The organism is Collinsella sp. CLA-SR-H006, from assembly GCF_040097075.1.
In the GTDB taxonomy this organism is placed as follows: domain Bacteria; phylum Actinomycetota; class Coriobacteriia; order Coriobacteriales; family Coriobacteriaceae; genus Collinsella.
Genome location: NZ_JBBNPD010000003.1, coordinates 1 through 164,662 on the forward strand (window position 1 = coordinate 1; position 164,662 = coordinate 164,662).

The following is a 164,662-nucleotide window of genomic DNA, read 5'->3' on the forward strand; positions in this document are numbered from 1 at the left end:
GGGTCGGCGGGAGCGCGATTGGCCCCGATAATGGGCCCGGCGCCGGCGGGATGGTCGTTGGGCGGATGGCGGCCCGTGGGGTGGAAGCGAAAACCGGCGAGCGGCGGAACCCGAGATGCCCTGGGGGCGCCGGGGAGGAGGGCGGCGGCAGCGCCGCCGCCTGCGGCGCGCGCCCCGCGGGCCGGATCCGGCATCGCGGGTCCCTTGCCCTCGAGTCCGCGCCGCGCTCTCGTCCCAGCGGCGCCCGCGCCTCCGGAAAGTTTTTCCAAAATTGTCCTTGCATCGGCGGGGGAGTTCCCGTATAGTACTTCTTCGCACGGGGGCGTAGCTCAGCTGGGAGAGCGCTTGACTGGCAGTCAAGAGGTCAGGGGTTCGATCCCCCTCGTCTCCACCCGAGCATTGAATGAGGCTCCAACGCAAGTTGGGGCCTTTTTTCATATAGGAACACAAGGTCAAAGGCGGCACCATGATCCTCCTGGTCGACAAGATCGAAAAAAGCTTCGGCGCGCGCGTCCTCTTTAGCGGCGCGTCCTTCCAGATCAACCCCGGCGAGCGCTTCGCGCTCGTGGGACCCAACGGCGCCGGCAAAACCACCATGCTCAAGATCATCATGGGCATCGACAGCCCCGACGCCGGCCAGGTCCAGTACGCCAAGGACTGCCAGGTGGGCTACCTAGAGCAGGAAACCAACCTGGAGCAAAAGGACACCACCATCCTTGCCGAGGTCATGGCCGCCGCCAAGGAAATCCGCCGTATGGGCGAGCGCGCCAACGAGCTGCAGGCCCAGATCACCGAACTCTCCGAGCAGGGCAAGGACGTCGACGCCCTCCTCAACGAGTACGGCCAGGTCCAGGACCGCTTTGAGCACCTGGGCGGCTACGAGCTCGAGAGCAACGCCCGCAAGATCCTGTCCGGCTTGGGCTTTAAGGTCACCGACTTTGAGCGCCCGTGCTCCGAGTTCTCGGGCGGCTGGCAGATGCGCATCGCGCTGGCCAAGCTCTTCCTGCGCCACCCCGACCTGCTGCTCCTGGACGAGCCCACCAACCACCTGGACCTCGAGAGCGTCCAGTGGCTGCGCGGCTTTATCGCCAACTACGACGGCGCCGTCCTCATCGTCAGCCACGACCGCGCTTTCATGGACGCCTGCGTCGACCACGTCGCTGCTCTCGAAAACCGTCGCGTGACCACCTACACCGGCAACTACAGCAGCTACCTCAAGCAGCGCGAGGACAACCTTGAGCAGATGCGCGCCAAGCGCGCCGCCCAGGAGCGCGACATCGCCCACATGCAGGTCTTCGTCGACAAGTTCCGCTACAAGCCCACCAAGGCAGCGCAGGCTCAGGAGCGCATCCGAAAGATCGAGCAGATCAAAAAGGAGCTCGTCATCCTGCCCGAGGGCCACAAGCACATCGACTTTAAGTTCCCCGATCCGCCGCGCTCCGGCGACATGGTCGTGGGCCTGGAGGGCATCTCCAAGTCCTACGGCAAAAAGCACGTCTACAGCGACATCGACCTCAAACTCTACCGCGGCGAGCACGTGGCGCTCGTCGGACCTAACGGCGCCGGCAAGTCCACCCTCATGAAGATCATCGCCGGCCTGGAGCCGCCCACCACCGGTACCCGCGACCTGGGCACCAACGTGGGCGTGGCCTATTACGCCCAGCACGCGCTCGAGGGCATGACCGAGTCCAACACCGTCCTGCAAGAGATCGACACCGTCACGCCCAAGTGGACCGTGCCGCAGCAGCGCAGCCTGCTGGGCGCCTTCCTGTTTAGCGACAACGATTCCATCGAGAAGCAGGTCCGCGTCCTCTCCGGCGGCGAAAAGGCGCGTCTGGCACTGGCCAAGATGCTTGTGGCCCCCGAGGCGCTCCTGTGCCTGGACGAGCCCACCAACCACCTGGACATCGACTCGGTGGATATGCTCGAGAACGCCCTGCAAAACTTCCCCGGCACCATCGTGCTGATCAGCCACGACGAGCACCTGGTACGCGCCGTGGCCAACCGCATCATCGACATCCGCGACGGTAAGGTCACGGTCTATGACGGCGACTACGACTACTACCTCTACAAGCGCGAGGACCTCGCAGCCCGCGCCGCCGCCGAGGTGGCAGGGGAGAGTGCACCGGCCGCGACCAAGTCCGCTAAGGTCACCGCGGCCCAGCCCGATGCGCCCGCCGCCGCTCCCAAACCGGCCGAAGGCAAAAAGACCAAGGAGCAAAAGCGCGCCGAGGCCCAGGCCCGAGCCGCGCTCAACAAAAAGCTCAAGGGCGTGCGTAACCAGCTCAAGAAGATCGAGACGGAGCTCGACAAAAAGCGCGCCCGCTATGACGAGCTTATGGAATTGATGGCAAGCGAAGAGCTTTATGCCGATCAAGACAAGTTCAACGCCGCGCTGGGGGAATATAACGGCCTTAAGCAAGAGCTGCCCAAGCTCGAGGACGAATGGCTGGAGCTTTCCACCCAGATCGAAGAGGAGACCGCGCGTGAACTCTCGTAAGGCCGCTGCCGTGGCGATGAGCATCATCGCCATCGCCTGTCGCATCTGCGGCATTTTTATGAGCGCGATGACCGTGCTGCTGTGCTTTAGCGGCCTCACCGCCAAGCTGCAGATCGTTGGCTTTGTCGTTGAGCTTTCGCGTGCACTGCCGAGCGCCATCGCCGGCTACGGCGTCATCACGTCGCCTTTTGGCGGTGTGTTCCGCCTGGATTATGCTATCGTCGCTGTGATCCTGTTTGTAATTGACTACCTGCTCACGCGCGCCTCGCGCCGCGTCCGCTAGGGGAGCGTTATGTCCAGCAGCTACATCATGAACCTGCTCGCCAGTGCCGTTGCCGTCATCGTTGGCATCGTGATCCACGAGAGCGCGCACGCCGCCGCAGCCTGGGCGCTCGGCGACAAAACGGCTCGCTCGCGCGGCCGCGTCTCGCTCAACCCGCTCAACCATATCGACCCGTTTGGCACCATCATCCTGCCGCTGCTCATGCTCGCAGCCGGTGGCCCGGTGTTCGCCTTCGCCAAACCCGTACCCGTCTACCTCAACAACCTCAAGCACCCCAAGCGCGACGAGGTCCTGGTGAGCGTAGCCGGCCCCGCATCGAACATCGCACTCGCGTGTCTTGCTGCCGCCCTCATGCGCCTGACCTATGGCAACCTCTACGCCAGCATGTCCTTTGCCGTGGCGTCACAAATCATGAACTTCGGTGCCACGTTTATCGTGGTCAACCTGTCGCTCGCGTTCTTCAACCTCATCCCGATCCCCCCGCTCGACGGCTCGTCGATTATCGTCCCGTTCCTCAAAGGCAAGGCTCTCGCCAACTACTACCGTCTGCAGCAATACGCCATGCCGATCCTTATCATTGTGCTGTACCTGCTGCCCATGTGGACCGGCATCGACGTTATCGGACGGTATTTCGACGTTACCGTGTATCCGCTGGCCGAGTGGCTGCTCAACTTCGCAATCGCCGGCATCTAAGGTAAACTTACAGGTCGACCGTGCAAAATGGTCGCAAACTGCACCCAAACCGCGCCGCGAAGGCGCCGTCAAAGGAGGTCGAAGATGTCGTATCGCGTGTCGACGCAGGTCTACAGCGGACCGTTCGACCTGCTGCTGCAGCTGGTAACCCGCCAAAAAGTTGATATCAGCGCCATCTCGATCAGCGAGGTGGCCGAGCAATACCTTGCCGAGGCCGAGCGCATCGAGGCGATGGACCTGGACGTGGCGAGCGACTTTTTGCTGGTCGCGGCAACCCTTTTGGACATCAAGGCTGCCTCACTGGTACCCCAGGAGGCCCCGCGCAAGGCAGACGACGATGACGAGGACGACGATGACCTCGAGGAGCTCAGCACGCTTGACGGCGACGCGCTGCGTGAGGTCCTGATCCAGCGCCTGATCGCCTACAAGCAGTTTAAAGGCGCGGCTGCGGCCCTCGGTGCCCGCATGCAGGCCGAAAGCCGCATGCACCCGCGTGTGGCCGGCCCCGATCCTGAGTTCCTTGGCCTTATGCCCGACTACCTGGCCGGCATTACTCTGCGCGGCCTCGCCGTCATCTGCGCCGACCTGGATGGCAAGCGACAGACCTTCCTGCTCGAGGCCGAGCACGTGGCGCCGCATCGCGTACCGCTCGACTTGACCGTGGCCTCAGTCGACCGCTTTACCATGACGCACCAAACCTGCACCTTCCGCGAGCTACTGGACGGCGATGCCACCACCGAGCAGCTCGTCGTCACCTTCCTAGCTATGCTTGAGCTCGCCAAGCGCGGCTCGCTCACGCTGAGCCAGGACGAGATCTTTGGAACCATCCGCATCAACCGCGTCGAGGGCGCCGAGGCCTATGTGCCCGGCGAGGGCCCCGAGCTCACCGAATAGGAGCCGCAACCATGTCAACCCTTTCCACGCTGGAGGCAAACAGCCTCAAAGGCGCCCTCGAGGCGCTGCTGCTGGTGTCGAGCGACCCCGTGAGCGCACCCGCGCTGGCAGGTGCGTTGGATATCGCCCCGGGCGAATGCGCGTCGCTGCTCGCCGAGCTCAAGGTTGAGTATGAGGAGGCCAACCGCGGCTTTCAGCTGCGCGAGGTCGCCGGCGGCTGGCGCCTGTTTACTCACCCCGCCTACCACGACGTGGTCGAGGCCTACGTGCTGAGCTGGGACACGCAAAAGCTGTCGCAAGCGGCGCTCGAAACCCTGGCCGTCATCGCATACCACCAGCCTGTGACGCGCGAGGTGGTCAAGGGCATCCGTGGCGTCAATTCCGACGGCGTCATTGCGTCACTCGTCGACAAGGGCCTGGTGCGTGAGCTCGGCCGCGACCCCCAGCGCGGTCAAGCCATCATCTACGGCACGACCAACGCCTTCTTGGAAAAATTCGGCCTGCGCTCCACCCGTGATCTGCCCGATCTGGAGCAGTTTGCCCCCGACGAGCAGTCGCGTCAGTTTATCCGCGAGCGCCTGAGCGGCCGCAGTATTCAGTCCACGCTCGAGGAGCAGGCCGAAGACCTGGACGAAGAGCGCGAACTGCTCGATACCGATGTTGAAGATGTTGAGGCAGTCGAGGACTTGGAGACCCTGGTCGTCGACGACCCCTCGGAGGATTTACATGACGAGGACTAACGAAGCAGGGGAGACGCACACCGTCGGCGCCACGGGCGCCACAACGCCCGCAGGCGACGTCCAGCCCGTCTACCCGCACACCATGCGCCTGCAGCGCTTTTTGGCGCGCGCGGGCGTGGCGAGCCGCCGTGGCTCGGAGGACCTGATGACCGCCGGCCGCGTGACCGTCAACGGCCAGATCGCGACCGAGCTGGGCACCAAAGTCGATGTCGACCGCGACCATATCGAGGTCGACGGCATGCCCGTCAAGCTCAACCAGGGCGCCGTGTACCTGATGCTCTATAAGCCGACCGGCTACCTCACCACCATGAGCGATCCACAGGAGCGCCCTTGCGTGGCCGATCTGGTCCCGCGCGACCGCTTTCCGGGGCTCTTTCCGGTGGGTCGTCTTGACCGCGACACCACGGGCCTTCTGCTCTTTACCACCGACGGAGACCTGTCGCAAGACCTACTGCACCCCAGCAAGCACGTCTACAAGACCTACCAGGCGCTGGTGGACGGCGAACTGTCCGACCACGATCTTGCGCCGCTGCGTCGCGGCATCGAGCTCGACGACGGTCTGTGCCAGCCGGCGATCTGCCGTGTCATCAACGCGCGCGAGGCCGAAGAAGTGGCCCCGCAGGGCATCAAGCCCGGCACCACTGCCGTGGAAGTCATCATCCGCGAGGGCCGCAAGAACCAGGTCAAGCGCATGCTGAGCAAGATTCACCACCCGGTGATCCGTCTGCACCGCTGTAACTTTGCCGGCCTGGAGCTCAAGGACGTGGCCAAGGGGTCGTGGCGCGAACTCACCGACCGCGAGGTGCAGATCCTCAAGGCCGGCGGCATCCCGCCTAAGCAGGCCAGCCCCAAGCGCGGCAGCGGCAAGCCCCAGGACACGCCCGCCAGCCGCACGCGTCACCACGGCAGCCACGGCTCCGCGCCCAAGCGCAACACCTACCGCGAGCGCTACACGAGCTAGTCAACCCGCCAAGCCGCAGCGCCCGCGTCCCATACCAGCACGTCAACCACCGAAAGGAAGCATTGCATGATCGTCGCCATCGACGGCCCCGCCGGATCCGGCAAGTCCACCATCGCCAAGGAGATTGCCCGCCAGCTGGGCTTTAACAAGCTCGACACGGGCGCTATGTACCGCGCCGTCACCTTCGCCGCGCTCGACCGCGGCATCGACCTGGACGACGAGGCGGCCATCGACGCCCTCGCCGAGCAGATCGAGATTCGCTTTACCAACGGCACCGGCGAGGACACGCGCCTGACCATCGACGGCAAGGACGCCTCGGCCGCCATCCGCACCCCGCAGGTCGACGCCAACGTGTCCAAGGTCTCGGCCTACCCGGGCGTGCGCGCGGCCATGCTCATCCACCAGCGCCGCGCCGCCGAGGACCGCGACATTGTCGCCGAAGGTCGCGACATCGGCACCGTCGTGTTCCCCAACGCGCAGGTCAAGGTCTTTCTGACCGCCGACCCGCGCGAGCGCGCCCGTCGCCGCGTGCTGCAGCGCCACCAAAACGACGCCCAGCCGCTCACAACCGAGCAGCTCGAGGCCGAGGTCGACGAGACCCTCCATGCCCTCAAGCAACGCGATAAGCTCGACAGCAGCCGCGAGGTCGCGCCGCTCGTTCCCGCCGAGGACGCGGTACACGTCGACTCCACCGCCCACACCATCGACGAGGTCGTCTCGATCATCGAGGACCTCATCAACCAAAGGAGGTAGCCCATGCGCCTGTTTAAGCAGACGCCCGAGGATTACTACAACGCCCCCTACGCCGAGTTCCCGGCGCTCATCCGCGGCACCGTCGCCGTGGTCATGGGCATCCTGTGGGTCTTCTCCAAGCTCATGTGGCGCTGGAAGGTCGAGGACGCCGACCTGCTATTCGAGCGCCAGGAAGGCCGCGGCAGCGTGGTCATCTGCAACCACACCTCGATGGCCGAGTTGCTGGCCGTGGAGACGGCGTTGTTCTTTGGCGGCCGACGCATTCGCCCCATTTTTAAGTCCGAGTTTGCCAAGAGCAAGATCGTGCGCTGGGCCTTTAGCCGCGTGGGCGGCATTCCCGTCGAGCGCGGCACCGCCGACATGAAGTGCCTGCGCGCCGCCCAGCATGCGCTGCAGCGCGGCGAGGACGTCTTGATCTTCCCCGAGGGCACGCGCATCCGCTCGCGCGAGATCAAGCCCGAGGTCCATGGCGGCTTTGCGCTCATCGCCCAGATGGGTAAGGCGCCCGTCAACCCGCTCGCCATCTGCGGGTGGTCCGATATTACGCCTGCGGGCAAAAAGATCATGCGCCCCAAAAAGTGCTGGATCCGTGCCGGCAAGGCCATCTCGCTATCCGATGCACCGGCCGAGCTCAAGCGCAAGGAGCGCCTGGCTTGGTTTGAGTCCGAGGCCATGAGTCGCGTCTACGCCATGCGCGACGACCTATGCGCCGAGCACCCGGGTAGGCTCTAGCCATGGGCGAGGAAGTCATGAACACCGCCGAGGCCGTGCTCGGCAAGGCAGACGCCCCCACCATCGAAATCGCCGCCCACGCCGGCACCTGCTACGGCGTGCAGCGCGCGCTCGACATGGCGCTGGCCGCCGCGCCGCAGGCAGGGGAGAGCGCTCAGGTCCATACGCTGGGCCCGCTCATCCATAACCCCATCGTGGTACGCGAGCTCGCCGAGGCAGGCGTGGGTCTGGCCGACACCTTAGACGACGCCACGTCGGGCACCGTGATTATCCGCGCCCACGGTGTGGTGCCGCAGGTCATTGACGCCGCTCGCGAGTGCGGCCTCGACGTAGTCGATGCCACCTGCCCCTACGTCAAGAAGGTCCACGTGGCCGCCGAGCGCTTGGTACGCGAGGGCTACCGCGTGATAGTCGTGGGCGAGCCGGGGCACCCCGAGGTTGAGGGCATCCTGGGCCATGCCGGCGATGACGCGCAGGTCGTGAGCTGCGCCGCCGATGCGGACGAGCTGCCGCTCAAGGGCAAGGTAGGCCTGGTTGTGCAGACCACCCAAACCGCGCAGAACCTGGCCGAGGTTGTGGCCTCCATCACCCCGCGCGTGCAGGAACTGCGCGTGATCAACACCATCTGCGCCGCCACGAGTGAGCGTCAACAGGCAGCAGCCGCACTTGCCAACCGCTGCGACTGCATGGTCGTGGTGGGCGGCAAGAACTCGGGCAACACCCGCCGCCTGGCGCAGATTTGCGCCGACGTCTGCGAGCGCACGCATCACATCGAGGAGGCGTCCGAAATCGAGGCCGCATGGTTTACCGACGCTCACCACATTGGCATCACCGCCGGAGCCTCCACCCCGCAAGAACACATCGAGCGCGCCGTCGAGCGCATCAAGGAGCTTTGCCGCTAATCATGGACCAGACCGTACCCGCATACGCCGCCGAGGTGGCCGATTACGGGCGCAGCCGCGACCCCGAGCCGGGTGAGGGCGCGCTCGTTAAAAACGTGCGTCCCGAATCGCCCGCATGGGATGTGGGTATCGAGCCGGGCATGCGCGTGCTTGCGGTCAACGGCGAGCAGCTGACCGATATGATCGTGTGGCTCTGGGAGGCAGACGACGACACCGTCGAGCTGGAGGTATTCGATCCGCGCGACGGTACCGTCACCCCCGTCGAGCTCGATCGCTTTCCCGGCGAGGACTGGGGCCTTGAGTTCGATGGCCCCATCTTCGACGGCATGCGTACCTGCGTAAACGCCTGTGTGTTCTGCTTTATGACGATGCTGCCCAAGGGCGGGCGCTCCACGCTCTACATCCGCGACGACGACTATCGCCTGAGCTTTTTGCAGGGCAACTTCGTCACGCTGACCAACCTCACCGACGAGGACGTGCAAAACGTCATCGACCGTAACATGAGCCCCATGAACGTGTCGGTCCACGCCGTGAGCCCCGATGTCCGCCGCCGGATGATGGGCCGCAACGCCCAGCGCGGCATGGATGTGCTCGAGGCCATCATGGCCGCCGGTATCGAAATCCATGCGCAGATCGTTTTGTGCCCCGGCATGAACGACGGCGAGGAACTGCTGAAGACTCTGCGCTTTTGCGAGGAGCACGAACAGATCACGAGCCTGGGCATTGTGCCACTGGGCTTTACCAAGCATCAGAACCGCTTTACGTGGTCCTACAGCGACAAGCCCGAGCTGGCGCGCGAGACCATCGCCATGATCCGGCCCTTCCAGGACCGTGCCTTCGAGCGATTTGGCCGCCATACCTTCCAGATGAGCGACGAGTTCTATCTGGACGCCGGCATCGAGCCGCCCGAGGCAGACTTTTACGACGGCTACCCGCAGTACTACGACGGCATCGGCATGATCCGCTCCTATCTGGACGAGACCGACGATGTCCTTGCCGCCGACGCCGAGCGTCTGGCACGCGTTCGCAAGGCTATGACCGCCCGCGACCAGCGCCTGGTATGTCTTTCGGGCGTCAGCGCACGCGATACCGTGGCCCGCTTCGTGGAGTCTCCACAGGGCCTTTCCGGCACCGTCACGGCCATCAAAAACCGCTACTTTGGCGGTAACGTGGACGTGACCGGCCTCATCGTCGCCAGCGATATCCTTGAGCAGCTGCCGAAAGACCTGTCGGGGGTTATGCTCTTTGTGCCTAAGCTCATGTTCAACGCTGACGGCATGACGCTTGACGAGTATCATCGTGACGATTTACTCGCAAGCCTTACCAGTCGCGGCGCCGAGGTTCATGTGGTGTCGACCATGCCGCATGAGCTGCTCGATACCCTGGAGCACATCCTTGGCATAACGCCCGCCAATTCAACTATTCCCGCTGACCCTATCCATTAAAGGAGAGCAGATGAAACCTATCGTCGCCGTCGTCGGACGCCCCAACGTGGGCAAGTCCACGCTCGTTAACCGCCTGGCCCAGACCTCGGACGCCATCGTCCACGAGTCTCGCGGCGTCACGCGCGACCGCTCGTATCACACGGCCGATTGGAACGGCCGCGAGTTCACCATCGTCGACACGGGCGGTATTGAGCCGCTTAAGAGCGACGACGTCTTTGCCACGTCCATCCGCGACCAGGCCCTTGCCGCCGCCGAGGAAGCCGCCGTCATCCTGTTTGTGGTCGACGGTCGCACCGGCGTCACCGAGGAGGACGAGTCGGTCGCCCGCATGCTCAAGCGCTGCGACAAGCCGGTCTTTCTGCTGGTGAACAAGCTCGACAACCCCGATCGCGAGAATGACAACATCTGGGAGTTCTATTCGCTCGGCATCGGCGAGCCCACGCCGCTCTCGGCCCTGCACGGCCACGGCACGGGCGACCTGCTCGACGACATCGTGGCCCTGTTGCCCGAGGAGGAGGACGAGGTCGCCGACGAGTTCCCCGATGCGCTGAACGTGGCCATCATCGGCCGCCCCAACGCCGGTAAGTCCTCGCTGTTCAACCGAATCCTGGGCGCCGACCGCTCCATCGTGTCCAACATCGCCGGCACCACGCGCGATGCCATCGACACCGTCGTCGAGCGCGACGGCAAGCACTACCGCATGGTCGACACCGCGGGTATTCGCAAGAAGAGCACCGTGTACGAGAACATCGAGTACTACTCCATGGTCCGCGGCCTGCGCGCCATCGACCGCGCCGACGTGGCGCTGCTCGTCGTCGACGCCTCCGTGGGCGTCACCGAGCAGGATCAGAAGGTCATGGGCTTGGCCATCGAGCGCGGCTGCGCCATCGTGGTGCTGCTCAACAAGTGGGACCTGCTCGACGACGACCGCAAGCGTGAGGCCTGCATGGAGACCGTCGACCGCCGTCTGGGTGTTATGGCTCCCTGGGCTCAGTACCTGCGCATCTCGGCCCTGACCGGTCGCAGCGTCGAGAAGATCTGGGCGATGGTCGACGCAGCCGAGAAGACGCGCTCGCAAAAGATCAGCACCTCGCGCCTCAACACGTTCCTCACCGACCTGCGCGAGTTTGGCCACACCGTGGTGGACGGCAAGCGTCGCCTGCGCATGCACTACGTGACCCAAACGGGCGTCAACCCGCCGACGTTTACGTTCTTCGTCAACCACAGCGACCTGGTCAACGACACCTATCAGCGCTACGTGGAAAACCGTATGCGCTCGACCTTCGATTTTTCCGGCACGCCCATTCGACTCTTCTTTAGGAAGAAGGAGCAAAAGGATGCATAATCCGATTCTGCTGACCGCCATCTGCGCCGTGGTCTCGTTCTTTATCGGAGCGATTCCGTTTGGCTTAATCCTGGGCCGCGTGTTCAACCACACCGATATTCGCAAGGCGGGCTCTGGCAACATCGGCACCACCAACGCCCTGCGCGTGGCTGGCCCCAAGGTGGCCGCACTCACGCTGCTGCTCGACTGTCTTAAGGGCGCTATCTGCGTTCTTATCGCCCGTCCGCTTATCGCGGGCGTGGGCTATGGCTTCCCTGTGAGCATCATGGCGCCTGGAGCCCCCGGCGATTGGATGCTCGGCGTCATTTGCCTGGCAGCCGTGTGGGGCCACATCTTCTCGCCCTACCTCAATTTCCATGGTGGCAAGGGTATCGCCGTGGGCTTGGGCGTCATCCTCGCCTGGTACTGGCCCATTGGGCTTTCGCTGCTGGGCATGTTTATCGTGGCCGTCGCCATCACCAAGTTTGTGTCGGTGGGCTCGCTTGCCGCGGCCATCGGTCTTCCCATCGCCGTCTGCGCGGTCTTTCCGTACGGCAGCCTGGGTCTCAAGTTTTGCATGGCGCTGATCGGCATCAATGTGGTGTGGGCCCATCGCGCGAACATCAAAAAGCTCATGGCCGGTAAGGAGTCCAAGCTCTCGTTTACCAAGCGTGTCACCGAGCCCGACGATAAGTAGGAGAGAGTCATGAATGTTGCGCTGATTGGCTCCGGCTCTTGGGGAACCGCCGTCGCCGGTCTTGCCGCCGCGCGAGCCGAGCGCGTGACCATGTGGGCCCATAGCGAGCAGACGGCCTCCGGCATCAATGGCGAGCACCGTAACCCCCGGTATCTGGTGGGATGTGAGCTGCCCGGCAACGTCGTCGCCACGACGGACCTGGCGCAGGCGCTCAACGGCGCCGACGTCATTATCTTTGCCGTGCCCTCCACGCACCTACGCAGCGTATGCCATCAGGCGGCACCCTGTATCGCCGCCGACACCCCGGTGCTCTGCCTCACCAAGGGTATTGAGCCCGAGTCCGGCCTGCTCATGAGCGAGGTCATTGCCAGCGAGATCGGCAACGATGCGCGCGTGGCGGCACTCTCGGGCCCCAACCATGCCGAGGAGATCTGCCGCGGCGGACTTTCTGCCGCCGTCATCGCCAGCGAAGATGCGCAGGTAGGGGAGACCTTTAAGGAATTACTCCTGTCCACGGCCTTCCGCATCTACCTGTCGCAGGACATGACCGGCGTCGAGGTTTGCGGCGCCATGAAGAATGTCATCGCCATCGTGTGCGGCATTTCCGCCGGCTCCGGCGCGGGTGACAACACGCTCGCCCTTATCATGACGCGCGGCCTGGCCGAGATCAGCCGCCTGGTGCACGCCCGAGGCGGCCAGGCTATGACCTGCATGGGGTTAGCCGGTATGGGTGATCTCATCGCCACCTGCACCTCGGAACATTCGCGCAACCGCACCTTTGGCTACGAGTTTGCCCACGGCGTGTCGCTCGACGAGTACCAGGCCCGCACGCATATGGTGGTCGAGGGCGCCGTCGCGGCCCGCAGCGTCAGCGAGCTCGCCCGTTCACTGGACGTAGACATTCCGCTCACCTTTGCCGTGGAGCAAACGCTCTACAACGGTGTTACTTTGGATAGGGCGCTCGAGATCCTTACCGACCGCGTCCCATCGCAGGAGTTCTACGGACTCACCGACTAGCGCAGAAAGGCTACTACCATGGGTTCCATCAAAATCGCTCCGTCCGTCCTCTCGGCCGATATGGCCAACCTCAAGGGCGAGCTCGACAAGATCGCCGGTGCCGACTTTGTGCACTTCGACGTGATGGACGGTCACTTTACCGGCAACCTCACCTTTGGCGTTGACATCCTCAAGGCCGTCAAGCGCTCCACCGATGTACCGGTCGACGCGCACCTGATGGTGTCGAACCCCGACGAGACCGTCGATTGGTACGCCGACGCCGGTGCCGACATGATCACCGTGCACTACGAGGCTTCCACGCACCTGCACCGCACGCTTACCCATCTGCAGCAGCGCGGCGTCAAGGCCGGCGTGGTGCTCAACCCCGCCACCCCCGTGTGCGTACTCGAGAGCATCATCGACGTCGTCGATATGGTGCTGCTGATGAGCGTGAACCCCGGCTTTGGCGGCCAGAGCTTTATCCCGGGCACCATCGCCAAGCTCCACGAGCTCAAGGCCATGTGCGAGCGCCACGGCGTGTCGCCCATGATCGAGGTCGACGGCGGCATCTCTTCCAAAAACATCGCCGAGGTCGTCAAGGCCGGTGCCAACGTGCTCGTAGCCGGCTCCGCCGTATTTAAGTCAGAAGATCCCGCTGCCGAGGTTGCGCTGCTGCAGAAACTGGGCAACGAGGCCGCACAGGAGGCATAAACCCTTATGACCGCAGGTCAAAACCGCATACCCGTGAATCTTGACTATGCCGCCTCGACGCCCATGCGCGCCGAGGCGCGCCTTGCGCAGCGCGAATACGACGACAGCGAGCTTGCCGGCGTCAACCCCAACTCGCTGCATTCGCTCGGCCGCAAGGCCGCTGCGCGCCTTGAAGTCGCGCGTCGTGAGATTGCCCGCAGCTTTGGCGAGCGCGTCCGTCCGTCCGAGATCATCTTGACCAACGGCGGTACCGAGGCAAACCAGCTGGCGCTCCTCGGACTTGCCGAGGGCGCCCGTCAGCGCGACCGTAAGCGTAACCGCGTAATCGTATCTGCCATCGAGCACGATTCGATTCTGGACAACCTGCCGCTGCTGCGTGCTGCCGGCTTTACCGTCGACCTGGTGCAGCCCTGCCGTGCGGGTTATATTGAGCCTACCGCGCTCATCGAGCTGCTCGGCGACGACGTCGCGCTCGTGAGCATCATGGCCGCCAACAACGAGACAGGCGTGGTGCAGCCCATCCGCGAGCTAGCCACGGCCGCGCATACCGAGGGCGCCCTGTTCCACACCGACGCCATCCAGGGCTATCTGCACATTCCGCTCGATGCCACCGAGTTGGGCGTCGATGCCATGTCCGTTGCCGCACACAAAATTGGCGGTCCTGTGGCATCCGGCGCGCTCTACGTTAAGACCCGCACGCCGCTGCGCCCCCGCATCTTTGGCGGCGGACAGGAAGCCGGACGTCGCGCCGGCACGCAGGACCTGCGCACGCAGCTGGCCTTTGCCGCTGCCGCCCGCACGCTCGCGCCCCATGTGGCCCAGGAGCGCGAGAAGCTGCAAGCCCTTTCCGACAAGCTCTACGCCACGCTTACGGCCCACCCGCGCATTCACGCCACCATGGGCGACTACGCACATGCCGACCGTCTGCCCGGCATGGTATCGATCTATATTGACGGCATGGACTCCGAGGAGCTCATCATCAAGCTCGACGCCGCCGGCTTTGAGGTATCGGCAGGCTCGGCATGCTCGAGCGGCAGCATGGACCCCAGCCACGTTTTGAGCGCGATGGGCATCGGTCGCGAGCAGGCGTTGGGCGCACTGCGCATTTCTTTCGATGACCGCGTGAATCCGACCGATCTGGACGACTTTGCCCAGACGCTACTCTCGATCGTAGGTGCCGCATGATTGTCGCCGAACTCGAGCGCGCCCTACTTGCACGCTATCCCAAGGCGGACGCCGAACCCTGGGACCACGTAGGCTTATCCGTTGGCGACCCCGATGACGAGATCCGCGGCGTTGCCTGCGCGCTTGACGCTACCAGGGACAACGTGCACCGCGCCTTGGCAGCCGGAGCCAACGTGTTGCTCACGCATCATCCCGTCTACATCAAGGCGCCCGAGGCGTTTTGTCCGGCGGATGCGTCGCGTCCCCAGTGCAGCGCTGCACTGTATGAGGCAGCCCGTTGCGGCGTGAGCATCATCTCGCTTCACACCAACCTGGACCGCTCGCACGAGGCACGCGTTCGCCTGAGTGAGTTGCTGGGCGCTGAGCCCATGAGCTCGCTGGAGCATGTGGACGAGCCTGAGCTCACCGGTCTGGGCGCACTCGCGACCCTCCACGACCCCTGCAGCCTGCGCAACCTTGCCGCACGCGCCGCCACGGCCTTCGGAAGTGATCCACGTGTATGGGGTGAAGCCGATCACCTGTGCCGCACCGTTGCCATTTTGGGCGGCTCCTTGGGCGACTTCGGAGAGCTTGCCATCGCCGCCTGTGCGGATGTCATCGTGACGGGCGAGGCGGGCTACCACGTGGCGCAAGACCTTGCCTTGCGCGGGCTGCCAGTGGTTTTGCTCGGCCATGACCGCTCCGAGGAGCCGTTCGTTGATATATTGATGAACTCTGCAGTTGACGCCGGGGTCGACCCCCGTCATGCGATTAAAATACTGAACCCTTGCCAATGGTGGACTGTGACAAAAGGAGAGAACTTATGAGCGCCGGCGCTACGCTACTCAAGCTGCAACAGATCGATTTGGAGCTCGCCCGCAACAAGAGCGAACTTGCCAATATGCCGGAGCTCAAGGAGCTCGCTTCCAAGCGCAAGACCTACGTTAAGCTCAAGGCCGAGATGACCAAGCTCTACGCCCAGCGCAAGGACCTGGATATTGAGCTCGACGATCTCAACACCACCGAGATCCAGACCAATAACGCCATCGAGGCCGCCAAGAAGCGCCACGTTGATGGCTCTGACTACCGCGAGGTTCAGGACCTGGAGAACGAGCTCGCCACCCTGGCCAAGCGTCTGGACAAGATCGAGCATACCCGCAAGGACGTCGTCATCGCCCATAAGGAGGCGCTCGACCGCGAGGCTCGCGCGCAGGCCATCATCGCCAAGTTCGAGGATGGCGTGAAGGCCGACACCAAGGCCGCCCGTGCCAAGGCCGCCGGCCTCCAGGCACAGATTGACGCCGCCACCAAGGAGCGCACTGCGCTGGCTGCCACGCTGCCGACCGACGTGCTCACCGACTACGAGCGCCTGCTCAAGCAGTTCCGCGGCCTGGCCGTCGAGACCATCAAGGGCAACATTCCCACCATCTGCCACACCGCACTGCAGGCATCGTCCATGAGCGACCTCAACCACGACGGTAGCGAGATCGCGCACTGCCCGTATTGCCACCGTCTGCTGGTGCTTCCCAGCAAGGAAGCCTAAATGACGGCGGCATCCAACAATTCAATGCAACTTGAGGGAAAAACGATCCTGCTGGGCATTACCGGCGGGATCGCCGCCTATAAGTCGTGCAATATCGTGCGCCTGCTGCAAAAGCGCGGCGCGCGCGTCAAGGTCGTTATGAGCGAGCATGCCACCGAGTTTGTGGGACCACTTACCTTCCGTGCGCTCACCAACGAACCGGTCGCCGTAGGCCTGTTCGACGACCCCTCCGACCCCATCCACCATATTTCGCTGGCGCAGGAGCCCGATCTGGTGGTCGTGGCGCCCGCGACGGCCAATATCATCGCCAAGATGGCAAACGGTATCGCCGATGACCTCATCTCCACCACGCTGCTTGCCACGCCGCGACCCATCGTGATCGCACCCGCTATGAACAACGGCATGTGGAAGGCGCCGGCGACGCAGGCCAATATGGCCACATTGCGCGACCGTGGCGTCCATGTGGTGGGACCCGGTAACGGCTACCTTGCCTGCGGCGACGTGGACACGGGACGCATGAGCGAGCCCGAGGACATCGTCGAGGCCGTCTGCAAGGTGCTGAACCCCGTGCCCCAGGACCTTGCGGGCAAGCGCATCGTGATTACCGCCGGCCCCACGCACGAACCGATCGACCCTGTGCGCTTCATCGGCAACCGGTCGTCGGGCAAGATGGGCATCGCCCTGGCGGGGGAGGCCGCTCGCCGCGGTGCTGCGGTAACGCTTGTGCTGGGACCGACATCGCTCGATGTTCCCCACGGCGTGGAATGCGTACGCGTGCAAACCGCCGCTGAAATGCTGCAGGTGGCTCTGGGCGCCTTTCAGACGGCCGATGCGGCCATTTGTGCCGCAGCCGTCGCCGACTACACCCCCGCAGCCCCTGCCGACCATAAGCTCAAAAAGGCTAACGAGCGCCTGGATCGCATCGAACTGGTCGAGACGGTCGATATCTTGGCCGAGCTTTCGCGCCAAAAGGGGGAGCGGTGCGTGATCGGCTTTGCGGCCGAGACCGATAACGTCGTGGAGTACGCGCAGCGAAAGCTCGCCCGCAAGGGTTGCGATGCCATTATCGCCAACGATGTCTCGCGCGCCGATTCGGGATTTGGAACCGATACCAACAAGGCCTGGATCGTGAGTACAGCGGGTACGCAAGAACTTCCCGTACTAACAAAGCCCCAGCTCGCAGATACAATTTTGGACTTGCTTCAAAATTTGTAAAAAAGTTCTTGCACAAGGACAAAGTTTCGGGTTAATATACTCCCTGTTGCGAGCGAGAGCAGAGCAACAAACAAAAGCTTCGGGACGTGGCGCAGCTTGGTAGCGCACTTGACTGGGGGTCAAGGGGTCGCTGGTTCGAATCCAGTCGTCCCGACCAGAAGTTTGCAGGTCAGGCACCTAGTGCCTGACCTTTTTTGTTTTAATCACCATGATTATTTTGCTTAAAGCAACAACGTTCCCGCTCGATGTAATCACCGAATCAAAACGTGTACATCAGCCACCAAAATCGACATTTTTCGACATGTTTGGAGGCTGATGTACACGAATGCGAAATCCCCGCCGCCTAAAAGCGCCCTCCACATGTCTGGACTCTCTATGCTTACGCTGGATAGACATCGCCGGAACGGGTATAGTATCGAAAGTTTTGTCGTTAACCAGCGGGGGAGTCCTGTGGGCATCAAAAAGAAGATCAAAAAGGAGCTTATCGGCACTTCCGATTACCCGTCGAATAAGATCTTTACGATCTCCAATTTCATCACCTTTACGCGCCTGATCCTCACCCTGGTATTTCTGTACCTGTTTGTGACGGACAACAACCGCGTCATCGCCATTGTTATCTACGCCGTTGCCGCCTCCACCGACTGGATGGACGGCCAGATCGCCCGCATGACTAAGACGGTCTCATGGCTCGGCAAGGTCATGGATCCCATCTGCGACCGTGCGCTGCTGTTCACCGGCGTCTTGGGACTGGTGGTCCGCGGAGAGCTACCCATCTGGGTCTGCGTGCTCATTATTGGCCGCGACATCTATCTGGGCATCGGCACGCTTATCGTGCGTCATTATCACCGTCGCCCCATCGATGTCGTCTTCCCCGGAAAGATTGCCACAGCGCTGCTCATGACTGGTTTCTCGCTCATGCTGCTCGGTTTCCCCGTTATTGACGGCCTGCATCTTTTACCTTCATCCCTTACGGCCTTCCCGGGCCTCAACGGAAGCTCGGTGCCCCTCGGCATCTTCTTTGTGTACGGCGGCGTGATCTTCTCCATGCTCACGGCTGTCATCTACTCCATTAAGGGCGGAGCGGCCATTAAACAGGCTCTCGCGCATCCCGAGGACGAGGACATCGACTTTCTGAACCCTGAAATCGAAGACTGATTCGTTGGGGTATGATTACGTACGGTTCATTATTTGCGGCAGGTCCGCGATAAGTTAGGGGTTGTCATGGACAACATGGTTAACAATATGCCTCAGAATGATAAGACCGCGGACGCTACCTGCGTATTCCGCGTTCCTTCAAGCGACGTCACCGTTCCCGACCTCATGGCCAACGTGCGCATCACCGCCCCCGTTCTGTCCATCGTCAAGGGTCCGCAGACTGGTGCCGCTTTTGAACTCGAGGACGACGTGACCACCATCGGCCGCGATCCTGCGAACGGCATCTTCCTCAATGACATGACCGTTTCGCGCAGCCACGCGCGCATTATTCGCGAGGGCCTCGGCGCTCGCATCGAGGACTTGGGCTCGCTCAATGGCACCTGGGTCGACGGTGCCATCGTCAATGCAGCCCCGCTGCACGACGGTTCTTCCGTCCAGATTGGTACGTTTACGCTCATCTACCACGAGAGCACGCCGGAGCGCATCGAAACCGGTGAGTAGGGCATGGCCGAACGCAACTATCTGAGTATCGGCCAAGTCGTCAACCTACTTCGAGGCGCATACCCCGATCTTTCGAACTCAAAAATTAGATTTCTAGAGGATGAGGGGCTCATTACCCCTCATCGTACGCCAAAGGGATACCGTCAGTACTCCAAGGAGGACGTTGATCGCCTGGAGGTCATTCTGCACCTGCAGAAGACCCGCTATATGCCACTCAACGTGATTAAGCAGCGCTTGGAAAACGCCACGGACCTGTCAACGCTCGCCTACGAGGTGGGCTTGCTGTCCGATGTTCCGCTCAAGACGGAGCCCAAGGAGACTAAGCAAAAGCTGCATCCCATCGAGACCATTCCCGATATGCTGGGCGTCGAGATTTCGTTTATCCGCTCGCTCGCTGAGAACGACCTCATTCGCATCATCAAGAGTCCGCAGAATCGTGAGCTCGTCGATGGCCGAGATTTCCCGATCATCCGTTACTGCTCCGAGCTGTCGCGCTTCCATATCGAGCCACGCAACCTGCGTCAGTACGTGTCTTCCGCCAACCGCGAGTCCTCGATGTTTGAGCAGGTGCTCGTGAGCATGCTCGGAATGGATACCTCCGATGACGAGCGCGACGCCAAGCTCGAGCGTGCGTTTAAGAAGCTTCACGACCTGACGGAGGGCGTGCACACCGCGCTGCTCAAGAACCGCGTTTTTGAGTCGCTCAACGCCGTGGTCGAGGACGCCGACATCGATGCACTCGATGAGGAAATCACGCGTTCCGAGTCCACCAAGGCCAAAAACGAAGAGCCAGCCGCGCCGGTTTCGCACGAGGATTCTCTCGTAAAGCCGCTCAAAGTCGTCGCCCCGTCGCAATCCGGCGCCGCCACCGCGGGCAAATAACCGCTGCTGAAATTTCGGCAATCCATGAAAGGTCACGCCATGTATGACTTCGAATCTCATATCGTCGATATTCCCGACTATCCCGAACCCGGAGTCGTATTTAAGGACATCACGCCGCTCTTTGGCAATCCCGAGGCTCTCAAAGCCATGACCGATGCCCTCGCCGAGCACTTTGCCGGCATGGGAATCACCAAGGTCGTGGGTCCCGAGGCTCGCGGCTTTATGGTTGGCGTACCGGTGGCTGTAGCCCTTGGCGCCGGCTTTGTTCCCGCACGTAAACCGGGAAAGCTGCCGCGCGAGACCGTGAGCCAGAGCTACGAGCTCGAGTACGGCACCGATTCAATTGAGATCCATGCCGACGCTATCAGCTCTAAAGATACCGTGTTGATTCTGGACGACTTGGTCGCGACGGGCGGAACCGTCGAGGCAACAGGTAAACTGGTGCGAGATATGGGCGCAAAGCTTGTCGGTTATGGTTGTATCCTTGAGCTTGCGTTTCTCAACCCGCGCGAGAAGCTCACGCCGTCTGATGACGATGTGGAGCTCTTTAGCCTGGTGACGGTGGACTAGCCGTTACCCTTAGTTACTGGAAAGGAAGCTACATGCGCACAGCAAACACGCACAAAAACATGGCACGCTGCGCTGCTACGGCAACCCTCGCTTGTGTTTTGGGCTTGGGCCTCGCGGCTCCTGCCTACGCCGATACCGCATCCGACCTTGCCGCTGCTCGTACGAAGCTCGAGCAGATCGGTACCCAAACCCAGCAGATTTACGATGAACTCGCCACGCAGACGCAGGCGCTCGATCAGACTGCTGGCGAGATCACGCAAAAGCAGCAGGAGATCGCCGATGGTCAGGCCAAGCTCTCGACCTATGTCGCCGGCGAGTACAAAACCGGCGGTCTGAGCCTGCTTCAGGTTCTGACGGGCGTCGATGACCTGAGCGATATGCTCAACCGTCTGTTCTACTACGGCAAAGTTTCCGATAAGCAGGCTCAGACCATTCAAGAGGTCAAGGAGCTCAAACAGCAGCTCACCGATAAGCAGGCCGAGCAGGAAAAGAACGTCGCCACCACGCAAAAGAAGGTCGACGAGCTTAACGCCCAGCAGGCTGAAGCACAGAACGTCGTAAACTCTCTGGATTCACAGCTGCAGGCTGAGCTTGCCGCTGAGGCCGAGGCCAACGCCGCGCTGCAGGCCGGCATCAACGCCAGTACCGCCGAAAAGGCCACGGTGAGCAACGAGACTGCCGGTGCGACCGAGAACACCAACAACGGTGGCCAGACCAGCAATAACAACAACCAGGGCGGCAACACTCCGGCTCCTACGCCGGCACCTGCTCCGACACCGCAGCCCTCCACGCCTGCCCCGGCTCCGACGCCTTCTGCTCCGAGCCAGTCCGTCGATGGCGGTTCTGTTGTCTCGCGTGCATACAGCAAGCTTGGTTGCGCCTATTCCTGGGGCGGAATTGGCCCGAACAGTTTCGACTGCTCTGGTTTTGTTAGCTATTGCCTCACTGGTCGCTATTGCCGCCTGGGCACCACGGGCACCTTTATGGGCTGGACGCGTGTGTCTGATCCGCAGCCCGGTGACGTTGTGGTCAACTCGTACCACACCGGCATTTACATCGGTGGTGGTCAGATGATTCATGCTTCCGACTACAACACGGGTGTTATCATCAGCTCCGTTGCCGCCGGCATGAACAACAACTACATTTTCGTGCGCTACTAAGTATTCAGATAAAGCAAACGGATATGGACCTCGTGGCTTTGAGTCATGGGGTCCATTCTTTTGCCTTTAGTGCAGTCCGCTATCTAGTTTTGAATACTAGATAGCGGCCCAATCGGTCTGCAAGATGGCTATAATTGAATGGGAACGATTAGAAAGGACCCTCTATGAGCTGGGCACTTATCTCCGATTCAAGCTGCAACCTCCGCGATTGGCAACCGATCGCACCCCATACCACCTTTGCATTTGCGCCCCTCAAAATTCGAGTGGGGGAGCGTGAATTCGTCGATGACCTTTCGCTCGATGTTCATGAGCTCAACTGCGCTGTTCAGGCGGAGACGAATGCCTCTTCGAGCGCTTGTCCCAGCGTGGGGGAGTGGGCCGAGCTCTTCAAATTGGCAGACAAGACCATCTGCATGCCGATCTCTGAGGGCGTGTCGGGCAGCTACAACGCGGCAGCCACGGCTCGCGATATGGTTCTTGCCGAGGAGCCCGACCGACAGATTCATCTAGTCAATTCACGCGCAGCTGGCGGCAAAATGGACCTCATTTTCTTGCTGTTCGACCGCTATCTTGCAAGCAATCCGAATGTCTCATTCGAGGATGCTTGCGCATACTTCGATAGCCTTGAACAGAACAGCAAAATCCTCTTCAGTTTGTGCAATTACGAAAACCTCGCCAAAGCCGGACGTATCCCTAAGGCAGCCGGCGTCATTGCCAACAAGCTCAATATCCGCATTTTGGGCACGGCGAGTGAGGCCGGTAAAATCGAACTCGTCGGGCACACGCGTGGCGAAAAGAAGATGCTCAACAAGATCATCGACACTATGGAAGCCGAGGGCTTTACGGGCGGTGAGGTCATCATCGATCACGTTGAGAACGAAGCTGGAGCCCAGGCGCTTACTGATCGCATAGTCGAACATTGGCCCGGCTCCAAGACCATCATCATGCCCTGCAACGGCCTGGATTCCTATTACGCCGAGATGCACGGCCTGATCATCGGCTACGGCATGGGCGTAGCTTCGGGCAAATAAAGTCCAACCAAGCAAAAAAACGGGCGGGACAAAGCGACAGATGGCTCTTTGTCCCGCCCGTTTTATACGTCGGCTAGCTATTAAACCCGTTGAACTTGAGATAGCTCATCAAGTAAGCCTTCAAAACAAAGGATGAAACCGCGCTGCGCACAAGCAGCGACTCACGCGTTACCTGATGCGCCGTATCGGGAACCGGCGTCTGCTCGACGGAAAACGCCGCACGAATCGATGCCTCGAGCTGATCGACCACATAATCAAAGGCCGTCGGGGCATCGTAGCTCAATCGCTGAATGTTAAAGAGTGCCTGCACCGCAGCAATAGGTAGCACCTGCTTAAAGATGCAGATAGCGATCAGGCGGGCAATCTGCTCGCGGCCATATTGCTTTTTGACCGGAGCAGGCACCAGGCCAACCTTTACGTAGTTATTGATCATCGATGGCGTAATGACAGGCTGCTCAACGCAAATGGACAGCGGCTCCATCCACAGCGCAACATACTCAATAACCTGGTCGCGGTAGAGCGTCACATTGGGCAACTGGTTATAGCGCGGCAGACTCAACGTATTAAGTTTGCGCACGATATCGGACTGAATAAATGCATCGGGCAGCACAGTGGGCTGAATATCCTCAGGCTTAATGCTGACCGATGTATCGGACATCGGGATAACGCGTTTGGCGTGGTTCATAAGAATCCTCCGTTCATTAGCTATATTGTATTCTAGGTTATCTAGTTTTGCATACCATATAGCCGGCAAGTAAAAGTGGTTGGACAGCACATTGATGCACCGTCCAACCACTTTGTTTTAAAGATAGCAACCTTACATAAGATATATTATCGTACTTATCCGCGTAGAAACGCGTATGCGCTCGTTGCTGCTATGGCTCCGTCAGAAACGGCGGTCACAACCTGACGTAAGCGCTTGGAACGGATATCGCCAGCAGCAAATAGACCTGGCGTGCGGGTCGCCATGGATTCATCAGTCAAAATGCCGCCATCAGGCGCCAGATCGACAAGATGCTCAACAAGCTCGGTATGGGGTTGCGTCCCGGTAAAGACAAAGATGCCAAACGAGCCAGGCTCAAATGACTTGGTATGAATTTCCCCGGATGAATTGTCCTTAAAGGCGATCGTCGTTGGCATGGCTTCGCCCGAGAGCTCCACAATACTAGTTTGGTACCTAACTGTAATATTGTCCTTTTCGAGTACTTTCTGAACAACACCATCAGGCGCACGGAACTGGTCGCGGCGCAGCACGATGGTCACACTGCTGGCAATGTCTGACAGGAACAGTGCCTCTTCGCATGCCGAATTGCCACCACCGATTACAAAGACCTGTTTGCCGCGGAAGAACATGCCGTCACATGTTGCGCAATATGAAACGCCACGACCGCGATAGGTATCCTCGCCAGCGAAACCTGCCGGACGCGGCGTGGCACCCATGCAAGCGATAACGCTCGAGGCAAGCGTATCGCCCATATCGTGATGCACCGTAAACAGCGCTGCATCGGCATCGTAATCGATACCCGTAACCATGCTCCATGCGACCTGCGCTCCCAGGCCCTCTGCATGCTGCTGAAAACGCTCGCCGAGTTCGGCGCCACTCAAGAGCGGAATGCCCGGATAGTTCTCGACTTCATTGGTCGTGGCGATCTGTCCGCCCGACATGCCCTGTTCAATCACGGTCGTCGTTAGGTTGGAGCGCGCCGCATAAATGGCCGCAGCATAGCCCGCAGGGCCGCCACCGATAATCGCAACATCAATCGGCTGATCGGTAGTCATGGAATATCCTCTCGTCGATACATTGACGTTCTTTGCGCTCATACCCAAATTTACGTGAACATGACACTCATGCACTACAATGTTAAATCGCGTAACAAAGCTGAAGGGGAGTTATCGATGGATCAAACGCAGACGGGCAATAGCGCTCCCCTGCCCATGCAAGCTACTCCCCAACCGGAGCAAATGACCGTTTCACCTGCACAAAAACCCCTAGTAACCATCGTGCACGCATCGGTTGGATCGGGCCACAAAGCCGCCGCCAACGCGATTGCACAAGCATTTGACCTTATCAGCGGCACCAAGGGAATCCCTGAGGATGTTGAGATCGAAGTCCTGGATATCCTCGATTTTGGACGTATTAGGTTCGATGGTAATAAAACAGCAGCTTCGTTTACCGGCGCCACGCGTCCCATATATGACCTAACCTGGCGATACACGTTTACGGGACATCTGCTCTGGGGCGGAGGCACGGCATGGTCACGTATTATGTTCCCTGCCTTCAACGAATATGTCCGCACCCGCAGGCCCATAGCCGTGGTCGCAACACACATCACGGCGGCCAACGTCGCTGTGGGTGCCCGCGTCATCACGGGTATCGATTATCCCGTCATCTGCGTACCAACAGACTATGAAGTCGAAGGCTTTTGGCCCCACAAGGACACCGATCTGTTCTGCGTAGCCAACGAATTTATGGCCGAGACACTTCGCCCCCGTAAAGTTCCCGAGACCAAAATCCGCATTACAGGCATCCCCATTCGCGCCGGGTTTGATACGGACTACAATCGCGAGGAAGAACTCGAGAAGTTCAATCTCCCCGCTGACAAGACCGTTGTGTTGGTGATGGCCGGTGCCAGTTTGCCTCAACCGTACGTTCGCTTTCGCGCGGAGATGGACCGCACACTCCCCTTCCTGCGCAGCTTCGAGGACATGCACTTTGTCTTTTTGCCGGGCAAGGATGAGGAATACGCCACCCGCCTCAAGACGCTCTTCGACGCCATGAAGCTCGAAAACGTCACGGTTCTGGACTACGTGGACGATATGGCAGCCCTCATGCACGGCTGCGACCTGGCAATCCTCAAATCGGGCGGGCTCACCGTCACCGAGTGCCTGTGCGCTCATCTGCCGATGATCCTGCTGGGCAAATCATACGGCCAGGAAAAGGCCAACACCACGATGCTCACCGGCATGGGCGCCAGCATGCATGTCACCACCGCACGAGAACTCATCGTGACGCTTCGTCACCTGCACGACCACCCTGAGTCGCTCAAAGCGCTACTCATCAACGGCGAAGTACTACGCCGCCCCCACGCAGCCGAAGACATCGCCATCGCAACCATGGAGCTAGTAGGCAAGCCCCAAAAGCGCAAACGAGCCTTCTGCCGCTTCTATTGGGGCGGAAAACCCGCGCATATCCGCTAGTCGAATGTCCGCCGCTCTGTCGGAGCCGCCCTTATATCATTCCATGCTCAAACATTCTCGCTTCGCTGCGAAACTGCGCGTGGAACGATATAAGGGCGGCTCCGACAGAGCGGCTGCGTTTACTTACTAGCAGCTACTTCGGTATCCCCTCCATTAGAACCTGCAAAGGTAAAACAGGAAAATATAAATACAGTAAGCCGATGCGACAAAAGGGGGTATCCCTTTATCGCATCGGCTTACTAGAAAAGTAAATATTGTTTCAAGCGAGTAGCCGCCCGCCCGGGGCTTACCTATATCGTTCCACGCGCAGTTTCGCAGCGAGCGAAGCGACGCGAGAATGTTTGAGCATGGAATGATATAGGTAAGCCCCGGGCGGGAGGGATACGAGCGCCCCTAGGCGACGCCGCTGGAGCCGAAGCCTCCTTTGCCTCGGTCGGTTTCGTCTAGTTCTTCTACTTCTACGAGGTTGACCGTGGGGACTTCTTGGATGACGAGTTGGGCCATGCGGTCGCCTTTGTTGATTTGGATATTGTTGGAGGGATCCAGGTTGATGAGGATAACCTTGAGTTCTCCTCGGTAGTGGGCGTCGATGAGGCCCGGCGTATTGACTATAGACAGGCCCTGCTTGATGGCCAAGCCGCTGCGGGGCTGGACGAAGCCGGCGTAGCCATCGGGTAGGGCGATAGCCAGCCCAGTAGAGACCAGACGACGTTCGAAGGGCTTCAGGACGCAATCCTCGTTGGAGCGCAGATCCAAGCCGGCATCGGTGGGATGGGCGTATTTAGGAAGCTCGACGGTGGGGTCGAGACGCTTTATGTTGACGGTAATGTTGGACATGGAATCACCTTAGCTTGTCGAGCTCTTGCAGAAACTCATCGACGTCTTTGAAATCGCGGTAGACCGAGGCAAAGCGGATGTACGCCACCTTGTCGATCTTGGCCAAGCGCTTGAGCACCATGTCACCCAACTCATGCGACGTGACGGCCGTCAGCGTGCGAGAGCGCAGCTCGACCTCAATGTCGTCGATAATCTCATTGAGCTTCTTAGTGTCGATATCGCGCTTGATGGTGGCGCGCATCAAGCCGACGAGCAGCTTATTGCGATCGAACCGCTGCTTGGTTCCGTCTGACTTAATGACCTCGATTGGGTCTTCACATCGCTCGAACGTTGTAAAGCGGTAGTTACACGAGCAACATTCGCGACGACGCTTAATGGTGTTATTTGACTCCTGCATACGGGAATCAACGACGCGGGTATGTGCCTTGCCGCATTTGGGACAGCGCATGGTACCTCCTCTTAAACGATAACAAGGGTACCATGCGCAGCGCGATAATGATTACGAACGAGCAGGAACCTTAAGATGCGCACCGGCGGCGAGCGAACCATGCTCCAGATGATTGACGTTACGGATCATGTCGGAAGTCTCTTGCGTGGAAAGGCCTTCGATTGGATATTCCTCGGCAAGCGACCAAAGAGAGTCGCCAGGCTGAACGCGAATGGTCTCATAGGTAACGTTGGAAACGGACTCGGCATACGCGGCGTGACGAGCGCTAAAGACCGACGTAGCGAGGACAAAGAAGAGCGTAAGCGCAACGGCAACGGCGACAATCGTCGGAACCTTCAGGGCAACGCGGGCCGGCGCGACTACAGTCTGCTGATTGCGAGCAGGCTTTACGGTCAAAGGCTGAAAGCCGGAGCGGCCACCCTGAACAACCGTAAAAGTGGGTTCTGCAGGCATCTCGAGCTTAAGGGCGAGGTTTCCCTGGACCATATTCGTTGCGTTCATCATGTTCTCCTCTCGCGTGTTTTGCTGAGAACAGTTTTATCAAGCCGCGCGGACAAAAATGTCTAGCGCGAGAACGAATGTTCGGTTATTATTATCTTCGAACAGTTGTTCCTGTCAAGCAAAATTCGAACATTTGTTTGACATGGGTAGAGAGGATGCCCTGATGGCTCGCAAAATTACCAAGCGTCAGCAGCAAATTTACGACTTCATCAAGGAATATCAGCAGGAGAAGGGTTATCCGCCCAGCGTGCGCGAGATGGCTTCTGCCGTGGGCCTTTCCTCCCCCAGCACCGTGCACGCCCATCTATCTGCCCTGGAGGCGCGCGGGCTACTCAAGCGCGATGCCACCAAACCGCGCGCCCTGGAACTCTTTAACGAGGACGGTTCCTCGGTCTCAATTTCTAAATCTGACGAGCCCACCGCACCTCGCGGAACGGTCTCGCTACCGCTCGTTGGTCGCGTCGCGGCTGGGATTCCCATTCTGGCCGAGCAGAATATCGAAGACACTTTTACTATCCCGACCGAAATCGCCACCGATCAGGGTTCCTTTATCCTTGAGGTGCATGGGAGCTCAATGATCAATGTCGGCATCTTCAATGGCGATTACATCATCGTCCGTGAACAAAAGAGTGCCATGAACGGCGAAATTGTCGTGGCCATGATTGATGGTTCAGCGACCGTCAAGACGTTCTACAAGGAGCAGGGACGCGTACGCCTGCAGCCCGAGAATGACACCATGGAGCCTATCTATGCAACGAATCCCGTTATCTTGGGCAAAGTCGTCGGCTTGATGCGCCGGTTCTCGTAATGCAAAAACGCATCACCATCTTTGACACCGTCCGCGGGTTTACGATGATTTCAATGGCAGGTTTTCACGCTTGCTACGATCTCGCCTACCTGTACGGTTGGGATATGCCCTGGTTTACACAGACCGTCTTTCAAGACATCTGGCGTGCCAGCATCAGCTGGGTATACTTGTTTATCGCGGGTTGGATGTGCACGCTCTCACGCAACAATATCAAACGTGCCGCCAAATACGCCTTAGCAGCACTCGTCGTCTGGTTGGCAACAACACTTGTCTCAGTAGACGATTCGGTTAATTTTGGCATCATCTACTGCATGGCCGCATGTACCGGCATCGTGGCGTTGACCGATCCCGTCCTTAAGAAGATATCGGCGAGATGGGGCATGTCCCTATGCCTTGTGTTGTTCGCCCTCACCTGGAGTATCCCCAAAACGATCTATCCTGTCCCCTACCTGGCGTGGCTGGGATTTCCGAGCCCTGGGTTTGTTTCAGGTGATTACTACCCCATCATCCCGTTTTTCTTTATGTATCTTGCAGGATACTTCGCCGCACACATAGCGCAGGGAATCGATAAGACCGTCCCAAGCTGGGCCTACGCCAATCCCATCCCGGCGCTCGCCAGCCTTGGACGTCATGCACTCCCCTTTTATCTGCTGCATCAGCCCATCATTCTGGGCATTTTGGAGCTCGCCTACTCGGTGCGGTAACGCTCTAGACGCGGCGCGATTCGGGCCGGCAACTTCGCCACAATGCGAACTCCGTCCTCTAGATATTCCTCATGCAGAAGGGTTCCCTGCTCATGCACCAGCGTGATGAGGGCGCCCTCACGATACGGGATATCAGCGGAGAGCAACACATCGGTGGCAGCCGCCTCACGAGCAATACGGTCGACGAGATCGTCGAGTCCCTCGCCCGTCTGGGCCGAGAACAGAACAGCTTCCGGATAACGACGACGGAAACTCAATCGATCGACGCTATCGAGAAGATCGATTTTATTGAACACCGTAAGCGTTAAACGCTCTCCGGCACCGATCTCATCAAGCACGCGGTCGACAGCCTCAAGCTGTCGCTCATAGTCCTCATCAGACGCATCCACGACTTTGAGAATTAAATCGGCACCCAACACCTCAGACAACGTCGATTTAAAGGCATCGACCAGACCATGCGGCAGCTTTTGAATAAAGCCGACGGTATCAGTAATCGTCATGCCGCGACCGCCGGGCAGGCGATACGAACGCGTCGTCGGATCGAGCGTAGCAAACAGCTTGTCCTGAGAAAGTACCGTAGAGCCGGTCAGACGATTGAGCAACGTCGATTTACCGGCATTGGTATAACCGGCTAACGCGACGCGAAACGCCGGTGACTCAATGCGGCTCTTGGATTGAACATCGCGACGCTGTTCAACCTGCTTGAGCTCACGACGAAGCGCAGCGATCTTATTACGAATGAGGCGACGGTCGACCTCGAGCTGACTTTCGCCCTGACCAAAACGTGAGCCGATGCCGCCGCGCGTCTGCTCCTTGGCGAGATGGCTCCACATGCCACGCAGACGAGGCAACAGATATTGAAGCTGTGCCAGCTGTACCTGTAAGCGTCCCTCACGCGTCTGAGCATGAAGGCCAAAGATATCCAAGATCAGTGCCGTACGATCGATAATCTTTACCGGCTCGCCCACGGCTTTCTCCAAATAGGATTGCTGCGAGGGCGTCAGGTCGTCGTCAAAGATAACAACATCGGCATCCATGCGATGAACCAGGCCGCAAAGCTCCTCTACCTTACCGGAGCCGATAAACGATTTAGGATAGGGTTTGACCAGACGCTGTGACAAACGCGCCACGCACTGGGCGCCAGCCGTATGGGCCAGGCGCTCGAGCTCGTCAAGCGAACGATCGAGCGGCCACGCATTGTCGCGCCACTCAACACCAACTAATATGGCACGCTCGGGCTCGGGTGCCGTGGGAACAAGGGGAAAACGGGCCATTAGGCAGCCTCAATACGATGCAGGATATCCTCAACGACCTCATCGATCGTAAATTCATCCATATCAAACCACACGATACGGTCATCGCGCTTAAACCACGAAAGCTGACGTTTGGCATAGCGACGCGAACGCATCTTAATGAGTTCGCGAGCCTCATCCATGCTCGTCACGCCATTGAAAGCATCGATGATCTCTTTATAGCCAATTGCCTGCATCGAAGTCAGGGCATCTCCCAGACCCTGGTCCATAAGACCGCGAACCTCATCAACAAGACCCTGTTCAAACATCAGATCGACACGCAGGTTAATGCGCTCGTAGAGCACCTCGCGATTACGCGTCAGACCAAACCATAGGGCATGATAATGCTCGCGCGGAACACTAAACTGCGACTTTTGCTGCGCGTAGGACACTCCATCATCGTGCATTTCGAGCGCGCGAATCACGCGACGAACATTATGGGGGTGGATGACCGCAGCGGACTCGGGGTCACGCTCGGCAAGCAGCGCGTGCAGCGCTTCCTCGCCTATGCGCTCGGCAAGTTCCTGATACCCCGCGCGACGATCGTCCTCAAGCTCGCCCGAGGGAAAATCCATCTCATCCAGGGCGGCCTTGAGATACAAGCCTGTGCCCCCGCAAAACACCGGTAGGCGGCCCTCGCCAAGCAAACGCTCAACATGCACACGAGCGTCAGCCTGATAAAGCGCAGCAGAATATGCCACACCCGGCTCTACAATGTCGACGAGACGCAGCGGCGCCGTACACTCATCGGGCGCCATCTTTGCAGTACCGATGTCCATGCCGCGATAGATTTGCATCGCATCGCACGACAGCACTTCGGACGAAAGACGAGCTGCCAAACGGTCGGCAACATCGCTCTTACCAACCGCCGTCGGACCGACGATCGCAACGGCGGAAAGACCTGCCCCGGGAGAAACCATTAGCGCGGCTCGCCCACAACGGAGCCGGACAAATACCAGGTCTTGGCAACGTCGACGTCAACATCAACGATCTTGCCAACGAGCTGATCGATGCTGTAACCCTCGGGGATAGGCGCATGCACGGTCTGATTCTTGGGACTCTTGCCCAGCAGGACCGCGTCGTTCTTTTTACTCGTTCCCTCAATGAGCGCCGGCACCACAGTATGAAGCTCACCCTGGTTATACTCGTGTGCCGTAGTCTCGATAACCTTAACCAGGCGGTTGAAACGCTCGAGAATAACCTCATGCGGCGTAGGATCGTCAATCTCTGCGGCCGGGGTACCGGCGCGCTTGGAATAGATGAAGGTATAGGCCTGAGCATAGCGGACCGTCTCGGCAAGTGAGAGCGTCTGCTCAAAGTCCTCTTCAGTCTCGCCCGGGAAGCCAACGATAATATCGGTCGAGAGCGCGATATCGGGCATGCGGTTGCGAATGCGATCGACCAGGCCCAGATAGTCCTCGCGTGTATAACGGCGATTCATCTCTTTGAGGATACGCGTGGAGCCCGACTGAACGGCCAAGTGAAGCTGCGGCATGACGGCGGGCGTCTCGGCCATGGCGTCGATGGTCTCGGGCAGCAGATCCTTAGGATGAGAAGAGGTAAAGAAGATGCGCTCGACGCCCGTATCGCCCACCGCGCGCAGCAAATCGGCAAAACGTGGCTTGCCAAACAGATCGCGACCATATGAGTTAACGTTTTGGCCCAGCAGCGTAATCTCACGCACGCCCTGGCGCACCAAACCGGTCACCTCGTCGACAATCTCCTCGAAGGGGCGGCTCTTTTCGCGACCGCGCACGTACGGCACGATGCAATAGGTGCAGAAATTATTGCAGCCCGTCATGATGGGCACCCAGGCGTGATACTGGGTCTCGCGATGCCACGGCATGCTCATGGCATCCGTATCCTCATGCTCATTGGTGCGGATATGACGCTTGCCGTCAAGGAACGCCTCGGCAATGAGCTCGGCCACATGTGCGATAGAATGCGTGCCAAAGATGACATTGACGTTATCGACGTTGATGAGCAGGCCCTCGCCATCACGCTGCGCAATGCAGCCGCCCACGGCAACCACACGCTTGCCCGAAGGCGAAGGCGGCAGGCTTTTGCAGGAATTGCACTGACCGTACAGGCGAGTATCGGCGGCCTCACGCACACAGCATGTCATGAAGACAACGATATCGGCATGCGCGGGATCGAGCGCCATGAGACAGCCATACGAATCAAGCAGACCGCTCACGCGCTCGGAATCGTGCTGATTCATCTGGCAGCCAAAGGTGCGGATAAAGTAGGTTTTACCGGCAAGAATATCGCGTACGGAACGCTGGTCCATGTGCATAAGTCCTAACGATGGAAGGGAGGCGAATCGAGGCAAGCAGAAGCTATGCCACAGGCTTAACATCATCCATGACGACGTTATCCATAGCGGCTCGATTGATCTGGTGAACGTAGATAGAAAGGCGGATAGCCGTGCGCGACTCCCCGTTAATGAGGATGTCGGAGAACACGGGCGCACAGGAAATATCAAAACCGGTTGGAATCAAAAAACCGCGCGCGATAGCAACGGCCTTAATGGCCTGGTTGACAGCACCGGCACCGACACACTGGATGTTGACGGGTACACCATCCTTGACCATGCCGGCGATGGCGCCGGCAACGGACGCGGGCGATGATTTGCTTGATACCTTCAGGCAATCCATGAAGAAACTCCTGCGTTTAAAAGTACGTTTTAACTGCAATAACTGTATCGTACCGAGTGGACTCGGTAAAGGCACTATTCCTCTTTGGCAAGATCGAAGGTCACAGTGATTCGATCACGCGAAACGCGAATCTTTGGGTCGCCGCAAAGGTTGAGATAGTACCGAGCGGCAAGGTCATTAAAGTCGCGCTCCACAGCACGCGAAAACTGTGCCATGTCATCCTTGGCAATACGAAGCCCGCGACGATCCTTCGCGAGATCGACAGGAGCCGGCGCATGCGAGGACGAATCACGCTCGCGCAGCAGACGCGCGGTCACACCGCGAACGGGCTTAATCTGCCCTGCCAAAATGCGATGTGCCGTGCGCTCGGACATCTCAAGACCCAAACCCGAGCAGATACGAATAAAGTCCTCGGCATCAGAGGCAAGGCCTAAACGATCGACAACCGGAAGCTCGCTCTCGTCATCAATAAACAGGAGACGAGACGTATCGAGCCGACTTGACGCCTGAGCATAAAGGGTCGCGGCAATCTCAGACGGAGAACCAAGATAGACATCGCAACCACGCAGCTCCTCGAGCGCAAACTCACAGGCAGCGCGAATAATATTATGCGGGCCGCGAGCACAGACATAACGTCCGTCCTCATCCTTGACGGCCTGGGGCCAGCTGGACTGATCGGCACGCTCACTGAGGCGGTCGGCTGCAACGCTCACCTTAAAGGCTGAACCAAGATCGACGCCGGACGTGACCACACGGGCCTCGTCGGTGTTCTGCTTGATCGAAAACAATGCCATGCCACGACCGTGAACGCCCCAACGGTCCATCTTCATGCTCTCGAGCTTGGAGGTAACGCGGGCATCGAAGATTCGCTCTTGCATATCCTGCGGAACGCCCGAACCGTTATCCAGAAAGACAAGCGTGCGGACGCCATCTTCCTTGGTCGTGGCGAGATAGACCTTGTCGGCGCCGGCATCGCGAGCATTACGGAGCATTTCGATGACGATATCCTCGACATGCTGAATGTCGTGTTTTGCCTGGCGCCGCTCGGCCTCCGAAACGCGGAGGCGGACATACCCCTCGCCAAGGTTCTCCTCGACGCGAAGGTTGCCCTCCCCCGACATCGACGCGATAAATGAGATGAGCTCGTTCGCGTCGCTCATGTTATTTAGCGATATCGACAGCGCGGCTCTCGCGAATCACGACGACGCGCACCTGACCGGGATACTCCATCTCTTCCTCGATCTGATGGGCGATATCGTGAGCCAGGACCGTGGACTGGGCATCGGAGATCTTGTCCGGCTGAACCATGACATGGACCTCGCGACCAGCCTGCATGGCATAGGTACGCTCGACGCCGTCATGGGAGTTGGCAATCTCCTCGAGCTTCTCAAGACGCTTGATGTAGTTCTCGGCAGACTCGCGACGGGCACCGGGGCGAGAGGCAGAGACAGCATCGGCGGCCTGTACCAGGACATCGAGCACCGTGTTGGGGTCGACGTCGGCATGGTGAGCCTCGATAGCATGGACGATAACGGGCTTCTCGCCATAACGGCGGGCAAGCTCGGCGCCGATGACGGCATGCGGGCCCTCGACGTCATGGTCGATTGCCTTGCCCAGGTCGTGCAGCAGGCCGGCGCGCTTGGCGGTCACAACGTCCAGGCCAAGCTCGGAAGCCATCACGCCGCACAGGTCAGAGACCTCGAGGGAGTGCTGAAGCACGTTCTGACCAAACGAAGTACGGTAGCGCAGGGCACCAAGGGTCTTGACGATCTCGGGGTGCAGGTCGTGAATGCCGGTATCGAAGGCAGCCTGCTCGCCAGCCTCGCGCACGCGTTGCTGAACCAGGTCGGCAGCCTTGTGATACATCTCCTCGATGCGGGCGGGGTGAATACGGCCGTCGGCGATGAGGTTCTCGAGGGCAACACGGGCGGTCTCACGACGGACCGGGTCGAAGCTCGAAAGAACGACGGTCTCGGGCGTGTCGTCGATCACGAGGTTGACGCCGGAAACCTGCTCGAAGGTCCGGATGTTGCGACCCTCGCGACCGATGATACGGCCCTTGAGGTCATCAGAGGGAATGTGCACGGAGGTAACGGTGACCTCGGCAGTGTGGTCGGCGGCACAGCGCTGAATCGCCAAGGACAGAATCTCCTGGGCGGTCTTGTGGCACTCGGCGCGAACCTGCTGCTCGGACTCGCGAATGATCGTGGCGGCCTCGTGGGTGACCTCGCCGCGAACCTTATCGAGAAGCTCCTTGTGGGCGTCCTCGCGGGTCAGGTCGGCGATGCGCTCGAGCTCGGAGGTCTGCTTCGCGCAAAGCTCCTCGAGCTCGCGGGAGCGCTTCTCGACCTGACCGGCCTGGCTGGACAGCTGATGCTCGCGCTTGTCGAGAGCATCATTGCGGCGATCGAGGGATTCCTCGCGCTGCATCACGCGGTTCTCGAGCGTACGAATCTCGCTCTTACGCTGCTTGTCCTCGGCCTCGGCGGCCTGCTTGTTCTTGATGATCTCCTCTTTAGCCTCGAGCAGAGCCTCTTTTTTGAGGGTCTCAGCCTGACGCTTAGCATCACCGATCAGGGACTCAGCCTGTGCGTGTGCCGACTGAATCTTTTCGTCGGCCTCGTGAAGACTACCCTGCTTGGCGGTGCGCATGTAGGCAATGGCGGCGACGGCACCCAAAACGATGCCAACGAGCGCTGCAATGATAGGCATGCTCACTCCTTTTTATGGATTCGTTACACAACAAAGCGAACCGTCCTTACGAACGGCTCGCGACATTTGAGTAATATGGGCGCAGCTTATGCGGGTCGGATACAGATAAACATATAAACAAACTCATCACAGATGAGCACATATCACAAAGCAAATGACAGTGTTTATCGTACGTTGAACCACAACAACTGTCAAATAAATGGCCCCAGTACGGCGGCTAAAACGCGGTGAACGGCAGGACCACAAAACGCATACGCCTAAAGCGCACATTCCTCGCATTCGGCATCGAGACGTGCCTTAACGGCATCGGCGGCGATGTGATACGAGAAGCCCTTACCCATCAAAAACCGAACCAGTTTTTCGAATCCGCGCGTCTCTGGAACACGCCGCTTGGCGAGCAGGGCTGACGCACGCGCCAAATCGTCTTCGACGGCAAAATAATCCTCGGGATAACCGGGAATGTCATCGAGCACGACATGACGGCGCTTGAGCTCGGTCTCGATTTTGCGCTGTCCCCAACCGCGCCGCTTGCGCTCCTCGATAAAGTACGAGCAAAAGCGGTTCTCGTCTAAAAAGTGATACTCGGTGGCGCGCTCGACGGCGAAATCGATCGCGGGCTGGTGAAAGCCGTAGCGAGCCAGCTTGTCACGGACCTCACCCGTCGCATGGTCGCGGCGCGATAACATCTCGGTCACCATGGTAAGCGCACATTTACGCTCGATGAGCTGTACCGCCTCACGAAAGTTATCCCAATCGCAGGGCAGGTCGGGGCGATTTTTGACATACAGGCGCGCGACCCGCACGGGAATCCAAATGGACCGCTCAAAACCGCCCTCAAGCTCACAATCGATATGTGCGCAAGGCTTTTTGGACGCATACCCGCTCGAGAACGAGGAGGCCGCCTTCTTATCGGGAAAGACGACCGTGGCCTCGGTCACCGTATACGACATGAGCGTAACCGCTACTCGTCGTCATCATCGAGCATGGCGGAACCATCGATGGCGTAAAGCTCGTCAAACTCCTCAGGCGCAGGCTGATCGGTCAGCTCGACCTCGGACGGAGCATCGTCATCAAACTCAAGTCCGCAGGCAAGGCGGACCTTATGCTCAATCTCGTCAGCGCAATCGGGGTGTTCGCGCAGGAACGCCTTGGCGGCCTCGCGACCGTTGCCGAGCTTGTCCTCGCCATAGGCAAACCAGGAGCCCATCTTCTTGCAGATGCCGCACTCGACAGCCATGTCCAGAATCGAGCCCTCCTTAGAGATGCCCGTACCGTACATGATGTCGAACTCAGCAGAACGGAACGGAGCTGCCACCTTGTTCTTAACGACCTTGGCGCGCACGCGGTTACCGATAACCTCGTCCTTAAGCTTTATGCTGTCGATACGGCGAATGTCGATACGCACCGAAGAAAAGAACTTAAGGGCGCGGCCGCCCGTCGTAGTCTCGGGGTTGCCGAACATGACGCCGATCTTCTCACGCAGCTGGTTAATGAAGATGCACGTCGTGTTGGACTTGGACAGCGAGCCGGCGAGCTTGCGGAGCGCCTGGCTCATCAGGCGAGCCTGAAGACCGACCGTAGTATCGCCGATTTCTCCCTCGATCTCGGCACGCGGGGTCAACGCGGCGACGGAGTCGACGACGATGGCATCGATGGCGCCGGAACGCACGAGCATGTCAACAATCTCGAGCGCCTGCTCGCCCGTATCGGGCTGGGAAATGAGCACCTCGTCGATATCCACGCCGATGCGCGCGGCATACGTGGGATCAAGCGCGTGCTCGGCATCGATAAATGCCACAACGCCACCCATTGCCTGGGCCTCGGCCAGGATCTCGAGCGAAAGCGTCGTCTTACCGGAGGACTCAGGACCGTAAATCTCGACGATACGGCCGCGCGGCACGCCGCCGATACCCAGCGCGGCATCGAGGGCCAGGGCGCCCGTGGGAATGGCCTCGACCTCGAGCTCGGGACCACCGTCGCCGTACCTCATGATGGAACCCTGGCCGAATTTCTTCTCGATCTCGGCCTTGGTGGTGGCGATCATCTCATCGCGCTCTTTACCCGTCGTGCGAGCATGAACGGTACGTACGGGACCTGAATTCTTGGCCATGAATAGCCCTCCTCTTAACAACCTGCATCGATAATAAACGAACGGCTGTTCGTGGTCAACCGTTCAGGCCAATCATATGCAGGCGGTCTTTCCAAAACCCAACCAAACGCCGACCAAACACTGACCAAATGCTTGACCGCAGGCGAACCAAGAAAATCATGGCGAGGAAAAATACGACAACTACCTGCACAAAGATAAAATTCGCCGGAGGTCCCTATCTCCACAATTAAGGGGCCCGGAGGCCCCTTAAAACACGTCTATTCCATAGAGTTGAGCACAAGGGCAATGCGACCCAATGCCTCCGTGACCGCATGGGCACGAACACACGAACGGTCGCCCTCATAGTGGCAGCGCACAGAGTCCACGACCGGCACTCCCCCATCGGCGGAACGATGTGCCCAGCCAATATAGAAAGTGCCAGCAGGATCGTCCTCAGTACCACCGCCGGGGCCGGCATAACCCGTTGCGCTCACTGCAATAACGCTCTGGTACAGCTCCAGCGAACCCGACGCCATCTCGCGCGCGGTCTGATGCGACACCGCGGTGTAGCGGTCGAGCGTCTCCTGCTCAACACCCAGCACGCGATGCTTAATCTCATCGCAGTAGGTCACCGCACCGCCACGCAGCACCGCCGAGGCGCCCGGGATATCGGCAATCGTCGAGGCGATCATACCCGCCGTCAGCGACTCAGCCGTCGAAACCGTCACACCCCGAGCGCTCGCGCGCTCGACGATATCGCGCGCCAGCTCCTCGTTATGTGCGGAAATCTGCTCAAAAGAGTCCGTCATACCCACCAGGACCTAGACCGAAAAGACGATCTTGCGGCAGTTCCAGAAGTACTGGGCGCCCGAGATAACGGTCAGGACAACGGCAACGGCGTACAGGAAGCGCGACACCGAGTAGATGCCGAGCGTTAGCGCCACCGGGCCAAGGTGCAAGCCGGCCATAGCAAAAACGCACAGGTAACCGCAAATGGAGACCATCGTGGTTGCCGTCTTGTACTTGCCGAGCTTATCGGCCGCAACGACCACACCGGCCGCACTCGCGACCATGCGAAGGGCGCTCACCAGAAGCTCACGGAACAGGATAATGAACACGGACCACACGGTCACTGCGCCAAAATCCAAGAACAGCAGCAGGGCCGAGAACACGAGCAGCTTATCGGCGATGGGGTCCAAGAATTTACCGAAGTCGGTGATCTCGTTGCGCGAACGCGCCAGATAACCGTCGACCTTATCGGTGCACGACAGGATCACATACAGAATGAAGGCAGCGGCGGCGAGCGGGCCGTCGAAGGTGCTCCAATCCGTACCGGCAACACTCGTGTGAGAAAGCGCCGACACGATCATGAACACCGGGATAAAGACGATGCGAACGCACGTCACGATGTTGGCGGGCGTCCAGACACTCGTCAGTTCCTTATTACTCTCGTTAGCCACGACGCTCTCCTACTCCACAACATGACCGATAAGCTCGTAGCAGAAGCTATCGGTAAACTCGACGGTCAGAATATCGCCCACGGACGCCTCGCTGGCGTCCAGATGCACCGCGCCATCGGAATCGGGCGCCTGGAACCAGGCATGGCCGATCAGCTCGGCGCCATCCTCGGTCTCTTCGATACCGTCGACGATTACCTGGGCTCGCTCGCCCACATGGGCGGCGGTGGCGGCAAAACCGAGCGACTCGGCCAGGTCCATGGCCTCCTGGGCGCGCTCGAGCTTAACCTCCTCATCGACCTGGCCCTCCATCTTGGCGGCCAGGCTACCTTCCTCACGCGAGTAGGCAAAGACACTCGTGTAGTCAAAGCCGACGGTGTCCATAAAGTCGATAAGGTCGCGGAACTCGTCGTCGGTCTCGGTCGGGAAGCCGACCATGGCCGTGGAACGAATCACGATGCCGGGGATGCGCTCGCGAAGGTCGCGGAACAGATCCTCGAGCTCCTGGCGCGAACCGGAGCGACGCATGGCCTTAAGAATGCGCGCGTCGCAGTGCTGCACGGGGATATCGATATAGGGCAGCACCTCGGGCGTATCGCGTATCGTCTCGATGAGTTCGTCAGTCATGCCCTCGGGCTGCAGGTAGAGCACGCGGACCCAGACGTTGTGCGGACGCACGGCCTCAGCGACGGCACGCAGCAGCTGTGCCAGATTGCGCGGCGAGCCCTCGGCGACGTCCTCGTCGGCAAAGTCGGTGCCCCAAATACCCGTGTCCTGGCCGATCAGCACGATCTCGCGCACACCGCCGGCAACCAGGTCGCGCACCTCGGAGATAATGCTCTCGGCATTGCGCGAATGATAGCGACCGCGAATGTAGGGGATCATGCAGAAGCTGCAAAAACGATTGCAGCCATCGGAGATCTTGACGTAGGCGACAGCGCCCTCGACAGTGCGCTTGACCTGCGGAATATAGGCTGCGATCTCACGCTCGACACCCAGTACGCCATCGATGACCGCCACGATGCCGTCCTCCTCGTCGGCCTTCACAAAGGCAGCGACCTCGGGCAGCTCGTCAGGCAGGTCGTCGCCATAGCGCGACGGCACACAGCCGCACATGACGATGGGGCAAGAACGAACGCCGTCCTGAACCTCGTTGGCGAGCTCGAGCGTGGTCTCGATGCTCTCGGACGTTGCGGAGGCAAGAAACGAGCACGTATTGACGATAGCGATATCGGCATCCTGCGGGTCGAATGCCTCCTCGTAGCCTGCGGCGGTCAAAAGAGAACGCATGCGGTCGGTGTCAACCTCGTTCTTAGCGCACCCGAGGGTGATGTAGAGCACGGAGCCCAACGGTGTATCCATGTTGGAGAGCGGTCCTTTCGAATGATATTAGCGGTAGTTGGTGAACTGTAGCGGCTGGCCGTAGTCCTGGTCGCGCAGGAACTGGATCACGGTCTGCAACGCATCCTTCGAAGCAGAGGAAACACGCAGCTTGTCGGCCTCGATGGTCACCTTGACCTTGAGTTTTTGGTCCTTGATGTCCTTGTTGATCTTCTTGGCGGTCGCCTGGTCGATACCCTCGACGATATGGCCGAACACGCGCACGGTGCCGCCCGATGCCGCCTGAGGAGCATCCCACGAGACAGCCTTGAGGTCGATGCCGCGCTTGATGAGCTTGGAGCTCAGCACGTCAATAATCTGCTTGGAGACAAAGTCGGCCGGGGCGTTAATCGTAAAGAGCTTGTCGCCCTTCGAAAGCTCGATCGTAGCGCCGGAATCCTTAAGGTCATAGCGCTGGGAAATCTCGCGCGTGGTCTGCTGAAAGGCGTTGTCGACCTCTTGCATGTTGACCTCGGACACGACGTCGAAGCTGGAATCTTTAGCCATGATGTTTCCTTTCGCGTACGAGCGGCTTAGTAGCTATCGTACGAATAGTCGGTAGAATCGGTGGGCGTCTGACCGTCAGTTGCGGTATCGGCGCCATCCGCGGACTGGGCATCGGTAACGTCGGTGGTATCGGCACCATCGGTGGTGTCGGTACCATCAGAACTTTCACCATTCTCGGAATCAGTCGTCTCCTTCTTGGGAACGGTGATCGTCACACGCGCCACGCCCGAGGTCTTGGTGTCGTAACGGACCTTTTCACCGTTCTTGGTAACGGTGACATCGGAAGGCTTGGACGTGGTGATCTCGATCGAGGACTCGGGCGTGTACTCCTGCTCAAAGGGGCCAGTCGCTTGGGCGCCATAGACCGACTTGCCGTCGACCTTGACCTCAATCCACGCGGTCTTTCCCTTGGCAACGGAGACTTTGACCTTCGTGACCTCGTTCTCTTCCTTCTTGGCCGTCGTCTTGGTAGCGTCCGAGTCAGTCGACTCATCCGTCGCCTCATCGGTGTCTTCGTCCTCGTCGACCGTTTCGGTCTTCTTAGAAGACTTCTTGGTCGTCGTCTTGGTAGCAGTGGGCGTCTCGGGCGTGGTCTCGGGCGCCGAAGATGCGCAGCCGCGCAGAAGCACCATGATGAGCACAATCAACAGCAGCGCAACGGCACCGATGCCGGCGTAGACGATACGCGGATCGAGCCCGTTGTTTTGAGGAGTACGTGATCCGCCGCGTCCACGACTGGAACTGCTGCGGCCGCCTCCCTGAGGCATACGACCACGATTGCTATCGGAACGGCCACGATAGCCACCCTGGCCCTGAAGGCTGCGCTGACCCGAGCGGGGCGCAAGTTCACCGCGGCCTTGATAGCCACGCTGTCCCGCACGCGGAGCCGAAGAGCGCTGGCCATACGGCTGCGATTGAGAGCGAAGACGCGGCGTCACCTGTGTGGTATCGGCATCCGCATAGCCACCGCGAGAGCGTCCGGTGGAGACACCACGGTAACCGCGATCGGAATAGCCGCCGTCGCCGTAGCCGGCACGAGGGTCACGCGCCACGCCGCGGGCAGCGGGGAGTGCGCGGTCCTCGGGCATCGGCGTACTGCGGAACCGGTCACGCTGCGAGCGAATCTCCTCGCCCGAACCCGTCTCGGTAATATAACCGGCCTGCTGAGGACGCTGTCCATAGCGGGTCGAACGACCGCCCTGAACCATCAGGAAGCGCCCGTTATCGACCGAGGAACGCGAATTAACGTAGCCGGCGGCGTCCTGAAAACGACCGCCCTGCTGCGACGTCTCGCGTTCGTATGCCATCAGATCGTCAAAGTAGGCATTGACGACCTCGCGCGGATTGAGGCCCAAAAAGCGAGCATAACTCGAAATCATGCCCTGCGCATAGCCGCGCGGCGGCATCGAAGCAAAGTTACCGGTCTCGAAAAACTCGATGATCTGCGGCCTGATTTTGATGGTGTTGGCGACTTGCTGAATGGAAAGGCCCATTCGGCGACGCTGCTCAAGCAGCATGTCACCAAAGCGTGCAGCCATCAGAATCCTCCAAACTCACGATCTTCACGTGCCATCTCGGCATCGACAGACTCCAGCGCGGCAAGCCCCTCCTCGTCCAACAGGACCTCGCGCGGCTTAGAACCGTCGGGCGGGCCGACGACACCCTTTTCTTCCAGCATATCCATAATACGCCCGGCACGCGCATAGCCAACCTTCAGACGACGCTGCAGGCCAGATGTGGAGCCAAGCTGCGATTCCACCACAATATGGGCGGCTTCCCAAATGAGCGGATCATCGTCTTGCGGCTCGGCGACTCCGGTACGGACAATGCCGCCGCCACCCGCCATGGACATGGAAGCGGGCGCCACGGCAGACAGGATCTCCTCGTGGTAGTCGGGCTCGCTCTGCGACTTGACGAACTCGACGATCTCGTTGATTTCATCATCCGAGACAAAGCAGCCCTGGATACGGCGGGGCTTGCCCCAGTCGACCTTAGAGAACAGCATGTCGCCCAAACCGGTGAGCTTTTCGGCACCCATCTGGTCGATGATGACGCGCGAGTCGATGCCCGTGGCGACGTTAAAGGCGATGCGGTTGGTGATGTTGGCCTTGATGAGGCCCGTCACCACGTTGGAGCTCGGACGCTGCGTAGCCACGATGAGGTGAATACCGGCGGCACGGCCCAGCTGAGCAATACGCACGATCGAGGCCTCGACATCCTTACCGGCGACCATCATCAGGTCCGAGAGCTCGTCGATGATGATGACCAGGTAGGGCATCTTTTGCGGCGGGTTATCGTAATGCTCAAACTCGCCGGCGGCCTGCTTTTCGTTGTAGGTCGAGATCTTACGCACGTTGAGACGCTCGAAGACCTTCAGGCGACGCTCCATCTCGGACACGGCCCATTGCAGAGCGCTCGCGGCCTGCTTGGGCTCGGTCACTACAGGCACGTAAAGATGCGGCAGACCGTTATAGCCCGCAAGCTCGACGCGCTTGGGGTCGACCATGATCAGGCGAACGTCCTCGGGAAGGGCGCGCATGAGCAAGGTCGTGATGATGGAGTTGATCATGACCGACTTACCGGAACCCGTGGTACCGGCGATCAGCAGGTGGGGCATCTTGGCAAGGTCGGCGACGACCGGCGTACCCTCGGCATCTCGACCGATGGCGAGCTCGAGCGGACCGCCCTTCACATAGGGAAGCACGTCGCCCAGGTTGACGTTCTGGCGCTTGCGATTGGGGATCTCGATACCCACAAGCGAGGTGCCGGGGATCGGGGCAAAGATACGCACGGACTGGGCAGCAAGCGATAGCGCGATATCGTCCTCGAGGCTCGAAATCTTGCTCACGCGCTCGCCCTCGCCAGGTTGCAGCTTAAAGGTCGTCACCGTGGGGCCGGCGATCCAGCCGACCACGCGGGCACTACGACCAAACTCCAGCAAGGTGGACTGAAGCGACTCGGCAGTCTGTTCCAGCTCCTTGTCAGAAGACGCAGAGGAAGCCGACTGCGGGTTGGCATGCAGAATCTCAAGTGGCGGAAGTTTGAGGCCGTCCTCTTCTTCGCCCTCGTTATCTGCGGCGCCGCCGTCCGCTCCCCCATCGCTAGCCGCAGCCGATTCGACAGCACTCAAGGCAGGCGCATCGGCAACCTTGGGATGCTTCAAGAAGTCGGGGATCTGAGGTGCTGCCGAGACAGGATTCACGGCAAACGGCGGCTCGGACTCGTCGATCTTATCGGGGTCGTCTTCCATCGAAAGCTGACCGGTTACCTGGTCGCGCTTTGCATGGCGACGCGGCAGCAAAGTTGTCTTTGCGGTCTCAATCAGACCCTCGTCGTCCTCGTCATCGCCCTCGGTGAGCTCAATCTCGCTCTCGGACCAAGACGGATCGGGCTCACTTGTATTCAACTTGGGTGTGGCCTTGCTCTTCTTGGCATGACGGCGCGGCAGCAGCGTCGTCTTAGCGCGCTCAGCCTCCACGGCATCGGACACGTCGACAAACGGATCCTCGTCGTCATCGTCCAAAACCGGGTCCACATCATTGCCCATGACCGTGGTCACGGCCGCATCGGAGCCCTTTTGACGAAAAATGCTCAGGTGCGGACGGGCGATACCAGGCACCGACAGGGCCTCATCGTCACCCCACGGACTCGCGTTGACGTCGGCACGACGGCGCTCGGCAAAATCTGCCGCACGGTCGCGGGCAGAGCGCAAAACGCCGCCCACCGAAAAGCCAATGATGACCAAGCCCACGACGACAAGGCCCAGCAGGACTACCATCGCGATAGGCTTACCCAGGGCATTTTGCAGCGCACTCGCAATAAACGCACCGATGTAGCCACCCGAGGCGGACAGATTTTGCGGCGTGAACATAAGGTCGCACGAGTCGCTCGTACCCGGCACCATCAACGAAAGAATGGAGACGACGGCAATAAAGACCACGGCGCCGCCCGCAACAGAGCGCGCGTTGAGCGGCGAGTCCTCGCCTAAAAAGAGCGTGGCGGCAAACAGCAAAATGACGATCGGCAGCACGTAGGCGCCCAGACCAAAGCCCAAGTGGTAGAAACCGGCAACCGCAGCCGTAACGGGCGCAGTCGCCGGCGAAATCACGGCAATAAAGGACGCAATCGCCAAAACGGCAATGACCACGCCGGCGATATCGCGGTTGGCCGAGGGCTCGACCAAGGGCTCGAAATCATCGAACTCGGACTCGTGGCCCTTATTGGCACGCAGATGGGAACCGGCACCCTTAGTAGATGCCGGTTGGTTGTTGGCCTTATTGCCTTTGGCGTTTTGTGCAGATCCGCGCGCCAAACTAAACCTCCATGACGACCGGGATGATCATCGGACGAGTGCGCGTACGGCTCCAGATAAAGTTGGAGAGCGAGTCGCGCACGGCCTTGCGAATGGCATCGGAACCGCTGCTCGTAAAGCTGAACTTGCCCTTCTCGATCGTCTTCATAATGGACGCGGAGGCATCCTCGGAGAACTGGTCGTCGATGGCAAACGAGACGCCGCGGCCCGAGAACTCGATGGCCTCGATCTTCTTGTGCTTGAGCGAGACGATGGCAACAGCGGTAACCATACCGTCGTTGGCGAGCTTCTGGCGATCGCGCAAGACGATGGGGTCGGTATCGCCGATACGCAGGCCGTCGACGTAGACGACGCCGGACTCGACGGGCGTACCGCGCTTGACGATACCGCCGCGCATCTCGAGCGTGTCGCCGTTATCGAGGATAAAGATATGATCGTCCTTGAGACCCATCTTGCGGGCCAGCTGGGCATGGGCGCGCAGGTGCACGGCCTCGCCGTGAACCGGCATAAAGTACGTGGGCTTGGCCATGGCCATCAGGAGCTTGAGCTCCTCCTGGCTGCCGTGACCGGAGACGTGAACGAGAGCGCGGTTCTTATCCCACACGTCGCAGCCGAGCTTGGCCAGGCTGTTGACGACCTGCTGGACGGCCTTCTCGTTGCCGGGAACAGGAGTTGCCGAGAGGATAACGGTATCGCCCTCGTGGATGGAGAGCGTCTTGTGCTCGCCATTGGCCATGCGGGACAGGGCCGACAGCGGCTCGCCCTGCGAACCGGTGCACATGACGACAATCTTGTCGTCGGGCAGGTTATCAATGTCAAAGGCATCGATGATATCGGCATCATCGATGTTGAGATAACCGAGCTCGCGCGCCACGCGGGTGTTCGTGAGCATGGAACGACCGGTCACAACGACCTTACGGCCGCACTTGCGGGCGGCATCGCAGATCTGCTGCAAACGATGGATGTGGCTCGAGAACGATGCGACGAACACGCGACCCGGGGCGTTCTTGATGGCGTGCAGCAGGTTGGGACCAACCTCGGCCTCAGACTTGGTAAAGCCGGGAACCGTGGCGTTGGTGGAGTCAGAAAGCAGCAGGTCGATGCCCTGCTTGGCAAAGCGGCTGATAGCGGCATAGTCGGGCGTGACGCCGTCGATGGGCGTCTGGTCGAGCTTAAAGTCGCCGGTGTGCATAACGGTGCCCTGATTGGTGCGGATGAACACGCCCAGAGCGCCGGGGATGGAGTGCGTCATCGAGAAGAAGTCGAGCGAGATGCCGCCGAGGTTGACATGGCTGCCACCCTTGACCTCGCGGAACTTGGGCGCGCGGATGCGGAACTCAGAAAGCTTGCCCTCGATAAAGCCAAGCGTCAGCTTGCTCGAGAAGATGGGCACCTTATTGTTGAGGTCCTGCAGCAGATACGGAAGCGAACCGGTGTGGTCCTCGTGGCCGTGGGTGACGACGATACCGCGGAGCTTCTCCTCGTTCTCCAGAACATAGGTGTAGTCGGGAAGCACCAGGTCGATACCAGGCTGGGAGTCATCCGGGAACATGAGGCCGGCGTCGACGAGCACCATGTCGTCGCCGCACTCGAAGACCGTCATGTTCTTGCCGATGCCGTCAAGGCCGCCGAGCGGGATGATCTTCAAGGGAGATGATTTTTTAGCTGCCATAGGTGAGTGTTGTTTCCTTTCTTCGAAACGGGTCTGGAACAACCGACGGGGCGCTTCTGGCAAACCGACCGCCGGGCACATACAACAATGCATCGTAGAGTCGATGCAATAACCACAGTATGATACCCATTTGCACAACAACAGACCACCCATGCATCAAAGCCCCATCTGAACTGGTCTATCCCGACGGTTTCCCGTGGGGCGGGCACTGATGAAGTTTCCTGCTCTACAGTCCTGCTCACGACGGAGGCCACATTAAGTGGCCTCCTGTTCGTGCGGAACTCGCGATAAGCTTCATCAGTGCCCGCCCCACGGAAAACCTGCCAATAAGGGATAGGTTTGTTTTAGTAGGTTTTATCTGCGGGAATGCCGAGGCTATGATCCAATTGCCTCGTTGTAGGCATTCAGCTGGCCTTGCCAGAGCTTGCGATCGTTGTCGGTAATCTCTCGAATGATATGAGCTGGATTGCCGCCGATGATGACGTGGCTTGGAACGTCTTTAACAACAACTGAACCTGAGGCTATGACCACATCGTCTCCGATTGATACGCCCGGATTGATAATCACCCCGCCGCCCATCCAGACGTTGTTGCCGATTACGACAGGCTTAGCATACTCGAGGTCTAGATTGCGCACATCGGCGTCAATTGGATGCCCAGCAGTAAATATACTCACATGGGGTCCTAGAAAGACGTTGTCGCCAAAGGTCACGTAATTTTCGTCCAGAATCGTCAAACCGGTATTCGCATAGAAATGGTTACCAAACGAAACCCTGTCGCCGTGATCAAAATAAACGGGAGCCGTTAAGACCATATCGTCCGGAGCAACGCGAAAACACTTCTTTAGTTCCTCAAAGGCGCTCGAATCAGCCCAATACTCCGACTCATTAAACAACTTCTGAGCCGCATGCACCCTACTAAACGAATGGTCGTTAACCCGATAGGGGCTATAGAGCTCCCCGGCAATCATGCGGTCCCATTCAACCTTATTTGTCATGCCAACCCCCTAGGCTAAGCGTTAGATGCGAAAAAGTATATCAACTAAGAACAGAAGACCAGCAAGCTACCAACATCGTTAACCAGCCCTTTTGCTCGCGCCCGGGAGGGACGCATATGAAGTTTATCGCGAGTTCCGCACGCAAAGGAAAGCACTTAATGTGCTTTCCGTCTTACGCAGGACTGTAGAGCAGGAAACTTCATATGCGGCCCTCCCGGGCGCGAGCAAAAGGGCGACCCCTGTCCGGAGTCGCCCTTGTTGAGCTGCTTATGTTTAGCTGTTACTCGGCGTCGTGGTGACGGCGGGGCTTTCGGCCTCCGTTGTCGCCGGGACGGCGCGGACGGTCGCTGCGCTCAGAGCGCTCGCGACGCGGACGCTCACGGCGCTGGAAGTGCTCGCCGTCGCCCTCGGAGGCACCCTCGGCACGAGCCGGGGCCTCGGGCTTATCAAGACGATCGAGCGAGATCTTGCCGCGATCGTCGACCTCGATGACGACGACCTTGACCTCGTCGCCCACGTTGAGGACGTCCTCGACCTTCTCCACGCGGCCCTTGGCGACGCGGGAGATGTGCAGCAGGCCGTCCTTACCGGGCAGCAGGTTGACGAAGGCGCCGAAGGGCTGGATGGAGACCACACGACCGGTGTACTCCTCGCCCGGCTCGGGAACCTTGATGATGAGCTTGATACGCTCGACGGCCTGGTCGACGGACTCGCCGGTGCCGCCAACAAAGACGGTGCCGTCCTCCTGGATGTCGACCGAGGCGCCGGTCTCGTCCTGGATACCGCGGATGACCTTACCGCCGGAACCGATGACGTCGCGGATTTTGTCGGTCGGAACCTGGATGGAAACGATGCGCGGAGCGGTGCTGCGCGTGGTGTGGCGCGGCTCGGGGATCACATCGAGCATCTTCTGCAGGATGAAGGCGCGACCCTCCTTGGCCTGCTGCAGAGCGCGGGCCAGGATGTCAAAGGTGAGGCCGGTGGCCTTGTTGTCCATCTGCAGAGCGGTGATGCCCTCGGTGGTGCCGGTGACCTTAAAGTCCATGTCGCCCAGGAAGTCCTCGAGACCCTGGATGTCGGACAGGACCACGGTCTTGCCCTCCTCCTGGATCAGGCCCATGGCGATACCGGAGACCGGGCGCTTAATGGGCACGCCGCCGTCCATAAGGGCGAGCGTAGAACCGCAGGTCGAAGCCATCGAAGAGGAGCCGTTGGACTCCATGACCTCGGAGACGACGCGGATGGCGTAGGGGAACTCGTTCTCGTCGGGGAGCACCGGAAGCAGAGCGCGCTCAGCAAGGTTGCCGTGGCCGATCTCGCGGCGCTTGGGGCTGCCCATGCGGCCAGTCTCGCCGGTGCAGAACGGCGGGAAGTTATAGTGGTGCATGTAGCGCTTGCCCTCGGTGGGCTCGATGGTATCCAGACGCTGACCCTCGTTGAGCATGCCGAGCGAAAGAACCGAGAGCACCTGGGTCTGGCCACGCTGGAACAAACCGGAGCCGTGAACGAGCGGCAGGTAGTTGTCCTTCACCATGATGGGACGGATCTCGTCGGCGGCACGGCCGTCGACGCGCTCGCCGGTCTCAACGACCATGGTGCGCATGGCCTTCTTCTCGAGCTTCTTGAGCGCCACGGGGATCTCGCGCTCCCAAGCGGCCTGCTCCTCCTCGGTGAACTCGGCGCGGATGGACTCCTTCAGAGCCTCGACCTTACCGATACGGGAGAGCTTGTCGGCGTCGCGAAGGGCGGCTGCCATCTCGTCGTAGTGGGCGAAGATGCGCTCCTGGACCTCCTCGACGGGCTGGTCGAGCGGGTACTCCTTCTTGACGATGGGGCCGTTAACCTGCTCCCACTCGGCGACGAACTCGTCCTGAGCCTGGCAGAAAGCGGCAAGGGCCTCCTGGCCAAACTTCATGGCGGCGAGCATGTCGTCCTCGGAGATCTCCTCGGCGCCGGCCTCGACCATCGAGATGAAGTCAGCGGATCCGCCCAGCTCCAGGTCCAGATCCGAGTTCTCGCGCTCCTCGTAGGTGGGGTTGACGATAAACTCGCCTGTCTCCACGTTACGGCCGATGCGCACGCAGGCAAGCGGGCCCTCGAAGGGCACGCCGCCAAGCGTCATGGCCAGGGATGCACCCATGACGTTGATGACATCGAAGGGGTTGACCTGGTCGGCGACGAGCGAGGTGGCGACGATGTGCACCTCGTTGCGGAAGCCATCCGGGAAGCTCGGGCGAATCGGGCGATCGATCATGCGGGCCGTGAGCGTGGCCTTCTCGCTGGGACGGCCCTCACGCTTGAGGTAGCCACCCGGGATGCGGCCGGCTGCGTACATCTTCTCGTTGAAGTCGACGGTCAGCGGGAAGAAGTCGTAGTTCTTGCGCTCCTTGGAGACGACCACGGTGTCGAGCATCGTAGTGTCGCCCTGCTTGACCAAGCAGGCGCCGGTGGCCTGCTTGGCAAGCTCGCCCGACTCAAAGGTGTAGGTCTTGCCGTACAGCTCAAAGGTCTTGGATACGAGTGTCATTGTTCTCCTTAACCCCGCAGACCCCTTGTCTGCGGGCTTCTCATGTGACGCGGGCCCCCTGCCCCCGCCACGCTTCAGAGCGTGATTGTTCGCGCCCTTACACAAAAAGAGCGCCCCGCTGCGCAGGACGCTCTTAGCATGTACAAATCCTACTGGATGTTGTCGCGGATGCCCAGAGCCTTGATGAGCTCACGGTACTCGACGATGTCGTTCTTCTTGATGTAGGAGAGAAGACGACGACGACGGCCGACGAGCATGAGCAGGCCACGACGGGTGTGGAAGTCCTTCTGGTGGGACTTCATGTGCTCGGTCAGCTCCTTGATGCGCTCGGACAGGATGGCGACCTGAACCTTGGGGTTGCCGGTGTCGACCGGGGTGTTACCGAACTGGGCAGTCAGCTCCGCCTTGCGCTCTTTGGAAACAGTCATTGTTTCACCTTTCGTTTTGCGTCGCCCACGGGCGACTCGATTCGCCTCGGACTGGGAAGCCGCCGGTGGAGCGAACAACCAAGGTCGAGGTACCAACAGGTCGGTATGTTACCACAAGCAGCCCGCGCCTGCGCATCATCACCGACCCAACATGAATTCCATCGCGCGGAGGCGCTGATCGGTGTGCGTCGCAGCCCAAACATGCGAAAGCCCGAGCAGGAATGCCGCCGTATGCGGGTCGATTCGCTCGGCCATGAGCGCATCGAAGGTCATGGACATGAGGGCGCGCAGCCATGCGGTCTCACCGGTCGACACCAGTTCGGCACCTGGAACGCTCGACGCGCACGACCCGCACATGAGACCGCCCGCCTGGGCTGAAAAATACGACAGCATGGGGTCTCCGCACAGCACACAGGTCGAAAAATCGGGACGATAGCCAACGTGCGATAGCAGCTTAAAGACATATGCCGCCACAAGTAGGTCCATATGTGCCGTGTCAAGCCCGCTGCCCACCAGGGCAAGCGCTCGCTGCGTTATGGCAAAGGTAAACGGGTCCTCGGCGTCCTCGAACGAGCACACGCGCGCGACCTCGGCGATCGCGCTTGCGGCGCAGGTCGTCTCGTAATCGGGCGCAGCGCCGAGCGGCGCCTCCATAAGCTCGGCCTGAGAAACCACGTCGAGTGACCGTCCATGTGCGAGCAGCATATCGACCGTACAGAACAGCTCGCAGCGCGCAGCCAGGCGTCCGCCGGGTTTGCGGGCGCCCTTTGCCACTGCACGAACCTGCCGTCCCCGCTCGTCAAGCATCGTCAAGATCAGGTCGGTCTCTTTGAGCTTCGTCTTGTCGAGGACGAGCACCTTGGTGCGATATGTCCGGGAGCCTACCATGCGTGCCGCGCGTCCTTAGTCCTCGGCGTTGTAGCCAAAGCGGCGAATCTGGGCCTCGTCGTCACGCCAGCCGGCCTTGACCTTCACGTCCAGCTCCAAAAAGACCTGCGTGCCAAAGATGCGCTCAAGATCGCGACGGGCGTCGATACCGATATGCTTGATCATCTCGCCGCCCTTACCGATGATGATGCCCTTTTGGCCCTCGCGCTCGACGTAAATGGTGGCGTGCACGCGCAGCACCTTCTTGGTCTGCTCGAGCGCATCGCAGATCACGCCAACGGAGTGCGGAATCTCATCACGGGTGCGGCGCAAGACCTTCTCGCGCACAAACTCGGCAACGAGCGTCTCATCGGAAGCGTCGGTACCCATGTCCTCGGGGAACCAACGCGGACCCTCAGGCAAAAAGTGCGCAACGGTCTCGATAAATGCATCGACGTTGAAGTTCTTGACCGACGACGTCACGATCTCGTCGTCATATTCCATGAGTTCGTGGGCGGCCTGAAGCTGCTCCATGACCTGTGCGGGGTCGGCCTCATCGGCCTTGGTGAGCACCAGGACCTTCTTGGAACGAGCGTTCTTGACGCGCTCGGCAACCCAGGCGTCTCCCCTGCCGATCGGTTTGGTGGCATCAATCAAAAACGCGACAACATCAACATCGTTCAGCTCGAACAACGCGCTCTTGTTGAGCTCGGATCCCAAGCCGTCCTTGGGCTTATGAATACCGGGGGTATCGACAAAGACCAGCTGGTAGCCGGGGCGGTTGACGACGGCGCGCATGCGGCGGCGGGTCGTCTGGGCCACCGGCGAGGTGATGGCGACCTTTTTGCCATAGCAGGCATTAAGCAGCGTAGACTTGCCAGCGTTGGGACGACCGACCAGGGCCACAAAGCCGCTGCGGAAACCGGGCTCAACGTCACCAAAGCCCGCGAGGTTGTCGTCCTCGTCGCACAGGGCGTCAAGTTCCTCGTCGCTCATACCCTCAAACGGGTCGAACTCCTCGACATCCTCGAGCTCCTCGGTATCCACCGCGTCCAGGGACTCGTCGTCCAAAATCTCATCGGCAGGCTGCATATTGTCGGACATGGGAATCCCTTTCTAAATAAAGCCGAGCGCGTGGGCAAATACCAGCAAGCCCACAATCGCGGCGGTGATGGAAAGAACGTATACGGAGGCGGCGGCGATGTCCTTCGCACGCTTGGCCAGCGGATGGAGCTCCTGGGTCGCCAGGTCGACGATGGCCTCCATGGCGGTATTGCAAAGCTCGCCGTGGATCACCAGGCCGCAACAGATGATAATCGTGGCCCACTCGGCAATGTCGAGCCCCACGATGCAGCCTGCAATGACGGTGCACACGCCCGCCACGAGCATGACCTTAATGTTGCGCTCGGTCTTGACGGCGGTGACGAAGCCCTCCATAGCGTAAGAAAACGACTTTAAGAAGGACGGATGGTCCTTGTTCGATCCGGGAATCATAGACGGCTCCTAGTCGTGGGCGTGGTTGGTGATGGGGCCGACGTGGACTAGCTTGGGGTCCTCGCCGCGCTCGAGCGCCAAATCGCGCAGGATGGCGTCCTCGCGGGCCTCCATGACCTCGGCCTCGTCGTCCTCGATGTGGTCATAGCCCAGCAGGTGCAGCATGCCGTGTACGAGCATCAGACGGCACTCGTCAGCAGGGCTATTGCCAAAACCAGGGGCCTGACGGGAAATAACCTGCGGGGCCAAGATGATATCGCCGAGCTCGAGCGTCTCATCGGCGGGAATATCCTCGTCAAAGGCCGAATCGCACTCAAACGAGAGCACATCGGTGGTGCGGTCGATACCGCGCCACTCGTGGTTGAGCTCGTGCATCTCGTCCTCGTCGACATACGAAAGGGAAATCTCGACTTCACGTTCAACGCCCTCGGCAGCAAGCACAACCTCGCAGATGTGCTCCACCTCCTGCGCGTCAAGCAGCGTATCGAGCTCGGCATCGTTGCTGATCAATACACTCAACGGGACTCCTTTCGGTCACGTACGCGTTTCTCGCGCACATCATCATAAGTATCGTACGCCTCGACGATACGTCCCACCAAGGCATGGCGCACCACGTCGGCGCGCTCGAGGTGCGAAAATGCGACATCGTCGACACGGCCCAAAATCTGCTCAACGTCGGCAAGACCGCCACGACGACCCACCAGGTCGCGCTGGCTCAGGTCGCCGGTGATCACGAACTTGGAGTTGAAGCCCAGGCGTGTCAGGAACATCTTCATCTGCTCGGGCGTGGTATTTTGCGCCTCGTCGAGCACCACGAAAGCATCGCTCAGCGTGCGGCCGCGCATGTAGGCAAGCGGGGCGATCTCGATAACGCCGCGCTCCATAAGCTCATCGGTGCGCTCGCGATCCATCATGTCAAAAAGGGCGTCGTAGAGCGGACGCATGTAGGGATCGATCTTTTCCTCAAGGGTACCGGGCAAAAAGCCCAGATTCTCCCCCGCCTCGACAACCGGACGCGTCAAGATCAGACGGCCCACCTCGTGACGCTTGAGCGCGGCAACGGCGAGCGCCATGGCCAGATAGGTCTTACCGGTACCGGCAGGACCCAAGCCAAAGGTGATGGTATGCGAGCGAATGGCATCCACATAGCGCTTTTGCCCGAGCGTTTTGGGGCGAATGGCACGACCGCGATACGAAAGCAGCACGTCATCGCGAAGCGACGTAGCCTCGTGCTCACCGTCGCGCAGAACGGCCAGACAGCGCGAGACATCGTCGGCAGAAAGCGTGCGCCCGGCAGCAGCCTCACGAAAGGCATGTTCGAAAAAACGCGCCACGAGTTCGACCTGATCCGGGTCACCGCTCACGGCGATGCTATCGCCACGGGCGACCACATGGGCGCGAACCAAGTTCTCGAGTGCACGAAGGACGCCGTCGCCGGCGCCCAAAACGCGCGAGGGGTCGATACCCTCGGGAACGGTAAGTCTAATCTTAGAGGCTTCCATGAACCTCCCTGCGCGCATGGACCAAGCCGGAATCATCGACTCCGATGATAGCAACATCGAGCAGGCACGGGGCTGTGAGTCCACAGGTATCGTCAAGACGGGCATGATGGAACGAGCCGAGCGTCAGGTTGTCACCATACTCGAGCACGGCACGCTCGACCGTGCCCACGCGACGACGAGCGTCGGCAATAGCGAGCTCCTGTGCCGCGGCCCGCATACGGCGGCTACGCTCGGCCATAACCTCGGGCGGCACTTGGTCGGGCATGTCGGCAGCAAGGGTACCGGGACGCTTGCTATAGCGGAATACGTGCATACGCGAGAAACCCACACGGCGGCACAGCGCCAGCGACTCCTCGAATTCCTCGTCCGTCTCGCCGGGGAAGCCGACGATGACATCGCACGAAAGAGACACCTGGGGCAAGTTGGCGCGAATCATGCGCACCGTGTCCTCAAAGGCCTCGGCGCTATAGGGACGGCCCATGCGATGCAGGGTCGCCGTGCAGCCGGACTGCACGGGCAGGTGCAAAAATGGGGCGATACGCTGCGGATAGCGCGCCATAACCTTAAGCAGGCGCTCAGAGATATCCATGGGCTCGACCGAGGAAATGCGCACATGCGGAATAGACGTGCGCTCCATGATGGCCTCGAGCAACTCATCGATTTCGACATGCTCGTCGGTCGCGCTCTTGCCATCGTAGGCACCCAAGTTCACACCGGTCAGCACCACCTCGGGCACGCCGGCCTCCTGGGCCTCGCAAACTTGCTCGAGCACGGACTCGACGGGCACGGAGCGCTCGGGGCCGCGCGCCTTCCACACAATGCAATAGGTGCAGCGGTGGTTGCAGCCGTCCTGAATCTTCACGCCCAGGCGAGAGCGACCGAGCGCATCGACCACCTCGCCATCGCTGCAGGCGGGAACGCTATCGGACTCAACGCCCAACACCTCGCAGACACGTTCGGCGACATCGATCTTGGACGGCTCGGCGATCACGCGATCCGAAAGCTCCAGCAGCTCCTCGGGATGCAAATTAACCACGCATCCGGTCACGACCACATAGGGCTCGTTTTGATGGGCCAGCGCATGACGAACGGCCTTACGGGTCTTGGCCTCAGCCTCGCCCGTAACGGCACAGGTGTTAATAACGATCAGATCGGCATCCTGGGGCTCCACAATAGCAAAGCCCAGGCGCATAAGATCGGCAGTGATACGGTCAGACTCAACCCGGTTGACACGGCAGCCGAGGTTGACGACGGAAATATGGGGTGCGAGCACGCGGGCTCCTTAATCGAGGATATCGTCGAGGGCACTCTTGATACGGTCGGTCACCGACTTCTTACCGGAAGCGACGTCATCGCCCATCTCATCGGCAAAAGCACGGAGCAGCTCGCGCTGCTTATTGGAAAGATTGGTGGGAACGACCACGCGCAGTTGCACGATCAGGCGGCCACGCGAACCGCCACCGCCAATGCGCGGCATGCCGTAATTATTGACGCTCACGGTATCACCGTACTGGGCGCCGGCGGGAACCGTCACCTTAACGACCTCGTCGGGCATAATGCCCTCGACCTCGATCTCGCAGCCGAGCGCAGCCTGCGCAATCGAGATATCGCTCACCAGGTACAGGTCGTCACCGTTGCGCTTAAAGCGCTCATGGTCGGCAACGCGCACGTTGACAATCAGGTCGCCCGAAGGCTCGCCGCGAAGGCCGGCCTCGCCAAAGCCGCTCACACGCAGCTGGCGACCGGTCGAAACGCCGGCGGGAATATCGATGTCGATCTTTTCATGCGAAGGCGTGCGGCCCTGACCGTCGCAGGTCTCGCAGGGATGGTCGATGACCGTGCCCTCGCCATGGCAGTCGGGGCAAGGCGAGGAAGACTGAACCTGGCCCAGGAACGAACGCTGAACCGTCGTGACGTAGCCCGTACCGTGGCAGCGGCCGCACTGCTTTTCCTGTGCGCCCTCTGCCCTACCGGTGCCGTTGCAGTCCTCGCAAGGAGCAAGGCGGTCATAGCTGATCGTCTTTTTGCAGCCGAGCGCCGCCTCCTCGAGCGTCACCGAAAGCGAGATGGCCATGTCACGTCCGCGACGACGCTCACGACGGCTGCGGGCGCCACCGCCGGCACCGCCGCCAAAGAACGACGAGAACAAGTCGTCCATGCCCATGCCACCAAAGATATCGTTGATATCGACGTAGCCCGAACCACCAGGGCCGTCGGCAGTGCCGTAACGGTCGTAGTTAGCACGCTTCTGCTCATCGGAAAGAACGGAATAGGCCTCGTTGAGCTCCTTAAACTTGGCCTCGGCCTCGGGGTCGTCCGAAACATCCGGATGTACGGTACGGGCCTTCTTTAGAAACGCACGCTTGATCGTCCGCGCGTCGGCATCCCTGTCGACGCCAAGCACCTCGTAGTAATCCCTATTTTCCGACACGACCGAATCCTTCCGACTTTCATTATTGTCACAGTGCGTCCTATACCCAAGCTGGGCCGACCGCAAACAGAGGGTTTGATGTTATTGCATTTGGTACGGCGAAAGCATGGCCCGTTGCGAGCAGCTCGCGAACCAAACCGACACGAGCGCGAACATAAAGCCGTTGGCAAAACCGTTGGCAAACTGCATCGCACCGCGCTTCCACCACAGCAGACTGCGATGAAGCACACCGTCCGAAAGCACCATGAACAGGCCCATGGTAAACGGAATAAAGCACATCACGGCAAAGGCAGAGAACACGCCCGAGATGGCCGAGAGTACCAAAAACGGCGCCACGATGCCCATCAGGTAAAAACCGGTACGAGCTTTGCCTTCCAAGCGCTCGGCTTCAACATGGGCGCGGCCGACCAAGTCGCCGCCCGCGGCACCGTTGGTGCCAGCATGTCCCATGCCGCTAATGCGGACCTCGTCGCCATCGTGCGTGCCGGCAGGAAACTCAATCGTCTGCTCGGAGGTTGCGCGAGTACGACCGCTGCCACCACAATCGGGGCAGGGGTCGGCCACGACCTTACCGGAACCGCCGCACTCGGGGCAGACCGACTGGAACGTACCCGCACCAAACAGGAAGGACAGGTCGACGTCGATGTGGCCGCGGCCGCCACAGCTTGGGCAGGTATGGGCATGCTCGGAGGAGACAGAACCCGAGCCGCCGCAATGTCCGCACGTATCGAAGCGCGTGTAGCGGACGGTCTTGCGGGCACCGCCCTTGGCCTCCTTGGCGTCAAGTTTGATATCGACGACCACGTTGGCGCCGTTCTCGGGATTGTAGGCAGCCTGTCCACGACGCTGCTGGCCCCAGGCGCCACCAAAGGGAAAGCCGCCCTCAAAAGGATTGCCATAACCCGTGCTGCCGGCGTAGCTGCCACCATAGGGCGAAGCCGTAGGAGCACCGGCAAAGGGATTGCCAGAACGCATGGCGTCGTAGCGCGCACGTTTTTGCTCATCCGAAAGCACGGCGTAGGCCTCGGAAACCTCTTTAAACTTTTCCTCGGCATCCGGCTCTTTGTTGACGTCCGGATGGAGCTTGCGGGCCTTTTGCTGGAAGGCCTTTTGAATATCACGCGAGGTGGCGTCCTTGGAGACACCCAAAATCTCGTAGTAATCTTTTTCGTTCATCGTCGCCATGCGCGGCAACCTCCTGCTCACAGCAGCGTATATATTCCGGTAATTCTACCCGAGCGGCCTAAGCTAGATCCCAAAACAGCTCGAACAGAACATTTCCATCGAGCCAGCCCAGGTGTGTCGGCGCCAGACGAGCTCGAACATGGCCCGCGACGACATCTGCCGAAGTGAAGGGTCCCTCATGGACCCCGAGCGTCTCGGGCACCCAAGTGGCAAGACCCAATTCGAGCGCGCGATCGCAGGCAACTGCCAGCTCGCCCGTTGGGATGACACGAACCGCGCGAACCAACAGGTCGGACGCGACACCGCGCGTCATGCGGCAAGCAAGCATCAGGTCTTCGGCCGCGGCCTCGCGCTGCGAGAGATATTCGGCCTCGAACGCCGTCGCGTCATCGTCACGTTGCACCAGACGCACGCGGTACGCATCGCCTCGAGAAGACACGCCGGGGAACAAACCCGCAAGACGGTCGAAATCCTCGGCGTCGAGCATGCCCGCGGCAGAACGACCCAGGCCCAGGTAGCCCCGTCCGGTCCAGTAGGCAATGTTATGGGCGCACTCATGGCCGTCGAGCGCGTAACTCGCCACCTCATACGGGTGATAGCCGGCGGCACCCAGGAGCTCGCGTGCCACGTCCATGCATGCGGCCTGAAAATCCTCATCAGGCTCGAGCGACTCGTCACGGCACGCCATGCGATAAAGGGGCGTCCCCTCCTCGAGCGTGAGCGGGTAGACCGACACATGATGCGGAGCCGCCGCCAGCACGCCATCGAGCGTGCACTGCCAGCTTACGGCGGTCTGCCCGGGAAGACCACACATCAGGTCACACGACACATCGAGCCCAGCGTCCTTAACCGTCGTGATGGCAGCGAGCGCCCGATCGGCATCGTGAATGCGGCCGATGGCGGTAAGTTCGGCGTTATCGAGCGTTTGCACGCCCAGAGAGATGCGTGTGACACCAACCTTGGCAAGCGCAGCGGCAAGCTCGGCGGTCAGCGATTCGGGATTGGCCTCACAGGTAAACTCAACAGGGGCGCACCACGCACGAATACGCCGCGCCAACTCCACAAGGCGCTCCCCCGCCAGCGACGGCGTACCGCCGCCAACATAGACGGTGCGGATTTGGCCAAGGGCCCCAGCCTTGCCAAAAGCATCGAGGCGCGCGAACAACTGCTCAAAATAGGCATCGAGCGCAGCGCTCGGGTCGCATGGAGCAAAACTGCGCGAATCAAAGTCGCAGTACCGGCACTTTTGGGCGCAAAACGGAACGTGCACGTACAGCGCGGTAACGGCCACCCTTAAGCCTCCAGCGGATGAGGGGGCACCGATTCGCCGGCGGCAAGGGCAGTCTCGCAGGCCACCACATCGCGCTCGATCTCATCAACCAGCGCCATAAATTCCTCGTAAGTGGAACAGCGCACCACATGGGCACGCCAAGCGGCGGCATGGGGCATGCCTTTTAAGTACCAGCTTGCGTACGTACGGGCACGCGCCATGAGCGGCAGGAGCTCATGTGTCAGCGTTAGGTGCTCACGCAGGGCGTCCAGGCGCTCGACGGAGCTGCGAACCGGCACCGGTATGCCATCGAGCGCAAGGGCGCGAGCATCGCCAAACACCCACGGGTTCCCGTAGATACCGCGCGCGATAAACACCGCGCTGGCGCCCGAGTTGCGCAGATGCTCCGCGGCATCCTCGGCGCAGAACACATCGCCCGAACCGATCACGGGAATCTCGACGGCATCTGCGACCTCATCGACGACCGACCAATCCGCCTGGCCCGTGTAGAGCTGCGTAGCGCAACGACCATGCACGGCGACTGCTGCAGCCCCTGCGCCCTCAAGCATCTGGGCAAACGTCGCGGCATTACGGTCCTCGGCGTAAAAGCCCTTGCGGATCTTTACGGTCACGGGCACGTGCGCCGCACCCACCGTGGCCTCGACGATCTTCTCGGCCAAATCGGGCGTGCGCATGAGCGCCGAGCCCTCGCCCTTGGTAACGACCTTGCGGGCGGGGCATGCCATATTGATATCGATGAGCGACAGGCGATCGCCAACGCGCTCCTCGACGGCGGCGACGGCACTCGCAAACTGATCGGGCTTGGAGCCAAAGAGCTGCACACAAATCTGCTGCTCCTCGTCGGCCGGCAGCACCAGGCGCCACGTTTTGTTGCTGGCATAGGCAAGGCCTGCCACGCTCACCATCTCGCTGTAGGCAAGGTTGGCACCGCGGCGGCGGCACATGATGCGGTAGGCAGGGTCGGTCACGCCCGCCATGGGAGCCATAAGGAACGGTTGCTCGGCATAGGCGCCCAGCAATCGCTCGCTGTATTCGGAAAGCGCCATAGGCCTACTCGTCCACCTTGAGAATCGCCATAAAGGCCTCCTGCGGGACCTCGACCGAGCCGATGGCTTTCATGCGCTTCTTGCCCTCTTTCTGCTTCTCGAGCAGTTTGCGCTTACGCGAAATATCGCCGCCGTAGCACTTGGCAAGCACGTCCTTGCGACGCGCCTTGACGGTGGAGCGGGCAATGATCTTGTTGCCGATAGCACCCTGGATGGGCACCTCAAACAGCTGACGCGGGATGATCTCCTTGAGCTTGTCGCACAGACCGCGGGCCAGGCCATAGGCCTTGTCCTTGTGCACGATAAACGACAGCGCGTCCACCTCATCGCCCGAAAGCAAGATATCGAGCTTCACAAGCTCGGAAGGACGATACTCGTTGAACTCGTAGTCGAGCGAGGCATAGCCCTTAGTGCGGCTCTTGAGCTGGTCAAAGAAGTCCAAGATGAGCTCGGCAAGCGGCATATCGAAGCGCATCTCGACCGATTTGCTCGTCAGGTGGATCATGTCGGTCGTAACGCCGCGGTGCTCGATGGCGAGCTGCATGACGGCGCCCGTGTACTCAGGCGGGCAGATGATCTTTGCCTTGAGGTAGGGTTCCTCGATACGCTCGATGCGCGTGGCCTCGGGAAGGTCCTGCGGGCTGCGGACATCGATCATCTCGCCGTCGGTCTTGTAGACGTGATAGTCGACCGAGGGACTCGTGGCAATGAGGTCCAAGTTGAACTCGCGCTCCAGGCGTTCCTTAACGACTTCCATGTGCAGCAGGCCCAGGAAGCCCACGCGGAAGCCAAAGCCGAGCGCCACCGAGGTCTCGGGCTCCCACACCAACGACGGGTCGTTGACGTGCAGCTTATCGAGTGCGTCACGCAGGTTCTCGTAGTCCTTGTTATCGATCGGGAACAGGCCCGTATAGACCATGGGCTTGGCCTCGCGGTAACCAGGAAGCGGCTCGGGGCAGGGGTTCGACGCCCAGGTAAGGGTGTCGCCCACGCGAACGGCCTCGGGGTCCTTCAGGCCCGTGACCACGTAGCCGACCTCGCCAACCGTCAGCGCGTCAACCGGGGTCTCGGCAGGACGCTTGACACCCACGCCGTCGACCAAAAAGTCGCCCTCTGCCTGCATCATGCGCAGGGTATCGCCCTTTTTGATGGAGCCGTCAAAGACGCGCACCGTGGCCACCACGCCGCGATACTCGTCAAAGTACGAATCCAGAATGAGCGCTTTGAGCGGAGCATTTGCATCGCCCTTAGGCGGAGAGATCAAAAAGACGATGGACTCTAGCAGATCGTGAATACCCTCGCCGGTCTTGCCCGACACGCACACGGCATCATCGGCGGGAATCGCCAGGTCATCCTCGATCTCGGTCTTGACCTCGTCGGGATGGGCCGAGGGCAGGTCAATCTTGTTGATGGCAGGAACAATATCCAGATTGGCGTTCATAGCGAGCGTCGCGTTGGAGACGGTCTGCGCCTCGACGCCCTGCGTGGCGTCGACAACGAGCACCGCGCCCTCACAGGCTGCCAGCGAGCGCGAGACCTCGTAGGTAAAGTCAACGTGGCCCGGCGTATCGATCAGGTTGAACTGATACGTCTCGCCATCGTCGGCGTCATAGGAAACGCGGACGGCATTGGACTTGATCGTAATGCCGCGCTCGCGCTCGATATCCATGGTGTCGAGCAGCTGCGACTCCATGTCGCGCTCGTCGACGGTATGGGTGAGCTCGAGAATGCGGTCACTGATCGTGGACTTGCCATGGTCGATGTGCGCAACAATTGAGAAGTTGCGGATGTGGGAAATGTCAATTGAAGTATTCATGCGGACTATCTTACCCGAGCGGTACAAAAAATGGAGCCTGTTCCATAAAACAGGCTCCATTTATGCGCGTAATCTGTGTGGTGTGAAATTTACAACTTAGGCGTTGATGCTGTTCACGAGCTTGGCAAGACCGGACTTGCGGTTGGAAGCCTGGTTCTTGTGGATAACATGCTTGGCGGCAGCCATGTCGAGACGCTTGGTGACGGTCTTGAGGGCAGCCTGGGCCTTCTCGGCGTCGCCCTCGGCGACGGCGGACTGGACGTGCTTGGTCAGCGTCTTGAGCTCGGACTTGACAGCCTTGTTACGCATGCGAGCTGCCTCATTGGTGCGGATACGCTTCTTCTGAGACTTGATGTTTGCCACTTCTGGAGTTCCTTTCGAGTTCCTTGCAAAAAATGTATGACACCTCTGAGACACGGTGAGGTCATGCAAGCGCCTACTATAGCACGCTCCCCCTCAAAGGGATAGAACGAATTTGTCAAATAGGCAGGTATCATCACGATTTTCTCAAGATGTTCGTAATCCAGAGCAAAAGCGCGGTCTGAGAATCGGCCGAACCCTTCAGTGCGAGCTCCACATCGACCGCGCCCTCGAGCGCGGCAACGAGCTCTGCCATCGAAAAGCGACGTGCCCAGGTCAGGTGATTCTTGACCTGCCAGGACTGGAGCTTAAGTGTTGCGGCCAGCTCACGACCCTGACCGCGCGCATCGAGCGCCTTGGCGACGATCAGCTCGCGGATGCGGCCGCACAGCAATGTATAAGTCCACACGTAGCTCTTAGCGGGCAATAGATTGAAAAGCTCGAGCGAGCGTCGCATGTCACGGGCCGAGACCGCATTGAGAAAGTCCCAGGGTTGAACCTCGGCAGTGCGCACAATCCAGCGCTCCACATCGGCAAGCTCAATCTGGGGCGCCTCGACCATCTGAGCAAGCTTAGCCAAGTCGTTATCGAGCATGCGAGTGTTTTCACCCGAACGCGAGACGAGCTCCTCGGCGGCCGCCGTCGAGATCGACTTGCCGTGCTGCGTCGCCATCTGCTGCACGCGGCGCGGTAGCTCCCAGCGCTTGGTGCCGGAGCAATCGATCACAGCCTTCTTGTCGATCTTGGCGATCGCCTTATACAGGCGCGTGTTCTTGGCAAGCGAGTCGGCGATGATGAGGCAGACCGTTGTGGGGCTGGGACTCGCCAGATACTCGACGAGCGGCTCCGAGACCGCCTTGGCGAGCTTTGAGCAGCCGTCAAGGATTACCAGGCGAAACTCGCTGCCCATCGGAAAGGTGTTAAGCGATCCGATAATGGACTCGATATCGGGGTCCTTGGTCATGTCGCGCTCGTCGAGGTTGAACTCAACCATACCCGACTTTTCCAGACGCGCTTTCATACGCGAGACGGCGTGACCGCGCTTGACTCCGTCGGTACCGACAATCAGATATGCCGGCAGCAGACCGGTTTCGGACATTGCGCTCCCCTCCCGCAGGCCTTCGTATTCGTTCCGTGCCATTCTAGCCCAGGGGCCCACCACACGCCAACGACGTCGTCACGGTCGCTGGCATCGCATCGCAAAGCCATTCGCAGTCGGCGTGACGGTAATGTCTCCGTGTTCGATGGTGCACGCGAACACGCCGCCCGCTTCCTTAACGGCATCGATGCAGGCATCGGACGGATGGCCGTATCGATTCCCCTCGCCCGCGCTCGCGAGGGAAAGCTCGGGCTTCAGGACGTCCAGCAACTCACCATCAACTGAAACCTTAGAGCCGTGATGCCCAAGTTTAAGGACATCGATATCCCCCACTTCCTGCACGAATTCCCGTTCTTGGTCAAGCTCGGCATCACCGGTGAGGAGTATGCGCAGGCCCTTGCCTTCCTGAACATAAGAGAGCAACAGGACAAGTGAGTCCTCATTTCCCTCGCCATCCACGGACTCGAATGGCCACACCACGCGGGCGCAAAAAGAGCCGATGTCGACCGTATCCCCACGGCACACCTGCCGATACTCCACGCCAGGTCGGTTCAATACCTCGGCAGGAGCATCATCCAGCGCATCCGCCGCCACGGCAATCGTTCCGACCGAAAACTGTTCGAGCACGGCAGGCAGACCACCCCAGTGGTCCTCATCCCAATGCGTCACAAAGACGGCATCGATATGGTGCACGTTATTGCGAACCAACGCCGCCACCACGCGCTCGTCGAGCCCGCAGTCGACGAGCGCCACTGCGCCGCCCTGGCGAATAAGAATCGCATCGGCCTGGCCCACATCGAGCACCGTCACCGAAGGCGGAGCGAATCGATCCCAGTAGGCGTACGGAATCGCAGCCAAGAGCACCAGGCATGCAAGCCCCACCGCCATAGGACGTGCACGGGGACGCGGCCACCAGACCAGCAGAACCGCCAGCAAACACGGCACTAGGTAAATCCACATGCTATCGGGCGGCACGCTCACGGATGCACCCGGCACGGCGGCAAACAGCTGCTCAAAGAACAGCGCGCAACGGGCGGCAATCATGGGCACAACGAGCGCCCAAGTCCGCAACGGCGCCACGAGCGAAAAGGGAACCAGCACGATCGACACGACGAGCAGTACGCTCACCACCGGACCGAGGACCGCATTTGCCAGCGGAGCAATGAGCGAGAACGTACCGAAGGCAGGAATGGTAATGGGAAGTGTCGCCAGTTGCGAGCACAGCGTGACGGAAAGCATGCCGGCAACGCCCGACGGAACACTAAGCTCACCCAAAGCGTAGGTCGCATAGGGGCAAAAGCACAGAATGGCTAAGACGCTGGCACATGAAAGCTGAAAGCCCATCTCGAACAGAACCGTCGGCCGCAGCAGCACAAAGATGGACATGGTTACGAAGAGTGCCGAAAGTCCGTGCCGGCGACGCCCCGCGCCGTTTACGACAAGCGTCGCGAACACCATGCAGCACGCGCGCACGGCCGAGGGAGACGCGCCCGTAAAGGCAACGTAGCCCACAAGCGTTATCGCCAATATCGCCCGCTGAAGACCACGTGAGCACCGAGTCTTTTGCAATACACCCTCGATTACAAACCCCACGATAGCCAAATGGCTGCCCGAGACGGCGATAAGATGCGCCGTTCCCGTCACCGAAAACCAGTCGCCCGCCGGCTGGGCGCGCAGCTCGGCCGAACGACCGCAGGCGACACCGGCTATGAGTGCACGCGCCGGGTCGGTCGCAGGCGCGATGGACGCAAGCAGCCCATTTCGCATCCGAAGAAGCGGCCCCGGAGAGTCCTCATCGACCGACAAAATCCGAACGACTTTAACCTTACGTACCTCGCCTCGGAGCACGCGCGATCGTCCATACGCATCGTTCTCAAAACGTGAAACGCGACCGATAACACGCGCGTGCGCCCCGACCTTGAGCTCGCGGTCACACGATAGGCGAACCGTTGCCAAGTTCTTACCGTCCGCGCGTGCCTCGCAGGTATAGGAATACACGTCGTCGTTTATGGATGGATCACCCTGCACGACAAACTCAAGGCTGCTTGCCGCTCGACCGTCGAGCGCCTTCGAGGCGCTGAGCGCGCCCACAGCCCACCAGGCCGAGACGACCGCTCCCGCCACAAGACCGACGGACGCGGCATACAGCCACCGCTTCCAAGGGACAAGCCACGCACAAGATTGAGCCAGCACAACGAATACCGCCGCCGCAACGGGGATGGCCCAAAGCGGCCCGACCGCCGAAGCCCGCTCCCACAGCAGCGCATCGGCGGCCACGTTGAGCACCAAGGCGCAGCTCATGCACATGCCGGCACACAGGGCCATCGTCCACGGCATCAGAGGCCGCGGAGGCATCACATGCTCGCGCTCGGTCGCACTCATACGCAGATGGAATCTTTGATTTTGGCAAGCTTCTTCTCGCCGATTCCCGACACACGCATCAGATCGTCAACCGAGGCAAAAGCACCGTTCTTTGTCCGCTCATCGATAATCGACTGGGCCATGGAGGGACCGATGCCAGAGAGCGTCTGCAGTTCTGCCGCGCTTGCCGTATTGATATTTACTAGGCCTGTTGCGCCACTCACGCCCGATGATGCGGAAGCCCCACCATCAACACCAGCTTCCGCAATGGACGCCTGCTGCTCCCCTACCGTTGGAACGTGAATCTTCTGTCCATCGACGATCTTAGATGCCCGATTGAGCCCCGTAACGTCTGCCTCGGGCGCCAGCCCGCCGGCGGCATCAATCGCCTGAGCCACCCGAGCGCCGTCCTTGAGGCGGTATACACCGGGCGACACAACGGCGCCATCAACATCGACATAAACCTCTGCCGCGGCAGACGCCTTAGGCGAAGAGCCTTCGGATGTCTTTCCGCTCGAGGCATCGCCGGATCCCGGCTCCACTAACGAACCCGAACCATCAGTGCGCTCAAACGACACACTGCCGGCACCGCCGCCAAGGTTCGCCATCGCCAGTCCACTCGCCATCGCAATGACGACCAGTATCGCCATCACCACTGCCTTATGACCGAGCAGCTTGTCCGCCAAGCGGTCCATCCGTTTGACCCGTTCGTGTTGTTCGCGCTGCGCCATAGCAAAACCTCCCAACAACATCGTGTCAGGAAAAGAGCCCTGCAACAGCCACGCTCCAAAACCGGTTTTAGCGGTCAAACCAAAAACCGACCAAAACCTTGCACAAATCTGTCCAATTATTCAGGCACACGTCAGCAAATGAACACTTAGCCGCAAAATGCCCAGATAGCAAAAGACCGACGATGCAGGCGCATCGTCGATCTATGCACAAAATTACTCGTGATCTTGGTAAATCTCACGCGGAGCAAGCTCCGAATGTTTGCGTTTTAAGGTCTTAGGGGCCTTATACGTGTTGCTCTCGAAGTCGATGTACTCGGTCTGCTTGAGCAGGCGCTCGATCATCTCCTCGTGATCGAACAACTCCCAGGCCTCATGCACGGCATCGAGTTTAGCGTGCGTCTCGGGACGACGCGGCATAAACAGCGTGCAGCAGTCGGGCGCAGCCTCAGTCGAGATATCGAACGTACCGATCTCCTCGGCGCGCGCGATGATCTCCTGCTTGTCCGAACCGATGAGAGGACGGAACACGGGGATCTTCACGGCCTCGTTGACGGCCATGATGTTCTCAAGCGTCTGGGAGGCAACCTGACCGAGCGATTCGCCGGTCACGATAGCCTTGGCGCCCTCGATGTGCGCAATGCGCTCGGCAACCGAATACATGATGCGACGGTACATAATCACGCGCAGATTGCTGGGGCAGGTGGCCGAAATCTCGCGCTGGCAGTCGCCAAACGGGACTACGTACAGGCGACCGATCTGGACACCCGGCTCAAGCGCACGGATGATGTCCTGCACCAAATACTCGCTCGTATCGGGCGTCTGCGGACGGCCGGAGAAATGTACCGGCACGCACACCGCGCCGCGACGCGCGAGCATCCAGGTCGCCACCGGAGAATCGATACCCGACGACAACAGCGTCACGACCTTGCCGGCAGAACCCACCGGCAGACCGCCAACGCCACGCTCGGAGCGCGCGTACACATAAACGCTACCCTGGACCACCAGTACGTGCACCATAGCGTCGGAATCGTGCATCTGAACCTTTTTATCGGGGAAGGCCTCACACAACACCTCGCCCACCTGACGATTGATGTCAATCGAAGTGAGCTCATAGTCGGTATTGGAGCGCTTGGCGTGCACCTTAAACGACTCGAAGGTACCGAACTCGCGCAGCGCCTTCACGGCGGCGGCGCAGTACTCCTGCGGGTCGCGGTTCGTGTGATATGCCAGGGACACGCGGGCAACGCCGGGAACGGTGCGAATGACACGCGCCGCCTCGTCGGCCTGATGCTCGTTAAAGGTCACGAGGATATAACCGGAAATTCGAGACACGGCATTCACGGAAAAGGCGGCCAAGGCCGCCTTGATGTTATCCATGAGGATATGCTCAAAATGTGCGCGGTTCTTACCCTTCAGTCCAACCTCGTGATAGTGGACCAGGCAGACGCGAGCCGCCATTTAGGCTTCAGCAACCTTGTGGCCGAGCGCCTTCTCGTAACGGGCCTCGTCGTAAGAGATGTCGCCATCGACAATCTCGTCCATTGCCATCGAGATGGTATCGGCACCGGAAAGCCCGATGGTGATGTCATCGACATCCTGGACGGCAAGCACGCGGTTGTGCTGGCCACGCAGCATGCTGTTGATGTCGCAGGCGCGCTTGGAGGCAAGCGAAGCGAGCAGGAAGCGGTTGTGATCGGTCTTCTCCAGAAGATCGTCAATGCAAGGCTTTACAACGGACACGGACCTCAGATCCTTTCATGCATATCGAGAACGCGAACGAGCTCATCGGTCGCGCGGTCGAGATCGTCATTTACCACGACGTCGTCGTAGCGGTCGGCAAGGGCAAGCTCATGGGCGGCGTTTGCCATACGCAGCTCAATCGTCTCGGGCGTCTCGGTACCGCGACCGACCAGACGCTCGCGGAGCACCTCAAGCGAAGGCGGCTTGATAAAGATCAGCACGGCCTCGGGGAAACGCTCCTTAACCTGCAGGGCACCCTGGACATCGATCTCCAAAATCAGAGAGGCGCCCGAGGCGAGCTTGGATGTGACCTCGCTCACCAACGTGCCGTAGCAGTTACCGTGGACCTCGGCCCACTCAACAAACTCACCGTTTGCCACGCGGCGGTCGAACTCCTCGCGCGTCAGAAAAAAGTAGTTGACGCCGTCGACCTCACCTTTACGTGGTGCTCGCGTGGTAGCCGAAACCGTCAGGCCCAGATTCGAGCGGCGCTCGCGCACACGAGTGACGAGCGTACCCTTGCCTGCGCCTGACGGTCCAGAAATCACAAAGAGCTTGGAATCCTGAGCGCTCACTTATTTGGTCAGCTGCTCGAGGAGCTGCTCGCGCTGACGGACGCCGAGGCCCTGGACGCGACGGGTAGCGGAGATACCGAGCTCCTCCATGATCTTGGCGGCCTTGGCCTTGCCATAACCAGGGAGAGACTCGATGAGGGTGGAAACCTTCATGCGGGAAGCGATGGGGTCATCGGAGTTGAGCACGGACTCGAGGGACTTCTCGCCCTTCTTGATCTGCTCGCGAAGCTCAGCGCGGGCGTGACGTGCGGCAGCAGCCTTCTCAAGAGCCTGCTTGCGCTGCTCATCGGTAAGCTGAGGGAGTGCCATTCGTACCTCCAAAAAGTTGGGTTATATCTGATTCAATAATTGGCATTTTAGCACGTAGAACGTACAAAATGCCCAATCGCGGCTCCATAGGTTAGACGATACCCGCAAAAAGTGCAATATACTGCGCCCAAAGTTAAGCCCCTGACCTGCGATTCCACACAAAGGATGGGAAAGTTTACGCAGGCACAGGGGCTATTTTGTGCTAATGAGACCCAAAAGTGGTGACTTAGGGGAATCTTTTAGGCGACGTTTTCGACCAGCTCAGCGACAATAGCGTCAAAGGCGGCAACCGGATCGTCGGCGCCAGTGATGGGACGGCCCACCACAATGTGGCTTGCGCCACGCTCGATAGCCTGGGAAGGCGTCGCCACGCGGGACTGGTCGCCTAAGGCGGCACCCACCGGACGCACACCCGGAGTCACGATCAGAGCATCGGGACCCAGCAGCTCACGCATGTCGTGAGCCTCCATCGGCGAGCACACGATGCCATCGATGCCGTTGGCCTGAGCGAGCTTTGCCAGGCGGGCGGCCTCCTCGGCCACGGGCGACTCGACGCCGATCTCGCTCAAGGCATCCTGATTCATACTCGTGAGCACGGTGATGGCGACGAGCCTGGCGCGGTCCTCGCGCGCCTCCTCGGCACCCTCGCGGCAGGCAGCGAGCATGGCACCCGAACCCAAGCCGTGGACCGAAAGCAGGTCGGCACCGGCAAGCGAGGCCGAACAGGCGGCACCGCGAACCTGATGCGGAATATCATGGAACTTAAGGTCAAGGAAGACCTTAAAGCCCAGGTCCTTAAAGGTCTTGACGATCTCGGGGCCCTCAGCGTAATAGAGCGTCATGCCAACTTTGAGCCAAGCGGCATGGCCCGAAAGCTCGTGGGCAAGCTCGAGCGCACGCTCACGGTCGCAGTCGAGAGCGACGATTACGCGGTCGCGGGCATCGGTCTCTAGCATTCGAACGCACCTACCAGTTCGTTGATGTCCTTCACGCCCTGGGACTCGGCCCAGGCCTCGAGCTCATGCGCAATCTTGAGCGAAGCGCACGGATCGACGAAGTTGGCCATGCCGACCGACACGCAGGTGGCGCCAGCCAGGATAAACTCAGCCGCATCCTCGCCGGTCATGACACCGCCGACGCCGTTGATGGGGATATCGACGGCCTGGGCGACCTCCCAGACCATGCGAACGGCGATGTGGTGGCACAGCGGGCCCGAAAGGCCGCCCTTGGGCTTGGCCACGCGGGACTTGCGGGTATGGACGTCGATGGCCATGCCCTGGATGGAGTTGATGACCGAAAGGCCGTCGGCGCCGGCAGCCTCGAGGGCCTTGGCGATCTCGGCGACGTTGACCGGCGCCATCTTCACGAAAAGCGGCTTATCGGTCACCTTGCGGCAGGCAGCCATAACGGAAGAGGCGCCCTCGGGCGTGGAGCCCATGGCGGCACCGCCGGCGGCGATATTAGGGCAGCTCACGTTGATCTCGTAGCCGGCAGCCCAAGGGCACAGCTCGACATACATCTCGAGTGCGCGGACAAACTCGTCAACGGAGTGGCCGGCAACCTGACAGATGACCTGGCAGCCGTCCTTGGACAGCTGTTCGAGCCACGGACCGGACTCGCGGGCAAAGGCGGCCACGCCGGGGTTCTGAAGGCCCACGGAGTTGATCATACCGCCGGGGATCTCGGCCATGCGGGGCGCGGGGTTGCCGGGCCAGGGCTCGGCAGCGCAACCCTTGGTGGTGATGGCACCCAGCTGGGAAACATCAAAGAAGTTCTGGAACTGCCAACCGTAGCCAAAGGTACCGGCTGCGGTGTTGATGGGGTTCTGCATCTTGACGCCGCCGAAATCGACGGCCATGTTCACGGTACCCACTAGAAGACCACCACCTTGGAAGCATCGAACACGGGGCCGCACATGCAGGCGCCCTTCATACCGTCGACCGTCTCGACATTGCAGGTGTTGCAGGCGCCAAAGCCACAGCTCATCATGCGCTCGAGCGACACCTCGCAGTACGCACCGGCCTCGGCGGCAGCGGCGGCGACCTTCTTCATCATGACGGCGGGGCCGCAGCTGGCGACGTAGTCGTAGCCACCCTTGCCAAGCAGCTCGGCTGCCGGGTCGGTGCAAAAACCGTGCATGCCAAGCGAGCCGTCGTCGGTGCACACGTTAACCATGGCGCCCAGCGCGCGGAACTCATCGACACCCACGGCCTTGGAAGCGGTGCCAAAGCCCAGGCACACGTCGACATCCACGCCCTGCTCGGCAAGCTTGCCGGCAAGGCACAGCACGGGCGGAACGCCGATGCCGCCCGCCACGAGCAGCGCCTTCCTGGTGCCCTCGGGAACAAACCAGCCGCGGCCGCCAGGGCCCAGCAGATTAGAGGTGGAACCGGGAGCCATCTGCGACAGACGACGGGTGTCGTCGCCCACGACGGCGTACCACAGCTCGACGGTGCCGGCCTGGGCGTCGGCGCGATAGAAGCTCAGGGGCACGCGAAGCAGCGAGGACGCATCGCCGGGTACGGCAATGTTCACAAACTGACCGGGCTTGAGCGCACTTGCAAGCTTGGGGGCCGAAATGACGAGCGAGAAGATGCCGTCGGCGATCTCCTGGTTCGAGACGACCTCGAAGTCGTGCATGCGTGCAGTGGAAGGTGTGGGCATAGACGCTCCAATCCCCCATGCGGTTGCATGGTCCAAACGAACAGAAAGCGCGGCACCGCAAGGGCACCGCGCACAAAAGCGATAAGGCTATGCTAGCAGATGCAGCCGTCGGCGAGCGTCTGCTTACCGCCGACAAACACATCGGTGGCACGACCGGTAAGCGTGCGGCCGGCGAAACCGGAGTTCTCGGCGCGCGACTCGTAGCCGTCCTCGCCGACCGTCCAGGTGGCGGACGCGTCGAACACGGTCAGGTCGGCAACGGAGCCCGCCTTAACCTGAACCTGGTCGAGGCCCAGGATCTCACGCGGCTTGATGGCCATGAGCTCGACCATACGGCCCATGCTCATCTTGCCCGTGTTGACCAGCTCGGTGAGCACGAGCGACAGCGAGGTCTCGAGGCCGATCATGCCAAAGGGTGCGAGCTCGAACTCGCGGGCCTTCTCCCACGGGGTGTGCGGAGCGTGATCGGTAACGATCACGTCGACGGTACCATCGATGACGCCCTGACGAATGGCCTCGGCGTCCTCGTCGGTGCGCAGCGGCGGATTGACCTTGAGCGAGGTGTTGTAGGTCTCGTCCAAGTCGTTCTCGGTCAGGAACATGTGGTGCGGGGTGGCCTCGCAGGTCACCTGGACACCGGCGGCCTTACCGGCACGCACGATCTCCAGGCCATGGGCGGTGGAGATGTGCTGGATGTGCAGCTTGGCACCGGTCAGCTTGGCGATCTCGATGTCGCGAGCGATCTGGAGCTCCTCGCCGGCAGCCGGCCAGCCCTCGAGAGCCAGACGGGTCGAGACCTTGCCCTCGTTGATCTGGCCGTGGCCGACCAGGTCCTCGTCCTGGCAGTGGCTCATAAAAACCTTGCCGAACATCTTGCCGTAGTCCATGCAACGACGGAGCATGCCCGCGCCCTGCACGCCGCGACCGTCGTCGGTAAAGGCGACAACACCGTGGGCGACCATATCGCCCATCTCGGACATGGCCTCGCCCTTAAGACCGCGGGTCATGGCGCCCGACGGATAGACGCGGCAGTGACCGACCTCGGCAGCGCGGGACTTGACGAACTCCACGACGGTGCCGTTATCGGTGACGGGATCGGTATTGGGCATGGCGCACACGCCGGTAAAGCCGCCCTTGGCAGCTGCGCGGGTGCCGCTCTCGATGTCCTCTTTGACCTCATAGCCGGGCTCGCGAAGGTGAACGTGCATATCCACCAGGCCGGGGACGAGGTACTTGCCGGAAAGGTCGCGGACCTCGGCTCCCTCGACGGCGAGATTCTCGCCGACCTCGGCGATCTTGTCGCCGTCAATCAGGACGTCAACGACACCGTCAAGATCGACGGACGGGTCGACGACGTGGGCATTCTTAAGAAGCAAGGCCATTATCGGCACCTCCAAGCAGCAGATACAGGATAGCCATACGCACGCAGATACCGGCGTAGACCTGCTCCAGGATGACGGAGCGTTGCGGGTGGTCGGCCATATAGGAGTCGAACTCGACGCCGCGGTTGATGGGGCCCGGGTGGCAGATGATCGCATCGGGCTTCATGAGCTTCTCGCGGTCCTTGGTCAGACCGAAGAGCTTGTGGTACTCACGAATGGTCGGGAACGGGGCGCCCTCGAGGCGCTCCTGCTGCACGCGCAGCATGTAGACGACGTCCAGCTCGGGCAGGACGGAATCGAGGTCGCTCGTCACGTGGTCGCAGCCCAGGACCTCGGGCGCCGGCGGCAGCAGCGTGCCGGGGGCGACGGCGTAGGTCTCGCAGCCCATGATCTTAAGGGCGGGGATCAGCGAGCCGCAGACACGGGAGTGCGCGATATCGCCGACGACGGCAACCTTCAGACCGTGGAAGTCGCCCTTGTGCTCCCAGATGGTGTACAGGTCGAGCAGGGCCTGCGTGGGATGGTTGTGCTTGCCGTCGCCGGCGCAGATGACGCTCGCGGGCGAGTTCTGCGTGACGATGTAGGGAGCACCGGCATGCTTATCTCGCACGACGATGCAGTCGATCTTATAGGCGTTGAGGGTCTCGACGGTGTCGACGAGGCTCTCGCCCTTGACCGTGGAGGTCGAGGAGCCGCCAAAGTTGAGGCTGTCGGCCGAAAGACGCTTCTCGGCGAGCTCGAAGGAGCTGCGGGTGCGCGTCGAGGGCTCGTTGAACATGTTGACGATGGTCTTGCCCTTGAGCGTGGGGACCTTCTTGATCGCACGCTCGTTGACCTCGGAGAACGCCTTGGCGGTCTCGAGGATGAGCTTGATGTCCTCTTCGGAGTACTCGGTAATGTCGATCAGGTGCTTATGGTTGAACGCCACGGTACTACTCACCTCCCAGCGGCGCGGAGCCCACGTGGGAACCCGGCGCGACGTCGTTAATCTCGACAGCGGTGTGGCCGTCGACTTCCTTCATATATAGGTGCACGTTCTCCTCATGCGACGAGGGAACGTTCTTGCCGACAAAGTCCGGCGAGATGGGGAGCTCGCGGTGACCGCGGTCAACGAGGACTGCCAGCTCAATGCGGCTCGGACGGCCCAGGTCCATGACGGCGTCGAGAGCGGCGCGAATGGTACGGCCCGTATACAGGATGTCGTCCACCAGCACGACGCGCTTGTCGTCGACGCTAAAGGGAATGTTGGTGGCGTGGATCGCGGGAGCGAAATTGGTAGCGTAGTCATCGCGGTAGAAGCTGATGTCGAGGCTGCCGAGCGGAACGTCGACGCCCTCGATCTCCTTGATCTCCTCGGCGAGCTTCTTTGCCAGAAGGTCGCCGCGCGTGACGATGCCGACCAGAGCGAGGTCTTCACAGCCCTCGTTGCGCTCGAGAATCTCGTGCGCGATGCGGGTCATCGCTCGATTGACGGCGGTCTCGTCCATGATGACCGCCTTGGGGGAAGTCGTGCCCATCGATCTCCTTCCTCACATGTCTTGACTGCTGACACAGTCAAAAAAATAGATGCCCGACCGCTCAAAGCGGACCAGACACCCACAGGAAGGGCTGCTCTTTGGCAGCTATGTAATTCCATGTGGGTATCTCGTACCCCTTTAATGGTCAAGGGATAGTGTAGCCAACCTCGAGCTTAATTGCGAGCATAAATACAGGGCAATCCGTAAACGGAGCCCAATGCTCAATAAACCTATATATATTTGTGGGACGAGCTTGAAAACGTACGCACGAGCTGGCATAATCCCCTCTGCTGCACGCAAATCGGATCTACGTCCAGGGCCGTGGCGTGAGCACTATCGCCAAAAGAGAAATATCTCTGTGTAGATTACGCACAGGGAGCTGCTTCTGTGCTATAGTTCAGGCTTGTTTGTTAACGCGACATGTTCGTTTGTCGCCCAAGGAGGGTCAGTTATGTCCAAAGTTTGCGAAGTTTGCGGTAAGCACCCCGTTGCCGGTCGCTCCATCAGCCACTCTCACCGCGTCACCAACCGTAAGTTCCGCCCCAACATCCAGCGCGTCTACGTCGTCGTCGATGGTCACCGTCGCAAGATGAACGTTTGCTCCACCTGCCTCAAGTCCGGCAAGGTTGCGCGCTCCTAAATAAGGTCTTACCAACAAGTACCTCGGACTCTCCGGGTCAAAGACCTCGCGTTCACATAGAACTTACCAAAGGCGTCCTCCCCTACGGAGGGCGCCTTTTTGCACTCATTGGGGACAGACTTACATGAGTGTTTTCACGCATTGGGGACAGACATGGCGCCCGCATGCGGCGTCCCGATCGGCTCCGACCCCTACCTCACGCAGCCTCCTTCCAGCCTGCAGTGGCCTTGGTCACGCTTGTGGCGCCGATACCGGTGATACGGGCAATTTGCTTGACCGTGAGATGTGCCCGCCTGAGCCTCAGCAGGCAGGCATCGCGTTCGGGGCGTGGCAGGGCCTTGAGCAGCACAGGATCTATGCTCAGCAGGACATCGCGCGCAACGGAAAGAGCCTCCTCATCGGGGATCCGCCGGCGTGGAAGAACATCCACTGACCAGATGCGCCCGGCAACTTCCTCGAGATGCTCGCAATAGCAACGGGAGCCTCCGACAATATCGAGCATAGGGGCCGCATCACAGATGTCAAAGGGATCATAGCCAAGCTGATATGCCTTGTAGCTTGACCAGCGGTACGCCTCAAGTGAGTCGAGCGCACCTTTCACGGGATTGAGATGAATATAGTCGAGCAGCTGTACCGCCTGCGTGTCCGACTCAACCGCGACCCGCGAATAGCGATTATCAAACAGATGCCCCGTTCTCCCCGTTTTCCCATTGAAATACTTAGCATATGCCGTCAGCGCGCACTGCATTGCCTTTGAAAGGTTGTCAAATGGGTCATCAACCATCAAATGGAAGTGGTTGTCCATAAGGCACCAAGCCAACACCGCAACTTTATGGCGCGCAAACCTGTCCGAGATATCCGATAAGAAACGATAACGGTCGGAGTCATCTTCAAAAATAATCTGTTTGGAGTTGCCGCGGTCATAGATGTGGTAATAGCCGGTGATCGAAACGGCGCGGGCGCATCGGGGCATAAACTCTCCTTTCAAAGCTGTACAGGCAACACCTAAAAGGAGAGAAGCAACGCGAAATGCTGAGCCTGTAACTTATTTATATCCAATGAGCGGCAATAAGAGGCCCAGAACGGCAAAATGACAAATCGATGTCTGTCCTAAATGAGTGAAAGCACTCATGTAAGTCTGTCCCCAATGAGCGGGGCGATGCACTGGCAGATAGTTTTAGTTAAAACGTTTCATTTAATTGAAGCGTTTTAGTGTGCCTTTTACAGGAATCTGACCGTTCGCCGAATAATTTCTTGCTATCATGCAAGGCGTAGGGTAAATCTCCGATCGCAAGGAGACACAAATGGTGAAAAAGTCACCGGAAAACACTACTCCCGCAATTGTGGACAACGTAGAGGCGCTTGAGGCTAAGCTCGCTCAGATGCGAGAGGCCCAGGCGCTTTTTGCTACGTACACGCAGGAGCAGGTCGACAAGATCTTCTATGAGGCCGCCATGGCCGCCAACAAGGCTCGTATCCCGTTGGCGAAGATGGCCATCGAGGAGACCGGCCGCGGCGTTCTTGAGGACAAGGTCATCAAGAACCACTACGCCGCAGAGTACATCTACAACGCTTACAAGAACACCAAGACCTGTGGTGTCCTGGAGCGCGACGAGGCTTACGGCATCACCAAGATCGCCGAGCCCATCGGCATCGTGGGCGCCGTCATCCCGACGACCAACCCCACCTCCACCGCGATCTTCAAGACGCTGATCAGCCTGAAGACCCGCAACGCCATCATCATCTCCCCGCACCCGGCTGCCGCCAAGTGCACCATCGCCGCCGCCAAGCTCGTGCTTGACGCCGCCGTCAAGGCCGGCGCTCCCGAGGGCATCATCGGCTGGGTCGATGTCCCCTCCATCGAGCTGACCAACATGGTCATGCGCGATGTCGACATCATCCTCGCCACCGGTGGCCCGGGCATGGTCAAGGCCGCCTACTCCTCGGGCAAGCCCGCCCTGGGCGTTGGCGCCGGTAACACCCCGGTCGTCATCGACGACACCGCCGACGTGTTGCTCGCCGTCAACTCCATCATCCACTCCAAGACCTTCGACAACGGCATGATCTGCGCTTCCGAGCAGTCCGTGACCGTCATCGACACCATCTATGACCAGGTCAAGGCCGAGTTCCAGAAGCGCGGCTGCTACTTCGTCAAGCAGGGTGCCGAGATGGAGGCCCTGCGTGCCGCCATGTTCAAGAACGGCGCTCTCGATCACCGCATCCCCGGCATGGCTGCCGCCAAGATCGCCGAGCTCGCCGGCATCGAGGTTCCCGCCAAGACCAAGATCCTGATCGCCGAGGTCACCTCCACTGACCCCGCCAAGGAGGAGTTCTCCCACGAGAAGCTCTCCCCGGTTCTGGCCATGTATCACGCCAAGGACTTCCAGGAGGCCGTCGACAAGGCCGAGCACCTGGTGCTCGCCGGTGGCCCGGGCCACACCGCCTCTCTGTACGTGCACCCCGCCCAGGCCGAGAAGATCAGCTTGTTCGAGCACGTCATGAAGGCCTGCCGCATCGTCATCAACACCCCGTCCTCGCACGGCGGCATCGGTGACCTGTACAACTTTGGCATGAAGCCGTCTCTGACCCTGGGCTGCGGCTCCTGGGGCGGCAACTCCGTCTCCGAGAACGTTGGGGTGAAGCACTTGATCAACGTTAAGACTGTGGCCGAGCGCCGTGAGAACATGCTGTGGTTCCGCGCTCCCGAGAAGGTCTACTTCAAGAAGGGTTCCACGCCCGTCGCCCTCGACGAGCTTGGCAACGTCATGGGCAAGAAGCGCGCCTTCATCGTCACCGACCAGTTCCTCTTCAAGAATGGCAACACCCGCGCCATCGAGGCCAAGCTCGACGAGATGGGCATCGCCCACGACTGCTTCTACGACGTCGAGCCCGATCCGTCGCTGCAGTGCGCACGTCGCGGCGCCAAGCAGATGGCTCTCTTTGAGCCGGACGTCATCATCGCCGTCGGCGGTGGCTCCGCTATGGACGCCGGCAAGATCATGTGGATGATGTACGAGCACCCCGAGTGCAAGTTTGAGGACATGGCCATGGACTTCATGGACATCCGCAAGCGTATCTTCACCTTCCCCGAGATGGGCAAGAAGGCCTACTTCGTCGCCGTCCCGACCTCCTCGGGTACCGGCTCCGAGTGCACGCCGTTCGCCATCATCACCGACAAGGAGACCGGCATCAAGTGGCCGCTCGCCGACTACGCGCTGCTCCCCAACATGGCTATCGTCGACGCCGACAACTGCATGACCGCCCCGCGCGGCCTGACCGCTGCCTCCGGCATCGACGTCATGACCCACGCCATCGAGTCCTACGTCTCCATCATGGCTTCCGACTACACCAAGGGCCTCTCCGAGCGCGCTGCTAAGCTCGTCTTCGAGAACCTGCCCTCCAGCTTCACGAACGGCGCCAAGGACCCGCACGCCCGCGAGGAGATGCACAACGCCTCCTGCATGGCCGGTATGGCCTTCGCCAACGCCTTCCTGGGCCTCAACCACTCCATGGCCCACAAGCTCGGCGCTTTCCATCACCTGCCCCACGGCCTCGCCAACGCCGTCATCCTGACTCGCGTCATGCGCTACAACGCCGCCGAGGCTCCCGTCAAGATGGGTACCTTCTCCCAGTATCCTTACCCCAACGCACTGCACAACTACGCCGAGATGGCCAAGTACTGCGGCATCGAGGGCAAGGACGACAAGGAGGTCTTCGAGAACTTCATCACGAAGCTCGAGGAGCTCAAGGACTTCATCGGCGTCAAGAAGACCATCGCCGACTACGGTGTTGACGAGCAGTACTTCCTCGACACCCTCGACGAGATGACCGAGCAGGCATTCAACGACCAGTGCACCGGCGCTAACCCGCGCTACCCGCTCATGAGCGAGATCAAGGAGCTCTACCTGGACGCCTACTACGGCCGCGAGCCCCAGGACTACGCCGTCTGCTAGTTTTAGCACGGTTATTTGCGGCGGGGGTGCACGGGTGTACGCACGCCCCCGCCGTTGCTTCTATCGCATCGTTGAAAGGATGCAATCATGCTGCTCCCCGATTCCAAGACCGAGCTCGTCCGTCGCGGCAACAAGGTCGTTTACGACCTGGGCGACAAGATCGTCAAGGTCTTTAACGAGACCAAGCCCGTCTCCGACGTGTTCAACGAGGCTTTGAATCTTGCCCGCATCAATGAGTGCGGCATCCGCAGCCCCAAGGCTCTCGAGGTTTCCCAGCTCGAGAACGCCAACGGCTGGGCGCTCGTGACCGAGAAGGTTCCGGGCACCACCCTTGCCGAGAAGATGACTGCCGAGCCCCAGCGCTTTGGTGAGTACCTCGAGATGTTCGTCGATCTCCAGATCGAGATCCACGGCTACACCTCCCCGCTGCTCAACCGTCAGCGCGACAAGTTCGCCCGCATGATCGACAGCCTTGATCAGCTCAATGCCACCACGCGCTACAACCTTCAGGAGCGTCTGGACGGCATGACCAAGGAGTTCAAGGTCTGCCACGGCGACTTCAACCCCTCCAACGTCATCGTCGGCGACGACGGCCAGCTCTATGTGTGCGACTGGGCACACGCCACCCAGGGCTCCCCTGCTGCCGACGTTGCCACCACCTACCTGCTCTTCGCCCTCAACAGCAAGGACCAGGCCGAGGCCTACCTGGACCTCTACTGCGACCGCGCCGACATGCCCATGCAGGTCGTGCGTCAGTGGACGAGCATCGTCGCCGCTTCCGAGCTCGCTCGTAAGCGCAACGTGAACGATGAGTTCCTGAAGAACTGGATCGACGTCGTCGATTATCAGTAATATCTGAGCGATTTATTTCGCATCGGAGGCACTAAGGAAACCCCGCAGCTCGCATGGGCTGCGGGGTTTCCTTTTAACACTTGAGCGTGCCGACAAGATAAAAGGACGGCCCCTGCATCTCCCCGATCTGGAGAAATGCAGGGGCCGTCCCGTATATCGAACTACAAGCGAAATCGCCGATTAACGGCGTGCCGCCTTCACAAGCTCGGCAACCTTGGTGACGACCTCGTCGATCGCCACGTCCTCGCGCTCGCCCGTGGCACGGTCCTTGAGCTCGACGGTGCCGTTCTTAAGGCCACGCTTGCCGAGCACCACCTGATACGGGAAGCCCATAAGGTCGTTGTCGGCAAACTTAAAGCCGGGACGCTCATCGCGATCGTCGACGACGACCTCGATACCCTCGGCGCACAGGCCATCAACGATCTGCTCGCAGACGGAAGCGCACTCCTCCTTCTTGGGGTCGAGCGGAATCACCGCAACCTCGTACGGGGCAACGGAGACCGGCCAGACGATGCCGTGCTCGTCGTTGTGCTGCTCCACGACGGCAGCGAGCGAGCGAGAAACGCCCACGCCGTAGCAACCCATGATAAGCGGCTTCTCCTTGCCGTCCTCATCCATAAAGGTGGCACCCATGGCCTCGGAGTACTTGGTGCCCAGCTGGAAGACCTGGGAAACCTCGATGCCGCGAGCAGCAGAGAGCGGCTTGCCGCAGTGCGGGCAAGGATCGCCGGCAACGACGGTGACCAGGTCGGCCCACTCGTCGACGGTAAAGTCGCGCTCGGGGCAGGCACCGGTAAAGTGATAATCGACCTCGTTGGCACCGCAGGCCCACTGCTTGGACTCGCGCAGGCTCTCGTCGCACACCAGACGGATGCCCTCGGGCAGGTTGACCGGTCCGATAAAGCCCTTGTGCAGGCCGTTCTCCTGAAGCTCCTCATCGGTCATCATGCGATAGCCCTTGCCAAAGACATGCTCGGCCTTGCAGTCGTTGAGTTCATGATCGCCCGGAACGATGGCCACGACAGGCTTGCCCTCAGCGTCGATGAGTGCCAGCGACTTGCGCGTGCCGTTCTCGGGGAAGCCGAAGAACTTAGCAACTGCCTCAATGGTGCCCATGCCCGGAGTCTCAACCTTGGTGAGCGTACCGTCACCAGGACCCTCGGTCACGACGACCTTGGTGCTTGCCGCCTCGTCATCGGCAGCAAAGCCGCAATCGTCGCAGTAGACGAGCGAAGCCTCGCCGGCGTCGGCCAAAGCCATGTACTCGACGGAGGTATCGCCACCGATCTCACCGGAGTCGGCAACAACGGGCAGAGCCTTGATGTAGCAGCGCTCGCAGATGTTAGCGTAGGCCTGCTTCATCTTGTCGTACTCCTCCTGCAGGCTCTCCTGCGTGGCGGAGAAGCTGTAGGCGTCCTTCATGATGAACTCGCGGCCGCGCATCAGGCCAAAGCGGGGACGGAACTCGTCGCGGAACTTGTCCTGAATGTGGTACAGGTTGACGGGCAGCTGCTTATAGGAGCGCAGCTCGTTGCGCACCAGGGCCGTGACGGTCTCCTCGTGCGTGGGGCCCAGGACGAACTCGCGACCGTGACGGTCGTCAAAGCGCACAAGCTCCTTGCCATAGGCGTCGATGCGGCCGGACTCACGCCACAACTCGGCATCGACCATGATAGGCATCATAAGCTCCTGGGCGCCGGCGGCGTCCATCTCGTCGCGCACGATGTTCTCGATCTTGCGAATCGAGCGCCAAGCAAGCGGCAGGTAGGAATACAGACCGGCGGCCTCCTTGCGGATCATGCCGGCACGGAGCAGCAGACGGTGGCTGGCGAGCTCAGCGTCCGCCGGATCCTCTTTAAGCGTCGGCGCATAGAGCTTAGACATATACATTGCTCGGGTCATTTATTTCTCCTCAATAAGCTTGTCGACCTCTGCCATAAGCGCGTCGACAATTTGGTCCTCAGCTACTTTACCAATGATCTGGCCATGCGAAAAGAGCAAGGCCTGACCACGTCCGCAAGCAACGCCCAGGTCGGCATCAGAAGCCTCGCCGGGGCCATTAACGGCACATCCCATGACGGCAATCGAAAGCGGCGCGGTATAGTTCTTAAGCCGCTCGGTTACTTCCTCGGCGATGGGAATCAGGTTAACCTGGCAGCGGGCGCACGTGGGGCACGAGACAATCTCGGGACCACGGCGACGCAGGCCCAGCGACTGCAAAATTCCCCAGGCAACCGGCGGCTCCTCAACCGGATTGGCTGTGAGCGACACACGCATGGTGTCGCCAATGCCTTCGGAAAGCAAGATACCCAAGCCTACAGAGCTCTTGATGGTGCCCTGGAGCTTGGTCCCCGCCTCCGTCACGCCCAGGTGAAGCGGAACGTGGGGAATCTCACGCGACAGGGCTCGATAGGTATCAAGCGTCGTTTGCACGCTATGGGCCTTGGCCGAAAGCACAATGTTCGTAAAGCCGCGGTCCTCAAAGTGCTTGACGAAACGCTCGCTCGACATCACGAGCTTCTCGGGCTGCGTAAGCTCGTCGCGCTCAGCGATATCCTGCTCGAGTGAGCCGGCGTTGACACCGATGCGAATCGCACAGCCCGCAGCGCCGGCGGCGTCGATGACGGCATCGACCTTAGCCCAATCGCCGATATTGCCGGGATTGATGCGAAGCTTGGCGGCACCAGCCTCGACGGCGCCGATGGCGAGCTTATGGTTAAAGTGAATATCGGCAACGATTGGCACCGGAGACTCGGCACAGATGGTGCGGAAACCCTCAAGCGCGGCCTCGGTGGGCACGCTCACACGCACGATATCGCAGCCAGCCTGCGCCAACGCGCACACTTGCGCAAACGTTGCCTGGGCATCAGCGGTATCGGCGCAGGTCATGGACTGGACCACGACCGGCGCGCCGCCGCCGATCTGCACGCCGCCCACATGCACGGGGCGCGTCAGCTCGCGCGGCAAAGAATGGGATAGAGACAATCCAAACACTCCCCTACAGAATAAATCGAAGGATGTCGGAACGAAGCATATAGACAAACAGCAGTGCGAAGAGCGCGATGCCCACATAGCTCACAATCGTCTGGACCTTGAGCGGCAGCTCGCGACCCGCAATCTTTTGAATGATCTCGATGACCAGCTTGCCGCCGTCGAGCGGGGGGATGGGCAGCAAGTTCATAAAACCCAACGAGAACGAAATGAGGGCCGCAAACGAAAGGAACGTGGCAGGGCCGGCAGCAGCAGCCTGTGAGGACATAACACTAATACCCACGATCGAAGAGGACTGATCGAGGATCTCCATCGTATGCTGCGGCTGGAGCAGGCGCATCACGCCCTCCGCCGTCTGCGCAACATACGAGAAGGAGAGGCGCGCCGAGGTGATGGGGTCCAAACGGACCACCTGCGTAGAGGCATACACACCTAGGCGCTCATCCTCTTTAAGCGCAACTGTGGTCGAGCACTGCTTGCCATCGCGCTCATACTCAATAGCAATATCGTCCTTACCGGCGGCCTTGCCGATGGCATCGTAGACATCCATCCAAGTGGAACATGAGACGCCGTCAACCGAAAGGATCGCATCACCGGCCTCGATACCCGCCTTGGCGGCAATAGACCCCTCGTCAACCTGACCGATCACGTTGGTATCCATCGGCACGGTGACACCCGCAATAGAGTAGATGCTCATAAGCAGCAAAAAGCCCGTCAGGATATTGACGAGAATGCCCGCGAGCAGCATAAAGGCGCGCTTGAGAAAGCCCTGGCCAAGATAGGTGTGCGAACGCTCTTGTGCAAGGAACTCGGCCTCGCCGCACGGCAGCTCCCACACATCGCCCTCGGTAGTCGCATGCTCTCGATCGAAACGGCGGCCGTCAAAGGTGGTGTAACCCGCCGCATCTCGTGGCAGCGTCTGATACTTGGTGGGATAGTAGCTCGGCGAGGGCTTCTCCCCTTCCACATACCAAGGCGCGATAGAGCCCCAACCCAAGAGCAAGGCGCATGCCTCGAGCACAACCTCCTCGGATAGCTCGAGCTCGGCGGCAAGGTCGGCCACGGTCACGCGACCATGACGATAGATAGCCGCGAGCACGCGGTCGGCACACGAGACGTCGGTCGGATCCATACCGCAAATGGCAGCGTAGCCACCCAGCAGCAGCGGGGTCACGCCAAACTTGGTTCCAATGCGACGCGACGTGTAATGGATGTCAAAGCGGCACGGCAGGCCCAAAAAGAACTCGGTCACACGGACGCCGCAGGCACGCGCCGCCAAAAAGTGGCCGCCCTCGTGCAAAAACACGAGGACGGAAAGCATCAGCAGGCCCCAAAAGACCGATGAGAGAACGCTCAGAACAGTATCCATAAAACGAAAAAGCAATCCTTATGGGTTAGGAACGGGTTGCGGCGAGCACCTGCGCAGCCTTTTCACGCGCCCACGCATCGATGTCGCGAAGCTGCTCAAACGAATCGACCGCCTGCATATCGTGGGCATCCATGCAGGATTCCACAATGCAATCGATATCGGTAAAGCTGCAGCCATCGTGCAGGAAGGCATCGACGGCGACCTCGTTGGCGGCATTGAGCACGCACGGCATGGTGCCACCCGTCTTGCCGGCACGTTCGGCCAGTGCCAGACAGCGGAAGGTATCCATGTCGGCAGCATCAAACGTGAGCTGCCCCAGCTCGCGGAAATCGATACGAGGCGCCGGGGTATCCCAACGCTCGGGATACGAGAACGCGAACTGGATGGGAATACGCATGTCGGAAGCACCGAGATGCGCCATCACGGAGCCGTCGGCGAACTCGACCATAGAGTGAATCTTGGACTGACGCTGCACGACCACGTTAATGAAATCGAGGTCGCAGTTAAACAGATGCATGGCCTCAATGCGCTCTAGGCCCTTGTTCATGAGGGTGGCGGAGTCGATGGTGATCTTGGCACCCATGGCCCACGTGGGATGTGCGAGGGCATCGGCACGCGTCACGCGATTGAGCTCGTCGCGCGTACGGCCAAAGAACGGACCGCCCGAGCAGGTAAGCCAAATACAATGAGCCTCGCGCGGGTCCTCCCCCAGATAGCACTGGTAGATGGCGGAGTGCTCAGAGTCGACTGGAATAAGCTGGCCCGGTTGTGCCAACGGCATAAGCAAGTCGCCACCGACGACGAGGGACTCCTTGTTGGCAAGGGCAAGGCGCTTATTAGAGGTCAAGGCCGCATGGCTCGCCTCGAGACCGGCGGCGCCCACAATAGCAACGAGCACGCAGTCGACATCGTCGCGACGCGCGAGCTCGCAAACCGCCTGCGCGCCAACGCCGAGCTTCGTTCCCTCGGGCAACTCCTGCAGCACGGCGTCATCGCCGTGAGCGACATCGGCCACGGCAACCGCCGGAACCGAGAACTCGCGGGCAGCGGCAACGAGCTCAGAGGTGCTGGAATTAACGGACAGCGCCGTCACCTGCAGGCGATCAGCATGCTGACGGCACACATCGAGTGCCTGGGTGCCGATAGAGCCCGTACAACCCAGGATGGCAACACGGAGGCGCCCATCGGGGCCATACGTCGTCTGGAATGACATTACAGCACGCCTCCGATCATCAAAAGCAGCTGAGCGGTAATGCAGCCAAAGATAAGCGAGTCGCTACGGTCGAGCATGCCGCCATGGCCCGGGATAAGGTTGCCGGAATCCTTGACGCCCACGCCACGCTTGATGCGCGACTCGATAAGGTCGCCGATAACGCCCAGGACGGACACGACCACGCCGCACAGCAGCGCATAGGGCAGGCTGAGCTTGTAGAAATGCGTCGCCCACAGGATGAGCCAAATCAAAACAGAGCCCAGGATGCCGCCGACAAACCCCTCCCAGCTCTTTTTGGGAGAGATCTTGGGGACCATCTTGTGTTTACCGATACGGCTGCCCACGATGTAGGCAAACGAATCGGAGACCCAAAGGGACGCGCAAACACCCACCGAAAGCAGGGCGCCGGCAAAACCGGGCACAGCATCGCGCAGCAGCACGATAGCCGACAGCATAAAGCCAGTGTAGATGGGACCCATGAGCGTCACGGCCACATCAGAGATGCGGGTACGCGGCGACCAAACATACCAAATGCCCACGGCGAGCATCAGGGCAAAAAGCAGGGCATTCAGCAACATCGAATCGCCCAGCGCCGACAGCGGAAAGAGTACGGCGGCAGCGATACCCATGCGCTCGTTAGCCATCTTGCCATCGAGCCTTGTCATACGGAAAAACTCATAGCAGCACAGACCGCTCATGACGGAAACAAAGATGGCCGTGGGCACGATACCCAAAACCAGACACAGGATAAAGACAACGGCGTAGACGATACCGGCGGCGGCACGGGTAATAAAGCCCGCCAGCCACGAACCGGTGCCGCTCTTCGCTGTAGGCGCTCCCGCAGCGGTAGCTTTGCGCGCAGGCGTCTTGGGAGCAGATGCCTTGGGACGATCGGACACGATTAAGCCTCCTCGGTCTTGCTCAGTCCACCAAACCTACGGTCACGGCCCTGATAGGCCAAAATGGCGTCGACAAGACCCCAACGATCAAAGTCGGGCCAATAGGTATCGGTGACATAGAACTCGGAATAAGCCACCTGCCACAGCAGATAGTTCGAAAGGCGCAGCTCACCAGAGGTGCGAATCACAAGCTCAGGATCGGGAAGGCCGGCGGTATAGAGGTGGGAAGCCACCATGTCGTCATCAATTGCGGCAGGATCAATCTTACCGGCGGCAACGTCGAGCGCGATCTGACGGACAGCGCGGGTAATCTCGGCACGCGCGCCGTAGTTGACGGCAAGCGCCAGTGTCATACCGGTGTGATCGGCGCACTCGGCAAGACCGCGTTCAAAAACGTCGCGGGTCTTCTTGGGCAGCGCGGAAATATCACCCAAAAAGACCACGCGCACGTTTTCGCGCTTCAGAAGCGGCAACTCGTCGATGAACGTCTTGGCAAACAGGTGCATCAAGACGTTGACCTCATGCTGCGGACGGTTCCAGTTTTCGGTAGAAAACGCATAGGCCGAAAGCACGTCGACGCCCAGACGCACGCAGGCGGTAATAATCTCACGAAGGGAGACGATACCCGCCTTGTGGCCCTCGGTGCGTGCAAGACCGCGCGACGTGGCCCAACGACCGTTACCGTCCATGATGCACGAGATATGGTGCGGAATGTTATTGAGGTCAAGGTCGGAAAAACCGACGCCCGCAGGGGCGTCGGCAAAGTACTCGACCAGTTTATGCTCGTCGTATTGCACCTTAGATCTCCATGACCTCGGCTTCTTTTTCCTTCAGAAGCTCCTCGACCTTGGCGACATACTCATCGGTGTGCTTCTGGACCTTGGCCTGCTCGCGACGGACATCGTCCTCGGTGAGCTCCTCATCGCGCTCGAGCTTGTTGTTGAAGTCGCGACGGATGTTACGGATAGACACCTTGGCCTGCTCGGCGTACTCGCGGCACTCCTTGACGAGCTCGCGACGGCGCTCCTCAGTGGGAGCCGGGAACGGAAGACGAACGACGGTGCCATCGGAGTTGGGGGTAATACCCAGATCGGAAGCGCCGATGGCCTTGACGATAGCATTGATGAGTGCCTTGTCCCACGGCTCGATGAGCAGCATGTGGGCCTCGGGGGTCTTGACGGCGGCAACCTGCGTGACCGGCGTGGGAACACCGTAATAATCGACGGTGATGTCGGACAGAATGTTGGCATTGGCGCGGCCGGTACGAACCTTGGAGAAGTTATGCTTGAGGGACTCGAGCGACTTGTCCATATGGGCGGTGATGTTCTCTGCCATGCTTAATCCTCCTGATAGACGAGCGTGCCGACGGGCTCACCCGAAAGCGCGCGCTTGACGGTGTCCTCGCCATCGATGTTGAGGACCAAAATCGGCATACGGTTGTCCTGGCACAGTGCCGTAGCCGTGGAATCCATAACCTGCAGACCGCGGACGAGAACCTCGTGATAGGTAATCTTGTCAAAACGGACGGCATCGGCGCACTTGACGGGATCCTTATCGTAGATGCCGTCAACCTTGGTGGCCTTGATCAGAATCTCGGCGCCGATCTCGCACGCACGAAGAGCCGCGGCGGTGTCGGTCGTAAAGTACGGATTGCCCGAACCGGCGGCAAAAATAACGACGTTGCCCTTGGAAAGGTGGTTGATGGCGCGACGGCGAATATAGGGCTCGCAGATCTCGTTCATCTGGATAGCGCTCATCACGCGGCAGGGAACATCGTTATGCTCGAAGGCATCCTGCAGGGCGAGCGCGTTCATAACGGTTGCCAGCATGCCCATGTAGTCGGCCTGAGCACGCTCCATGCCACCGGCAGCGCCGGCCATGCCGCGGAAAATATTGCCGCCGCCGACAACGACGCCGACCTCATGGCCAACGGCTAGCAGCTCCTTGACCTGCTTGGCAAGATGGTCGGTAACCTTGGGGTCGATGCCATATTGGCCGTCGCCCATCAGTGCTTCGCCGGAAAGCTTAAGAAGCACGCGTTTATATCGGATGTCGGACAAAGCGATCCTCCTTTAATTAGACTCTCAATATGATATCAAAGGCTCTGATAAGAGCCATGAAAAAGCAGGCTGTGAGTAAAACCCACAGCCTGCTCATTACCAGCTACAAGAGCTTATTTACTCGCCACGGACCAGACGGTCAAAGGCAACGACGGTAATGGTGTCGCCGAGCTCCTTGGAGACCTGCTCAGCGTACTTCTTGATGGTGAGGGAGCTGTCCTTGATGAACTCCTGCTCGGTGAGCACGGACTGCTTGTAGAACTTCTCCAGACGGCCGACAGCCATCTTCTCCTGAATGGCCTCGGGCTTGCCGGACTCGGCAGCCTGAGCCATGTAGATCTGCTTCTCGTGCTCGACGGTCTCGGCCGGAACCTGATCGCGGGTAGCGCAGATCGGGGCGACGGCGGCAACCTGAAGGGCAACGTCGTGAGCGAAGGTCTTGAAGGACTCAGCCTGAGCGGTCTCGGCCTTCTCGAAAGCGAACTCGACGAGGACGCCGATCTTACCACCCATGTGGATGTAAGAAGCGAGCGCGCCGTTCTCAGCCTTGCGGGCAGCGAAGCGGGAGATCTTCATGTTCTCGCCCATGATGTGAATCATCTCGGTGAGCTCGGAGGAAACGGTCTCCTCGCCCATCGGCTTCTCGAGCAGAGCGTCGACGTCAGCAGGCTCGGTGGTAGCGACAACCTCAGCGACCTTGGAAGCAAAGCCGGTGAACTTGGCGTTGGAGCCAACGAAGTCGGTCTCGCAGGAGAGCTCGAGCAGAGCGCCGGTCTTGCCATCCTCGGAGACGAACGCGGCGACAGCGCCCTCGTTGGTCTCACGGCCAGCCTTCTTGGCAGCCTTGGCAAGGCCGTTCTTACGCAGAACGTCGACAGCGGCGTCCATGTCGCCGTCAGCCTCGACGAGAGCCTTCTTGCACTCCATCATCGGGGAGTCGGTCATCTCGCGGAGCTGCTTGACCATAGCGGCGGTAATCTGGGCCATTGTGGTTCCTTTCAAAGAGATGAAAAAGAATTAACTAAGACTGATTTACTCGGCCTTGGGCTCAGCGGCCATCTCGGCCTCGGAGACCTGCTCCTTGCCGGAGCCAGCGAGGCAGGCGTCAGCCATGAGCTCGCACATAAGGGTGACAGCGGAGATAGCGTCATCGTTGCAGGGGATGCCGTACTCGACCTCGTCGGGATCGGAGTTGGTGTCGATCAGAGCGACGACGGGGATGTTCAGGCGCTGAGCCTCCTTGATGGCGTTCTCCTCGCGCTTGGTGTCGATGACGAAGAGAGCCTGGGGCAGACCCTTCATGTCGCGGGCGCCACCGAGGTTGGTCTGGAGCTTAGTGAGCTCCTTGCCGAGCACAGCCTGCTCCTTCTTGGGCAGAACAGCCATGCGGCCGTCCTCGACCATGGCCTCGAGCTCCTCCATGCGGTTGATGCGGGAGCGGATGGTGACGAAGTTGGTCAGCATACCACCGAGCCAACGCTGGTTGATGTAAGGCATGTTGGCGCGCTCAGCAGCGTTCTTGACGGCCTCCTGAGCCTGCTTCTTGGTGCCGACGAACAGCACGTTGCCACCCTTGGCGACGTTCTTGACGAAGGTGTAGGCCTGGTCGGCGTCGAGGATGGTCTGCTTGAGGTCAAGGATATAGATGCCGTTGCGCTCACCGAAGATGAACGGCTTCATCTTGGGGTTCCAACGACGGGTCTGGTGACCGAAGTGGCAGCCGGCCTCGAGCAGGGTGCGGATATTAATCTTGGTAGCCATGTTAAACCTCCTGTGGTTTGCCTCCGCGCGGGGTCATCCTCCAAAACCAACCCGGACATGTGCTACCAAAGCCCGGGCACCACGGTATGAAGTAGCCGCGCGTGCGTGATAAAAACATGTTGCCGTGAAGCAACCCGATGAATGATAGCAGGAATGCTTCTTCCTGCCAACCCGCAATCAAAACCACACACCTCGGTGCGGCGCGGGACGTCCCAGCCACTATTCGCCGCGGGGATGGGCTTGAGCCACGGCACGTTTGAGCCGATCGGGTGTGAGATGCGTGTAAATCTGCGTCGTGGACAGGCTCGCATGGCCCAGCAGCTCTTGAACCGAGCGCAGGTCCGCACCGCCCTCGAGCAAGTCGGTCGCAAAGGTATGGCGCATCGCATGCGGGGCGATGTCGGCCGGAATGCCGGCGAGCGTCGCCAGCGTATGGAACCGCCGCCTGAGCATGGCGGCACTCATGCGATTGCCGCGCGCCGATATAAGCAGCGGATGCGGCCCGGTGGCGGGGTCACGGCGCTTTGCCTGAGCGAGCAACGCCGGCCTCCCCTCCTCAATATAGAAACGAGTCACCTCGAGCGCACGACGATACAGGGGGACGATACGTTCTTTGCTCCCCTTGCCCCACAGACGCAGCGTGCGTTCGGACCAAGCGATGGACTCCACATTGAGTGCTGCGAGCTCAGAGATACGGGCGCCAGATGCATAGAGCAACTCGAGCATTGCCGCATCGCGCAGTCCCGCGGGCGTCGAGGTATCAGGCGTCTTGAGCAGTGCCTCGACCTGCTGAGTCGTAAGGACGCCCGGCAGGTCGCGCGGCAGCTTGGGCGATGCGATAGCCGAGACCGCATCACCCTCGACAATCCCCTCGGCAGCCATCCACCGATAGAGCGAGCGAATGGCAGACAGATGCGCCGCAAGCGTTCGGGGAGCCACCTGCTCACGCGAAAGCTCGGCCAAATAGGAGCGAACGGTCCGCACGTCGGCAGCGCGAGCGTCGATATCCTCGCGCTCGCACCAGGCAGCGAAGCGCTCCAGCCTCGAGCCATAGGCAGTCACCGTGTTGGGAGAAAGCCCCTCGACGCGTGCGATATAGGCGATAAACGAGTCGACGGCGTCGTACAGGTCAAAGGCTATGACCGGTCGCCTCCAAACAAGTCGGAACGCGTGGCCAAGTAGGCATCGAGGGCCTCGAGCGCACGGTCCGCATAGGCCTGGTAGCGGTCACGCTTGCTGCGGCGCTTACCATCCTCGAGCGGCGGCACCAGGCCAAAGTTGACATGCATGGGCTGATAGCCCACGGTGGCAGGATCGGTCGCATAGCCCACGAGCGCACCCAGGGCGCCCACGCGGGGCAACTCGACGCCCGCGGCACCGATAGCCTCGGCATAGGTGTTGAGCGCCGCGAGCAGACCGGTCGCCACGGCTTCCATGTACCCCTCGGTGCCGGTGATCTGACCGGCCAGGCGCACGCCGGTACCAGGCACGGCAAAGGTGCCATCGAGCACGTGCGGGGCGTCGACAAAGGTATTACGGTGCATGACACCGTAGCGGAAGAACTCAGCGTTCTCCAGGCCCGGCACCATATGGAAGACGCGCTTCTGCTCGCCAAAGGTCAGGTTGGTCTGGAAGCCCACCAGGTTATAGGCGGTCTTCTCCTTGTTCTCGGCACGCAGCTGAATCGCCGCCCAAGGGCGACGTCCGGTACGCGGGTCGGTGAGGCCGACGGGCTTCATGGCGCCAAAGCGAATGGCGTCCTTGCCGGTGCGCGCAACTTCCTCGGCAGGCTGGCAGGCCTGGAACAGATCGCCACCCTCAAAGTCTTTGAGCACCACTCGGTCGGCCGTGGTAAGCGCCTCGATAAAGGCCTCGTACTCCTCCTTATTGAGCGGAGCGTTGAGATAGTCGCCGCTCCCCTGCTCCTCGTAGCGCGACTGCGAGAACAGCACGTCCATATCGAGCGTGGAGGCATCGACGATCGGCGCCGCGGCATCGAAAAACGCAAGGGCGTCGCCGCCGACGAGCTTCATGACCTCTTCGCTCAGCGCCGGTGAACACAGCGGGCCCGCGGCAATGACCACGTGGCCCTCGGGAATCTGCGTGACCTCGCCGTGCACGACCTCGATATTGGGACGAGCGGCAACCTCGGCCTCGACAAGCTCGGAAAACTTGACGCGGTCGACCGCCAAGGCGCCACCGGCGGGAACAGCCGCGCGATGGGCGCAATCGAGCAGGACTGAACCCATGCGCTCAAGCTCGGCCTTCAGCAAACCAGCCGCGGAATCCGGACGGGTCGACTTAAACGAATTGGAGCAGACGAGCTCTGCCAGGTGATCGGTATGGTGGGCCGGGGAGCTCACCTGGGGGCGCATCTCGCACAGCTTTACGGCAAACCCGCGATCTGCCAGCTGGATCGCGCACTCCGAACCCGCCAGACCGCCACCGATAACTGTCACCTGATCGAACTGCATCTGCAAACACCTTTCTAATTGACACGTTTTCCATTGTGACCGAAGGGTGTCTGGGCGTGAAGGGCAAACTTGGAGGGCGCATACCTTCCATCCATCATGCGCTCGATAAGGCCCTCGAGTTCAAGCGAACCCAAGAGTTTGAGTACGCCGACAGCATCGAGCGAGACGAGCGCCGCGATGTCGTCGACCTTGAGCGGAGAGGCGATGAGCGCATGCATCACGGTCTGCTGCGTTGGATCCAAGTCGGCAATGCCGGGAGCATCGGGGCGCGAGTAGCGCAGGGTTCCGTAGATGCGTGAGATAGCCATCTCGATAGATTCCTCGTCGACGATGCAGCAGGCACCGTTCGCAATGAGGTAATTCGTGCCACGCGACTCGGGCGATAGGATCGACCCCGGCACGGCAAGAAGTTCGCGCCCCAAATCCATAGCAGCCTCGGCTGTAGAAAACGTCCCAGAAGGCATACCCGCCTCGGATACAAAGAGGGCTTGCGACAGGGCCGCGATCACGCGATTGCGGCGCGGAAAAGCAAACTTGCGCGGACCCATGCCCCACGGAGAGATCGACACGACCGCGCCACCCGTATCGAGCGTGCGCGTAATAAGCCCCGCGCTCGAACGCGGATAGACCACGTCGGCGCCCGTCCCCAGCACCACGACGTGTTTGCCGCCGGCGTTGACCGCAGCCCAACCCGAGGCCTGGTCACAACCGACCGCGCCGCCCGAAACAACCGTCACTCCCGCCTCGATCGCCACCTTTGCCGCAAGCTCAGCCACGGCAAGACCATACGGCGAGGCCTTGCGCGCGCCGATGATGGAGAGCGCGGGCGTCGAAAGCACCTCGGGGTTGCCGCGCACATAAAGCGTCTGGGGTATATCAGAAAGCTCCAAAACGGTCTCGGGATACAACGCATCGCCTGGATGCAGCTCAAAGGTCCCCTCGGCCATCATTGGTCCCTCCTTCCCTGGTACATCGCCGCCTCGAGCACGTGGTCCTGCGTCACCTGCTCGCTCTCGGCGACATCTGCGATCGTGCGCGCAATGCGAACAAGGCGCACGATGCCACGCCCTGTGAGATGCGTGCGCTTCGACAGGCCGAGCACACACTTCTCCGCCGCATCATCGAGCTCAAAGGTCGAAACGACGCCGTCAATGGACCGCGTCTCGTCATCCTCGGCCTCGGCATCCGCATCGTCCATACGGGACTCGCGCCAGGCGCGAAAGGCACGACCGCGCACAACGTAGTCACGTAACTCGGCCGACGACATACCCTCCGCACCCTCGATAATCACTTGAGGGTCGGGACGGGTCACATCGATCATCATGTCGATACGGTCGGCCAAGGGACCGCGCAGTTTAGACCGATAGCGCTCGACCATCGCCGCCGAGCAGCGACACGGTACCTCGCGATCGCCCAAAAAGCCGCAGGGGCAGGGATTGCTCGCAGCCAGCAGCTGAAAGCGCGACGGGAAGGTAAAGGCCCCGTCGACGCGTACGATCCTGACGTAGCCTCGTTCGATGGGCTGGCGCAGCGTCTGCAGCACACCCGTGGGAAACTCGGCAAGCTCGTCCAAAAAGAGCACGCCGCCATGAGCCAGGCTGATCTCACCCGGGTGCACCGGGCGCCCGCCGCCGATAAGTCCCGCGGTCGAAATGCTGTGATGCGGGCTGCGGAAGGGGCGATGCCCCGCAAGCAGTCCATCGATGTTCTCGCCCAAGACCGAATGGATGCACAGCGCCTCTTGCTGATCCTCGAGAGAAAGCTCGGGCAAAATGCCCGTCATGCGCCGCGCAAGCATGGTCTTGCCCGAACCAGGCGAGCCGATCATGAGCAGTCCGAGCTCGCCGGCGGCCGCAAGCGCCATGCCGCGTTTGGCGACCTCCTGCCCCAGCACGTCGGCATAGTCGAGCTCTGGCTCAAAGGTCGCCTCGACGCCCTCGGAATCCAAGTAGTGCCGCGCGGCATCGCCCATACCATGAGCAAGCTGAGACAAATGATCGATAAAGCCGCAATCCACGCCCGCGAGTGGCACATGCTGGTCTGACCTGCCGGCGATAAAAGACAGCCCCATGTCGCGAGCCAGCAGCTGAAACGCCACCTCGCCCTTGACGGGCAGCACTGTGCCGTCCAGACCAAGCTCGCCTGCGATAAGGCAGCGATCGAGGTTGTCACGGGGAATCTGTCCATCGGCTGCCAGAACCGCGATGGCGATGGGCAGATCAAAGCCGCTACCGGTCTTGCGAATATCGCCGGGCGCCAGGTTGACCGTAATGCCCGAGCGTGGGATCTCGAACCCGGCGGAGCGCATCGCACAGCGAATACGACCGCGCGACTCCATCACCTCCATACTCGGTATGCCGAGCATCTGAATGCCCGGAACGCCGCCGGCAAGCGAGACCTCGACCGTGACGTGAATCGCCTCGACGCCGCGGATGCAGGCCGCGTGAACGGCAAACGTCTCGAACGCCATCACGACACCTGCCAATCGAACGCGTTGTACTGATGCTCGATCTCGGCGATATGCCCGCCGCGGATGGTGACACCCACGGCATCGAAGCGGATCGCCTTGAGCGGATAATGCTCCATGAGATAGCAACTCGCGATGCGGCGGTAGCGGCGTTGCTTTTGGGCGTCCACGGCCTCCTCGGGAAAGACCCGCGTGTTGCAATCCAGTGCGACGCGTCTAGTCTTGACCTCGGCCATCACCACGACATCGTCGAGCTCATCGAGCAGCACCAGATCGGCCTCGCCCTCGGTGCAACGATAACCCTGCTCCAGCAAGGTGTAGCCGCGCTCGTTAAAGTAGTCGATGGTGATCAGCTCGCCCAGCATGCCCAGCTCGCGGGGACTGAGTCCCTTGATAAACTCGGGCGTCATCGCCCCGCAGTCGAGCTCGCCGTTTTCCCAACGCTCCTTGAGCTGCTGCGTCTTGCTCTTTTTGCTTGCGGCACTCATGGGGTCTCCTTTCCCGCACACTGCATTGCCCCGATGATGAGGGCACCTTTCATGCAGGTAAGTACCGGAAGCAAACCAAAAGCTGACCAAATGCCTTCAAAAAACGGGCCGTACGCAGCAATGGTGTTGCATACGGCCCGCTACCAGCAGGTTTATAAAACCCCAGAGGTCCCTGTCTCCACAATTGGCCTAGAAAAGGCGCTCAGTCTGCAGAAAGTTTCCGCAAAAGCTCACGCGGTGCAGAGGACAAAGTCCATGTTTGCGAATGGCCTCGATATGCTCGGGGCTTGCATAGCCCTTCGACTCGGCCAGATGGTACTCGGGATATTCGGCGTCGTACTCAACCATCATCTCGTCACGCGTGACCTTGGCCATGATGGACGCCGCAGCGATGCAGGCGATCTTGGCATCGCCCTTCACCACATCGCGCTCGTTAGGAACGGCGCCCAAGGGGTTGCCATCCATGAGGACGCAGTCGGGTTCAAGTCCCGTATCGGCCACGGCGCCCGCAACGGCAGCGCGGATGGCACGGGCCATGCCCATCTCATCGATATCCTTAGGCGCGATATGGCAAAAACCGATCGCCGTCGCCACCTCGGCAATCTTCACTGAGAGCAACTCGCGGCGCGCCGGCGTGAGCTTTTTGGAATCGTTGATGCCCCAGACGCGCGGCTCCATAGGAAGGCAGACGGCGCATACCGTCAAAGGACCGGCCACCGATCCGCGACCCACCTCGTCGACACCGACGACCACCCCATCGCCGCCGAGCTCATGCATAAGCTCGTACATGTCATTGACGCGCTCGCGCTCGGCAAGCTCTTTGGCATGGCGCTTGAGGGCGCGCTCGCAAGCCTTGATCACCTGCTGACGCGGGTCCTCGCGATAATGCTCCACGAGGGCGGGAATCTCCTCAAACGTAGCGCTCGCCAGCTCTCCGGCAACCTGCGATGCCGAAACCGAGCTCGTCATGTTGGCCATACCAGGCCCTCCTTGCATGCAAATCAGATAAAAAGAAGGGCCACCCGAAGGTGACCCTTGTGTCCAAACGAGTGGACAGACGCTGCGATCTTCTTAGCGCTTCTCGGGGATACGAGCAGCCTTGCCCACCTTGTCGCGGAGGTAGTACAGCTTGGCGCGACGGACGCGACCATGACGAACGACCTCGAGCTTGGCGATCTTGGGGCTGTGAAGCGGGAAGGTACGCTCAACACCGACACCGAAGGACATCTTGCGGACGGTGAAGGTCTCGCGGGCACCGGCGCCGGCCATGCGGATGACGTCGCCCTGGAAGACCTGGATGCGCTCGCGGTCGCCTTCCTTAATGCGGTAGTGAACCTTGACGTTGTCGGCGACGCGAACCTGAGGAATGTCCTCGCGGATCTGCTGACGCTCGATTGCGCGGATGTAATCCATGTGCAATTCCTTACTCTTCTAGAGGTGCCGTACCACCTTGGCCGGCACGTAGTTGAACAAACGTATTCGAGTATACACGCGCGGGTTTCTGCTGCAAGAACAATTTTTTACGCAGACAAAAAGACAAAACCCGCACATGATAACCGCCCGCCTCACGAATGAGACGGGCGGCATGAAAGGGGCTACGCTAGGCGTCTAAACCCAAAACGTTAGGCGGAACGCTTGGCCTCGAGCTTGGCTTGAGCGGCAGCCAGGCGTGCGAGGGGCACGCGGTAGGGCGAACAAGACACGTAGTCCACGTCGGCCACGTTGAACAGGCCCTTGATGGACTTGGGGTCGCCGCCGTGCTCGCCGCACACGCCAAAGTGCATGTCGGGGCTAGTGGCTCGGCCCTTCTCGACGGCCATGCGCACCAGCTCGAGCACCGCCGTATCGATGGTCTCGAAGGGATTGTCCTTCAAGATCTTCTTATGCATGTACAGCGGGATGAACTTAGCCTCGGCGTCGTCACGCGAGAAACCGAAGGTCGTCTGGGTGAGGTCGTTGGTGCCAAAGCAGAAGAAGTCTGCGTGATGGGCGATATCGTCGGCGACCATGCAGGCGCGCGGCAGCTCGAGCATCGTGCCCACGGGAATATTGAGCTCGACGCCCTCCTCGGCGGAAACCTCAGCGATTACGCGCTCGATAACCTCGCGGGTCTGGACATGCTCGGCCGTGATGGAGACGAGCGGGACCATGATCTCGGGGCGCGGGTCGACGCCTTCCTTGATAAGGCGGGCGGCAGCCGTGGCCACAGCGCGGACCTGCATGAGCGGCAGATCGCTAAAGACGACGGACAGGCGCACACCGCGCAGGCCGAGCATCGGGTTGGACTCGACCATGCCGTCGATGCGACGTAGGCGGGCACGCAAGGCGGCAAGCTCTTCCTCGCTGGCGCCAGCGGCTTCCTTCTTGGTGATGGCGACCTCGAGCTCGCGAGGATTATCCAGGAACTCATGAAGCGGCGGATCGAGCAGGCGGACAACCACGTCGCGACCGGACATAGTCTTGAACATCGCCAGGAAGTCCTCAGTCTGGACCTTGAGCAGGTCGGCCAGGGCCTGCTGCTTCACGGCCTCATCGTCAGACAGGATAAAGCTCTGGATGATGTTCTTGCGGTCGCCCAGGAACATGTGCTCGGTGCGGCACAGGCCAATAGCCTCGGCGCCAAACTCGAGGGCAAGCTCGGCATCCTCGGGATTGTCGGCGTTGACGCGCACATGGTTGGCATAACCACAGGTCTCGTCCAGGCGAATCTCGTCGGCCCAGGACAGGATAGTGCCCAGGTCGCCGGTAAGCTCGGCGGAGACCAGGTCGACGGGACCGTCGACGACGATACCCTGGGTGCCGTCGATGGAGATGACATCGCCCTCATGCAGCACGCGATCGCTGCCCTCGATGCGCACAACCTTCTCGGCGGCGTCGATGTGGAAGCGCTCAACGCCGCAGACGCAGGGCGTACCCATGCCGCGGGCGATAACGGCGGCATGGCTCGTCTTGCCACCGTGGCTGGTCAGGATGCCCTCGGCGGCGACCATGCCCTTCAGGTCGTCGGGGTTGGTCTCCCAACGAACCAGAATGACCTTGTGACCCTCGTTGGCGCGCGCGACGGCGGCGTCGCTCGAAAACACGACCTCGCCCATGGCGGCACCGGGGCTGGCATTAAGACCGCTGGCGAGAGCCTCGTACTTCTTGGAGGCGTCGAACTGCGGGTGCAGGAGCTGGTCGAGCTGCGCGGGATCGATACGGCTCACGGCCTCTTCGCGGGTGATTAGGCCTTCCTCGACCATCTCGATGGCAATGCGCAGGGCGGCGGTGGCGGTACGCTTACCCACACGAGTCTGGAGCATCCAGAGCTTGCCCTGCTCGATGGTGAACTCGATATCGCACATGTCGCGGTAGTGATCCTCGAGCGTCAGGAACACGCGCTCGAGCTCCTCACCTGCGGACTCGAGGCCCGGGGTGGTCTTGAGGTCGGCGATGGGCTCGGTATTGCGGATGCCGGCGACGACATCCTCGCCCTGGGCGTTGACCAGAAAGTCGCCGTAGAACTCCTTAGTGCCGTCGGCCGGGTTGCGCGTAAAGGCGACGCCGGTCGCGGAGGTCTCACCCTTGTTGCCAAAGGCCATAGCCTGGACGTTGACAGCAGTACCGAGCTCGTCGGAGATGCCGTGCTGTTTGCGGTAGATGCAGGCGCGCTCGTTCATCCAGCTGCCAAAGACGGCCTGGATGGCAAGGCGCAACTGGAGCTCCGGATCATGCGGGAAGACGGGCTTGCCGCCGGTGACCTCGAGCTCGGGATACAGGGCGGCCTCGACGTTATCAGAGAAGATGCCCTTGAAGGTCTCGACAAGCTCCTGAAGGTCCTCGGCCGAAAGCTCGGAATCGACGCGAACACCGGCGACCAGGCGGGCCTGGGTCAGGGCGTTCTCGAACAGGTCGGCATCAACACCCATAACGACGTTGGAGAACATCTGGATAAAGCGGCGGTAGCTATCCCAGGCAAAACGCGGATTTTGCGTCTGGGCGATGAGCCCCTGAACGGAGTCGTCGTTGAGGCCCAAGTTGAGGACCGTGTCCATCATACCGGGCATGGAAAATGGAGCGCCCGAGCGAACCGACACGAGCAGCGGATCATTGTCGTCACCGAGCTTCTTGCCACAGCGGGCCTCGAGGTCGGCCTCGGCGGCAACGATCTCATCGAGTGCGCCTTCGGGCCAGACGTTGCCGGCACCGGAGTACTCGACGCAAGTCTGGCAGGTAATGGTAAAGCCACCGGGAACCGGCAGGCCGATGCGGCTCATCTCGGCAAGGTTTGCGCCCTTGCCGCCAAGCACGAAGTTCATGGACTTGTCGCCCTCAGTGACACAGGTGCCCTGGGCGTCGGTTCCAAAACGGTAAACCCTCTTGCAATCGCTCACGATACTTCCCCTTCCATGCGCTTACGCGCACGACCGTGGTAACGAATCGACCCGCCGGATGCGGGCCGTGAGGGAACTATACGGCTGGATTTGAACGGGCTTGAGCAGAGGATACGCGGTTTGGTAAACGTGCTAAATATGGCGGTAAACGGTAGGTAAAGTTGGTTACCTTATGAAGATACCACTGCAAGAAAAATGCAGGTCAAGTGCGATGTTTTTGCTAAATCGCTTTATCAAAATGCTACTACTATTAGGTGCGGCGGGCGGCGCGGCGGGCGCGGGCTTCTTGGATTTCCTCCAAGTGGCTAATGATCTCGGCAGCGCTTTCCTCGATGGCCTTGCCGTCGGTGCGCACCACAAAGCAGCCTAGGCGCTTCATGAGGGCACGAGCTTCCTCGAGCTCGCTACGCACGCTCTCGGGCTCGGCATAGGAGCCGGCAACGGCACGGGCGTAGTCATCGCCCAAGCGGCTATCGCGAATCTCGGAAATAATGTCGACGGTCGAAATCAGGCCAAACAAACGCATCGGGTCGACCTCGTAAATTGACTTGGGTGGCTCCATGCCATGGGCCAACGGAACATTGGCAACCTTGTAACCTTGAAAGGCCAGAAACATCGACAGCGGCGTCTTGGACGTGCGCGATACGCCCAGCAGCACGATATCGGCACCCGACAGATCGTCGCAGCCGCGCCCGTCATCGTGCTCAACAAAATACTCCATGGCCTCGATACGATGGAAATAGCGGTCATCGGTTTTGTGAATCACGCCCGCGACGCCCTTGGGCGGCACGCCAATGAGCGACGACAGCACGGCGAGCGTCGGGCCGATCAGGTCGACCGAGCGGATATGCAGCATACCCAGGTAATCGAGCACGCGGGCGCGAAGCGCCGGATCGACAATGGTATGGAACACGGCAATATCGCGATGGTCTGCATCGACACGCGGGCCCACAAACGATTTAACCTGCTCCACAGAGTTCACCTTGGGCAGGCGCAAGAGATGAAAAGCCCCTTCATCAAATTGCCCGGACGCCGCAAGCACCACCTCACAAGCGGTATCGCCGAGCGAGTCGGAGATAACGATAACGGTGGGACGAGCGGTGACCGGGCAATCCATGCGGGGCTCCTTTTGCGCTTATGCGCAGGCTGGCTTACTTTTTGCGGGCAAGCTCACCGATGTTGGCGATGCCGGAGAAAACGGCCTCGAAGCGGTTGAGCAGCTTAAGGCGATTATCGCGGAGCTGCTCGTCCTTGTCCATGACCATAACCTCGTCGAAGAAACGGTCGATGGGCGCGCGCAGGGCGGCGAGGGCAGCAAATGCGGCCGGGTAATCCTCGGCAGCGAGGGCGGCATCTACAGCGGTCTGAGCAGCCTCGGAGGCATCGGCAAGCGCGAGCTCGACCTCGCCCATCAAGCTGCGGTCGTACTCCACGCCCAGCTCGGGCTTGGAGATATGCGCAGCGCGAGCATAGGCGGTCGCAAGGTTGTCGAACGTCTCGGCGTCGTTCTTGCGGGCCTCGTCGAGGGCGGCGCAGCGGGCGAAGAAGACGGACGGGGCGATGATGTGCACCGCAGAGACGGCGGCAACGGTATCGGCCGGGATCTTTTCGTCGCGGGCCATGCTCACCAGGCGGCCATGGAAGAAGTCACGAACCTGCTGGGCGACCTCGGCGGCGTCGAACTCAATGCCCTGCTCGCTATAGAGCTCGAGGGCGAAGTCGATGAGCGACGTGGGGTCGATCGGCAGGCGGTCGCGCAGGATGTTGATGATGCCGATAGCGGCACGACGCAACGCGTAGGGGTCCGAAGAGCCAGTCGGGGGCTCGCCGATGGCAAAGATACCGGCGATGGTATCGAGCTTGTCGGCGCAGGCCACGATGCAGCCAGCGGTGCCCTCGGGCAGCTCGTCACCGGCAAAGCGGGGACGATAGTGATCGCGAATGGCGTGGGCGACCTCGTCGTTCTCCCCCATCGCAGTCGCGTAATAACCGCCCATCACGCCCTGCTGGCTCGTGAACTCGACGACGGCGTTAGACACCAGGTCGGCCTTGCACAGGTGCGCGGCGCGAGCGGCATCGGCGGCAAGGTGGGCGCCCAGATGAGCCTCGCGGGCGATAGCGAGCGCGAGCTGCTCGATGCGCTCGGACTTGGCGAGCACGCTACCGAGCTTCTCCTGGAAGGCGACCTTGGCCAGACGCTCACGGAACTCGTCGAGGGAAATCTTCAGGTCCTCCTCGTAGAAGAACTTGGCGTCGTCCAGACGGGCGCGCACGACGCGCTCGTTGCCGTCGATCACGCGCTCGGCGTTCTCGGGCTTGCTGTTGGAGACGACCACGAACTCACGCGTGAGCTTGCCCTCGCCGTCATAGATCGGGAAGTAGCGCTGGTTGGTGAGCATGGACTCGCAGATGATCTCGTGCGGGACCTTGAGGAACTCCTCATCGAAGGTACCGACGAGCACCGTCGGCCACTCGCAGAGGTTGATAACCTCCTCGAAGACCTTCTTGGGCGTATCGACATGGCAGCCGGGGCGGGCAGCCTCGACCTCGGCGATACCGGCGAGGATGGCCTCACGACGACGCTCGGCAGAAAGCACGCCGGCGTCCTCGAGCACCTGCTCGTAGACGGCGGGGCTGGCAACCACATGGTCACCAGGGCCAAGTACGCGATGACCACGCGTGGTGTTGCCGCTCGTCACGTCGGCAAACGACACAGGCACAACATCCTCGCCCAAAAGGCAGCAGATCCAACGGACCGGACGAACAAAGGTCGCGTGCTCGTGGCCCCAGCGCTGGCTGCGGTAGTTGGGCCACTGCAGGCCGGCAATAGTCTTCTCGCACAGAGCGGTCAGAATCGGGGTTGCCGGTGCGGAGGGAATATTCTTCTCGGCGAACACATACTCGCGACCGTCAGTGTCCTCGCGACGGACCAGGTCCTCGGCAGCCACACCGCACTTGCGGGCAAAGCCCTGGGCGGCCTTGGTGGCGTTACCGTCAGCGTCGAAGGCAATGTTGGCCGCGGGGCCACGCTTGACCTCGTGAACCTCATCGGTCGCGGTGGCGACGTCGGCCACGAGCGCAGCCAGACGACGTGGGCTCGAGATCACGCGGACCTCGCCGTGGGCCAGACCGGCCTCGTCGAGGCCCTTGGCGATCATGGTGCCAAGCTGCTTGACGGCATTGTTCAGCGGTGCGGAGGGCATTTCCTCCGTACCGATCTCAAACAGGAAATCCTTAGCGTCTGCCATGGCTTACGCCACCTCGCCTTCCTGGTCGGCATTCTCGTTGACTCCGGCGACCTCGGCCATGTAGGCCTCGCAGCACGCCTTGGCGACGGCGCGGACGCGCAGGATGTAGTTGGCACGCTCGACCGCGGACAGGGCGCCGCGGGCATCGAGCAGGTTGAAAGCGTGGCTGCACTTCATGACGCAGTCATATGCCGGCAGCGGCAGCTTGCGCTCCAGGCAGGAATGGCACTCGGCCTCGTAGTCATCAAACTTCTGACGCATCATCTCGACGTTTGCGACCTCAAAGTTATAGGCACTGAACTCGCGCTCGTTCTCGAGGAACACGTCGCCATAGGTCATGGGCGTGCCGTCGGGCAGGTAGCTCCACACCAAGTCGTAGACCGAGTTAACGCCCTGCGCATACATGGCAATGCGCTCTAGGCCATAGGTGATCTCGACGGGTACGGGGTCGACCTCGATGCCGCCTACCTGCTGGAAGTACGTAAACTGCGTGACCTCCATGCCGTTGAGCCAGACCTCCCAGCCAAGGCCCCAGGCGCCGAGCGTCGGGCTCTCCCAGTCATCCTCGACAAAGCGGACGTCATGGTCGTTGGGGTCCAGACCGATAGCGGCAAGAGACCCCAGGTAAAGCTCCTGGGCGTTGACCGGTGAGGGCTTGATGAGCACCTGGAACTGATAGTAGTGCTGCATGCGGTTGGGGTTCTCGCCGTAGCGGCCGTCGGCGGGACGGCGGCAAGGCTGCGCATAGCAGGTGCGCCACTCGGCGGGACCGAGCGAGCGCAGCGTGGTCGCGGTATGGAAGGTACCGGCACCGACCTCGGAGTCATAGGGCTGCATAATGACGCAGCCCTGCTCGCCCCAGTACTGCTGGAGGCGCAGGATGATGTCTTGGAAGGAAAGCGATGAAGCGTTCATGCCTCTAATATCCCCTCGTCGAAACGATTACACGGTTAGGTACTGTACTATAGCGGTTTTTAGTCGATAGCGCCGATGCGGTTGGGCGGCCAGTAGCGAACGAGTGCCACAGCGATCAAATCAGAGCGATCGACGGGACCAAAGTAGCGTGAGTCGGCAGAGTTTTCGCGGTTGTCGCCCATCACCCACACGCACCCGTCGGGAACGGTGTAGGGATAGCTTACCTGAGTGCCGGGTGCTTGGACCGAAAGTGGCCAGCTCATGCCCGTCGTATAGTCCTCGTCGAGCGCTTGGCCGTCAACGACCACCTTGCCATCCTGCAGGTCGACCGTCTGGCCGGCCGTGGCAATAACACGCTTGACAAGAACATCATGCTCGGAGGTGCCATCGGGGTTGTGAAACACCACGATATCGCCCTGCTTGACGGGCTGACCGAGCTCGAGGCTCACCTTTTGTGCCAGGATCTGGTCGCCAATCTCGATCGTGGACTCCATGGAGCCGGTGGGCACCACAAAGGGCTCGACCACAAACGAGCGAATCAAGAAGGTGGCGACCAGTGCGATCGCGATGACCGCGATCCACTCAAAAGCGCCCCTCAACGCGGAATGCTGCGATGGAACCATTCTCACTCCTCGCTCTGCGAATACGAAGCGTCCAAAATCTCCTGCGCGTAAGCGCGCTCCTCGGGCGTGAGCCGCGCCGTCTCGATCAAGTCGGGACGCCAGCGGCAGGTGCGCTCGATGGCGTTCTTGCGACGCCAGACATCGACCTTGGCGTGATCGCCGCTCACGAGCACCGGCGGCACGCCCTCTCCGTTGAACTCGGCGGGACGGGTATACTGCGCGTACTCGAGCAGGCCTCCGTCCTCGGCGGTCGAGAACGACTCGTCGACGTTGCTCATCTCGTCACCAAGGGCGCCGGGAATGAGGCGTACGACGGCATCGGCAACGACCATCGCGGGCAGCTCGCCACCCGTAAGCACATAGTCGCCGATCGACAGACGTTCATCGGCATACGCATACGCGCGCTCGTCGACGCCCTCGTAACGGCTGCACACAAACAGCAGGCGCTCACTTTTGAGCAGGCGCTCGGCCACATGCTGCGTAAAAGGCTCGCCACAGGGGGTAAAGAACACCACCGTCGGCTTAGGACCCTCTGCGCTAATGGCCTCGATGGCCTCTGCGATAGGCTCGACCTTCATGAGCATGCCCTGCCCGCCGCCGTACGGCTCGTCATCGACGGTGCGATGGCGGTCGTGCGTCCAGTCGCGCAGGTTATACGCCTTAAAATCAAAAAGGCCGGCCTTGCGGGCACGGCCCAAGATCGACGTGGACATAACGGGCTCAAACATCTCGGGAAAGACCGAAAGGGTCTCAATTAGCATGTTGACCTCCCTACTTGTCCATATCGATCAAGCCGTCCATAACGTGGACGGAAATTGTTCCTGTGTCGGGAAGATCGAGCACAACCTGCTCGATCACGGGAATCAGCACCTCGCCGTACCGATCGCCCTCGACAACCCAAACATCGTTGGCGGGCGTCGACATGATCTCGACAATCGTGCCGAGCGAACCGAAGCGTTCGTCGACCACCTCGCGACCCATCAGGTCGGTATAGGCGGCGTCGAGCGAATCGAGCTCAAAGTCGTCACGATTTGCCAGCACGTAGCATCCGGTGATGCCCTCGGCGGCCGTCAAGTCGTCAATGCCCTCAAACGAGACCAGATCGCCATCGCCCGTATCGGTGACGGATACGACCGTGCAAAAACGGTCGCGCTTGAGCGCTGGCGGCGTCAGGGCGACGCGCATACCCGGCTCCAATACAGAAGGAAGCCCCCGCAGCGGCTGCGCGAGGACCTCCCCCTTCCTTCCGTGCGGCTTGACCACACGGGCGATGTTTTTGTACTGGGACCTCAAAGTCCTAGCCCAGAACCTCTACCTCGACAGCAGTGTCGAGGCGAGCGGCCAGTGCACGGGCGAGCGTGCGGATGGCCTTGATAGTACGGCCACGACGGCCGATGACCTTAGCGACGTCATCCTCGGCAACCGAAACCTCAATCGTAGAAGCGTCGTCGCCATCGATGACCTCGAGGCTCACGGAATCCGGGTCGTCGACGATCTGAACAACGAGATATTCGACGAGATCGGCGATGCGATCTGAGAGCATTGCCTCACCCTCGAGCTGTGCAGCGTCAACCTCAGGCACGATTTACTCCTCGGCGCCCTCAGCGGCTTCAGCGGCAGCCTTAGCGGCCTCGGCCTCTTTGGCGAGCTGCTTCTTGGACTTCTTGACGACGGTCTCGGTCTTCTCGCCCTCGTTGGCGGCCTTGACCAGAGCGGCGACAGCGTCGGTGAGCTGAGCGCCCTTGGACTGCCAGTCGGCGATCTTCTCGAGGTCGAGGTTGATGGTCTTGGGGGCGGTCATCGGGTTGTAGCGGCCAACCTCCTCGATGATACGACCGTCACGCGGGGCGCGGGAATCGGCGACGACGACACGGTAGTACGGACGCTTCTTAGCGCCGTGACGAGCAAGGCGAATCTTGACTGCCAAAGGAAACTCCTCCAACCAAGCAGCTTTAGGCTGCAACTACAAACAAACAGTTGAACATAATACGCCATCGACGCGGGCAGGTGAAGTCCGTGAGACCAACTTCTTCGGTGTAGTCGAGGGCAAATCCATATCTTAGACAAGAATTCGGGATTTGCAAGCACATACACGCACCCCACATGAGCTGCGCGGTATACTCATGACATGGAAAGACGCGAACATACATACGGTTATGAGGATGCCATGGGCGTCACGCCGCCTCCCTGGACGGGTCCGGCGGTGGGCCTCATGGACCTCGATGCGTTTTTTGCGAGTGTGGAGATGCTCGATCATCCCGAATGGCGCGGAAAGCCGCTCATCGTGGGCGGAGACGCCGATTCACGTGGCGTCGTGTCCACGTGTTCGTATGAGGCGCGTCGCTTTGGCGTGCACTCTGCCATGGCCTCGGCCGAGGCACAGCGGCTGTGCCCGCAAGCCATCTGGACGCACGGGCACTTTGATCGCTACCGCGAGGTGAGCGCACAGGTCATGGCGATTCTCGCCGACGAGACCCCGCGCGTTGAGCGCGTATCCATCGACGAAGCCTTTATCGATATCACGCCGGGTCGATTTGCGCCCGAAGACCCGCTGCTGGTTGCGCGGCGTATAAGCGACCGCGTGGCAGGGCTGGGAGTGACCTGCTCCATTGGCGTGGGATGCAACAAGACGGTCGCAAAGATCGCGAGCGAGCGGGACAAGCCGTTTGGGCTGACCATCGTGCGCCCCGGAACCGAGCAGCGCTTTTTGGCCGCGCTGCCGGTATCTGCCATGAGCGGCATCGGGCGCTCTGCCGAGGAGCGGCTGCGCCGCATGCGCATCTACACGCTCGGCGAGCTGTCACGTGCACCGGAATCCACCTTGGCCTCTATTTTTGGCGTCAACGGCGAGCGCATGCGTCAGCGTGCGCTGGGACTCGAGGCTTCTGAGGTCACGAGCCTGGACGAGGAACGCGAGGTTAAATCGGTAAGCAACGAGCGCACCTTTGCTAAAGATTTGACTGAGCGTGGGGATATTGAGGCGGCGATTGCGCTGTTGGGCGAGTCAGTAGGACGCCGCCTGCGCCGTCAAGGTCTGACGGGTGCCACGGTAACGCTCAAGCTTAAGTATTCGTATGGCAGCGGGCGTACGGCACAGCGCCGGCTGCCTCATCCGACCGACGATGAGAACATCTTCGTGGCGGTTGCACTCGAACTGCTCGACAACATCTGGCAGGAAGGAATGCACGTGCGCTTAGCAGGCATCGGCATGAGCGACTTCGACCATCAGGGCGGCATCCAGACCGACCTGTTCTGCGAAGTCGACGACCGCGGAGCCCAATCGAGCGACCGTCGCGACCTCTCCGTCGCCATCGACGCCGTCCGAGACAAATTCGGCGACACCGCCCTATCCTTCGGCCGCCAATCCCGCTTCAATAACTAGTCTTTTTTGGACGGGGGGGGGTTGCTGCCTTCCGTCCGACACGGCATTGGTAGTCAATTTGGGACGGGGCTATTTTAGCTACCCCTATATATCGGTTGAGATTCATTCGGCCTAATTCATTCACCGTCAGCCAAAGGGTAGCTAAAATAGCCCCGTCCCAAATTGACTACCCCGGATGTCCGGTTTGCCCGCCGCAACAAAACTCTGTCCCAAATAGCTACTGATCGAGCTTGACCTTCTGAATCGTGCAGTGACCGATGCCCGTGAGGCGCACGATCTGCTTTATCGAAAAGCCCTCGTTTTTGAGCGTACGGATGTAGTTGTCGCGCACGGCTTTAGGCAAAGCTTTAAGGTGGTGAGGCTCATACGGTTTAAGGAGAGCCTGTGCAAACTCCAGTGCATCTATGTCGCTCACATGAGCGCCGTCACGGAAGCAATATCGATTCGGTTCTCCCGAGGTACTGAAAGCAAAAAATCTCTGAGAATCTCCGAGCAAACCTAGCACACATTCAGTCATACAAATACCCGGGTATCCCATATATTCGCTAAAACTGCTCCAACGATATAGTGAAGCAGTCCCAATCCTGGCTTTCGCAGGATTATCGTGAATATATCTCACACAGTTGAGCAGCTGATCATCGTTAAGAATCGGCACGCTCTTAAATCGATCCTGAAAAACTGGTCCCTTCCGTCCGGTTTTCGCGTTGAAATACATCGCATATGCAGTCGTAACAGAGTGCATGCAATCGCTCAGGTGAACATGTTCATCATCTAGCAACAAGTGAATATGGTTGTCCATAAGGCACCAAGCAATGATATTGACGTCGTATTTTCGGCATTTCGAGGCAAGCAACCGAATCAAATATATCCGATCATCGGCATCCTCAAATATCAGCTGACCACCACAGCCCTTTTGGACGACATGGTAATAGCCGTAAACAGAGATTTCCCGCGCGGTCCGAGTCATACGCATCTCCTCCTCTACAGATAACAAATACGTTACCCGAGTCGGAAAGCTAAATATCACGCAATGAACCGCAACTCGCTTCTATCGGCGAACGGTAGGTAGTAGCTAAAAAAGCCCCGTCCCAAATTAGCTACTTTGGGCAAAAAGAAAGCCGGGCAGGTGCGGAAAACCGCACCTGCCCGGCGATATGCGTGAGGGTAGCTAAACCCCGTCTCAAATGAGCTACTAGAGGAGGTTGAGGGGGAGCTGGGGAGCGTCTCCCCAGAGTTTCTCGAGGCGGTAGAAGTCGCGGGCTTCGGGAGTGAAGACGTGGACGACAACCGAACCGTAGTCCATGAGCATCCAGGTCTTCTGCTCGCGACCCTCGATGGAGAACGGGTGCTCGCCGCAAGCCTCGGCGACCTTCTCCTCGATCTCGTCGACGATAGAATCGACCTGGCGGTTGTTGGTACCGGTGGCAAGCACAAAGTAGTCGCATACGTCGGAAAGCTCGGTCAGGTCGAGCACCTGAACGTCCTCGCCCTTCTTGTCGTAGGCGGCCTGTGCGGCGGCGCGGGCGACATCCTCGGCGGCGACACCGCTCGCGGACAGCGAGGCGGCAGTGCGGTCGGACGTGGCGGCGAAGCTCTTGTGCTCCACATGTTCAAGAATCTGCTCGTCGGTCATGGTCTCGTCGGCCATGGAATACCTCTTTCTAGACAGCCCGAGCTAGCGCAGCTGGGCGTAATGGTTGTAAATCGAAATAGCCGTGGGATAAAGATAGCGCCCGGACTGGATCACATAGACCAAACCCTGCGCAAAACAGGAGAAGAACAACTCGTCGAGCGACGACTCCCCCACCATCTTGCGCAGCGCATGCGCATAGTCGCCGTGGCGGTTGGGCTCGATGGCATCGGCCACAAAGACCACCATATCGAGCGGCGTCATGTCGCAAGCGCCCACGGTATGACGGTCGACAGCCTGGAAAACGGCCGGCGACAACTCGGGGAAAAGCTGCGGAAGCTCATAGGCGGCAACAGGACCATGCAAAAGCGGCGTCGCGGCGGAAGGAGAGCCGGCAATCTTAATGCCGTAATGCAGAGCGCGCGTAACCAGCTCGTCGTCGGAGAGCACTTTGTCCCAGTCGTGGATCAGACCGGCAGCAGCGGCATCAAAGCGGTCAACGCCGTAGACCTCGGCCAGATGAAGTGCGGTCTCGGCAACACCCAGCGAATGCACATAGCGCTTGCGCTTATCCTTCATGCGAACATCGAGCAGCTCTTGAATGCGCTTGAGCAGTGCGCGCTCATCGCCCTCAAACTGATCCTCTACCGACAACGTAGACCCCCATCACTCAAAATCTTCTTGGCCCAAATCGGCATATAGCCTGCGTTTGCGAATGTAGCCGAGCACGGACTCGCTCGTAAGATAGCGCACGCTCATGCCGCGGGCAACTCGCTTACGAATGTTCGTCGAGCTGATCGCCAGCGCCGGAATCTGAATATAGCGCACGTCGAACGGCAGCCCCGACTCTTTGATTCGGGCACGCGCCGTATCGATATCAAAGCCCGGTCGTGTCGCCGCAATAAAGGTAGCAAGCTCACCGATTCGTTCGGCATCATGCCAGGTCACGATATCGATAATCGCATCGGCGCCCGTAATAAAGTAGAGCTTTACCTGCGGCGGGTAAAAGTCGCGAAGGGCATGAAGCGTATCAGCCGTATAGGTTACGCCCGGGCGGTCGATCTCGAACCGGCTCGCCAAAAAGGCCGGGTTCGCGGCGGTGGCGAGGACCGTCATGGCATAACGGTCCTCGGCAGGCGTCACCGGCTTGTCAAGCTTAAAGGCAGGCGTGCCCGCCGGCATAAAGAGCACGGCATCCAAGTCGAGGGACTCACGCGCCTGCTCAGCGGTCACCAGGTGCCCGTAATGGATGGGATCAAAGGTGCCACCCATAATGCCGAGCCTAAACTCCTGCCCGTCCTCTAGAGGAAGCTCGGGCAGACCGATTCCACCGCGCAGCGACATGGCTTACTCGCCCTCCGAGGTCTCGGCATCGTCCTCGGCATCCGCCGCATCGACAACCTCGACGCCCTCATCCGCAGCATCGGCCACGTCAATGGCCTCGACGGCAACGTCCTCGCCAGCATCCTCGAGCTCTTCGTACTCCGAGAAGTCCTCGGCGCCCTCAAAGTCAAAAGCGCGCTGGCAAATGCGGACCTCGTCGCCCGCACGGCAACCGGCCTTCTCGAGCGCGTCGTCAACACCCATACGCGCAAACTTATGCTGCAGGTAAATGACGGCTTCCTCGTTTTCCCAGTCGGTCTGGATGACCATGCGCTCGATGGCACGACCGACCACGCGGAAGGCACCGGGCTCTTCCTGGACAATGCGGAAACGCTTCTCGCGCTGCAGGCGGCGACGCTCCCACTCCTCGTCGCGCAGATCGACCGGCTCATCAGAGACCGCCAGCTCGGCGCGAAGCTTAGCCACCTGCTCGCCCACGGCAAGCATCAGCGTGTTGAGGCCGGCGCCCGTAACAGCAGACACGGCAAAGAACATATGGCCATCGTCGAGCGCCGCACGCTTAAGGTCGGCAATCTTGTCGGCCGTGCCCGGCGCATCACACTTGTTAGCAACGACGATCTGCGGACGCTCCGAAAGCTCGGCGCCATACTGCTCGAGCTCGCGGTTGATGATGCGATAGTCCTCGACCGGATCGCGATCCTCAAAACCACCCGTCATATCGACGACGTGCATGATGAGTGCCGTACGCTCAATGTGGCGCAGGAACTGGTGACCCAGGCCCTTGCCCTCGCTCGCGCCCTCGATGAGACCGGGGACGTCGGCAACGACGTAAGAATATTCACCGGCACGCACCATGCCGAGGTTCGGCACGAGCGTGGTAAACGGGTAGTCGGCAATCTTGGGACGGGCGGCACTCATGCGCGCGATGAGCGATGACTTACCCACGGAGGGAAAGCCCACGAGCGCGGCATCGGCCATAAGCTTCATCTCGAGCTCGATCCAGTGCTCCTCGGCCGGTTCGCCCAACTGGGCAAAGGCCGGAGCGCGACGCACCGACGTCACAAAGTGCGTGTTGCCCAGACCGCCGGCACCGCCGGGCGCCACGACGACGCGCTCGCCGTCGTGCACCAGGTCGGCAATCTCAAACATCGGGGTCTGCGTCTCGGGATCGAGCTCGCGCACCACGGTACCCATAGGGACCTTGAGAATCAGGTCCTCGCCGCTCTTGCCGTTACGACGGGCACCCTGCCCGTGCGTGCCGCGCTCGGCGCGAAAGTGATGCTTAAAGCGGTAATCGATCAGCGAAGACAGCTGAGCATCGGCCTGGATGACGACATTGCCGCCACGACCGCCGTCGCCGCCATCGGGGCCGCCCTTGGGGACAAATGCCTCGCGCCTAAACGACATGCATCCGGCTCCGCCGTCGCCGCCGCACACGTTAATGCGGCTGATATCGGTGAACTGTGACAACAGAATCGCCTCCTACAAAAAAGAGGGAGACCCTTGAATCCTAAAACTCAAGTGCCTCCCACATATGTGCTCTATGAAGGGTGAATTACGCGTTCGCGAGCGGGCGTACGCTGACCCTGTGCTTGATACCCTTGTGGAACTCAACGGTACCGTCGACCAGCGCGAACAGCGTGTCGTCCTTACCACGGCCAACGTTCTCACCCGGGTGGATGTGCGTGCCGTGCTGACGGACGAGAATCGTGCCCGTGGTTACCGTCTGGCCGGCATAGCGCTTCGTGCCAAGGCGCTGACCGCGGGAGTCACGGCCATTACGGGAGGAACCGAGTCCTTTTTTGTGTGCCATTGTGTATACCTACTCTTTCGTTACGAGTGTAATCTACTCGGCGACGGGAGCCTCGGCAACAGCCTCAGCCTCTGCCTTGACAGCCTTCTTGGCGCGGGAGGTAGCCTGAACCTTCACGATCTTCAGCTTGGTGAGCTGCTGACGGTGACCCTTCAGACGACGATAGCGCTTGCGCTTGTGGAACTTGAAGACCAGCTGCTTCTCGCCCTTGAACTGCTCAACGATCTGAGCGGTAACCTTGGCCTTGGCCAGCTTGTCGGGATCGGTGACGATCTTCTTACCATCGTTGAGGAAGATAACCGGCAGGGTGACCTTGTCGCCCTCATTGCCCTCGATCTTCTCGACGGTGATGACATCGTCGGTGGCGACCTTGTACTGCTTGCCGCCCGTGTTAACGATTGCGTACATGTTTACTTGCCCTTCATGCATCAGTTAGTGCAACAGCCGAATATAGTAGCAGGCGAAAATACCCCCGTCAACGAGTATGTGGAGCAAATCCACAAGTTCGCACAGGTATGGGGCTGACGAGTCGGCCCTCGTCGTCCTCGCATGCTTGATTCTGACGCTCGACATCGTAGGAGCAGATGGTCACGAGGTCTTGCATACCGGTGGAAACAATAGGTGCATCCACGCCCGGGGTCAAGCCCTGCAACAAAACATCAGCAGCAGAAAGCAAAATTTCCGGACGCATGGAGCCCTCGTTGTCGGCATGGGTGTCGAGCATGAGCACCAAATGGTCCGGGCGCTCCCCCGCCGTGAGCTCATAGCCCACGAGCGTGTGATCCAAATCCAAGCGCTTGCTCTTTTTGCCGCGCGCGTAGTCGATGCCGTGGCCCGCGCGCAGCGTGTCGATCGCACGACGCACCTCGTCGGCGCTTACGGGCGCCTCGGGATCCAAGTGCAGGTCGATGCGATACGACAGGCGCGTGAGCTGCGCCGTCAACGCCGGCGTGCGCACGTCGATGTACGCCGCCTCGATGGGCGCCAGATCGGCCGGAGACGCCGCAGCCAGGCGCCCAAACGCCTCGTCGAGCGCCACGAACTCGGTCATAAACAGGTCATACCACTCGCAGGTCGACGACGTACCCACCGGCAGCGCCGAAGAGAAGCCCACGCGCATGTGCGGAGAGAAGCCCTGCGTGACGGCATAGGGAAGTCCCGCACGGCGCACGATGCGCTCAATGGTATGGATTACTTCGAGATGGCCCAGGTACTTAAGGCGATCGCGCTTGCCATAGCGAACACGAAGTCTAAAGAGCGAGGGGTTGTCGGTCAGGCGCTCACTCATGCGCGATCACCCATCAATACATTCTTGGCGTGGAGCGTGGGGCAGATCCCGCAGCCGGTGCACGACGTGCGGGTACAGTCGGGAGTCGTGACGCCCTCGAGCGAGCGACGGTACTCGCGCTCGAGGAAGCCGCGCGTGCAGCCGGGGCTCACGTGCTCCCACGGCAGGCGCCAGTCCAACTCGTAGGGCAGGTGCACGAGCTCATTGAGGTCGATGCCGTTTTTGGCAGCAGCTTCCTTCCAGTTATCGAGCGAGAAATGCTCTACCCAGGCGTCAAAGCGAGAGCCCGAGCGCCAAGCATCGATGATGACGGGCGTCATGTCACGACCGGCGCGGGAAAGCGCGGCCTCGATGAGCGAGGTCTCGGCATCGTGGTAATGCACGCGGACGGCACGGTTGCGAACGCTCGTGATAAGCAGCTTCTGGCGACGCTTGACGTCGTCGTAGTCGAGCTGCGGGCACCACTGGAACGGCGTGGCAGCCTTGGGGATAAAGACCGAAACCGAGATCGACACCGAAATCGAGCCGCGACGAGCCTTGGGCACCACGGAACGACCGAGCTCCAGCACGTGATCGGCCAGATTGGCGATGGCCACGATGTCCTCATCGCGCTCGCCGGGAAGGCCCATCATAAAGTAGAGCTTCATGCGGTTCCAACCGGCCTCGAAGGCCGCCTTGGCCGCACGGTCCAGGTCCTCCTCGGTCACGGTCTTGTTAATGATGTCGCGCATGCGCTGGCTGCCGGCCTCGGGCGCGAACGTCAGGCCGCCCTTCTTTTCGCCGGCGACCGACTCGGCCATATCCACGCCAAACGAATCCAGGCGCTGCGACGGAATAGACACGCGAATACCCGTATCCTCCAGGCGACGGTTGAGCCTGCCGAGCACGTCGCGAATGCAGGAGTGGTCGGTCGTGGAGAGCGAGGTCAGCGACACCTCGTCATAGCCGGTCTTTTCCAGGCCCTGAATCACCGACGAGACGATCTGGTCGGCCGAGCGCTCGCGCACCGGGCGATACGTCATGCCGGCCTGGCAAAAACGACAGCCGCGGGCGCAGCCGCGCAGGATCTCGATAGACAGGCGGTCGTGAACCAGCTGCGCATAGGGCACGCACGACTGCGACAGCGGATTCGTGGCGCCGAAATCCTCGACGACGCGCTTGTAGACCACGGTCGGCGCATCCTTGCCCTCACGCGGCACGGTGTAGCCATGCGGCGAGCAGGGCTCGTCATGACGAACCTCATAGAGTGACGGCACGTAGTTGCCGGCAATGGATGCAAGCTGCTCAACAATCTGCGCGCGCGGGACTCCTTCGTCACGCAGGCGGCGATGCAGCTGGCAGGTCTCGAGCAGCGATTCCTCGCCCTCACCGATGAGGATGGCATCGAAGAAGGCCGCGTACGGCTCGGGGTTGTACACCGAGGGGCCGCCGGCGATGATGATGGGGTCGTCTTCACCTCGGTCGGCCGCTAACAGCGGAATGCCAGCGAGGTCGAGAGCCTCGAGGAAGTTCGTCACCGCCATCTCGTGCGGCACATGCAAACCGACGATATCAAACGAAGCGACCGGCGCTGCACCCTCGAGCGACAGCAGCGGAATGCCCGCCTCGCGCATGGCGTCACCCATATCGGGCCACGGCACATAGCCGCGCTCGCAGGAGATGCCCTCGGCCTGGTTAAGGATGTTGTAGAGGATGGCGATGCCCTGGTTGGGCAGACCAACCTCGTACACATCCGGGTAGATCAGGCAGCAACGGTAGTCGGCATCGGCCTTGGAAAGCGTGCCCCACTCGTGATCGATATAGCGGCTCGGCTTCTCGACCTTGGCGAGCAACGGCTCAATTAAATGAAAACAATCTTGGTACGGAACGCGCAACGGAAAACCCCTAAGCAGCGAGATCTGATGCGTCCTGGTAGGACGCCATAGGACGGGTAGCGCCCGCGACCGTGGTCACAAGATCGCGAACGCGGGAAAACGTGGCAGTGACCACCTCATTGGCACGGCTGTAGTCGACATCGCGCTCGTAGAGCGAAACGAGCGCACGGCCCATGCCATAGGTGCCCGCGGCAGCAGTGAGCGCCTTGACGGCAAACCCAATATGCGGCGTCTGCTTGACGAGCGCGCGGGTGACCGCGCGGATCACAAGACCGCCGGCAAGCACGCCCGCGACCTCGTAGCCACGCTCGGGTTTAATGCCGCGTCCAAAGACGGCAGCGAGCTCAAAGAGCATGCCCACCTGCGCCAGCGCCATAACGGGATAATCGGCGCCCGGCAAAAACACCAGTGCACCGGTCGCCATATTGGTGAGCGCGCACGAGGTGATGATACGGTTGGCCGCCGCGATGCGCATGAAGGCAAAGTTCGCCGCAAAAGCCGTTTCCTTGTCGGTGCGATCGAGAATCCAGCGGGCAAGCGTCTCGAGCAGATACGTCTTATCGATTGCCGCTACCACGCCGAGCATGGGCGTGGACTCCTCGATAAACGGCACCTCCACAGCAGACTCGGCAAGCACGCACACGGGCGCGCCGGCGATCACGAGCTCCTGCACGGCACTCTCCAAGCGGTCGGAACCACACGAGAGCACCAGCACCACATCGGTATCGGTCTTTGGAGCAATTCGCTCCTCCCCCAGACGCTCGACGCGCACAATGCCCGAGGTCGTCTGCGGCACAAAGGCGTCACGCACCGTCTCGGCCAGAAAGCGCGAGGCGGACGAATCCAGATAGACCGAGACGCGCACCGGCGTATCGGAATCCTTCTTAACGGACGCGCCCATCTTAAAAGCGCGGGTCAGCTTATCTACGGGAATTTTCATAGCAAACCCCTCCAGCGGTTACGCGGCGCCCGAACGATGCCGCCATATGGATTGTACGATACCCACCGTCAGCAGCTGAATCATCATCGAAGACGAACCGAAGCTAATAAACGGTAGCGGAATACCGGTAATCGGCATCATGCCGATGCACATGCCGATGTTTTCGAAAGTCTGGAACGCCCACATGCCAACGATGCCCACACACGAAAGACGCAAAAACAGCGACTCGCACTTAAAGGCGACGCGAATCGTCGAAAAGATCAGCAGCACGTAGAGGCACAGGAGCAAAAAGGAACCGCAAAAGCCAAAGGTCTCGGACAGGAAGGCGAAGACGAAGTCGGTGTGGAACTCAGGCAGAAAGCCGCCGGCCGACTGCGTCGCATGCCCCAGGCCCTTACCAAAGAAGCCGCCCGAGCCAACGGCGATAAGCGACTGCTGCAGGTTGTAGGCATCGTCCGAATCGGCATTATCGGGGTCGATAAAGACCGTCAGACGGTTCATCTGATACTGCTTGATGAGCACATCGTGGCCGAGCAACGAATCAAAGACCGAATCAAGCGCCAGGACGAGGGCCACCAGGCCCACGAGCAGGGCCAGGGTCGACAGCACCCATTCGCGGCGTGCACCGCTCATGCAGATGACGATGGCGCCCGAAACCAGCACGACCAGGCCCGAGCCCAGGTCACCCATGGCAACGACGGCCAAAAACGGAATGGTCAGCATGCCGCAGAGCTTGACGTAGTCGCGAACGGTATCGATGCGACCGTTATACTGCGAGCCAAGCGTAGCAATAAAGAAGATGGTGATGAGCTTGGCAAGCTCAACCGGCTGGAACGTCAAGCCGATACCGGGAATCTTGATCCAGCCCGTCATGCCCAGACCGCCCGTATAGGACAGACCCGGAATCTTGGGCGAGAAGATCACGATCAGGTCGATGACGAGCAACGCCGTCGAGAAATTGGAAATACCGCGCAGGTCGGTTCGCCAGACGAGCACCGCCAGCACCGCTCCGATGCCAATTCCCAGCAGATGGCGCGAGAACGAAGCATCGGCCTTAAACTGCGAAGCCGACCAGATAATGATGGCACCGTAGGCGACGAGCGCCACAGTAGCCACGAGCACACCGATATGCACCTTTTGGCGAAACGTGCCACGCGAGGCCGAAAGTTGCTTGTTGACGCGGTCCAGGCTGCTGCGAGAGCCGGTCTTGGTTGAACGGAACAGATCCGCCGGAGAAAAATCCATCGCAACCTCCTATCGAACCGAAGAATCGCCCGAGGCCGAAGAGGTATCGGGCTCGTCATAAATCACGCCGAGCACGTCGCGCACGACATGCATCGCGGTATCTGAGCCACCGCCGCCCTGCTCCAGGACGGTAGCGATGACATACTTGGGATCATCGGCCGGTGCATAGGCGCAGAACCACGCGTATTCGTCCTCGCCACTTTTCTCGCCCGTGCCCGACTTGCCGTATACCTGCGGCGTCAGGGTGCCAAAGTGCGCCGCCAGGGACGTCGATGCCGTGTAAATCACGTCGTGCATGCCGTTGCGAACAAGAGCCAAATCCGAATCGCTGTTGATCTTGGCCTCCAGGCGCTTCTTCTTGCCCTTGCCATTGTACTTATAGGCATCGCCGTCGCCATCGCGCGACACGGCAGACAAAAATACGTGAGGCACGTACTGTTTGCCGCCGTTGGCAAGACCCATATAGGCGCACGCCATCTGCAGGGGCGTCACCAGGATGTCGCCCTGACCGATAGCAATGTTGGTCATATCGCCGGCATTCCACTTGCGGTCCTCGGCAGAGGCGTCGGTGAAGTATGACTCTTTCCACTCGGCATCGGGAATACGACCCGCGCCCTCACTCGGCAGATCGATACCGCAGGTCTTGCCTAGGCCCCAGCGACGAAAGACCTCCTGCAGGCCCTCGGGATGTTGCTCGTCATAAAAGAACGCCTTACCCATGTCGTAGAAGACGGGGTCGCACGAGTTGGCGATACCCGACTGCAGCGTCATGGTGCCGTGGCCAGACGTCAGCCAGCAGCGCTTGCCCCAAGCCTTGCCCAGACCCGTCCAATAACCCGTGCAGTTGGTTGTCTGCGTTGAAGTGTAGGTTCCAAACTCAAGACCGGCCAGTGCCGAGAGCGGCTTGATGGTCGAGGCCGACATGTACTGTCCGCTAATGGCGCGGTTGAGCAGCGGGTGCGAACCCTTGTCATCATTGAGCTCGGTCCACACGTCATTTGAGACGCCGCCGATAAAGACGGACGGATCGAACTTGGGCTGGCTCGCCATGCCCAGGATCTCGCCATTGTTGGGATCGAGACACACCACAGCGCCGTTGCCGGCATTGCTGTAGCCAGTGGTCTTGGCAAGCTCGATAGCGCTCGCCAGCGCCGTCTCACAGGCCTGTTGGATCTTAAGGTCGAGCGTGAGCTTAATGTCGGAGCCGGCCTTCGCGGGCACGGCGCCGGCCTGACCGGTCACATTGCCCGAAGCATCGACCTTGACGGTCTGCTCGCCACGAATACCCTGCAGCAGGTTTTCGTAGTAGCTCTCAACGCCCGCCTGGCCCACGATATCGCCCGACTGGTACGTAATCTTGCCAGCAGAAGCATCATCATCGCCAGAGGTTTTCTTATTCTGGGCCTCGAGCTGCTCGGAGGTAATGGTGCCGGTATAGCCCAAGATATGACATGCCGTCTCGCCATATGGATACTGGCGCTCGGTACGCTCGGCAATCTTGACGCCCGGGAACTCGCCGGCATGCTCCTGAATATAGGCAACCGTGGAGCGACGGACGTCCGTCGCGATGGTATGTAGGCTCTGGGCGCCCTCTGTATTGTCCTGAATATTGCGAAGGACCGCCACGTAAGGCATTCCAAGCACGTTGGCAAGATGGCGAACCAGAACCTCATCCTCGGCAAGGTCGCGGTAGGCCACGACAGCCAGTGAGGGACGGTTCTGGACAAGCGCCACGCCATTGCGGTCGAGGATGCGACCGCGCACAGCGGGTGTTGTAACGGTGCGAGTCTGATTACTATTGGCCTGCTTCTCGTAATAGTCCGACGAGACCATCTGCATGCCCCACAGCTTGACGGCAAGCGCCGCAAACATCGCGCCCACACCCGTGGTGAGGATGGAAAAGCGGCCCTTGAAGGCGGTCGCCGCGGTATTGCCCTCGCCCTCGGTGGCGCGCGGGGCCGTTCCATGCTGCGTATCGTAGGTAAAACGGGAATCGCCGCGACGCATGATGACCAGCGCGACCACGATGGCCACAACCAGCACGATACCGGCGATAATAACCGTCAACTGGGAAGACATCTACGGGCCTCCCCTATTTGAGCTTGCGGGTCTTGGGCTTAAAGCGCATACCCGCCTGGCGTCCGCCACGTGCGGAGAATCCATAGCCGGACTGCGGCACGACGCCGGACATCAAAAACGGAATGGCAACCAGACCCGTCAGGATCGAGGACGGCAGCGCATGGCCGAAGATCGCCACGACAAAGCTCGTCTCCAAACCCATAAACAGCAAGATGATGCTGTAGATCACATTAATGACGAGCGCAAAGGCGCCCACAGTGACGCCGCGCGCACTCGGGGTACCGCCCGTCTGACCGACGGCGCTGTGCACCAGGGCAAAAGAACCCACGGTCAGCAGGAGCGACATAACGCCCACCGGCACGGCAGCGGACAGGTCATAAAACAAGCCGCTGCAAAAACCGCACACGACGGCACGGGTCGGGTCGCCCGAGAACACGCTTAGGCACACCAGGATAATCATGAAGTTGACGCGACCTCCCGCAATGGAGATCTGCGGTGCCAGGCCTGCCTGCAGCAGCACACACACAATGGCGGCGATTACAAACGTGCGGGAGCTCATCCCCTGCTCGTGTAGATCCATGGACATGCCCCCTATTCGCTCGAGCCAGAATCGGTCGTCTCGGACGTGTCGGAACTGTCATCCGAGCTCTCGTCCTTCGTCTTGGTCGCAGCATCGCGCGACGTTCCCTGCGGCGTGCTGTTGGCCGTGCTCACGTCCTCATCCGAGGCCGACTGTTCGTCGGTCAGCGAGGTGATGACCAGCACTTCCTCGTTGTTCTCGGCCGTGGTCTGAGCGCGCACCACAATGGTGTAGTACACGTCGTTTGCGGATTTCTCAACCGACGAGACGGTGCCGAGCGGAAGGCCCTTGGGGAACACGCCACCGATGCCAGAGGTCACGATGATATCGCCAACCTTAACGTCGGAGTCGACGCTCACGTACTCAAGACGCAGCGTGCCGTCAGCCTGACCCTGCAGCATGCCCTGGGCGCGCGTGTCCTGTACCATGGCGGACACACCCGAGTTCTCGTCGCCAATAAGGCGCACGGTAGAGGTCTTGGCCGATACCTCGATAATCTGACCGATAACACCGGCAGAACTCGTCACGGGCATGTTGATGGTAAGGCCGTCGGCAGAGCCCTTGTCGATGGTTACGGTCGAGGTCCAGGCATCGCCCGAGGCACCAACGATACGAGCAGCGGTCGATTTGAGGTTGTAGGTCGACTGCAGGCCGACCAGCCCCTCCAGACGCTCGGCGGTCTTTTGAGCCTCGGAGAGCTCAGCAACCTTAGAGGTCAGCTCCTCGTTTTGCTTCTTAAGCTCGTCAAGCGTGTCCTGCGACGCCGTAAGGTTAGAGAACACGTTGCCGATCGCATTGAAGGGGGCCGCCACAGCCGAGCCCACAAAGCGCACCGGCGAGGTAATCGTCGTCACGCCCGAACGCACGGCATGAATCGGTCCTGCCTCGCCCTCGCGGATGTAAAACGTGAGCAGCAACACCGAAATCAGGCTGAAAACAATCAACGGGCGCATACCCGTTGATTGTCGCTTGGTATTCAGATTTGTGGAGAAACCCGAAGATCGTGCCAAATGGAATCCACCTTTTGGAAATTAAGCATTGGTCTGGACGAAGCCGCCATCAAACGCATTGGCCTCGAGCACGCGGGCACAGCCGTTAACGACGTTATCGAGCGCCGTGGGGCTGACGTTGACCGAAACACCGGTCTCATCGCGCAGGCGCACGTCGAGACCGCGCAGCAGCGCGCCGCCACCAGTCAGCAAAATGCCGTAGTACATAAGGTCCGAGGCAAGATCGGGAGGCGTAGCGTCGAGTGCGTCCTTGACGGCCTTGGCCATCTCGTCGAGCGGCTTGTTGAGCGCGCGACGAATCTCCTCGCTCTCGATGCGCACGGTCTTGGGCAGACCGGTGATCACGTCGCGGCCGTTGACCTCGACGTCGAGCTCGTCCTTGAGCGGCACGGCGGAGCCGACCTTGATCTTGATGTCCTCTGCCGTACGCTCGCCGATGGCCAGGTTGTAGGCATCACGAACGTGCGTGAGGATGGCCTGATCGAACTCGTCGCCGGCAATACGGATGGACTGCGAGACGACGATGCCACCCATAGCGATAACGGCAACCTCGGTGGTACCGCCACCGATGTCGATGACCATGGAGCCGGTGGGTTCCTCGACGGGCAGGTCGGCGCCGATAGCGGCAGCCATGGGCTCCTCGATCAGGTAGGCCTGGCGGGCGCCGGCCTGGATCGTGGCCTCAAAGACGGCACGCTTCTCGACCGACGTGACACCGGAGGGAACGCAGACGACAACGCGCGGACGCGGGGTCCACGGATAGCGCTTCTCAGACGCCTTGTCGATAAAGTAACGGAGCATGGCCTCGGTAACATCGAAGTCGGCGATGACGCCGTCCTTCAGGGGACGAACGGCCACGATGTTGCCGGGCGTACGGCCGAGCATGCGCTTTGCCTCGATACCGACCGCGAGGATGCGCTCGTCGTTCTTGTCGATGGCGACAACAGAGGGCTCGCGAATGACGATGCCCTTGCCACGCACGGAGACAAGCGTATTTGCGGTGCCGAGGTCGATGGCAAGATCGCCCGCATAGCTACCGAAGAACATATCCATCAAAGAAAACAACGCAACTCCTGATGTGTTGGATGATTGCTGGAAAACTACTAGCTCATCATACTAGCGCAAGCCCGGCACCTCACTTGCGGTGAAGCGCCGGGCAAAGCTAAATCCCATAAGGTCACTACTGGTTGTCAGCAGCCGAGAAATCCATATCGAGCGAGGAAACGGCCCAGCCGATATGGTTATCGGAGCGCACGAATTTGACGGTGTACTCCTGCTCGCCGCCCTTGGACAGCGATGCCTTCACCTTGGCGGTCGTCTCGGTCATGGACTGATCCATGCCCTCGACGGACACGGTGGCACCCTGCGGAATCGAGGAGATGATCATCGACTTGGCGTCCTCGGACAGGCTCGAGGCCAGGCAAGACTCGGCCTTTGCGGTGTCACCGTCGCCGGCAGCCTGGAACAGATCGGTGATAACCGACTCCTGCGAGGGGAAGCCAAAGCCGCGCGTGTAGGCAAAGCCCAGACCGCCCGCAGCAATCAAGATGAGCAGAAGCAGCACGATGAAGACTTTGAGACCCGTGTGGCGATGGCGACGACGGACCTTGGCCTGCTTACGATCCTGACGGTCCTGCTGGACCATCTCGGACTCGGACAGCGTAAAGAAGCCGGTGTCCGAGGGATCGGGCATAAACTGACCGGTCGCGCCCGTAGGATCGAGCGGATCGACGGCAGGAGCGTCCATCGCGGGCGCCGGAGCCGTGGCCATAGCCGTCTGGGCAGACAGCGCGGCAAGCGAATCGTGCACGCGGGCAAGCTCATCGGCCTGCTCGGAGGTGAGCTGGTAGATGCCATCGGCAGTAGCGGCGTTAAAGGCGTCGAGTGCGTCGGAGGGGCGGCCGGCGGCAGAAAGTGCCTGACCCATGCCGGCGTTGAGCGCACGCGTGTCGTCGCGGGGGCCGGCAAAGTCGATAGCCGTGCGGTAGGTCTCCACGGCATCCGCCGGACGGCCGAGCTTAATGAAGCAACGACCAAGCTCGCCCAGTGCGGCGGCAGGAGCCGGATTGGCGCCGTCGATGGCAGCCTGACGGAAGGCGGTTCCCGCGTTGGCATAGTCGCCCGACTGGAACAGCGCATTGCCCAGGCCGAGATAGGCCTTGAACGGCGTGGCATAGGAAGCATCCTGCGTAGCGGCAGAGAACGCCTGAGCGGCCGTCGTGTAGTCGCCCACGGCCGCGAGTGCCTTGCCGCGGTTGGTGAGCAGCGCGCCGCGCTTGCCGTAGGTGCCGTCATTGAGAGCAGCGGCGTAGGCCTCGGCGGCCTCGGCATACATGCCCAGGTGCATCAAGGCGTTGCCACGAAGGTGATCGGCCTCGCCCATAATCTCATCGGGAGTTTTTGCCGCCCCAAGCATCTGGGCTGCAGCGGAAAAATCACCCGCGCGGTAAGCGGCGCGGCCCTGTTGGATCAGCTGGCTATTCAAGGAAGTCCCCTTTACTCGTGAACGATCTCGACATGGACGATCTCGTCGCCGGCACGCAGCTGCGAAATCACATCGAGACCCTCGACCGTGGTACCAAAGACGGTGTAACCGGAATCGAGGTTATGCTGGGCGCCCAGGCAGAAGTAAAACTGCGAACCCGCGGAATCGGGGTCCATGGAGCGTGCCATGGCAAGGGCACCATCGACATGGCTGTTGCACGGATTGGTGGCAAACTCGCCCTTGATGCAGTAGCCGGGGCCACCGGTACCGGGCATGCCGTCGGGGCCCTCAAGACCGGCAGCGACGTCGGCGCCGGACATATCGCGGGTATTGGGGTCGCCGCCCTGAATGACAAAGCCGGGCACATAGCGATGGAACTTAAGGCCATCATAGAAACCCATCGTGGAAAGCTCGCAGAAGTTCGCGACATGAATGGGAGCGCCCTCGCCGTCAAACTTGACCTTGATGGTACCCTTCGACGTCTCGATAACGGCGCACTCGTCGCCGGCAAGCTGATACTCGGGCGTGTAGAGCTCTTTCTTAAAACCAAACATGTGGTTCCTTCCTCGTGCGTTTAAAGCATATTTGTACGAATTGTAGCAATAAGCATGCGCTTACATCAATTGCGCACGTAGGTTATGCCGACTATGGAGAACTAATTTTAGGAACGCTGCTGCGGCTTCCAGGAGCCCACGTTGGCGTCGTACTGATTCAGCGCGCTGTTGCCGCCCTGTGCGATGGGCGCCAGGATCTCGCTTTGGTGGGAACTCATCGACTCGCCATCGGGAATGGCCAGCGAGATATCCCAGCTCTGGCAGATCACGTCGACGCGCTCGTACATCCACTCGGCAAGCTGCTTTAAGTGGGCGATGTCATCCGCATAGACCGTATCGTCCTGGTACTTAAGGTTGTTGAGCTCATCTTGCGTCTTTTTAATCTGGTCGCGCAGGGCGTAGGCACTCTGCGACAGCTCCTGACGGGTGGACAGCGGCGTTCGGAGATAACCGTTGTTAAAGGAATCGATGACCTCGCCGATCTGGTCCTCGTCGCCGTAGGACACGATGGTCTGATACAGACCGTCGAGCCTGGTATAGAGCTGATCATCGGTGAGCACGGTTTCTTCCTGGACCACCTCGGCAGAATCGTCCTGCTTGGTATCGTCCTCAGTCGCCTCGCCCTTTTGGCGCGTGGGGAAGGTCGTCTGCGCGGCCTGGCCAAACTGGTCATAGAAGCCAGGCATGACACCCATGGGATCGGCCGTCACGAACCAATACGCACCACCGCACACGACGGCAAGGACCGCGATGACGATGAGCGGCTTGGGGATATGACGCTTGTGCTTGTGATAGGCGTCCTCGTCGGGGTGCACCTTGCGCTTGGTTTTTTGAGCATCGTCATGCAGGGAAACGGGCGTGGGAATATCGACCTTGGGGATACCGAAATCCTTATCGAAAGCAGGCAGCACGCAGGTCTCATTGGGGTCGGCGGCGTCTGAGAGCACCGCAGCGGCAGAGGCTGGCGCATGCGGCACCTCGGTATCGATCTGCTCTTGCGTTAGGCGCGGAAAGCCCGCCGTGCGGCCCGCTGCCAGGTCGGATGCGGCCGCGTCCTCGGAGAGGATACCCGGAGCGGGGCGTCCGCATTTGGGGCACGTGCGATCATGCGGAGAAAGACGGGCACCGCAGCCCTCGCAGAACACGAACTCGGTGTGCTCGGGACCGTCGCCCGGACCCACATAGGCGTTGCAGTAGGGGCAGAACGAGGCGCCGTCCTCGATAGTCTTAAGGCAATGCGGGCAGATCACGGCATCCTCTTTTCGAAGCAATTCAAACAATCGAGGTTAGAGCATAACATCGCCACGGCCCCACAGGAACAAGGCACCAATTCAACATCGCCAGGGCGCGTAGCTACTTCTTCTTTTTGCTTGGCATCGAGACTTTGATGCCTTGGGCGGACTTGGTCACGCGAGAGCGCTTGGCTCCGGCACTCCTCTTTTTCTTGGGCTGGGCCTGGGCCACGCCCTCGAGCGCGCGGGCCTCGGCCTCGCGAACGGTGCGATCTTCGCGGCGCTGCGCCATGTCGGCGGCGACGCGCTTGGCAAAACGCTCGGCCGTCGAACCCGTCGAGCTCACCTTGCCGCCACCGCGACCCAGGCGGACGCGCACACCGCGGCCAAAACCAGTTGCGGCATGACGACGACGCGGCTTGAGCGAATCCATCATCGTGGCGAGCTTAAAGAACACCGAGCAGGTAAAGATCACGATGACAGCCAAGATAACCATCTGGCCCATCGACAGGTTGGCAATAGACAGCAGCTCCGGGAATCCGATAACGCCCACTAGGATGCCGGCGACTACAAACACAAAAAGCACCACACGTAAGGGCGTGAGAGGCTGCGAGATGCGCCAGATCAGGCTGACGCTCGCCGCGCAGGACGTAAGCAGGCACATCGTAGACAGCGTGAGCTGGCTAAAGCCAAACACGCGCGCCACAAAGATATCGAGCGCCGCAGCCAAAATGACCGCAATCGACGCCGGCAGTGCACGCTTGAGCACATTGGTCAAAAATGACCCCTTCACGCGAGCATTGTTGGGCTCCAAACCCAGCACAAAGCCCGGCGCGCCGATGCAGAAGAAGTTGATGAGCGTCATCTGGATGGGCTCGAAGGGGTACGGCGGCAGCGCAATGCACAGCGCCGCCAGGCCCATCGAGAACAGCGTCTTGGTCAGGAACAGCGACGCCGAACGCTGCAGGTTGTTGATGGAGCGACGGCCCTCGGCCACCACGGCGGGCATCGAGGCAAAGTCGTTGTCGACGAGTACGATCTCGGCCACGTTGCGCGCGGCATCGGAGCCGGCCGCCATGGCGACGGAGCAGTCGGCCTCCTTGAGCGCCAGCACGTCGTTGACGCCGTCGCCCGTCATGGCCACGGTGTGCTCGCGGCGCTTGAGCGCCTGCACGAGCTCGCGCTTCTGCTGCGGGGTCACACGACCAAAGACATGGTAGCGGTCCACTGCGGCATCGAGCTTGGCCGGCGTATCGAGCGTCGTGGCGTCCACATAAGCGTCCGCCCCCGGCACGCCCACCACGCGCGCGATCGACGACACCGTACGCGGGTCGTCGCCACTGATCACGTTGAGGGTCACGCCCTGCTCGTTAAAGTAGCCGATGGTCTCGGCCGCCGAGGTACGAATCTCGTCGCGGATGGTCACAAAGCCCACGGGCTCGGCCTCGCCCACCATATCGCCATCGGGCGTAAAGCCGTCAACGCGCGCCACCACGAGCACGCGGCAGGTATCGGCAAGCTCGGCGACACGGTTCTCGACCTGCGAAAACACACGCTCCGAAAGCACAAACTGCGCGGCGCCCATCACATAGGAGCCCTGCGCAAACGACGCGCCGCTCCATTTTTTGGAGGACGAGAACGGAATGACCGACAGCGGCTCAGACACCTTGACCGGGCGATCGGCGTAATAGTTGAGCAGCGCCTGGCAGGTCTCGTTGGCATCGGCCGAAGTCGCACGCGCCACGTTAGCCAGCGCAAAATCGAGCACCGTGGTATCGACGGAGACAGCCGCCTCGTCCGAGCCGGCGCCTAAGCTCACGCCCTCAACCGGCAGCGGATACGTGCCCTCGACCTCCATGCGGCCCGACGTGATGGTGCCCGTCTTGTCCAGGCACAGCACGTCGACGCGAGCAAGCGTATCGATGCAGTAGAGCTGCTGCGCCAGCACCTTGCGGCGGGCCAGGCGCACCGTGGCGATGGCGAGCACCGACGAGGTCAGCAGCACCAGGCCTTGCGGGATCATGCCCAGCAGGGCGCCCACCGTGGACAGCAGCGCCGACGAAGGCACATGGCCAGCCAGCAGCTCGGAGAAGCACCACGAAAGTGCGCTATCGCCCGGGGTTCCCGCGGCATCCCACAGCTCGCTCACACTCGAGGCAAACAACGCCAAACCGAGTGGGATCATGATGATGCTCGCAAAGCGCACGATGGCGTTAAGCTCGTTCATGATCTCGGAATTGACCTTTTTGACGTACTTGGCCTCGTTATTAATTTTGGCCACGTAGTTGTCGGCGCCGACATGGATCACGCGGGCGCGCAGCAGGCCCGAGTCGATAAAGCTGCCGCTCATGAGCTCAGAACCGGGCTGTTTCTTAATAAGGTCGCTCTCGCCCGTCAGCAGGCTCTCGTTCACGAGCGCCTCGCCCGAAACCACCACGGCGTCAGCGGGAATCTGATCGCCGCGCCCCAGGCGGATGATGTCGTCGAGCACGATCTGGTCCAAGTCGAGCTCCACCTCGGCACCGTCGCGCACCGCGATGGCCTTCTTAGAGGTCAGAAGCGTGAGCTTATCGACCATCTTCTTGGAACGCATGGATTGAATGACGCCGATAGCGGTGTTCAAGAACACCACGAACAGGAACGTCAGATTCTTAAACGAACCGGTCAAAATGACCAGGAACGCCAAGATCACGTTGATCAAATTGAACAGCGTGCAGAGGTTCTCGATGATGAGCTCTTTGACCGACTTGGTCTTGAGCTCCATGTTGCGGTTGATCTTACCGGCGGCGATGCGCTCCTCAACCTCGGCGGTCGAGAGTCCGCGCTCGATATCCGTTGTTGCCATACCACGTCCCATCACGTCGCGTCGGTATAAGAAAAACCGCCCGGACCATGCGAGGTTCGGACGGTCTTACGTTCGATGGTGCCCCATGTTGGATTCGAACCAACGGCCTTCTGCTCCGGAGGCAGACGCTCTAATCCCCTGAGCTAATAGGGCGAACGTTTGGCATTATACCCAAGTGCACCACGGGCTATCAAAATAAAAGAAAAAGCTTTGCAATTCCGAGGAAGACGCGGTGCAACGGCCCACTTTAGAAGGCAAAAGCAAGTCAGATAGTATAAACTCTCATGCACCATATATACACGGCTCGCGATGCGGGCCGTTTTTGCAAGGGTTATCCATCGAGGTGAGAGGCACACCATGATTGCAATTTTAAAGCAGAGCGCCAGCGACGAGGCCGTAAGCCATATCGTCAGCTGGATTGAGAAAAAGGGTCTGAAGACCGATGTCTCGCGCGGCGAGAACGAGACGATTATCGGACTGGTGGGCGATACGACCAAGATCGACCCGTTCCTGCTCGAGTCCATGGACGTCGTCGAGCGCGTGCAGCGCGTCTCCGAGCCGTTCAAGCGCGCCAACCGTAAGTTCCACCCCGAGGACTCCGTCATCGACTGCGGACACGGCGTCAAGATCGGCGGCGATCAGTTCCAGGTCATCGCCGGCCCGTGCTCCGTCGAGGGCGAGAACCTCATCCGCATCGCCCGCCGCGTGAAGGCCGCCGGCGCCACGATGCTGCGCGGCGGTGCCTACAAGCCCCGCACCTCCCCCTACGCCTACCAAGGCATGGGCCCCGCCGGCCTCGACCTGCTGTGCGAGGCGTCTGCCGAGCTCGACATGCCGATCGTCACCGAGATCATGGACCCACGCCACGTGCAGGTCTTCTTGGACAAGAAGATTGACGTCATGCAGATCGGCGCCCGCAACGCCCAGAACTTCCCCCTGCTCAAGGAGGTCGGCAAGACCCAGACTCCGATTCTGCTCAAGCGCGGCATGTCCGGCACGATCGATGAGCTGCTTATGGCCGCCGAGTACATCATGAGCGAGGGCAACGACAACGTCATCCTGTGCGAGCGCGGCATCCGCACCTTCGAGACCCGCACCCGTAACACCTTCGACCTCAACGCCGTGCCGGTGCTGCACCACCTGTCGCACCTGCCTGTCGTTGCCGACCCCAGCCACGCCACCGGCTACACCCGCTACGTTGAGCCCATGGCGCTCGCCGCGACCGCCTGCGGTGCCAACGGCCTGGAGATCGAGGTCCACGACGAGCCGAGCCGAGCCTGGTCCGACGGCGCCCAGGCCCTCACCCCCGATCAGTTCGACGACACCATGCGCCGCATCCGAGCCATCCGCGAGGTTGTCTCCCAAGAGACCATGGAGTAGCCCATGGGTACGGTGAGAAACGCGCGCGTTAACCAGGGCGGCCCTAAGTGCGCCGGCATCGTCGGCCTGGGCCTCATCGGCGGCAGTTTTGCCCGCGGCTATGCGCAGGCGGGCGTCCGTGTGCTGGCCTGGGACCCCGATGACGATGTCATGACGGCCGCCAGCATGGGCACTGTCGCCGGAGAGCTCAACGACAAGACACTCGGCGAATGCGACATCATCGTCCTTGCCTGCTATCCCGAGGCATGCATCGAGTGGCTCGAGGCGCATGCCCAGGCACTCGCCGACGCCACCGACACCGAGGCCATCATGGGCCCCGTGGTGATCGACACGGTGGGCGTCAAGGGCATCGTGTGCGAGCGCGCCTTTGAGCTTGCCCGCGAGCACGGCTTTTACTTTGTGGGCGCGCACCCCATGGCGGGCACGCAGTACTCGGGCTATGCGCACTCCCGCGCCGATCTGTTCCAGGGCGCGCCACTCGTGCTCGTACCGCCCGCGGTGGACGATGCCCTTAAGCTGGAGCTTTTGGGCCAGGTGCGCGAGATGGTGCGCCCCTTGGGCTTTGGCAAGTTCAGCGTGACCAGCGCCGCCGAGCACGACCGCGTCATCGCCTTCACGAGCCAGCTTGCGCACGTGGTATCCAACGCCTACGTCAAAAGCCCCACAGCCCAGGTCCACCACGGCTTTTCGGCCGGTAGCTACCGCGACCTCACCCGCGTGGCGCACCTCAACCCGCAAATGTGGTCCGAGCTCATGATCGACGACGCCGACGCGCTCGCCTTCGAGATCGACCATCTGATCGAGTCGCTTGGCGCCTACAGCCGTGCGCTCAAGAACCGCGACCAGCGCCATCTGGAGAATCTCCTTGCCGAGGGCGACCGCATTAAGCGCGCGCTCGACGACGAGGCCTCCCACTAGACCACCTATCACGCCAGGTCGAAAGGACCGAAGCTTATGGCGATTACCATCGATATCGACACCGCACGCCCCTACCAGGTGCATGTTGGCACGTTTTTGCTGGAGCAGTCGGGACCGCTCGTGCGCGCCACTGCCGGCGGCACCAAGGCCGTCATCGTTACGGACACCAACGTGGGCCCGCTCTACCAGATGCCCGTTAAGCAGAGCCTGGAGGCATCGAGCTACGAAGTGAGCATCTGCACCTTCGAGGCCGGCGAGGCCCATAAGCGCGCCGAAACCTATGTTGCCATTTTGGAGTTTGTGGCCGAGCACGAGCTTTCGCGCTCCGACGTGATCGTGGCACTCGGCGGCGGCGTCGTGGGCGACGTGGCGGGCTTTGTGGCCGCCACCTACATGCGCGGCTGCAAGTTTGTGCAGATCCCCACGAGCCTGCTCGCCATGGTGGATTCGTCGGTGGGCGGCAAGACCGCCATCGACCTGGCTGCCGGCAAAAACCTAGCTGGCGCCTTTTGGCAGCCGAGCGTGGTTATCGCAGACGTGGGGTGCCTGGCCACCCTCACGCCCGAGCAGTTCGCCGACGGCTGCGGCGAGGTCGTCAAGCACGCCGTGATCGCCGACCCGGAGCTTTTCGCCGAGCTGGAGAAGACCCCGCTCACGCTGGAGCTGCTCAACCGCGATGTGTCCCGCGTAGCGCTCATCATCGCCCGCAATATCGACATCAAGCGCGCCGTGGTCGTCGCCGACGAGCGCGAAACCAACCAGCGCAAGCTCCTCAACTTTGGACACAGCGCCGGACATGCCGTTGAGGCCTGCGAGCATTTTGAGCTCGGACACGGCAACTGCGTGTCGATCGGCATGGGCATCATCACGCGCGCCGCGGCCCTGCACGGCGTTTGCGATGCTGCACTGCCCGGTCGTATTGAGGAACTCTGCGCCCGCCATGGCCTCATGACCCGCTGCGACCTCGATGTCGATGCCGTCTTTGCCGAGGCGCTCCACGACAAGAAACGCGCGGGCGACACCATCGACCTGGTGATTCCGCACGGCATTGGCCGCTGCAGCATCGACCGCACGCCGCTTTCCACTTTCCACGAACTTATTGCCGAGGGCCTCGGCCAGAAGGGAGACGCATCCGCATGCTAGCCCGCATCACCCCGTCCCCACTTAAGGGCACCGTTCCCGCCATCGCGTCCAAGTCGATGGCGCATCGCCTGATCATCTGCGCCGCGCTTGCCAACGGCGAGACGCACGTTACCTGCAACACTACCTGCGCCGATATCGAGGCCACGGTGCGTTGTCTCACGGCACTCGGCGCCCGCATCGAGACCGTCGAGGACGGCTTTCAGGTCCACCCCACCATGAAGAGTGTTGAGTTTGGCCTGCTCAAGGCCCTTGCCGGCGGCACGCTCGACTGCGGCGAAAGCGGCTCCACGCTCCGCTTTATGTTGCCCGTCGCCTGCGCGCTGGGCGCAGAGGCCACGTTTGTGGGTCAGGGACGCTTGGGCGCCCGTCCGCTGTCCCCGCTCTCGGACGAGATCATCGCCGCCGGCTGCGACCTACAGGGTCTGGGCGGTTTTCCGCTCAAGACGAGCGGACGCATGCGCCCGGGCACCTTTGTGCTGCCGGGCAACGTGAGCTCGCAGTACATCTCGGGCCTGCTGCTGGCAGCCCCGCTGCTGGCCCAGCCCTCCTGCGTGCAGGTGACCGGCCTCATTGAGAGCCGCCCCTACATCAACCTGACGATCCAGGCCATGAAGGCCTTTGGCGTCGAGGTCAACGTCGAGCGTATTCCCGCCCGGGACGGCCAGCCCGAGGTCACGAACTTCCGCGTGAGCAGTGGCTCGTATCGCACGCCCGGCAGCGTGGCCGTCGAGGGTGACTGGTCCAACGCTGCCTTTTGGCTGTGTGCCGGCGCTATCGGCGCCAACCCCATCACCGTGGAGGGTGTGTCCCTGAGCTCCGCACAGGGCGACCGCAACGTGCTTGCCGCGCTTTCGCGCTTTGGCGCCCGCATCGTGCGCTCCACCAACGCCGCCACCGTGCAGTCCGACAAGCTCGCTGGCTTTGAGATGAGTGCCCACGACATTCCAGACCTGGTGCCCGTCATCTCGGCCGTGGCATCGCTGGCGCAAGGCCGCACGTTCATCCGCGATTGTGCCCGCCTGCGCATCAAGGAATCCGACCGCCTGGCCACCACCACCCGTGAGCTCACCGCGCTGGGCGCACAAGTGCGCATTGCCGGTGACGACCTCATCATCAAGGGCGTCGATGCCTTTACCGGCGGTGAAGTCGATTCGCACAACGACCATCGCATCGCCATGATGGCAGCCATCGCCGCAAGTCGCGCCACCGGCGAGGTCGTGATCCACGGCGCCGAGGCCGTCAACAAGTCCTATCCCGATTTCTTCGACCACTACCGCCTGTTGGGCGGCAAGGTCACGCTCGAGGAGGAATAGCATGTCCTCGACCTTTGGCAACGTCTTGCACTTAAGCATCTTCGGCCAGTCGCACTCCCCCGCTATCGGCTGCTCGCTCGATGGCATCCCGGCGGGCATCGCCGTGGACCAGGAGAAGCTGCAGGCCTTCCTCGACCGTCGCGCCCCCGGCCGCGACGAGACCGCAACCAAACGCCGCGAGGCCGACGCCGCGCATATCATCGCCGGTGTGGTCGATGGACATACCACCGGCGCGCCCATCGCCGCGATTATCAAGAACACCAACACGCGCTCCAATGATTACTCCGAGCTGCGCCGCAAGCCCCGTCCCGGACATGCGGACTTCCCTGCGCGCGTGAAGTACCACAACATGCACGACGTCGCTGGAGGCGGGCATTTTTCCGGACGTCTCACGGCTCCCCTATGCATCGCTGGCGGCATTGCGCTGCAGGCACTCGATGCCCGCGGTATTCAGGTCATGGCGCACGTCGCGCAGATCGGCGGTATCTCCGACCTACCCATGGACGATATGGTCTATCGCGAGGCCGACCGCAAGGCGATTCTTACGAACGACCTGCCGTGCATTGATGCCGCCGCAGCCGGCCGCATGCGCGAGGAAATCCTAGCCGCGCGCGACGAGCTTGACAGCATCGGCGGCATCGTGGAGTGCGGCATCTACGGCCTGCCCGCGGGCATCGGCGACCCCATGTTCGACGGCATCGAGAACCGCATCGCGCAAATCGCGTTTGGCATTCCCGCCGTAAAGGGCGTGGAGTTTGGCATGGGCTTTGCCGTGGCCGCCATGCGCGGCAGCGAGAACAACGATCCGTATCGCATCGATGCCGAGACCGGAAAGATCGAGGTCGAATCCAACAACGCCGGCGGCGCCCTGGGCGGTATTTCGACCGGCGCGCCCGTCATGTGGCGTATGGCCGTAAAGCCGACGCCCTCCATTGGCCGCGAGCAGCAGACCGTAGACATGGACGCTATGGAAAATGCCGAGCTCTCGGTCCACGGCCGTCACGATCCTTGCATCGTCCCCCGAGCCGTCCCCGTAGCCGAAGCAGCCGCCGCCCTCGCCATCTGGGACGCCCTCCTCGAGGACACAGGCCAGCGCTAACCCGCACACCCGGTGATTTTTCTGGGACGGGGATTAAAAAATCATTGCGTACCTAATGATTTTTTAATCCCCGTCCCAGAAAAATCACCGCAGCCCCCTACACGTGAAAGGGGTCCCTATGGACCTTGCTGACATCCGCCAGGCCATCGATGGCATCGACACCACGCTCCTCAACAGCTTTGTCGAGCGTATGGACATTGCCACCGAGGTCGCCAAATCAAAGATCGAGATGGGCAAGGCCGTCTTTGACCCCGCCCGCGAGCGCTCAAAACTCAACAACCTCGCCAGCCGCGCGCCCGAGCGCTACGAGGCGCAGACCATCACCCTGTTCCGTCTCCTCATGAGCATGAGCAAGGCCGAGCAGCAGCGCTACATCAACGAACTCAAGGGCATCACTGTCTCGCAAAAGGCCCACGCCACGGCTGCAGCCTCCGACACGCCCTTCCCTCAAACTGCCACCGTCGCTTGCCAGGGCGTTGAGGGCGCTTACAGTCAAATCGCCGCGTGCAAGCTCTTCGACGTGCCCGACATCGCGTTTTTCGAGACCTTCGAAGGCGTTATGCGCGCTGTGCGCGACGGCTTCTGCGAGTTTGGCGTGTTGCCCATCGAAAACTCAACTGCCGGATCGGTCAACGCCGTCTACGACCTGCTCGCCCAGTTCGACTTCCACATCGTGCGCTCGCTTCGCCTCAAGATCGACCACAACTTGCTCGCCAAGCCCGACACCAAACTCGCCGACGTGCGCGAGGTCTACAGCCACGGCCAAGCCATTGCCCAGTGCGCCGGCTTTATCGAGGGCCACGGCCTGCATGCCACCAAATACCCCAACACCGCCATGTCGGCCGAGATGGTCGCCAACTCCGAGCGCACCGACGTCGCCGCTATCGCCTCGCGCAGCTGTGCGGCGCTCTACGGCTTGGAGGTACTGGAGCCTAATATCCAGGACTCGGACAACAACTACACGCGCTTTGTCGTCATCAGCCGCGAGCCGCGCGTCTACCCCGGCGCCAACCGCACCTCGCTCATGATCACCACGGCCAACGAGCCGGGCGCCCTCTACCGCGTGCTCGAGCGCTTCTATGCGCTCAACATCAACCTCATCAAGCTCGAGAGCCGTCCCATCCCCGGGCACGACTTTGAGTTTATGTTCTACTTTGACCTGGACTGCCCCTTTGGCAGCAAGGCCCTCGACGACCTGCTCGATTCCATCGACGACGTGTGCGAGAACTTCACCTACTTTGGCAGCTACACGGAGGTACTCTAGATGATCGATTCCGCTGCAACCCGTCCCTACGGCGTGCTGGGCCGCGTGCTGGGCCACAGCTACACCCCGACCATCTACAAAGAGCTCGCGGGGCTCGAGTACGTGCGCTTTGAGCGCGAGCCCGAGGACCTCCAGGCCTTTATGACCGGCGACGAATGGGAGGGCACCAACGTGACCATCCCCTACAAGCGCGCCGTCATGGAATACCTGGACGAACTGAGTCCGCTGGCCGAGCGCATGGGCAACGTCAACACGATCACGCGTCTGCCCGATGGCCGTCTGCGCGGCGACAACACTGACTACTTTGGCTTCCAATGCCTGGTCGAAGAGCTGGGCGTAAAGGTTGCCGGTAAGAAGGTCCTCGTGCTCGGTGCCACCGGCGGCGCCGGCACCACGGCAAGTATGGTGCTGGGAGACATGGGCGCCATCGTCGTACCCGTGGGTCGCACGAGCGAGGTCAACTACGACAATATCGCGCAGCAGTCCGACGCCTCCCCACTCGTCAACTGCACGCCCGCCGGCATGTTCCCCCATTGCCCCGACGCGCCTTGCACGCTCGAAGGCCTCGATGCGCTCGAGGGCGTCATCGACATTGTCTACAACCCCGCCCGCACGGGCCTGATGCTCGAGGCCGAGCGCCGCGGCATCCCCTGCATCGGCGGCCTGCTTATGCTTGTTGCCCAGGCGGCACAAGCTGTCGAGCGCTATACCGGCAAAGCCACCCCGCGCGAGAGGATCCTGGACGTAACGGAGCGCCTGTCACGCCGCGAACAGAACATCGCGCTGATCGGCATGCCGGGCTCGGGCAAGACCCGCGTGGGCGAGCAGATCGCCCAGCTCACGGGCCGCGAGCACATCGATCTCGATCGCGCCCTCGAGGAGCGCCTGGGCATGCCCTGCGCCGACTTTATCATCAAGTGCGGCGAGGCGGCCTTCCGCGAGCAGGAGACGGCAGCGCTGGCCGACATCTCCAAGCGCAGCGGCTTGGTGCTCTCCACCGGCGGCGGCGTGGTTACGCGCGACGAGAACTACCCTCTGCTGCACCAAAACAGCCAAATCGTGATGCTCAACCGCAAGCTCGACGAGCTCGCCCACAAGGGCCGCCCCATCACCGCGCGCGACGGCATCGACAAGCTGGCCGAGCAGCGTATGCCGCGCTACCGCGCCTGGGCCGACTACATCATCGACTCACGCGACTGCGCCGCCAACACCGCCCATGCCCTCCTCGACACCCTCCCACCCGCTCTCTAACCAAAACCACCACAAAGGGGGCAGGCACCTTTGTGGTGGTTTTTCAACTGCAAAGGAAGCAACCATGAAAGCACTCGTCATTAACGGCCCCAACCTCAACATGCTCGGCATTCGCGAGCCAGGCATCTACGGCAGCGACAACTACGATCGCTTAGTGCAGATCTGCCAGGAAGCGGGTGCCGCACAGGGCTTCGACGAGGTCGAGGTCTTCCAGTCTAACCACGAGGGCAGCATCGTCGACAAGATCCAGGAGGCTTACGGAAAGGTCGACGGCATCGTCATCAACCCGGCCGCCTACACGCACACAAGCGTGGCCATCCTGGACGCGCTCAAAGCCGTCGCCATCCCGGCTGTGGAGGTCCACATTAGCGCAGTCGAGACCCGCGAAGACTTCCGCCAGGTGAGCTACGCCCGTCTGGCCTGCTTCGCCACCATCACCGGAGAGGGCCTGAAGGGCTACGCCCACGCGTTGGAGCTGCTGAAAGAGCATCTCGAAAAGTAAAATGCCAACCCCAACAAACAGCAGCGGCTTGCTCGCGCTCGGCTCCAGCAACACACAAGATGAAAAAAGCCCAGACCACCAAGCGGTCTGGGCTTAATAAACGATGGTGCTCCATGGCGGATTCGAACCGTCGACCTTGGGATTAGAAGTCCCCTGCTCTATCCAACTGAGCTAATGGAGCAAATAACCGCACGCCCAAGCAAGCACAAGCCTGTCAGGCGCAAGTAATTATAACCTAGTTGAACTGCTCGCGGTACGCCTTGCAGACCTCATCGACCGGGCCGTCCATGCGAAGGTCACCCTTCTCAATCCAAACGGCACGCTGGCAGATGCGCTCAACCTGCTCCATAGAGTGCGAAACGAACAGAACCGTCACGTCGCCGCTCTGGATAAAGTGCTGGATGCGGGCCTCACACTTTTGCTGGAAGAACACATCACCGACGGACAGCGTCTCGTCAACGATCAGAATATCGGGCTCGGTAATCGTCGCGATTGCAAAGGCGATACGCGCCACCATGCCCGAAGAGAAGTTCTTAAGCGGCATATCGACAAAGTTCTGCAGCTCAGCGAACTCGATAATGCCGTCAAAGTTGGCGTCGATGAACTCCTTGGTATAGCCGAGCAGGGCGCCGTTCAGATAGATGTTCTCGCGGGCGGTCAGCTCGGGGTCAAAGCCGGCGCCAAGCTCAATCAGCGGCGCGATGTTACCGTGCACCTTAACGCTGCCCTCGCTAGGCTCAAGAACGCCAGCGATAATCTTGAGCATCGTAGACTTGCCGGAGCCATTGGTGCCGACCAGACCCACAACCTCGCCGCGATGAATATCAAACGAGATGTGCTTAAGCGCCCTAAACTCCTCAAAGAACAGCTCGTGCTTGGCAAGCTTAATGAAGTACTCCTTGAGGTTGGTCAGCGACTCGGACGCCATGTTAAAGATCATGGTGACGTCGTCGACCTCGACAGCCAGAGGCTGCTCGCTGTAATCAACAACAGATTCAGTCATCACAGCACTCCTTAGATGTAGAGGATAAATTTGCGCTCGGACTTATGGAACACGGTATAGCCAATAATAAGCGCAAGAACCGCCCAAGCGACGCACATACCAAACGTCATAAGCGAGGGCGTAGTCTGGAACAGGAAGATATCGCGCATAAACTGCAGGTAGTTGAACATGGGGTTCGCATACATCAAGATACGCACGAGATGCGGCATTTGCGCAATATAGTCAGTCGTCCAGAAGATGGGCGTAATGTAAGTCCACGCCGTAATGACGACGCTCCACAGATGCATAACGTCGCGGAAGAAGACCGTAAGGGCAGAGAGCATCATGCCCAGGCCCATGCAGAAGCACATAAGCAGCAGCAGGCAAACCGGCAACAGAATCAGGTGCCAAGAAGGCATAACGCGGAACCACAGCATGACGATGGCGACGGCGACCAGCGAGAAGACAAAGTTGACCAGCGAGAAGAGCACCTTCTGCACCGGGAAAACCCAGCGGTGCACCTTAACCTTCTTGAGCAGAGGGGCAGCGCCCACGATCGACGTCAGGGCCTGGTTAGTAGACTCAGACATGACGGCAAAGGTGATGTTACCCACGATCAAGTACAGCGGGTACATCTCGGGCGTCATTGAGCCATTGCGGCCCTGGCCAAAAATCGTCGAGAACACGATGGCCATGACGATCATCATCAGCAGCGGGTTGAGCACCGACCATGCGACGCCCAGAACGCTACGGCGATACTTGATCTTAAAATCCTTGGTAACCAGCTGACGAAGGATAAACGCGTCCTTCTCAAATTCGTTCTTAGCAAACGTCGCAGGCAGACTGCGAGTTTCTTGTTGCTTTGTCTGATCCGACACGGATGCAACTCCTTTACTCGTAATCGTTGACAAACGAACAGTATAGACCCGACGGCCATGCAAACGATTCGCGCAACAAAACTGGAGAACTAACCCACATCTTAGGATGCCAGGCCCAAACGGCTATACTTTCTAGGATTGAATGTATAAGGAGCATTAAGTGAATTCTGAATCCATCGCCGTCATCATCCCTTGCTACAACGAAGCGCTCACGATCGGCAAAGTCATCGACGACTTTCACCGCGAGCTTCCGCAGGCGACGGTCTATGTCTATGACAACAACTCGTCGGACGATACCTCACGCATTGCCACCGAGCACGGCGCCACAGTCCGCTTTGAGCCCCGTCAGGGAAAGGGCAACGTGTGCCGCCAGATGTTTCGCGATATCGACGCCGATTGCTACCTGATGGTCGACGGAGACGACACCTACCCCGCCGAGGCGGCCAAGGCCCTCTGCGAGCCCATCCTTAACGGCACGGCCGACATGACCGTAGGCGATCGCCTTTCCAACGGCACCTACGCCGAGGAGAACAAGCGTGCCTTCCACGGCTTTGGCAACAATCTGGTCCGTGCCATGATCAAGTGGATCTATGGCTACAGCTTCGATGATGTCATGACCGGCTACCGTGCCATGAGCCGCCCGTTCGTTAAAACCTTCCCTGTGCTTTCCGAGGGCTTCCAGATCGAAACCGAGCTCTCGATCCACGCCGTCGACCACCGCTGGCGCATCAAGGATGTGCCCATCGAGTACCGCGACCGTCCGGAAGGCTCCGAGTCCAAGCTCAATACCGTGAGCGACGGCATTAAAGTCGTTACGATGATCGGCACGCTGTTCAAGGACTACCGCCCGCTGAAGTTCTTCAGTCTGATTGCGCTATTATTCGCGATTATCGGCCTGGCTTTGGGCATTCCTATCTTTGTTGAGTACTTTCAGACCGGTCTGGTCCCGCGCTTCCCCACCGCCATGCTCGCCGCGTCGTTTATGTTCCTGTGCGGTCTGAGCCTTGCGACCGGCTTCATCCTCGATTCCGTGGCAAAGGTCGAAAAAAAGCAGTGGGAGGTCAACGTGTACAGCAAATACGCCTACGATGACCAGCCCGGCAGGTCCGCCACCACGCCAAGCGAGTGAAAGATCTTCCGCAAAATACTATTGGCACCACTGCGCAGATAGCCATCAACAAGAAAAGCCGCCGTTAAAGAACGGCGGCTTTTACTCTCGAAAAGTTGATAGCGGCTAGAGCGTCTTGAGGTACTCCCCAAGCTCTTCCTCCCAGTCGGGCATGTGAAAGCCGGCAGCCTCAAGCCTGGACAGGTCGAGCGCGGAGTGGACCGGGCGCGGGGCTACGGGGCCCGCGGCGCCGGCGTAGTAGTCGGCGGTGCTGACCGGCACGACCCTGTCCCCGTTGCCGTTGGCGGCCTCGAAGACGGCGCGGGCGATGTCCGCCCAGCTCCTCACGGCGCCGGAGCCGGTGCAGTCGTAGGTGCCGTAGGGGGCCTTCACATCAAGCACGTGGAAGATGGCCTCGGCCATGTCGCACGTGAAGGTCAGGCGGCCCAGCTGGTCGTCCACGACGGTGATCTGCGCGAGCCCGTCCTCGGGGTCGGCGACGCGGTCGGACAGCGCCTTCATGGTCTTGACGAAGTTGTGGCCCTCGCCGATAACCCAGGAACTGCGCATGATGTAGTGGCGGGGGCACCCTGCCACGGCGATGTCGCCGGCGGCCTTGGTCTGGCCGTAGACGGACAGCGGGCTGAGGGGCTCGTCCTCGTCATGCACCTCGGCGGTGCCGTCGAAGACGTAGTCGCTGGACACGTGGACCAGGGTGATCCCGTGCTCGGAGCATGTGCGGGCGAGGAGGGCCGGGCCGGTCGCGTTGGCCTTCCAGGCGGTCGCGCGGCCCTCGGGGGTCTCGGCCCTATCCACGGCGGTGTAGGCGCCGCAGTTGATGACGGTGCCGTAGAGCGACCAGTCGTATTTGGAGTATGCCTCCGGGTCGGACATGTCGAAGGTGTCGATGTCGCAGAAGTCGAAGTCCTTGGCGACGCCGCGCTCCTCGGCGAGCGCGCGCACCGCATGGCCCAGCTGGCCGTTGCAGCCGGTGACGAGGGTGCGCTTCGGCGCCATGGGGACGACGTCCCTCAGCATCGGGTGGTTGAGGTCCGCCTCGGAGACGGTGGCCTGGTCGAGCGGAATCGGCCACTCGATGGCGAGCTCGGGGTCGGCGAGGTTCACGAAGGTGTAGGTCCTCTTCAGCTCGAGCGACCAGTGGGCGTCCACCAGGTAGGTGTAGGCGGTGCCGTCCTCCAGGGCCTGGAAGGAGTTGCCCACGCCGCGCGGGACGTAGATGGCCTTGCTGGGATCCAGGACGGTCGTGAACACCTTGCCGAAGGTCTCGCTGCCCTCGCGCAGGTCCACCCAGGCGCCGAAGACGGAACCGCGGGCCACGGAGATGAACTTGTCCCAGGGCTCCGCGTGGATGCCGCGGGTGACGCCGCGGCTGTCGTTGTAGGAGACGTTGTTCTGGACGACCCTGAGGTCCGGGATGCCCAGCGCGGTCATCTTGGCGCGCTGCCAGTTCTCCTTGAACCAGCCGCGCGAGTCGCCGTGGACGGCGAGGTCGACGACCTTGAGGCCCCCGATGCCGGTCTCGGCGACGGAGAGGTCCTTCTCGAATGCGATGTCTGCCATCTGACTCTCCCCTCCTACTGGCCCTGTGCGCGGTAGCGGGCCTCGGTGGCCTCCTTGGCCGGGCGCCACCAGGACTCGTTGGCGACGTACCAGTCGATCGTCTGCTTGAGCCCCCTGGCGAAGTCGGTGTGGGCCGGCCTCCAGCCGAGCTCGCGCTGGAGCTTCGTGCTGTCGATGGCGTAGCGGCGGTCGTGGCCGGGGCGGTCGGCGACCCAGTCGAAGTCCTCGGGGTCGCGTCCCATCGCCTCGAGGATCATGCGCAGGACGGTGATGTTGTTCCTCTCGCCGTCCGCGCCGATGAGGTAGGTCTCCCCCGTGCGGCCCTTGGTGAGGATGTCCCAGACGGCCGAGGAGTGGTCCTCGGTGTGGATCCAGTCGCGGACGTTCTCGCCGCGGCCGTAGAGCTTGGGGCGGACGCCGTCGACGATGTTCGTGATCTGCCTGGGGATGAACTTCTCCACGTGCTGGTAGGGGCCGTAGTTGTTGGAGCAGTTGGAGATCGTGGTGCGCAGGCCGTAGGTGCGGGTCCAGGCGCGCACGAGCATGTCGGAGCTCGCCTTGGTGCTCGAGTACGGGCTGCTCGGGTGGTACGGCGTCTCCTCGGTGAACTTCGCCGGGTCGTCGAGCGCCAGGTCGCCGTAGACCTCGTCGGTGGAGACGTGGTGGTAGCGGACGCCATATTTGCGGACGGCCTCCAGCAGGCGGAAGGTGCCCTCCACGTTGGTGCGCAAGAACGGCTCCGGGTCGGCGATGGAGTTGTCGTTGTGGCTCTCTGCGGCGTAGTGCACGATCGCGTCGTGGCCGGGGACGATCCTATCGAGCAGCTCCGCGTCGCAGATGTCACCGACGACGAGCTCGACCCTGTCCTCGGGCAGCCCCGCGATGTTCTCGGGGTTGCCGGCGTAGGTCAGCTTGTCCAGGACGGTCACGTGGACGCCCGGGTGGTTGTTGACCACGTAGTGCACGAAGTTGCTGCCGATGAAGCCGCAACCGCCCGTGACGATGATGTTCTTAGGTTCAAAAATCTCAGACATGAAAATCCAATCTGAAGCAAGTACAGCTTCTTTAGTATGCCGCAGGAAGTGACGCCGCGACACTATTCAACAAAACTATCGGACATTTCGGCATGCGATAAGAGCCATGACCTTCGCAGAATTACTTCCCCTACAAAACGCCTCCGGAATGCAGTCTTTGTCGTACCGGAAGACCGAATTCCCAGTTTTATCGCGTAAGTACTTATAGAAGAAGTCTTCCCAGCTTTTAAACTTCTCACTGTTTACAAAGGCTTCTGGGGTTTCCAAAACCGCCTTAACATCTAACCCTGAAATTACGCCAGAGCTCAGCAGAAGCCACTCGAATGACTCGGGAAGACAAACCGTAACAGTATCGCGATGAATGTCTTGCAGCTTAAGGACGCGGTCCGCATAGCACCCAAATGCCGCTCCGTCCGCGACAACAAACACGCGATCGTCGAAATGCTGATCCAACCAGCCCAAAATCGCGCTGTTCGTCATGGCCGAAGCACAGGTAAGCTCACTATCAGCGAAATGCCGTTCAAAGAACTGGAAACCAGACTTACTGTCCTCGCATAGAAGGATAGAAAAGTCCTGTTTTGGCACCGATCGGGAAATAGCATAACGATGATTTCCGCGATCTTGATAAACAGGGACGAAAGAATGGTATTTTCCGCTCGTCTTAATCTTGTAAATCTCATCCACGCTATACGGAAGATTAGGGAAATCAGCCCTTGAGATCAGCACGAAATAATTCGAGGAATACAGCACATGATGGGCAAACTCATCAGAATGGATCTCTTTTAAGCCCTCATCGACAAATACAATCGAGTCATGAACGGACGAAAGCTGGTTTCGCCAATCATAATCGGTCAGGGCGACACAGGGACAATCGCATTGCAAGGAAACACCCGACTGCTCGCCCGTTCGCATGTAGTCTGCGACCATGTCAAACAGTGTCGTCTTACCCGTGCCACTATCGCCACGCACAATAGTGATGTTCCGCTTGATGGTAAATGTGTACTTAGTTCCCCTGCGGCGGGAAATCTTAACGAGATGCGAACCGTTCATAAGCAGTACCTACAGATACGGAATCGACTCGTGAATCAATTCGGCCATGTTGTGAACGATTCGGCCGCTATTCACGACTTTAATTTTAAAATCCTCGCGACCAAAGTCCATCACATGATAGAGATTCACAACGAGCTTGCGGTCTTTCGCCATGTCAAGAATCCACTTGGCACAGTTGTCACCACAGGTAGAGGCGTTAAAAATATGCTTACGATCAAATCTCATAAGCAGCAGCGTTTTCACGCCACCAGAAAGCTGGAGTGGGGAGATGGATCCAAGCACGGGGCTTTCGATGACGTTTTCGGAGACAACATCCGATCGATCGACATCTTTAATTATCGAGACTGCATAGGGATCCGTAATCCAAGTAGACCGGTAAGAGTTTTTGAAATATGTCGCTGTGTTGTAAATCGCTTCTGGCATATCGCCAAAGTAGACGCTTAACACATCCACTCCCAATCATATTATCTTTATGGTCAACGTAATCATAACGAAAGGGGCCACCAGATAAACGGTGACCCCTAAAAGAAAACAAGCTGGCGCTAGTACTCGCGCGGGCTGTTGACGATCTCGCCGGCGGCGACCTTCTTCAGGTGCTGCCCGTAGACCGACTTGCCGTAGGCCTTGGCGGCTTCCTCCAGCTCGGCGGTCGTGATCCAGCCGTTCTCCCAGGCGATCTCCTCGGGCACGGACACGGGCAGGTCCTGGGAGTGCTCCACGGCGCGGACGAACTCCGCCGCCTCGTGCAGGCTCTCCATGGTGCCGGTGTCCAGCCACGCGTAGCCGCGGCCGAGGGTGACCACGGACAGCGTCCCCTCCTCCAGGTACATCTGGTTGAGCGTGGTGATCTCGAGCTCGCCGCGGGCCGACGGCTCCACCCTATGCGCCTTGGCGGCCACGTCGCCCGGGTAGAAGTACAGGCCGGTGACGGCGTAGGAGCTCTTGGGCTCGGCGGGCTTCTCCTCGATGGAGACGGCCCTCCCCTCGCGGTCGAACTCCACGACGCCGAAGCGCTCGGGGTCGTCCACGTGGTAGCCGAAGACCGTGGCGCGGCCCGACTCGGCGTTCTGGACGGCGCGCGTCAGGTGGCGGGACAGGCCGTTGCCGTAGAAGATGTTGTCGCCCAGCACCAGGGCGCACGGCTCTCCGCCGATGAAGTCCTCGCCGATGGTGAAGGCCTGCGCCAGGCCGTCCGGCGAGGGCTGCTCCGCGTAGGAGAGGTTCACGCCGTAGCGCGAGCCGTCCCCGAGCAGGCGCTCGAAGTTGGGCAGGTCGGTCGGGGTGGAGATGACCAAGATGTCCCGGATGCCCGCCAGCATGAGGGTGGACAGCGGGTAGTAGATCATGGGCTTGTCGTAGACCGGCAGCAGCTGCTTGGAGGTCACGAGCGTGAGCGGGTACAGGCGCGTGCCGGACCCGCCGGCGAGGATGATGCCTTTCATAACATAACTCCTTAAAAATAAAGCAGCCAGACATTGCATGCTTGCGGCAACGTTAACTTAAAGGTCTACGTTGCCGCAAGTATGCATCCATCACATTAAAACTATAGTATCAGTCATATAGGCGAACGACTCTATCCGTCAGTTTTGACCAGTCCCTCTCCTCCGCAGTCTTCAATCCCCCGTCATACAGCGTCTTACGAAGACCGTGATCATTAACGATGCGATTAATGCAGCTCACCGCAGCATCAATATCTCCCCGGTCATAAAGCAAGCAATTCAATCCGTCGCGAAGGAACTCTGCATTACCTCCATTGGGAACAGCAACAACAAAGCCGCCGGTCGCCATCATCTCCAGCGGGGGATATGAAAAACTTTCGAGAATGCTTGTCTTCAATAAAATATGACACTGGTTATAGATGTCTGATATTTGATCATGCGGTACTCTACCGAGGAAATTATCAATACGGTACCAAGGCTTCTTTTTACCAGTGTAGTTCATGTACCAAATCTCATATCTTTCAGAGTCAAGCCTTTCCACTACCCTGAAAGCTTCATCAACATTTTTATAATCAGAACCGCAATCCCCCTCAATTAGAATCCTAATTTTGGGCAAAGAAAAATCGCGCACAGAATGAGGGAACGCAGCAAGGTCAAGTCCGTTTGGCACAGACTTACAATCCTGACCGAACCTGTCCTGAAGCCATTCCTCACACCAAGGCGAAATTGTCAAATAGTCAATATCATTATTCAAATACGTGGCATTTGCTTGAAGGCGCAGTCTATCTCCTGGAAGATAAAAATCGGTCTCCAGATTCTGGACCAAGTACTTTTTCTTACCAATACGTGGATAGCGCCTAACAAAATCAAGAGTGTCCCAAAGGGTTGCAACTGCGGTATCAATTGCACCCGACAAAGGACATTTATCGAGCTTACCGCTAGGAACGACACGATTAAGAACAGGAATACGATGTCCGAAAACTTCAAGCCACTTTGTTGAATCATCAGTATTAAGCAACAATACATCAACGCCAGCGTCTTGAAGAATGCACAGATGCCTAAGGGCGACTAAGACACCACCGCTAGTATTCACGCTCGGCATGACCATTGCGAGATTGGGAGATTGTTCTTTTACAATAATATCTCGGATTGCTTTAGCAGCCGAAACAGTAGTGCAGTGCTCATGGCAGTATAAATATGCAGATTCGCCGACGCTCTTCCTAAGATCAGAATCTAATATCAGACGATTGAGGGCAGCACACCAGTCCTCAACACAATCGCAGAGAAATCCAGTAACGCCATCCTGAATCATCTTCTTAAAGGCGCCAACATTGCTAGCAACCGTAGGAACCTTAACAAGCGATGATTCAATCCATTTATTCTCGGATTTAGCTCGATTGAATAGAGTATTCTCCAAAGGAGCGATATTGATATCACAGGAAGCTATATAATTTGGAAGCCGACGCCAATCGCAAAATGGGAACGTGACAATACGTTCAGAAAATGGCATCAAGTCATCAGGAACATCGAGTTCCCCGCCCACCATCAGGGTGACGTTGTGATGAGTCTCCATTACCTTAGATAATGCTGGGAGCACTGAATTGAAATCTGCATTATGGGTAATGCTTCCGCTAAAATAGCCGATTCTGATTTCCTGAGTTTTCTGTTTTTCATCCCTTCGCTCAACCGCTCGCTTATAGGGAACCCTATCCTCGGGCAAGACGCTTGAGCTTTGCAAGCTGGGGAGTACATCTCGACGATAGATAGCAATATTCGAATAATCAATCATCGATTCAGATGCTACATTTCTATTTATATAGACCCTGGGAACATATTTTTTTAGTTCTTCCGCCATACCCTCAGTAGTAGTGATAGCGCAATCGCAAAGCTTCAGTGTTTCACCCATTCGCCTGACTCCATCGTCATAGCAAGACTTATCATGAGCAGTCATTGCATTAACGAACGGAATAGAATCGGTATAAGCAGTGTCGATAACCAAATCATCAATGTCATAAATAACACGCTTATTGAGTTTTTTTGCCTGCCTAATTAAAGATTCAACTTCATCACTTAGGGGACAACGGAAAATAATAAAAGTACGCGCATGCCTAAGAATATCCTTTTCCATCTCCCAGGCATTAACCTTTTGGACCGTTAAGCCGGCAGCCTCAAGTTCCTCAATCTGATGATCGACACGGTACCTAATAGGATGCGGAACGGAATAATCACATCCATTAATAAAAATAACATCAAAAAAAGAATTGTCTTGGCGAGAGCCAAAATCAAATCGAGGCCTATGCATTGAGAGTACATGGGAGACCTTCTTGGGGACGTTATAAAAGCCCTCTTCTTTAACGGTGTAACCAATGCCCTCAAGAAGGTTCAACATGAAACACTAACTCCTAAAACGCAGAAAGAATTGAAATAAAGTCAACAAATAGAATAGTACTCATTATCAATGAAGAACCAAGCAAGACATGTCCTTCAGAACTTGATTTTATCGGTCGCAAGATATTCAACAGAACCGGAAGGACCAGTGGGAATAAATATCGTCCTTGGACCCCCATGATAATATCTTCACGCTTATCAACAGTAAGAGTCCAGTTCCTCATCGTCATAACAATCAGGAAGAAATTGACGAATACAACAGCAATCATTACAAAGCGATCCGTACTGCAGAATAATTTTTTATTATTCTCATCGTTATAAAACAGAACAAGGGACTGAAGAATGATGTAAAGCCAAAAACAAAATGGCCAAACATTAATCGAAAGAGCGCCAAGATTGTAACCTGCATAGGATTGAAACCAGAATGGCCCCATCTCCCAAATAGACTTAATAAAGACCTTTGCGCAATGCAGCGGCGCTCGCATCAAATCAAAAGAATCTGGCATGAAACTACCATGATAAAGAGACACGAACGCACAGCTCGCAACAAAAGCTATCGCAAAGAAGGAAAAGATGAACTTTATATAGCTGTCTGTTCCTTTAAGTTTTTTCCAGTGAATAAGATTCAAGAGTACCAACGGGAAAAACATTATCTTTGAAAGAAGCAGTAAAACGGATAGCAGTATTAACGCCAGCAGAGATCGATATGAGTACAACGAGTCCGCATAAATCTTAACAACTACAGCAACGTACAAAATGGCAACAATGTTTGCGACAGAATCAGCCGAAACAGACGCTTCCTGCTGCAATAAAATGGGATTTAGTAAAAAAATCAAAACAGCATTTTTACCAACTGGCATCAGTTTGATTATCCAATAAGCCGCGAAGCAATATATTAATCCAGCGCACACGCGCGAAACTGAAAGGGCCACAAAGGCATTGAAACCCGTTTGCTGCGCAAATCCTAGAATTACTCCCGGAATTAAATAAAGATGAGGGTAATAGCTCCCCAAATACGTATGGCACACAAAGACGCTAGACCAATCGGTAGGCTGAGTCATTGCATTAAAATAATCTGCGTACGATGAAGGAAACTGACCCAATTGGAAGCAAGAGACAACATCAAAGCCATCGCCGTTACGAGACAATAAGGCGGCCGCCTGCCAAATATGAGAAGCCTCGTCTGGAACATTAGCGGGCAGCATGAAAAGGCCAAAAGCAGTTACAGCGGGCACACCAATCACCACAAAGCAAATTGCGGGATTGTGCTGCTCTTTAATTAATAATAGGACACCAACGAACAAGCAGGCGATTAAGGGCAGAGCCGAGAGCCATAGCCCAGGCAATCCGATAGCGCTGGCTTTAAAGGCGCAATAGTAGAAAAATCCCAAGCAAAGAGAGAGTGCAGCTATAAGTGGATAAACGATAAACGTCAGAGCTTTTCGATAACTATCAGATAGTTTCAGATGACCAGTAAAGGTATCTAGATTCATAACTCTACAACTCCGTCTCGATAAATGTTCAACTTACGCCGGCATTGTTGCAGCGTCATAAAGAATTGCTTCTCATGCTAAGCGAATACAGGCTACAGACTATTGGAGCAAACCACTTGGGCCAGAATTTTTGAAGCATAGTTTCATCCTCCGACCTCCTTGTATCATCTTTAATCAACGCCGTGGTCTCAGAGCCTTCATGAATTCGATGAAACATTAAAACCTCGGGAGAATAAACGAAAGATCCGTCGATTTTCGAGAATCTTTCCCATGCCTCCCAGTCCAAGTCACATTTCATGTCTGTCATAAATAACGGTGTCTGTAAGATGCTTAGATTAAATGTCACAGAAGGACAGCAGATGGCGGAACCGAACCTCAGGATATCCCTTTTATCCTTAACCGATGAAAGAGCGCCGTGGCGAGCAAACTTACGAAGTAAAATTCTCTTAATTTTCAGAATAAGGAGGTTTTCTTCATATACGCCATTTCTTATCTCACCATAATTAGAAAAGAAGATTAAAGGTCGATCCGCTTCTTTCATAGCCCGCAGCATAGTTTCCGTATAACTAGAGCTATAGATATCATCCTGATGAGCTATAGTCACAAGCTTTGTATTTGAATTCGCAATAGCACAATTCCAGTCATGAGATATGCTAGGCGACCCCTCGTTAACAATTACCGGAATCGAATAATTAGACGCTATACGATCAATATAGGAATTAGGAGTTGACGTCGATATAAGGATATTACTTCGGGTGCTTTGGTTCACTAAAGAATCTAAACAGTCAGACAAGTACGGAGACTCGCCGTATGCGCACAATACAAATGTATGATCTTTTGCCAAGCACATGGCATTACTCCCTATTTTTTGATTCAAGCTCTTTTTCAAGCAATGCAATTCGTTGAGTTAAGTTAGCAATTGCAGAAGATTGTTTACTTGACAGACATGCCATAGAAAGAACAATGCATATCAAAAATAAAAACCCTAAGACAAAAACAAAATTGGCTGGAGTCTGAAAACCAAATAAACTTGAAATGAAGTAAAGAGGTTGCGGAAAGAGGCCGCATACCAACAAAACCAATGCAAGAACAATCCAAAGAAGTGAATACTTGAGCTGAAGGCTATCCTTTAATACAAGACGCAGCACAAAACAAAGCAAAACTAAACAAGCAGTAATGACACCAAACTGTAAGGAAATATGCATAACAACCCGTCCTAATTCGAGAATGAAGAGATGATAATCGCCAAAGTAACCTTTATCATGTAATAAATGCTACTAAAACCAGAAATTGACGACTTTCCCCCCTGTCGTTCTTTCATTACGACAGGCACTTCTGTAACGCGAAGGCCCTTAACCATAGCCGCAACAGCAGAATCCGGCTCCGGATAGTCTACGGGATATTTTTTACAGAACAGATCTATGGCCTTAGATCCACATGCGCGAAAACCAGAAGTGGGGTCGCTAACACGAACGTGAGTTGTAAGATGAATTACCGCAGAGAGCCATCTAATTCCAAGACGCCTCAAGAAGGTTGACTTGAAGCCTTCAGATTCCTCAAGAAATCGCGATCCGATAACTAAATCAGACCCATTATTTATTTCATCAAGCAAGCGCGATATGTAATGGGCGTCATGCTGCCCATCACCATCAACTTGGATGTCTACATCATAGCCAAAGCGTTTGGCATATTTGTGTCCGGCTTGAACCGCGCCTCCAATGCCAAGATTCTGCGGTAAATCCAGGACATTAACCCCCGCATCGCGACAAACACGCAAAGTGTCATCAGTGGAGCCATCGTTAATAACTACATAATCGTATCCAGCTTCCTCCACAGAAGAAACCGTATCTAAAATGTTCGCCTCTTCATTAAAAGCTGGGATGATAACCAGCGCTCTTAATTCATGCATCATCTGAATCCTCAGTACAGAATATCAATCAAACAGCCCAAGTCGAACTGAAAAACCCTATCGAAACAAGGAGAGCGAATTTACAGTTCGGATGTGACAGATTGCTTCGCCTTCCGATTTAATAGGTTAATTATACAAAGGAAGGAAAATAATAATCCAAAACCGTATGCCACCAAGATAATGATATTGATGACATTTGCATCAGAAGCAAATACCGGATTCACAAAACAATAACGAGAAAGAAACACGGCCAACGCTAACGAAGCGGCACCAGAAATCGTGCCAATAATCGGTTTCCCAAATGCAATAAAGACATCAATAGTGAAAAAGTTCAAACCAGTGAATGCGGTAGCAACGAGTGCCAACGGAAGATAATCTGAGTGAAGGCCAACTTCTTTGCCATAAATAGCAGTAAGCACAGGTTCGCCTATGAAAGCACTAGCCATGGCACACATCGCCGTCAAAACGAATACGGAAACGAGCATCTTAATAAATACTAAGCGTAATCGGTGAGTTTCGTTTTCTCGCCACATTGCCGAAATAGGTCCAAGCAGGGGGGCATATAGATAAGATACGAGAGCCTGAATTACGGCAGTCGGAGTGGCAACGGCGGCATAAAAACCCAACGCCTCATTTCCATAGGAAAGGCCATAGAACTGTCTTGTTACGCTAACAACAGCCGTGCACGCAAGAGATGCAACAAAACCGGGAAAGCAGATACGCGACAATTTGATAAGGGAAGTAAAATCAAAATCAGGTATAACGGCACAAAACCGTTTTGTCATTCTAAAATCATATGTAAGCACAACAGCTATGGTAACAAAAGCCATTGAAGCAACGGCTATTACCAAGTTATCAAATAGCAACAAGCACAACGAAAAGGAGACTAGAACTCCTACGCCACGAACTATTTGAGAGATAGCCGCAATGTCCAATCTGTTGTTTACCTGATCCACACCGTGAAGAACATCGACAAATGAATCACCAGCTTTAAATAGGCAATAAACAGCAACAACTGCCCAATCGTTGAATGCAACAGAGACTAAACAATAGAAGAAGCAAATTACACAGGCAAGTATTGTTGCAACGATTCTATGAGCGATAAAATTCCCAGTCGTAAAATCAGAATAGCTCTCAGAAACCTGAACGGGGCGCGCTCTAAGCAAAACAATGGTCGCAAAAATATTACCAACAGACATAGCCACAGCAAGGCTACCAGACATGCTAATGTCGGAACCAAGTGTCACCACAAGAACAGTAATCAGCCAGTTGCAAATCAAATACGCCATCGAGCCGACGCTGTTCCAAACAAGACTCTGCTCAACAGAGAGTTCTTTCGTTTTTCTATTAGACACAATCACTCCAGCAGTGGATCATCAGGCCTTGTTGAATAAAAACAAAACGCGAAGAAGTAAATCAGAAATCAAAGTAGGTCGCAGACGCTTTGGGAAAAATGCTTTCCTAAGTCTTGAAATAATCCCATCATCATTGGTGAAAATATCAAGCTCATGTTTCTGCTCAAAACTAAGCTCATCATAAAACACCGCAGAAAAATGGCTTAACTTTTTACTCTCATCTTTCGATCTATCACCAAATAGCTCGTCCTTAAAATAGGTCTTTAAAAGATCAAAATAACGATTATCTCCAGACGTGACCGCAGAGGAATGACGAACATGTGAAGCCGTACAGACGGAATCAAACAATACCTTTCCAAATGCCGAAGCACACCGAATCAGCCAGCGATCATGCATTTCATTCCCTGGATCTACCTCAAGAATAAAGGCCCTGCAGGCAAGGCGATTAAATACTATCGTGAAGCCTAGTCCGGGAGTATAAAACAAGGTGTTATGAAAAGAGAGGTACTTGTCCTGCGGAGCCGACTCGCGTATCGTCTCGCCATCTTCGTTTACATATGAAAAGGAAGAAAAGTAGACAGTCGGCACCTTGTCTCCACTATTTTCAATTGCCCTGACTGCCCGTTCAATTTTATCGGTCTTCCAAATATCATCCTGATCGGCAAATGCATAGTAGTCATATTCGGGAACCCGTTTGATAATTTCATAAAAACTATTTGGGCACCCAAGATTACCGATTGAATCTTGAATTAAATGAATGCTGGAGTTTGACCGACAGTACCATTGTGCAATTTCAACAGTTTCATCCGTTGAACCATCATCACGAATATAGACGGAGCAATTAGGCCAAGTTTGCTCCAAGATACTATCAAGCTGTTTGGCCAAATACTTTCCGCCGTTATATGTGGGTAAAACAATGCAAACAGACTTGTCTTTGATTTTATCCATAATCCTATTTATTTCTTTGCGAGGCACGATATTTAAGAAATGCGGGAATCAACCCGCTGATCACTTTATAACGAAGCTGAGGAAAAGGCCTGGTTAGGAAATTAAAAGTCCGCCAAGCAAGAAAATAAGCGCCCCAACCATCTTCATCTTTCGCGTCCTTCCAGAACGTTTCTGATAAATAAAAGTGATACTCATTATTGAAGCGATGAGTATTCCCCCGCCGCCATGGCCTCTCTTCGCCGAGATAATGGACAACGATGGGCTTCGATCTTGCGGTATTAAAACTGTTTTCATCCGAAAAGCCCGGCATTAACGAGTTTAAGAATATAAACGGATAGTAGTCAAAGATATTGGAATAATTGAACGCAGGGGATAAACTGCAAATCTTATCTTTAAGTACTGCATTTAGAGCATCTTGATCATTCGCAAACAAGCGTCCTGAGCGGCGCTCGCAATAATCCAATAATTGATCTTCGCAACAAGTTGATCTCCATTGCTTTAAATCAACGAGCAACACGCCAGCATTGTGGTACAGACAGCCATTTAAGTCTAAATCATTAAGTCGAGATGGGCCGACCGTTGGCTCGGGAACCATTCCAACCACGCAACCCTTAAGATCTTGATTCCAAAGAAGAGCAATATCCCCAAGAACAATCGTATCGCCATCGAGGTAAATAACTCTTTCGATCTCATTAGGTAGAAAATGTGCCATCAAAAGCCTAGCAAGAACTATTTCATTCCATCCCGATGTATCAAAATCAAACCCGAGAGCATCTTTGAAGTTCGAAATATCATAAAATACAAGGTTTTGGTTGTATTCGGTCACCATCTCCTGGAGCAAACGCTGGTTATCCTCTGTAATGCCATTAGAGAAGACATGAAAAGTAATGTCTTGAATACCGGAATGATTTGAAACAACCGAGCAAATATTGGCGGCCAACTGTGGGACAAAATTGTTATCAACCGTATAAAGCAAATTCATGATTACCAAACTTCACCTTAATTCACCCAATAGAAATTAATGATGACGACTTAATGAAAGAGGCCGAAACGAAATCCTTACACAAAGGATAAAGTCTAGCACGGTTTGTCTCTTTCAAATAACTTGCAACTAAGGAGGGTGAATTGAGGGGACTACAACCCCATCAATTCACCCCCACTTCATTAGCGTTGGTATATAGGCAAATTGGATCTATATTTAGCTTTTCTCAACCAGCCTAACCTCAAGCGCTTCTAGATGCAGAGCCTCACCAGTTGTACCGGCACACTCGCCCGATTTAACCCAGTCTAGCCAACCTTTGCTTTGAACGTGCGCCCTATAGACAACGTCATAATGCTTGGCAAGATCTCCCGTCAGTTTTATTTCAACAGCCTCAACAGCAAGAGACTTCCCCGTAGTACCGGCAACCTTTCCATTTTTGACCCACTTTTGCCAGCCGATATTCTGAACGTGAGCTCGATACTCGATGCCGCCAGAATACCCTAGGTCAGGCTTGCTAATAGCCAACGCCTCAATAGCAAGATTTCGACCAGTTGTGCCCGCCGTCATGCCCTCATAAACAGGTTCCTGCCAACCAAGGTTTGAAACATGAGCCTTTATTGAAAAAATTTTCTGAATAGAGGGCTGACTCGTATCCCCTGGTGCAGGCGAACCCTTTTCAACCAAAACGACCTGGTATGCCTCGAGCCTCAAGCCAAACCCAGTCGTTCCGGCAACTTGATCATTGCAGGCCCAGCCAAGCCAGCCCTTGTCCTGAACATGAGCGCGATAGTAAACGTCATAACGATTGGCCATCTCACCAGTAAGTCGAATTTGGATAGCCTGGACAGACTTGCTCTGACCAGTAGTACCGGAGACTTCTCCCTCTTTCACATAGTCTTGCCAACCGTAATCGGAAACATGCGTCCTGTACTCCAAGCTGCCATCGTAGGGAGCATTCTGCAGATTGAGAGTTATAGCCTCGACAGCTTTGGACTGACCAACGGTGCCAGAAACATTTCCGCCCTTGGAAGCCGACTGCCAACCGTCATTCGAAACATGCGAAGTTGCCAAAACATCAAGCGAGCCTCGTGACACCTTGACGACGTCGTAGCCCGACTCGTCCTTCTTGAAATAAGTCAGAGCGCCGCTATTGTGCGAATAAATAGCAAAGTCGTAATTTGCCGAAGCAAGGATGGAATCCGAAAATTCTACGAGATAGCAAGAGTCACCCTGCTTGCAAAGGGATCTGATTGCAGCATCCGTGTCTTCGGTAACCGGAGAAGCAAACCAATCCATAATCGAATAATCGATAACGGCACCCGGCTTCAAGGCCTCGGCCTTCGTTGAATTCCAAAGTCCACCAGCAGCATCGGCGCTGGCCGAGTTATACGTACTAGACCCATATCCAGACAGACCGATCTCCGGATTAAAGAAGAGAATCAGCTCTGCAGCAACGGAAGAATCGACATCGGTAATGCTCAGACGGTCAAGCTGTTCCTGCTTTTGGGGATACATGCCCGTCGGCGTGTTTGGATGCCCCTTGTAATAATACAAATAGTCATCGCCATAGATAACCTCGGTCAAGTTGGCATAGTCGTCAAAATTCTGCTCGTAAGTAACATACGTTCCAAGCAGCATCATTACCTTTTTGCCCTGCTGAGTAGCCGCATCAAAATAACCATCGTTAAAGTTGTACAGAGCCTTAAACGCTTGGACCGTGTACTCTCCCCTATTCTGCAGGCTCGTAAGCATGCTCGAAACGTTCATCTTCTTAACGTTAGGATCGGATGCGATCTTATTCGCAAAGGCATTATCGTCACCGCTCGTAAACAGATTCGTTCGAGTCATCCACCACTGAGTGCCGGGCTCAATACTCAGCACGGCATACATAGAATCCCGGTGATCGTGATAATCGCTATACGACATTGAGACTTCACCGGTTTCGTATTCCTTATTCTTGGCAGCGTTCCATAAAGCAATCAGCTCCGCTTGCTTAGAATCTGGATCCTTAACATCGAAAGCCTCGTTGGTAAAAACATACGTGGCAGATCCATCCGACAACAGCCGAATGGAGTATTGGCCAGTGGGAATCTTATTGGCGTAAATCATCCTATGAATCAACGAACAGGTGATGTCATTGATATACAGATTGAACTTTGCCTTGGGGTTGATTTTATAGAGAGCAGCGACATAATCCGCGAACGCCTGATAGCTCGAACTAGAAGCATTTTCCTCATGAGTCAGATACGGAAGACCATACATCCCGGATGGAAGCGAGTTCCAGTTATAGGCACCTGGACGATCGAGCATTACGATCGACGGAATGGTCGTTCCAGCAGAAGAGGTGCTGATATCCCAGAAAGATAGCGAATAGAGAACAACGGGGAAAGAAGCACTCAAAGGGGCAAGGTTGTACTCGCTCGCAGAAATGCCAATTGACTGATGGTCCTCATGAACGATGTTTCCGTTCTTCAAATACTGCAACGTAACGTCAAACGGACCATAATCGCTAAAGTCAATTTCACTGGAGCTAGAGCCCAGGTCTCCGAATGCAATCGTGCTGGAAACAGATCGGGTAACCTTCCCTCCATACGACATGAAGCCAGACACCTTTACCGAATCGGCAATACCGAGTCGTTTTATATCCTCGACCTGCGGAATATTCAGGGTTACTTTAGTCGTCTCCCCAACCTGAGAAAGAGAGCAATTAAAGACATACGGGACATAGGCTCCAGCAGTATCGCCGGGCGCCGCTTCGCCCTTCTTTACAATGACGATCTGTATTGCTTCAACGGCATAAGACCAACCGGTGGTTCCCGCAGTCGACCCATTTGAGGCCCATCCAAGCCAACCGAAATTAGAAGCATGAACGCGATAATACAGGTCATAAGAAGTTGCTCTTTCACCCGTCAGCTTGAGCTCGACGGCTTCAATCTGAAGGCCCTTTCCCGTTGTGCCGGAGACGGCTCCATTAGAAACCCAATCCTGCCAGCCTTCATTTTGAACATGAGAGCGGTATTCGATACCAAGGTCTTCTGAATTAGGGAGAGTAACCCTGAGCGCCTCAAGCCTACGAGACTGGCCCGTTGTACCAGAGGTCGAACCATTCGATGTAAACGTCGACTCCCAGCCAATGCCTGAAATGTGAGATTTATAGCTGACGTCCGGGGCCGCCTCTTTGGGCTCCACGGCAACATCAATCGAAGGCGCCGTTTCATCGGCTGCAGCAGCAGTTTGATCCGAGGAGTCGGATTGTGTCTCTGGAACGGATTCATATTCGTTGGCACCAATATTTTGATCCGCCCAACAAGCCAAAGGGCTCAAAAGCAGCATCGACATGAAGCAGGAAATCAGAACAACAAATGCTCTAAATTGCCTTTTCAAGAGAATCGCCTCCTAGATAGACAGCCGTCAATAACCATACTATCGGGAGTTAGCTTCATTAAGACCACCAATTAGGTGAACGAAGAAATAGAAGCCCTATCCAAAGGCAAGGGCCCTTTCCGTTGCCAAGTCAACGGCAACAGGAAAGGGCCCCCTAACAAACTCTCGGCGTTTACAGGAATAACTAGTAGATTACCACCTTGGTAGCAAGAGGCACGTTATCCCAAATCCATTTAGCGCGATCGATGGGCAAACGCACGCAGCCTTGTGAAATATGCATTCCCATCCGGCTGTCCATGGGATTAAAAGTTCCCTGGTAATACGGTATTGAATGGAACAGGTAGTCCCCGTAAAACTGCGTATAGTAGTAGCAAGTATACCCATGTCCAAACGAGTAGCCCTTGCCGGTGACGGTATACTCACCCGTAGGCGTTGGAGTACTAGGGGCGCCGGCAGAGCAAGTCCAGTATTGAGCATAACTCCACGACCCGCGCTGTCCACGAAAAACTCCAAGGCGGCATGCTTGCCTGTCAACCATAATGAGCCAGTTTGTATTGCTCGAATATCTATTAGCCCGATTAAGCATGGCCATCATGTCGGCAGGCAGCAAAGGCTGATCGGTATACGGACGCCCAGTTGAACCGGGAGCTCCAGCACCCTTAGGCACAATCGTCACTTGAACCGACTCGATCCTATATCCAATCTTGGATGTGCCCGCAGGTTGCCCATTAGAAGTCCAATCGAGCCATCCAAAGTCTTGGCAATATGCCCGATACCAGACATCAAAGTAGTTCGATAAGCCACCGGTCAGCCTAATCTTAATAGCCTCGATACGCTTTGCGCGGCTTACCGTTCCAGCGATATCCCCGTTGGAAGTCCAGCTTTGCCAACCGACATCCTGCACATGGGCGGAGTACTCTATACCGCCCGATACGCTACTGGAGACATTTGGCTTCAGAGCCTCAATCGCAAGTGCCCTACCGGTCGTGCCCGCAACATCGCCGTTGCCAACCGGATTCATCCAACCAAGCGTGGCGACATGCGCCTGGAGCGTTAGGGCTGGTGCCGTGATAAACGCGGGCGCAGACGACGCGCCTGGATCCCCGCCTTTCGCAACAAGTTCAATTTGGACAGCTTCTATCTGGATATTAAGCCCGGTAGTTCCAGCGGAATCGCCGTTTTTTGCCCAACCCAACCAACCATAGCCCGCCGAATGAACTCGATAGTAAATGTCATACTGATTCGCGAGGGAACCATTTAAGCGCAGCTCAAGAGCCTGAATGGCCAATCCTTGTCCAACGGTCCCAATATAACCGGAAGATCGCCATTCCTGCCAACCAATATTGGCAACATGTGCTCTTGCCTCAATTTGAGAATCGTCATCCACACCGGACAACGACACATTCAAAGCTTGAAGAGAAAGCGATTGTCCCGTTGTGCCGGTTACCTGCCCATCAAATACAGAAGGAGACCACCCACGGTTAGCCGAATGAGCCTGATATACAACGTGAGCGCAATCGGCGGAAGTATCGGAAACAAATGCTCCGTCCGTTATTCCGGGAGCGCCGCCGCCTTTACTGACAATCCTTACTTCGACAGTCTTAAGGAATGAACCCGATATCGTTGCCCCTGCATCCGCGCCATTGCATGCCCAACCAAGCCATCCTTTTTTGGAGTCAAAGCAGCGATACCAAATGTCATAGGCATTAGACAAATCTCCAGTAAGAGCCAATCTCACCGCCTTTAGAACACGCCCATCGTTTTTAGAGTTAAGCGCAGCACCGTCAGAAACAGCACCGCTCCATCCGCCAAATTCAAAAAAGCCGGAATAGTCAATTGAGCCTAAAATCTCTTGATTATCAAACGAAATGGAGAGCGAGGTTAAAGGTTCAGAGCCGTTCTCGGAGCCCAATAGGATTGATTTGCCTTGTACGGAGCCCAGGCTTTTACCGTTAAGACCAAGCGAGCTCCCGCTTAGAACATCCGTAGCTCCAATGAAATGGTTCAACGTATCGCCGGGAGCAGAGCCGCTTTTTTCGACCAATAAAATCTGAACACCCTGAATGGCGGCACCCTTCCCCACCGAGCCCGCAGGAGACCCGTTAGACGTCCAGCCCAGCCATCCGCCCAATTTGGAAGCATACACACGGTACCAAATGCCATAAGTTGCAGATATCTCGCCGTTCAGCTTAAACTGAACGGCCTCAATGGACCGAGACTGCCCGGTCGTGCCAACAGCACCTGAAGACCAGCTTTGCCAACCGACACCAGACACATGTGCGCGAGAGGAAATGGAGCCTCCGCGGCCATACCAATTAACGCTAAGCGACAGCGCCTCAATTGCATTTCTTGAGTCAATAACCCCCGATGTCTTTCCGTCCGCGACAGCGCCCATCCATCCAACATTAGAGACATGAGATCGATAGGAAACGGTAGGCGGTTCCTGAGAATAATCCCTAAAGGCATCGCCTCGCGTTGGCGCATCTTGAGCATTTTTTGGAAGCACCTTAATCTGAATAGCTTCGATCTGACAAGCATAGCCCTGCGTTCCAGCAGGCTCACCATTTGAGGCCCAGCCAAGCAACCAACATTTGCAGAATGAACGCGATACCAAATGTCATACGAATCAGAAAGACCGCCCGACAAAGATAGCTTGATCGCCTCGATGGCTCGCGACTGTCCAACTGTTCCAGATGTCTGCCCGTTACCCACCGGCTGAGACTCCCAGCCGATCCCGGAAATGTGAGATTGGACCGAAATGCTATCATTCCCCAGCGGGGTGCCATCCTGTGAAAGCAAATTAATCTTGAGGGCTTCGACGCGCTTAGCACGGCCTGTAGTGCCCGCCGTCATTCCATTTGAAACGAGAGCTTGCCAGCCAATATCCTGTACATGAGTCTGGTATGAAACAGAGCCAAACACAGTGGATGCATCATTTTCGGGTTTCGCCGAATCAGTTGCATTGGAGGCAGGCTCGCTAGAAACGGATGAGGGAGAATCGTTGTCTGACACAGTCGGCTGCTCGACTTCAACCCCCTGCTGTTCGTCATTTAAGACAAAGCTCTCGTCTTCCAAGCTGCTGGCAGAACTATCGATATAATCAGTGGATTCCGGTTGCACAGGTAAAGAATCAGCCCAGACGGAAAGGGGCGTCAGAAGACACTGAAGGATCAGTAATGGCGTCATTGCCGTTGCTAGCAGTCGTTGCGTCTTTTTCATTCGACTCCCCCATCAATCGACCATCTTTAGCATCATTATTTATCGTTTCGGCAATTGCTTAAATACCGAAAACGCGAATGGCACTCAAATAGAAACGAACGGACCGTTGCAAAACGATCCGTTCGTTTTAATCAGAGTATCTGCCAGAACCTGTGTGAAGACATGACCTTCGATCAACTATGCAAGCGGCACGTTGTCATACCAACCCCATTTTGGCTTATATGAGGTGGAATAATAATTCAACCAGTACGCCATATCGAGCGTCCTGATCCGACCGACATTATCCATAACCTGGTTATTACCGATGTAGAGACAAACGTGACCGTAAATGCTGCCCATGCGTGTATGCGTATGCGAAGGAACGGCAATGACCATTCCGACTTTCAAATGAGAATAATCGGTATATTTACAGTAATCCCAGTAGTAATCGCAGGCATCTGTATGGACATTCCTAAATCCGGCACGCTCATAAATGTCTGCAATCCACTCAGAGCACAAACCAGGGCCAGGAGACGGCACCTGTCGGGCAAGATCTACAATTTTCTTCTGCATGGGATTTGCAAACGCGGTTGGTTCCCCAAGCAAACACGGCGAAACGGTGCTCCCGGGGGCATTGGCGCCCTTCCTCGTAAGTCGAACTTGGATAGCTTGGACATGGGCCCCATAGCCAGTACTACCGGCAACGGAGCCATTTTTAGTCCAACCAAGCCAGCCGACGTTATCGACATGGACCCTGTACCAAACATCAAAATAGGTTGCCAAGTCACCAGAAAGAGAAATTTTAATAGCCTCAACCGAATTGGATTCAGCGGTAGACGAAAGCTGCACTCCGTTTGACTTACCAGACGTCCAGCCCACATTCGAAAGATGCAGTTGATAATTAATCCCGCCGGCAACAGATGAAGTAGTTTTAGCTGAAAACCCGGTGATGGGAATTCCCTGACCGGTTGTACCGGACACCTCTCCAGCGGGGACAGAATTCTGCCAAGCACCTTTCACCTGAGAGGAATACGTCACCGTAGGTAATTCAAGATGGGAATACCCCGATGTATCAGGATGGGAGGCGCCCTTCTTAATGAGCTTAATCTGAATAGCTTCGAGGGAACACGACATACCGGTGGTGCCGGCCTCCTCGCCGTCCTTGGCCCAGGCCATCCAGCCGATGTTGGAGGCGTGCACGCGGTAGTAGACGTCGTAGTCCTTGGCGAGGGAGCCCGTGAGCCTCAGGCGCACGGCCTCGACGGCGCGGCCCTGGCCGGTGGTGCCGCCCTCGGAGGCCGAGGGGGTGTCCCAGCCCTGCCAGCCGACGCCCGAGACGTGGGCGTCGATCTGGACGCACGAGCCGTCTGAGTAGTCGGAACTGTCGAGCGAGAGCTTGAGGTCCTCGAGGGCGAGGCCGCGGCCTGTGGTGCCGGCGGTCGCCCCGTCGGACACGGCGCCCTGCCAGCCAACGTTGGAGACGTGGGCGCGGTAGGTCAGGGACATGGGCTTCTTCTTGAAGGCGTAGTCGACGTTGGCCCCGTCGGACGAGGGGGCGGCGTCGCCCTTCTTGACGAGCCTGATCTGGACGGCCTCGACGCTCCTGCCGAAGCCGGTGGTGCCGGCCTCCTCGCCGTCCTTGGCCCAGGCCATCCAGCCGATGTTGGAGGCGTGCACGCGGTAGTAGAC

Annotated in this window: 152 protein-coding genes, 4 tRNA genes and 1 pseudogene; 42 read left to right on the forward strand and 115 right to left on the reverse strand. The window is 59.1% G+C overall.

Going from position 1 to position 164,662, the window contains the following annotated elements; genetic code table 11:
- The first annotated feature begins 318 nt into the window (after positions 1 to 318).
- From AAA069_RS02685 to AAA069_RS02810, 26 genes are all read left to right on the forward strand, one after another.
- A tRNA-Ala gene (locus tag AAA069_RS02685) sits at positions 319 to 391 on the forward strand.
- Between the two features lie 75 nt (positions 392 to 466).
- Positions 467 to 2,500, forward strand: coding sequence for an ABC-F family ATP-binding cassette domain-containing protein (locus tag AAA069_RS02690; protein ID WP_349127491.1), 2,034 nt, complete (start codon positions 467 to 469; stop codon positions 2,498 to 2,500).
- Entirely contained in the window at positions 2,487 to 2,783 is a 297-nt protein-coding gene (locus tag AAA069_RS02695; RefSeq protein WP_168170409.1) for a hypothetical protein, read from the forward strand. The genes AAA069_RS02690 and AAA069_RS02695 overlap by 14 nt, the downstream gene beginning before the upstream one ends.
- Before the next feature lie 9 nt (positions 2,784 to 2,792).
- Positions 2,793 to 3,476 carry a site-2 protease family protein gene (locus AAA069_RS02700; protein WP_349127492.1) on the forward strand — a complete coding sequence of 228 codons (684 nt, stop codon included), beginning with the start codon at positions 2,793 to 2,795 and terminating at the stop codon, positions 3,474 to 3,476.
- 84 nt (positions 3,477 to 3,560) lie between these two features.
- Complete coding sequence (locus AAA069_RS02705) at positions 3,561 to 4,370, forward strand: segregation/condensation protein A (RefSeq protein ID WP_349127493.1); 810 nt, start codon at positions 3,561 to 3,563, stop codon at positions 4,368 to 4,370.
- Positions 4,371 to 4,381: 11 nt separating this feature from the next.
- Complete coding sequence (gene scpB / locus AAA069_RS02710; RefSeq protein WP_349127494.1) at positions 4,382 to 5,110, forward strand: SMC-Scp complex subunit ScpB; 729 nt, start codon at positions 4,382 to 4,384, stop codon at positions 5,108 to 5,110.
- A complete protein-coding gene (locus AAA069_RS02715) occupies positions 5,097 to 6,071 on the forward strand; it encodes a pseudouridine synthase (protein WP_349127495.1) in 975 nt (324 codons plus the stop codon). The genes scpB and AAA069_RS02715 overlap by 14 nt, the downstream gene beginning before the upstream one ends.
- Positions 6,072 to 6,137: 66 nt before the next feature.
- Positions 6,138 to 6,824, forward strand: coding sequence for a (d)CMP kinase (gene cmk, locus AAA069_RS02720; protein WP_349127496.1), 687 nt, complete (start codon positions 6,138 to 6,140; stop codon positions 6,822 to 6,824).
- Positions 6,825 to 6,827: 3 nt separating this feature from the next.
- Positions 6,828 to 7,556 carry a lysophospholipid acyltransferase family protein gene (locus tag AAA069_RS02725; protein WP_349127497.1) on the forward strand — a complete coding sequence of 243 codons (729 nt, stop codon included), beginning with the start codon at positions 6,828 to 6,830 and terminating at the stop codon, positions 7,554 to 7,556.
- A gap of 2 nt (positions 7,557 to 7,558) precedes the next feature.
- Positions 7,559 to 8,458, forward strand: a complete 900-nt coding sequence (locus AAA069_RS02730) for a 4-hydroxy-3-methylbut-2-enyl diphosphate reductase (RefSeq protein WP_349127498.1) — start codon at positions 7,559 to 7,561, stop codon at positions 8,456 to 8,458.
- A gap of 2 nt (positions 8,459 to 8,460) precedes the next feature.
- Positions 8,461 to 9,903 (forward strand): DUF512 domain-containing protein, encoded by a 1,443-nt coding sequence (locus AAA069_RS02735; protein WP_349127499.1) that lies wholly within the window; start codon positions 8,461 to 8,463, stop codon positions 9,901 to 9,903.
- 10 nt (positions 9,904 to 9,913) lie between these two features.
- Positions 9,914 to 11,248, forward strand: a complete 1,335-nt coding sequence (der, locus tag AAA069_RS02740; protein ID WP_349127500.1) for a ribosome biogenesis GTPase Der — start codon at positions 9,914 to 9,916, stop codon at positions 11,246 to 11,248.
- Entirely contained in the window at positions 11,241 to 11,924 is a 684-nt protein-coding gene (gene plsY / locus AAA069_RS02745; protein WP_349127501.1) for a glycerol-3-phosphate 1-O-acyltransferase PlsY, read from the forward strand. The genes der and plsY overlap by 8 nt, the downstream gene beginning before the upstream one ends.
- A 9-nt stretch (positions 11,925 to 11,933) precedes the next feature.
- A complete protein-coding gene (locus AAA069_RS02750) occupies positions 11,934 to 12,941 on the forward strand; it encodes an NAD(P)H-dependent glycerol-3-phosphate dehydrogenase (RefSeq protein WP_349127502.1) in 1,008 nt (335 codons plus the stop codon).
- Positions 12,942 to 12,959: 18 nt separating this feature from the next.
- A complete protein-coding gene (gene rpe, locus AAA069_RS02755; RefSeq protein WP_271758996.1) occupies positions 12,960 to 13,631 on the forward strand; it encodes a ribulose-phosphate 3-epimerase in 672 nt (223 codons plus the stop codon).
- 6 nt (positions 13,632 to 13,637) lie between these two features.
- The gene (locus tag AAA069_RS02760) at positions 13,638 to 14,816 is read left to right on the forward strand and encodes a cysteine desulfurase family protein (protein WP_349127503.1); all 1,179 of its coding nucleotides are present in this window, start codon (positions 13,638 to 13,640) and stop codon (positions 14,814 to 14,816) included.
- Complete coding sequence (locus tag AAA069_RS02765) at positions 14,813 to 15,622, forward strand: Nif3-like dinuclear metal center hexameric protein (RefSeq protein ID WP_349127504.1); 810 nt, start codon at positions 14,813 to 14,815, stop codon at positions 15,620 to 15,622. Before AAA069_RS02760 ends, AAA069_RS02765 begins: the two co-directional genes overlap by 4 nt.
- Positions 15,619 to 16,338: a hypothetical protein gene (locus AAA069_RS02770; RefSeq protein WP_349127505.1), complete on the forward strand. Its 720-nt coding sequence runs from the start codon at positions 15,619 to 15,621 to the stop codon at positions 16,336 to 16,338. Before AAA069_RS02765 ends, AAA069_RS02770 begins: the two co-directional genes overlap by 4 nt.
- On the forward strand, positions 16,339 to 17,553 hold the full coding sequence (gene coaBC / locus AAA069_RS02775; protein ID WP_349127506.1) for a bifunctional phosphopantothenoylcysteine decarboxylase/phosphopantothenate--cysteine ligase CoaBC: 1,215 nt from the start codon (positions 16,339 to 16,341) through the stop codon (positions 17,551 to 17,553). It abuts the gene before it with no gap.
- An 80-nt stretch (positions 17,554 to 17,633) separates the two neighbouring features.
- A tRNA-Pro gene (locus tag AAA069_RS02780) sits at positions 17,634 to 17,710 on the forward strand.
- Between the two features lie 293 nt (positions 17,711 to 18,003).
- Positions 18,004 to 18,708 (forward strand): CDP-alcohol phosphatidyltransferase family protein, encoded by a 705-nt coding sequence (locus AAA069_RS02785; protein WP_227790831.1) that lies wholly within the window; start codon positions 18,004 to 18,006, stop codon positions 18,706 to 18,708.
- A gap of 66 nt (positions 18,709 to 18,774) precedes the next feature.
- A complete protein-coding gene (locus AAA069_RS02790) occupies positions 18,775 to 19,209 on the forward strand; it encodes an FHA domain-containing protein (protein ID WP_006236002.1) in 435 nt (144 codons plus the stop codon).
- Positions 19,210 to 19,212: 3 nt separating this feature from the next.
- Positions 19,213 to 20,091 (forward strand): MerR family transcriptional regulator, encoded by an 879-nt coding sequence (locus AAA069_RS02795; RefSeq protein ID WP_148346656.1) that lies wholly within the window; start codon positions 19,213 to 19,215, stop codon positions 20,089 to 20,091.
- A 39-nt stretch (positions 20,092 to 20,130) separates the two neighbouring features.
- Positions 20,131 to 20,661, forward strand: coding sequence for an adenine phosphoribosyltransferase (locus AAA069_RS02800; RefSeq protein ID WP_195362049.1), 531 nt, complete (start codon positions 20,131 to 20,133; stop codon positions 20,659 to 20,661).
- Positions 20,662 to 20,693: 32 nt separating this feature from the next.
- Entirely contained in the window at positions 20,694 to 21,821 is a 1,128-nt protein-coding gene (locus AAA069_RS02805; protein WP_138374201.1) for an NlpC/P60 family protein, read from the forward strand.
- A gap of 164 nt (positions 21,822 to 21,985) precedes the next feature.
- A complete protein-coding gene (locus AAA069_RS02810; RefSeq protein ID WP_195503849.1) occupies positions 21,986 to 22,852 on the forward strand; it encodes a DegV family protein in 867 nt (288 codons plus the stop codon).
- A gap of 73 nt (positions 22,853 to 22,925) precedes the next feature.
- On the opposite strand, the gene AAA069_RS02815 is transcribed toward AAA069_RS02810, so the two are convergent.
- Together AAA069_RS02815 and AAA069_RS02820 are read right to left on the reverse strand one after the other, a co-directional pair.
- A complete protein-coding gene (locus tag AAA069_RS02815) occupies positions 22,926 to 23,537 on the reverse strand; it encodes a DUF1836 domain-containing protein (RefSeq protein ID WP_349127507.1) in 612 nt (203 codons plus the stop codon).
- Between the two features lie 155 nt (positions 23,538 to 23,692).
- Complete coding sequence (locus tag AAA069_RS02820) at positions 23,693 to 24,631, reverse strand: FAD-dependent oxidoreductase (RefSeq protein WP_349127508.1); 939 nt, start codon at positions 24,629 to 24,631, stop codon at positions 23,693 to 23,695.
- Positions 24,632 to 24,748: 117 nt separating this feature from the next.
- Between AAA069_RS02820 and AAA069_RS02825 the strand changes: the two genes are divergently transcribed.
- The gene (locus tag AAA069_RS02825; RefSeq protein WP_349127509.1) at positions 24,749 to 26,050 is read left to right on the forward strand and encodes a glycosyltransferase; all 1,302 of its coding nucleotides are present in this window, start codon (positions 24,749 to 24,751) and stop codon (positions 26,048 to 26,050) included.
- Positions 26,051 to 26,443: 393 nt separating this feature from the next.
- Here the strand turns inward: AAA069_RS02825 and dut are convergent, their stop codons facing one another.
- The 3 genes from dut to AAA069_RS02840 are packed head-to-tail and all read right to left on the reverse strand — an operon-like array spanning position 26,444 to position 27,836.
- Positions 26,444 to 26,887, reverse strand: coding sequence for a dUTP diphosphatase (gene dut, locus AAA069_RS02830; protein WP_349127510.1), 444 nt, complete (start codon positions 26,885 to 26,887; stop codon positions 26,444 to 26,446).
- A gap of 4 nt (positions 26,888 to 26,891) precedes the next feature.
- Complete coding sequence (nrdR, locus tag AAA069_RS02835) at positions 26,892 to 27,335, reverse strand: transcriptional regulator NrdR (protein ID WP_022093781.1); 444 nt, start codon at positions 27,333 to 27,335, stop codon at positions 26,892 to 26,894.
- 51 nt (positions 27,336 to 27,386) lie between these two features.
- Positions 27,387 to 27,836 carry a LysM peptidoglycan-binding domain-containing protein gene (locus tag AAA069_RS02840; RefSeq protein ID WP_349127511.1) on the reverse strand — a complete coding sequence of 150 codons (450 nt, stop codon included), beginning with the start codon at positions 27,834 to 27,836 and terminating at the stop codon, positions 27,387 to 27,389.
- Positions 27,837 to 27,999: 163 nt separating this feature from the next.
- Here AAA069_RS02840 and lexA point away from each other — a divergent pair, with 163 nt between their 5' ends.
- Together lexA and AAA069_RS02850 are read left to right on the forward strand one after the other, a co-directional pair.
- Positions 28,000 to 28,644 (forward strand): transcriptional repressor LexA, encoded by a 645-nt coding sequence (gene lexA, locus AAA069_RS02845; RefSeq protein ID WP_040359862.1) that lies wholly within the window; start codon positions 28,000 to 28,002, stop codon positions 28,642 to 28,644.
- Complete coding sequence (locus AAA069_RS02850) at positions 28,644 to 29,348, forward strand: heparan-alpha-glucosaminide N-acetyltransferase (protein WP_349127512.1); 705 nt, start codon at positions 28,644 to 28,646, stop codon at positions 29,346 to 29,348. Before lexA ends, AAA069_RS02850 begins: the two co-directional genes overlap by 1 nt.
- On the opposite strand, the gene hflX is transcribed toward AAA069_RS02850, so the two are convergent.
- From hflX to pyrR, 43 genes are all read right to left on the reverse strand, one after another.
- The gene (gene hflX, locus AAA069_RS02855; protein WP_117654789.1) at positions 29,333 to 30,622 is read right to left on the reverse strand and encodes a GTPase HflX; all 1,290 of its coding nucleotides are present in this window, start codon (positions 30,620 to 30,622) and stop codon (positions 29,333 to 29,335) included. The two genes, AAA069_RS02850 and hflX, sit on opposite strands and share 16 nt — an antisense overlap.
- Positions 30,622 to 31,560 carry a tRNA (adenosine(37)-N6)-dimethylallyltransferase MiaA gene (miaA, locus tag AAA069_RS02860; protein WP_349127513.1) on the reverse strand — a complete coding sequence of 313 codons (939 nt, stop codon included), beginning with the start codon at positions 31,558 to 31,560 and terminating at the stop codon, positions 30,622 to 30,624. The genes hflX and miaA overlap by 1 nt, the downstream gene beginning before the upstream one ends.
- Complete coding sequence (gene miaB, locus AAA069_RS02865) at positions 31,560 to 32,930, reverse strand: tRNA (N6-isopentenyl adenosine(37)-C2)-methylthiotransferase MiaB (RefSeq protein ID WP_349127514.1); 1,371 nt, start codon at positions 32,928 to 32,930, stop codon at positions 31,560 to 31,562. The genes miaA and miaB overlap by 1 nt, the downstream gene beginning before the upstream one ends.
- Positions 32,931 to 32,979: 49 nt before the next feature.
- On the reverse strand, positions 32,980 to 33,297 hold the full coding sequence (locus tag AAA069_RS02870) for a stage V sporulation protein S (protein WP_006235982.1): 318 nt from the start codon (positions 33,295 to 33,297) through the stop codon (positions 32,980 to 32,982).
- A gap of 74 nt (positions 33,298 to 33,371) precedes the next feature.
- Complete coding sequence (locus AAA069_RS02875; protein WP_006235981.1) at positions 33,372 to 34,457, reverse strand: ATP-binding protein; 1,086 nt, start codon at positions 34,455 to 34,457, stop codon at positions 33,372 to 33,374.
- Position 34,458: 1 nt separating this feature from the next.
- On the reverse strand, positions 34,459 to 36,009 hold the full coding sequence (rny, locus tag AAA069_RS02880; RefSeq protein WP_118205712.1) for a ribonuclease Y: 1,551 nt from the start codon (positions 36,007 to 36,009) through the stop codon (positions 34,459 to 34,461).
- A gap of 257 nt (positions 36,010 to 36,266) precedes the next feature.
- Entirely contained in the window at positions 36,267 to 36,959 is a 693-nt protein-coding gene (locus tag AAA069_RS02885; RefSeq protein ID WP_349127515.1) for a regulatory protein RecX, read from the reverse strand.
- An 11-nt stretch (positions 36,960 to 36,970) separates the two neighbouring features.
- Complete coding sequence (gene recA, locus AAA069_RS02890; RefSeq protein WP_022094695.1) at positions 36,971 to 38,119, reverse strand: recombinase RecA; 1,149 nt, start codon at positions 38,117 to 38,119, stop codon at positions 36,971 to 36,973.
- A gap of 257 nt (positions 38,120 to 38,376) precedes the next feature.
- Entirely contained in the window at positions 38,377 to 38,907 is a 531-nt protein-coding gene (locus tag AAA069_RS02895) for a CinA family protein (protein ID WP_349127516.1), read from the reverse strand.
- A gap of 12 nt (positions 38,908 to 38,919) precedes the next feature.
- Positions 38,920 to 39,558, reverse strand: a complete 639-nt coding sequence (pgsA, locus tag AAA069_RS02900) for a CDP-diacylglycerol--glycerol-3-phosphate 3-phosphatidyltransferase (protein WP_040359858.1) — start codon at positions 39,556 to 39,558, stop codon at positions 38,920 to 38,922.
- Positions 39,559 to 39,567: 9 nt separating this feature from the next.
- Entirely contained in the window at positions 39,568 to 40,917 is a 1,350-nt protein-coding gene (gene rimO / locus AAA069_RS02905) for a 30S ribosomal protein S12 methylthiotransferase RimO (RefSeq protein ID WP_349127517.1), read from the reverse strand.
- Between the two features lie 27 nt (positions 40,918 to 40,944).
- On the reverse strand, positions 40,945 to 41,442 hold the full coding sequence (locus AAA069_RS02910; protein ID WP_117797784.1) for a YajQ family cyclic di-GMP-binding protein: 498 nt from the start codon (positions 41,440 to 41,442) through the stop codon (positions 40,945 to 40,947).
- Positions 41,443 to 41,468: 26 nt separating this feature from the next.
- Positions 41,469 to 42,980 (reverse strand): RodZ domain-containing protein, encoded by a 1,512-nt coding sequence (locus tag AAA069_RS02915; protein WP_349127518.1) that lies wholly within the window; start codon positions 42,978 to 42,980, stop codon positions 41,469 to 41,471.
- A complete protein-coding gene (locus AAA069_RS02920) occupies positions 42,980 to 45,754 on the reverse strand; it encodes a DNA translocase FtsK 4TM domain-containing protein (RefSeq protein ID WP_349127519.1) in 2,775 nt (924 codons plus the stop codon). The genes AAA069_RS02915 and AAA069_RS02920 overlap by 1 nt, the downstream gene beginning before the upstream one ends.
- Before the next feature lies 1 nt (position 45,755).
- Positions 45,756 to 47,426, reverse strand: coding sequence for a ribonuclease J (locus AAA069_RS02925; protein ID WP_022094702.1), 1,671 nt, complete (start codon positions 47,424 to 47,426; stop codon positions 45,756 to 45,758).
- A gap of 375 nt (positions 47,427 to 47,801) precedes the next feature.
- Positions 47,802 to 48,422: a sugar O-acetyltransferase gene (locus AAA069_RS02930; RefSeq protein ID WP_349127520.1), complete on the reverse strand. Its 621-nt coding sequence runs from the start codon at positions 48,420 to 48,422 to the stop codon at positions 47,802 to 47,804.
- 280 nt (positions 48,423 to 48,702) lie between these two features.
- Positions 48,703 to 50,949, reverse strand: coding sequence for a polyribonucleotide nucleotidyltransferase (locus tag AAA069_RS02935; RefSeq protein WP_055309899.1), 2,247 nt, complete (start codon positions 50,947 to 50,949; stop codon positions 48,703 to 48,705).
- A gap of 149 nt (positions 50,950 to 51,098) precedes the next feature.
- On the reverse strand, positions 51,099 to 51,377 hold the full coding sequence (rpsO, locus tag AAA069_RS02940; RefSeq protein ID WP_035138510.1) for a 30S ribosomal protein S15: 279 nt from the start codon (positions 51,375 to 51,377) through the stop codon (positions 51,099 to 51,101).
- A gap of 138 nt (positions 51,378 to 51,515) precedes the next feature.
- Positions 51,516 to 52,265 (reverse strand): DNA repair protein RecO, encoded by a 750-nt coding sequence (recO, locus tag AAA069_RS02945; protein ID WP_349127521.1) that lies wholly within the window; start codon positions 52,263 to 52,265, stop codon positions 51,516 to 51,518.
- 15 nt (positions 52,266 to 52,280) lie between these two features.
- Positions 52,281 to 53,348: a GTPase Era gene (gene era, locus AAA069_RS02950; protein ID WP_349127522.1), complete on the reverse strand. Its 1,068-nt coding sequence runs from the start codon at positions 53,346 to 53,348 to the stop codon at positions 52,281 to 52,283.
- Between the two features lie 12 nt (positions 53,349 to 53,360).
- Positions 53,361 to 53,738: a diacylglycerol kinase family protein gene (locus AAA069_RS02955; RefSeq protein WP_099431794.1), complete on the reverse strand. Its 378-nt coding sequence runs from the start codon at positions 53,736 to 53,738 to the stop codon at positions 53,361 to 53,363.
- Positions 53,739 to 53,747: 9 nt separating this feature from the next.
- On the reverse strand, positions 53,748 to 54,257 hold the full coding sequence (ybeY, locus tag AAA069_RS02960) for an rRNA maturation RNase YbeY (RefSeq protein ID WP_055309896.1): 510 nt from the start codon (positions 54,255 to 54,257) through the stop codon (positions 53,748 to 53,750).
- Positions 54,254 to 55,240: a PhoH family protein gene (locus tag AAA069_RS02965; protein ID WP_349127523.1), complete on the reverse strand. Its 987-nt coding sequence runs from the start codon at positions 55,238 to 55,240 to the stop codon at positions 54,254 to 54,256. The genes ybeY and AAA069_RS02965 overlap by 4 nt, the downstream gene beginning before the upstream one ends.
- Positions 55,227 to 56,513 (reverse strand): MiaB/RimO family radical SAM methylthiotransferase, encoded by a 1,287-nt coding sequence (locus tag AAA069_RS02970; protein WP_349127524.1) that lies wholly within the window; start codon positions 56,511 to 56,513, stop codon positions 55,227 to 55,229. Before AAA069_RS02970 ends, AAA069_RS02965 begins: the two co-directional genes overlap by 14 nt.
- 9 nt (positions 56,514 to 56,522) lie before the next feature.
- Entirely contained in the window at positions 56,523 to 57,671 is a 1,149-nt protein-coding gene (dnaJ, locus tag AAA069_RS02975) for a molecular chaperone DnaJ (RefSeq protein WP_099431798.1), read from the reverse strand.
- An 81-nt stretch (positions 57,672 to 57,752) separates the two neighbouring features.
- Positions 57,753 to 58,856: a DnaJ domain-containing protein gene (locus AAA069_RS02980; RefSeq protein WP_349127525.1), complete on the reverse strand. Its 1,104-nt coding sequence runs from the start codon at positions 58,854 to 58,856 to the stop codon at positions 57,753 to 57,755.
- Positions 58,857 to 58,914: 58 nt separating this feature from the next.
- Positions 58,915 to 60,147, reverse strand: coding sequence for a radical SAM family heme chaperone HemW (gene hemW / locus AAA069_RS02985; protein WP_349127526.1), 1,233 nt, complete (start codon positions 60,145 to 60,147; stop codon positions 58,915 to 58,917).
- Positions 60,148 to 60,149: 2 nt separating this feature from the next.
- Entirely contained in the window at positions 60,150 to 61,193 is a 1,044-nt protein-coding gene (gene dusB / locus AAA069_RS02990; RefSeq protein WP_349127527.1) for a tRNA dihydrouridine synthase DusB, read from the reverse strand.
- Between the two features lie 4 nt (positions 61,194 to 61,197).
- On the reverse strand, positions 61,198 to 63,009 hold the full coding sequence (gene lepA / locus AAA069_RS02995; protein ID WP_117735177.1) for a translation elongation factor 4: 1,812 nt from the start codon (positions 63,007 to 63,009) through the stop codon (positions 61,198 to 61,200).
- Positions 63,010 to 63,105: 96 nt separating this feature from the next.
- Positions 63,106 to 63,372, reverse strand: a complete 267-nt coding sequence (rpsT, locus tag AAA069_RS03000) for a 30S ribosomal protein S20 (RefSeq protein WP_022094714.1) — start codon at positions 63,370 to 63,372, stop codon at positions 63,106 to 63,108.
- 133 nt (positions 63,373 to 63,505) lie between these two features.
- Complete coding sequence (gene holA, locus AAA069_RS03005) at positions 63,506 to 64,468, reverse strand: DNA polymerase III subunit delta (RefSeq protein WP_349127528.1); 963 nt, start codon at positions 64,466 to 64,468, stop codon at positions 63,506 to 63,508.
- Positions 64,469 to 64,546: 78 nt separating this feature from the next.
- The gene (locus AAA069_RS03010) at positions 64,547 to 66,850 is read right to left on the reverse strand and encodes a DNA internalization-related competence protein ComEC/Rec2 (RefSeq protein WP_349127529.1); all 2,304 of its coding nucleotides are present in this window, start codon (positions 66,848 to 66,850) and stop codon (positions 64,547 to 64,549) included.
- Positions 66,847 to 67,524, reverse strand: a complete 678-nt coding sequence (locus tag AAA069_RS03015) for a helix-hairpin-helix domain-containing protein (protein ID WP_349127530.1) — start codon at positions 67,522 to 67,524, stop codon at positions 66,847 to 66,849. Before AAA069_RS03015 ends, AAA069_RS03010 begins: the two co-directional genes overlap by 4 nt.
- A 249-nt stretch (positions 67,525 to 67,773) precedes the next feature.
- Positions 67,774 to 69,018: a tRNA uracil 4-sulfurtransferase ThiI gene (thiI, locus tag AAA069_RS03020; RefSeq protein WP_349127531.1), complete on the reverse strand. Its 1,245-nt coding sequence runs from the start codon at positions 69,016 to 69,018 to the stop codon at positions 67,774 to 67,776.
- Positions 69,019 to 69,300, reverse strand: coding sequence for a DNA-directed RNA polymerase subunit omega (locus AAA069_RS03025; protein WP_035138532.1), 282 nt, complete (start codon positions 69,298 to 69,300; stop codon positions 69,019 to 69,021).
- Positions 69,301 to 69,305: 5 nt separating this feature from the next.
- Positions 69,306 to 69,875: a guanylate kinase gene (gene gmk / locus AAA069_RS03030; protein WP_349127532.1), complete on the reverse strand. Its 570-nt coding sequence runs from the start codon at positions 69,873 to 69,875 to the stop codon at positions 69,306 to 69,308.
- Entirely contained in the window at positions 69,876 to 70,184 is a 309-nt protein-coding gene (gene mihF, locus AAA069_RS03035) for an integration host factor, actinobacterial type (protein WP_006236130.1), read from the reverse strand.
- Between the two features lie 239 nt (positions 70,185 to 70,423).
- Positions 70,424 to 71,140, reverse strand: a complete 717-nt coding sequence (gene pyrF / locus AAA069_RS03040; protein WP_349127533.1) for an orotidine-5'-phosphate decarboxylase — start codon at positions 71,138 to 71,140, stop codon at positions 70,424 to 70,426.
- Positions 71,134 to 72,057 (reverse strand): dihydroorotate dehydrogenase, encoded by a 924-nt coding sequence (locus AAA069_RS03045; RefSeq protein WP_022094721.1) that lies wholly within the window; start codon positions 72,055 to 72,057, stop codon positions 71,134 to 71,136. The genes pyrF and AAA069_RS03045 overlap by 7 nt, the downstream gene beginning before the upstream one ends.
- The gene (locus tag AAA069_RS03050; RefSeq protein WP_349127572.1) at positions 72,057 to 72,824 is read right to left on the reverse strand and encodes a dihydroorotate dehydrogenase electron transfer subunit; all 768 of its coding nucleotides are present in this window, start codon (positions 72,822 to 72,824) and stop codon (positions 72,057 to 72,059) included. The genes AAA069_RS03045 and AAA069_RS03050 overlap by 1 nt, the downstream gene beginning before the upstream one ends.
- Before the next feature lie 116 nt (positions 72,825 to 72,940).
- A complete protein-coding gene (locus AAA069_RS03055) occupies positions 72,941 to 74,230 on the reverse strand; it encodes a dihydroorotase (RefSeq protein ID WP_349127534.1) in 1,290 nt (429 codons plus the stop codon).
- On the reverse strand, positions 74,214 to 75,158 hold the full coding sequence (locus AAA069_RS03060) for an aspartate carbamoyltransferase catalytic subunit (RefSeq protein WP_035138537.1): 945 nt from the start codon (positions 75,156 to 75,158) through the stop codon (positions 74,214 to 74,216). Before AAA069_RS03060 ends, AAA069_RS03055 begins: the two co-directional genes overlap by 17 nt.
- 4 nt (positions 75,159 to 75,162) lie before the next feature.
- On the reverse strand, positions 75,163 to 75,747 hold the full coding sequence (gene pyrR, locus AAA069_RS03065) for a bifunctional pyr operon transcriptional regulator/uracil phosphoribosyltransferase PyrR (RefSeq protein WP_349127535.1): 585 nt from the start codon (positions 75,745 to 75,747) through the stop codon (positions 75,163 to 75,165).
- Between the two features lie 451 nt (positions 75,748 to 76,198).
- Here pyrR and rpmB point away from each other — a divergent pair, with 451 nt between their 5' ends.
- Positions 76,199 to 76,387 (forward strand): 50S ribosomal protein L28, encoded by a 189-nt coding sequence (gene rpmB, locus AAA069_RS03070; protein ID WP_022094725.1) that lies wholly within the window; start codon positions 76,199 to 76,201, stop codon positions 76,385 to 76,387.
- Between the two features lie 196 nt (positions 76,388 to 76,583).
- Here the strand turns inward: rpmB and AAA069_RS03075 are convergent, their stop codons facing one another.
- A complete protein-coding gene (locus AAA069_RS03075) occupies positions 76,584 to 77,360 on the reverse strand; it encodes a transposase (protein ID WP_349127536.1) in 777 nt (258 codons plus the stop codon).
- A 331-nt stretch (positions 77,361 to 77,691) separates the two neighbouring features.
- Between AAA069_RS03075 and adhE the strand changes: the two genes are divergently transcribed.
- Positions 77,692 to 80,340, forward strand: coding sequence for a bifunctional acetaldehyde-CoA/alcohol dehydrogenase (adhE, locus tag AAA069_RS03080; RefSeq protein ID WP_117797767.1), 2,649 nt, complete (start codon positions 77,692 to 77,694; stop codon positions 80,338 to 80,340).
- A gap of 87 nt (positions 80,341 to 80,427) precedes the next feature.
- The gene (locus AAA069_RS03085; protein WP_349127537.1) at positions 80,428 to 81,192 is read left to right on the forward strand and encodes an aminoglycoside phosphotransferase family protein; all 765 of its coding nucleotides are present in this window, start codon (positions 80,428 to 80,430) and stop codon (positions 81,190 to 81,192) included.
- A 180-nt stretch (positions 81,193 to 81,372) separates the two neighbouring features.
- Here AAA069_RS03085 and AAA069_RS03090 read toward each other — a convergent pair whose 3' ends face one another.
- The 26 genes from AAA069_RS03090 to rpsP form a co-directional block, all read right to left on the reverse strand.
- A complete protein-coding gene (locus AAA069_RS03090) occupies positions 81,373 to 83,094 on the reverse strand; it encodes a proline--tRNA ligase (protein ID WP_349127538.1) in 1,722 nt (573 codons plus the stop codon).
- The gene (ispG, locus tag AAA069_RS03095) at positions 83,095 to 84,177 is read right to left on the reverse strand and encodes a flavodoxin-dependent (E)-4-hydroxy-3-methylbut-2-enyl-diphosphate synthase (protein WP_349127539.1); all 1,083 of its coding nucleotides are present in this window, start codon (positions 84,175 to 84,177) and stop codon (positions 83,095 to 83,097) included.
- A gap of 13 nt (positions 84,178 to 84,190) precedes the next feature.
- A complete protein-coding gene (locus tag AAA069_RS03100) occupies positions 84,191 to 85,552 on the reverse strand; it encodes a M50 family metallopeptidase (protein ID WP_349127540.1) in 1,362 nt (453 codons plus the stop codon).
- A 25-nt stretch (positions 85,553 to 85,577) separates the two neighbouring features.
- Complete coding sequence (dxr, locus tag AAA069_RS03105; RefSeq protein WP_349127541.1) at positions 85,578 to 86,765, reverse strand: 1-deoxy-D-xylulose-5-phosphate reductoisomerase; 1,188 nt, start codon at positions 86,763 to 86,765, stop codon at positions 85,578 to 85,580.
- Complete coding sequence (locus tag AAA069_RS03110) at positions 86,765 to 87,664, reverse strand: phosphatidate cytidylyltransferase (protein WP_232219788.1); 900 nt, start codon at positions 87,662 to 87,664, stop codon at positions 86,765 to 86,767. Before AAA069_RS03110 ends, dxr begins: the two co-directional genes overlap by 1 nt.
- Positions 87,665 to 87,666: 2 nt before the next feature.
- Entirely contained in the window at positions 87,667 to 88,461 is a 795-nt protein-coding gene (locus tag AAA069_RS03115; protein WP_055285137.1) for an isoprenyl transferase, read from the reverse strand.
- Position 88,462: 1 nt separating this feature from the next.
- Positions 88,463 to 88,999 (reverse strand): ribosome recycling factor, encoded by a 537-nt coding sequence (frr, locus tag AAA069_RS03120; RefSeq protein WP_006236112.1) that lies wholly within the window; start codon positions 88,997 to 88,999, stop codon positions 88,463 to 88,465.
- Positions 89,000 to 89,001: 2 nt separating this feature from the next.
- On the reverse strand, positions 89,002 to 89,724 hold the full coding sequence (gene pyrH / locus AAA069_RS03125) for a UMP kinase (RefSeq protein WP_035138557.1): 723 nt from the start codon (positions 89,722 to 89,724) through the stop codon (positions 89,002 to 89,004).
- Between the two features lie 117 nt (positions 89,725 to 89,841).
- Positions 89,842 to 90,711 (reverse strand): translation elongation factor Ts, encoded by an 870-nt coding sequence (gene tsf / locus AAA069_RS03130; protein ID WP_022094736.1) that lies wholly within the window; start codon positions 90,709 to 90,711, stop codon positions 89,842 to 89,844.
- A 45-nt stretch (positions 90,712 to 90,756) separates the two neighbouring features.
- Positions 90,757 to 91,485, reverse strand: coding sequence for a 30S ribosomal protein S2 (gene rpsB / locus AAA069_RS03135; protein WP_006236109.1), 729 nt, complete (start codon positions 91,483 to 91,485; stop codon positions 90,757 to 90,759).
- A 219-nt stretch (positions 91,486 to 91,704) separates the two neighbouring features.
- Positions 91,705 to 92,625 (reverse strand): tyrosine recombinase, encoded by a 921-nt coding sequence (locus AAA069_RS03140; protein WP_349127573.1) that lies wholly within the window; start codon positions 92,623 to 92,625, stop codon positions 91,705 to 91,707.
- Entirely contained in the window at positions 92,622 to 93,959 is a 1,338-nt protein-coding gene (trmFO, locus tag AAA069_RS03145) for a methylenetetrahydrofolate--tRNA-(uracil(54)-C(5))-methyltransferase (FADH(2)-oxidizing) TrmFO (RefSeq protein WP_260698842.1), read from the reverse strand. Before trmFO ends, AAA069_RS03140 begins: the two co-directional genes overlap by 4 nt.
- Before the next feature lie 14 nt (positions 93,960 to 93,973).
- Complete coding sequence (locus AAA069_RS03150; RefSeq protein ID WP_349127542.1) at positions 93,974 to 94,909, reverse strand: DNA-processing protein DprA; 936 nt, start codon at positions 94,907 to 94,909, stop codon at positions 93,974 to 93,976.
- On the reverse strand, positions 94,906 to 96,429 hold the full coding sequence (locus tag AAA069_RS03155) for a YifB family Mg chelatase-like AAA ATPase (RefSeq protein ID WP_349127543.1): 1,524 nt from the start codon (positions 96,427 to 96,429) through the stop codon (positions 94,906 to 94,908). The genes AAA069_RS03150 and AAA069_RS03155 overlap by 4 nt, the downstream gene beginning before the upstream one ends.
- Positions 96,429 to 96,914 (reverse strand): YraN family protein, encoded by a 486-nt coding sequence (locus AAA069_RS03160; protein ID WP_006236100.1) that lies wholly within the window; start codon positions 96,912 to 96,914, stop codon positions 96,429 to 96,431. Before AAA069_RS03160 ends, AAA069_RS03155 begins: the two co-directional genes overlap by 1 nt.
- 189 nt (positions 96,915 to 97,103) lie before the next feature.
- Positions 97,104 to 97,892, reverse strand: coding sequence for a ribonuclease HII (locus tag AAA069_RS03165; protein WP_117639929.1), 789 nt, complete (start codon positions 97,890 to 97,892; stop codon positions 97,104 to 97,106).
- A 93-nt stretch (positions 97,893 to 97,985) separates the two neighbouring features.
- Positions 97,986 to 98,327: a 50S ribosomal protein L19 gene (gene rplS / locus AAA069_RS03170; RefSeq protein WP_006236098.1), complete on the reverse strand. Its 342-nt coding sequence runs from the start codon at positions 98,325 to 98,327 to the stop codon at positions 97,986 to 97,988.
- A 209-nt stretch (positions 98,328 to 98,536) separates the two neighbouring features.
- Complete coding sequence (ppdK, locus tag AAA069_RS03175) at positions 98,537 to 101,287, reverse strand: pyruvate, phosphate dikinase (RefSeq protein ID WP_349127544.1); 2,751 nt, start codon at positions 101,285 to 101,287, stop codon at positions 98,537 to 98,539.
- Positions 101,288 to 101,537: 250 nt separating this feature from the next.
- On the reverse strand, positions 101,538 to 102,404 hold the full coding sequence (locus AAA069_RS03180; RefSeq protein WP_349127545.1) for a pyruvate, water dikinase regulatory protein: 867 nt from the start codon (positions 102,402 to 102,404) through the stop codon (positions 101,538 to 101,540).
- 34 nt (positions 102,405 to 102,438) lie between these two features.
- Positions 102,439 to 104,535, reverse strand: coding sequence for a glycine--tRNA ligase subunit beta (gene glyS / locus AAA069_RS03185; protein WP_349127546.1), 2,097 nt, complete (start codon positions 104,533 to 104,535; stop codon positions 102,439 to 102,441).
- A gap of 3 nt (positions 104,536 to 104,538) precedes the next feature.
- Positions 104,539 to 105,450: a glycine--tRNA ligase subunit alpha gene (locus tag AAA069_RS03190; RefSeq protein WP_006236091.1), complete on the reverse strand. Its 912-nt coding sequence runs from the start codon at positions 105,448 to 105,450 to the stop codon at positions 104,539 to 104,541.
- A gap of 59 nt (positions 105,451 to 105,509) precedes the next feature.
- Entirely contained in the window at positions 105,510 to 106,073 is a 564-nt protein-coding gene (gene lepB, locus AAA069_RS03195) for a signal peptidase I (RefSeq protein ID WP_349127547.1), read from the reverse strand.
- 2 nt (positions 106,074 to 106,075) lie between these two features.
- On the reverse strand, positions 106,076 to 106,834 hold the full coding sequence (trmD, locus tag AAA069_RS03200) for a tRNA (guanosine(37)-N1)-methyltransferase TrmD (RefSeq protein WP_349127548.1): 759 nt from the start codon (positions 106,832 to 106,834) through the stop codon (positions 106,076 to 106,078).
- A gap of 10 nt (positions 106,835 to 106,844) precedes the next feature.
- Positions 106,845 to 107,336, reverse strand: coding sequence for a ribosome maturation factor RimM (rimM, locus tag AAA069_RS03205; protein WP_226812527.1), 492 nt, complete (start codon positions 107,334 to 107,336; stop codon positions 106,845 to 106,847).
- Positions 107,337 to 107,370: 34 nt separating this feature from the next.
- Positions 107,371 to 107,616, reverse strand: coding sequence for a KH domain-containing protein (locus tag AAA069_RS03210; protein WP_171021534.1), 246 nt, complete (start codon positions 107,614 to 107,616; stop codon positions 107,371 to 107,373).
- A gap of 42 nt (positions 107,617 to 107,658) precedes the next feature.
- On the reverse strand, positions 107,659 to 108,000 hold the full coding sequence (gene rpsP / locus AAA069_RS03215) for a 30S ribosomal protein S16 (RefSeq protein ID WP_022094749.1): 342 nt from the start codon (positions 107,998 to 108,000) through the stop codon (positions 107,659 to 107,661).
- A 240-nt stretch (positions 108,001 to 108,240) separates the two neighbouring features.
- Here rpsP and dinB point away from each other — a divergent pair, with 240 nt between their 5' ends.
- Positions 108,241 to 109,455: a DNA polymerase IV gene (gene dinB / locus AAA069_RS03220; RefSeq protein ID WP_349127549.1), complete on the forward strand. Its 1,215-nt coding sequence runs from the start codon at positions 108,241 to 108,243 to the stop codon at positions 109,453 to 109,455.
- Between the two features lie 217 nt (positions 109,456 to 109,672).
- Here the strand turns inward: dinB and AAA069_RS03225 are convergent, their stop codons facing one another.
- The 20 genes from AAA069_RS03225 to AAA069_RS03320 form a co-directional block, all read right to left on the reverse strand.
- Positions 109,673 to 110,422, reverse strand: a complete 750-nt coding sequence (locus tag AAA069_RS03225; protein ID WP_195239249.1) for a transposase — start codon at positions 110,420 to 110,422, stop codon at positions 109,673 to 109,675.
- A gap of 225 nt (positions 110,423 to 110,647) precedes the next feature.
- A complete protein-coding gene (gene rsfS / locus AAA069_RS03230) occupies positions 110,648 to 111,103 on the reverse strand; it encodes a ribosome silencing factor (RefSeq protein ID WP_117745948.1) in 456 nt (151 codons plus the stop codon).
- A 27-nt stretch (positions 111,104 to 111,130) separates the two neighbouring features.
- The gene (gene yqeK, locus AAA069_RS03235; RefSeq protein WP_192934390.1) at positions 111,131 to 111,664 is read right to left on the reverse strand and encodes a bis(5'-nucleosyl)-tetraphosphatase (symmetrical) YqeK; all 534 of its coding nucleotides are present in this window, start codon (positions 111,662 to 111,664) and stop codon (positions 111,131 to 111,133) included.
- A gap of 87 nt (positions 111,665 to 111,751) precedes the next feature.
- Positions 111,752 to 112,429 carry a nicotinate-nucleotide adenylyltransferase gene (gene nadD / locus AAA069_RS03240; RefSeq protein WP_346977403.1) on the reverse strand — a complete coding sequence of 226 codons (678 nt, stop codon included), beginning with the start codon at positions 112,427 to 112,429 and terminating at the stop codon, positions 111,752 to 111,754.
- Between the two features lie 3 nt (positions 112,430 to 112,432).
- The gene (gene obgE, locus AAA069_RS03245) at positions 112,433 to 113,899 is read right to left on the reverse strand and encodes a GTPase ObgE (protein ID WP_172544921.1); all 1,467 of its coding nucleotides are present in this window, start codon (positions 113,897 to 113,899) and stop codon (positions 112,433 to 112,435) included.
- An 85-nt stretch (positions 113,900 to 113,984) separates the two neighbouring features.
- Positions 113,985 to 114,242: a 50S ribosomal protein L27 gene (rpmA, locus tag AAA069_RS03250; RefSeq protein WP_006236075.1), complete on the reverse strand. Its 258-nt coding sequence runs from the start codon at positions 114,240 to 114,242 to the stop codon at positions 113,985 to 113,987.
- A gap of 33 nt (positions 114,243 to 114,275) precedes the next feature.
- Positions 114,276 to 114,650 (reverse strand): 50S ribosomal protein L21, encoded by a 375-nt coding sequence (rplU, locus tag AAA069_RS03255; protein ID WP_035138585.1) that lies wholly within the window; start codon positions 114,648 to 114,650, stop codon positions 114,276 to 114,278.
- Between the two features lie 67 nt (positions 114,651 to 114,717).
- A complete protein-coding gene (locus AAA069_RS03260) occupies positions 114,718 to 115,530 on the reverse strand; it encodes a TIGR03936 family radical SAM-associated protein (RefSeq protein ID WP_055285117.1) in 813 nt (270 codons plus the stop codon).
- Entirely contained in the window at positions 115,527 to 117,404 is a 1,878-nt protein-coding gene (locus AAA069_RS03265; RefSeq protein ID WP_349127550.1) for a TIGR03960 family B12-binding radical SAM protein, read from the reverse strand. The genes AAA069_RS03260 and AAA069_RS03265 overlap by 4 nt, the downstream gene beginning before the upstream one ends.
- A 10-nt stretch (positions 117,405 to 117,414) precedes the next feature.
- Positions 117,415 to 118,344, reverse strand: coding sequence for a hypothetical protein (locus AAA069_RS03270; protein WP_117745944.1), 930 nt, complete (start codon positions 118,342 to 118,344; stop codon positions 117,415 to 117,417).
- An 18-nt stretch (positions 118,345 to 118,362) separates the two neighbouring features.
- The gene (locus AAA069_RS03275; protein ID WP_349127551.1) at positions 118,363 to 119,589 is read right to left on the reverse strand and encodes an FtsW/RodA/SpoVE family cell cycle protein; all 1,227 of its coding nucleotides are present in this window, start codon (positions 119,587 to 119,589) and stop codon (positions 118,363 to 118,365) included.
- A gap of 9 nt (positions 119,590 to 119,598) precedes the next feature.
- The gene (mrdA, locus tag AAA069_RS03280; RefSeq protein ID WP_349127552.1) at positions 119,599 to 121,668 is read right to left on the reverse strand and encodes a penicillin-binding protein 2; all 2,070 of its coding nucleotides are present in this window, start codon (positions 121,666 to 121,668) and stop codon (positions 119,599 to 119,601) included.
- A gap of 13 nt (positions 121,669 to 121,681) precedes the next feature.
- Positions 121,682 to 122,248, reverse strand: a complete 567-nt coding sequence (locus tag AAA069_RS03285; protein WP_118098724.1) for a hypothetical protein — start codon at positions 122,246 to 122,248, stop codon at positions 121,682 to 121,684.
- An 11-nt stretch (positions 122,249 to 122,259) separates the two neighbouring features.
- On the reverse strand, positions 122,260 to 123,201 hold the full coding sequence (mreC, locus tag AAA069_RS03290) for a rod shape-determining protein MreC (RefSeq protein WP_082421788.1): 942 nt from the start codon (positions 123,199 to 123,201) through the stop codon (positions 122,260 to 122,262).
- A 78-nt stretch (positions 123,202 to 123,279) separates the two neighbouring features.
- Positions 123,280 to 124,311 (reverse strand): rod shape-determining protein, encoded by a 1,032-nt coding sequence (locus AAA069_RS03295; protein WP_006236061.1) that lies wholly within the window; start codon positions 124,309 to 124,311, stop codon positions 123,280 to 123,282.
- A gap of 127 nt (positions 124,312 to 124,438) precedes the next feature.
- Complete coding sequence (locus AAA069_RS03300; RefSeq protein WP_229065279.1) at positions 124,439 to 125,743, reverse strand: tetratricopeptide repeat protein; 1,305 nt, start codon at positions 125,741 to 125,743, stop codon at positions 124,439 to 124,441.
- 11 nt (positions 125,744 to 125,754) lie between these two features.
- Positions 125,755 to 126,297, reverse strand: a complete 543-nt coding sequence (locus tag AAA069_RS03305; RefSeq protein WP_349127553.1) for a peptidylprolyl isomerase — start codon at positions 126,295 to 126,297, stop codon at positions 125,755 to 125,757.
- A gap of 107 nt (positions 126,298 to 126,404) precedes the next feature.
- A complete protein-coding gene (locus AAA069_RS03310; protein ID WP_349127554.1) occupies positions 126,405 to 127,547 on the reverse strand; it encodes a zinc ribbon domain-containing protein in 1,143 nt (380 codons plus the stop codon).
- Positions 127,548 to 127,650: 103 nt separating this feature from the next.
- A complete protein-coding gene (locus AAA069_RS03315; RefSeq protein ID WP_349127555.1) occupies positions 127,651 to 130,374 on the reverse strand; it encodes an HAD-IC family P-type ATPase in 2,724 nt (907 codons plus the stop codon).
- A gap of 76 nt (positions 130,375 to 130,450) precedes the next feature.
- Positions 130,451 to 130,527, reverse strand: a tRNA-Arg gene (locus AAA069_RS03320).
- A gap of 204 nt (positions 130,528 to 130,731) precedes the next feature.
- Between AAA069_RS03320 and aroF the strand changes: the two genes are divergently transcribed.
- The 8 genes from aroF to aroQ all read left to right on the forward strand — a co-directional run bounded on the left by aroF (position 130,732) and on the right by aroQ (position 139,244).
- A complete protein-coding gene (gene aroF / locus AAA069_RS03325) occupies positions 130,732 to 131,754 on the forward strand; it encodes a 3-deoxy-7-phosphoheptulonate synthase (RefSeq protein WP_349127556.1) in 1,023 nt (340 codons plus the stop codon).
- 3 nt (positions 131,755 to 131,757) lie between these two features.
- Positions 131,758 to 132,672 (forward strand): prephenate dehydrogenase/arogenate dehydrogenase family protein, encoded by a 915-nt coding sequence (locus AAA069_RS03330; protein ID WP_349127557.1) that lies wholly within the window; start codon positions 131,758 to 131,760, stop codon positions 132,670 to 132,672.
- A gap of 36 nt (positions 132,673 to 132,708) precedes the next feature.
- Positions 132,709 to 133,815 (forward strand): 3-dehydroquinate synthase, encoded by a 1,107-nt coding sequence (gene aroB / locus AAA069_RS03335; protein ID WP_349127558.1) that lies wholly within the window; start codon positions 132,709 to 132,711, stop codon positions 133,813 to 133,815.
- Positions 133,809 to 135,128 (forward strand): 3-phosphoshikimate 1-carboxyvinyltransferase, encoded by a 1,320-nt coding sequence (gene aroA / locus AAA069_RS03340; RefSeq protein ID WP_349127559.1) that lies wholly within the window; start codon positions 133,809 to 133,811, stop codon positions 135,126 to 135,128. Before aroB ends, aroA begins: the two co-directional genes overlap by 7 nt.
- Before the next feature lies 1 nt (position 135,129).
- A complete protein-coding gene (gene aroC / locus AAA069_RS03345; RefSeq protein WP_349127560.1) occupies positions 135,130 to 136,227 on the forward strand; it encodes a chorismate synthase in 1,098 nt (365 codons plus the stop codon).
- A gap of 118 nt (positions 136,228 to 136,345) precedes the next feature.
- Positions 136,346 to 137,491 (forward strand): prephenate dehydratase, encoded by a 1,146-nt coding sequence (gene pheA / locus AAA069_RS03350; protein ID WP_349127561.1) that lies wholly within the window; start codon positions 136,346 to 136,348, stop codon positions 137,489 to 137,491.
- Positions 137,492 to 138,742, forward strand: a complete 1,251-nt coding sequence (locus tag AAA069_RS03355; RefSeq protein WP_349127562.1) for a shikimate kinase — start codon at positions 137,492 to 137,494, stop codon at positions 138,740 to 138,742.
- Positions 138,743 to 138,806: 64 nt separating this feature from the next.
- On the forward strand, positions 138,807 to 139,244 hold the full coding sequence (gene aroQ, locus AAA069_RS03360) for a type II 3-dehydroquinate dehydratase (protein ID WP_099431841.1): 438 nt from the start codon (positions 138,807 to 138,809) through the stop codon (positions 139,242 to 139,244).
- A 104-nt stretch (positions 139,245 to 139,348) separates the two neighbouring features.
- On the opposite strand, the gene AAA069_RS03365 is transcribed toward aroQ, so the two are convergent.
- The 3 genes from AAA069_RS03365 to AAA069_RS03375 form a co-directional block, all read right to left on the reverse strand.
- Positions 139,349 to 139,425 (reverse strand) — tRNA-Arg (locus AAA069_RS03365).
- A 54-nt stretch (positions 139,426 to 139,479) separates the two neighbouring features.
- Complete coding sequence (locus AAA069_RS03370; protein WP_006236046.1) at positions 139,480 to 140,247, reverse strand: ABC transporter ATP-binding protein; 768 nt, start codon at positions 140,245 to 140,247, stop codon at positions 139,480 to 139,482.
- Between the two features lie 11 nt (positions 140,248 to 140,258).
- Positions 140,259 to 141,104 carry an ABC transporter permease gene (locus AAA069_RS03375; protein WP_349127563.1) on the reverse strand — a complete coding sequence of 282 codons (846 nt, stop codon included), beginning with the start codon at positions 141,102 to 141,104 and terminating at the stop codon, positions 140,259 to 140,261.
- A gap of 160 nt (positions 141,105 to 141,264) precedes the next feature.
- Between AAA069_RS03375 and AAA069_RS03380 the strand changes: the two genes are divergently transcribed.
- Entirely contained in the window at positions 141,265 to 142,233 is a 969-nt protein-coding gene (locus tag AAA069_RS03380) for a glycosyltransferase family 2 protein (protein WP_349127564.1), read from the forward strand.
- A gap of 105 nt (positions 142,234 to 142,338) precedes the next feature.
- Here the strand turns inward: AAA069_RS03380 and AAA069_RS03385 are convergent, their stop codons facing one another.
- The 17 genes and pseudogenes from AAA069_RS03385 to AAA069_RS03465 form a co-directional block, all read right to left on the reverse strand.
- Positions 142,339 to 143,793, reverse strand: a complete 1,455-nt coding sequence (locus AAA069_RS03385) for a sugar nucleotide-binding protein (protein ID WP_349127565.1) — start codon at positions 143,791 to 143,793, stop codon at positions 142,339 to 142,341.
- A gap of 14 nt (positions 143,794 to 143,807) precedes the next feature.
- Positions 143,808 to 144,827, reverse strand: a complete 1,020-nt coding sequence (gene rfbB / locus AAA069_RS03390) for a dTDP-glucose 4,6-dehydratase (RefSeq protein WP_349127566.1) — start codon at positions 144,825 to 144,827, stop codon at positions 143,808 to 143,810.
- Positions 144,828 to 144,902: 75 nt separating this feature from the next.
- Positions 144,903 to 145,877 (reverse strand): hypothetical protein, encoded by a 975-nt coding sequence (locus AAA069_RS03395; RefSeq protein ID WP_349127567.1) that lies wholly within the window; start codon positions 145,875 to 145,877, stop codon positions 144,903 to 144,905.
- A gap of 9 nt (positions 145,878 to 145,886) precedes the next feature.
- Positions 145,887 to 146,324, reverse strand: a complete 438-nt coding sequence (locus tag AAA069_RS03400) for a DUF4869 domain-containing protein (protein WP_040360074.1) — start codon at positions 146,322 to 146,324, stop codon at positions 145,887 to 145,889.
- Between the two features lie 95 nt (positions 146,325 to 146,419).
- A complete protein-coding gene (gene rfbA / locus AAA069_RS03405; RefSeq protein WP_349127574.1) occupies positions 146,420 to 147,319 on the reverse strand; it encodes a glucose-1-phosphate thymidylyltransferase RfbA in 900 nt (299 codons plus the stop codon).
- A gap of 109 nt (positions 147,320 to 147,428) precedes the next feature.
- Positions 147,429 to 149,705 (reverse strand): glycosyltransferase, encoded by a 2,277-nt coding sequence (locus tag AAA069_RS03410; RefSeq protein WP_040360058.1) that lies wholly within the window; start codon positions 149,703 to 149,705, stop codon positions 147,429 to 147,431.
- Between the two features lie 13 nt (positions 149,706 to 149,718).
- Complete coding sequence (locus tag AAA069_RS03415) at positions 149,719 to 151,197, reverse strand: DUF2142 domain-containing protein (RefSeq protein ID WP_349127568.1); 1,479 nt, start codon at positions 151,195 to 151,197, stop codon at positions 149,719 to 149,721.
- Positions 151,198 to 151,252: 55 nt separating this feature from the next.
- A complete protein-coding gene (locus tag AAA069_RS03420) occupies positions 151,253 to 152,047 on the reverse strand; it encodes a glycosyltransferase family A protein (protein WP_082222967.1) in 795 nt (264 codons plus the stop codon).
- A gap of 4 nt (positions 152,048 to 152,051) precedes the next feature.
- Positions 152,052 to 152,402, reverse strand: a complete 351-nt coding sequence (locus tag AAA069_RS03425) for a DUF2304 domain-containing protein (RefSeq protein ID WP_082222966.1) — start codon at positions 152,400 to 152,402, stop codon at positions 152,052 to 152,054.
- Positions 152,403 to 152,413: 11 nt separating this feature from the next.
- Positions 152,414 to 153,109: a glycosyltransferase family 2 protein gene (locus AAA069_RS03430; RefSeq protein WP_082222965.1), complete on the reverse strand. Its 696-nt coding sequence runs from the start codon at positions 153,107 to 153,109 to the stop codon at positions 152,414 to 152,416.
- Between the two features lie 77 nt (positions 153,110 to 153,186).
- Positions 153,187 to 154,461 carry an oligosaccharide flippase family protein gene (locus AAA069_RS03435; protein ID WP_138341626.1) on the reverse strand — a complete coding sequence of 425 codons (1,275 nt, stop codon included), beginning with the start codon at positions 154,459 to 154,461 and terminating at the stop codon, positions 153,187 to 153,189.
- A gap of 21 nt (positions 154,462 to 154,482) precedes the next feature.
- Positions 154,483 to 155,409: a glycosyltransferase family 2 protein gene (locus AAA069_RS03440; protein WP_006236225.1), complete on the reverse strand. Its 927-nt coding sequence runs from the start codon at positions 155,407 to 155,409 to the stop codon at positions 154,483 to 154,485.
- Between the two features lie 4 nt (positions 155,410 to 155,413).
- A complete protein-coding gene (locus AAA069_RS03445; protein WP_115596199.1) occupies positions 155,414 to 156,391 on the reverse strand; it encodes a glycosyltransferase family 8 protein in 978 nt (325 codons plus the stop codon).
- Positions 156,392 to 156,607: 216 nt separating this feature from the next.
- Positions 156,608 to 159,775, reverse strand: coding sequence for a hypothetical protein (locus AAA069_RS03450; protein ID WP_349127569.1), 3,168 nt, complete (start codon positions 159,773 to 159,775; stop codon positions 156,608 to 156,610).
- A gap of 184 nt (positions 159,776 to 159,959) precedes the next feature.
- A complete protein-coding gene (locus AAA069_RS03455; protein WP_349127570.1) occupies positions 159,960 to 162,050 on the reverse strand; it encodes a L,D-transpeptidase family protein in 2,091 nt (696 codons plus the stop codon).
- Positions 161,960 to 162,994: a hypothetical protein gene (locus tag AAA069_RS03460; RefSeq protein ID WP_349127571.1), complete on the reverse strand. Its 1,035-nt coding sequence runs from the start codon at positions 162,992 to 162,994 to the stop codon at positions 161,960 to 161,962. The genes AAA069_RS03455 and AAA069_RS03460 overlap by 91 nt, the downstream gene beginning before the upstream one ends.
- Before the next feature lie 177 nt (positions 162,995 to 163,171).
- Positions 163,172 to 164,662 (reverse strand): annotated as a pseudogene (locus AAA069_RS03465) (hypothetical protein); the annotation flags it as partial.

What these genes read in the sequence shown, in the direction of transcription:
- AAA069_RS02690 (WP_349127491.1), top strand. Translation starts at nt 467, where the DNA reads ATGATCCTCCTGGTCGACAAGATCGAAAAAAGCTTCGGCGCGCGCGTC.
- AAA069_RS02700 (WP_349127492.1), top strand. Translation starts at nt 2,793, where the DNA reads ATGTCCAGCAGCTACATCATGAACCTGCTCGCCAGTGCCGTTGCCGTC.
- AAA069_RS02705 (WP_349127493.1), top strand. Translation starts at nt 3,561, where the DNA reads ATGTCGTATCGCGTGTCGACGCAGGTCTACAGCGGACCGTTCGACCTG.
- scpB (WP_349127494.1), top strand. Translation starts at nt 4,382, where the DNA reads ATGTCAACCCTTTCCACGCTGGAGGCAAACAGCCTCAAAGGCGCCCTC.
- AAA069_RS02715 (WP_349127495.1), top strand. Translation starts at nt 5,097, where the DNA reads ATGACGAGGACTAACGAAGCAGGGGAGACGCACACCGTCGGCGCCACG.
- cmk (WP_349127496.1), top strand. Translation starts at nt 6,138, where the DNA reads ATGATCGTCGCCATCGACGGCCCCGCCGGATCCGGCAAGTCCACCATC.
- AAA069_RS02725 (WP_349127497.1), top strand. Translation starts at nt 6,828, where the DNA reads ATGCGCCTGTTTAAGCAGACGCCCGAGGATTACTACAACGCCCCCTAC.
- AAA069_RS02730 (WP_349127498.1), top strand. Translation starts at nt 7,559, where the DNA reads ATGGGCGAGGAAGTCATGAACACCGCCGAGGCCGTGCTCGGCAAGGCA.
- AAA069_RS02735 (WP_349127499.1), top strand. Translation starts at nt 8,461, where the DNA reads ATGGACCAGACCGTACCCGCATACGCCGCCGAGGTGGCCGATTACGGG.
- der (WP_349127500.1), top strand. Translation starts at nt 9,914, where the DNA reads ATGAAACCTATCGTCGCCGTCGTCGGACGCCCCAACGTGGGCAAGTCC.
- plsY (WP_349127501.1), top strand. Translation starts at nt 11,241, where the DNA reads ATGCATAATCCGATTCTGCTGACCGCCATCTGCGCCGTGGTCTCGTTC.
- AAA069_RS02750 (WP_349127502.1), top strand. Translation starts at nt 11,934, where the DNA reads ATGAATGTTGCGCTGATTGGCTCCGGCTCTTGGGGAACCGCCGTCGCC.
- rpe (WP_271758996.1), top strand. Translation starts at nt 12,960, where the DNA reads ATGGGTTCCATCAAAATCGCTCCGTCCGTCCTCTCGGCCGATATGGCC.
- AAA069_RS02760 (WP_349127503.1), top strand. Translation starts at nt 13,638, where the DNA reads ATGACCGCAGGTCAAAACCGCATACCCGTGAATCTTGACTATGCCGCC.
- AAA069_RS02765 (WP_349127504.1), top strand. Translation starts at nt 14,813, where the DNA reads ATGATTGTCGCCGAACTCGAGCGCGCCCTACTTGCACGCTATCCCAAG.
- AAA069_RS02770 (WP_349127505.1), top strand. Translation starts at nt 15,619, where the DNA reads ATGAGCGCCGGCGCTACGCTACTCAAGCTGCAACAGATCGATTTGGAG.
- coaBC (WP_349127506.1), top strand. Translation starts at nt 16,339, where the DNA reads ATGACGGCGGCATCCAACAATTCAATGCAACTTGAGGGAAAAACGATC.
- AAA069_RS02790 (WP_006236002.1), top strand. Translation starts at nt 18,775, where the DNA reads ATGGACAACATGGTTAACAATATGCCTCAGAATGATAAGACCGCGGAC.
- AAA069_RS02795 (WP_148346656.1), top strand. Translation starts at nt 19,213, where the DNA reads ATGGCCGAACGCAACTATCTGAGTATCGGCCAAGTCGTCAACCTACTT.
- AAA069_RS02800 (WP_195362049.1), top strand. Translation starts at nt 20,131, where the DNA reads ATGTATGACTTCGAATCTCATATCGTCGATATTCCCGACTATCCCGAA.
- AAA069_RS02805 (WP_138374201.1), top strand. Translation starts at nt 20,694, where the DNA reads ATGCGCACAGCAAACACGCACAAAAACATGGCACGCTGCGCTGCTACG.
- AAA069_RS02810 (WP_195503849.1), top strand. Translation starts at nt 21,986, where the DNA reads ATGAGCTGGGCACTTATCTCCGATTCAAGCTGCAACCTCCGCGATTGG.
- AAA069_RS02815 (WP_349127507.1), bottom strand. Translation starts at nt 23,537, where the DNA reads ATGAACCACGCCAAACGCGTTATCCCGATGTCCGATACATCGGTCAGC.
- AAA069_RS02820 (WP_349127508.1), bottom strand. Translation starts at nt 24,631, where the DNA reads ATGACTACCGATCAGCCGATTGATGTTGCGATTATCGGTGGCGGCCCT.
- AAA069_RS02825 (WP_349127509.1), top strand. Translation starts at nt 24,749, where the DNA reads ATGGATCAAACGCAGACGGGCAATAGCGCTCCCCTGCCCATGCAAGCT.
- dut (WP_349127510.1), bottom strand. Translation starts at nt 26,887, where the DNA reads ATGTCCAACATTACCGTCAACATAAAGCGTCTCGACCCCACCGTCGAG.
- nrdR (WP_022093781.1), bottom strand. Translation starts at nt 27,335, where the DNA reads ATGCGCTGTCCCAAATGCGGCAAGGCACATACCCGCGTCGTTGATTCC.
- AAA069_RS02840 (WP_349127511.1), bottom strand. Translation starts at nt 27,836, where the DNA reads ATGAACGCAACGAATATGGTCCAGGGAAACCTCGCCCTTAAGCTCGAG.
- lexA (WP_040359862.1), top strand. Translation starts at nt 28,000, where the DNA reads ATGGCTCGCAAAATTACCAAGCGTCAGCAGCAAATTTACGACTTCATC.
- AAA069_RS02850 (WP_349127512.1), top strand. Translation starts at nt 28,644, where the DNA reads ATGCAAAAACGCATCACCATCTTTGACACCGTCCGCGGGTTTACGATG.
- hflX (WP_117654789.1), bottom strand. Translation starts at nt 30,622, where the DNA reads ATGGCCCGTTTTCCCCTTGTTCCCACGGCACCCGAGCCCGAGCGTGCC.
- miaA (WP_349127513.1), bottom strand. Translation starts at nt 31,560, where the DNA reads ATGGTTTCTCCCGGGGCAGGTCTTTCCGCCGTTGCGATCGTCGGTCCG.
- miaB (WP_349127514.1), bottom strand. Translation starts at nt 32,930, where the DNA reads ATGGACCAGCGTTCCGTACGCGATATTCTTGCCGGTAAAACCTACTTT.
- AAA069_RS02870 (WP_006235982.1), bottom strand. Translation starts at nt 33,297, where the DNA reads ATGGATTGCCTGAAGGTATCAAGCAAATCATCGCCCGCGTCCGTTGCC.
- AAA069_RS02875 (WP_006235981.1), bottom strand. Translation starts at nt 34,457, where the DNA reads ATGAGCGACGCGAACGAGCTCATCTCATTTATCGCGTCGATGTCGGGG.
- rny (WP_118205712.1), bottom strand. Translation starts at nt 36,009, where the DNA reads ATGCCTATCATTGCAGCGCTCGTTGGCATCGTTTTGGGTGCCGTCGCC.
- AAA069_RS02885 (WP_349127515.1), bottom strand. Translation starts at nt 36,959, where the DNA reads ATGTCGTATACGGTGACCGAGGCCACGGTCGTCTTTCCCGATAAGAAG.
- recA (WP_022094695.1), bottom strand. Translation starts at nt 38,119, where the DNA reads ATGGCCAAGAATTCAGGTCCCGTACGTACCGTTCATGCTCGCACGACG.
- AAA069_RS02895 (WP_349127516.1), bottom strand. Translation starts at nt 38,907, where the DNA reads ATGACGGACTCTTTTGAGCAGATTTCCGCACATAACGAGGAGCTGGCG.
- rimO (WP_349127517.1), bottom strand. Translation starts at nt 40,917, where the DNA reads ATGGATACACCGTTGGGCTCCGTGCTCTACATCACCCTCGGGTGCGCT.
- AAA069_RS02910 (WP_117797784.1), bottom strand. Translation starts at nt 41,442, where the DNA reads ATGGCTAAAGATTCCAGCTTCGACGTCGTGTCCGAGGTCAACATGCAA.
- AAA069_RS02915 (WP_349127518.1), bottom strand. Translation starts at nt 42,980, where the DNA reads ATGGCTGCACGCTTTGGTGACATGCTGCTTGAGCAGCGTCGCCGAATG.
- AAA069_RS02925 (WP_022094702.1), bottom strand. Translation starts at nt 47,426, where the DNA reads ATGGCAGCTAAAAAATCATCTCCCTTGAAGATCATCCCGCTCGGCGGC.
- AAA069_RS02930 (WP_349127520.1), bottom strand. Translation starts at nt 48,422, where the DNA reads ATGACAAATAAGGTTGAATGGGACCGCATGATTGCCGGGGAGCTCTAT.
- AAA069_RS02935 (WP_055309899.1), bottom strand. Translation starts at nt 50,949, where the DNA reads ATGACACTCGTATCCAAGACCTTTGAGCTGTACGGCAAGACCTACACC.
- rpsO (WP_035138510.1), bottom strand. Translation starts at nt 51,377, where the DNA reads ATGACTGTTTCCAAAGAGCGCAAGGCGGAGCTGACTGCCCAGTTCGGT.
- recO (WP_349127521.1), bottom strand. Translation starts at nt 52,265, where the DNA reads ATGGTAGGCTCCCGGACATATCGCACCAAGGTGCTCGTCCTCGACAAG.
- era (WP_349127522.1), bottom strand. Translation starts at nt 53,348, where the DNA reads ATGTCCGACAATATGCAGCCTGCCGATGAGATTTTGGACGACGAGTCC.
- AAA069_RS02955 (WP_099431794.1), bottom strand. Translation starts at nt 53,738, where the DNA reads ATGATTCCCGGATCGAACAAGGACCATCCGTCCTTCTTAAAGTCGTTT.
- AAA069_RS02965 (WP_349127523.1), bottom strand. Translation starts at nt 55,240, where the DNA reads ATGGAAGCCTCTAAGATTAGACTTACCGTTCCCGAGGGTATCGACCCC.
- AAA069_RS02980 (WP_349127525.1), bottom strand. Translation starts at nt 58,856, where the DNA reads ATGGCGACGATGAACGAAAAAGATTACTACGAGATTTTGGGTGTCTCC.
- dusB (WP_349127527.1), bottom strand. Translation starts at nt 61,193, where the DNA reads ATGGCGCTTTCCGAATACAGCGAGCGATTGCTGGGCGCCTATGCCGAG.
- lepA (WP_117735177.1), bottom strand. Translation starts at nt 63,009, where the DNA reads ATGAATACTTCAATTGACATTTCCCACATCCGCAACTTCTCAATTGTT.
- holA (WP_349127528.1), bottom strand. Translation starts at nt 64,468, where the DNA reads ATGTCCGAAACCGGTCTGCTGCCGGCATATCTGATTGTCGGTACCGAC.
- AAA069_RS03010 (WP_349127529.1), bottom strand. Translation starts at nt 66,850, where the DNA reads ATGAGTGCGACCGAGCGCGAGCATGTGATGCCTCCGCGGCCTCTGATG.
- AAA069_RS03015 (WP_349127530.1), bottom strand. Translation starts at nt 67,524, where the DNA reads ATGGACCGCTTGGCGGACAAGCTGCTCGGTCATAAGGCAGTGGTGATG.
- thiI (WP_349127531.1), bottom strand. Translation starts at nt 69,018, where the DNA reads ATGGCGGCTCGCGTCTGCCTGGTCCACTATCACGAGGTTGGACTGAAG.
- mihF (WP_006236130.1), bottom strand. Translation starts at nt 70,184, where the DNA reads ATGGCACTCCCTCAGCTTACCGATGAGCAGCGCAAGCAGGCTCTTGAG.
- pyrF (WP_349127533.1), bottom strand. Translation starts at nt 71,140, where the DNA reads ATGCTAGAGACCGATGCCCGCGACCGCGTAATCGTCGCTCTCGACTGC.
- AAA069_RS03050 (WP_349127572.1), bottom strand. Translation starts at nt 72,824, where the DNA reads ATGCACGACTTCGAGGTCGTCTCGAACCAGGAGATCGCCGACGGCATC.
- AAA069_RS03055 (WP_349127534.1), bottom strand. Translation starts at nt 74,230, where the DNA reads ATGGCCTTGCTTCTTAAGAATGCCCACGTCGTCGACCCGTCCGTCGAT.
- pyrR (WP_349127535.1), bottom strand. Translation starts at nt 75,747, where the DNA reads ATGGGCACGACTTCCCCCAAGGCGGTCATCATGGACGAGACCGCCGTC.
- rpmB (WP_022094725.1), top strand. Translation starts at nt 76,199, where the DNA reads ATGTCCAAAGTTTGCGAAGTTTGCGGTAAGCACCCCGTTGCCGGTCGC.
- AAA069_RS03075 (WP_349127536.1), bottom strand. Translation starts at nt 77,360, where the DNA reads ATGCCCCGATGCGCCCGCGCCGTTTCGATCACCGGCTATTACCACATC.
- adhE (WP_117797767.1), top strand. Translation starts at nt 77,692, where the DNA reads ATGGTGAAAAAGTCACCGGAAAACACTACTCCCGCAATTGTGGACAAC.
- AAA069_RS03085 (WP_349127537.1), top strand. Translation starts at nt 80,428, where the DNA reads ATGCTGCTCCCCGATTCCAAGACCGAGCTCGTCCGTCGCGGCAACAAG.
- AAA069_RS03090 (WP_349127538.1), bottom strand. Translation starts at nt 83,094, where the DNA reads ATGACCCGAGCAATGTATATGTCTAAGCTCTATGCGCCGACGCTTAAA.
- AAA069_RS03100 (WP_349127540.1), bottom strand. Translation starts at nt 85,552, where the DNA reads ATGGATACTGTTCTGAGCGTTCTCTCATCGGTCTTTTGGGGCCTGCTG.
- dxr (WP_349127541.1), bottom strand. Translation starts at nt 86,765, where the DNA reads ATGTCATTCCAGACGACGTATGGCCCCGATGGGCGCCTCCGTGTTGCC.
- frr (WP_006236112.1), bottom strand. Translation starts at nt 88,999, where the DNA reads ATGGCAGAGAACATCACCGCCCATATGGACAAGTCGCTCGAGTCCCTC.
- tsf (WP_022094736.1), bottom strand. Translation starts at nt 90,711, where the DNA reads ATGGCCCAGATTACCGCCGCTATGGTCAAGCAGCTCCGCGAGATGACC.
- rpsB (WP_006236109.1), bottom strand. Translation starts at nt 91,485, where the DNA reads ATGGCTACCAAGATTAATATCCGCACCCTGCTCGAGGCCGGCTGCCAC.
- trmFO (WP_260698842.1), bottom strand. Translation starts at nt 93,959, where the DNA reads ATGCAGTTCGATCAGGTGACAGTTATCGGTGGCGGTCTGGCGGGTTCG.
- AAA069_RS03150 (WP_349127542.1), bottom strand. Translation starts at nt 94,909, where the DNA reads ATGATGGCCGAGGGGACCTTTGAGCTGCATCCAGGCGATGCGTTGTAT.
- AAA069_RS03155 (WP_349127543.1), bottom strand. Translation starts at nt 96,429, where the DNA reads ATGGCGTTCGAGACGTTTGCCGTTCACGCGGCCTGCATCCGCGGCGTC.
- AAA069_RS03160 (WP_006236100.1), bottom strand. Translation starts at nt 96,914, where the DNA reads ATGAGTGCCGCAAGCAAAAAGAGCAAGACGCAGCAGCTCAAGGAGCGT.
- AAA069_RS03165 (WP_117639929.1), bottom strand. Translation starts at nt 97,892, where the DNA reads ATGGCCAACATGACGAGCTCGGTTTCGGCATCGCAGGTTGCCGGAGAG.
- rplS (WP_006236098.1), bottom strand. Translation starts at nt 98,327, where the DNA reads ATGGATTACATCCGCGCAATCGAGCGTCAGCAGATCCGCGAGGACATT.
- AAA069_RS03180 (WP_349127545.1), bottom strand. Translation starts at nt 102,404, where the DNA reads ATGGATTGCCCGGTCACCGCTCGTCCCACCGTTATCGTTATCTCCGAC.
- glyS (WP_349127546.1), bottom strand. Translation starts at nt 104,535, where the DNA reads ATGGCAGACGCTAAGGATTTCCTGTTTGAGATCGGTACGGAGGAAATG.
- AAA069_RS03190 (WP_006236091.1), bottom strand. Translation starts at nt 105,450, where the DNA reads ATGAACGCTTCATCGCTTTCCTTCCAAGACATCATCCTGCGCCTCCAG.
- lepB (WP_349127547.1), bottom strand. Translation starts at nt 106,073, where the DNA reads ATGGTTCCATCGCAGCATTCCGCGTTGAGGGGCGCTTTTGAGTGGATC.
- trmD (WP_349127548.1), bottom strand. Translation starts at nt 106,834, where the DNA reads ATGCTAATTGAGACCCTTTCGGTCTTTCCCGAGATGTTTGAGCCCGTT.
- AAA069_RS03210 (WP_171021534.1), bottom strand. Translation starts at nt 107,616, where the DNA reads ATGCTCTCAGATCGCATCGCCGATCTCGTCGAATATCTCGTTGTTCAG.
- dinB (WP_349127549.1), top strand. Translation starts at nt 108,241, where the DNA reads ATGGGCGTCACGCCGCCTCCCTGGACGGGTCCGGCGGTGGGCCTCATG.
- AAA069_RS03225 (WP_195239249.1), bottom strand. Translation starts at nt 110,422, where the DNA reads ATGACTCGGACCGCGCGGGAAATCTCTGTTTACGGCTATTACCATGTC.
- rsfS (WP_117745948.1), bottom strand. Translation starts at nt 111,103, where the DNA reads ATGGCCGACGAGACCATGACCGACGAGCAGATTCTTGAACATGTGGAG.
- yqeK (WP_192934390.1), bottom strand. Translation starts at nt 111,664, where the DNA reads ATGAAGGATAAGCGCAAGCGCTATGTGCATTCGCTGGGTGTTGCCGAG.
- nadD (WP_346977403.1), bottom strand. Translation starts at nt 112,429, where the DNA reads ATGTCGCTGCGCGGTGGAATCGGTCTGCCCGAGCTTCCTCTAGAGGAC.
- rpmA (WP_006236075.1), bottom strand. Translation starts at nt 114,242, where the DNA reads ATGGCACACAAAAAAGGACTCGGTTCCTCCCGTAATGGCCGTGACTCC.
- rplU (WP_035138585.1), bottom strand. Translation starts at nt 114,650, where the DNA reads ATGTACGCAATCGTTAACACGGGCGGCAAGCAGTACAAGGTCGCCACC.
- AAA069_RS03260 (WP_055285117.1), bottom strand. Translation starts at nt 115,530, where the DNA reads ATGAGTGAGCGCCTGACCGACAACCCCTCGCTCTTTAGACTTCGTGTT.
- AAA069_RS03270 (WP_117745944.1), bottom strand. Translation starts at nt 118,344, where the DNA reads ATGAAAATTCCCGTAGATAAGCTGACCCGCGCTTTTAAGATGGGCGCG.
- AAA069_RS03275 (WP_349127551.1), bottom strand. Translation starts at nt 119,589, where the DNA reads ATGGATTTTTCTCCGGCGGATCTGTTCCGTTCAACCAAGACCGGCTCT.
- mrdA (WP_349127552.1), bottom strand. Translation starts at nt 121,668, where the DNA reads ATGTCTTCCCAGTTGACGGTTATTATCGCCGGTATCGTGCTGGTTGTG.
- AAA069_RS03285 (WP_118098724.1), bottom strand. Translation starts at nt 122,248, where the DNA reads ATGGATCTACACGAGCAGGGGATGAGCTCCCGCACGTTTGTAATCGCC.
- mreC (WP_082421788.1), bottom strand. Translation starts at nt 123,201, where the DNA reads ATGCGCCCGTTGATTGTTTTCAGCCTGATTTCGGTGTTGCTGCTCACG.
- AAA069_RS03295 (WP_006236061.1), bottom strand. Translation starts at nt 124,311, where the DNA reads ATGGATATGTTCTTCGGTAGCTATGCGGGCGATCTTGCCATCGACCTC.
- AAA069_RS03305 (WP_349127553.1), bottom strand. Translation starts at nt 126,297, where the DNA reads ATGTTTGGTTTTAAGAAAGAGCTCTACACGCCCGAGTATCAGCTTGCC.
- AAA069_RS03315 (WP_349127555.1), bottom strand. Translation starts at nt 130,374, where the DNA reads ATGGCAACAACGGATATCGAGCGCGGACTCTCGACCGCCGAGGTTGAG.
- aroF (WP_349127556.1), top strand. Translation starts at nt 130,732, where the DNA reads ATGATTGCAATTTTAAAGCAGAGCGCCAGCGACGAGGCCGTAAGCCAT.
- AAA069_RS03330 (WP_349127557.1), top strand. Translation starts at nt 131,758, where the DNA reads ATGGGTACGGTGAGAAACGCGCGCGTTAACCAGGGCGGCCCTAAGTGC.
- aroB (WP_349127558.1), top strand. Translation starts at nt 132,709, where the DNA reads ATGGCGATTACCATCGATATCGACACCGCACGCCCCTACCAGGTGCAT.
- aroA (WP_349127559.1), top strand. Translation starts at nt 133,809, where the DNA reads ATGCTAGCCCGCATCACCCCGTCCCCACTTAAGGGCACCGTTCCCGCC.
- aroC (WP_349127560.1), top strand. Translation starts at nt 135,130, where the DNA reads ATGTCCTCGACCTTTGGCAACGTCTTGCACTTAAGCATCTTCGGCCAG.
- pheA (WP_349127561.1), top strand. Translation starts at nt 136,346, where the DNA reads ATGGACCTTGCTGACATCCGCCAGGCCATCGATGGCATCGACACCACG.
- AAA069_RS03355 (WP_349127562.1), top strand. Translation starts at nt 137,492, where the DNA reads ATGATCGATTCCGCTGCAACCCGTCCCTACGGCGTGCTGGGCCGCGTG.
- aroQ (WP_099431841.1), top strand. Translation starts at nt 138,807, where the DNA reads ATGAAAGCACTCGTCATTAACGGCCCCAACCTCAACATGCTCGGCATT.
- AAA069_RS03370 (WP_006236046.1), bottom strand. Translation starts at nt 140,247, where the DNA reads ATGACTGAATCTGTTGTTGATTACAGCGAGCAGCCTCTGGCTGTCGAG.
- AAA069_RS03385 (WP_349127565.1), bottom strand. Translation starts at nt 143,793, where the DNA reads ATGGCAGACATCGCATTCGAGAAGGACCTCTCCGTCGCCGAGACCGGC.
- rfbB (WP_349127566.1), bottom strand. Translation starts at nt 144,827, where the DNA reads ATGTCTGAGATTTTTGAACCTAAGAACATCATCGTCACGGGCGGTTGC.
- AAA069_RS03395 (WP_349127567.1), bottom strand. Translation starts at nt 145,877, where the DNA reads ATGAACGGTTCGCATCTCGTTAAGATTTCCCGCCGCAGGGGAACTAAG.
- rfbA (WP_349127574.1), bottom strand. Translation starts at nt 147,319, where the DNA reads ATGAAAGGCATCATCCTCGCCGGCGGGTCCGGCACGCGCCTGTACCCG.
- AAA069_RS03410 (WP_040360058.1), bottom strand. Translation starts at nt 149,705, where the DNA reads ATGTTGAACCTTCTTGAGGGCATTGGTTACACCGTTAAAGAAGAGGGC.
- AAA069_RS03415 (WP_349127568.1), bottom strand. Translation starts at nt 151,197, where the DNA reads ATGAATCTAGATACCTTTACTGGTCATCTGAAACTATCTGATAGTTAT.
- AAA069_RS03420 (WP_082222967.1), bottom strand. Translation starts at nt 152,047, where the DNA reads ATGTGCTTGGCAAAAGATCATACATTTGTATTGTGCGCATACGGCGAG.
- AAA069_RS03425 (WP_082222966.1), bottom strand. Translation starts at nt 152,402, where the DNA reads ATGCATATTTCCTTACAGTTTGGTGTCATTACTGCTTGTTTAGTTTTG.
- AAA069_RS03430 (WP_082222965.1), bottom strand. Translation starts at nt 153,109, where the DNA reads ATGATGCATGAATTAAGAGCGCTGGTTATCATCCCAGCTTTTAATGAA.
- AAA069_RS03440 (WP_006236225.1), bottom strand. Translation starts at nt 155,409, where the DNA reads ATGGATAAAATCAAAGACAAGTCTGTTTGCATTGTTTTACCCACATAT.
- AAA069_RS03445 (WP_115596199.1), bottom strand. Translation starts at nt 156,391, where the DNA reads ATGAATTTGCTTTATACGGTTGATAACAATTTTGTCCCACAGTTGGCC.
- AAA069_RS03460 (WP_349127571.1), bottom strand. Translation starts at nt 162,994, where the DNA reads ATGAAAAAGACGCAACGACTGCTAGCAACGGCAATGACGCCATTACTG.